This is a genomic window from Streptomyces sp. AgN23 (genome assembly GCF_001598115.1).
In the GTDB taxonomy this organism is placed as follows: Bacteria; Actinomycetota; Actinomycetes; order Streptomycetales; family Streptomycetaceae; genus Streptomyces; species Streptomyces antimycoticus.
The window spans coordinates 4412819-4643504 of the sequence record NZ_CP007153.1; the positions used below are offsets into that span (position 1 = coordinate 4412819).

179 protein-coding genes, 1 tRNA gene, 3 rRNA genes, 1 other RNA gene and 2 pseudogenes (1 of these 186 only partly in view) are annotated in these 230686 nt (G+C 71.1%); 76 read left to right on the forward strand and 110 right to left on the reverse strand.

Annotated elements, in window-relative coordinates; all coding sequences use genetic code 11:
* Positions 1 to 138: 138 nt before the first annotated feature.
* From AS97_RS18970 to AS97_RS18980, 3 genes are read left to right on the forward strand one after another with little or no spacing between them, the layout of a single operon-like run.
* Complete coding sequence (locus tag AS97_RS18970; protein ID WP_210565334.1) at positions 139 to 438, forward strand: hypothetical protein; 300 nt, start codon at positions 139 to 141, stop codon at positions 436 to 438.
* A 7-nt stretch (positions 439 to 445) separates the two neighbouring features.
* Complete coding sequence (tgmB, locus tag AS97_RS18975) at positions 446 to 1411, forward strand: ATP-grasp ribosomal peptide maturase (RefSeq protein WP_210565335.1); 966 nt, start codon at positions 446 to 448, stop codon at positions 1409 to 1411.
* Positions 1408 to 2610, forward strand: a complete 1203-nt coding sequence (locus AS97_RS18980; RefSeq protein WP_210565336.1) for a methyltransferase domain-containing protein — start codon at positions 1408 to 1410, stop codon at positions 2608 to 2610. Before tgmB (AS97_RS18975) ends, AS97_RS18980 begins: the two co-directional genes overlap by 4 nt.
* Positions 2611 to 2776: 166 nt before the next feature.
* Here AS97_RS18980 and AS97_RS18985 read toward each other — a convergent pair whose 3' ends face one another.
* The 3 genes from AS97_RS18985 to hppD all read right to left on the reverse strand — a co-directional run bounded on the left by AS97_RS18985 (position 2777) and on the right by hppD (position 6608).
* Entirely contained in the window at positions 2777 to 4144 is a 1368-nt protein-coding gene (locus tag AS97_RS18985) for an FAD-linked oxidase C-terminal domain-containing protein (protein WP_059144486.1), read from the reverse strand.
* 74 nt (positions 4145 to 4218) lie between these two features.
* Positions 4219 to 5214: a teichoic acid biosynthesis protein C gene (locus tag AS97_RS18990; RefSeq protein ID WP_247204417.1), complete on the reverse strand. Its 996-nt coding sequence runs from the start codon at positions 5212 to 5214 to the stop codon at positions 4219 to 4221.
* Between the two features lie 245 nt (positions 5215 to 5459).
* Positions 5460 to 6608 carry a 4-hydroxyphenylpyruvate dioxygenase gene (hppD, locus tag AS97_RS18995; RefSeq protein WP_059144488.1) on the reverse strand — a complete coding sequence of 383 codons (1149 nt, stop codon included), beginning with the start codon at positions 6606 to 6608 and terminating at the stop codon, positions 5460 to 5462.
* A 159-nt stretch (positions 6609 to 6767) separates the two neighbouring features.
* On the opposite strand from hppD, the gene AS97_RS19000 reads away from it, so the two are divergent.
* The 4 genes from AS97_RS19000 (at position 6768) to AS97_RS19015 (ending at position 9608) form a co-directional block, all read left to right on the forward strand.
* Positions 6768 to 7235, forward strand: coding sequence for an Lrp/AsnC family transcriptional regulator (locus tag AS97_RS19000; protein WP_059144489.1), 468 nt, complete (start codon positions 6768 to 6770; stop codon positions 7233 to 7235).
* Between the two features lie 95 nt (positions 7236 to 7330).
* Entirely contained in the window at positions 7331 to 7927 is a 597-nt protein-coding gene (locus tag AS97_RS19005; protein ID WP_059144490.1) for a helix-turn-helix domain-containing protein, read from the forward strand.
* 21 nt (positions 7928 to 7948) lie between these two features.
* The gene (locus tag AS97_RS19010) at positions 7949 to 8164 is read left to right on the forward strand and encodes a hypothetical protein (RefSeq protein ID WP_086708384.1); all 216 of its coding nucleotides are present in this window, start codon (positions 7949 to 7951) and stop codon (positions 8162 to 8164) included.
* A gap of 61 nt (positions 8165 to 8225) precedes the next feature.
* Positions 8226 to 9608, forward strand: a complete 1383-nt coding sequence (locus tag AS97_RS19015) for an MFS transporter (protein ID WP_247204418.1) — start codon at positions 8226 to 8228, stop codon at positions 9606 to 9608.
* On the opposite strand, the gene AS97_RS19020 is transcribed toward AS97_RS19015, so the two are convergent.
* The 9 genes from AS97_RS19020 to AS97_RS19060 form a co-directional block, all read right to left on the reverse strand.
* The gene (locus AS97_RS19020) at positions 9547 to 10332 is read right to left on the reverse strand and encodes a S16 family serine protease (protein WP_059144493.1); all 786 of its coding nucleotides are present in this window, start codon (positions 10330 to 10332) and stop codon (positions 9547 to 9549) included. The two genes, AS97_RS19015 and AS97_RS19020, sit on opposite strands and share 62 nt — an antisense overlap.
* A gap of 453 nt (positions 10333 to 10785) precedes the next feature.
* Positions 10786 to 11427 carry a helix-turn-helix domain-containing protein gene (locus AS97_RS19025; RefSeq protein WP_059144494.1) on the reverse strand — a complete coding sequence of 214 codons (642 nt, stop codon included), beginning with the start codon at positions 11425 to 11427 and terminating at the stop codon, positions 10786 to 10788.
* A gap of 389 nt (positions 11428 to 11816) precedes the next feature.
* Positions 11817 to 13613, reverse strand: coding sequence for a DEAD/DEAH box helicase (locus AS97_RS19030; RefSeq protein WP_059144495.1), 1797 nt, complete (start codon positions 13611 to 13613; stop codon positions 11817 to 11819).
* 111 nt (positions 13614 to 13724) lie between these two features.
* Positions 13725 to 14108 (reverse strand): type II toxin-antitoxin system death-on-curing family toxin, encoded by a 384-nt coding sequence (locus tag AS97_RS19035; RefSeq protein ID WP_059144496.1) that lies wholly within the window; start codon positions 14106 to 14108, stop codon positions 13725 to 13727.
* Entirely contained in the window at positions 14109 to 14306 is a 198-nt protein-coding gene (locus AS97_RS19040; RefSeq protein WP_059144556.1) for a ribbon-helix-helix protein, CopG family, read from the reverse strand.
* Positions 14307 to 14347: 41 nt separating this feature from the next.
* Positions 14348 to 15862, reverse strand: a complete 1515-nt coding sequence (locus AS97_RS19045) for an MFS transporter (RefSeq protein ID WP_079059402.1) — start codon at positions 15860 to 15862, stop codon at positions 14348 to 14350.
* 121 nt (positions 15863 to 15983) lie between these two features.
* Entirely contained in the window at positions 15984 to 17051 is a 1068-nt protein-coding gene (locus AS97_RS19050; RefSeq protein WP_059144497.1) for a putative sulfate exporter family transporter, read from the reverse strand.
* Positions 17048 to 17644, reverse strand: a complete 597-nt coding sequence (locus tag AS97_RS19055) for a cysteine dioxygenase family protein (protein WP_059144498.1) — start codon at positions 17642 to 17644, stop codon at positions 17048 to 17050. Before AS97_RS19055 ends, AS97_RS19050 begins: the two co-directional genes overlap by 4 nt.
* 113 nt (positions 17645 to 17757) lie before the next feature.
* The gene (locus tag AS97_RS19060) at positions 17758 to 18663 is read right to left on the reverse strand and encodes a LysR family transcriptional regulator (RefSeq protein ID WP_059144499.1); all 906 of its coding nucleotides are present in this window, start codon (positions 18661 to 18663) and stop codon (positions 17758 to 17760) included.
* A gap of 180 nt (positions 18664 to 18843) precedes the next feature.
* Between AS97_RS19060 and AS97_RS19065 the strand changes: the two genes are divergently transcribed.
* From AS97_RS19065 to AS97_RS19075, 3 genes are all read left to right on the forward strand, one after another.
* Positions 18844 to 19719 carry an alpha/beta hydrolase gene (locus tag AS97_RS19065; RefSeq protein ID WP_059144500.1) on the forward strand — a complete coding sequence of 292 codons (876 nt, stop codon included), beginning with the start codon at positions 18844 to 18846 and terminating at the stop codon, positions 19717 to 19719.
* Positions 19720 to 19910: 191 nt separating this feature from the next.
* Positions 19911 to 19985: transfer RNA gene (locus AS97_RS19070), tRNA-Cys, on the forward strand.
* A gap of 319 nt (positions 19986 to 20304) precedes the next feature.
* Entirely contained in the window at positions 20305 to 24378 is a 4074-nt protein-coding gene (locus AS97_RS19075; protein WP_247204419.1) for an amino acid adenylation domain-containing protein, read from the forward strand.
* Between the two features lie 136 nt (positions 24379 to 24514).
* Here the strand turns inward: AS97_RS19075 and AS97_RS19080 are convergent, their stop codons facing one another.
* The 10 genes from AS97_RS19080 to AS97_RS19125 form a co-directional block, all read right to left on the reverse strand.
* Positions 24515 to 26836: a molybdopterin cofactor-binding domain-containing protein gene (locus tag AS97_RS19080; RefSeq protein WP_059144502.1), complete on the reverse strand. Its 2322-nt coding sequence runs from the start codon at positions 26834 to 26836 to the stop codon at positions 24515 to 24517.
* The gene (locus AS97_RS48600; protein ID WP_282615685.1) at positions 26833 to 29007 is read right to left on the reverse strand and encodes a 2Fe-2S iron-sulfur cluster-binding protein; all 2175 of its coding nucleotides are present in this window, start codon (positions 29005 to 29007) and stop codon (positions 26833 to 26835) included. Before AS97_RS48600 ends, AS97_RS19080 begins: the two co-directional genes overlap by 4 nt.
* Positions 29004 to 29903, reverse strand: a complete 900-nt coding sequence (locus tag AS97_RS19090; protein ID WP_210565339.1) for an FAD binding domain-containing protein — start codon at positions 29901 to 29903, stop codon at positions 29004 to 29006. Before AS97_RS19090 ends, AS97_RS48600 begins: the two co-directional genes overlap by 4 nt.
* A 303-nt stretch (positions 29904 to 30206) precedes the next feature.
* Positions 30207 to 31862: a beta-N-acetylhexosaminidase gene (locus tag AS97_RS19095; protein ID WP_210565340.1), complete on the reverse strand. Its 1656-nt coding sequence runs from the start codon at positions 31860 to 31862 to the stop codon at positions 30207 to 30209.
* Positions 31863 to 31957: 95 nt separating this feature from the next.
* On the reverse strand, positions 31958 to 32827 hold the full coding sequence (locus AS97_RS19100) for a carbohydrate ABC transporter permease (RefSeq protein WP_059144506.1): 870 nt from the start codon (positions 32825 to 32827) through the stop codon (positions 31958 to 31960).
* The gene (locus AS97_RS19105) at positions 32824 to 33822 is read right to left on the reverse strand and encodes a sugar ABC transporter permease (protein WP_210565341.1); all 999 of its coding nucleotides are present in this window, start codon (positions 33820 to 33822) and stop codon (positions 32824 to 32826) included. The genes AS97_RS19100 and AS97_RS19105 overlap by 4 nt, the downstream gene beginning before the upstream one ends.
* Positions 33819 to 35156, reverse strand: coding sequence for an extracellular solute-binding protein (locus AS97_RS19110; RefSeq protein ID WP_125760912.1), 1338 nt, complete (start codon positions 35154 to 35156; stop codon positions 33819 to 33821). The genes AS97_RS19105 and AS97_RS19110 overlap by 4 nt, the downstream gene beginning before the upstream one ends.
* Positions 35157 to 35314: 158 nt before the next feature.
* On the reverse strand, positions 35315 to 35725 hold the full coding sequence (locus AS97_RS19115; RefSeq protein WP_059144509.1) for a hypothetical protein: 411 nt from the start codon (positions 35723 to 35725) through the stop codon (positions 35315 to 35317).
* A 145-nt stretch (positions 35726 to 35870) separates the two neighbouring features.
* A complete protein-coding gene (locus AS97_RS19120) occupies positions 35871 to 36161 on the reverse strand; it encodes a DUF3039 domain-containing protein (RefSeq protein ID WP_079059403.1) in 291 nt (96 codons plus the stop codon).
* 21 nt (positions 36162 to 36182) lie between these two features.
* The gene (locus AS97_RS19125; protein WP_059144558.1) at positions 36183 to 36770 is read right to left on the reverse strand and encodes a YqgE/AlgH family protein; all 588 of its coding nucleotides are present in this window, start codon (positions 36768 to 36770) and stop codon (positions 36183 to 36185) included.
* 255 nt (positions 36771 to 37025) lie between these two features.
* On the opposite strand from AS97_RS19125, the gene murA reads away from it, so the two are divergent.
* Positions 37026 to 38369, forward strand: coding sequence for a UDP-N-acetylglucosamine 1-carboxyvinyltransferase (murA, locus tag AS97_RS19130; protein ID WP_059144511.1), 1344 nt, complete (start codon positions 37026 to 37028; stop codon positions 38367 to 38369).
* Positions 38370 to 38674: 305 nt separating this feature from the next.
* Here murA and AS97_RS19135 read toward each other — a convergent pair whose 3' ends face one another.
* A complete protein-coding gene (locus AS97_RS19135; protein ID WP_009717479.1) occupies positions 38675 to 38956 on the reverse strand; it encodes an HU family DNA-binding protein in 282 nt (93 codons plus the stop codon).
* Positions 38957 to 39211: 255 nt separating this feature from the next.
* Complete coding sequence (locus AS97_RS19140; protein ID WP_059144512.1) at positions 39212 to 40633, reverse strand: NAD-dependent malic enzyme; 1422 nt, start codon at positions 40631 to 40633, stop codon at positions 39212 to 39214.
* Positions 40634 to 40902: 269 nt separating this feature from the next.
* Between AS97_RS19140 and AS97_RS19145 the strand changes: the two genes are divergently transcribed.
* Complete coding sequence (locus AS97_RS19145) at positions 40903 to 41112, forward strand: cold-shock protein (protein ID WP_014061093.1); 210 nt, start codon at positions 40903 to 40905, stop codon at positions 41110 to 41112.
* A 294-nt stretch (positions 41113 to 41406) separates the two neighbouring features.
* Here AS97_RS19145 and AS97_RS19150 read toward each other — a convergent pair whose 3' ends face one another.
* The 6 genes from AS97_RS19150 to AS97_RS19175 all read right to left on the reverse strand — a co-directional run bounded on the left by AS97_RS19150 (position 41407) and on the right by AS97_RS19175 (position 49223).
* Positions 41407 to 43836, reverse strand: a complete 2430-nt coding sequence (locus tag AS97_RS19150) for a UvrD-helicase domain-containing protein (RefSeq protein ID WP_059144559.1) — start codon at positions 43834 to 43836, stop codon at positions 41407 to 41409.
* 141 nt (positions 43837 to 43977) lie between these two features.
* On the reverse strand, positions 43978 to 44739 hold the full coding sequence (locus AS97_RS19155; RefSeq protein ID WP_059144513.1) for a zf-HC2 domain-containing protein: 762 nt from the start codon (positions 44737 to 44739) through the stop codon (positions 43978 to 43980).
* On the reverse strand, positions 44736 to 45257 hold the full coding sequence (locus AS97_RS19160) for a sigma-70 family RNA polymerase sigma factor (protein WP_059144514.1): 522 nt from the start codon (positions 45255 to 45257) through the stop codon (positions 44736 to 44738). Before AS97_RS19160 ends, AS97_RS19155 begins: the two co-directional genes overlap by 4 nt.
* A gap of 272 nt (positions 45258 to 45529) precedes the next feature.
* Positions 45530 to 46126, reverse strand: a complete 597-nt coding sequence (locus tag AS97_RS19165; RefSeq protein WP_059144515.1) for an ABATE domain-containing protein — start codon at positions 46124 to 46126, stop codon at positions 45530 to 45532.
* Between the two features lie 362 nt (positions 46127 to 46488).
* Positions 46489 to 47661 carry a uroporphyrinogen-III synthase gene (locus tag AS97_RS19170; RefSeq protein WP_125762030.1) on the reverse strand — a complete coding sequence of 391 codons (1173 nt, stop codon included), beginning with the start codon at positions 47659 to 47661 and terminating at the stop codon, positions 46489 to 46491.
* Positions 47662 to 47825: 164 nt separating this feature from the next.
* Positions 47826 to 49223 carry a nitrate/nitrite transporter gene (locus tag AS97_RS19175; protein WP_059144517.1) on the reverse strand — a complete coding sequence of 466 codons (1398 nt, stop codon included), beginning with the start codon at positions 49221 to 49223 and terminating at the stop codon, positions 47826 to 47828.
* A 314-nt stretch (positions 49224 to 49537) separates the two neighbouring features.
* Here AS97_RS19175 and AS97_RS19180 point away from each other — a divergent pair, with 314 nt between their 5' ends.
* Together AS97_RS19180 and AS97_RS19185 are read left to right on the forward strand one after the other, a co-directional pair.
* Positions 49538 to 49906 carry a DUF6247 family protein gene (locus tag AS97_RS19180; RefSeq protein WP_125762152.1) on the forward strand — a complete coding sequence of 123 codons (369 nt, stop codon included), beginning with the start codon at positions 49538 to 49540 and terminating at the stop codon, positions 49904 to 49906.
* The gene (locus tag AS97_RS19185) at positions 49903 to 50187 is read left to right on the forward strand and encodes a hypothetical protein (protein WP_059144519.1); all 285 of its coding nucleotides are present in this window, start codon (positions 49903 to 49905) and stop codon (positions 50185 to 50187) included. The genes AS97_RS19180 and AS97_RS19185 overlap by 4 nt, the downstream gene beginning before the upstream one ends.
* Here the strand turns inward: AS97_RS19185 and AS97_RS19190 are convergent.
* The gene (locus AS97_RS19190; protein WP_086711022.1) at positions 50162 to 51145 is read right to left on the reverse strand and encodes a LysR family transcriptional regulator; all 984 of its coding nucleotides are present in this window, start codon (positions 51143 to 51145) and stop codon (positions 50162 to 50164) included. The two genes, AS97_RS19185 and AS97_RS19190, sit on opposite strands and share 26 nt — an antisense overlap.
* Positions 51146 to 51268: 123 nt before the next feature.
* Between AS97_RS19190 and AS97_RS19195 the strand changes: the two genes are divergently transcribed.
* Positions 51269 to 52585: an MFS transporter gene (locus AS97_RS19195; protein WP_210565342.1), complete on the forward strand. Its 1317-nt coding sequence runs from the start codon at positions 51269 to 51271 to the stop codon at positions 52583 to 52585.
* Positions 52586 to 52641: 56 nt separating this feature from the next.
* On the opposite strand, the gene AS97_RS19200 is transcribed toward AS97_RS19195, so the two are convergent.
* Positions 52642 to 53544 carry an alpha/beta hydrolase gene (locus AS97_RS19200; protein WP_210565343.1) on the reverse strand — a complete coding sequence of 301 codons (903 nt, stop codon included), beginning with the start codon at positions 53542 to 53544 and terminating at the stop codon, positions 52642 to 52644.
* 93 nt (positions 53545 to 53637) lie between these two features.
* Here AS97_RS19200 and AS97_RS19205 point away from each other — a divergent pair, with 93 nt between their 5' ends.
* The 5 genes from AS97_RS19205 (at position 53638) to yicI (ending at position 60056) form a co-directional block, all read left to right on the forward strand.
* On the forward strand, positions 53638 to 54531 hold the full coding sequence (locus AS97_RS19205; protein ID WP_210565344.1) for a LysR family transcriptional regulator: 894 nt from the start codon (positions 53638 to 53640) through the stop codon (positions 54529 to 54531).
* 147 nt (positions 54532 to 54678) lie between these two features.
* Positions 54679 to 55983, forward strand: coding sequence for an extracellular solute-binding protein (locus AS97_RS19210; protein WP_059144524.1), 1305 nt, complete (start codon positions 54679 to 54681; stop codon positions 55981 to 55983).
* Entirely contained in the window at positions 55980 to 56912 is a 933-nt protein-coding gene (locus AS97_RS19215) for a sugar ABC transporter permease (RefSeq protein WP_059144525.1), read from the forward strand. The genes AS97_RS19210 and AS97_RS19215 overlap by 4 nt, the downstream gene beginning before the upstream one ends.
* Positions 56913 to 56989: 77 nt before the next feature.
* Positions 56990 to 57754, forward strand: a complete 765-nt coding sequence (locus AS97_RS19220) for a carbohydrate ABC transporter permease (protein ID WP_210567238.1) — start codon at positions 56990 to 56992, stop codon at positions 57752 to 57754.
* Positions 57755 to 57767: 13 nt separating this feature from the next.
* Positions 57768 to 60056 (forward strand): alpha-xylosidase, encoded by a 2289-nt coding sequence (gene yicI / locus AS97_RS19225; protein ID WP_210565345.1) that lies wholly within the window; start codon positions 57768 to 57770, stop codon positions 60054 to 60056.
* Between the two features lie 25 nt (positions 60057 to 60081).
* Here yicI and AS97_RS19230 read toward each other — a convergent pair whose 3' ends face one another.
* The 3 genes from AS97_RS19230 to AS97_RS19240 all read right to left on the reverse strand — a co-directional run bounded on the left by AS97_RS19230 (position 60082) and on the right by AS97_RS19240 (position 62554).
* Positions 60082 to 60243 carry a hypothetical protein gene (locus AS97_RS19230; protein WP_247204421.1) on the reverse strand — a complete coding sequence of 54 codons (162 nt, stop codon included), beginning with the start codon at positions 60241 to 60243 and terminating at the stop codon, positions 60082 to 60084.
* Positions 60244 to 60313: 70 nt separating this feature from the next.
* Entirely contained in the window at positions 60314 to 61636 is a 1323-nt protein-coding gene (locus tag AS97_RS19235) for an RNA-guided endonuclease TnpB family protein (protein WP_210565346.1), read from the reverse strand.
* A gap of 243 nt (positions 61637 to 61879) precedes the next feature.
* The gene (locus AS97_RS19240; RefSeq protein WP_247204422.1) at positions 61880 to 62554 is read right to left on the reverse strand and encodes a TetR family transcriptional regulator; all 675 of its coding nucleotides are present in this window, start codon (positions 62552 to 62554) and stop codon (positions 61880 to 61882) included.
* 98 nt (positions 62555 to 62652) lie between these two features.
* Between AS97_RS19240 and AS97_RS19245 the strand changes: the two genes are divergently transcribed.
* Positions 62653 to 63579 (forward strand): zinc-binding dehydrogenase, encoded by a 927-nt coding sequence (locus tag AS97_RS19245; protein ID WP_125758134.1) that lies wholly within the window; start codon positions 62653 to 62655, stop codon positions 63577 to 63579.
* A 17-nt stretch (positions 63580 to 63596) separates the two neighbouring features.
* Here the strand turns inward: AS97_RS19245 and AS97_RS19250 are convergent, their stop codons facing one another.
* The 3 genes and pseudogenes from AS97_RS19250 to AS97_RS47450 all read right to left on the reverse strand — a co-directional run.
* Positions 63597 to 64106: a GNAT family N-acetyltransferase gene (locus tag AS97_RS19250; RefSeq protein ID WP_247204423.1), complete on the reverse strand. Its 510-nt coding sequence runs from the start codon at positions 64104 to 64106 to the stop codon at positions 63597 to 63599.
* 37 nt (positions 64107 to 64143) lie between these two features.
* Positions 64144 to 64860 carry an XRE family transcriptional regulator gene (locus AS97_RS47445; RefSeq protein WP_236669617.1) on the reverse strand — a complete coding sequence of 239 codons (717 nt, stop codon included), beginning with the start codon at positions 64858 to 64860 and terminating at the stop codon, positions 64144 to 64146.
* Positions 64861 to 65292: 432 nt separating this feature from the next.
* Positions 65293 to 65436: pseudogene (locus AS97_RS47450) on the reverse strand (helix-turn-helix transcriptional regulator); the annotation flags it as partial.
* 249 nt (positions 65437 to 65685) lie between these two features.
* Between AS97_RS47450 and tgmA the strand changes: the two are divergent.
* From tgmA to tgmC, 3 genes are read left to right on the forward strand one after another with little or no spacing between them, the layout of a single operon-like run.
* Entirely contained in the window at positions 65686 to 66393 is a 708-nt protein-coding gene (gene tgmA / locus AS97_RS49030) for a putative ATP-grasp-modified RiPP (protein WP_312846968.1), read from the forward strand.
* Between the two features lie 8 nt (positions 66394 to 66401).
* On the forward strand, positions 66402 to 67391 hold the full coding sequence (gene tgmB / locus AS97_RS19265) for an ATP-grasp ribosomal peptide maturase (protein ID WP_059144532.1): 990 nt from the start codon (positions 66402 to 66404) through the stop codon (positions 67389 to 67391).
* Positions 67369 to 68535: an ATP-grasp peptide maturase system methyltransferase gene (gene tgmC, locus AS97_RS19270; RefSeq protein WP_210565349.1), complete on the forward strand. Its 1167-nt coding sequence runs from the start codon at positions 67369 to 67371 to the stop codon at positions 68533 to 68535. Before tgmB (AS97_RS19265) ends, tgmC begins: the two co-directional genes overlap by 23 nt.
* 115 nt (positions 68536 to 68650) lie before the next feature.
* On the opposite strand, the gene AS97_RS19275 is transcribed toward tgmC, so the two are convergent.
* Positions 68651 to 69409, reverse strand: a complete 759-nt coding sequence (locus AS97_RS19275; RefSeq protein WP_059144534.1) for a TetR/AcrR family transcriptional regulator — start codon at positions 69407 to 69409, stop codon at positions 68651 to 68653.
* 89 nt (positions 69410 to 69498) lie between these two features.
* Between AS97_RS19275 and AS97_RS19280 the strand changes: the two genes are divergently transcribed.
* A complete protein-coding gene (locus AS97_RS19280; protein WP_059144535.1) occupies positions 69499 to 70650 on the forward strand; it encodes an NAD(P)/FAD-dependent oxidoreductase in 1152 nt (383 codons plus the stop codon).
* A 57-nt stretch (positions 70651 to 70707) separates the two neighbouring features.
* Here the strand turns inward: AS97_RS19280 and ssrA are convergent.
* The 5 genes from ssrA to ftsE form a co-directional block, all read right to left on the reverse strand.
* Positions 70708 to 71077: a transfer-messenger RNA gene (gene ssrA, locus AS97_RS19285) on the reverse strand.
* 187 nt (positions 71078 to 71264) lie between these two features.
* The gene (gene smpB / locus AS97_RS19290; protein WP_059144536.1) at positions 71265 to 71744 is read right to left on the reverse strand and encodes an SsrA-binding protein SmpB; all 480 of its coding nucleotides are present in this window, start codon (positions 71742 to 71744) and stop codon (positions 71265 to 71267) included.
* Positions 71745 to 71762: 18 nt separating this feature from the next.
* Positions 71763 to 72974, reverse strand: a complete 1212-nt coding sequence (locus AS97_RS19295; RefSeq protein ID WP_059144537.1) for a S41 family peptidase — start codon at positions 72972 to 72974, stop codon at positions 71763 to 71765.
* A gap of 68 nt (positions 72975 to 73042) precedes the next feature.
* Positions 73043 to 73954 carry a permease-like cell division protein FtsX gene (ftsX, locus tag AS97_RS19300; RefSeq protein ID WP_020870885.1) on the reverse strand — a complete coding sequence of 304 codons (912 nt, stop codon included), beginning with the start codon at positions 73952 to 73954 and terminating at the stop codon, positions 73043 to 73045.
* Positions 73955 to 73963: 9 nt separating this feature from the next.
* Positions 73964 to 74653, reverse strand: coding sequence for a cell division ATP-binding protein FtsE (gene ftsE / locus AS97_RS19305; RefSeq protein ID WP_059144538.1), 690 nt, complete (start codon positions 74651 to 74653; stop codon positions 73964 to 73966).
* A 329-nt stretch (positions 74654 to 74982) separates the two neighbouring features.
* On the opposite strand from ftsE, the gene AS97_RS19310 reads away from it, so the two are divergent.
* The gene (locus AS97_RS19310) at positions 74983 to 75177 is read left to right on the forward strand and encodes a hypothetical protein (protein WP_059144539.1); all 195 of its coding nucleotides are present in this window, start codon (positions 74983 to 74985) and stop codon (positions 75175 to 75177) included.
* A 128-nt stretch (positions 75178 to 75305) separates the two neighbouring features.
* Here the strand turns inward: AS97_RS19310 and AS97_RS19315 are convergent, their stop codons facing one another.
* The 4 genes from AS97_RS19315 to AS97_RS19330 form a co-directional block, all read right to left on the reverse strand.
* Positions 75306 to 75995, reverse strand: coding sequence for a PT domain-containing protein (locus AS97_RS19315; protein ID WP_086706662.1), 690 nt, complete (start codon positions 75993 to 75995; stop codon positions 75306 to 75308).
* 291 nt (positions 75996 to 76286) lie between these two features.
* The gene (prfB, locus tag AS97_RS19320; RefSeq protein WP_059144541.1) at positions 76287 to 77399 is read right to left on the reverse strand and encodes a peptide chain release factor 2; all 1113 of its coding nucleotides are present in this window, start codon (positions 77397 to 77399) and stop codon (positions 76287 to 76289) included.
* Between the two features lie 40 nt (positions 77400 to 77439).
* Positions 77440 to 78786 (reverse strand): protein kinase, encoded by a 1347-nt coding sequence (locus AS97_RS19325; RefSeq protein ID WP_125758144.1) that lies wholly within the window; start codon positions 78784 to 78786, stop codon positions 77440 to 77442.
* A 194-nt stretch (positions 78787 to 78980) separates the two neighbouring features.
* The gene (locus AS97_RS19330) at positions 78981 to 80702 is read right to left on the reverse strand and encodes a serine/threonine-protein kinase (RefSeq protein WP_210565350.1); all 1722 of its coding nucleotides are present in this window, start codon (positions 80700 to 80702) and stop codon (positions 78981 to 78983) included.
* A 535-nt stretch (positions 80703 to 81237) separates the two neighbouring features.
* Here AS97_RS19330 and AS97_RS19340 point away from each other — a divergent pair.
* The 9 genes from AS97_RS19340 (at position 81238) to AS97_RS19380 (ending at position 94419) form a co-directional block, all read left to right on the forward strand.
* Complete coding sequence (locus AS97_RS19340; RefSeq protein WP_247204424.1) at positions 81238 to 86112, forward strand: FtsK/SpoIIIE domain-containing protein; 4875 nt, start codon at positions 81238 to 81240, stop codon at positions 86110 to 86112.
* Between the two features lie 288 nt (positions 86113 to 86400).
* Entirely contained in the window at positions 86401 to 87759 is a 1359-nt protein-coding gene (locus AS97_RS19345) for an extracellular solute-binding protein (RefSeq protein WP_059144545.1), read from the forward strand.
* A 24-nt stretch (positions 87760 to 87783) separates the two neighbouring features.
* On the forward strand, positions 87784 to 89157 hold the full coding sequence (locus tag AS97_RS19350) for a sugar ABC transporter permease (protein ID WP_210565351.1): 1374 nt from the start codon (positions 87784 to 87786) through the stop codon (positions 89155 to 89157).
* Entirely contained in the window at positions 89154 to 90035 is an 882-nt protein-coding gene (locus AS97_RS19355) for a carbohydrate ABC transporter permease (RefSeq protein ID WP_059144547.1), read from the forward strand. The genes AS97_RS19350 and AS97_RS19355 overlap by 4 nt, the downstream gene beginning before the upstream one ends.
* A gap of 237 nt (positions 90036 to 90272) precedes the next feature.
* Positions 90273 to 90932: a TetR/AcrR family transcriptional regulator gene (locus AS97_RS19360; RefSeq protein ID WP_210565352.1), complete on the forward strand. Its 660-nt coding sequence runs from the start codon at positions 90273 to 90275 to the stop codon at positions 90930 to 90932.
* A 288-nt stretch (positions 90933 to 91220) separates the two neighbouring features.
* A complete protein-coding gene (locus AS97_RS19365) occupies positions 91221 to 92264 on the forward strand; it encodes a medium chain dehydrogenase/reductase family protein (RefSeq protein ID WP_210565353.1) in 1044 nt (347 codons plus the stop codon).
* Between the two features lie 249 nt (positions 92265 to 92513).
* Entirely contained in the window at positions 92514 to 93125 is a 612-nt protein-coding gene (locus tag AS97_RS19370) for an ABC transporter permease (protein ID WP_107119242.1), read from the forward strand.
* Positions 93126 to 93161: 36 nt separating this feature from the next.
* Positions 93162 to 93575 (forward strand): Dabb family protein, encoded by a 414-nt coding sequence (locus tag AS97_RS19375; protein WP_086709670.1) that lies wholly within the window; start codon positions 93162 to 93164, stop codon positions 93573 to 93575.
* 301 nt (positions 93576 to 93876) lie between these two features.
* A complete protein-coding gene (locus AS97_RS19380) occupies positions 93877 to 94419 on the forward strand; it encodes a DUF4232 domain-containing protein (RefSeq protein ID WP_210565354.1) in 543 nt (180 codons plus the stop codon).
* A gap of 255 nt (positions 94420 to 94674) precedes the next feature.
* Here the strand turns inward: AS97_RS19380 and AS97_RS19385 are convergent, their stop codons facing one another.
* Positions 94675 to 94995, reverse strand: coding sequence for a transcriptional regulator (locus tag AS97_RS19385; protein WP_059144552.1), 321 nt, complete (start codon positions 94993 to 94995; stop codon positions 94675 to 94677).
* Positions 94982 to 95506: a hypothetical protein gene (locus AS97_RS19390; protein ID WP_210565355.1), complete on the reverse strand. Its 525-nt coding sequence runs from the start codon at positions 95504 to 95506 to the stop codon at positions 94982 to 94984. The genes AS97_RS19385 and AS97_RS19390 overlap by 14 nt, the downstream gene beginning before the upstream one ends.
* Before the next feature lie 293 nt (positions 95507 to 95799).
* On the opposite strand from AS97_RS19390, the gene AS97_RS19395 reads away from it, so the two are divergent.
* The 3 genes from AS97_RS19395 to AS97_RS19405 all read left to right on the forward strand — a co-directional run bounded on the left by AS97_RS19395 (position 95800) and on the right by AS97_RS19405 (position 101252).
* Positions 95800 to 98295: a bifunctional glycosyltransferase family 2 protein/CDP-glycerol:glycerophosphate glycerophosphotransferase gene (locus tag AS97_RS19395; protein ID WP_247204425.1), complete on the forward strand. Its 2496-nt coding sequence runs from the start codon at positions 95800 to 95802 to the stop codon at positions 98293 to 98295.
* 87 nt (positions 98296 to 98382) lie between these two features.
* Positions 98383 to 100224, forward strand: a complete 1842-nt coding sequence (locus AS97_RS19400) for a stealth family protein (protein ID WP_210565357.1) — start codon at positions 98383 to 98385, stop codon at positions 100222 to 100224.
* Complete coding sequence (locus AS97_RS19405; protein WP_210565358.1) at positions 100197 to 101252, forward strand: FkbM family methyltransferase; 1056 nt, start codon at positions 100197 to 100199, stop codon at positions 101250 to 101252. Before AS97_RS19400 ends, AS97_RS19405 begins: the two co-directional genes overlap by 28 nt.
* 494 nt (positions 101253 to 101746) lie before the next feature.
* On the opposite strand, the gene AS97_RS47460 is transcribed toward AS97_RS19405, so the two are convergent.
* Positions 101747 to 103780: a glycosyltransferase family 39 protein gene (locus AS97_RS47460; protein ID WP_247204426.1), complete on the reverse strand. Its 2034-nt coding sequence runs from the start codon at positions 103778 to 103780 to the stop codon at positions 101747 to 101749.
* Between the two features lie 179 nt (positions 103781 to 103959).
* Here AS97_RS47460 and AS97_RS19415 point away from each other — a divergent pair, with 179 nt between their 5' ends.
* Positions 103960 to 106005 carry a hypothetical protein gene (locus tag AS97_RS19415; RefSeq protein WP_059142382.1) on the forward strand — a complete coding sequence of 682 codons (2046 nt, stop codon included), beginning with the start codon at positions 103960 to 103962 and terminating at the stop codon, positions 106003 to 106005.
* A gap of 151 nt (positions 106006 to 106156) precedes the next feature.
* Entirely contained in the window at positions 106157 to 108160 is a 2004-nt protein-coding gene (locus AS97_RS19420; RefSeq protein ID WP_210565359.1) for a glycosyltransferase, read from the forward strand.
* Between the two features lie 16 nt (positions 108161 to 108176).
* Here the strand turns inward: AS97_RS19420 and AS97_RS19425 are convergent, their stop codons facing one another.
* From AS97_RS19425 to AS97_RS19435, 3 genes are all read right to left on the reverse strand, one after another.
* Positions 108177 to 110186: a glycosyltransferase family 2 protein gene (locus AS97_RS19425; RefSeq protein ID WP_210565360.1), complete on the reverse strand. Its 2010-nt coding sequence runs from the start codon at positions 110184 to 110186 to the stop codon at positions 108177 to 108179.
* A 70-nt stretch (positions 110187 to 110256) separates the two neighbouring features.
* On the reverse strand, positions 110257 to 112518 hold the full coding sequence (locus AS97_RS19430) for a bifunctional glycosyltransferase/CDP-glycerol:glycerophosphate glycerophosphotransferase (RefSeq protein ID WP_125760359.1): 2262 nt from the start codon (positions 112516 to 112518) through the stop codon (positions 110257 to 110259).
* Between the two features lie 178 nt (positions 112519 to 112696).
* On the reverse strand, positions 112697 to 117658 hold the full coding sequence (locus AS97_RS19435) for an NAD-glutamate dehydrogenase (protein WP_125760360.1): 4962 nt from the start codon (positions 117656 to 117658) through the stop codon (positions 112697 to 112699).
* Between the two features lie 540 nt (positions 117659 to 118198).
* Here AS97_RS19435 and AS97_RS19440 point away from each other — a divergent pair.
* Positions 118199 to 118765: a DJ-1/PfpI family protein gene (locus AS97_RS19440; RefSeq protein ID WP_125760362.1), complete on the forward strand. Its 567-nt coding sequence runs from the start codon at positions 118199 to 118201 to the stop codon at positions 118763 to 118765.
* Between the two features lie 146 nt (positions 118766 to 118911).
* Here AS97_RS19440 and AS97_RS19445 read toward each other — a convergent pair whose 3' ends face one another.
* On the reverse strand, positions 118912 to 119580 hold the full coding sequence (locus AS97_RS19445) for an HAD family hydrolase (protein WP_059149123.1): 669 nt from the start codon (positions 119578 to 119580) through the stop codon (positions 118912 to 118914).
* A gap of 140 nt (positions 119581 to 119720) precedes the next feature.
* The gene (locus AS97_RS19450) at positions 119721 to 120227 is read right to left on the reverse strand and encodes a hypothetical protein (RefSeq protein WP_059149122.1); all 507 of its coding nucleotides are present in this window, start codon (positions 120225 to 120227) and stop codon (positions 119721 to 119723) included.
* Between the two features lie 810 nt (positions 120228 to 121037).
* Here AS97_RS19450 and AS97_RS19455 point away from each other — a divergent pair.
* On the forward strand, positions 121038 to 121382 hold the full coding sequence (locus AS97_RS19455) for an Rv3235 family protein (protein WP_086709942.1): 345 nt from the start codon (positions 121038 to 121040) through the stop codon (positions 121380 to 121382).
* A gap of 647 nt (positions 121383 to 122029) precedes the next feature.
* On the opposite strand, the gene secA is transcribed toward AS97_RS19455, so the two are convergent.
* Entirely contained in the window at positions 122030 to 124879 is a 2850-nt protein-coding gene (secA, locus tag AS97_RS19460) for a preprotein translocase subunit SecA (protein WP_059149120.1), read from the reverse strand.
* Between the two features lie 242 nt (positions 124880 to 125121).
* Between secA and AS97_RS19465 the strand changes: the two genes are divergently transcribed.
* Positions 125122 to 125778: a GNAT family N-acetyltransferase gene (locus AS97_RS19465; RefSeq protein ID WP_107119392.1), complete on the forward strand. Its 657-nt coding sequence runs from the start codon at positions 125122 to 125124 to the stop codon at positions 125776 to 125778.
* Positions 125779 to 125861: 83 nt separating this feature from the next.
* The gene (locus AS97_RS19470) at positions 125862 to 127046 is read left to right on the forward strand and encodes a crosslink repair DNA glycosylase YcaQ family protein (RefSeq protein WP_210565361.1); all 1185 of its coding nucleotides are present in this window, start codon (positions 125862 to 125864) and stop codon (positions 127044 to 127046) included.
* 109 nt (positions 127047 to 127155) lie between these two features.
* On the opposite strand, the gene AS97_RS19475 is transcribed toward AS97_RS19470, so the two are convergent.
* The 7 genes from AS97_RS19475 to mtnA form a co-directional block, all read right to left on the reverse strand.
* Positions 127156 to 127905 carry a response regulator transcription factor gene (locus AS97_RS19475; protein ID WP_059149118.1) on the reverse strand — a complete coding sequence of 250 codons (750 nt, stop codon included), beginning with the start codon at positions 127903 to 127905 and terminating at the stop codon, positions 127156 to 127158.
* Positions 127906 to 128126: 221 nt separating this feature from the next.
* Positions 128127 to 128816: a ribosome-associated translation inhibitor RaiA gene (gene raiA, locus AS97_RS19480; RefSeq protein WP_059149117.1), complete on the reverse strand. Its 690-nt coding sequence runs from the start codon at positions 128814 to 128816 to the stop codon at positions 128127 to 128129.
* A 315-nt stretch (positions 128817 to 129131) separates the two neighbouring features.
* Complete coding sequence (locus tag AS97_RS19485) at positions 129132 to 129977, reverse strand: ComF family protein (protein WP_210567240.1); 846 nt, start codon at positions 129975 to 129977, stop codon at positions 129132 to 129134.
* 120 nt (positions 129978 to 130097) lie between these two features.
* Positions 130098 to 131975 carry an LpqB family beta-propeller domain-containing protein gene (locus AS97_RS19490; RefSeq protein ID WP_210565362.1) on the reverse strand — a complete coding sequence of 626 codons (1878 nt, stop codon included), beginning with the start codon at positions 131973 to 131975 and terminating at the stop codon, positions 130098 to 130100.
* Positions 131965 to 133938, reverse strand: coding sequence for an MtrAB system histidine kinase MtrB (gene mtrB, locus AS97_RS19495; RefSeq protein WP_059149115.1), 1974 nt, complete (start codon positions 133936 to 133938; stop codon positions 131965 to 131967). The genes AS97_RS19490 and mtrB overlap by 11 nt, the downstream gene beginning before the upstream one ends.
* Positions 133939 to 134002: 64 nt before the next feature.
* Positions 134003 to 134680 carry a two-component system response regulator MtrA gene (gene mtrA / locus AS97_RS19500; RefSeq protein ID WP_014061181.1) on the reverse strand — a complete coding sequence of 226 codons (678 nt, stop codon included), beginning with the start codon at positions 134678 to 134680 and terminating at the stop codon, positions 134003 to 134005.
* Entirely contained in the window at positions 134677 to 135834 is a 1158-nt protein-coding gene (gene mtnA / locus AS97_RS19505; RefSeq protein WP_210565363.1) for an S-methyl-5-thioribose-1-phosphate isomerase, read from the reverse strand. Before mtnA ends, mtrA begins: the two co-directional genes overlap by 4 nt.
* Before the next feature lie 149 nt (positions 135835 to 135983).
* Here mtnA and AS97_RS19510 point away from each other — a divergent pair, with 149 nt between their 5' ends.
* Complete coding sequence (locus AS97_RS19510; RefSeq protein WP_210565364.1) at positions 135984 to 137252, forward strand: hypothetical protein; 1269 nt, start codon at positions 135984 to 135986, stop codon at positions 137250 to 137252.
* Between the two features lie 301 nt (positions 137253 to 137553).
* Here AS97_RS19510 and rrf read toward each other — a convergent pair.
* The 5 genes from rrf to ahcY all read right to left on the reverse strand — a co-directional run bounded on the left by rrf (position 137554) and on the right by ahcY (position 145566).
* A 5S ribosomal RNA gene (gene rrf / locus AS97_RS19515) occupies positions 137554 to 137670 on the reverse strand.
* A gap of 96 nt (positions 137671 to 137766) precedes the next feature.
* Positions 137767 to 140887: ribosomal RNA gene (locus AS97_RS19520) — 23S ribosomal RNA — on the reverse strand.
* Between the two features lie 290 nt (positions 140888 to 141177).
* Positions 141178 to 142704, reverse strand: a 16S ribosomal RNA gene (locus tag AS97_RS19525).
* The 16S, 23S and 5S rRNA genes sit together here, the layout of an rRNA operon.
* A gap of 632 nt (positions 142705 to 143336) precedes the next feature.
* Positions 143337 to 143975: a hypothetical protein gene (locus AS97_RS19530; protein WP_210565365.1), complete on the reverse strand. Its 639-nt coding sequence runs from the start codon at positions 143973 to 143975 to the stop codon at positions 143337 to 143339.
* 133 nt (positions 143976 to 144108) lie between these two features.
* Positions 144109 to 145566 (reverse strand): adenosylhomocysteinase, encoded by a 1458-nt coding sequence (gene ahcY / locus AS97_RS19535; protein WP_086710652.1) that lies wholly within the window; start codon positions 145564 to 145566, stop codon positions 144109 to 144111.
* Positions 145567 to 145979: 413 nt separating this feature from the next.
* On the opposite strand from ahcY, the gene AS97_RS19540 reads away from it, so the two are divergent.
* Entirely contained in the window at positions 145980 to 148154 is a 2175-nt protein-coding gene (locus AS97_RS19540) for a fructose-specific PTS transporter subunit EIIC (RefSeq protein WP_210565366.1), read from the forward strand.
* 172 nt (positions 148155 to 148326) lie between these two features.
* Here AS97_RS19540 and AS97_RS19545 read toward each other — a convergent pair whose 3' ends face one another.
* The 7 genes from AS97_RS19545 to AS97_RS19575 form a co-directional block, all read right to left on the reverse strand.
* Positions 148327 to 149250: a cation diffusion facilitator family transporter gene (locus tag AS97_RS19545; protein WP_059149232.1), complete on the reverse strand. Its 924-nt coding sequence runs from the start codon at positions 149248 to 149250 to the stop codon at positions 148327 to 148329.
* 105 nt (positions 149251 to 149355) lie between these two features.
* On the reverse strand, positions 149356 to 150552 hold the full coding sequence (gene manA, locus AS97_RS19550) for a mannose-6-phosphate isomerase, class I (protein WP_059149233.1): 1197 nt from the start codon (positions 150550 to 150552) through the stop codon (positions 149356 to 149358).
* A gap of 181 nt (positions 150553 to 150733) precedes the next feature.
* Complete coding sequence (locus tag AS97_RS19555) at positions 150734 to 152041, reverse strand: SIS domain-containing protein (RefSeq protein ID WP_125761845.1); 1308 nt, start codon at positions 152039 to 152041, stop codon at positions 150734 to 150736.
* A gap of 78 nt (positions 152042 to 152119) precedes the next feature.
* On the reverse strand, positions 152120 to 152302 hold the full coding sequence (locus AS97_RS19560) for a Trm112 family protein (RefSeq protein WP_059149235.1): 183 nt from the start codon (positions 152300 to 152302) through the stop codon (positions 152120 to 152122).
* Between the two features lie 199 nt (positions 152303 to 152501).
* Positions 152502 to 153860, reverse strand: coding sequence for a phosphomannomutase/phosphoglucomutase (locus tag AS97_RS19565; protein ID WP_125761777.1), 1359 nt, complete (start codon positions 153858 to 153860; stop codon positions 152502 to 152504).
* A gap of 185 nt (positions 153861 to 154045) precedes the next feature.
* Positions 154046 to 155662, reverse strand: a complete 1617-nt coding sequence (locus tag AS97_RS19570; RefSeq protein ID WP_059149237.1) for an L-lactate permease — start codon at positions 155660 to 155662, stop codon at positions 154046 to 154048.
* Between the two features lie 239 nt (positions 155663 to 155901).
* Positions 155902 to 156357: a DUF3499 domain-containing protein gene (locus AS97_RS19575; RefSeq protein ID WP_014061193.1), complete on the reverse strand. Its 456-nt coding sequence runs from the start codon at positions 156355 to 156357 to the stop codon at positions 155902 to 155904.
* A 342-nt stretch (positions 156358 to 156699) separates the two neighbouring features.
* Here AS97_RS19575 and AS97_RS19580 point away from each other — a divergent pair, with 342 nt between their 5' ends.
* Positions 156700 to 157119 (forward strand): metallopeptidase family protein, encoded by a 420-nt coding sequence (locus AS97_RS19580; protein ID WP_059149238.1) that lies wholly within the window; start codon positions 156700 to 156702, stop codon positions 157117 to 157119.
* Positions 157120 to 157311: 192 nt separating this feature from the next.
* Here the strand turns inward: AS97_RS19580 and AS97_RS19585 are convergent, their stop codons facing one another.
* The 3 genes from AS97_RS19585 to AS97_RS19595 form a co-directional block, all read right to left on the reverse strand.
* Positions 157312 to 158880, reverse strand: coding sequence for a DUF5719 family protein (locus tag AS97_RS19585; protein WP_210565367.1), 1569 nt, complete (start codon positions 158878 to 158880; stop codon positions 157312 to 157314).
* Positions 158877 to 162911, reverse strand: a complete 4035-nt coding sequence (locus tag AS97_RS19590; protein ID WP_185930217.1) for a glycosyltransferase family 2 protein — start codon at positions 162909 to 162911, stop codon at positions 158877 to 158879. The genes AS97_RS19585 and AS97_RS19590 overlap by 4 nt, the downstream gene beginning before the upstream one ends.
* Positions 162912 to 163303: 392 nt before the next feature.
* On the reverse strand, positions 163304 to 163567 hold the full coding sequence (locus tag AS97_RS19595) for a WhiB family transcriptional regulator (protein ID WP_004952403.1): 264 nt from the start codon (positions 163565 to 163567) through the stop codon (positions 163304 to 163306).
* Positions 163568 to 164284: 717 nt separating this feature from the next.
* Here AS97_RS19595 and AS97_RS19600 point away from each other — a divergent pair.
* From AS97_RS19600 to AS97_RS19610, 3 genes are read left to right on the forward strand one after another with little or no spacing between them, the layout of a single operon-like run.
* Positions 164285 to 164818 carry a cysteine dioxygenase family protein gene (locus tag AS97_RS19600; RefSeq protein WP_059149241.1) on the forward strand — a complete coding sequence of 178 codons (534 nt, stop codon included), beginning with the start codon at positions 164285 to 164287 and terminating at the stop codon, positions 164816 to 164818.
* A gap of 49 nt (positions 164819 to 164867) precedes the next feature.
* A complete protein-coding gene (gene cofD / locus AS97_RS19605) occupies positions 164868 to 165839 on the forward strand; it encodes a 2-phospho-L-lactate transferase (RefSeq protein ID WP_086711577.1) in 972 nt (323 codons plus the stop codon).
* Complete coding sequence (locus AS97_RS19610; protein WP_210565368.1) at positions 165836 to 167302, forward strand: coenzyme F420-0:L-glutamate ligase; 1467 nt, start codon at positions 165836 to 165838, stop codon at positions 167300 to 167302. The genes cofD and AS97_RS19610 overlap by 4 nt, the downstream gene beginning before the upstream one ends.
* Before the next feature lie 1233 nt (positions 167303 to 168535).
* Here the strand turns inward: AS97_RS19610 and AS97_RS19615 are convergent.
* From AS97_RS19615 to AS97_RS19625, 3 genes are all read right to left on the reverse strand, one after another.
* Positions 168536 to 169447 carry a DNA-3-methyladenine glycosylase gene (locus AS97_RS19615; RefSeq protein WP_125761872.1) on the reverse strand — a complete coding sequence of 304 codons (912 nt, stop codon included), beginning with the start codon at positions 169445 to 169447 and terminating at the stop codon, positions 168536 to 168538.
* Positions 169448 to 169534: 87 nt separating this feature from the next.
* Entirely contained in the window at positions 169535 to 170641 is a 1107-nt protein-coding gene (locus AS97_RS19620) for an NDP-sugar synthase (protein ID WP_079059458.1), read from the reverse strand.
* A 72-nt stretch (positions 170642 to 170713) separates the two neighbouring features.
* Complete coding sequence (locus AS97_RS19625) at positions 170714 to 172363, reverse strand: peptidoglycan recognition protein (protein WP_210565369.1); 1650 nt, start codon at positions 172361 to 172363, stop codon at positions 170714 to 170716.
* A gap of 128 nt (positions 172364 to 172491) precedes the next feature.
* Between AS97_RS19625 and AS97_RS19630 the strand changes: the two genes are divergently transcribed.
* From AS97_RS19630 to AS97_RS19645, 4 genes are all read left to right on the forward strand, one after another.
* Positions 172492 to 173244, forward strand: a complete 753-nt coding sequence (locus AS97_RS19630; protein ID WP_059145122.1) for a TIGR03089 family protein — start codon at positions 172492 to 172494, stop codon at positions 173242 to 173244.
* A 309-nt stretch (positions 173245 to 173553) separates the two neighbouring features.
* Positions 173554 to 174672 carry an LCP family protein gene (locus tag AS97_RS19635; RefSeq protein ID WP_210565370.1) on the forward strand — a complete coding sequence of 373 codons (1119 nt, stop codon included), beginning with the start codon at positions 173554 to 173556 and terminating at the stop codon, positions 174670 to 174672.
* 227 nt (positions 174673 to 174899) lie between these two features.
* On the forward strand, positions 174900 to 176582 hold the full coding sequence (locus tag AS97_RS19640; protein WP_210565371.1) for an LCP family protein: 1683 nt from the start codon (positions 174900 to 174902) through the stop codon (positions 176580 to 176582).
* Positions 176583 to 176648: 66 nt separating this feature from the next.
* Positions 176649 to 178331, forward strand: coding sequence for an LCP family protein (locus AS97_RS19645; protein WP_210565372.1), 1683 nt, complete (start codon positions 176649 to 176651; stop codon positions 178329 to 178331).
* Between the two features lie 90 nt (positions 178332 to 178421).
* Here the strand turns inward: AS97_RS19645 and AS97_RS19650 are convergent, their stop codons facing one another.
* Positions 178422 to 179438 (reverse strand): glycosyltransferase family 2 protein, encoded by a 1017-nt coding sequence (locus tag AS97_RS19650; protein WP_059145126.1) that lies wholly within the window; start codon positions 179436 to 179438, stop codon positions 178422 to 178424.
* 217 nt (positions 179439 to 179655) lie between these two features.
* Here AS97_RS19650 and AS97_RS19655 point away from each other — a divergent pair, with 217 nt between their 5' ends.
* The gene (locus AS97_RS19655; RefSeq protein WP_059145127.1) at positions 179656 to 181110 is read left to right on the forward strand and encodes an LCP family protein; all 1455 of its coding nucleotides are present in this window, start codon (positions 179656 to 179658) and stop codon (positions 181108 to 181110) included.
* A gap of 6 nt (positions 181111 to 181116) precedes the next feature.
* Here AS97_RS19655 and AS97_RS19660 read toward each other — a convergent pair whose 3' ends face one another.
* Positions 181117 to 181689, reverse strand: coding sequence for an acyl-CoA thioesterase (locus tag AS97_RS19660; protein WP_059145128.1), 573 nt, complete (start codon positions 181687 to 181689; stop codon positions 181117 to 181119).
* A 107-nt stretch (positions 181690 to 181796) separates the two neighbouring features.
* Here AS97_RS19660 and AS97_RS19665 point away from each other — a divergent pair, with 107 nt between their 5' ends.
* Positions 181797 to 183119: an LCP family protein gene (locus AS97_RS19665; RefSeq protein ID WP_185930286.1), complete on the forward strand. Its 1323-nt coding sequence runs from the start codon at positions 181797 to 181799 to the stop codon at positions 183117 to 183119.
* Between the two features lie 128 nt (positions 183120 to 183247).
* Here AS97_RS19665 and AS97_RS19670 read toward each other — a convergent pair whose 3' ends face one another.
* The 4 genes and pseudogenes from AS97_RS19670 to AS97_RS19685 all read right to left on the reverse strand — a co-directional run bounded on the left by AS97_RS19670 (position 183248) and on the right by AS97_RS19685 (position 185164).
* A complete protein-coding gene (locus AS97_RS19670) occupies positions 183248 to 183877 on the reverse strand; it encodes a protein kinase family protein (protein WP_349017595.1) in 630 nt (209 codons plus the stop codon).
* A 283-nt stretch (positions 183878 to 184160) separates the two neighbouring features.
* Positions 184161 to 184600, reverse strand: a pseudogene (locus AS97_RS19675) (hypothetical protein).
* Positions 184601 to 184760: 160 nt separating this feature from the next.
* Complete coding sequence (locus AS97_RS19680; protein ID WP_247204427.1) at positions 184761 to 185006, reverse strand: hypothetical protein; 246 nt, start codon at positions 185004 to 185006, stop codon at positions 184761 to 184763.
* A complete protein-coding gene (locus tag AS97_RS19685) occupies positions 185003 to 185164 on the reverse strand; it encodes a hypothetical protein (protein WP_210565375.1) in 162 nt (53 codons plus the stop codon). Before AS97_RS19685 ends, AS97_RS19680 begins: the two co-directional genes overlap by 4 nt.
* Positions 185165 to 185751: 587 nt before the next feature.
* Here AS97_RS19685 and AS97_RS19690 point away from each other — a divergent pair.
* Entirely contained in the window at positions 185752 to 187092 is a 1341-nt protein-coding gene (locus AS97_RS19690; protein ID WP_210565376.1) for a tetratricopeptide repeat protein, read from the forward strand.
* Between the two features lie 3 nt (positions 187093 to 187095).
* Positions 187096 to 187284, forward strand: a complete 189-nt coding sequence (locus AS97_RS19695) for a hypothetical protein (protein ID WP_210567462.1) — start codon at positions 187096 to 187098, stop codon at positions 187282 to 187284.
* Between the two features lie 199 nt (positions 187285 to 187483).
* Here the strand turns inward: AS97_RS19695 and AS97_RS19700 are convergent, their stop codons facing one another.
* Positions 187484 to 188659 (reverse strand): acyl-CoA dehydrogenase family protein, encoded by a 1176-nt coding sequence (locus AS97_RS19700; RefSeq protein ID WP_059145130.1) that lies wholly within the window; start codon positions 188657 to 188659, stop codon positions 187484 to 187486.
* A 164-nt stretch (positions 188660 to 188823) separates the two neighbouring features.
* On the opposite strand from AS97_RS19700, the gene AS97_RS19705 reads away from it, so the two are divergent.
* A complete protein-coding gene (locus AS97_RS19705) occupies positions 188824 to 190164 on the forward strand; it encodes a UDP-glucose/GDP-mannose dehydrogenase family protein (RefSeq protein WP_086710710.1) in 1341 nt (446 codons plus the stop codon).
* 64 nt (positions 190165 to 190228) lie between these two features.
* Positions 190229 to 190597, forward strand: coding sequence for a VOC family protein (locus tag AS97_RS19710; protein ID WP_086710711.1), 369 nt, complete (start codon positions 190229 to 190231; stop codon positions 190595 to 190597).
* Positions 190598 to 190694: 97 nt separating this feature from the next.
* On the opposite strand, the gene AS97_RS19715 is transcribed toward AS97_RS19710, so the two are convergent.
* The 3 genes from AS97_RS19715 to AS97_RS19725 form a co-directional block, all read right to left on the reverse strand.
* Complete coding sequence (locus tag AS97_RS19715) at positions 190695 to 191888, reverse strand: dipeptidase (RefSeq protein WP_059145133.1); 1194 nt, start codon at positions 191886 to 191888, stop codon at positions 190695 to 190697.
* Between the two features lie 210 nt (positions 191889 to 192098).
* Positions 192099 to 192638, reverse strand: a complete 540-nt coding sequence (purE, locus tag AS97_RS19720; protein WP_059145134.1) for a 5-(carboxyamino)imidazole ribonucleotide mutase — start codon at positions 192636 to 192638, stop codon at positions 192099 to 192101.
* Positions 192635 to 193783 (reverse strand): 5-(carboxyamino)imidazole ribonucleotide synthase, encoded by a 1149-nt coding sequence (locus AS97_RS19725; protein WP_210565377.1) that lies wholly within the window; start codon positions 193781 to 193783, stop codon positions 192635 to 192637. The genes purE and AS97_RS19725 overlap by 4 nt, the downstream gene beginning before the upstream one ends.
* Positions 193784 to 193946: 163 nt before the next feature.
* Here AS97_RS19725 and AS97_RS19730 point away from each other — a divergent pair, with 163 nt between their 5' ends.
* Positions 193947 to 194474 carry a GtrA family protein gene (locus tag AS97_RS19730; protein WP_059145136.1) on the forward strand — a complete coding sequence of 176 codons (528 nt, stop codon included), beginning with the start codon at positions 193947 to 193949 and terminating at the stop codon, positions 194472 to 194474.
* Positions 194475 to 194513: 39 nt separating this feature from the next.
* Here the strand turns inward: AS97_RS19730 and AS97_RS19735 are convergent, their stop codons facing one another.
* On the reverse strand, positions 194514 to 195764 hold the full coding sequence (locus tag AS97_RS19735; RefSeq protein WP_059145137.1) for an ATP-binding protein: 1251 nt from the start codon (positions 195762 to 195764) through the stop codon (positions 194514 to 194516).
* Positions 195765 to 195795: 31 nt separating this feature from the next.
* Positions 195796 to 196476 carry a response regulator transcription factor gene (locus tag AS97_RS19740; RefSeq protein WP_014061218.1) on the reverse strand — a complete coding sequence of 227 codons (681 nt, stop codon included), beginning with the start codon at positions 196474 to 196476 and terminating at the stop codon, positions 195796 to 195798.
* 325 nt (positions 196477 to 196801) lie between these two features.
* Between AS97_RS19740 and AS97_RS19745 the strand changes: the two genes are divergently transcribed.
* Complete coding sequence (locus AS97_RS19745) at positions 196802 to 198328, forward strand: oligopeptide:H+ symporter (RefSeq protein WP_059145138.1); 1527 nt, start codon at positions 196802 to 196804, stop codon at positions 198326 to 198328.
* Positions 198329 to 198423: 95 nt separating this feature from the next.
* On the opposite strand, the gene AS97_RS19750 is transcribed toward AS97_RS19745, so the two are convergent.
* The 6 genes from AS97_RS19750 to AS97_RS19775 all read right to left on the reverse strand — a co-directional run bounded on the left by AS97_RS19750 (position 198424) and on the right by AS97_RS19775 (position 204028).
* Positions 198424 to 199842 carry a hypothetical protein gene (locus tag AS97_RS19750; protein WP_210565378.1) on the reverse strand — a complete coding sequence of 473 codons (1419 nt, stop codon included), beginning with the start codon at positions 199840 to 199842 and terminating at the stop codon, positions 198424 to 198426.
* A gap of 1 nt (position 199843) precedes the next feature.
* Positions 199844 to 200905, reverse strand: coding sequence for a hypothetical protein (locus tag AS97_RS19755; RefSeq protein ID WP_125759946.1), 1062 nt, complete (start codon positions 200903 to 200905; stop codon positions 199844 to 199846).
* Positions 200902 to 201861, reverse strand: a complete 960-nt coding sequence (locus tag AS97_RS19760; protein WP_125759945.1) for a hypothetical protein — start codon at positions 201859 to 201861, stop codon at positions 200902 to 200904. The genes AS97_RS19755 and AS97_RS19760 overlap by 4 nt, the downstream gene beginning before the upstream one ends.
* Before the next feature lie 26 nt (positions 201862 to 201887).
* A complete protein-coding gene (locus tag AS97_RS19765; RefSeq protein WP_093462358.1) occupies positions 201888 to 202643 on the reverse strand; it encodes an LPXTG cell wall anchor domain-containing protein in 756 nt (251 codons plus the stop codon).
* Between the two features lie 323 nt (positions 202644 to 202966).
* On the reverse strand, positions 202967 to 203476 hold the full coding sequence (locus tag AS97_RS19770; RefSeq protein ID WP_059145142.1) for an ATP-binding protein: 510 nt from the start codon (positions 203474 to 203476) through the stop codon (positions 202967 to 202969).
* 183 nt (positions 203477 to 203659) lie between these two features.
* Positions 203660 to 204028: an STAS domain-containing protein gene (locus AS97_RS19775; RefSeq protein ID WP_059145143.1), complete on the reverse strand. Its 369-nt coding sequence runs from the start codon at positions 204026 to 204028 to the stop codon at positions 203660 to 203662.
* A gap of 252 nt (positions 204029 to 204280) precedes the next feature.
* Between AS97_RS19775 and AS97_RS19780 the strand changes: the two genes are divergently transcribed.
* Positions 204281 to 205225: an RNA polymerase sigma factor SigF gene (locus tag AS97_RS19780; RefSeq protein ID WP_059145144.1), complete on the forward strand. Its 945-nt coding sequence runs from the start codon at positions 204281 to 204283 to the stop codon at positions 205223 to 205225.
* Positions 205226 to 205321: 96 nt separating this feature from the next.
* Here AS97_RS19780 and hutI read toward each other — a convergent pair whose 3' ends face one another.
* The 4 genes from hutI to hutU all read right to left on the reverse strand — a co-directional run bounded on the left by hutI (position 205322) and on the right by hutU (position 210934).
* Complete coding sequence (hutI, locus tag AS97_RS19785) at positions 205322 to 206509, reverse strand: imidazolonepropionase (RefSeq protein ID WP_059145145.1); 1188 nt, start codon at positions 206507 to 206509, stop codon at positions 205322 to 205324.
* Between the two features lie 44 nt (positions 206510 to 206553).
* Positions 206554 to 207936: a formimidoylglutamate deiminase gene (locus tag AS97_RS19790; RefSeq protein ID WP_210565379.1), complete on the reverse strand. Its 1383-nt coding sequence runs from the start codon at positions 207934 to 207936 to the stop codon at positions 206554 to 206556.
* Positions 207927 to 209138 (reverse strand): allantoate amidohydrolase, encoded by a 1212-nt coding sequence (locus tag AS97_RS19795; RefSeq protein ID WP_210567241.1) that lies wholly within the window; start codon positions 209136 to 209138, stop codon positions 207927 to 207929. The genes AS97_RS19790 and AS97_RS19795 overlap by 10 nt, the downstream gene beginning before the upstream one ends.
* A gap of 119 nt (positions 209139 to 209257) precedes the next feature.
* Entirely contained in the window at positions 209258 to 210934 is a 1677-nt protein-coding gene (hutU, locus tag AS97_RS19800) for a urocanate hydratase (RefSeq protein WP_210565380.1), read from the reverse strand.
* 54 nt (positions 210935 to 210988) lie between these two features.
* Here hutU and AS97_RS19805 point away from each other — a divergent pair, with 54 nt between their 5' ends.
* Positions 210989 to 211306: a hypothetical protein gene (locus AS97_RS19805; RefSeq protein WP_247204428.1), complete on the forward strand. Its 318-nt coding sequence runs from the start codon at positions 210989 to 210991 to the stop codon at positions 211304 to 211306.
* Positions 211307 to 211396: 90 nt separating this feature from the next.
* Positions 211397 to 212764 carry a diaminopimelate decarboxylase gene (locus AS97_RS19810; RefSeq protein WP_247204429.1) on the forward strand — a complete coding sequence of 456 codons (1368 nt, stop codon included), beginning with the start codon at positions 211397 to 211399 and terminating at the stop codon, positions 212762 to 212764.
* Between the two features lie 339 nt (positions 212765 to 213103).
* Here the strand turns inward: AS97_RS19810 and AS97_RS19815 are convergent, their stop codons facing one another.
* The gene (locus tag AS97_RS19815; protein WP_210565381.1) at positions 213104 to 213694 is read right to left on the reverse strand and encodes a hypothetical protein; all 591 of its coding nucleotides are present in this window, start codon (positions 213692 to 213694) and stop codon (positions 213104 to 213106) included.
* A gap of 228 nt (positions 213695 to 213922) precedes the next feature.
* On the opposite strand from AS97_RS19815, the gene AS97_RS19820 reads away from it, so the two are divergent.
* Positions 213923 to 214300, forward strand: coding sequence for a helix-turn-helix domain-containing protein (locus tag AS97_RS19820; protein WP_247204430.1), 378 nt, complete (start codon positions 213923 to 213925; stop codon positions 214298 to 214300).
* 14 nt (positions 214301 to 214314) lie between these two features.
* The gene (locus AS97_RS19825) at positions 214315 to 214971 is read left to right on the forward strand and encodes an IS630 family transposase (RefSeq protein WP_247204818.1); all 657 of its coding nucleotides are present in this window, start codon (positions 214315 to 214317) and stop codon (positions 214969 to 214971) included.
* Between the two features lie 83 nt (positions 214972 to 215054).
* Here AS97_RS19825 and AS97_RS19830 read toward each other — a convergent pair whose 3' ends face one another.
* Both AS97_RS19830 and AS97_RS19835 read right to left on the reverse strand, forming a co-directional pair.
* A complete protein-coding gene (locus AS97_RS19830) occupies positions 215055 to 216080 on the reverse strand; it encodes a MurR/RpiR family transcriptional regulator (RefSeq protein WP_197049130.1) in 1026 nt (341 codons plus the stop codon).
* 31 nt (positions 216081 to 216111) lie between these two features.
* Positions 216112 to 217626, reverse strand: a complete 1515-nt coding sequence (locus tag AS97_RS19835; protein ID WP_247204431.1) for an aromatic amino acid ammonia-lyase — start codon at positions 217624 to 217626, stop codon at positions 216112 to 216114.
* 173 nt (positions 217627 to 217799) lie between these two features.
* Between AS97_RS19835 and AS97_RS19840 the strand changes: the two genes are divergently transcribed.
* Genes AS97_RS19840 through AS97_RS19860 form a run of 5 tightly spaced genes read left to right on the forward strand, consistent with a single transcriptional unit; the run spans position 217800 to position 222816 of the window.
* On the forward strand, positions 217800 to 219023 hold the full coding sequence (locus AS97_RS19840) for an ABC transporter ATP-binding protein (protein ID WP_210567244.1): 1224 nt from the start codon (positions 217800 to 217802) through the stop codon (positions 219021 to 219023).
* A complete protein-coding gene (locus AS97_RS19845; RefSeq protein WP_059145154.1) occupies positions 219020 to 219661 on the forward strand; it encodes an ABC transporter permease in 642 nt (213 codons plus the stop codon). The genes AS97_RS19840 and AS97_RS19845 overlap by 4 nt, the downstream gene beginning before the upstream one ends.
* A gap of 1 nt (position 219662) precedes the next feature.
* Positions 219663 to 220340: an ABC transporter permease gene (locus AS97_RS19850; protein WP_059145155.1), complete on the forward strand. Its 678-nt coding sequence runs from the start codon at positions 219663 to 219665 to the stop codon at positions 220338 to 220340.
* A 36-nt stretch (positions 220341 to 220376) separates the two neighbouring features.
* A complete protein-coding gene (locus tag AS97_RS19855; RefSeq protein ID WP_059145156.1) occupies positions 220377 to 221315 on the forward strand; it encodes an ABC transporter substrate-binding protein in 939 nt (312 codons plus the stop codon).
* Positions 221316 to 221331: 16 nt separating this feature from the next.
* On the forward strand, positions 221332 to 222816 hold the full coding sequence (locus tag AS97_RS19860; protein WP_247204432.1) for a cytosine permease: 1485 nt from the start codon (positions 221332 to 221334) through the stop codon (positions 222814 to 222816).
* A gap of 50 nt (positions 222817 to 222866) precedes the next feature.
* On the opposite strand, the gene AS97_RS19865 is transcribed toward AS97_RS19860, so the two are convergent.
* Entirely contained in the window at positions 222867 to 224246 is a 1380-nt protein-coding gene (locus tag AS97_RS19865) for an acyl-CoA synthetase (protein ID WP_059145157.1), read from the reverse strand.
* An 84-nt stretch (positions 224247 to 224330) separates the two neighbouring features.
* On the reverse strand, positions 224331 to 224489 hold the full coding sequence (locus AS97_RS19870; protein ID WP_210565384.1) for an Arc family DNA-binding protein: 159 nt from the start codon (positions 224487 to 224489) through the stop codon (positions 224331 to 224333).
* 29 nt (positions 224490 to 224518) lie between these two features.
* Between AS97_RS19870 and AS97_RS19875 the strand changes: the two genes are divergently transcribed.
* Both AS97_RS19875 and AS97_RS19880 read left to right on the forward strand, forming a co-directional pair.
* The gene (locus tag AS97_RS19875) at positions 224519 to 225745 is read left to right on the forward strand and encodes an RNA-guided endonuclease TnpB family protein (protein ID WP_210565385.1); all 1227 of its coding nucleotides are present in this window, start codon (positions 224519 to 224521) and stop codon (positions 225743 to 225745) included.
* Between the two features lie 192 nt (positions 225746 to 225937).
* Entirely contained in the window at positions 225938 to 226375 is a 438-nt protein-coding gene (locus AS97_RS19880; RefSeq protein WP_125759781.1) for a hypothetical protein, read from the forward strand.
* Between the two features lie 281 nt (positions 226376 to 226656).
* Here AS97_RS19880 and AS97_RS19885 read toward each other — a convergent pair whose 3' ends face one another.
* Positions 226657 to 228042 carry a cystathionine beta-synthase gene (locus AS97_RS19885; RefSeq protein WP_125759780.1) on the reverse strand — a complete coding sequence of 462 codons (1386 nt, stop codon included), beginning with the start codon at positions 228040 to 228042 and terminating at the stop codon, positions 226657 to 226659.
* A gap of 197 nt (positions 228043 to 228239) precedes the next feature.
* Between AS97_RS19885 and AS97_RS19890 the strand changes: the two genes are divergently transcribed.
* The gene (locus tag AS97_RS19890; RefSeq protein ID WP_059145160.1) at positions 228240 to 229256 is read left to right on the forward strand and encodes an SGNH/GDSL hydrolase family protein; all 1017 of its coding nucleotides are present in this window, start codon (positions 228240 to 228242) and stop codon (positions 229254 to 229256) included.
* 945 nt (positions 229257 to 230201) lie between these two features.
* A protein-coding gene (locus AS97_RS19895; RefSeq protein ID WP_210565386.1) for an acetyl-CoA C-acetyltransferase crosses the window boundary here: on the forward strand, positions 230202 to 230686 show its 5' end (the start). 736 nt of this gene lie beyond the right edge of the window; only the first 485 of its 1221 coding nucleotides appear in the window; its start codon is at positions 230202 to 230204; its stop codon lies off the right edge, out of view.

Genomic DNA, 230686 nt, shown 5'->3' on the forward strand with positions numbered 1-230686 from the left:
CTACCCGCCGCAGCGTCGGCGCAGCTCCGCCTCGTGCCTTGCCCGTGCCCGCCTCCGGGAACGGGGCGATTCGCACCGTACGACCACCGAGGCCACGCCGTCGGGGCGCGGCCGACCTGTCACAGGAAGGAACGCGGAATGACCACAGCCACCGCTGATGTGAGGGAAGCCTTCCCGCTCGCGCGCCAGGGTGGGCGCATCCCGTACAGCAGCGCACCGCCGAGCGGACCGGACACGCGCCCATGGATTCTCCGTTTCGCCCGCGTCCCCGACGCCACGCAGGCGACCGTGAAGCCGCCGGCCGTCTACGACAACGAATTACAGATGTCCCGGGGCTTGTACGACGGCCCGCTCCCCTACATGCAAACCCACAACCCCACGGTTCCCGACGGCAATGTGAAGAACCCCCCGCCGCTCGACGAGGGCGCGAAGGACTGATGCCCTCATGTCCACCGTTCTCGTGATCGCAGCGCGCGACGACTGGCCGACCGACCGCGTCGTCAAGGCACTCACGGACGGTGGAGCGGAGGTGTTCCGCATGGACACCGCCGAGTTCCCGCAAGAGGTCACCCTCGCCGGGCGTATCGACGCTCGGCGAGCGTGGTCCGGCGGACTCACCACCGCTCACCGCGCCGTCGACCTCGCCGACGTCTCCGCCGTCTACTACCGCGCCCCGAACCCGTTCAGCCTGCCCGCGAGCATGTCGGAACCCGAGAACCTGTTCGCCGCCGCGCAGGCCCGCGCCGGACTCGGCGGCATCATCACCGCCCTCGACTGCCGATGGGTCTCCCACCCCGCCGCCATGTCCCGCGCCGAGTACAAGCCGCTTCAGCTCGCCACCGCTCGAACCTGCGGCTTGACCGTTCCGCCCACGCTCATCACCAACAGCCCCGATGCCGTCCGCGCGTTCGTCGGCGACGTAACCGGTCCGATCATCTGCAAGCCGGTGGCCACGCCTGTGTTCATCGAAGACGACCAGTTCAAGGCCGTGTACACCCGTCGTGTCACCGAGGACGACCTCGCCGACCTGCGCGGCATCGACACCACCGCGCACCTGTTCCAAGCGTGGGTCGACAAGGCGTACGAGGTGCGGCTCACGGTCGTCGGCGACCGGCTGTTCCCCGCTGAAGTCCACGCGGGCAGCGACGCCGCACATACGGACTGGCGCAGCGATTACCGCTCGCTCACGTACCGGATCGGCACAGCCCCACCCAACGTCGTCGAGGGCGTGCGACGCTACATGGATCGCCTTGACCTCCGGTTCGCCGCCTTCGACTTCGTCGTCAGCCCCGACGGGGTTTGGACTTACCTGGAAGCGAATCCGTGCGGGCAATGGGACTGGATCGAGCACGCAACCGGCCTGCCCATCGCCCAAGCCATCGCCGACGAACTGCAAGGAGTCTCCCGATGAACGCCCCAGCCCTCGACCAGGCCCGCCCCTACATGGCGGCCCTCGCCGACGAACTCACTCAGGCCGGCGCCATCCGCACCCGCCCATGGGCCGAAGCGTTCGCCAATGTCCCCCGCCACGTGTTCGTCCCCCAGTGGTTCGAGCAGGAGACCAGCGACAAAGGCATCACCGTCTGGCGCGAGCACCGCGCCACCACCGCCGAGGACACCCTCGCCGCCGTCTACCGCGACCAGACGCTCGTGACCGCCCTCGACCCGGCCACCGCCGAGCAGGTCGACGAGACGGCATGGACCGGCGTCCCGACCTCGTCCAGCACTCTGCCAAGCCTCATGGCCGGCATGCTCGAAGACCTCAACACCGAAGATGGACACCGGATTCTCGAAATCGGCACCGGCACCGGCTACAACGCCGCCCTATTGTCCGCACGCCTCGGGGAACACCTCGTCCACTCCGTCGACGTCGACCCCGCCCTCGTCGAGGCCGCACAGCGGCGCCTCACCGACGCCGGATGCACCCCCCAAGTCATCCCGGGCGACGGAACGCGGGGCTACCCCACCGGGGACACATTCGACCGGATCATCGCCACCTGTTCCGTGCCCGCCATCCCCCAAGCGTGGATCGACCAGAGCAGGCCCGGAACCATCCTGATCACCGACGTCGCCCTCGGCATCGAGGGCGGCCTCGTCCGCCTCGCCGTCGACGAGCACCAGCGCGCCCTCGGCCACTTCACCACCACCGCCGGCCGCTTCATGGCAACCCGCACCGACGCACGCACCTACGCCCCACCCCCACGACGTGAACGGGCACCGGAAGCAGAAACCCGACCCACGGTGGTCACCGCCGAGCACATCCGCGGTCACTACCCCTTCCGCCTGTTGCTCGCCTTCCACCTGCCCGAGGCGGAATTCGTCTACCACCTCGACGACACCACAGGCACCATGGCCATCCAGATTCAGCAGCCCGACGGGTCTTGGGCCCGCACACCCCTGACCGGCGACAATACCGGCACCGTCAGCTACGGCGGCGACGCCGAACTCTGGCAGCAAGCCGAGTCGGCTTGGCGTTGGTGGAACGACGTCGGCCGCCCGTCGCAGGACCGGTTCGGGTACGCCCGTGAAGCGGACGGAAGCGCTTACGTCTGGCACATCCCCGACGGAACCCGATGGAGCCTCCCCCACTCCACAGCTGGGCATGCATGAAAGACACCGCATGGGGCACCGTCGCCCGACTCGTCGAGCGGCTCGACGCAGCGAGCGCGGCCGCGCCCGAGGCCGCCCGCCTGCTGCGCGTACTCAAGATCAGTGACGAGGCGGGCGAGGTCGCGCAGAGGGCTTGCCCCGAGGTGGGGACCTGCCAGGGCCGCCGTCAAAAGAGCTTGCCGGGGTTGAGCAGGCCCAGCGGATCGAAGACCTGCTTGATCCCTTGCTGCAACTCCACCCCCACCGGGCCCAGTTCCCGCGCCAGCCACTCCCGCTTGAGGACGCCGACGCCGTGCTCACCGGTGATGGTGCCGCCGAGCTCCAGACCCAGCGCCATGATCTCGTCGAACGACTCCCGGGCCCGCCGCGACTCGTCGGGGTCCGCCGGGTCGAAGCACACCGTCGGATGGGTGTTGCCGTCCCCGGCGTGGGCCACGACGCCGATCGTGAGGGCGTGCTTCTCGGCGATGGCGGCCGTGCCGTCGATCATCTCGGCGAGCCGGGAGCGGGGCACACAGACGTCGTCGATCATCGTGACGCCCTTGACCGCCTCCAGCGCCGGAAGCGTCATCCGGCGGGCCTGGAGCAGCATGTCGGACTCGGCGGCGTTCTCGGCCGGGACCACCTCCGTCGCACCGGCCGCCGTGCACAGCTCGGCGACGGCGGCGAGGTCGGGGGCCGGGTCCGGGGTGTCGAACGCCGCCATCAGCAGGGCCTCGGTGGACTCCGGCAAGCCCATGTTCCCCATCGCGTTGACCGCGCGGACGCTCGTCCGGTCCATCAGCTCCAGCAGCGAGGGGGCGTGGCCGCGCTCCATGATCCGGCAGATGGCATCGCAGGCGGACGCGGTGGAGGGGAACTCGGCGGCCAGGACCAGCTGTTCGAGCGGGGCGGGCTTGAGGGCGAGGACCGCGCCGACGACGATGCCGAGGCTGCCCTCGGAGCCGACGAACAGCCGGGTCAGGTCGTAGCCCGCGACGCCCTTGGCGGTGCGGCGGCCGGTTTTCAGCAGCCGCCCGTCGGCGAGGACGACATCGAGCCCGAGGACGTATTCGGCGGTGACGCCGTACTTCACACAGCACAGCCCGCCGGACGCGGTGCCGATGTTGCCGCCGATCGTGCACTGCTCCCAGCTGGAGGGGTCCGGCGGATAGTAGAGGCCCTTCTCCATGACCGCGCGGGACAGGGCCGCGTTGATCACGCCCGGTTCGACGACCGCGATCCGGTCGACCGGGTTGATCTCCAGGATCCGGTCCATCTTGACCAGGGACAGCACGATGCAGCCCTCGGACGCGTTGGCCGCGCCCGACAGGCCGGTGCGCGCGCCCTGGGGCACGACCGGGACGCGCAGCGCGGTGGCGGTGCGGCAGACGTGCTGCACCTGCTCGACCGTGCGCGGGAGGACGACGACGGCGGGCACGCCCGCCTCGCAGAAGCTCGCCATGTCGTGTGCGTATGCCCCGGTCACATCCGGGTCGGTCAGCACGGCCTCCTCCGGGAGGCCCTCCCGCAGCAGTTCGATGAGGTCCGTCATGAGTCCAGCCTCGCACCCGGGAAGCGCGCGGGGAAGATCGTGACAGCGGACGGCTTACCGCGAAAATCGTCGGTCTACTGCGCCTTGTAGTAGACGCTGACCTTACGGTCACCGGCGGCGCCCGAGGCGAAGCCCATGCACAGCCGCCGGGGGCTGGAGAGCTGGACGGCCATGCCCTCGGGCTCGCGGTAGCTCAGCGAGTAGGCGGCCTCGGTGCGGGCGCGCTGGACGAGCTCGCCGGTGCGCAGATCGATGCAGGAGACGTAGGTGTTGCCGTGGCCGGAGGGCGGGTTGGCGCCGTCCTCGCCGGTGTAGGCGGTACCGGTCATCTGGTACGCGTAGTCGCCGAGGACCGTGAAGCCCTGGAAGACCTCGCCGTCCTCGACGCCGGTCTGGGGTATGTCGTCGTATACGGCGGTGTAGTCGCCCGCGCTGACCCCGGAGAGGCTCATCAGCCGGTAGCGGACCTCGCCGTCGAGGCGGTAGCGCAGCAGCAGCCGGCGGTTGAGCATGTCGACGGCGGGCTGGTTGCTGGTGGAGCCCGCCACCGGGCGGTGCTTGACCAGCGAGGACGAACCGGACGACAGCACGGTGCCATCGGCGAACTTGAAGCGGCTGATGGCGCGGCCGTAGCCGGAGTCGGGGTTGGCGTCCGACTCGGTCCACAGATAGGCGGTGGAGCCCACCGGCTCGCAGCCCATCGCGACGCCGTGCCCGAATCCCTTGAGGTACATGGAGCCCAGCTCCGCACCGGCCACGGACAGCTTGGTGACGCACAGATCGCCGTGGGCGGCGCGGTCGGCACCGGAGACGGGGGCCGACTCCCCGCCGAGCTGGATACCGCCCTGCATCAGCTGGACGGTGTAGAGGTGGCCATTCACGTCATCGAACGCGAAGGACTGCAGCACGGTGGCGTTGTGCGGGGTCTTCTCGCGGATCAGCTGGGTGGAGGGCACCGACAGATCGAACCGGCCCCCCGCCACGGTGACGGCCCCCGCGCGGGCGGCGAAGGCACCGAGCGCGCCGGCCGCGGCCACGCCCCCGCCGAGGGTGAACCTACGCCTGGTCAAACGACCCGCAGTGTACTTTTCCGTGTGCATTGATACTCAACAACTCCCATGCGATCACGCCGTGTTGGAGTGAACAGATCGCCGAGAGTGTAGACGCTGGGAAAGCGCTCCCATTCACATGTTCGGGTTTTCTGGCATGAGCGGCGCATGCGCATAACGGAGCAAGGGTGCATGTCCACACGAGTACGGGGGACGGGCGCGGCCGCGTCACGCGGGGCGGGCCCTGGACCCGCCCCGCGTAGCGGTCAGAGGTTGCCGCGCTTCTCCTGCTCGCGCTCGATCGCCTCGAAGAGCGCCTTGAAGTTGCCCTTGCCGAAGCCCATCGAGCCATGCCGCTCGATCAGCTCGAAGAAGACGGTCGGCCGGTCCTGGACCGGCTTGGTGAAGATCTGGAGCAGATAGCCGTCCTCGTCCCGGTCGGCGAGGATCTTCAGCTCGCGGAGGGTCTCCACCGGGACGCGGGTGTCGCCGACCCACTCCCCCAGGGTCTCGTAGTACGAGTCCGGGGTGTCCAGGAACCGCACCCCGGCCGCGCGCATCGCCCGCACCGTGGCGACGATGTCGTTGGTGGCGAGCGCGATGTGCTGGACGCCGGGGCCGCCGTAGAACTCCAGATACTCGTCGATCTGCGACTTCTTCTTGCCGACCGCGGGCTCGTTGAGCGGGAACTTCACCTTGCGGGTGCCGTCCGCCACGACCTTCGACATCAGCGCGGAGTACTCGGTGGCGATGTCGTCGCCCACGAACTCCTTCATGTTGGTGAAGCCCATGACGTCGTTGTAGAAGCCGACCCACTCATCCATCCGGCCGAGCTCCACATTGCCGACGCAGTGGTCGATGGCCTGGAAGTTCCGCCGCGCCGGCGGGTCGACGATCGGCTCGGCCTCCGCATAGCCGGGAAGGTACGGGCCGTCGTAGCCGGTGCGCTCGACGAGGGTGTGGCGGGTGTCGCCGTAGGTGCGGATCGAGGCCACCACCACCGTGCCGTGCTCGTCCTTGAGCTCATGCGGCTCCTCGATCCCGGCGGCGCCGTGCTCGACGGCGTACGCGTACGCGGCGCGCGCGTCCGGCACCTCCACCGCGAGGTCGATCACCCCGTCGCCGTGCTCGGCGACATGCTCGGACAGGAAGCGGCCCCAGGCGCCCACCGGCTTGACGACGGAGGTGAACACGAAGCGGGCGCTGCCCGAGACGAGGACGTAACTGGCCGTCTCCCGGCTGCCGTTCTCCGGACCGGAGTAGGCGACGAGTTTCATCCCGAAGGCGGTGGCGTAGTAGTGCGCGGCCTGCTTCGCGTTGCCGACCGCGAAGACGACCGCGTCCATCCCCTTCACGGGGAACGGGTCGGCGTGCCGTGCGTCCCCCTGCTGCAGCATCTCTGTCGTCTCAGTCATACTTCGCAGCGTCCTCCCAAGGCTCAAGGTGCGCAACACTTCGCGAAAACGCTGGTCAGGATGTATAGCCTGAGCAGGCTTCCATGGAGCATCCTGTACAGGGTGACCACCGTCACAGAGAACGCCACAGAGACCACGGAGACCTCAAGGGGGGACCGCATGGGGATCGACGGGCTCGACGCTCGCCTGATCGAGCTGCTCGCCGAGGAACCGCGGATAGGCGTGCTGGAGGCGTCGCGCCGCCTCGGTGTCGCCCGCGGCACGGCGCAGGCGCGGCTGGACCGGCTGCGGACTCAGGGGGTGATCCGGGGCTTCGGCCCCGATGTGGACCCGGCGGCGCTCGGCTATCCGGTCACCGCGTTCGCCACGCTGGAGATCAAGCAGGGGCAGGGGCAGGACGTACGGGCCCATCTGGCGACCGTTCCCGAGGTGCTGGAGCTGCACACCACCACGGGCCACGGGGACATGCTCTGCCGGTTGGTGGCCCGCTCCAACGCCGACCTTCAGCGGGTGATCGACCTGGTGGTGGGGTTCGAGGGGATCGTCCGGGCCTCGACGGCGATCGTGATGGAGAACGCGGTTCCGCTGCGGATCATCCCGCTGGTGCGGCAGGCGGCGCTGGACTGAGGGCGAGCGCCCGCGGCGGTCCCTGAAGCGGGTCCAAAGACTCCGTTGCAAAGAAAGTGTTGCAAATGAGTCTTTGCATGCTTACGCTGCCGCGCATGGCAGAGAACGAAGAGCCTGCGCCCGACGACGTCCGGGTGCTCGACCCCCGCACGCTGCGCGGGCTCGCGCATCCGCTGCGCATGCGGCTGCTCACCGCGTTGCGCGAGTACGGACCGGCCACCGCGTCCCAACTGGCCGACAGATTGGGGGAGTCGAGCGGTGCCACCAGCTACCATCTGCGACAGCTGGCCACCTATGGCTTCGTCGAGGACGACCCGGAGCGGGGCAAGGGGCGGGAGCGGTGGTGGAAGGCGGCGCACAGAGGTACGCGCTGGAACGCCGACAAGTTCCTGGCCCACCCCGACCCGGCCGTACGGGGGGCGGCGAACACGGTGCTGCACGAGGTGGCCACCCAGCACACGCAGGAGATGTCCACCTTTCTGGGCACCCTGCACGGATGGTCGGGGGAATGGCGGGCGGCCTCGGACCTCAGCGACTTCTACATGCGCCTCACTCCCGAACTCGCCCGCGAAATGCGCGACAAGGTGCACGAACTGATCGAGAGCTACCGCGAGAAGGAGGTGGACCGGGACACCGAGGGCTCCGCCCCGTACCGCGTCCATCTGCACGCCTTCCCGCGCGAAGAGGACTGACCGATCCCTGGGGGGAACGACATGTACGGCGACGACATCCATCTGTGGCTGCACCACATACGCGCCGGGCGTCTGCGGGACGAGGCCCGCGAGGCGTCCCGGCCCCACCGCCGCTCCCGTCCCGCCCGCGCCCGGGTGCTGCGCGCCCGGGTGGGCTGGACGCTGGTGGAGGTCGGGCTGCGGCTGGCCACGCCGCGGCTACCGCAATCCGGTCTGACGGCGCGGTTCGACCACTGATATGGCCGACGACACAGGGGACAGAGAGCGTAGGGGAAACAGCGGTGACCGAAGACCGCTCATGCTCGTCCTCGCCGCCAACACCGTTTCCATAGCGGGCAATTCGCTCACACTGATCGCCGTCCCGTGGTTCGTCCTGGAGACCACGGGGAGCGCGGCCAAGGCCGGGTTAGTTTCCTTCTGCGCGACCCTGCCGGTGGTCGTCTCGGCCGTCATCGGCGGCCCGGTCATCGACCGGGTCGGCCGCAGGCGGGTCTCCATCGCCTCCGACGCGCTGTGCGGGGTGGCCGTCGCCACGATCCCGGTGCTGCACTTCGCCGGGCTGCTGCGGTTCTGGCAGCTCTGCGCGCTGATGGCGTTCTGCGGACTGCTCCACGCACCGGGCGAGACCGCCCGCCAGGTGCTCGTCCCCCCGCTGGCCGAACGGGCGGGCACCACCCTCAGCCGCGCCGCCAGCTTCTACGACGGGGCCTCGCGCGGCGCCAGGATGCTGGGCGCGGCGGTCGGGGGACTGCTGATCGCGCTGCTCGGCCCGCCGTCCGTACTGCTGCTGGACGCGGCCACGTTCGCGGCGTCCGCGGTGCTGATCATGGCGGGGCTGCGCGGGCTGCCCGCCGCCGCGCCGCGCAAGCCCGTCGTGCCGGTGTCCGCCCGCGCCTACCGCGCGGAGCTGGGCGAGGGGTACCGCTTCCTGCTGCACCATCGGCTGCTGCTGGCCATCGTGCTGATGGTCATGGTCACCAACGGCCTGGACCAGGGCCTGTCCTCCGTACTGCTGCCGGTCCACGCCGAGCGGCATCTGGGCGGTTCGGTGCAACTGGGGCTGCTCACCGCGCTGTTCGGCGGCGGCGCGCTGGTGGGGGCGCTGCTGTACGGGGCGGTGGGCGACCGCTTTTCGCGCCGGACCGTCTTCGCGGTGAGCTTCTTGGTGTGCGGGCTGCCGCGCTTCCTGATCGCCGCCTTCGTTCCCGGTGTGTCCCCGCTCGCCGTGACGATGGCGGCCAGTGGGGTCGCGGCCGGGATGCTCAACCCGATCCTGACCACGGTGACCTACGAGGCCGTCCCCGATGAGCTGCGCAGCCGGGTCTCGGGCGCGCTCACCGCGGGGGTGTGGGTGGTGATGCCGCTCGGTGGGCTCGCGGCCGGGTGTCTGGTCGAGGGAGTGGGGCTGACCGCCGCCTTCCTGGTGACGGGCGGGGTCTACTTCCTGGCCACGCTCAGCCCGCTGGTCTTCCCGGCCTGGCGCGGGATGGACGAGGGGACAGCGGCGGACAAGAGAACGGTGGCGGACGAGAGGACGGCGGCGGACAGGGCGGCGGCGGCGGACGAGAGGACGGCGGCGGACAGGGCGACGGCGACGGACGAGAGGACGGCGGCACCGCTCAGCAGTGCGGGACCGCGCCGCCCGACCGCAGCGCCCGCAGAGCCGTCACGGCACCCTTGAGCGTGGTGACGGGGATCAGTCGCAACCCCTTGGGCAGTTCGGCGGTGGCGTCGGCGCATTCGGCCTTCGGCACCAGGAAGACCGTGGCGCCGTCCCGCTTGGCGGCCTGCGTCTTCAGCGGGACCCCGCCCACGGCCCCGACCTTGCCCTTGGCGTCGATGGTGCCGGTGCCCGCGATCGTCCGGCCGCCGGTGAGATCGCCGCCGCGGCCGTCCCCGTCCAGCTTGTCGATCACGCCGAGGGAGAAGAGCAGCCCGGCGCTCGGCCCGCCGACGTCGGCCAGGCGCAGGGTGACCTTGACGTCGCGCGGGGAGCGGTGGAGATAGCCGAGCGCGGCGCTGGTGGCCGAGGACTGGGACTCCCGCATCTCGTCGGCGTTGTGCCGCTCGATCTCCTTGGTGGTGCCGCCGACGTAGACCGAGTCATGCGGCATGACGGCGCGGTCGGTGGCGAACCAGCCGCTGATCACGTCCTTCAGCCGCACGGTGGCGTCCGGTCCGGTGGCCAGGATCGTCGTCATCCGCAGCTGCCCGGTGGTCTTGCGGGTGCCGCTCCCCGAGACGCTGATCACCTGCTTGCCGCGGTCGGCGCCGAGGACGTTCACGGTCGAACCGGGCTGGGCCACGGTGAACGGCAGCGGGGCGAACGCGGCCACCGCGAGCAGGGCGAGCACGGGCGCGGAGCAGAGCGCGAGGATGCGGGCGCGGGGGGAGACGGCAGGCATGGTGCGAATCTAGTTGACCGCCGGGACGGACGGGGCGCCGCCCCGACCCCCGAAGGCTTGGCGGGCGGCGGGCACGGGCCCTGACAGACGGCGGTCACGAGCCCCGGCAAGTGGCGGACGCGGACCCTGACGGGCGGAGGGCCCGAGCCCCGGCAGACGGCGGACACGAGCCCTGACAGACGGAGGACGCAAGCCCTGACGGGCGGAGGGCCTGAGCCCCGGCAGACGGAGGACGCGAGCCCTGACAGACAGCGGGCACGAGCCCCGGCAGACGGCGGGCGCGGATGGTCGGCTCAGCTCGTGATGCCCGGCCGACGCTGGCAGGCGCACGGCGCCCGGCCAAGGGCGCCGGGCTCACGGCTCCCGGCCGCATGGCCGCCCCCCTGGGCCGACCCCGGGGGGCGGGGCGCCCATCGAGGCTGCCACCACGGCGTGCTGTGCCACGCCGGACGCTCAGCTCAGGGCGTCCGAGACCTCTCGGGCCGCGTCGACGACCCGTGGGCCGACCCGGTCCGGTACCGAGTCGCAGAGCATGACGACCCCGACGCTCCCCTCGATCCCCGTCACCCCGATGAGCGGGGCGGCCGCGCCGCTCGCGCCCGCCTCCAGTTCGCCGTGGGTGAGGGCGTACCCGGGGTCGTCGGGGCGGCCGGCGCGGGCGGCGAGGATCGCGCGCCCGGCGGCGCCCCGGTCGAGCGGATGCCGGAATCCGGCCCGGTAGGCCACGTGGTAGTCGGTCCAGGTCGGCTCGACGACCGCGACGGCGAGGGCCTCGGTGCCGTCGACCAGAGTGAGGTGGGCGGTCGCGCCGACGTCCTCGGCGAGGGAGCGCAGCGCGGGCAGCGCCGCTTCCCGTACGAGCGGATGCACCTGGCGGCCGAGCTGCAGCACCCCCAGCCCGACGCGCGCCCGTCCGCCGATGTCCCGGCGGACGAGGGAGTGCTGCTCAAGGGTGGCCAGCAGCCGGTAGACCACGGTGCGATTGACGCCGAGCTTGTTGGACAGCTCGGTCACGGTCAGCCCGTGGTCGGTGTCGGCGAGCAGTTTGAGGACGCGCAGTCCCCGATCGAGCGTCTGAGAGGTCTCCGCGGTCACGACGCCCCCTCCTCGGTGATGAGTGGCGGCTCTTCGCGCGGTGTGTCCGCCGGTCCCGACGACGGCGCGCGAAGAGGCCGCCGGTCGCGGTGGTCACGCACCGGCTGCGCTCCGCGGCGGCGCTGCCACGGGGCGTGTGCGTGCCCGAACGCTAGCGAGCCGGTCCGCTTTGCGGAAGGGTTTGTCCAGAATCCGAGCAGAACTGCCAAAGAGAACGACATGGGAGCATCCCGAATCGCCCCGGTTCATCCGGATTGATAAGGGGGGCGTGCGACCGGTTCATGAAACTTTTCGAAAAGGGGTTGCGCTGAGGCGGACCCGTCCGCCTCAGCGCATACGCCTACACATACGTCTACGGATGCGGATACGGGCACGGACGCGCATCCGCGTCACCGCATCCGCGTCGCCCACTCCTGAACCTTCTTGATCCGCTCGCGGATCTGTCCCGCCGTCGCCTCCGCGCTCGGCGGGCCGCCGCAGACCCGGCGCAGCTCGGTGTGGATCACGCCGTGTGGCTTACCGCTCTGGTGGACATACGCCCCGACCAGCGTGTTGAGCTGCTTGCGCAGCTCCAGCAGCTCCTTGTGGGTGACCACCGGCCGCCGCTCCGCCGGAAGCTCCAGCAGATCCGCCTCCGCGTCCGGCCTCTTGCGGCTGTGTGCGATCTGCTTGGCCTGCCGCTTCTGGAGCAGCATCTGCACCTGGTCGGGTTCGAGAAGCCCGGGGATGCCGAGGTAGTCCTGCTCCTCGTCGCTGCCCGGATGCGCCTGCATGCCGAACTCGGCGCCGTCGTACAGCACCCGGTCGAAGACCGCGTCCGACTCCAGCGCTTCGAAGGGGAGTTGGTCCTGTTCGCCGGTGTCCTCGTCCTGCTGCTTCTCGGCCTCCTCGAGGAGCTTCTCCTCCTCCGCGTACGGGTTCTCCTCCTCGCCGTCCTTCTTCGGCTTGTCCAGGACGTGGTCGCGCTCGACCTCCATCTCGCCCGCGAAGCCGAGCAGCGTGGGGATGGTGGGGAGGAAGACGGACGCGGTCTCGCCGCGCCGCCGCGACCGTACGAAACGGCCGACGGCCTGGGCGAAGAAGAGCGGGGTGGAGATGGTGGTCGCGTAGACCCCGACCGCCAGCCGGGGCACGTCCACCCCCTCCGACACCATGCGGACCGCGACCATCCAGCGGTCGTCGGAGTGGCTGAAGTCCTCGATCCGCTGGGACGCCGCCGCCTCGTCGGAGAGCACGAGCGTCGCCTTGCTGCCGGTGATCTCGCGGATCAGCTTGGCGTACGCACGGGCCGAATCCTGGTCGGCGGCGATGACGAGCGCCCCCGCGTCCGGGATGCCCTTGCGGACCTCGGTGAGCCGCTGGTCGGCGGCGCGCAGCACATTCGGCATCCAGTCGCCGCGCGGATCGAGCGCGGTACGCCACGCCTGGGAGACGGCATCCTTGGTCATCGGCTCACCGAGCCGCGCCTCGAGCTCGTCACCCGCCTTGGTGCGCCAGCGCATGTTGCCGCTGTAGGAGAGGAAGATGACGGGGCGCACCACCCCGTCGGAGAGCGCGTTGCCGTAGCCGTAGGTGTAGTCGGCGGACGAGCGCCGGATGCCGTCGTTGCCCTCTTCGTAGGTGACGAAGGGGATGGGGTTGGTGTCGGACCGGAACGGGGTGCCGGTGAGCGCGAGCCGCCGGGTCGCCGGCTCGAACGCCTCCAGACACGCCTCGCCCCAGGAGCGGGAGTCGCCGGCGTGGTGGATCTCGTCGAGGATGACGAGCGTCTTGCGCTGCTCGATGCGGTTGCGGTGCAGCATGGGCCGGACGCCGACGCCCGCGTAGGTGACGGCGATCCCGTGGTATTCCCGGCCCAGCGGGCCCGCGCTGTACTCCGGGTCCAGCTTGATGCCGACCCGCGCGGCGGCCTCCGCCCACTGCTTCTTCAGATGCTCGGTCGGCGCGACGACCGTCACCTGCTGGACGACGTGGTGGTGCAGCAGCCAGGAGGCGAGGGTCAGCGCGAAGGTGGTCTTACCGGCGCCGGGGGTCGCGACCGCGAGGAAGTCCCGCGGCTGCTCCTGGATGTACTTGTCCAACGCACCCTGCTGCCAGGCGCGCAGCTTGCTCGCGGTACCCCAAGGGGCCCGGCCGGGGAAGGCGGGCGAGAGGTGATGGCTGGTGGAGGCGGCAGTAGTACTCACGGTCTCCGTCGGGCTGGCTCGGCGGGGTCGATCAGGAACCGCGTCAGCCTACCGGTGCCGTCCCCACGCTTCGGAGGTACGCCCTGATCCCACCCGAGGGTGGGATCAGACTCACATTCCCTCGTGCAACCCGCGCAGCCTGGCTGCGATGTCCGCCACGTCGTCGAGCGCGCCCGCGGCCACGCCGACCACCAGCTTGTACGCCTCGTCCTGGTCGACGTCGAGCATCTCGGTGCCGTTGAGGTCGAGAAAGACCACTGTGCACATCCACGCCATCCGTTTGTTGCCGTCCACCAGCGGGTGGTTGACGGCGAGCGACTGGAGCAGCGCGGCAGCCTTCTCGAAGAGCTCGGTGTACGCCTCTATGCCGAACATCTGTGACTGCGGACGATGCACAGCCGAGCTCAGCAACCCCAGATCGCGCACCGCGATCTGCTGCCCCCCGCAGGCGATGTCCGCCAGGTCCAGCACTTCCTGGACCGTCAGGTACTTCACTTACTGCCCCAGCCTCCGCAGAAGGTCCGCGTGGCGTGCCGCGTACTTCGCCCCCAAGCGCTGGACCGACTCCCGGTCCGCTTCCTGTTCCAGATACCGGTCGATCGCCTGAAGCACTATGGCGTGCATGCTGCGGCCCTCCTCCTCAGCCCGCTGCTTGAGCGCCTCTTGCTGGTCGTCGCGCAGTCGGAGATTCATAGCCATACCAAAACGGTACCACTAGTGGGGCCAATGTGGTACTACTCGATGACCGGCCGCAACCGCGTCGTCACCCACGCCCCCGCCAGCGCCACCGCCGTCATCGCCACGTAGACCGCGCCGAAGGCGGCCGGCTGGTGGGCGGCGGTCGAGCCGGTGGCGGCGACATCGCCGCCACCGAAGGTGACGAAGAGGACGCCGCTGAGCCCGACCAGCGTGATGTTGCCGAGCGCGTCGGAGACCTGGAGGGAGGCGGAGTTGCTGCCCGCGTCCTCCGGACGGGAGAGCTTCAGCAGCAGCACGCTCCCGCTGGAGATGGCCAACCCCATCCCATAGCCGCCGATCACCCAGGCCACGGCCACGATCCAGGCCGGGACGGAGTCGATGAGGGCCAGGAGCACCATGGCGATGGACACGGCCATGAGGAGCATGCCGAGGCCCATCAGCCGTTCGCGGTGCGGCTCCAGGCGGGGGCGGCTCTGGGTGTACGAGCCCAGGGCCCAGGTGAGTCCGCCGCCGGTGAGACAGAGCCCGGCGGCGGTCGCGGACAGGCCGCGCTGGGTCACCAGCATCAGCGGGACGAAGCTCTCCGCGCCCAGGAAGGACCCCGCCGCCACCCCGCGCAGCAGGATCACCGACGGCAGCCCGCGGGCGGCGCGGAAGGTGCCCTTGGGCAGCAGCCGCAGTACGCACGGGACGATCAGGGCGAGCCCGGCGGCGGCCGGGACGAGCGAGAGCCAGCTGAGGTCCTGGCCCGCGTACTGCAGCAGCCCGGCGCCGGCCGCGACGGCGAGCGCGAGGAGGATACGGCGGCGGTTCATGCCCGCGGAGCGCTCGCTCGGGGCCAGGGCGCGCAGCGCGGGGAGCATCACCGCGAGCGGCGGCAGCACCAGCACCGGGATGGCCAGGAACACCCAGCGCCAGCCGACCTGTTCGGTGACGGTCCCGGCGGCGAGCGGGCCGACGATCACCGGCAGCACCCAGGCGGCGGAGAAGGATGCCAGCACGGCGGGCTGCAGCCGCTGCGGATAGGCGCGGCCGACCACCACATACAGCGCGACGATCACCAGCCCGCCGCCTATGCCCTGCACCGCGCGCCCGCCCACGAACATCCACATCTGCTGTGCCGAACCGGCCACCAGCAGCCCGGCGGCGAACGCCGCGATCCCGGTGAACAGCGGCGCCAGCGGCCCCTTGCGGTCGCACCACTCCCCCGACAGCGCCATCGCGAACAGGCTCGCGGTGAAATAAGCGGAGAAGGCGTACGCGTAGAGCTCGACCCCGTCCAGCGCGCGGGCCGCGACCGGCATCGCGGTGTTGACCGCGCTCGCCTCGAAGGCGATGAGGGAGACGACGGTGACGATGCCCAGAGTCAGGGCACGGTAGCGCCTCCCCAGTACGGTGTCGCCGGTGTCGCCGCCGCCCTCCAGACCCAGGTCCAGACCCAGGTCCAGGTCTCCGTCGTGCGGCTCGGGTGGGAGGGGGGACGCCTGGGGCGGCAGGGCGGCGCCGTCCGTGACGGCGGCGTCGGCGTCATGGGGGTCGCGAGGGGTCATGGCGTCAGAGTAAGTGGCGTTTCGGGATGTCACACCTGTCGCGGGACGGAGCCGCGCTCGGCCGTTGGCCCTAGGCACCCTGTCCGCGCCGCGGGCCTTCGGTCCTGGCCGTCCCCGGCCCCTACGTGGTGAGCACGACCCCCGCGTACGAGGCCCCCGCGATCACCAGCCACGCACACAGCCCCAGCGCCGCGACCCGGGCGCCGGTGCGGGTGAGTGAGGGGAGGTGGACGGCGCTGCCGAGGCCGAAGAGGGCGGCGGCGAGGAGGAGTTCCTGGGCCGTGGCGGCGGTGTCCAGCGCGGTGGTGGACAGGAGGTCCGTGCTGCGCAGGGCGGTCATCGCGAGGAAGCCGAGGACGAACAGCGGCACCAGCGGCGGCCGCCGCTTCGCCGCCTCGCCCACCGTCCCCTCGCCGGCCGCCGCCTTGGCGCGCCCCCGCGCCCGTACGGACGTCGCGAGCGCGGCGACCAGCGGGGCGAGCATGGCCACCCGCACCAGCTTGACCAGCACCGCGTCGCCCAGCGCGGCCGGCCCGGCGGTCTGCGCGGTGGCCACGACCTGGCCCACGTCGTGCACGCTCGCCCCCACCCACCGGCCGAACGCCACGTCGTCCAGCCCCAAGGGGTGCTGAAGCAGCGGCAGGACGGCGATGGCGAGGGTGCCGCACAGCGTCACCAGCGCCACGGAGGTGGCCACGTCGCGTTCATCGCTCTCCGACACCTCGCTCACCGCGCCGATGGCGGAGGCCCCGCAGATCGAGTAGCCGGTCGCGATCAGCAGCGGCTGATCGCCGCGCAGCCCCATCCGGCGGCCGAGCCACCAGGTGCCGCAGAAGGTGGCCGCGACCACGCCCAGAACCATCGCCACGGTGGCCCAGCCGAGGCCCAGCACATCGCTCAGGCTGAGCTTGAGGCCGAGCAGCACGATGCCGAGCCGCATCAGCCGCTTCCCGGCGAAGGAGAGCCCGGCGCGGCAGACGCCCCGGACGAGTCCGCGCGCCCCCGGCAGATGGGCCGCGACGATGCCCAGCACCACGGAGGCGGTCAGCAGGGGAACGGCGGGGAGCAGCCAGTGGACGCCCCAGGCGGCCGCGACCCCGGCCACGGCGAGTCCGAGCCCGTACGCCGTGGCCGGCGGCCGCCATCCGGCAGCCTGCCGCGCCCGGCCGGGCGCGGCGGTCAGCGTCACTGGCCGTCCGCCGTCGGAAGGCCCTGGACCTCGTCCGCCGTCGGGAGGTCGTAGACCCGCCGGACGCTGCTGCCCAGGCGGGCGATGTCCGCCCCGTAGACATGGATCGAGATCGCCTTCGTCCCGCAGGCGTTCCACACCCTGTGGATATCTCCGGGTGGCGCGAAACCGCACACCGCGCCCCGCGGGTTGACCACGTCCTCGACCGCGATCAGCCGCGAGCCCGGGCCGTCGGGGACGAGGCGGTAGCGCCGCTCGTGCTCCTCGCCCTCGTGGACGCCGGTCACACACCAGGACACATGGTCGTGGATCGCCGTGCGCTGACCGGGCAGCCACACCAGCGCGACGATCGAGAAGCTGCCGTCGGGCTCGGCATGCAGCACATGCTGGCGGTAGCGGTCGGGGTCGCCCGCGCGCTGCTCGGGGGTGAGCAGATCGGGCGCGCCGAGGTGGGGCGCGAGCCGCTCGCCGACCAGATAGGCGGTCACATCGGGCGCCAGCCCCCGGTCGACGGCCTCGCGGACGTCGCCGACGAGCTCGCCGAGGCGTGCCGTGAGAAGACGGGAGGACGGATACGCGGTCGGGGTGCTCATGGTGGCAGCGTCCCGCCGCCCGCTCCATCACGTCCAACGACAGCTTGTTGAGCTGTCCCCAAGCGCTGCTTATGGATGGCGCTCATGGACGAGCGCCCGGCGCACGGCCGCGCTCAGCATCCGACCCGGTTCCCCGCCACCGCCTTCAGTTCCTCCAGCACCCGCGCGGTGGCCGGTATCTCCAGATGTTCGCGCAGTACATACGCCGAGACATGGCGGCGCGAGGCGGGGTCCAGGGCACGCCCGGTGACCTTCTGGTGGCACAGGAACGAGAGCACCAGCCCCGGCATCATCGCCACGCCCAGCCCCGCCGCGACCATGCTCTGCACCACCAGATTGTCGTCGGTGGTGAAGGCGATGTCCGGGGCGAAGCCCTGCTCCGCGCATTCGTGCAGGAAGTTGGCGCGGCACCGCAGACACCCGGCGATCCAGCGCTCCTCGCTCAGTTCCGCCAGCTTGACGGCCCGCCGCCTGGCCAGCGGATGCCCGGTCGGCAGCAGCACCGTCAGCTGGTCCTCCAGCAGCGGGATCTCCACCAGCTCGGCCGGGGTCTCCTCGCGCAGCCCGGGATAGGTGAAGGCGAGCGTGATGTCGCACTCCCCGCGCACCACCCGCCCCAGCGAGTCCGGCGGCTCGCCCTCCAGAAGCTCCACCCGCACCCCCGGATGGGCGGCGGCGAGCCGGGCCATGGCCTCGGGGATGAGGGTGGCGTTGGCGCTGGGGAAGGCGCAGACGCGGACCCGGCCCGAGCGCAGCCGGGTGATGGCGCTCATCTGCTGTTGGGCGGTGGAGATGCTGGTCAGGATGGTGTCGGCGTGACGGGCGAGGGTCTCCCCCGCCTCGGTCAGCCGCATCCCCCGGCCGACCCGGATGAACAGCGGACTGCCGACGGCCCGTTCCAGCGCCTTCATCTGCTGGGTGATGGCCGGCTGGGTGTAGCCGAGCGCGCGGGCGGCCCCGGAGTAGGAGCCGGAGCGCACCACCTCGTGGAACGTCTTCACGTGCCGGGAATCGAACACATTCGCATCATACGGAGAAGCGGCCGGAAACCATAAGCGCAATTTGGGTCCGCACAAGATCACCCCAACCGAAGCTTTTGCGTCACGCGGACCGCCGCCACGGCTCATGCGCCACACCCGGCACATCACACCCCCCGGTCAAGCACGGTCAAGATGACGAAGCTGGGGCAAGCTGACTCCATGCCGCACTACACCTCGTACGACGGAACCGAGCTGGCCTACCGCGTCCTGGAGGCCCGGGACGGCTCAGCGGGGCCGCCGCTGATCTGCCTGGCGGGCGGGCCGGGGCGCAGCGCCGCGTATCTGGGCGACCTCGGCGGACTGAACGCCCATCACACCCTCGTCATCCCCGACAGCCGCGGCACCGGGGACTCCCCACCCGCCGCCGACCCCAGTGGCTACGCCTTCCCGGGGCTCGCCGAGGATCTCGAGGCGCTCCGCCGCCATCTGGACCTCGCCCGCTTCCCGCTGCTCGCCCATGACGCGGCCGCCGCGACGGCCCAGGCGTACGCGGCCGCCCACCCCGAGCGGCTCGCCCGGCTGATCGTGGTCTGCCCGGGCGCGCGGCTGCAGGGCGAACTCCCCGAGGACGCCCGGGAGATCTTCGAGTCCCGCGCCGACGAGCCCTGGTGGCCGGAGGCGTATGCGGCGGTCCAGCTGCTGCCCGACACCACCGACCTCGCCGAGGTGCGCAGGCTGCTGCTGCAGGCCGCCCCCATGGCGTACGGCCGCTGGGAGGAGCCCCAGCGGGCGCACGCCGAGAGCGAGGGCGAGCAGCTCGGGCCCGTGCCCCGGGCCGGTTTCTGGCAGGGCGTCGACGAGGCGGGGCGGCGCGCGGTGCTGACCCGGCTGCGCGAGGTGCCGTGCCCGGTGCTGGCGATCACCGGCGACCGGGACGCGGTGACCGGGACGCGGGCCGGGGAGCTGGTCGCCGAGTCCTTCCCGGACGGGCAGGCGCGGCCCCTGCCCGGGGTGGGCCACTATCCGTGGGTCGACGACCCGGATCTCTTCCGCCAGGTGGTCGAGGACTTCCTGGCGCACCGCCCCACGCCGTGAACCGGGGCCCGGCCGCGCCCCCGGGCCTGCGCAGCCGGGCGGACGCATCCGGGCGGGCACCCCCAGCCGGGCGTATCCGGGCGGGCCCATCCGGCGGCCATGAACGCAGTGTGTCAGTCGTATGGCAGCCCCCGCCTCGGCGTTGTGCCCGCCCCACCCCCGCCCTATCGTCGGGAACAGAGCACGACATCGGCCGTGTGCCCGAGTGGTTGAGGGGCTCGACTGCAAATCGAGTTACGTGGGTTCGATTCCCGCCACGGCCTCCACACACCTTGCGCGGGCGCCCTCAGGGGCGTCCGCGCAATACGTTGCCGCTCGGTGAACTCTCGGACATGCTCTGGACACACGCGCCCGCCTGACGCATGCTCATCCACGCCGTCAGCCATCTCGGCGCCGGGGATACCCCAGGTAAATCCCTAGGACTTCGGCGATTTTCACACTCTCGCCACGGAATGGTCTCCTGACCCCCTCACTGAGTGCAATTGCGTCTCATAGGGTCGGTGTGGTGCCTGCGGCCGCGCGGAAAACGACTCCCGGTCGACAGGCACCTTTTTCGACCGTGGTTCCATCCTCAATGGGGGAAATGTGCAGCCCGCCGCACCGGCCGCCCGTCTGCCGCTCTCGACCGGCCAGAGTGAGATCTGGTTCATTGAGCAGCTGGAGCCGCCGGAGAGCACCACCTTCAGGGTCGGCGAGTACCTGGAGATACAAGGACCGATAGACACCGAGATATTCGAGCGGGCACTGCGCCGGGCCGTGGCGGAGGCCGAGCCCTACAACGTGCGGGTCGGCGAGGACGACGGGGAGCCCTGGCAGATCCTGGACCCGGTGACCGACTGGGAGCTGCCGAAGCTGGACCTCACCGGCGAGGACGACCCCTGGGCCGCGGCCGAGCGGTGGATGAAGAACGACCTGGCCACGGGGGCGCTCAAGCTGGGCGACTACCCGGCGTTCTCGTTCGCCCTGCTGAAGGTGGAGCCCGAGCGCTTCCTCTGGTACCAGGGCACCCACCACATCGTGTCGGACGCCGGATCGGCCGCCCTGCTGGGCCGGCGGACCGCCGAGGTGTACACCGCGCTCGTGGAGGGGACCGACCCGGCCGAGGGGGAAACGGTCTTCGGCTCCCTGCAGGCGATGGTGGACCAGGACGCGGAATACCGGGCCTCGCCGGATTTCGCCAAAGACCGCGCGTACTGGCTGGAACACGTCGGCGATTCCCCGCGGCCCGCTCGGCTTTCCACCCACCCCACCAGGGAACTTTCCACCGTCCTCCGGCAGACCGCCTACCTGACCGAGGAGGAAGCGGTCGAGCTGCGGGCCGCCGCACGTAAATACGCCACCCACTGGTCGGCTATGATCATCGCAGCGACCTCTCTTTATCTGCATCGATTGACCGGTAAATCGGACATCATTCTCACGCTGCCGATCTCGGGCCGTACCGATGCCACCGCCCGCGCCATTCCCGGGATGTTCGCCAATGTGGTGCCGCTGCGTATCCAGGTGCGCGCCGATATGCGAATACGGGAGCTGGTACGGCAGATCTCACGCGAAGTCAGGCAGGCCCTGCGGCATCAGCGTTACCGCCGTATCGACCTGGCCCGGGATCTGCGACTTCCGGACGGCGGAAACGGATTGCTCGGCCCGCACGTCAACATCATGACGTACGACTACGACTTCCACTTCGCCGGTCACCGGGTCAAGGGCCACAACCTCTCCAACGGAACCGTCGAGGACCTCTCGATCATGGGATACGACCGGTCCGACGGGACCGGTATCCGGATCGACCTCAACGCCAATTCCAACCTCTACACCGAGGACGCCCTCATCGCGCACCGGGAGCGCTACCTCGGCCTGCTGCGCTCCCTCGCCGACACCTCGGACCTGCGGCGCACCGTCGGCTCCCTGGAGCTGCTGTCCGCCGAGGAGCGCCGGCGGGTCCTGGACGCGCCGGGCGAGACGGCGCACCCGACCTCCGGCGCCCTCCTCCCGGAGCTGCTGGCGGCCCAGGCCGCCCGGACCCCCGACGCCCAGGCCCTGGTCTGCGACGACACCGTGCTCAGCTACGCGGAGCTGGACCGGGCGGCGAACCGGCTGGCCCGGGTGCTCATCGCGCGCGGCGCCGGGCCCGAGCGCACCGTCGGCGTGGCCCTGCCCCGCTCCGCCGACCTGGTCATCGCGCTGATCGCGGTGCTCAAGACGGGGGCCGCGTATCTGCCCCTGGACCTGGACTACCCGGCCGAGCGGCTGGCGTACATGCTCGACGACGCAAGCCCCGCCCTCGTCGTCACCCGCGCCGACAGCACCGGGGCGCTCCCCGCGCACCACGGTGTGGGACGGCTGCTGCTGGACGTCGTGGACATCACGGGCACCCGGGGCGCGGGAGACGTTTCCGCTCCGGCGGTGGCGATCGACCCCGAGCACCCCGCGTACATCATCTACACCTCGGGCTCCACCGGCCGCCCCAAGGGCGTCCTGGTGCCCCACCGGGCCGTCGCCAACTGCCTGGAGTGGATGCGGGACGCCTACGGCCTCACCTCCGGGGACCGGATGCTGCAGAAGACCCCGGCCGGGTTCGACGCCTCGGTCTGCGAGTTCTTCCTGCCGCTGCTCAGCGGCGCGACCCTGGTGGTCGCCAGGCCCGGCGGCCACAAGGACCCGGCGTATCTGGCGCGCACGGTGCGCGAACAGGGCATCACCGCGCTCCAGTTCGTACCGTCGATGCTCCAGGCGTTCCTCGCCGACCCGGACGCCGCCGACGCGTGCGCGGGCATCCTGCGGCGGGCCTCCAGCGGCGGTGAGGCGCTGCCGCGCGAGACCGCCGAGCGGTTCCACGAGCGGTTCCCCGGCGTGCCGCTGAGCAACCTCTACGGGCCCACCGAGACCACCATCCAGATCGCCCACCACTCCTCCGCGCCCGGCGGTGAGGGCCCGGTGCCGATCGGCCGGCCGGTGTGGAACACCCGGATGTACGTCCTCGACACCGCCCTGAAGCCCTGCCCGGCCGGGGTCACCGGCGAGCTGTACGTGTCCGGGGCGCAGCTGGCCCGCGGCTATCTGGGCCGCCGGGCCCTGACCGCCGAGCGGTTCGTCGCCGACCCCTACGGCCCGCCCGGCACCCGGATGTACCGCACCGGCGATCTGGCCCGCCGGCTGCCGGACGGCGACGTCGAGTACGTGGGCCGCACCGACGGCCAGGTCCAGCTGCGCGGTTTCCGCATCGAGCTGGGCGAGGTCGAGGCGGCGCTGCGGACGCTCCCCCAGGTCGCCGAGGCCGCCGCGGCGATCCGCACCGACCGGCCCGGCGACCAGCGGCTGGTCGCCTATGTGACGGCCGCCGGCGACACCCCGCCGGACGCCGCCACGGCCCGCGAGGCGCTGGGCGAGGTGCTGCCCGAGCACATGGTGCCCAGCGCGGTCGTGGTGCTCGGCACCCTCCCCCTGGACGCCAACGGCAAGCTGGACCGCGCCGCACTGCCCGCGCCCTCCTTCGAGGCCGCCACGGGCGGGCGGGCGCCCCGCACCCCGCGCGAGGAGGCGCTGTGCGCGCTCTTCGGCGAGGTCCTGGGCGTCGACGGCGTCACCATCGACGACGACTTCTTCCTGCTCGGCGGCCATTCGCTGCTCGCCTCCAAGCTGGCCAGCCAGGCCCGCGCCGCGCTGGCCACCGAGCTGTCGATGCGCGACCTCTTCGAGGCGCCGACCGTCGCCCGGCTGGTGGCCCGCCTGGACGCCGCGGGACCGGCCCCGGCGCAGCCGCAGCAGTCGCTGGACATCCTGCTGCCGCTGCGCGGCGAGGGGCAGCGCCCGCCGCTGTTCTGCGTCCACCCCGGCGGGGGCCTGGGCTGGTCGTACACCGGGCTGCTCCGCCATCTCGCCCCGGACCAGCCGGTGTACGCCCTCCAGGCGCGCGGGCTGACCGAACCGGACGTCCTCCCGGCGAGCGTCGAGGAGATGGCCGCCGACTATCTGGGGCAGATCCGGACCGTCCAGCCGACCGGTCCGTACCATCTGCTCGGCTGGTCCTTCGGCGGGCTGATCGCGCACGCCATGGCCACCCGGCTGCAGGAACAGGGCGAGGAGGTCGCCACGCTGGCCGTGGTCGACGCCTACCCCGACAACGCCCAGGCGCTGCCCGAGGCACCGGAGCTCAGCAAGCGTCAGTGGCTGGGGGTGCTGCTCGACGACATCGGGGGTGGCGACATCTTCGCCCCGGGCTGGCTGGAGGCGCACCCCGACGGGGCGGACGGCACCGCCGGCCTGGTGGCGGACCTCTGCCGGGAGACCGGGCTGCCCGCCCGGCTGCTGGAGGGCGAGGCCGGCTTCCCGCTGCTCGACATCCTGCGGAACGACCAGGAGCTGATGCGCAAGTTCGCGCCCGAACGGTTCCAGGGCGACATGCTGATGTTCCGGGCCCTGGAGGAGATCCCGGGCTACCGGCGCGATCCGCTGCATGTGGCGGACGCCTGGCTCCCGTTCGTGGACGGCGCCCTGGTGGTGCACGGCGTCCCCGATCACCACTACCGGATGATGCGGGAGGAGTCCCTGAACCGGATCGGCCCGGTGGTGGCGAAGGCGCTCGAACCCGGCCGCCCCGCGCCCGGCACCGGCCGCCCGGCCGAGCGCGACCGCCCGGTGCTGAGCACGGCCGCCATGCGCTGAGCGGGGAGGCCGGGCCCGGGGGCTGAGTACGAAAGCCACCGGCCACGGAGCACGGGCGCCCCGCGGGCGCGGGGCGCCCATCCGCGTCTTACGGACGCGTCGGCCACGTACGGTCGGCGCCTTACCGACGCGCCGGCTACGTACGGTTGACGACCGCCGCCTGGGGGCGGATCGGGAGGCGGTTGACCGGACGGCCGGTGGCCGCACGGACCGCCGCCGCCACCGCCGCCGGGGAGGTGACCACCGGCACCGCGCTGACCGGCTTGGCGCCGAAGGGGGCCACCACGTCCCGCTCCTCGACCAGCTTGACGATGCGGATGTCGGGGACGTCCAGGGCGGTCGGCAGGGCGTAACCGGTCAGGTCGGGGTGGCGGACCACACCGCGCGAGGTGCGCAGGTTCTCGGTGAGAGCCGCGCCGATGCCCTGGGCGACGCCCGCCTCGATACGGGCCCTGAGCTGACGCGGGTTGAGGATCCGGCCCACGTCCTGGGCCACCGTCATGTCGACGACCCGTACCGCGCCGATCTCGATGTCGACGTCCACCACGGCGCGCACCGCGCAGTAGGCGAGCCCGACGAAGGCGTCACCCTGCCCAGTCTCGTCCAGCGGCTCGGTGGGATGCGGACGGCACTGCGCGGTGGCCCACAGCTCCTTGCCCTCCAGGGCCTCCTCGACGGTGGTGCTGAGCACCCCGTCATACGAGGTGATCTTGCCGTCCGCGATGCTGAGCAGCTCGGTCGACATGCCGAACGTATGCGCGAGCGGCTGCAGGAGCTGGGTGCGGACCATCTTCGCGGCCCGCTCGACCGCACCGCCGGAGACCCAGGTGTGGCGGCCGCGCGAGGCGGGCCCGGCCGGGGGCTGGTCGGTGTCGATGGGCGCGATATGGACCTCCTCGATACCGAGGACGTCCTGGACGATCTGGCGGGCCAGAGTGGCGAAGCCCTGGCCGGTCTCGACGGCCGCGCAGATGACCGTGGCCACCGGGCCGGTGACCTTCACGGTGGCGGTGGAGACCTCGTCGGCCCCCTCGGCGCCGAGCATATGGACCATGCCCAGGGCGTAGCCCACCCCGCGCCGCACGGCGGCCGGGTCGCCCGCGCCCTCCAGGCCACCCGGCAGCAGCCACTCCTCCTCCGGGTCGTCCTTGGGGAGAGCGGGCAGCGGTGCATCCCTTACGGCCTGCAGCAGTTCGGCGACCGGGGCCGGGCAGGTGACGGTCTGTCCGGTGGGCAGCAGATCGCCGGTGGCCATCACATTGCGCATCCGGATCTCGACGGGGTCGATGCCCAGCTTGGCCGCCAGCTTGTCCATCTGGCCCTCGTACGCCGCGCACACCTGCATCGCGCCCTCGCCGCGCACATGGCCGGAGGGCGGGTTGTTGGTGCGTACGGCCCAGCCCTCGATGAAGGCGTGCGGGACGACGTAGGGGCCGCAGGCGAAGGAGACGGCGGCGGCCAGGGTGTCCCCCGAGGAGTCGGCATAGGCACCCGCGTCCAGCAGGATCTGCGCCTCGACCTTGACCAGCTTGCCCTGGGCGTCCGCGTGGTGGCGGTAGCGCAGCAGGGTGGGATGGCGGTGGGCGTGGCCGAGGAAGGACTCCTCACGGGTCGCGGCCAGCTTCACCGGATGTCCGGTGCGCAGCGCCAGCAGCCCGAGCGGCAGCTGCATCCCCGGGTCCTCGCGCTCGCCCATGGCACCGGGGACGCCGGTGACGACGACCTTCACCCGCTCCGGCTCCAGCCCGAAGCAGGCGGCGGCCAGGTCGCGGTCGGCATGCGGATCGGTGGAGGCGGTGTAGATCTCCACCCCGCCGTCGGGGCGCGGCACGGCCAGGCCCGCCTCGGCGCCGATGGGCGCCGGGTCCTGCCGGCCGATGCGGTACAGCCCCTCCGCGATGACCTCGCCGACCACGTCCGGGTCGCCGAAGGACAGCGGGATATGGCGGACCAGATTGCCGTCGGGATGCAGCGGCTCGGCGGAGAACGCCTGCTCGGGGTCGGTGACCGGCTCCAGCACCTCGTACTCGACGGCGATGGCGGCGGCCGCCAGCCGGGCCGTGTCGGGGTGGTCGGCGGCGACCGCGGCGATGGGCTCGCCGTGGTGGCGGACCAGGTCCTTGGCGAAGACCGGACGGTCGGCGACCCGGCGGCCGTGGGAGGCGTCTCCGGGCACGTCGGCGTGGGTCACCACGGCCCGTACGCCGGGCATCTCGACGGCCTGCGTGGTGTCGATGGAGACGATCCGGGCGTGCGGGTGCGGGGAGCGCAGCACCGCGGCCCACAGCAGCCCCTCGGCCCACAGGTCGGCCGCGTACGGGAAGGTGCCCGTGGTCTTGGCCGCCGAGTCGGCGGGCTGCAGGGAGACGCCGAGGCCCATGGTGGACGGGGGCTGGATGGGCGTTCCCGCGGCGGGGGTGGCGGTGACGGCGCCCCCGCCGTCCGCGATTCCGGTCATGCCGATGCCCTTCCGCTACCGCTTCCGTTGACGCCCCCGTTGCCGGTGATGCCGTGCGGTCCCGTCTGGTGCGGGATACGGGCCGGGTCCTGGTGGGCGTCGGGTCCGCCGTCCGGCTCGGCCTGCGCCGCCTCGTCGGCGGCCTCGCGGCCCGCGACGACCTCGCGGACGGCGTCGAGGATCCCGCGGTAGCCGGAGCAGCGGCAGAGGTTGCCGGAGATCGCCTGACGGGTCTCCTGGTCGGTGGGGGCGTGGTTGCCCTCGAGGAGGTCGTGCATGGTCATCGCGAGCCCGGGCACGCAGAAACCGCACTGTACGGCCCCGCATTCGGCGAGCGCCCGCTGGACGTCGGAGGGCTGTCCGCCGGTGGCCAGGCCCTCGACGGTGCGGACCTCGCTGCCCGCGGCGGTGGCGGCGGGCACCAGGCAGGAGGCGACGAGCCGCCCGTCGACCTGCACCGAGCAGGCCCCGCACTCGCCCTGCGAGCAGCCGTCCTTGGCCCCGGCGAGGCCGAGGCGCTCCCGCAGGACGTAGAGCAGCGACTCGCCGATCCAGACGTCGGTGACGGGGCGGTCGGCGCCGTTGACGCGCAGCACGTAGGAGGCGAGCGGATGCTCGCTGTGGCTCGGCTGCTCATCGGCGGCAGGGGCCGCCTCGGCGGAGGCGGGCTCCGCAAGGGGCTCGGCGGGGGCGTCAGCGGCTTCCGGAGCGTCGGTCGGGGTTCCGGCCGGGGCGGGCGCCGCGGCGGCCTCAGCGGCCGCGAACTCGCCCTCGGCCGCGGCCGGTTCGGGCTCCTCGGTCGCGGGCTCGGCGGGCTCCTGCCCGGCGTCGTCCGGCAGCGCTTCGGCGGGGGCCTCGGCGGGGGCTTCGCCGGCGTTCGGCGCGGCGTCGGGGGCGTCGGTGTGGCCCGCGCCGTCCTCGGGGCCCGGGTGCGGGGCGTGCCCATGGGTGTCGTCCGCGAACCGGTCGTCCGCGAACGCGCCGGGCCGACTCGTCTCCTGGGACAGCCCGGGCGCCGGGCTGCCGTGCGGCGGGGTCTCCAGTCCGGCGTGCTGACCGTCGACCGGGAGCGCGCCGGAGTCCCCGGCGACCGGACCGTCGGGCCGCCGCCCGGGGCCGTCGGCGGGCATCCGCTCGCCGGGCGCCGGGCTGTTGTGGGGCGGGGCGCCACGGGGCGCGGTATGCAGCCCCTGGTGCCCCTCGGCCGCGAACTCGCCCGAGTCCCCGGCGGCGGGCCCCGGCCACGCCGGGTCCTGGCGGTCGGGCATGCGCAGCCGGCGGCGGGCGGGCGGCTGCGTGGGGGCGGCCGGCGGGGCGGACGCGGCCGGGCCCGGGTGGCCCTCGACCGCGTACTCCCCGGAGTCCTCCACGCCCTCCTCGGCGGCCGGAACCGACCACTGGCCGGTGTGTCCCTGCTGCTGCCCGGGCTGGGGCTGGTGCGGCTGGTGCGGCTGGTGGGGCTGGTGCGGCTGGTGGGGCTGCTGCCGGGGCGCCGACCCGGCGAAGGGCATCCGCAACTGGGCGGTCGTCTGCGGGTCCTGAGGCCCGTCCGCGTGGCCGCCGTACGGCGGCGCGGCCGGGCCGGGGTGTTCGTCGACCCGGTACTCACCGGTCTCGTCGACCCCGTCGTCGCCCGCGACCGGGATGGTCCACTGGCTGGTCTGCACGGGCCCGCCCGCGCCGTTGTCGGACGAGGCGGGCACCGGCCAGTCGTCCACCGGCCAGTCGTCCACCGGCCAGTCGTCCACCGGCTCCTCGGCCGCCGGAGCCGGCCAGTGGCCGGTGTGCGGCGGGTGGTGGCCCTGCTGGTCCTCGGCGGGCACCGGCCACTGGACGGAGCCGTGCGGATCGTGGTGGCCGCCGTACAGATAGCCGCCGTCGGTCTCCGCGGTGGTCCAGTGCCCGGTCATGCCCTGGTCGTGGGCGGACGGCTGCCACTGGCCGCCATGGGACGGGTCACCGTGCCCCACGTCCATCGGCGGGGGCGCGTAGCCCGTGCCGGGCGCCGCGAGCGGGTCCCAACGGCCGGACGGGTCGGTCGGGTCCGGGTGGGCGTAGTCGGGCGGCAGCTGTACGAACGCCGTCGACTCGGCGTCGTACTCCGGGCCGTGCGGCATCGGCTGCCATCCGCTCCCCGGATCCGGCCGGTGCGGCTGCTGTTCATCACTCACGCGAGTGCCCTCCCCAGAGCTCGGCGGGCCAGGGCCGCCACGGTACGCCTCAGGTGGATCGCGGCAGGTGGCAGGGGGACCGGCTCGCTTCCGTCCTGCGCGGGCAGCGGATCGGGGATGCACGCGGCGGCGACGTATTCACCGAAAGCGGTGGTGACCTGCGGATCGAGATGGCCGCGGTCGCCGTCCCAGTCGATGAGCGAGGCGACCCAGCGCTCGGCGTCCAGGGGGCGCAGCGGCATCGGCGCGACCGCCCCGACCGCGCAGCGCACCCCGCGCCGCGCGGGGTCGAGGACGAGGGCGACCGAGGCGGTGGCCCGGCCGGGCCCGGTGCGCCCGGTGGCCTTGATGAAGGTCTGCGGGGCGTGCAGCAGCGGAACCCGGACGAATCCGACGAGTTCACCGGGGTTCAGCAGATCGACCCCGGCGAGCAGATGGCTGACCGGGATCTCGCGGCGGGACCCCTCGGGCCCGGCGATGATGACCGTGGCCTCCAGCGCGGCGAGCACCGGCAGCGCGTCGCCGGTGGGGGCGGAGGTGACGATGTTGCCGCCGAGGGTGCCGGCGTTGCGGATCTGCGGTGGTCCGGCGGCCCGTGCGGCCGCGGCCAGCGCCGGGATCAGCGCGGCGAAGTCGGGGCGCCCCATCCGGGCGTGGGTGAGTCCGGCGCCGAGGAGGGCGTGCCCGTCCAGATAGCGCCAGCCTCGGATTTCGCTGATCCGGCCGAGGCCGACGAGTGCGGCGGGCCGCAGCAGGCCGGAGTTGACCGCGGCCATCAGATCGGTACCGCCCGCCACGGGCACGGCGGCGGGCATGGCGGCCAGTGCCGCCACGGCCTCGTCGAGCGTGCCCGGCAACGTCACCGTGTGCGCCGCCTGCGGTGCGTGCGTGGTCAACCCAGCTGCCCCTTCCCCGGTGTCCCGGCTGTTGCGCCGTACGGTACGTGCTGACAGCCCGGACGTGGCAACTCTGGCACATCTTGCGAGCCCGCCGTCGCGGGGGTCCGTGATCCGTTGATCCGTCCCTGACCTGGGGGATGGTACGGGTTTGGGGCAAGGTCTCCGCCGGGAGTGGATTGCCACGTTTCAGGGACCCTTGTGCGATTTGGTCTTGCGCCGGAGGGGCTACGCTCCCCGGGGCGGCGGAGCGTCGGCGCGTCCCATTTCAGGGCCCGGCCGACCCGGCCGCGGCGGGGCGGCTCACACGGTCGGGGGCGCTCCCTCACGCGGGCGTCCGAGCAGGCCGGGGCGCCGCTGCCAGGGAAGCGGACCGGCGGGCGGGCGGTAGCTCACGCCGAGCGCCTCCAAACGCGCGTAATGTGCCTCCATGCGCCCCTGGAACGCCCCGAAGTCCCGTTCGGACGACGGCGGCAGCGCCGACCAGACGACCTCGGCGAAGGCGGCGAGCCGGGGGAAGGTCTGGTAGTCCACCCGTCGGCGGTCCTCCATCACCTCGGTCCAGACGTTGGCCTGGGCGCCCAGCACCCGGTCCGCGTCGGCTCCGGTGAGCTCCGGTGGAACCGGTTCGAAGCGATAGACATCCTCCAGGGTGCGGACGTAGCCGATCGGGACCGGCTCGTCCTCGCCCGGAGCCTGCCGGTGGTCGAAGTACACCTGCTGCTCGGGGCACATGACGACGTCGTGGCCGGCCCGCGCGGCGGCGATCCCGCCCGCGTAGCCGCGCCAGGAGGAGACCGCGGCGCCCTCGGGCAGCGGGGCGTCGGCCGCGCCGCCCTCGAGGATCTCGTCCCAGCCGATCAGCCGGCGCCCGCGCGCGGCGAGCCAGTGGCCGAAGTGGCGGATGAACCAGCTCTGCAGCTCGTCCTCGTCGGCAAGGCCCTGCGCGCGGATGCGCTCCTGGGCGGCCGGGGACGCCTTCCACTGGTCCTTGGGGCACTCGTCGCCGCCGATGTGGACGAAGGTGCCGGGGAACAGCTCCAGCACCTCCTCCAGCACGTGCTCGAAGAAACGGAGCGTGTTGTCGGTGGGGGCGAGTACGTTCGGGTTGACGCCCCAGGTGGTCCAGACTCCGAGGGAGGCGGTGTCGATGACATCGGTGTTGCCCAGCTCCGGGTACGCGGCGATGGCGGCCTGCGAATGCCCGGGAATGTCGATCTCCGGCACGACGGTGATATGCCGCTCGGCGGCGTAGGCGACGATCTCGCGGATGTCGTCCTGGGTGTAGTAACCGCCGTGCGGCCGCTCGTCCCACAGTGGGGAGGCCCGGTGGCCGAGCTTGGTGCGATCACGCCAGGCGCCCGTCTCGGTCAGCTTCGGATAGCGGCGGATCTCGACGCGCCAGCCCTGGTCGTCGGTGAGGTGGAAGTGGAAGACATTGAGCTTGTGGGCGGCGAGCAGGTCGAGATAGGCGAGGACGCCGTCCTTGGGCATGAAGTGGCGGGCCACATCCAGCATCAGCCCGCGCCAGGCGAACCGCGGCGCGTCCTCGATCGTCCGCTCCGCCGGCTCCCAGGCGGCCTCCGCGCCCCTGAGGGGGGCGCGGCGGAAGGCGTCGGGGCCCAGCAGCTGACGGAGCGTCTGCGTGCCCCAGTGGACGCCCGCGGCCGTGCCGCCCGCGATCTCCACCCGGCCGTCGGCGACGGTGAGCCGGTAGCCCTCGGGCTCGAGCGCGGCGTCGATCCGCAGCGTGACGGTGTCGGGGCCGCCGGGTTCGCCGTCCGGCAGGGACAGGCCGAGCGCCTGGCCGAGAGTGGTGCGCAGCAGGCGCGCCACGCCCTCGGTGCCGGGGCCGGCGGCCAGGGCGGTGTGCCGCGGGTGGATCCGCGCGCCCGCGCGGCCCGTACGGCTCTGGTCATGGCGGGGCGCGGGGATCAGCCCCGCGGCGTCGTATGTCATCTGCTCCCTCATCGGGCCTTGTCGAGGCTGTCGGGGCTTGTCGGTGCGTTGTCGGCCCTTGCCGGCCCTTGCCGGCCCGTTCGTCGGTCTCTTCGTCAGTCCTTCACGGCGCCGCCGAGACCCGAGACCAGCCGGCGCTGTACGAGGACGAAGAAGATCAGCACGGGGATGGTCATGACCGTGGACGCCGCCATGATGCCTCCCCAGTCGTTCCCCTCGGCCTTGAAGAAGACCAGCAGCGCCATCGGAAGGGTGGAGTTCTCGGTCGCGCTGATGATGAACGACTTGGCGAACAGGAAGTCGTTCCAGGTGGAGATGAAGGAGAAGACGCTCGTCGCGACCAGGCCGGGGAAGACGAGCGGGAAGAGGATCTGCCACAGGAAGCGGGAGCGGCTGGCCCCGTCCAGATAGGCCGCCTCCTCCAGCGCCTCCGGCACCGCCTTGACGAAGCCGCGCAGCATCCAGATGGCGAACGGCAGCGAGAAGGCGATATGCGGCAGGATCAGCGAGCCCAGGGTGTTGAGGCCGATCCCCGGCACCGACTCCCCCAGATCGCGCATCAGGAAGAACAGCGGAATGGTCAGCGCCTCGATCGGCACCATCTGCGCGACCAGGAACATGATCAGCAGCGTGGTGCGGAAGCGGAACCGGAAGCGGGCGACCGCCGTCGCCGCGAGGAAGGCGATCAGCGCCGAGGCGACCACCACCACCACGGCCACGAAGAGGCTGTTGAGGAAGTAGCGGCCGAAGTCCTCCTGCTGGAAGACGCGCCGGAAGGAGTCCAGCGACGGGGCCGTCGTCCACGGCCGGGGCTCGGTGGACTGGATCTCCCCCTCGGGCTTGAAGGCCGAGAGCACCATCCAGTACAGCGGGAAGGCGACCACGGCCGCCACGATCAGGGCGGTGGCCTCGGCGGCGAAGCGCCAGGGGCGGCGGATGCGCAGCGAGACGCGCGAGTGGCTCACAGTTCTTCTCCCTGGCGTCGCAGCAGCCGCAGATAGACCAGCGTCACGACCAGCAGGATCAGCAGCATCACCACGCCGATCGCCGAGCCCAGGCTGTACTGCGAGGACGCGAACGCCTTCTGGTACGCGTACACGTTGAGCACCATGTTCTGGCGCGCGATCCCGCCGCCGTCCGTCATGACGTAGATCTGGGTGAAGACCTTGAAGTCCCAGATGATGGACTGGATGGTCACCACGACGAGGATCGGCCGCAGCATCGGCGCCATGATGGTGCGCCAGATCCGCCAGGTGGAGGCGCCGTCGAGAGCGGCGGCCTCCAGCACCTCGGTGGGGATGGCCTTGATGCCCGCGTAGACGGTGACCATCACGAACGGGAACGAGCACCACACGACCTCGAACAGCACCAGGGCGAAGGCGCTGTAGCGGTCGTAGGTCCAGGAGTAGTTCTCGAACCCGGAGAGCCCGAACCACACCAGGATCTTGTTCACCGGCCCGAAGTCGGCGTCGAAGAGGAAGACCCAGACCGTCGAGCCGGTGACCGCCGGGGTGGCCCAGGCGCCGAGCGCGGCCAGCATCAGCGCCAGCCGCGGAATGGCCCGTACGCGCGTCAGCAGCACCGCGAGCGCGCAGCCGACCGCGAGGGTGGAGATCACGCAGACGGCGGCGAAGAGCAGCGTGGCCACGACCACGTTCCAGAACTCGCTGTCGCCGAACAGCTCGGCGTAGTTGGCGAATCCCTGGAAGGTGGTCGGTTCACCGCCGCTGACCTGCGCCTGGGTGTACTCCAGGAAGGAGATCAGACCGAGCTGGTAGATCGGGTAGACGAGCAGCCCGCCCAGGACGACGAGCGCCGGGGCGAGATAGAGCCAGGGCGTCCAGCCTCCCCGCCGGGAGCCCTTCCTGGCTCGGCCCCCGGCCGGGACGACGGGGCCCGGCCGGGGCCGGCGGCCCTTGGCGGGGGCGCGCCGGGCGTGCTGTGCGGTGCCGGAACTCACTGCTGGAATGCCTCGTCCATCTTCTTCGCGGCGTCCTTGGTGGCGGTCTCCACGTTCTTACGGCCGCTGACGATCTCCTGGAACATGGTGGGCAGGACGAGCTGTGCGTCGATGGCCGCCCAGCCGGGCGAGGCGGGCACGAACTTGGCGCTGTCGTTGAGGGTCTTCACGAAGGGCTTCACGAAGGGGTCCTTCTGCGCCACGTCGCCGCGCACATCGGTGAAGGTCGGCAGGAAGCCCATGGCGTCGTAGAGCTTGCGCTGGGTCTGCTTCCCGGTGAGCCTCTGCAGCAGGTCCACGGCGAGGGTGCGGTGGGTGGTGCTCTTGAGCACTCCGACGTTGTTCCCGCCCGCGAAGGCCGGGGCGATATCGCCCTTCTTCACGCCCGGCAGCGGCACGACCTTGTACTTGCCCTTGACCTTGCCCGCCTCGATGGCCTGGCGGCTGAAGTCGCCGCCGATCGCCATGCCCGCCTTGCCCGAGGCGAACGCCTCGATGGTGTCGTTGCCGCCCCACTGGGCGCACTTGGCGGCCGGGCAGTTGTCGTTGCCGAAGAGCGAGGTGTACGCCTTGACACCCTTCTGGGCGTCGGCGCTGTCGATGGCCGCCTCGTACTCGTTCGAGCCGAACTTGCCCTTCTCCCTGGCGAGATCGCCGCCGTTGGCCCAGATGAAGGGCATCGCGCCGTAGGTGTAGGCGCCGCCGACCGCGAGACCGTACAGATCCGACCGCTCCGAGCGGATCCTCTTCGCGGTCGCAATCAGTTCGTCCTGGGTGGTGGGCGGCTCCAGGCCGAGGTCCTTGAAGACGTCCGTCCGGTAGTACAGCGCCCGGACGCCGACGAAGAGCGGGGCGCCGTAGACCTTGCCGCCGACGGTCAGCGAGTACTTCGCGGTGGGGTCGATGTTCGTCGAGTCGCCCCAGGCGCCGAACTCCTTGCTGATGTCCAGCAGTCCGCCGTCCTTGACGTAGCCGGCGGTGTCGGTGTTGCCGTACTCGATGACGTCGGGAGCGCTCTTGGGGTCGTTGAAGGCCGCCTTGATCTTCTGCGCCCGGGTGTCGATCGGGATGTAGGTCACCTCGACCTCGGTCCCGTCGTGCTCCTTCTCGAAGCCGGCGACCGCGTCGTCGATCACCTTCTTCTTGGGCGCGTTGTTGACCTCCTGGAAGAGCCAGACACGCAACTTGCCGCTCTTCTCATCCTCCTTGGAGCTGTTGTCGGAGGTGGAGGGAGCGCATCCGGTCGCGGCCAGCCCTGCCAGGGTCAGTGCCGCCACGGGCACGGTGACGCGGGTGGAGAGCCGGGAGAACGCGGAGAGATGGGACGACTTCATGAGGACCCTTAAACATTTGGCGTTGCAACATATGCAACGCATGTTTCGCTCAGCACAATATGCGTGAGGCTAGGGAACCTTGAGCGACCCCACAAGAGGTCTGAACCACTCCGTGACCAAATGAGCCCGAACCGCTGTACCGCACAACGAACTTCGCGCTAGCGACGCGGCAACTCCTCGCCCGGATAGGCGGGCTCAACATACGGCACGGCCTCCACCCGCGCACCCGCTTCCTCCAGGCGCGCGATCACCCGGTCCCAGTCGGGCCAGGTCTTCCGGATCCGCTCGAGAACGCGGTCGCTGGCCACCAGCACCACGTCACAACCCGGGTCGGCCGCCCACTCCAGGAGTCTGGGAAGGGTCGGCTGCGCGACCGACATCACACAGCTTCCGGCGGGCCGGTAGCCCCGCTCGTCGGCCAGCCGCCCGCACTGTTCCAGCTGGGCGTCCCAGTCCTTCTCGAACTGGCAGTAGGCGCTGGCGCCTTCCGCATCGGGCTCGTCGACCTCACGCGCCCCGAACACCAGATAGGCGGCCCGCGCCGCCCCGTTCTCCGTACGCCCGCTCATGGGCCGACCCTACTGGGGTCATCCGGCGCACGGCAGGGCGCACAAACACGGCATGCCCGGCCCGCGACCCCCGAATGGGGCCGCGGGCCGGGCGAGCCGTCTGTCGCGCGAGGCTTTCCGTCAGCGCCTGGGGCCGGCGGACCGGCTACTTCTTGCCGTCGCCGCCGTCCTTGCCCTTGTCCCCGCCGGCGCCCATGCCCTCGAAGATCTCCTTGCACATGGGACACACCGGGTACTTCTTCGGGTCACGACCCGGGACCCAGACCTTGCCGCAGAGTGCGACGACGGGAGATCCGGAGAGGGCGCTCTCCATGATCTTGTCTTTCTGTACATAGTGGGCATAGCGCTCGTGGTCGCCGTCACCGTGCGACACCTGAGGTGTCGGCTCAACGAGGGTCCCCGTGCCTGCCCCGCGCTCGGGCTCAAGAGTGCTCATACAGCCCTAGGGTACTCATGCCTAGTTGAGAGAAGGGTCGTCCGGATACGTGGCGACCATGGCCAGCTCGCTGCGCTGGCGGCGCAGCACCGCGCGCCACAGCCGCTCGGGGGCGGGCGAGGACACATCGCCCGGTTCGGACTCCACCACGTACCACGCGCCCTCGGCGAGCTCGTCCTCCAGCTGGCCGGGCCCCCAGCCCGCGTACCCGGCGAAGATGCGCAAGGACCCCACGGCGGCCGCCAGCAGCTCCGGCGGCGCCTCCAGATCGACCAGCCCGATCGCCCCGTGCACTCTGCGCCAGCCGAGTGGCCCGTCCTCGGTGCGCGCCGGGGACCGGCCCGATTCGCCCGGGACGACGGCCACGCCCAGCGCGGAGTCCAGCGAGACCGGACCGCCCTGGAAGACCACCCCCGGCTCCCCGGCCAGCTCGGCCCACGACTCCAGGATGTCGCCCACCCCCACCGGGGTCGGGCGGTTCAGGACCACACCGAGCGAGCCCTCCTCGTCGTGATCGAGGAGGAGCACCACCGCGCGGTCGAAGTTCGGGTCAGCAAGCGCCGGTGTCGCGACAAGCAGCCGTCCTGTGAGCGAGGACACCTCGGTCATGGCCACATGATCCCCCATATCCGGTCCGGAGGGGGAGTGGAAGACGAGTCCCGTATGAGAGCAGGTCGGGGCGCAAGACAGCAGATGCGGCGCACGTGACTGTGGGCTCTTCCAGAGGGACGGAACGTGTTGCCGCCCCCGCAGGAGGACTCAATGCGCGCAAGAGTCTTACGGAGGCGGTCTCCAGGGCCATTACTCTTGCCCTTTGGCCCCTGTGCCTTTTGGCCCCTGCCCGTCTCAGGAACGCGAGACCCGATGACCCGCTCGAACGATGTCCTGCTCGTCCACGGCGGCACCCCGCTCGAAGGCGAGATCCGTGTCCGCGGCGCGAAGAACCTCGTGCCGAAGGCCATGGTGGCCGCCCTCCTCGGCAGTGCGCCCAGCAGGCTGCGCAACGTCCCCGACATCCGCGATGTGCGGGTGGTGCGCGGGCTGCTGCAGCTGCACGGCGTGACGGTGCGCCCCGGTGACGAGTCCGGTGAGCTGGTGCTCGACCCCACACATGTGGAGAGCGCCAATGTCGCCGACATCGACGCGCACGCCGGTTCCTCGCGGATCCCGATCCTCTTCTGCGGCCCGCTGCTGCACCGCCTCGGCCACGCCTTCATCCCGGGACTGGGCGGCTGTGACATCGGCGGCCGGCCGATCGACTTCCACTTCGACGTGCTGCGCCAGTTCGGCGCGACGATCGAGAAGCGGGCGGACGGGCAGTACCTGGAGGCCCCGCACCGGCTGCGCGGCACCAAGATCCGGCTGCCGTACCCCTCGGTGGGCTCCACCGAGCAGGTGCTGCTGACGGCGGTGCTCGCCGAGGGTGTGACGGAACTCTCCAACGCGGCGGTCGAGCCGGAGATCGAGGACCTCATCTGCGTGCTGCAGAAGATGGGCGCCATCATCTCCATGGACACCGACCGCACGATCCGGATCACCGGTGTCGACAAGCTCGACGGCTACAACCACCGCGCCCTCCCGGACCGCCTGGAGGCCGCCTCCTGGGCGAGCGCGGCGCTGGCGACCGAGGGCAGCATCTATGTGCGCGGCGCCCGCCAGCGCGAGATGATGACCTTCCTGAACACCTACCGCAAGGTGGGCGGCGCCTTCGACATCGGCGACGAGGGCATACGGTTCTGGCACCCGGGCGGCAAGCTCAACGCGATCGCCCTGGAGACCGACGTCCACCCCGGCTTCCAGACCGATTGGCAGCAGCCGCTGGTGGTGGCCCTGACCCAGGCGTCGGGCCTGTCCATCGTCCACGAGACGGTCTACGAGTCGCGGCTGGGCTTCACCTCGGCGCTCAACCAGATGGGCGCCCACATCCAGCTCTACCGCGAATGCCTGGGCGGCTCCGCGTGCCGCTTCGGCCAGCGCAACTTCCTGCACTCCGCGGTCGTCTCCGGCCCCACCAAGCTCCAGGGCGCCGACCTGATCATCCCCGACCTCCGCGGCGGCTTCTCCTACCTGATCGCGGCCCTGGCGGCCCAGGGCACCTCGCGGGTCCACGGCATCGACCTGATCAACCGCGGCTACGAGAACTTCATGGAGAAGCTCGTGGAGCTGGGCGCGAAGGTGGAGCTGCCGGGCGGTACCGCCCCCGCATAACCCCCTCCCCGACCCGACGGCCGGGCCCCGACACCACAGCCCGCCCCGGCACCCGGGGCGGGCTGCCCCATCCCACGCCCCAAGCCACGACGACGCCCCCCGGCTGGGGCCCGGGGTTACCCCCCGGGGGGATGCAGCGTGGAAAAGCTCGTAGAGCTGGGCGCCAAGGTGGAGCTGCCGGGCGGCACACAGCCCGCGTAGGGCCTCGCAACGGGTCTCTGGAGCCTCGCAGCGGGCCTCGGGCCCGCAGGAGCGCCAAAAGGGGCGGTCACCCTCGGGTGACCGCCCCTTTCGTTCGCGAGGGCTTACTTGCCCTTGGCGGCTTCCTTGAGCTTGGAGCCCGCGGAGACCTTCACGCTGTAGCCGGCCGGGATCTCGATCGGCTCACCGGTCTGCGGGTTGCGCGCGGTGCGAGCGGCACGGTGGGTGCGCTCGAAGGTCAGGAAGCCGGGGATGGTGACCTTCTCGTCGCCCTTCGCGACGACCTCACCGGTCACCTCGGCGAGGGCGGCCAGCACGGCGTCGGCGTCCTTTCGGGTCACCTCGGCGCGCTCGGACAGAGCGGCCACCAGCTCACTGCGGTTCATGTTGTACTCCCGTGTTCATCTTGCCAATGAGGCGTGAGATCGAAGCCGATGCTGCCAGGGCCCTCGGACAGTCCCCGGACCCGGGTCTGCTGTTCAGACCCTCGCGCCCGGAACGCATCCTGCCCGCACCTGTGGCGGGAAAGCCAATCCGGAGCCCTCGAGAGTCACACGAAAAGCGCCGTGGCGGTCGTTTTCCTGCCCGCCACCCTATGGCTGCTTTCGGGACCCCACAGCGCGCGACGCGCCGTGCCGGGCCTAGACCGCAGTGGTACCGGTCACAGGGCGCGCCGCGTCCCGTACGGCTCCGGCGACCGCCCCCGCGACCTTGTCGTTGAAGACGCTCGGAATGATGTAGTTCGCATTCAGTTCGTCGTCGTGGACGACGTCCGCGAGCGCGCCGGCAGCGGCCAGCATCATCTCGGTGTTCACCGTACGCGACTGCGCGTCCAGCAAACCACGGAAAACGCCCGGGAACACCAGCACGTTGTTGATCTGGTTCGGGAAGTCCGAGCGTCCGGTGGCCACCACCGCGGCGGTCTGGCGGGCGATCGCCGGGTCCACCTCGGGGTCGGGGTTGGCCAGCGCGAAGACGATCGCGCCGTCCGCCATGGCGGCCACGTCGTCGCCGGAGAGCACGTTCGGGGCCGAGACGCCGATGAAGACGTCAGAGCCCCGCACAGCCTCGCGCAGGGTGCCCGTGACGCCCTCCGGGTTGGTGTTGTCGGCGATCCAGCGCAGCGGGGACTCCGGGTCGGCGGAGACCAGGTCCTCGCGCCCGGCGTGCACCACACCGTGGATGTCGGCGACCACCGCGTGGCGCACGCCCGCGGCGATCAGCAGCCGCAGGATCGCGGTGCCGGCGGCGCCCGCGCCGGACATGACGACCCTCACATCCTCGACCTTCTTGTCGACCACCCGCAGGGCGTTGGTGAGGGCGGCCAGCACCACGATCGCGGTGCCGTGCTGGTCGTCGTGGAAGACCGGGATGTCCACGGACTCGCGCAGCCGCGCCTCGATCTCGAAGCAGCGGGGAGCGGAGATGTCCTCCAGGTTGATCCCCGCGAAGCCGGGGGCGATGGCCTTCACGATCGCGACGATCTCGTCGGTGTCCTGGGTGTCCAGGCAGAGCGGCCAGGCGTCGATGCCCGCGAACCGCTTGAAGAGGGCCGCCTTGCCCTCCATGACCGGCAGGGCCGCCTTGGGGCCGATGTTGCCGAGGCCCAGGACCGCGGAGCCGTCGGTGACGACGGCCACACTGTTGCGCTTGATGGTGAGGCGCCGGGCGTCCTCGGGGTTCTCCGCGATGGCCTGGCAGACCCGGGCGACACCAGGGGTGTAGACCATGGACAGGTCGTCACGGTTGCGGATGGGGTGTTTCGACGACATCTCGATCTTGCCGCCGAGGTGCATCAGGAACGTACGGTCGGAGACCTTGCCGAGCGAGACACCCTCGATGCCCCGCAGCTTCTCCACGATTTCCTGGGCGTGCGCGGTCGAGGTGGCGGCGATGGTGACGTCGATACGGAGCTTCTCGTGACCGGAAGCGGTCACATCGAGGCCCGTGACCGAACCGCCGGAGGACTCCACGGCCGTGGTCAGCTGGCTGACCGCGGTACCGCTCGCGGGCACCTCCAGCCGGACCGTCATCGAGTACGAGACGCTGGGCGCCGTTGCCATGGCCTGCTTCCTCTGCTTTCCCTTGTTCATGCCGTCCGGGCCGCGGGAATACCGGGCCACGTCCTCAGATAGTTGCACCTACCTCTCGGTACGGGGTAACCCGGCCCGACTTTCGGACATATTGTTCTGACATAGCAGAGTGGGGTCAGCCGAGTGGAAAGCCCCACTCCTTCGCGGGAACGCCTGGCGAGGCGGGCCGTCCGCCGCATCCACCGTCCTAGGCTCTGGCGCGCTACAGCGTCAGAGGAAGAGACAAGAGGAGCGCGGGCATGGCTCAGGGCACCGTGAAGTGGTTCAACGCCGAGAAGGGCTACGGCTTCATCGCCCAGGAGGACGGCGGACCGGACGTCTTCGTCCACTACAGCTCGATCGACGGCAGCGGCTACCGCAGCCTGGTCGACGAGCAGCGGGTCGAGTTCCAGATCGTGCAGGGCCGCAAGGGCCCGCAAGCCGAAGAGGTCCGCATCCTGGGCGGCTGACACCGCCCGGCGCGGACCCCTTACGGAAAAATGAGGGGTCACAGAAGATGAAGGGTGGCACCGACCCGCCATGCTCGCCTCGCGGCAAGTGGTCGCTCGAAGCGACGAAGGTTGGGCCCGGGGGCTTGGATCGGGCCGGTGCCACATCAAGGCTAACAAACAGGTCCGGGAAGGGATTCCCCTCCCGGGGGTTGATTTCGCCGCCGCCGTTCCGAGCGGACCCGGCCCCCCTTTCGGCCGCCTTCCAGCGGCGGCCGGGGGCCTGTGCGCCCCCGGCCGGGCCCGGCGGGAGGTTCACTCCCGCAGCAGGTCGGGGACGCCGTGGGGGTCCGGCTCGTCGCGTGCCCCCGACACCACCGTCAGCCGCTGGGTCGCGCGGGTGAGCGCCACGTACAGCACCCGTAGCCCCGCGGGCGACTCGTCGGCGATCTCGGCGGGCGAGACCACGACCGTCGCGTCGTACTCCAGCCCCTTCGCCTCCAGGCTGCCCAGCGCCACCACCCGGTGGCCCAGACCGGTCAGCCACTGACGGGCCTGCTCGCGGCGGTTCATCGCGACGACGACGCCGACGGTGCCCTCCACCTCGTCCAGCAGCCGGAGCGCCTCCCGGCGCGCGGCGGCGCCGAGGTCGCCGTCCACGCCCGGTGCGAACCGCGGCTCCACGCCGGTGGAGCGGACCGCCTCGGGCGCGGGGGTGCCGGGCATCGCCAGCGTGAGGACCCTGGTGGCCAGTTCGGCGATCTCGGACGGATTGCGGTAGTTCACGGTGAGGGTGAAGCGGCGGCGCGGGCGGCTGCCGAGCGCCTCGTCCCGGGCCCGTCCCGCCTCGTCCGGGTCGGACCAGGAGCTCTGGGCCGGGTCGCCGACGACCGTCCAGGTGGCGTGGCGGCCACGCCGTCCGACCATCCGCCACTGCATGGGGGTGAGGTCCTGCGCCTCGTCGACGATGACGTGGGCGTAGTCGGTGCGCTCTTGCTCGGCCCGGTCGGCGCGGCTGCGGCGGGGGCCGACGCGGTCGGCGTAGGTGGTCAGCTCCTCCAGACCGGTCAACTGGTCCAGCGGATCCACCTCGCGCGGGGCGGCGGGGCGGGCGGGGAGGCCCAGGAGGGTGTTCAGCTCGTCCAGCAGCGCCACGTCGTGAACCGACAGCGGGCCCTGCCCGTCCGGGCCGAGCCGGGCCAGCGACCGGGCCACCTGGCGGACCTCGCGCGGGTTGAGCACCCTCCGCGACCAGCGCCCCAGCCGCTTCTCGTCGGCCATGGCGGCCAGGACGGAGCGGGGGGTGAGCTCGGGCCACCAGGCGTCCAGGAACTCCTGGAAGACGTCCTCGGAGGAGATGTCCTCGTCGAAGCCCTCGCGCGCCTCGGCGGCCAGCTCGGGGTCGGTATAGCGCCGGGGCGCGCCGGAGCGGGACCACAGCGCGTCCAGGAGCAGCCGGCGGGCGCGGGGGCGCAGCAGGTTGACGGGTGCGGTGCCGCCCAGCACGTTCTGGCGGATGCGGCGCAGCTCATCGGCGTCCAGCTCGATACGGGCGCCGAAGGCGACCACGCGCAGCCGCTCGGGCGGGCCGCCGGGTCTGGTCCCGGAGCCCGCGCCGGGTCTGCCGCCGTCGTTCGACGGGGTCGTGGCGAGGGCGCCGAGCGCCGCGTCGAGGGTCGGCCGGCCGTCGTCCGACGACGAGGGATCTGACGGATGGTCCGATGTCGAGGCCGATCCGGCGGCGGCTCCCCGCGGCATCTCCAGCGCGCCGCGGGCGGCCTTGCGCAGCACCCTCAGCATCCGGGAGGAGCCCTTGACGCGGGCCACGGCCGGGGTGTCGTACGTGGTGGCCTCGGCGCCCTCCACCAGGGAGCCCACCGCGCGGATGGCCACCTGGCCCTCCTCGCCCAGTGAGGGCAGCACGCCCTCGGTGTAGGCGACCAGCAGCGGGGTGGGGCTGACCACGAGGATGCCGCCCGCGTAGCGCCGCCGGTCCTGGTAGAGGAGGTACGCCGCGCGGTGCAGCGCGACCGCCGTCTTCCCGGTGCCGGGACCGCCCTCGACCTCGGTGATGGAGGCGGCGGGAGCGCGGATCACCTGGTCCTGTTCGGCCTGGATGGAGGCGACGATGTCCCGCATGGTGTGGCCGCGGGCCTGGCCGAGCGCGGCCATCAGCGCGCCGTCGCCGACCACCGGCAGCGCACTGCCGTCGAGGGTGGCGCTGAGCTCCGGGCGCAGCAGATCGTCCTCGACGCCGAGCACCCGGCGGCCCTTGCTGCGGATCACCCGGCGGCGGACGACACGGCCGGGGGCCACCGGAGTCGAGCGGTAGAAGGGCGCGGCGGCGGGCGCCCGCCAGTCGATCACCAGCGGGGCGTAGTCGGCGTCGAGCACGCCGATGCGACCGATGTGCAGGGTTTCGGCGATCTCCGCGCGGTCGCCGTCCGGGCCGGTGCGGATGGCGTCGTCGGCGGGCTCGACGGAGGTGTAGGCACCGTCGGGGCCGCGTTCGCCGTCCTTGCCCGGGAGCAAGTCGATGCGGCCGAAGAGGAAGTCCTCGAACTCGCTGTTCAGCCGGTTGAGGTGGACCCCGGCCCGGAAGACCTGGGCGTCCCGTTCGGCGAGCGCCCCGGGCGTACCGACCTGGCCCCGTTTGGCGGCGTCGTCCATGAGGAACTCCGCCTCGTGGATCTTCTCCTCGAGGCGGTGGTACACCCGGTCCAGATGCGTCTGCTCGATCCGGATCTCGCGGTCCCGGACCCCGTCCCCGCCATCCCGCCGCGGTGCCGTCCGGTCGTCATGCGTGGCGTTCTGCGCGGCCACCCAGGCCCCCTTCTGTGTTCTTAAGGGCAGCCGTCAACCGTACACCCCTGGCGAGAGGGATTCTCAGAGCCTGACCTCGGCCAGGCGCTGGCCGTCCAGCGTCCGGACCTCGAAACGCTCGATGTCATCGGTGTTCATGGCGGCGCCGCCCTGGGCGTAGAGCGGCTCCTTGCTCCAGCGCGAGCCGTCCCCGTCCGTGATGCCGTAGCCCGATGTGGGTACGGCCCAGGTGGTGATGGTCTCCTCGTGGCCGTCCTTGCCGATGGCCACCAGGTCGCAGGTGCGCGGCCCCTTGAGGTTGCCCAGCTTGAGGGCGACGGAGGTGCCCCAGCCCTTCTGCTGCAGCGAGACGGACGCGTCCACCTTGGTGACCGGGTCCACCGCGCTGAACTTCTTGCCCTGCTCGTACACCTGCTGGGAGGTGGAGGCGACCGCCCGGGTCGTCCCGTCGTCGTCGGAACTCGCGGTGAGCGCCGCGCCCGCGAGCGGGCCGCCGACGATGAGGACGGCGGCCGCGGCGACCAGGTAGAGCCGCCTTCTGCCGGATGCCTTGCGGCTGACCGTGACGTCGTCCAGGAGCCGGTCGAGCAGTTCGGGCCCGGGGCGGGCGGTGACCACCGACGGGTCCGGGAGCGCGGTGCCGTCGGCGGCGGTGGCGTACTCGGCCAGCAGGGGTGGCAGGCCCATCAGCTCGTCGAGCTCGGCGGCGCACCGCTCGCACCCGATGAGGTGGTCCTCGAAGCGCGCCGCGTCCGCGGGGTCGAGCACTCCGAGCGCATAGGCGCCGACCGCGGTGTGCTGCTGGTCGTCCGCTGCCGGCATCATGCCGTAACCCCCCGTTCCTCGAGCGAGAGCTTCAGGGAGCGCAGCGCGTAGAAGACCCGGGACCGTACCGTCCCGGCGGGAACGCCCAGCACTTCGGCCGCCTCACTCACCGTCCGTCCCTTGAAGTATGTCTCCACGAGGGCCGCTCTATGTGCATCGGTGAGGTCATTCAACGCGTCAGAAATGGTCATCTGGCGCAATGCGCGGTCGATGTCGTCCGCGGCGGGCATCACCTGGAGCGGAGCCGCGTCCACTTCATGGGGACGTGCGCGGCGCTGACGGTGGCCGTCGATGACGATGCGGCGGGCCACGGTCACCAGCCAGGGGCGTACCGGCCCGCCGGAGCGGCGGAGTTGGTCGGCGTTGCGCCAGGCCCGGAGCAAGGTTTCCTGGACCACGTCCTCGGCGCGGTGCCGGTCGCCCGCGACCAGGCGCAGGACGAAGGCGAGAAGCGGGCCCGCGTGCTCCGCGTAGAGCGCGCGCATGAGCGCGTCGTCCGGTGTCGTCCTCTCGGTCACGAGGGCATCTTTGCGTACGCAAGCCGCCGGGTCGAGGGGGGTACGGGCCGGAAACGCTCGGCGTTCACCGGCCACCGTGTGATGTACGTCCCCTTTCCGGGCTGAACATCTCCCCCTGTGCGACGCGTACTTGAGTCCGAGTAGGCCGACGCCGGGCGGGTGGCGGCCATCAGGAAGGGCTCCCTCCCCAAATCCGCCCCACAGGCCCCGGTCCCCCCATCCGGGGCCTGTGTCATGTCCGGAACTGGTTCATGTTTTGCTGATGCTTGGGTTTACGTGGCGTTTGGGGCTACCCGACGCCGGTGACGGGCAACTCGTTCCCGGTTCCCGCAGATTTCGCTGGAGCACCAGCGCCTTCGGCGGCCGCGCGAGGTGTCGAGGTAGAGCAGTGAGCAGGTCTCCCCCTCGCAGCGCCGCAACTGCCCGCGTGCCACCGGGTCGGTGAGCAACTGCACCGCGTCCCGCGCGATCTGGGAGAGCAGCGCACCACAGTCGGGTTTCCCGGCGAGGGCGCGGACCAGCGTGCCGTCGGGGGTCCGTACGGCGCGCAGGGCGGGCGGGGCGGTGGCGGCCAGCGCGTTCATCCGCTCCAGGTCGGCACCGGCGGCGTGGCCCTCGACTTCGGTGTGGACGATGCGGTGCAGCAGATCGCGGGCCGCCCGGAAGCGGACGAGCCAGCGGTGGTCCACGACGTCGAGCGGGGTGCCGCCGGGCACCAGACCGGCGCCGAGCAGCCAGGCTCTGAGGGGCTCCACGCCGCCGAGCCGCTCGACGGGCGCCTCGCTGAGCCGGCCGCCGACGGTGGCCACCAGGTCCAGGCAGATCCGCCCCGAGTCGAACCGCAGGTCGTAGCCCGACGCCGCCGCCATGTTCCTGTCACCCCTTGGGGAAGGCCCGATCCGGTCACCTTTCAGAGTGCCCGGCCCGGCTGTCCCCCGGAACCCCTCCGGGGCGAGGGCGGGCGAACGCCTCGCCAACGCTTCGCGTGGGACTCCGCGTGGTGGCCCTGTGGGGTGCCGCGCACCCGGCCCCGGGGGGCCGAATACCGAGTGCGGGCCGTGGGCGCCTCCGGCGGACAGCCCCCGCCCCGCCCCTTCCCGCAGCATCAATATGCGGCTCCGCCGCGTGGGGAGGCTCCGCCCCCTCACCCCCGCCAGGGCTCCGCCCCCTCACCCCGCTCCTCAAACGCCGGAGGGGCTGAATTCACACCCCACCGCGCCCCGGTGGGCAGCTACGCGTCCGCCGCGTACTTCGTTTCGGCCGAGGGGTCCAGCGCCAGCCTGTACCCGCGTTTGACCACGGTCTGGATGAGCTTGGGGGAGCCGAGGGCCGTACGCAGGCGGGCCATCGCCGTTTCCACGGCGTGTTCGTCGCGGCCCGCGCCCGGCAGGGAGCGCAGCAGTTCCGCGCGGGCCACGACCCAGCCGGGGCGGCGGGCCAGGGCGCGGAGCAGGGCCATCCCCGCGGGTGGCACGGTGCGCAGTTCGCCGTCGACGACCACCGCGTGGCCGCGGATCTCCAGGCGTCGCCCGGCGACCGGCAACGGGCGGACCCGGGCCGGGAGTTCCGCGGTCAGCAGCTGGACGAGGGGGCCGAGGCGGAACCGTTCGGGCTGGGAGGTGGGTATGTCGTGGGCCTCCAGCGGGAGCGCGGTGACGGGGCCGACGCAGGCCGCCAGCACGTCGTGGCGGAGCGCGTCCAGGAGTTCCTCGCGCATCCCGCGCCGTTCGGCCCGGTCCAGCAGGCTCGCTGCCGCGGGGGCGCTGGTGAAGGTGACGGCGTCCAGGGTGCGGGCGACCGTGGCGTCCAGCAGTCGGTCGACGGGCCCGATGTCCTCCGGTGGCATCCAGCGGTAGACCGGCACCCCGACCACCTCCGCTCCCCCGGCGCGCAGCGACTCGATGAAGCCGGGCAGCGGCTCGCCGTGCAGCTGGATGGCGATGCGCTGCCCCTCGACGCCCTCCTCCAGGAGCCGCTCGAGCACCTCGGCCATCGATTCGGAGGGCGGGGACCACTCCTCGGTGAGCCCGGCGGCCCGGATCGCCCCGCGCACCTTGGGCCCGCGGGCCAGCAGCCGCACCTCGCGCAGCCGGCCCAGGAGGGCGTCGCCCAGGCCCCAGCCATCGGCGGCCTCGACCCAGCCGCGGAAGCCGATGGCGGTGGTGGCGATGACGACGTGCGGGGCGTGGTCGATCAACTGCCTGGTGGTGGCCAGGAGTTCGGAGTCGTCGGCCAACGGCACGATCCGCAGCGCCGGCGCGTGCAGCACGGCCGCGCCGCGGCGCCGCAGCAGCGCGCCGAGCTCATCCGCTCGCCGAGCCGCGGTGACGCCTACGGTGAATCCGGCGAGAGGGCCGACGGGCGCCTCGGCGGCGGCAGCGGCTCCGGTCTGTTCTCGGTGCATGGCTCTCGTCCCGATCTCCCGATTCACTCGCGTATGGGCGCCTCCGTTCCGCATCCTGTCGCCGTCCCGTGACGGTGGCGGTTCGCGGAGGTTTCCCACCTGTAACGGAGCGTACGGCCGGGGGCTTCCCCGGCCGACCGTACGCCCCGAGCCGTAACGCCCGCTCAGACGTCCGCGTAGGCGGGTTGCCGCTCCGGCCGCGGATCACGCGTGTCCGGCTCGGCGGCGGGCGGCGCCGAGGCCGGGCGGGCGCCGCGGAGGTATACGGCCCAGGTGACCGCGGAGCACACGGCGTAGAAGGCGAGGAAGGAGACGAAAGCGGGGGTGCCGGAGTGGGCGCTTGCGAACGACTCGCGGAAGACGAGGTTGATCCCGAGCCCGCCGAGCGCGCCGACCGCCCCGATCAGCCCCATCGCCGCGCCCGACAGCCGCCGCCCGTAGGACGCGGCCTCCTCGCCCTTCAGGCCCCGGGCGAGGGCCTTCGCCTGGAAGATGCCGGGGATCATCTTGAAGGTGGCGCCGTTGCCGAGCCCGCTGAGGACGAAGAGGGCGATGAAGCCGACGAGGAAGACGGGCAGCGACTTCTGCGCGGAGGCGTAGACGACCACGAGGGTCGCGGCGGCCATGGCGGCGAAGGTCCACAGGGTGATCTTCGCGCCGCCGTGTGCGTCGGCGAGCCGCCCGCCGACGGGGCGGATGAGCGAGCCGAGCAGCGGGCCGATGAAGGTGAGCGAGGCGGCCTGCAGCGGGGTGCGGTCGAACTGGTTCTGCAGCACCAGGCCGAAGGCGAAGCTGTAGCCGATGAACGAGCCGAAGGTGCCGATGTAGAGCAGGGACATGATCCAGGTGTGGGCGTCCCGCGCCGCCTCCTTGGCCGCTCCGGAGTCGTTGCGCACCGGCGCCAGGTTGTCCATGAACAGCGCCGAGAGCGCCGCCGCGACCACGATCAGCGGGAGGTAGACGGCGAGCACGAGCCGCGGATGGGCCGCCCCGGCGGTGCCGATGACCAGCAGTCCGATCAGCTGGATCACGGGCACGCCGATGTTGCCGCCGCCCGCGTTGAGCCCGAGCGCCCAGCCCTTTTTGCGCAGCGGGTAGAAGGAGTTGATGTTGGTCATGGACGAGGCGAAGTTGCCGCCGCCGACACCGGTGAGCGCCGCGACCACCATGAAGGTGGTGTAGGAGGTCCCGGGCTCCATCACCGCGGCGGCGGTGATCGCGGGCACGAGGAGCGTCGCCGCGCTGATGATCGTCCAGTTGCGCCCGCCGAACCGGGCGACGGCGAAGGTGTACGGGACCCGGAGGATCCCGCCGACCAGCGTGGGCATGGCCACCAGGAAGAACTTCCCGGCCGCGTCGACGCCGTACTCCGGCCCCATGAACAGGACCATCACCGACCACAGGCTCCAGATGGAGAACCCGATGTGCTCGGAGAGGATGGAGAAGACCAGATTCCGGGTGGCGATCCGCTCCCCCTTCTCCCTCCAGAACGTCTCGTCCTCCGGGTCCCACTGCTCGATCCAGCGGCCCCCCTTGCGTGCGGCGGTGGTCGGGGCAGTCATCACGCCTCCACAGTTCTCGGTGTCGCTGCCCGACGTTAGGGACGGCGCATTACCGGGCTGTGGCGGCAGGTGACGCGGACGAAACCTTGCACTCACCTGCGGGGGCGGGGGGCGGTGAGGGGTTCTCCGGGGGCGCGGGGTGCCGGGGCCGGGGCCTCGGGGTCCGGTCCCGGAGTCCCGGGACTCCGGGATCCCGCGCCCCGGGACTCCGGGACTCCCTCATACGGTGGAGTCGTGGCCATCGCATGCGCGACGCGAGGTATCGCCCGGTACCGTACGCGGTGCACCGCCCGCCCGCCCCGCCGGAGGATCGCATGAGCAGCCAGCCGGACCACCCGCACGACCCGCTGGTGCCACAACCCGCCAGCACACCGGAGGCGCTGCGCGCGGCGGTGGCGCAGGTCGCGCCCGGGTCCCTGGCCGCCTTCGACGCCGAGCGCGCGGAGGCGGTGCAGCAGGCCCGCGCCGAGGTGAGCGCGGCCCCACTGCGCCGTTTCACCCGGCAATGGGCCGTCAATGTGGCGATCGCGCGCCACCCGGCGCGCGCTGCCCGTCTCCGCGAGCTGGAAGCGCTGATCGCAGAAACGGACGACCTCGTCCAGGCTCGCGAGGCCGCCACGGAAATCGGCCGGATCCTGGACTCCGCGTTCGCCGAGGCCGGGCTGAAGCGAGGAGATGCGTGAGCGACGCGTGGCGCTGGGAGTACGACCCGGACGAAGCGCACGTCGTCGCCGGGCTGCCCGGCCGCGTGATCAGCGAGGTCGAGCGCCTCGCGCATGAACTGGTCGACCTCGCCGGCCTGGGCGTCGACGTCGCCGATATCGGCAAGGGTCCTCAGCCGGGTGTCCCGGGTGGGCTGCGCCGCCTCGGTATCGGCGGGGATGGCTGGCTGTACTTCCTGGCCATGCCACGCCTGCGGCTCATCGTCATCACGCGCGTCATTCCGCCGTACGAAGATCTCTGACCATCACCCCCGCCTCGGGGCTCGGCAGCCAGGCCCCCGGCGGCCGGTGGAGCCAGCCGGACGTGGTGGCGAGCGCGTGGGCCGCCGCGTGGAGGGCGTCCAGGCCGGGGTGGACCAGGCCCTTGCGCCACACCATGGAGACCGGTGAGAGCGGAACGGGCCCGGTGAGCGGGCGCAGCACCGTGCCGGGGAGGTGGATGAACACCTCGCTGGCCAGCACCGACCAGCGGCGCTTGGTCACCACCCGGATGAACTCCTCGTCCCCCTCGATCTCCGGGAACGGCTCCGCCATCGCGATGCCGCGGCCCGCGAAGAGCTGTGCGGCCAGGTCGGTCCACTCGGTGGTGGTGGGGTTGCCCGCCGCCGCGTAGAGGGTCTCGCCCGCGAGCGCGGACAGCGGGATCTCCTCGAGCCGGGCCGGCGGATGGTCCTCGCGCAGGACCACGGCGATGCGCTCATAGCGGATGAGGCGGTGTTCCAGCCGGGCGAGCACGGCGGGGTCGAGGCCGTGGGCCCGGCCGAAGGAGACGTCGAGGCGGCCGGCGAGGAGCTCGGCTGCGGCCCCGGCCAGTCCGCTGTGGAAGCGGGCGACCAGCTCGGTCTCGGGGCCGAGGCGGTGCCGCGCCTCCGTCAGCACCTGGCTCCCCGTGCTCACCGGGGCGCCCACGTCCACCAGCAGCGGGCGGTGCTCGGCCCCGCTGAAGGCCGCCGCCAGGTCGTCCTGGGCCTGGAGCACCCGCCGGGCGTACGGGAGCAGCCGCTCACCCGCGGCCGTGAGGGCGACCTGGCGGGTGGTGCGGACGAACAGCTCCGCGCCCAACTCCCGCTCCAGGCGGCGGATATCGCGGCTGAGGGCCTGCTGGGCGACGTAGAGGCGGGCGGCGGCGCGGGTGAAGTGCAGTTCGTCGGCGACGGCGGTGAAGGCGCGCAGCAGGCGCGGTTCGATGTCCCGGTTCACACGCACCATGGTGGCCGACGCGACCCTCGATCCTTCACCTGACCGGCATTGACAACGGATATGCGTGAATGGGCCCGGATCAGGTGTTGGACCGGCCCCGGGCGGCCTCGCGACCGTAGTGGGGTGATCCTCTTCCTCGCCTCCCGGCCCGTCGTGCCCCGTCCTTCCCGTTCCGCCTCCCGCCCCGGCGCCGCCCCCGCCCCGCCGCGCCGCCGCCGCTCACCACTCGCCCCGTACCGCCGGCTCTTCGCCGCCCCCGGTGCGCTCGCCTTCACGCTCGCGGCCTTCGTCGGACGGCTACCGGGCTCGATGCTCGGCGTCTCCATGGTGCTGATGATCGCCACGGTGCGGGACTCCTACGCGCTCGCGGGCGCCGTCTCGGCGACCGGAGTCGCGGTGACAGCGGTCGCGGGGCCGCTGCTGGGACGGCTGGTCGACCGGTACGGACAGGCCAGGGTCGCGGTCCCCGCCGTCCTCGTCTTCGTGGCCGGGGCGACCGCCATGGTGCTGTGCGTCCACATCGGCGCCCCGGCCTGGACGCTGTTCTGCTGCGCGGCGGGCTCGTCCGGCGTGCCCAGCCTGGGCGCGATGACCCGCGCCCGCTGGGCCGCGCTGCACCGCGACGACCCGGCCGCCCGGCACACCGCCGCCTCCTTCGAGCAGGTCGTCGACGAAGTCTGCTTCATGGCCGGGCCCGCGCTGGCCATGGTGCTGTGCACGGCGGTCCTCCCCGAGGCGGGGCTGGTCACGGCGGCGGCGCTCCTGCTCATCGGCACCCTGCTGTTCGCCGCCCAGCGCCGCACCGAACCGCCGCCGGAACCGCACGCCGCCCGGGGCCGCGTGCTGCTCACCCCCGCCCTGCGGGTCGTGCTGTTGACCTTCCTCGCGACCGGCGCGGTCTTCGGCTCGATGGAGGTGGCGACGGTCGCCGCCGTCAGCTCCTACGGGGGCTCCACGGCGAGCAGTGCCGTCCTCGCCCTCCAGGCCGCCGGGTCCTGCGCCGCCGGGCTGGTCTTCGGCGCGCTGCCACCACGGGGTACGGCCGGAGGGCGCCTGGTGGCGGGCGTGGCCGCGATGGCCCTGGCCGTCCTCCCCCTCCTGACCGCCCACGACCTCGTCGCCCTCGCCCCGCTGCTCTTCGTGGCGGGCATGGCCACGGCCCCCACGATGATCACCGGGATGACCCTGGTCCACCGCCTGCTCCCCTCGGCCCGCCTCAACGAGGGGATGACCACCGTGTACACCGGTCTGCTCATCGGCATCTCCACGGGCGCCGCGGTGGGCGGCTGGACGGTGGACCACCTGGCCCCCACCTCGGCCTACCTCACCCCGGCGACGGCGGCCGCCCTCGCCTTCGCCATCGCCTGGTCGGGCCGGGGTTGTCTGCGGGCCCCACTACGGTCCGCACCGCAAGCACACGGCTCGGAGGGCCGGCCATGACCGCATCGCCGGAACCCGCGGACGTCCCCGCGCAATGACGGCGACCGAGCCGGGCGTCAGGACCCGTCCGCCTCCGCCAGGAAGGGCGTGAGCAGCGACAGCAAGGGGCCCGGGCGCTCCTCCGGGAGGAAGTGGCCGCTGTCGTCGATCACGGCACCGCGGGTCGCCGGGGCGACTTGGCCGAGGCTGTGGAGAGGGGCCGCGCCTCCGGCCCGGCCGCAGCCGATGGCCAGGGTGGGCATCGGCAGCCGGGTGCGGGCGAGTTCGGTGAGGGCGGCGGTGTCGGCGGGCGCGTCGCGGTAGTACGCGAAGCCGTTGGCCAGCCGACCTGGCTGGGTGTAGCTGCTGAGATAGGTGTCGACATCGGAGGGGCGGATGGCCCCGCTCTCCATGGCGTGCGCGTAGAAGTGCTCCAGCAGGATCCGCTCCCGGCCCGCCGCCAGCTCCTCCGCGAGACCGGGCACCGAGAAGAAGCCGAAGTGCCAGAGCCCGGCGCGGGCGATCAGCTCGCTCAGCCCGAAGCCGTGCAGCGGCACGGCGAGCAGGGTGAAGCTGCGGACGTGGGCGGGGTGGGCGGCGGCCCACGCATAGCCGATGGGGCCGCCCAGATCGTGGCCGACGACATGGACCCGGTCCAGGCCCAGTTCGGCGCGCCAGGCGTCGAGGAGGTCGGCGGCGATCCGGACCCCGTGGCCGCGCGGGGAGGAGCCCGAGTCGCCCAGACCCGGCAGGTCCACCGCGAACACCTCGTGGTGGCGGGCGAGTTCGGGGATCACCTTGCGCCAGGCGTACCAGGTCTGCGGCCAGCCGTGGAGCAGCACGACGGGGGTCCCCGACCCCGCCCGCACCCAGTGCAGCCGTACGCCCTCGATCGTCGTCTCGCGGTGTTCCCGATCTCCTTGGTGTTCCCGGTGTTCCTGGTGTTCCTGGTGCTCTGGGTGTTCTCGCGTCGTGTTCATGCGGGCCAGTCGAGCACCGGCACCCCGGTATTTTCTTCTTTGATATATGAGAGGTGAAGGAATTATTCGCGATCAGATATAGGCTTGGCTCTCATGGAGCTGCGCCACCTGCGCTACGCACTCGTCCTCTCCGAGCACGCCCACTTCGGCCGCGCCGCCGCCGCGCTGGGCATTCGGCAGCCGCCGCTGTCCCAGCAGATCAAGGCGCTGGAGACCGAGTTGGGCGTACGGCTCTTCGACCGCACCGGGCACGGGGTGCGGCCCACCGCCGCGGGCGAGGCGTTCCTGGCCCGGGCCCGGCAGGTGCTGGACCATCTCGACCTCGCCGTACGGGACGCGGCCGACGCCGGCCGGGGCGAGACCGGTTCGCTCGCCATCGGCTTCCTCGGCACCGCGCTGGCCGCCGTACTGCCCGAGGTGCTCACCGCCTTCCGGACCCGCCGCCCGCAGGTCCGGCTGGAGCTGCGCGAACTCCCCAGCGCCCGGCAGATCGAGGCGCTGCTGGACGGCAGCCTGGACGCCGGGGTCATCTGCGGCCCGCCGCCCGCGGCCGCTCGGCGGCGGCTGAGCAGCCTTCCGCTGGGCCGGGAGACGCTGGTGGCGGCGGTGCCGTCCGGCCATCCGCTGACCGGTGCCGCGTCCGTGCCCGTACGGGCGCTGGACGGCGAGCCGCTGATCCTCTCCTCGCGGCAGGCCGAGCCCGCCGCCGCCGATGTGGCGCTCGCCGTATGCCGCGCCGCCGAGGTCGAGCCGAGGATCGCGCATGAGGCGCACAATCTGCACACTCTGCTCGGGCTGGCCGCCTGCGGTCTGGGGATCGGCATCGGACCGGCGGGGATGCGGCGCTTCCGGCATGTGGGAGTGACCCTGCTGCCGCTGGAACCGGCCGCCGCCGGGCTGGAGTTCCACCTCGCGCATCGCTTCGGACCGGTGCCGAGCGCCCTGGGCGCCTTCCTCCGCACGGTGCGCCAGGTCCATCGGGGCTGACACCGGCGCCCGGTTCACGCCCGCTCCCGCCCGTTTTGTCAACGGCATTGACATATCTCTACCACCCCTCGTATACCTCTCCCCATCGAAGCGCTTCGACGAACCTGCACACGCGCCCTTCCTTCCCACCCCTCCCGGAGGCAGCGGATGTTGACGGCACGGAAACGGACGAAACGAACGGTGGCCACCATCGCGGCCGCACTGGCAGCGTCGCTGGTCATCGCGGGTTGCGGGGACGGCGGGGAGGAGGCCGGGGACGGCAAGTCGCTCACGCTGTGGCACTACGAGGCGCCCAACAGCGCCATGGGCATCGCCTGGAAGCAGGCGATCGAGGAGTTCAAGAAGAGCCATCCGGGCGTCTCGGTGAAGGTCGAGGAGAAGGGCTTCGAACAGATCCAGAAGACCGCCTCGATGGTCCTCAACTCCGGTGACGCACCCGACCTGATGGAGTACAACAAGGGCAACGCCACCACCGGGCTGCTCTCCCGACAGGGCCTGCTCACCGACCTCACGCCCCAGGTCGCCAAACGCGGCTGGGACAAGCCGCTCAGCCCCGGGGTGCGCACCACCAGCCGCTACGACGCCCAGGGCGTGATGGGCTCCGGCAACTGGTACGGAATCCCCAACTACGCCGAGTACACGATGGTCTTCTACAACAAGACCCTCTTCCAGAAGCACCACGTCAAGGTCCCCACCACCTTCGCCGAATTCACCGCCGCCCTGCAGGCGTTCCAGGACAAGGGCGTCACCCCGCTCGCCAGCGCGGGCGCCGAATACCCCGCCCACCAGTACGTCTACCAGCTCGCCCTCACCAAGGCCGACCGCTCCTGGGTGGACGCCTACGAGCAGTACAAGGGCAAGCCGGACTTCCACGACGCCGCCTGGACCTATGGCGCCACCACCTTCGCCGACTGGGTCAAGAAGGGCTATATCGCCAAGAGTTCGAGCGGAGCCAAGGCCGAGGACGCGGGCGCGGCCTTCATCGCGGGGAAGTACCCGATGTTCTTCTCCGGCAGCTGGTGGTTCGGCCGCTTCACCTCCGAGATGAAGGACCAGTGGGGCACCTTCCCCTTCCCCGGCTCCAAGCTCACCCTCGGCTCCGGCGGCAATCTGTGGGTCGTCCCCAAGGGCGCCAAGAACAAGGAACTCGCCTACGACTTCATCGACATCACGATGAAGAAGGGCATCCAGAACACCCTCGGCAACCACGGCGGAGTGCCCGTGGCCGCCGATCCGTCGGCGATCACCGACCCCCAGTCCAAGAGCCTGATCCAGGACTTCACCGCCTACGCCGACGGAGACGGCCTGGCCTTCTACCCCGACTGGCCGGTCCCCGGCTTCTACGACACCCTCGTCTCCGAGACCCAGAAGCTGATCACCGGCAGCGCGGATCCCGACGCGTATCTGGACGCGCTGAAGAAGGCGTACGACGCGGGCGCGCCGAAGGGATGAGCACCCACAGCCCCGGCGCCCCACGCCTACAGGGACGCTCACCGCACCGCCGCGAGTATCCGTACGCCCTGTTCCTGCTCCCCGGCGCGCTGGCCTTCCTCGCCGTCATCGTCGTCCCGTTCCTGATGAACACCGGGCTCAGCCTCACCCACTGGCAGGGGGTGGGCAGTCCGAAGTGGGCCGGGCTGGCCAACTACCGCGCCCTGCTGGACGACTCGGCCTTCTGGGAATCCTTCCGGCACAGCCTGGCGATGGTGGTGGCGATGGCCGTCCTCCCCACCGCCCTCGGCCTGGTGCTGGCCGCCGCGCTCTTCGACTACATCGCCAAGCACATCGGCAGCCGCACCGCGAGCGTGCTGCGCGCCTGCTTCTACCTGCCGCAGGTGCTGCCGATCGCGGTGGCCGGGATCGTCTGGAGCTGGATCCTCGCCCCGGAGGGCGGCGCGCTGAACGAGGCGCTGAACGCCGTCGGCCTCGGCTCGCTGCGCCATGACTGGCTGGGCGACCCGGATTTCGCGCTGTACAGCGTGATGGCCGTGATGGTCTGGGTCCAGCTCGGCTTTCCGCTGGTGGTCTTCATGGCGGGGCTGCAGCGCGCCGATCCGTCCTTGCACGAGGCCGCCGAGCTGGACGGGGCCTCGTGGTGGCGGCGGTTCTGGCATGTGACGCTGCCGCAGATCCGTCCGGAGATCTCCGTCGTGCTGCTGTGGTGCACCATCGCGGCGCTCAAGGTCTTCGGCGCGGTGTATGTGCTCACCAAGGGCGGGCCCGGTGGGGCCACCAATGTCCCCTCGTACTTCTCCTTCCAGTCCTTCTTCGAGAAGACGCAGGTCGGCTACGGCTCCGCGGTCTCCACCGCCCTCACCGTGATCATCCTGGCGCTGGCCCTGGTGGCCTTGCGCCTGCAAACCCGGGCGGAGGATCAGTAGCGGTGAACGCCCTCAAGCGACACCAGGCCCCGGCCCGTTTCCCGGTACTGGCCGCGCTGACCGTGGCGGCCGTACTCATGGTGCTGCCGTTTCTCGTGGTGGCCCTCAACGCGGTGAAATCGCCCGCGGAGTACTCCGCGAACGGCCCGCTGAGCCTGCCCGAGGGGATCCATCTGGACGGGCTGCGGGACTTCTGGCAGCGGGTGGACTTCGGCCGGAAGCTGTTCAACTCCGCGCTGATCTCCGGCTCGGTGGCGGTGCTCGCCGCGCTGCTGTCGGTGCTCAACGCGTATGCGATCGGCATCGGGCGGGTCAGGGGCCGTCCCTGGGTGCTGGCCTTCTTCGTACTGGCCAACATGCTGCCGCAGGAAGCCCTGGTCTATCCCGTCTACTACCTGTCCAAGCAGGCCGGCCTGTACGACACCCGGCTGAGCGTGATCATCGTCTTCACCGTGATCCAGTCGGCCTTCGGCACCTATCTGCTCTCCTCCGTGCTCGGCGCCTTCCCCAAGGAGGTCATCGAGGCGGCCCGGATCGACGGCGCCAACAAGTGGCAGGTGCTGTGGCGGGTGGTGGTGCCGGTCAGCCGCCCCACCCTCGGGGTGCTGCTGGTCTTCTTCTTCATCTGGACCTGGAACGAGTTCCTGCTGCCCCTGGTGATGCTGATCTCCAACGACAACCAGACGGTCTCGGTCGCGCTCGGCGTCCTCCAGGGCCAGCGGCTGATGGACGCCACCATGACCAACGCGGCCGCCCTGCTCGGGGTGCTCCCCGCGTTCTGCTTCTTCCTGATCTTCCAGCGGACCCTGACCCGTGGCATCGCCATGGGCGCGGTCAAATGACGAGGAGGCCCGCATGAAGTTCAGCGACGGCTACTGGAGGCTGCGCGAGGGCGTCCGCGCCGCGTACCCCCAGGGAGTGCTCGATGTGGAGACCGGCCCCGGCACCCTCACCGTCCACGCCCCCACCTATCCCGTCCGCCACCGCGGCGATCTGCTCAAGGGCCCCGCCCTCACCCTGACCTGCACCTCCCCCATGCCCGATGTCATCGCCATCCGGATCACCCACTTCGCCGGCGGAGTGGAGCGCGGCCCGTCCTTCGAGATCGCCCGCCAGGAGTGCGCGGCCGAGGTGAGCTGCGACGCCGAGGAGGCCCGGCTCACCTCGGGCGCGCTCTCGGTGCGCTTCGCCCGCACCGGACCCTGGCGGATGGACCTGGAGGCGGCAGGGCGCACGCTCACCAGCAGCGGCGCCAAGGACATGGGCGTCATGGAGACCCCCGACGGCCACCACCACCTGCGCGAACGGCTCGCGCTGCGGGTCGGCACCTCCGTCTACGGCCTCGGCGAGCGCTTCGGCCCGCTGGTGAGGAACGGCCAGGCCACCGACATCTGGAACGCCGACGGCGGCACCGCCACCGAACAGGCGTACAAGAACGTCCCGTTCTTCCTCACCGACGCGGGCTACGGCGTCTTCGTCGACCACCCCGGCCGGGTCTCCTTCGAGGTCGGCTCGGAGGCGGTCTCCCGGATCCAGTTCAGCGCCCGGGACCAGGAGCTCACGTACTACGTCATCCACGGCCCCACCCCCAAGGAGATCCTGCGCCGCTACACCGCGCTCACCGGCCGCCCCGCGCTGCCCCCCGCCTGGTCCTTCGGGCTGTGGCTGTCCACCTCCTTCACCACCTCCTACGACGAGGAGACGGTCACCGGCTTCGTCGACGGCATGGCCGAGCGCGGACTGCCGCTGTCCGTCTTCCACTTCGACTGCTTCTGGATGCGCGAGTACCAGTGGTGCGACTTCACCTGGGATCCGCGGGTCTTCCCCGACCCGGAGGGCATGCTGCGCCGACTGCGTGAGCGGGACCTGCGGATCTGCGTCTGGATCAATCCGTACATCAGCCAGCGCTCCCCGCTCTTCGCCGAAGGCAAGGCGGCCGGCTATCTGCTCAAGCGCCCGGACGGCTCGGTGTGGCAGTGGGACCTGTGGCAGCCGGGCATGGCGCTGGTCGACTTCACCAACCCCGGCGCCCGCGCCTGGTACGCGGCCAAGCTGACCGCGCTGCTGGACATGGGCGTGGACTGCTTCAAGACCGACTTCGGCGAGCGGGTGCCCACCGATGTGGTGTACGCGGACGGCTCCGACCCCGAGCGGATGCACAACTACTACACCCACCTCTACAACCGCACCGTCCACGAGGTGCTGTGCGAGCGGCGCGGTGAGCGCGAGGCGGTGGTCTTCGCGCGCTCGGCCACGGCGGGCGGCCAGCGGTTCCCGGTGCACTGGGGCGGCGACTGCGAGTCCACCTACGAGGCGATGGCCGAATCGCTGCGCGGCGGACTCTCGCTGGGTCTTTCCGGCTTCGGCTTCTGGAGCCACGACATCGGCGGCTTCGAGGGCACCCCGGACCCGGCCCTGTTCAAGCGGTGGATCGCCTTCGGCCTGCTGTCCTCGCACAGCAGACTGCACGGCTCGTCCTCCTACCGGGTGCCGTGGCACTTCGACGAGGAGTCGGTCGAGGTGCTGCGCTTCTTCACCCGGCTGAAGCTGCGGCTGATGCCGTATCTGTACGAGGCGGCGCGGCAGGCGCACACCGAGGGCGTCCCGGTGATGCGCGCCATGGTCCTGGAGTTCCCCGACGACCCGGGATGCTCGGGGTTGGACCGGCAGTACATGCTCGGCGGAGATCTGCTGGTCGCCCCGGTCTTCAACGACGAGGGCGAGGTGAGCTACTACGTGCCCGAGGGCATCTGGACGCATGTGCCGAGCGGGCGGACGGTGCACGGTCCGCGCTGGGTGCGCGAGACCCACGGCTTCCTCAGCGTCCCGCTGCTGGCCCGGCCCGGCGCGGTGATCCCGTTCGGGGCGGCCGACGACCGCCCCGACGCCGACTGGGCGGACGGGATCACGCTGCGGGTGTACGAACCGGCGGCGGGCCGCCCGGTCACGGTGCGAGTGCCGCGCCCGGACGGCTCGACGGCCGCCACCTTCACCGTCGTCCGGGACGGGGCGGAGCTGCGCGCCGAGGCCGCCGGCACCTCGGCGCCCTGGCGGGTGGAGGTGGCCGGCGGCCCGTCGGCCGAGGCGGCGGCGGGGACGGCGGTGCTGACGGTGCGGCTTTCGCCTGACGGCGCCGGGGCTTGACCTCAGCAGCGGTCGGGCTTGGCGCTCAGCAGCGGCGGGGCTTTACCCAGGAGCACTCGCGTCCGGCATCGGCCGAGGCGGTCTTGGCGGCCGAGTGGCCCCGTACGGCACGGGGCCGCACCGCCTCCGCATGGCCCTCGCCGGACTTCGCGAGCGTCACCACGATCGCGCCCTCCAGGCTCTTCACCGACTCCGCGAGGTGTTGTTGAGGACGACGCTTTGAAGTATTCTCCCGGCCGAAGCCGGGAGATTCCCGCCTACCTTGCGGCGGCGGGCTTGACGCCACGAGTGCGCCTGACGACTGCCCTTCCGGCAGCCGGGATGAGCGCGTGACCCATCCGGTACAGGTGCAAGACGTTCCGGGCCGCATTGTGGTCTGCGTTGCAGGACCAGCCGCAGTCCGGGTTCTTGCAAACGAACGTGGCCTGGTCCTCTCGGCTGCCCGGCGTGGTGAAGCCGCACGCGGAGCAGCGCAGGGAGGTACCGGAGGCGGAGACCTTGTGCAGGGTGCCGCCGTGGCGGGCAGCCTTGTACGTCAACATCGTCACGGTGCGGCCCCATGCCTCTTGGCTGATAGAGCGGTTCAGACCGGACTTCTGCGCGACGTTCTTCCCCGGGCGATCGATGGTGCCCCTGGCGGACTGGACCATGTTCGGGATGTCCAGGTTTTCCACCACAATCACGCCGTAGGTGCGGGCGAGTTGCGTGGTGGTCTGGTGCTGCCAGTCAGTGGCGCGGCGCGTGGCTGTTGCGCGGAGCCGCTTGATCTGGTCGTAGGTGTGCTGGAGTCGGCGGGAGGTTTTCTCGCCGCGTTTGCGGAAGCTCTTGCGGTGTGCGGCGCGCCGCTCCAAGCGGAGCAGCTTGGCTTTCTCGTCGGAGTTGAGCCACTTGTCCCGGTCGGCTGTGCCGTCGGGGAGCCGGGGCGGGCAGCCATGGTCGTAGTGGTTGCCGTCGGACAGGGCGAGCGGGACGTTGACTCCGGCGTCGATGCCGACCTCCGGACCGGTGTGCCGCTGCGGTGCGGCCTCGATGGCCTGGACGCGGAAGGCGATGTGCCAGCCGAGGGCATCCTTGACCAGCCGGGCCCCGGTGACCCGGTTGTCGGCGCTCGCGTTCTTGCCCACGGGCAGGTCGCGGGTCCAGCGGAACCGGACCCGGCCGACCTTGGGGATGTTGACCATGCCCCAGTGGCGGTGCACACGCTTAACCTGAAGGTCGCGCCCCTGGGGAATGTCCACCGACATCACCGTGCGCAGGCGCGTCTTGAAGTTCGGCGCATCCGCCCGGCCCTCCCAGCAGTTCTTCCATGCCTGAAGGTAGGTCTTCAGTATCGCCTGGGCGGCCTGGGCGGGAAGGACGGCGAGCCAGTCGATCTCCTTGCGGGCCTGCCGAATCGCCTCGTCCATCGCCTTGAGCAAGCGGCGGCACTTCGGCGTCATCGTCCACAAGTCGTGCAGGAGATTCCACGTCGCCCGCGCGGCGTGGGCCTGGGCATCGATGAGCTGGACCTGCGCAGAGGTCAGCGACAGCCGGGCACGATGCCCAAATCGCCGCTTCTCCCGCACACTCTCCGTACTCACGCGATCACTATATCGTTTGGGCTGCGTCGGCGAGGATAGCGTCAATGACCCCACCGGCTCCGGCGCAGCTGTCCGCACCGGCCGGAAAGCTCTAGTTCAGGGTGGTCAGCAGACCGATGACGAGGAGCCAGGCCCAGATAATGCCACGACGGTTCAGGAGTCTGCTCATGTCACGGGAGGATCCCGCACCCGGGGGCTCGGCGACAGGGCGCCGCCGGGCGGCGGCCGGGCCGAGCGCGGCCGTCAGTGGGGCGTGACCGTCAGGGCGAGGCCGCCGGGGAGGGCGGCGACGGCCTCGCGGAGGCGGTCGACCAGCTCCCCGGCGGTGGGCAGCTCGAAACCGCCCGAGCCATCCTCCGCGTCGGCCTCGTCCGCCCGCGCCACCCAGCTCGCCAGCGCCCCGCGGAACGCGGCGATCAGCATGTCCACGGCCAACCGCGGCCGCAGATCGTCCGGCCCCCCGAGGCCGAACCGGCGGTCCAGGATCGCCAGCGCCTCCTGCGTGGTGGCCTCGCAGAACTGGAGGCCGTGCGCGCCCATCGAGGGCGTCCGCTCGGCCAGCCGCCGGCTGAGCAGCATTCGCCGGGCCCAGCCCTCGTCGTCCATCCGCTCCAGCGCGGCCAGCAGCGCGTCCCGCCCCAGCTCCACCACGGGCAGCGCGCCCCCCGGGTCCGCGGACTCCAGCTCCTCCAGGAAAGCCCGCCACAGGTCCTGGTCGGGGGCCATCGCGACATCTTCCTTGCTGGTGAAGGTGCGGAAGAAGGTGCGCTTGGAGACCTCCACCTCCTCGCACAGCTCATCCAGCGTCACTCCGCCGAAGCCGCGCCGGGTGAACAGCTCCAGCGCGGTGTCTATCAGGGCCTGACGGGTGCGCCGCTTCTTGCGTTCGCGCAGTGAGGAGTTGGGAGCGGCAGTCACGGCGAAAAGTGTAACCGTCAGCGACGATGCCACTTGCGCGCTTTTGCCACTCAGTGGCATAACTGTGATCGTCACCCCTTATCGAAAGGCGAACCGCCATGCGCGCCCTGCTCGTTGATCACTCCGCCCCCTCCGGCCTCCGCCTCGGCGCGGCCGCCGACCCCGAACCCGCCCCGCACCAGGCGCTGGTCCGGGTGACCGCCACCTCCCTCAACTACGGCGAGGTCGCCCACCGGACCGAGGCCACCGAGGGCACCGTGCTGGGCTGGGACGCCGCCGGGGTGGTCGAGCGCGCGGCCGCCGACGGCTCGGGACCGGCCGCCGGCACCCCCGTCGTCACCCTGGGCGCGGACGGCGGCTGGGCGGAGCTGCGCGCGGTGGACACCGCGATGCTCGGCATCCAGCCCACCGGTGCCGACCCCGGCGCGGTCAGCACCATCCCGGTCGCGGGCGCCAGCGCCCTGCGCGCCCTGCGCCGGATCGGCGACACCCTCGGCCGGCGCATCCTGGTCACAGGCGCCACTGGCGGCGTCGGCCGGTACGCAGTCCAGCTCGCCCGGCTCGGCGGCGCCCATGTCATCGCCTCCACCGGCGATCCGGACGCCCACGGCGACGGCCTGCGGACACTGGGCGCCCACCAGGTGGTCAGGGACCCGGCCGAGATCGACGAGCCGGTGCACGGAGTGGTCGACAACGTCGGCGGTCCGCAGCTCGTGGCGGCGTACGACAAGCTCGCCGCGCACGGCACCCTGGTCTCCGTCGGCCATGTCACGGGCCAGCCCGAGACGTTCCCGTTCGGCGCCCTCTACGGCAACGAGGGCCGCCACAACCGCTCCATCGTCACCTTCTACCTGCTGGACCGCCCCGACATCGGCGCGGACCTCGGCTGGCTCGCGGAGCGCGTCGCGACCGGCGACCTGGACCCCCAGATCACGTGGCGCGGCGGCTGGGACCGCGCCGAGGAGGCCGTCACCGCCCTACTGGACCGCCGCCTCCACGGCAAGGCGGTCCTGGACATCGGCTGACCCACTGGCGGCCGACGTCACCGCACCATGACCGTCAGGACCGGCGCCTCCGGCGACGGCTGGGCGGTGCCCACCTTCCTGTAGCCCCATGACGCATAGAGGGCCTGCACCCTCCCGGCCTGGTTCAGGGGGTTGACCATCAACGAGGCTTGCGTCTCGGGCCGCCCGGCCAGCAGGACATCGTGCAGCCCACGGGCGATCCCCCGCCACTGCCCTCGGACCATCATCTCCTTCACCACGACCGTGGAAGCCTCCGCAACGACCGACTCGGGTGCCGGACGCGTCCGGCACCACCAGCGGTCATCCGCCCCGGTGAGCCGGTTGGCGTAGATACAGCCAACGGGCTCACCCGGCCAGTACGCCACCACGGCCTCCCACCCAGGCTCCCCGGCATGCCGCCGCAGCCACTCGCCGAACGCCTCGGGTGCGTAATGCGGCAGCTGCAGCCTGTGCGCCCAGCACTCTCGGGAGATGTCCAGCAGGTCGTCCCACACCGACTCCACGTCACCGATCCGAACGAAGCTCACGCCGCCTTCCACCGCTGCCCCGGCCATGAGGAGTCCGTCAGCTGGGCAGGGCCCCGGTACGGGCCGCGAATTCCCGCACGCCCGGTACGCGGGCGGGCAGGTACAACAGGTCCGCCGTCAGGGCCCGCAGTGCTGGCCGCCTCACTTCCTGCGGCGCCTCCTGCTCCACCTTGCGGAGCGCCGCGAAGGTCTGCGACTGGTCGCCGAGGGCGTGCCACATGCGGGCTGTGTCCGTCCAGGCGCGGGCGCGGCGCTCCGCCGTCGGCATGCGATCGATGTTCAGCCTCGCGGCGACCTTCACACCCTCATCAGGCGTGCCGAGTGCGTTGAGCACGCCGATCCGGTAAACGTCCACCTGCGTCCGGCTGACGTCCACTGTGAAGAGCCCCGGCACCGATCGGCGCCGCTCTGTCTCCTCCTGAGCCTCGTCCAGCAGGCCCAGCGCCGTGGCACGATCCCTGCCGGTGGCCGCTGTGTACGCGGCCGTCAACATCAGCGTCGTACGCACGGCCCCGGTCGGGGACTGGCCGACATCCAAATCAGCCGCCTCCTGAGTGAGCAGCCGCACCGCGGCCGGGCACCGTCCCGACCGCCGCATGGTGATCGCGAGGACCCGGGAAGACTCACCGATCGGAACCGGGTGACCACTGGCCCGGGCAGCGGTCAGCGCACGGTCCGCAGCCACCCAGGCCGCGTCGTTGTGCTGCTTGAGGGCCAACTCGGCGGCGAGCACATATGCCCGTGCGAGCATCATGCTCGCCTGCTCTCGCGCCCGCCCCCTTGAAGCGTCCCGCGTCGCTGAGGCCGCGGCGAGCAGACCCGGGAGCGCGCGGCCGAGAGAGGTGTAGCGAGCGGCACGGAAGTCCAATCGTGCGGCCGCTGTCTGCTGAACAAGGCGGGCCGGCGGAGCCGGGGCAGCGGAGGGGAGCCGGAAGAGAGCATCCTCAAGGCCGGCCGCCGGGTCGAATGGGCCGGACGCGGCATCGACTGGGGTGGCGCTTACAACGGCCGTTGCTCCTGCCGCCAACACACCGGTGAGCAGTTCCCTACGACGCACCGCATCCTCCTCGTCCGATGGACGCTCCACCGTATCGACCGTGGGTGGACCCGGCACAGGAGTCACGGCCAGCCGGTCGAGTGGGACGTTCAAGAACGCTGCGAACTGCGCCAGGGCGTGGTGATCGAGCCGCATGCGGCCGGACTCGATCCGGGAGACTGCCGATGCGGAGTAACCACACGCCTGGCCGACTTGCGCCTGGGTGAGGCGGGCGGCGCAGCGGGCGCCGCGAAGGATCGACCCGATGTCAACTCTCGCTGTACCAACGTCCATAGGTACCTCCTACGGAACAACGGGAGAGACGACCTTAGGGGTACCGCCAGGCGGGTGGGCAGGGCGTATGGAAGCACGCCATGTGCGCATTCGGCACACGGTGTGCGGCCCGTCGCCTCACGCTCCCGCACGAGGCGGCGGGGCGCGATGGTGATGTCACGCCCGGCGACAGGCCGGGCATTCCCCCCGAGCGGCCCCGTTCACCGGGGTCGCCACGCTGCCTGGCCCACTCATCAGAAAGCCGACCAGATGACCACGATGATGATCAGCAAGCCCTCACCACTCACCCTCACCGGAACCGGCCATCCGGCCTACTCCCAGTCGCTCCCCTGCACCGAGGAGTCCGTAGGCATCGCGCGCCTGTCGGTCGCCGCGACCCTGCGGTCCTGGGGGCTGGAGGACCTGGTGGACCTGGTGGAGAACGCCCGCTTGATCGCCTCAGAGCTGGCCACCAACGCGATCCGGCACGCCACCCGCCATATCCCCGACCCCGAGCAGCGCGGCTGCTTCCGCCTCAAGGTCGAACGCCCCAGCGATCACCTCGTGCGCATCACGACGTTCGACCGGTCCCGCGCCGTCCCCCGCGTCGTCCAGGCGGCCGAAACGGCCCAGTCCGGGCGCGGCATGGCCGTAGTGGACGCCGTCTCCTCCCGATGGGGCATCGACCCCAAGCCGTGGGGCAAGGGCGTATGGGCCGAGTGCGCCATCCCGGACCGGCCCGCCCCGGGCCGCCCGTGGGGCCTGCGCCGACTCGGCCCGTACCCCATGACGGCGGAGACGCCGTTCACCACCGTCACCATCGACCCGGACACCCAGACCGGCGTGTTCCGCGACCGTGATGGCTTGGTGGTCGAGATGGGCAGGCACGGCACCAGCTCCGCCACCTCGACATCGACCGTGACAAACCTGGACTCGCGCAACGACGCGGGCTCCGACCAGGACTCCCAGCAGGACTGACAGCCCCGATGGCCGACACGAAACCGGTCCTGGTAGTCACGGAACCGCTCGACATCACCGCCGACATGGTGATCACCCATCTCAACCGGCACGGTGTTCCCGTGGCCCGCTTCAATCCCGCGGATCTCCCGACCGGAGAGCTGACGATCTCGGCGCGGTTCGGTGACCGCCCGGCCTCCACCTCGGTGGCCGGGCAGCTCCGTACCCCGTCAAGGACCGCCGACTTGGAGCATGTACGGGCGGTGTACTGGCGCCGCCCCGTCTGGCCCGCCTTCGAGCACTTGGACGTGGACGACGCGCGCTATGCCGCCGCGCAGGTCCGCCACGGAATCGCGGGCGTCCTCCACGCCCTCGACGGCCCGCTATGGGTCAACCACCCCGTCCGCAACGCGGCGGCCGACCATAAACCCACCCAACTCGCCATAGCCGTGCGCCTCGGCCTCACCGTGCCCGCGACGCTGGTGACCAACGACCCCGACGAGGCACGCGAGTTCATCACCGCGCACGGGCAGGTGATCGTCAAGACGCTGCGATGGACTCCGTATGAGCGAGACGGCGTCGGCCTCACGAGTTGGGCAGAGCCGGTAACCGCCGACGAGGTGGACGGCAGCGTGGCCATGGCTCCGCACCTGTTCCAGGCCCGCGTGGACAAGGTGGCGGACCTGCGGGTGCTGGTCGTCGGCCGGCGGTCGTTCGCCGTCCGCATCGACTCCGGCCTGTTGGACTGGCGCAAGGACTACTCGGCTCTGTCGTACAGCGTGGTAGACCTGCCGGGTCGGCTGGAGATGGCACTGTTCGCCTGCCTCGACCACTTCGGGCTCCTCTCCGGGAGCTTTGATCTCGCCCTCGATCGCGAAGGCGAACCCCACTGGCTCGAGCTGAACCCAAACGGCCAATGGGGGTGGCTTGAGGAGAAGACCGGCCTGCCGATGGCCGCCTCCTTCGCTGACCTACTCGCTCAAGGAGACAATCCGGATGATGCCCGATACCGCGTCTGACCGTCGCGCTCTCGCCGACCGGCTCCAGGAGTCCGGAGTCCTCACCCACCCGGAGTGGCGCGCGGCGGTCGAGGCCGTGCCCCGTGAACTGTTCCTCCAGCCCGGGGTGTTCCTACCCACCGACGTCGGACGCTGGCTGCCCGTGACCGCGTTCGGCACCGGCCCGAAGGAATGGTCCGAGATCGCCTACCGCGACGAGTCCCTGGTGACCCAACTGGACGGCCACCTCACCGCCGACCGGACCGCCGAGCCCGTTCCCGGCGTGCCCACCTCATCGTCCACCACGCCCGTCACCGTCGTCGGCATGGTCGAGGCCCTGGACGTCGAGGACGGTCACACCGCGCTGGAGATCGGCACCGGCACCGGCTACTCCACCGCCCTGATGTGCCACCGGCTCGGAGAAGACAACGTCACCACGATCGAGGTGGACCCGGGCGTGGCTGCCCGTGCGGATGCCGCTCTGGAGGCCGCCGGATACTCCACATGGACCGTGACCGGCGACGGACTCCTCGGCCACCCCCGCCGTGCCCCCTACGACCGCGTCATCGCCACGTGCGCGGTACGCCGCATCCACCACACCTGGGTACGCCAGACCAAGCCGGGCGGCACCATCCTCGCGCCCGGATCATGGGCGTACGGCACCGGCCTCGCCAAGGTCACCGTGAACGAAGACGGCACAGCCGAGGGGCGGATCATCGGGGAGTCGTCGTTCATGCAGGCCCGCTCCCAGGCCGTCGTACCGCTCGCCGGGGACCTGTCGGCGCGCACCGCATACACCGACAGCGAGCGTGCGGCGAAAGTGCCTCCGGCCCTGCTGGAAGAGTGGATGCCCGCCTTCCTCGCCCAGCTCGCCACACCCGGTGCCCAGCTCGTACACGCCACCCGGGGCGATGGCCACCGGCAGCTCTACGTGTTCGATGCCGACCGCGAATCCTTCGCCGCGTTCACCGAGAACGGCTCCGGCTGGACTGTCCGGCAAGGCGGACCGGTGACACTGTGGGACGACATCCAGCGGGCGCTCATCGCCTGGCACGACGCCGGACGCCCCGACGTCAGTGCGATGCGGCTCCGCATCACTCCCCGCTCGCATATGTACTGGATCGACGGCAGCCCCGCGCTGCGCTGGGAACACCGCCTCGCCTGAGCTCGGGCCGACCTGGAGGAGGAACCCCACCTTGGGCGCGGACGGCGGATGAGCGGAGGGCCTGACCAAGATCACCGACTCGGCGTCAACCGCCGCACCGATGCCCTGAGGCTGTTCACGGCCGTGGCGGGACCAGCCCCTGCAGCAGCAGGGTGAGGGTGAAGGTGAACCGGTCGTGTCCGGTGCCTGAGGTGAGCTCCCGGGCATGGGCGACGGTATGGGGGAACAGGTCGGGCGGCAGCATCCGAAGCCGCTCCTCGATCTCGGCGCGGTCGATCACCCGGCCGTCGGCGTCCTCACTCTGCCGCCGGGCCATGGATGCCTCCAGGCAGTAGCCCGTGATGTAGAGGAAGGCCGCGTCGCTGGTCCACGCCGCCTGTCGGGCGGGCGCGCCACTGGCGAGCAGGATCGCGAGCATCCCCTCGCCGACCCGCAGAGTCGCCAGATCGGCGGGCACCACCGTGAGAGCGGCCTGCGCGATACCGGGGTAGCGCAGAAACTGATCGCGGAGCTGTGCGCACACGTCCATGAACTGGTCCCGCCAGCACGCGGGGTCCGGTGCGGGGAGAGCGACCTGGGAGCACAGCCTGCCGATGAGCAGGTCACCGAGGTCCGCCCGGTTGCGCACGTGCGCGTACAACGACGCGGGGCCGGTCCCCAGCCTCGTCGCGACCATGCGCATCGTCAGGTCCTCGAAGCCGCCCGCCTCGACGGCCTGGAGAGCGGCGTCGATGATGCGCTCCACCGTGATGGGGGTCTTCTCCCGGCCGGCCGCCCGGCGCGCTCCGGTTTCCGATGCGGCGTTCTTGGCCGAGATCAGCGCCGCCCACTGATCCCGGGAGATTGCGTCACGCGCTGCCCGTCGTCCTGCCACGACGCCACTCTATCCGTTGACGAACAATGGTCGTCAATAGAACAATGTTCGTCTAGGTTGACGGGCGAGCCAACGCGAAAGGAATCACCATGACGACCTCGGTCTCGATCATCGGCGCCGGGCTCGGCGGACTCACGCTCGCCCGGATCCTGCACCTCCACAACATCCCCGCCACCGTCTACGAGGCGGAGAAGTCCGCAGGCGTCCGCACCCAGGGAGGACAGCTCGACCTCCACGAAGAGGACGGCCAGCTCGCCCTGGAGATGGCCGGGCTCACCGAGGAGTACCGCTCGATCATCCACCGGGGCGGCGGCGCACGACGTGTCGTCGACGAGCAGGGACGCGTGGTCGTCGACCGGCCGGACGACGGCTCCCTGGCGCGGCCGGAAACACTGCGCGGTGACATCCGTCGGATCCTGCTCACATCACTGCCGCCCGGCACGGTGCGATGGGACAAGAAGCTCGTCTCGGCGACCCCCATCGGAGACGGACGACACCAGGTGTCGTTCGTGGATGGCTCGTCGGCCGTGTCCGAGGTCCTCGTGGGCGCCGACGGGGTCTGGTCCAGGGTCCGGGCGCTCCTGTCGGACGCACGGCCGGTGTACTCGGGCATGAGCTACGTCGACACCTCCCTTCACGACGTCGACACGGCCCACCCGCGCGTGGCCGGTCTCGTCGGGACCGGCGCCCTGTACGCCCTCGTCCCGGGCAAAGGATTCCTCGCCCACCGTGAAGCCGGTGACGTCGTCCACACCTACGTCGTGCTGCACCGTCCCGTGGAGTGGTTCGATGCGATCGACTTCACCGACGCCCCGACGGCGAAGGCACGGGTGGCGGCGGAGTTCGACGGCTGGGCACCGGAACTGCTGGCCTTGATCACCGACGGCGAGTCCGCACCCGTCCTGCGCAGCATCTACGAGCTGCCGGACGACCACCGCTGGGACCGGGTCCCCGGCGTCACACTCCTCGGCGACGCGGCACACGCGACCGTCCCCGGAGGAGACGGAGCCAATCTCGCGATGCTCGACGGCGCCGAACTCGGTATGGCGATAGCGACCCACCCCGACGACATCGAGCAGGCCCTCGCCGACTACGAGAGCAGAATGTTCCCCCGGAGCCGGAAGGCGGCTGCCGCCGCCCACCGCACCATCGACTTCATCTTCGGCGCCAACGCCCCCGCCGGGGTCATCAGCCTGTTCTCGGAAGCCGCTCGATCGCCGGCCTCGTCCGAACACCGATGAGCACCGAAACACGACGAGGGCCCCGCCGGATGGCGGGGCCCTCGTCGTACATGGGATGAGTGGAGATGGCGGGAATCGAACCCGCGTCCACCGGTGTGGAATCAGGACTTCTCCGAGCGCAGTCCGCTGTGATTTTCTCGGCCCCGGAGATCACGCGGACAAGTCTCCGACGGGCTCAGTCACTGTTTGATTTCCCACTACGCCCCGTGACCGGGCTTAGTGGTTTAGTTCCCTAGCTGATGCCAGGATCCGGGTCGGGAACAGCCCCGGGCTGACACTTCGCAAGTCGCTACTTAGGCAGCGAGGGCGAAGGAATCGCGCTTGGTGTTGGCGATTATTGGTTGCGACATATGGTTAACGAGATCATTGCCGCTTCCTCGGCTCGCTTCTCCTGCTTCAACAGCCGCTGTCGAAACCGATCATCCCCATGTGGCCACTATTGAATTAGGTACTGCTCGAATGGTGGTGCCGCGCCCTCGGAGGGGCACAACGCCATCATAGGTGAACAACGCGCGACGGGGCCACATCATTCCCGTCGCCCGGGGCGCGTGCCCGGCTGGTCAGGCCCACTGGGCTGCTCAGACCCACTGGGCTGCTCAGACCCGCCCGGCTGCTCAGGCCCGCTGCCGCCGCCGCGCCGCGGACATCGCCCGCTCGGACTCCCGGCGGTCCTGCCGCTCGCGGAGCGTCTGACGCTTGTCGTACTCCTTCTTACCCTTCGCCAGCGCGATCTCGACCTTGGCCCGGCCGTCCTTGAAGTACAGGGCCAGCGGCACCAGGGTGTGCCCGGTCTCCTGCGTCTTGCCGATCAGCTTGTCGATCTCCGCCCGGTGCAGCAGCAGCTTCCGCCGGCGGCGCGCCGAGTGGTTGGTCCACGTCCCCTGGCTGTACTCGGGGATGTGCACGTTGTGCAGCCATGCCTCGCCGCCGTCGAGCTGGGCGAAGCCGTCCACGAGCGAGGCACGCCCCTGGCGCAGCGACTTCACCTCGGTCCCGGTCAGCACCAGACCGCACTCGTACGTATCCATGATGTGATAGTCGTGCCGCGCCTTCTTGTTCTGCGCGATCAGCTTGCGACCCGTCTCTTTAGCCATAGCGAGGCCATTCTCGCACTAGGACCCACCCCCGAGGCCACTCAATACCGTGCGCGCCCGCGCCTCGGCCGACGGGCCGTCGTCGCCCTTGACCCTCAGGTCCGGGTCGATGCCCTCGCCGTCGACGTTACGCCCGGCCGGGGTCCGGTAGTGGCCCACGGTGAGCTCGGCGACCGAGCCGTCGGGCAGTTCGCTCGGCATCTGCACCGAGCCCTTGCCGAAGGTGCGGGAGCCCACGACCACGGCGCGGCCGCGGTCCTGCAGCGCGCCGGTGAGCAGCTCGGCGGCGCTCATGGTGCCGCCGTCGACCAGCACCACCAGCGGGCTGTCGGTGTCGCCGCCCGGCCGCGCGTCGAGAACTCGCTGGTCACCACGGACGTCATAGGTGGCGACCAGGCCGCCGTCGAGCAGCGAGGAGGCGGCGGTGACGGCCTCGGAGACCAGCCCGCCGGAGTTGCCCCGCAGGTCGAGCAGGATGCCGTCGCCCCGGGGGGTGGAGCGCACCGCCCGCCGGATCCGCTCGCCGGTGCCCTTGGTGAACGAGTCGACCTTGATCCGGACGGCGCCGGGTCTATGGGCGTCGTAGCCGCTGAGCCGGTCGACGGTCACCGGGTCGGTGGTCAGCCGGGCCCGGCGGAGCTCTTGCGTCCACTTCTGTCCGCCACGCCGCAGCCCGAGCTCCACCCGGGTGCCCGGGGAGCCGTCGGCCGGGCCGCGCAGCAGGGCCACGACCTCGGTGACGGGCCGCCCGGTCACGTTCTTGCCGTCGACCGTGCGCAGCCGGTCGCCGGCCCGGATCCCGGCCTTCTGGGCGGGGCTGCCGGGCTCGACGCGCTCGACCGCGATCCGCCCCTGGGCGTCCCGGTGGGCGGAGATCCCGACGCCGACGTACGCACCGTCGAGCTTCTGGCGGAAGCCCTCGTACTCACGGGCGCTGTAGACCGCGCCCCACCGGTCTCCGCTGCGGCTGACCACCTCGCGGGCGGCCTTCGAACCGGACTTCCCGTCCTCCTGTGCCGCGGCCGCGGCCGCCTTGACCTGGTCGCTCTCGACCGCGCCGGCATAAGCACGAGCGGGCATCCCGGCGGGCTGGGGGTCCTGGCGCGGTCCGGGCTCGGCGCCCCAGGAACCGACGGCCGCCCCGGTGGCGAGCACGCTCACGAAGACCAATGTCAGCGCGGCCCCGCGGCGAATGCGGCGGGGCTGGACGAACAAACACGGGCCCGACATGCCGGTGAGTGTAGGGCACCAACAGGCGCCGTACCGGGGGTTGTCCGGTACGGCACCCTAGGCGAATGTCACACCTTGAGGTACTTGCGTAGCGCGAAGAACGCCGCGAGCGCGGGCATGAGCAGGCCAATGGCGAGCACCAGCGGCAGCTTGGCGAGCACCGCGTCCCAGCCGATGAAGTTGATCACATCGATCTTGTCCACCAGCCAGTTGTTGACCAGGAAGTACTGTCCGCTCACCAGCAGTACGCAGGCGAAGCCCGCGCCCAGCAGCCCCGCGATGGCGGCCTCCATGATGAACGGCATCTGGATATAGAAGCTGGACGCGCCGACCAGCCGCATGATCCCGGTCTCCCGGCGGCGGCTGAACGCCGACACCCGCACCGTGTTGACGATCAGCATCAGCGCGACGATCAGCATCAGCGTCATCACGCCGAGCGCCGCGAAGTTCATGCCGTTGAGCAGATTGAACAAGTCGTCGACCAGGGCCTTCTGGTCCTGGACCTCCTGCACCCCGGGCCGCGCGGCGAAGGCCGTGGAGATGACGTCATAGCGCTCGGGGTCCTTCAGCTTGATACGGAAGGACTCCTGCATCTGGTCCGGGGTCAGGGAGTCGGCCAGCGGCGAGTCGCCGAACTGCTCCTTGTAGTGCTTGTACGCCTCCTCACTGGTCTCGAAGTGCACCGACTCGACGATGTTCATCTGCTTGAGCTCGGACTCGATCTCCTGCTTCTGCGCCTCGGTGACCGCGCCCTTGGCGCAGTTGGCCGAGGTCTCCTTGTCGTTCTTGTTGCAGAGGAAGATCGAGACGTTGACCTTGTCGTACCAGTAGCCCTTCATCGTGCTCACCTGCTCGCGCATGAGCAGGGACCCGCCGAACAGGGCGAGCGAGAGGGCGACGGAGACGATGACCGCGAAGGTCATCGTGAGATTGCGGCGGAGACCGACGCCGATCTCCGACAGGACGAACTGGGCGCGCATGGCGTCCTTTCAGTGCTGGTAGCCGTAGACGCCGCGGGACTGGTCGCGGACGAGGCGGCCCTTCTCAAGTTCGATCACGCGCTTGCGCATCTGGTCCACGATCTGCTGGTCGTGTGTCGCCATGACGACAGTGGTGCCGGTCCGGTTGATCCGGTCCAGCAGCTTCATGATGCCGACGGACGTCTGCGGGTCCAGGTTTCCCGTCGGCTCGTCGGCGATCAGCAGCATCGGACGGTTGACGAACGCGCGGGCGATGGCCACCCGCTGCTGTTCACCACCGGAGAGCTCGCCGGGCATACGGCCGTCTTTACCGCCCAGTCCCACCAGATCGAGCACCTCGGGGACGGTTTTCCGAATGGCGGTGCGCGGCTTGCCGATCACCTCGAGCGCGAAGGCGACATTCTCCCCCACCGTCTTGTTGGGGAGCAGCCGGAAATCCTGGAAGACGGTCCCCAACTGGCGGCGCATCTGCGGCACCTTCCAGTTGGACAGCCGCGCGAGATCCTTGCCCAGCACATGGACCGCGCCATGGCTGGCGCGCTCCTCACGGAGGAGCAGCCGGAGGAAAGTGGACTTCCCCGACCCCGAGGAGCCCACGAGGAAGACGAACTCGCCCTTCTCGATCTCGAGCGAGACATCCCGGAGTGCGGGACGGTTCTGCTTGGGGTATGTCTTGGATACGTTGTCGAATCGGATCACTGGAGCACCACGGTGACCTGGGTAGCGGTACGGGCTGCAGCCGAAGCGGCTCCCGTCGGTGAGCGTGACCATACGCGAAGCGCGCACGGGCGCGCAGTCCGCCGTCCGGCGTGGGTGGGTTTCTTCACTGCACTATTGGGGTCAAACGGTTGACAAACCGCCTGTCGTGGCGGCTGAAACGGCCACGAAACCGGTACGGATGCGGCACGGAATCGTGCGGGGCGCGCCGAACCGGACGGAAGCTGGCACAGTGGAAGGGGAACAAACCCATTTCGCTGGGCGTTGGTCCCGTGTCTACTGCGGCACCGCCGCGCGGGAGGAGAAAGCGCATGACGTACGACAGGCTCGTCTGCGCCAACTGCGCGAGCCCCGTCAGCGAGGGCCGCTGCCCGGTCTGCCGGGCCAGCAGGGAGCGTCTGCAGCAGGACGGCATCTTCGGTGGGCTGACGCCGGCCGCGCTGATAGCGCTGCTGGTGGCGCTCATCGCGGTGGCCGTGCTCGCACATGAGATGGCGACGGCATAACGGAGCGTTACGCGGTCTGTACCTCGGGTGTGCCCCCCCGGAACGCATAAGTCGCACACCCTCTGAACGCACAAGGGGCCCGGAGCTCTGGAGAGCTCCGGGCCCCTTACCGTGCGTGGAGCGCGCGATCAGGCGACGTTGTTGCGGTTCACCAGACGCGGCACAAAGCGGAAGCCGATACCGCCGGCGATCATCGTGGCGGCGCCGACCAGCAGGAACGTGGTCTCGGAGGAACCGGTCTCGGCCAGCTGCTCCTTGGCCTTGCCCTGCTCCACCGGCTTGGAGCCGACGTTGTCGGTGCCGGTGTTGTCGTCGCAGTTGGTGCTGTCGAGGTCCACCGTGCAGGTGCTCTCGTCGCCACCACCGCTGCCGCCACCCTGGCCGGGCGAGCTCGGCCCGGCGGTGGGCTCGTCGGTCGGCTCGTCAGTGGGCTTACCGGTCGGCGGCTGAGTGGGCTCATCCGTCGGCTCACCGGTCGGCTCGCCCGTGGGCGGCTGAGTCGGCTCACCGGTCGGCTCGCCCGTGGGCGGCTGAGTCGGGTCGTCGGTCGGCGGGTCGGTCGGCTCGTCGGTCGGCTCGCCCGTCGGGATCGAGGTCGGCTCGTCGGTCGGTTCGTCGGTCGGCTTGCCGTGGCCGTTGCCGATGCCGACACCGACGTCCAGGCCCTTCTCGTCCGCGTTGGCGGAAACGTTCACACCACCGATACCGACATCCACACCAACGGCCGATGCGGCGCCGGCGGCGGTGAGCGATGCGCCGGCGGCGATCACCGCACCGGCAGCTATGCGCGCAACGCGCAGCCGCGTCTTCTTCGTCATCTGCCTGCTACCCCCAGTAGCTGTACTCGTCAATGGAGCAGCTATGCACGGGGCAACGGCTCGGGGTGTCGCATTCTCCGCGGTCCCCATCCCTCTGAGGCGGTCCGCCGGCCCCCGTTCACACGCGCCCCAGTCATACGCATGCCGCGCGTCAGCCTTCCCAGTTTTCAGATCATCGTCAAGGCCATTGCATGCGAGATGTCCACTATGGAAGCGGATGTGGCATGCATGGGTACAGGACTGTGACCAAAACCGCGGTGTACGGGGCCGGTTGGGGGCGAAGCGGGAAGGTTACTTCCCCTGCTCCTGCTGCTTGCGCCAGCGGATCCCGGCCTCCAGGAAGCCGTCGAGCTCACCGTCGAGCACCGCCTGCGGATTGCCGACCTCGAACTCGGTGCGCAGGTCCTTGACCATCTGGTACGGGTGCAGGACGTACGAACGCATCTGGTTGCCCCAGGAATTGCCGCCGTCGCCCTTGAGCGCGTCCATCTTGGCCTGCTCCTCCTGGCGGCGCCGCTCGAGCAGCTTGGCCTGGAGGACGTTCATCGCGGTCGCCTTGTTCTGGATCTGCGAGCGCTCGTTCTGACAGGAGACGACGATGCCGGTGGGGATGTGGGTCAACCGCACCGCGGAGTCGGTGGTGTTGACGCCCTGGCCGCCGGGGCCCGAGGAGCGGTAGACATCCACCCGCAGCTCGGACTCGTCGATCTCGATGTGGTCGGTCTGCTCGACGACCGGCAGCACCTCGACGCCCGCGAAGGAGGTCTGGCGGCGGCCCTGGTTGTCGAACGGCGAGATCCGCACCAGGCGGTGGGTGCCCTGCTCGACCGAGAGCGTCCCGTAGGCGTACGGGATCTGCACGGCGAAGGTGGTCGACTTGATGCCGGCCTCCTCCGCGTACGACGTCTCGTAGATCTCGGTCTTGTAGCCGTGGCGCTCGGCCCAGCGCAGATACATCCGCTGGAGCTGCTCGGCGAAGTCGGCGGCGTCCACCCCGCCCGCCTCGGCGCGGATGTTCACGACCGCCTCACGGGAGTCGTACTCGCCGGACAGGAGGGTGCGCACCTCCATCTCGTCGACCGCCTTGCGCACGGCCTCCAGCTCGGCCTCGGCCTCGGCGCGGGCGTCCGCGTCGCCCTCGTCGTCGGCGAGTTCGAACAGCACCTCGAGATCGTCGATCCGGCCGCGCAGCTCCTCGGCCCGGCGCAGGTGCCCCTGGAGATAGGAGAGCTTGCTGGTGACCTTCTGCGCGTTCTCCGGGTCGTCCCACAGGGACGGGGCCGCCGCCTGCTCCTCGAGCACGGCGATGTCGGCCCTCATCTTGTCGAGGTCCAGGACGGCCTCGATCGACCCCATGGTCGAGGAGAGGGACTTCAGCTCTTCGGATACATCGACGACTGCCACGGGACCAGCGTAACCGCTACCGAAGACTGACCGTCCCCGGTCATGGCGTACCGGGGTCCTGGGAGGCGGAGTGCTCGCCGCCCTTGGGCGGATCGCCGCCGTCGTCGCCGCCCGCCACCAGCCAGCCGCCGATCCCCACCGCGACCAGGGCGGCCAGCGTGATCACGGCCACCTTGAGCCGGCGGCGGCGCAGCGCGCCCGCGACCGCGGGGTTACGGGCCGAGCCCGCCCGGCGCTGGCCGTGCACCCGGGGAGCGCGGGCGGTGCCATGGGCGCCGCCCGCGAGCTCGTCCGCGCTGGGCACCCGCATGCTGGTGTGGGTCTCGCGGCTGGAGTCCGGCACCGCGCCGGGGACCAGGGGCACCGCGCCGCGCCGCCGCGAGGTCGTGTGTACGGGGCCGGAGCCGGGCCCGGCGGGCGCGGAGACGCCGCGGTGCGGAGTCTCCGCCTCCGCGCCCTCCCGCTGCTCGCCCTCCTGCTGCTCATCGGGCTCGTCGATGTCCAGCGGCGGATATCCGGCCAGGCTGGGCAGCAGCTCGCGCAGCCGGGTGGCCAGCTCGGAGGCGCGCAGCCGGGAGGCGGGCGCCTTGGCCAGGCACTGGAGGAGGAGCTGCCACAGCTCGTCGGGGATCCCGGGCAGCGGCGCCACGGTCTCGGTCACATGGCGGCGCAGGATCGCGCCCGGATGGCCGCCGCCGAAGGGCGTGAAGCCGGCCAGCATCTCGTAGAGCACCGTCGCGAGGGCGTACACATCCACGCTGGCCCGGGGCGGCAGCCCCTCGACGATCTCGGGAGCCAGATAGTCCGGGGTGCCGATCACGCTGCGCGGGTTCGGCGAGCGGCCCTGGGAGGAGGCCCGGTCGCGGGCCGGCTGGGCGCGGATCGGGGTCGGCTCGTCCACCAGGCGGGCGATGCCGAAGTCGGTGAGCAGGGCGGGGTGCGCACCGCCGGGGCCGAGCGGGCCCCCCATGTCCAGCAGTACGTTCTCCGGCTTGACGTCGCGGTGGACGACCCCGGCGGCGTGCGCGGCGGACAGCGCGTCGGCGACGTCGACCGCGATCGCGACGGCGGCCTCGGGGGCGAGCCGGCGCTCGCGGTCGAGGCGGGTGCGCAGATCCGTACCGCGGATCAGGTCCATGACCAGCGCGAGGTCATTGCCGTCGACCACCAGGTCGCGCACCCCGACCACCCGGGGGTGGTCGAGGCCGAGCAGCACGGTGCGCTCCTGGACGAAGCGCTCCACGAGCTCCTGGTCGGAGGAGAGGTCCTCGCGCAGGAGCTTGATGGCGACGGGGCCCTCGGGTCCCTCGCCCAGCCACACCGTGCCGGCGCTGCCGCGCCCCAGGAGCTGGTGCGCGGTGTACCGACTGCCGATCTTCCGTGACAAGACTGCTCCGAATCCTCCGACAAGGGGGGCACGTTGGCGACAAAGCTACGCGGCTACTGGCGCGTTGGGTGCACCAGACAACGCCAACTGTCACTTCTGCGGCGGAAAACACCCTTCGGATGTCGACAAATCACCGGAGTCGGAGGTGGGGAGGCGAGGATCGGGCCGAGAGTCGGCCCGGGACCGGGGGCGGATCAGCTGCCGGGACCGCCGAGGTCCTCGATCCACTTCTGGACGTCCTGGGCCCAGCCGGTGACCGCGTCCCAGTAGCTCTGCCCCTCGGCGATCCAGTCCTTGAGCGGGGTCAGCTCCCAGATCAGCCAGGAGCCGATGACCAGGACCACGATCACGAACAGACAGCCCTTGAGGCACCCCAGACCCGGGATCTTCATCCGGTTGGGGCTGGAACCGCGCTGCCGGGGCTCCCCGCGCGGCTCCGGCTGCTGCGGCGGCGGGGCGTAGCGCTGCGGCTGGGGCTGCTGGGGGTGGTGCGGCGCCGGGGCGTACTGCTGCGGCTGCTGCTGGGCGTACGGCGGCGGCTGCTGGCGGCCCCGCCGGCGCTGGGGCGGCTGCTGAGGCTGCTGCTGGGGCTGCTGATACTGCTGCGGCTGCTGGTATTGCTGCTGCTGATACGGCTGCTGGGGCGCGGCGCGGTGCGGGCGGCGGCGCAGCGGGTCCTGGCTCGGGTCGAGGTACTGGACCTGGGTCTGCTCATTGCGGTCGCGGGCCGCGCGCAGCTGGTTCTGCCAGGGGTGCGGATCGTCCTGGCCCGGCGGCACGGGCGGCATGGCACGCGTCGGGTCGGCACCTCCGGCCGGTCCGGAGCCGCTCGGCAGCACCTGGGTGGGGTCGGCATTGCCCCCGGCGTTCGCCCCGGTGGTCGGCATCACATTGGTGGCCGCGGCCGGGTCGTACGAGGGGGTGCCCCCCGGTGCGTTCGGGAGCACCTGGGTCGGGTCGGCCGAGTCCGCGGGCGCGGTGTCCGGGACCGGCGCGGGCGCCGGGTCCGGGGCGAGCAGCGCGGCGACACCGAGCGCCGCCTCGGCCTGCGCGGCGGAGGCGTGCACCCCGACACCGGCGGCGACCACGCGCAACGCACGGGCCAGGCTCTCGGCGCTGGGGCGCTCCTCGGGCCGCTTGCGCAGACAGCGCTCTATGACGGTCCACAGCGGCTCGGGCACGGTCGAGGGGCGGCGCGGCTCCTCGCTGAGGTGGCGGTGGAGGACCTCGAGGGCGGTGTTGCCGGCGAACGGCGGACGGCCGGTGACCAGCTCGTAGAGCATGATGCCCGCGCCGTAGATGTCCACCGCGGAGGTCTGCGGACGGCCCTCGGCGGACTCCGGCGCCACATAGGCGGGGGTGCCGACGAACTCCTGGGTGCGGGTGAGGCCGGGCGAGTCGGCCAGGCGCGCGATGCCGAAGTCGGTCAGCATCGGGTGCATCTCCTGGCCCTCACCGGTGCCCGCGAGCAGCACGTTGGCGGGCTTGAGGTCGCGGTGCACGACGCCGTCGGCGTGGCTGGCGGCGAGCGCGTCCGCGATCTGGGCGGTGAGGAGGGATGCGGCGACGGGGGTGAACGGGCCGTTGCTGCGCAGGTATTTGTGCAGATCCGGGCCGTCGATCAGGTCCATGACCAGGGCCAGCAGATCACCCTCGACCACCAGGTCACGGGTGCGGACGATATTGGGGTGGGTGAGCCGCAGCAGCACCGAGCGCTCGCGGAGAAAGCGCATGACGATGTCCGCGTCGTTCGCGAGCTCCTCCTTGAGGACCTTGATCGCGACGGTCTCGCCGGGCTGCCCGGCCACGGCGGCCTCGGCCCCCGCCGCCTCCCGCTGGCTGGCCCGCCACACGGTGCCCGTGGCTCCGCGCCCGAGCGGCTCCTCGAGCAGGTACTTGCTGCCTACCGGCCGCACGTCATGCGCTCCCTGATCGTGGTCTTACATCGGTGGTCTGCGATGGTCTGCTTACTGCTCTGCTGGACTGCTCTACTTGCTGCTCTGCTGGACGGTCTGCTTGACGGTCTGCATGTGGTGCTCGTCCGCACCACTGTAATGGCGACGCACGGTGAGCCCTATCCGATCACCACACGAGGGTCCGGCGCGGGGGAAGACGTGTGATCCGGACAGATGGTTGCCAGTGTTGGTCCAGGCCGCTCGATCGCCGCTCGATCCGGCACCGCCGGGCGTCTCAAGGGCGGCCGTTCCGGTCGCAATCAGCCAGTTTCGGCCGACTAGCCGACCAATCAAGATCATGTGGCGCCGGGCGGCGGGCGAAGTGTCGGTGGCAGGTGCGAGGATGCAGGCAGCACGGAGCGCCGAGCGGTTGGGGGCTCACGCTCCGTGACCCGTACGACCCCGTACGGACCTGTACGTGCCGAAGGGCCTGGGGGCGGTGGTGGGGGTCGGCACCCCTGCCCGGCCCCCCGGACAGAAGGGACCGTTGACGGCGATGCAGATTCGGCTGACCGTCCTCGGGCCGCGCAGCGCCCACCCGGGCCGTTCCGGCCACCATCCTGCGCCCGCGTCCGCGCCGCATGCCCTTATGGGCGCGGTGGACGTGCTGGTCACCGCCCCTGTCGGCACGGCCCTCGCCTCGGTGGCCAGCGGGCTCGCCGACGCGGTCGCCGCGGCCGGGTACGAGGCGGGGGGCGGCGGCAGTGGCGGCGGCGCGGTGGTGCTGTACGCGGGCGGTGAGCGGCTGGACCCGCAGCGCTGCGCGCTGGGCGAGCCGCCGCTGGTGGACGGCGCGGTGCTCTCCCTGCACACCCCGGCCGACCCCGACTCCGGCCACTACCCCGGCTATCCCGGCCTCCCCGAGACCGCCGTGGCCGACGCCACGGTCCATCTGGACGTGGTCGCGGGGCCCGACGCGGGCGGCGTCCATCTGCTCCACGGCGGCCAGGTCCGCATCGGCCGCTCCGCCGACGCGGACGTTCCGCTGGACGACCCCGACGTCTCCCGGCTGCACTGCGCGGTCACGGTCGCCGAGGACGGCCGCGTGACCATCGCCGACCTCGGCTCGACCAACGGCACCGCCGCCGACGGCGTCCCCGTGGGCACCCATCCGGTGCCGCTGGAGCCGGGGGCGCTGCTGCGGATCGGCGAGTCCGCCCTGCGGCTGCGCGTCCCCTCCGCGGATTCCGCGTTCCCGTCGGCCCCCTCGCGCCTTCCGGTCCACGCGGACGGGGAGGGCCACCTCCGCGTCACGCCCGCCGGTGACCACCCCACCCACGCGGAGGGCCCCTGGACCGGCGCCCCCCAGTCCGCCCCCACCCGCTCCGCCGAGGGCACCTGGACGCCCCCGGACCACCGCCCGGGCACCGGCTGGACGCGGGTCACCCGGCCCGGTGACGAGCCTCACGCGGCGTCCGGCGCGCGCGGGGAGGGCGCGGGCACCGGGGCGCGGGACCCCCGCGGGGGCGAGGAGGGCTGGGGCCCGGGCACGGGGACCGCCGGGGGGCGCGACTCGGGAGCCGCCGGAGCCCACGACACAGGCGCCGGGACCCGGGGCGGGGCAGGCGGCCAAGGCCACCGGAACGACGACAGCCGGGGCCCCGGCTCGGGAGCCGCCGGAGCCCACGACACGGGCGCCGGGACCCGGGGCGGGGCAGGCGGCCAAGGCCACCGGAACGACGACAGCCGGGGCCCCGGCTCGGGAGCCGCCGGAGCCCACGACACAGGCGCCGGGACCCAGGGCGGCACGGGCGGCCACGGCCACCGGAACGACGGATGGCACCCCGGCGAGGGGGCCGTCGGCGGAGCCCGAGGCGGGGCAGGCGGTCGCGGGTCCGGCCACGAGGACCAGGACGGGCGGGCTGACCGCCGGCCGGCCGGCGACGGCTCGGTGAACCCGGGCGGCTCTCCTTACGGCGCCGCGGGCGCCGGTCGACGGGGTGAGCGGCCGCGTGGCGAAGGACGCGGCGAAACGGGCGGACGCGGCCGGGGCCCGCAGGGCCCCCCGACCCCCGCCGACCAGCCGTACGACGACCCGTCCACCGCCCCCACCCGACGCGGCGAGCGCGTCCCCCGACCAGGAGCCGCCGGACACGGCCCGGCGGGGCAGCCCGAGCGGCCCGCCCAGGACCGGCCCGGCGCGGGCGGCAGCGGCGGGCAGCCGTACGGTCAAGGGCGCGGCGAAGCCCCCGAGCGTGCGTACCCCGGCGGCCGGCCGGGGCCGCGCGGCGAAGCCCCCGAGCGTGCGTACCCCGGCGGCCGGCCGGTGCCGCGCGGCGGGCACGGCCCGGCCGACCGCCCGGCCGACCGCCCGGCCGACCCTCGCCGCACAGGCCACGGCGCGGCTCCCGGCGACGCGGGTTACGGCGACTCGCCGTACGGCGGTGCGGGCGCGGGCGCGGGCCGCGGTCGGCAGGGCGATGGCGACGCGGGTTACGGCGCCGCCCCGGGCGGCGGGCAGCCGTACGGCCAAGGGCGCGGCGACACGGACGGAGGCGGCCGACGCCCCCAGCGGCCCTGGTCCGTCGGCAACCAGCCCGCCGACGCGAGCCCCGGCGGCTCGCCCTACGGCGGCGCGGACGCAGATCACAGCCGCCACCACGACGGTGACGCCGACTCCGGGCGGCAGCCGGGTCCGGGCACGGGTCACAGCGCCCCCCGGCGCGGCGGGCAGCCGTACGACGAGGGACCCTCCGCCACCGGCGGACAGCCCGCCGACGCGGGCCACCAGGGAGCGCTGCATGACGGCCCATCAGCCGCTTCCGGACAGCGCAGCCCCTACCCCGGCGGCCGGCCGGGCGCCGGGCCGCACGGCGGACGCGACCCGGGCGACCGCTCGGCCGACACCGGGCGGCCGCGGGCCGGGGGCTCCGGGGCCGGCGGCGCCGGGCGGCGGGGGACGGGCGACCGTACGCATGCCGGGGCCTATGCGCTGGACGCGCCGGGGGCGCAGGCGCGGCGGCGCGGGATAGGGGCCTGGGTGCGGCAGTTGGCCGGGGGGAAGGCGGCCGAGCGGGGCGGGGCGCGGGAGGACGGGGGCGGGCGGGGCGCGGCGGAGCGGGCGGCCGCGGAGGCAGAGGTGCTGCAGCGGCGGTGGCCGGATCCGGCCACCGTGTTGATGACGGCGTTGGGGCCCGGCTCCCGGTTGTGGGAGCGCACCCAAGGACATCCGGACGCGCTCACCGTGCGTCTCGGCTCGGCCGACCAGCTGGCGGCCGACGGCGGGCTGCTCGTCGCCGCGCCCGTGACCGTCGATCTGCGGCAGTGCGGCTCGCTGGGGCTGGCGGGGCCACGGGCGCGGGTGGCGGGGCTCGCCCGGTCCGTCGTGGCGCAGTTGGCGGCCCTGCACTCACCGGCCGCGCTGGAGATCGTGCTGATCAGCGGCGAGGAACGACTCGCGGAGTGGTCGTGGCTCGGCTGGCTGCCCCAGCTCCAGCCGATGCGCGGCCAGGACTGCCGCCTGCTGCTCGCGTATGACGGCGAACAGGCCACGGCCCGTACGGACGAGCTGACCCGGCGGCTGGAGGACGGGCCGCTGGGCCCCGGCTGGGCGAGCGCCTCCCCCGCCGCCGCGGCGGCCGCGGCGGCGCGCCACGTCGGGCCGCGCACCGTGGTGGTCGTGGACGGCGCCCCCGGTCCGGCCGCGCTGCACGACACGCTCGCCCGGCTGGCGGTGAGCGGCTCGGCGGCCGGGATCCATCTGCTCTGCCTGACCGAGGCGCCCGCCGCGTCGCCCTTGTCCCCGCTGCCGATGAGCTACGAGGCCGCGTGTGCCGCGTCCGCGGCCTTCGCGGCCTCCGGGGTGGCGGCCGTGCTGAGCGGCGACGTGGCCACGGGGCTGCAGATCGTCCATGCGGACGGGGACGGAGCCACGTCCGGCATCGCCGGGGTCACTGGCGTCTCCGGGATCACCGGCGCCACCGGCGCCACCACGACCGTCACCGTGGACGCCGTGTCGGCGGCGTGGGCCGAGCGGTTCGCGCGGGCGCTCGCGCCCCTGCGCCCGGCCGCCTCCGCGCAGGGCGGCGCGTTCGGCGGCCCCGATGGCCCGCCGGCCGTTCCGCTGCCGGACTCGGCGCGGCTGCTGGACGAGTTGGGCCTGGCGCGGGCCACGCCCGCGTCGCTGCTGGCCCGTTGGGCCGCCGCGGCGGACGAGGTCCCGGCGGGCGGCCGGGCGCTGGCGGTGCTCGGCGCCGGGCCGCGCGGCGCGCTCGCGGTCGATCTGGCCGCCGACGGTCCGCACGCGCTGATCGACGGCACGGCGGGCACCGGTAAGACGGAGCTGCTGCGCTCGTTCGCCGCGTCGCTCGCGGCCGCCGAACGGCCGGACCGCCTAGAGCTCATTCTCATCGACGGAGCCGGCGCCGGGGCCGGAGCGGGCGAGGGGCTGCGGGTGTGCACGGATCTGCCGCATGTCTCGACGCATCTGGCGGCCACCGACCCGGTACGGATGCGGGAGTTCGCGCAGGCACTCAGCTCGGAGCTCAAGCGCCGCGCCGAGTTGCTGGACCGGCTGGACTTCCCCGCCTGGCACGCCCGGCCCCACCACGGCGATGGCGAGGGCGACGGCCGGAGTGACGGCGCCGCCGACCCGGGCGGCACCCCTGGCGCGCCCGGCGCCGGTTCGGCCCGCGTCGTCGCGCCCCGCCCGCCCGGCGATATCGACCCGCCGCCCAGCGACACCCTCCACACGCTCAATCTGCGCACTCGGCGCACCGCGGACGCGGCAGCAAGCCGCTCCCGCCCCTTCCTCCCCCGTCTCGTCGTGCTCGTCGACGACTTCGACGCGCTGGTGGCCCCGGCCCTGGGCAGCCCCGGCCGCCCGGCGGCCGGTTCGGTCGTCCGCGCCCTGGAGGCGATCGCCCGCGACGGCGCCCGCCTCGGGGTGCATCTGGTCGTGGCGTCCGGCCGCCCGGACCGTACGGCGGACACGGTGGTCGTCGAGCGGGCCGGACTCCGGATCGTTCTGGACCCGCGCCCGCTGAACCCCGCACACCCCGCCCGCCACGGGGAGGCCGAACGGCCCGATACAGCCCCCGCCGCATCGCCACGCTCGGTCACACCCACCCCCGCGGCCACGGCCGCGGCCGCCCCGGGCGGCGACCCGGCCCCGGGCCGTGGGCGGCTGTTCCGCCCGGAGGACGCCGGAGGGACCCCGTTTCAGGCGGGCCGGGTGACCGGACGGATACCGCGCACCGCCACGCAGCGGCCCACCGTCGTGCCGCTGGAATGGCGGCGGATGGGCGATCCGCCCGCCCGCCGGCCGCTGCGCGAGCTGGGAAACGGCCCCACCGACCTCGCACTTCTCGCCAGTGCGCTGCAGCGCGCCGCGCAGTCGGCCGACGCGCCCACCGCACCCGCGCTGATCTGACCGCCCCTGATCGCCCGCCGGCCGCCAATGCCCACCGCAGGCCACGCCCTGCCCGTTTCCTGACCGTTCCCGGGCGATCCCGCCGTTCCTGACCGGCTTTCCGAACCGTTCTGCCCAACCTCCCGTCTGACCCACCTGCCCCGTTCTCTGACGATCGTTCATCACGGCCCGGTCACGATCCGTGAGTGAACGCCGGACGCAGTATTGCCACGTTCGGTGACCGGGCGTAGGACTACTCGCACGGGACACGGCCGCACGGGGGCGGTCGGCATCGGAGGGAACACGGGGATGCACGTATCGCTTCCTGCGAAGCGTTCGACACGAGCTGCGGTGGCCCTGCTGGCGGCGGGAGCACTCATGCTCACCGCCGCGGGCTGCGGCGGTGACGACGGAGACACGGTGAGCGGCGGTCCGCCGCCGAACACCGTGAAGCTGCCGAATCTCAAGGGGCAGAAACTCCAGGTCACCGCGGTATGGACGGGCACCGAACAAGAGAACTTCACCAAGGTGCTGAAGGAGTTCGAGAAACGCACCGGCGCCAAGGTCTCCTTCGTGCCCAGCGGTGACGACATGGCGGGCTTCGTCGGCTCGAAGGTCGCGGGTGGCGCCCCGCCGGATGTCGCGATGGTCGGACAGGTCGGCGTGATGCGCGAGTTCGCCCAGAAGGGCTGGGCCAAGCCGCTCGGCGCCGAAGCCAGTGCCGAGCTGGCCAAGAACTACGCCAAGGGCTGGCAGGACCTCGGCTCGTACGAGGGCAAGCCCTACGGGGTGTATTTCAAGACCAGCAACAAGTCCCTGCTCTGGTACAACACCTCCGCGTTCGACTACGCGGGCGCGAAGGTGCCGAAGACCTGGCAGGAATTCCTGGCGCAGGCCCAGTTGATCTCCGACTCCGGCACCGACGCGGTCGCGATCGGCGGCCAGGACGGCTGGACGCTCACCGACTGGTTCGAGAACGTCTATCTCTCCCAGGCGGGCCCGGAGAAGTACGACCAGCTCGCCCAGCACAAGATCAAGTGGACCGATCCGTCGGTGAAGAAGGCGCTCGAGACGCTCGCCGAGCTGTGGGGCACCAAGGGCCTGGTCGCGGGCGGCCGGAGCGGCGCGCTCCAGACCGCGTTCCCGGACTCGGTCACCAAGGCGTTCGGCAACAAGGCGGAGCCGGACGCGGGCATGGTCTTCGAGGCCGACTTCGTCGCCGCCAACGTCGCCGACGCGGGCGCGGAGCTGGACCAGGACGCGAAGGTGTTCCCGTTCCCGGCGGTGGGCGCGGACGCGCCGGTGGTGACCGGTGGCGACGTCGGCGTGGCGCTGAAGAACAGCAAGGCGGCGCAGGCGCTGCTCACCTTCCTCGCCTCTCCGGATGCCGGGACGATCTGGGCCCAGTCCGGCGGATTCATCTCGGCGAACAAAAACGTCAAGTTCAGCGCCTATCCCAATGCCTCGATGCGCAAGATCGCACAAGCGCTGATCGCGGCGGGCAATGACTTCCGGTTCGACATGTCCGACCAGGCTCCCGCCTCCTTCGGTGGCAAGCCGGCCCAGGGCGAATGGAAAGCGCTCCAGGACTTCCTCAAGAACCCGGGGAATGTCGAAGGCATCCAGCGCCAGCTCGAAGCGGATGCCGCCAAGGCGTACAAGAACTGACCACTCGACCGGGAGAACCACATCATGTCGACCGCGACAGCGGACGGCGCGGCCACACCTGGCCGGGCATCGTCCGCCCCACCGGCACAGCGTCCGGGCGCCAAAAAGAAGAAAAGCGTCATGGGCACCCGCCCCTGGCTGGCGGCGGTGTTCCTGCTGCCCGCCCTGGTGCTGCTCGGGGCCCTCGTCGTCTATCCGATCGGCTACTCCGTCTACCGGAGCTTCTTCGACGCCTCGGGCAATGGCTTCGTCGGCCTGGACAACTACCAGGAGATGTTCTCCGACGACGCCACCAAGACGGCGATCAAGAACAACATCATCTGGCTGATCCTGGCCCCCACCGTCTCCACCGCGCTGGGCCTGATCTTCGCCGTGCTCACCGAGCGGGTGCGCTGGGCCACCGCCTTCAAGCTGGTCGTCTTCATGCCGATGGCGATCTCGATGCTGGCGGCGGGCATCATCTTCCGGCTGGTCTATGAGCAGGACCCGGACAAGGGCGTGGCCAACGCCATGTGGGTGAGCGTGCATGACTCCTTCAGCGAGTCTCCGCCGTTCCCCGGCGCCCATCCGCGTCCCACCGCCGGGCTGACCGAGGCGTCGGGCGGCTCGTTCACCACCAAGGACGCCGTCCGCGCCGGCACCCCCACCTCGCTGCCGCTGGTCGCGGCCAAGCGCGGGGACATCAGCGACGCGCAGGACGCCAAGGCCGCCAAGGCCGAGCCGGGGAAGGTGACCGGCACCGTCTGGTTCGACTTCACCCGGGGCGGCGGAGGCGAGCAGGGCACCATCGACAAGGGCGAGAAGGCGATGGCCGACCTCAAGATCGAGGCGGTCAAGGACGGCAAGGTCGTCGCCCGGACGACCTCGGCGGCAGACGGTACGTACACCCTCCCGGCCAAGGCCGAGGGCGCTCAACTGCGGCTGCCCGCCTGGAACTTCGCCCAGCCGTACAACGGCGTGGACTGGCTCGGCCCGTCCATCGTCACCCCGGCCATCATCGGGGCGTACGTCTGGATCTGGGCCGGTTTCGCGATGGTGCTGATCGCGGCAGGGCTCGCGGGGGTGCCGCGTGAGCTGATGGAGGCCGCGCGGATGGACGGCGCCACCGAGTGGCAGGTCTTCCGGCGGATCACGGTGCCGATGCTGGCGCCGGTGCTCTCGGTCGTCGTCGTCACACTGATGATCAACGTGATGAAGATCTTCGACCTGGTGTACATCATCGCGCCGGGCCCCTCGCAAGACGACGCCAATGTGCTGGCGCTCCAGCTCTTCCAGTCGTCCTTCGGCACCGACGTCAACCAGGGCCTCGGCAGCGCCATCGCCGTGCTGCTGCTGTTGCTCGTGCTGCCCATCATGTTCATCAACATCCGCCGGATCCGAAGGGAGAGCCGCCGATGACCAGCGCGGACACGGTCGTACAGGCGAAGCAGTCCCTGGTCGCGCGGATCGCGGCCCGCGCCGGCGGCGGGGTGATGCGGGTCGTCCTCCTCCTGATCGGCCTGCTGTGGCTGATGCCGACCGCCGGACTGCTGCTGTCCTCCCTGCGGGACCCGGCCGAGGTGGACCTCTCGGGCTGGTGGAAGGTCTTCACCGACCCCGGACAGCTCACCTTCAGCGGCTATGACGAGATCCTCGGCAATCAGCAGATCACCGACTCGCTGTGGACCACGCTCGCGATCACTGTCCCGGCGACGCTGCTGGTCGTGGTGATCGGCGCCCTGGCCGGTTACGCCTTCGCCTGGATGGACTTCCCCGGCCGCGACTGGTGGTTCCTCATCGTGGTCGGCCTGCTGGTCGTCCCGGTCCAGGTCGCGCTGATCCCGGTGGCCAAGCTCTTCGGCGAGATCGGCATCTTCCAGACCACCACGGGCGTGGTCCTCTTCCACACCGCCTTCGGTCTCCCCTTCGCGATCTTCCTGCTGCGGAACTTCTTCGCGGAGATCCCCCGCGAACTGCTGGAGGCGGCCCGCCTGGACGGCGCGGGCGAACTGCGCCTGTTCCTGCGCGTCGTGATGCCGCTGGGCGGCCCGGCCATCGCCTCGCTGGGCATCTTCCAGTTCCTGTGGGTCTGGAACGACATGCTGGTCGCCCTGATCTTCGCGGACAGCGGCAACCCGCCGATCACGGTCGCCCTGCAGCAGCAGGTCCGGCAGTTCGGCAACAACATCGACATCCTCGGCCCGGGCGCCTTCGTCTCGATGCTCATCCCGCTGGCGGTCTTCTTCGCCTTCCAGCGGCAGTTCGTGGCGGGAGTGATGGCGGGCGCGGTGAAGTAACGCCCCCGAACGACGGGCGGCCCGGCACCCAGGGGGTGCCGGGCCGCCTGACCTTCATGTTCTGCAGTGACCATTCGAAGGACGAACCCGGCCGCAGCGGCCCCGGCGGCGTCTTCCGCGCCGGGGTGATCTCCGGTCCAGCTCGCCCAGTTGTCGATATCCGTGTGCAGACGCCAGACCGTCGTCAGAGGCGCCTTGATGAGAACGCCAATAAACTTCGGGGTGTAAGGTTACGGAGTGGAGAAGACCAGCGCGGCAGGCCCGGCCGCACCGAAACGGGCACGCGCGCGCAACCGCCGCGGCGAGGGCAGCCGCCTGCGCGAGGACATCATCTCCGCCGCCGCGGCACTGCTCGACGAGACCGGCGACGAACACGCCATCACCTTGCGGTCGGTCGCCCGCAAGGTGGGCATCGCCGCCCCGTCGATCTACCCGCACTTCCCCGACCAGCCGGCCATCATGCTGGCCGTCGTACAGCGGGAATTCGCCGAACTGGAAACCCTCCTGCGCTCCGTCGCGCAGGAGGCCGGTGACGACCCACGAGGCCAGCTATACGCCGTCTGCCGGTCCTACCTCGCCTTCGCGAAGAGCCACCCCGAGCGCTACCGCACGATGTTCGGCGGCCTCTGGATGCCGACCCTGGGCGACAACTCCCTGACCGAGGAAGACCTTGTCAGCCTCGGCTCGACGGCCATACAGGTACTCGTCGACGTACTCACGGACTGCGCCGCCGCGGGCCAGTGCGCCATCAGCGACCCGGGGCTCGACGCGATCACGCTGTGGCTCAGCCTGCACGGCCTCGCGCACCAGCGTGCCGTCATCCGGGCCTTCCCCTGGTCCGAGGAGAGCATCGCCGACTCCATCATCGCCAGGATCACCTGCCTCAAAGACGCCTGATCACCGCCCCGGGCAACACCTGATCGCCACCTCCGGGCACCTCACACACCCCGCACACCCCGCACACCCGCCAGGGACGACGGACGCGCCGTCGGCGACAGCACCCCGCCCCGCACGGCGCCCGGGGTCACACAGGCTTGTCGCCATTCGGGGCCATCGGGCCGCACCGACCCCCTCCACTCCGTAACCTTACAGCGCGAAGTTTATCGTCACAGCCCCTTGTCGCACTCAACTTACATGCGTAGCCTTACGTCCGTAAGCACACAGTCGAAGCCTCAAGGAGCCCCCATGAGCACGCCGGTCGCCATCCGCGCCACCGAGATCGTCCTGCCCGGCGCGGTCGAGCCGAGCGGCCTGGAGGTCCGGACCCGCGACCTTCCCGCTCCCGACAAGGGCCAGGTCCTCCTGCGGATGGACGCGACCGGAGTCAGCTTCGCCGAGCAGCAGATGCGCCGCGGCAAGTACTACGACCAGCCAGCGTTCCCCTTCGTGCCCGGGTACGACGTGGTGGGCACCGTCACCGCGACGGGGCCCGGCGTGGACGCCGAGCTGACCGGACGCCGGTTCGCCGCGGTCACCAAGGTCGGCGCATGGGCCAGTCATCTGCTGATCGACGCCGCGGAACTGACGCCGGTGCCGGACGGCATGGACGCGGCCACCGCGGAGACCGTGGTCGTCAACGGGATCACCGCCTGGCAGATGCTGCACCGGATGGCCAAGGTGCGCGCCGGCGGAACCGTGGTGGTGCTGGGCGCCAACGGCGGTGTCGGCTCCATCCTCGCGCAGTTGGCCCGGCACGCCGGGATCACGGTGATCGGCACCGCCTCGGCGCGGCACCACGCGAGCGTGCGCGAACTGGGCGCGATCCCGGTCGACTACCACGACCCGGACATGTACGACCAGATCCGGGAGATCGCGCCGGACGGCGTCGACGCGGTCTTCGACCACGTCGGCGGCCCCGGACTGGCGCAGTCGTGGCGACTGCTGCGCCGGGGCGGAACCCTGGTCTCGTACGGCACCGCGGCGACGAAGAACGAAGAGGGCAGCTCGCAACTGCCGGTGCTGAAGCTGTTCGCGCAGCTCGTGGCGTGGAACTCGATGCCCAACGGCAGGAGCGCGCACTTCTACAACTTCTGGGCGGGCCGGCGCCGCCGGACGGAGTGGCAGCGCCGACTGACCCAGGACCTCACCGAGGTGCTGCGCCTGGTGGCCAACGGCGTCCTGACGCCGCAGATCGCCGCCCAGATCCCGCTGCGCGACGCCGCATCGGCGCTGGCGCTCGCCGAGTCCCGCACCGTCATCGGCAAGGTCATCCTCGTCCCGGGGGCCTGACCGACGCGTTCTGAGCCCGCACGGCTCCGACCACGGCGGCGGACGCGCTGATGCCGCGCGGCATCTCGCGGCCACCGCAACGCACCACCGACTGCCGCGCGACATCCGGCGGCCCACCGCCACGCACCACCGACTCAGCCCGGTACCCGGGCAGCTTCCCGGACCACGTACGTACCCGTGCCGACTCTCGGCCACCTCTGCCGGTCCGTCCGTCTCGTCAGTTCACCCCACTGCCTCGGAGGTTCCGTCATGCCCCTCACGATCGCCGCCCCCCAGGTCACCGGCCCCAGCACCGCCACTGCGACGCGCTCACCGATCGAGGTCGACAACCGCGCGGCCTACATCGGCTTCGGACTCGCCTACGTATTCGGGCACGGCTCGGCCGCACTCTCCAAGGGCACCAGCCCGCTGCTCGATCTGCCCGCCTGGCTGCCCATGGCGCTCCTCGGCGCCGGACTCGCGGTCGGCACCATCCAAGCCACCCGCGCCGCCCTGCGCGCCCAACGCGGCGCCACGGGGCCGGACCTCGTGTCCGGCAAACTGCTCGGCGCCTCCTGGCTCATCGGCTTCGCCGCCCTGTTCCTCGCCATCACCGGCCTGTCGTCCGCCGTCGATACGCCCGACCTCCAGTCCATGCTCTGGCCCACCGGATCCGGCCTCATTGTCGGCCTGATCTACGTCAGCGAAGGCGCCGCACGCCGCAACGTCCTGCACTACGGTCTCGGCGTCTGGCTCGCGCTGACCTCCACCGCCGCGCTCTTCCTCGGCACCCCCGGCCTCTACTGGGTCCTCGCCATCGCCGGCGGCGGCGCCTACGCCGTCGCCACCGCCCTCGAACGCCGCCGCCTCGGCCTCCGCTGACCACCCGCCTTCACGCACCACCGCAAGGAGAACCCGATGATCTACCACGGCATCCGCATGAAGCTCAGGGAAGGCATCACCTCCCAGCAGATCGACGAGGCGCTGGACTGCCTCAAGGACCAGGGCCGGACCATCCCCGCAGTGAAATCGTTCATCTTCGGCCGCGAATACCACAGCGACTTCGACTGGAGCGCGGTGTTCGCCCTGGAAGATCTGGACGCGTACTGGGAGTACCTCATCCACCCGGTGCACCTGACATCGGAACGGGTCGCCTTCCCTCTGATCGAAAGGTTCGAGAGCTTCGACATCTCCGACACCCCCCACCCAGAACTGGGAGCCAAGATCGCAGAGCTACAGAAGCGGCACTACGAAGCCGACCCCGGGCTCGCCGAGCTGCTCTCCGGCCTCGACTCCCACACCGGCAGCAGCGCTCTCGGGCACAGGGGTTGACCTGCGGCCGAGCCCCCTCCCCCGGCGGCGACGATCGATCGCCATCCGCTATGGCGGCCCTCGATTCGGACCCGGTGACGTACCCCCGTTTTGCCTGGCCGCCGTCGCGGTGTCCGCCCCCACGGCGCCGCGACGGCCCGCACCGGACAAGTCCTCGCAGCACGGACACACTTGGGAGCCTGGTTGTCCGAAATAGGCTCTCCGGTACACGGAACCTCCCCGGGGCACCGCGCATCTTCCGGTGCGCAGGCGCCGACTGACTTCGCGCGCCGATTCGTATCCGAGGGGATCCCCAAACTTCATGAAGAACAAGCTGACCGCCGTGGCCCTTGCGGCCCTCGTCGTCGCGGGCACCGCCGCTACGGCCATCCCGGCCTCGGCCGCCACCGCCAAGGCCGCGCCGACCCGCTGCCACACCGCCGACCTGAAGGCCGGCTTCGCCATGGGGGAGGACGCGAGGCCGGAGATGGACCAGACCGAGAGGCAAACCCAGGCGCACATCTGGTTCAGCAACAAGAGCACGCGCACCTGCACCCTGTCCGGCTTCGCCGGTGTCGACATGATCGGCGCTCAGGGGACTGACGGCACCTGGTCGCTGGCACGCTCCTCCAAGGCGCCCGAAAAGATGGTCCTGGGGCCGGGAGACACGACGGACTTCAGCATCAACCTGCTCCCGGTGGCCGCTTCCACGCCGCAGAAGGAGAAGTTCGTTCCGGCGAAGTTCCTGGTCACCCCGCCGAACGAGACGAAGCACTTCACCCTGAAGTGGCCGTTCGGCGGCCAGATCCTCAAGCAGGACGGCGCCACCCACCCCGGCACCTACCTCAACCCGGTCGGCCTGTAACCAAGCTGGACAGCCCCTCACCGCCGTCCCTGAGTCGGCCAGGGGCCGGTCCGCCTCGTCATTCCGGGCGCGCCGGCCGACGCGGACGTCGGCCGACGTCCGCGTCGGCCGGTGATGGGGCGTGAGGGCCCGTCACGGCCTGTCTCAGGTCTCAGGTGAGCGGCCGGTTGCGCAGGGCGGCATCGGCCATCCCCTGGAGTTCATCGCGGCCGACACCGCGCCGGCCTGACGGGCTCGCCCAGGTGGGCGAGCCCGTCAGGCGTCGGGGCGCTCCGCGGCCGCCCGCTGCGCCTCCTCCACGACGCGGTGCAGCGCCGCCACATGTCTTTCGAGTGCGGCCCGTCCGGTCGGGGTGAGGGCCAGCCAGGTCCGGGGGCGCTTGCCCACGTAGCCCTTCTTCACCTCGACATAGCCCCGGGTCTCGAGCGTGCTGACCTGCTTGGAGAGCGCGGAGGGCGACATTCCCACCGTCTCGCGCACCCATCCGAACTCGGCCCACTCCACACTCACCAGCAGCGACACGATCGACAGCCGCGTCGGGTCGAGCAGGGCGGTGTCGAAGTCAGCGGGATCCATGGGCGACACCGTTCATGCCGTCCTTACCGTCGCCGCGCATCGCCAGGGAGTTCAGCCCCCGCTGCAGACTGCGGCCGAAGATGATGAGGGTGGCGCCGAGCATCGCACCCGCCACCGTCCCCGCGTACGGGAACAGGTGGTCCGGCATGAAGGGTGCGCCGACGAAGCCGATCAGCACGACGGCGACGATCGTGAGTTGGGCCGACCGTGCGAAACGCGGGGAGATCTCACTCCTGCGCACGCGAGTGGGCCGCCCCAGGAGGGCGCCGCCGCGCGGGGTTCGCAGCATCACCGCGTACGCCACGATCAGTGCGGTGACCGCCAGGGAGACCCCGGAGCGCACGTCGTCACCGAAGAAGTCGGGTGCCGCCAGCTCGGCGAAGAGCGCGAGGCCGAACACGACGCCGACCCAGCGGGACTCCTGCTCCGAGGCGCGGCCCTGGGCTCGGAGCCGCTCGATGTCGCGCAGTGCGCGGGCGGCCTCGGTGGGCGGGGTCACACGGTCGGACATGGGGTACCTCCAGGAGCTTGCGCATGCTTCAACCGAACCAGTTTCCTGAATGGAAACTAGTTCCCCTCGGCGGAACAGTCAACCGACGGGACAGTCGTGTCCTGAGGACGGGAGGTGGCGGGAAAGCCGCCTCCCGGAAGGGCGCCGGGGCTGGGCGCGCCCATGGGAGCGGTCGGACGCTGGGCCGAACGGGGGCTTTTGCGGGCGATCCGCCACGTCGCCGCCCCATCTGACAGGCATTCAGATGATGGTGTGAGAAATCATCATTGCCGCGTCGACCGATGGGATGCGCCGTGCCCCGGTTCAGCGTCATCGTGCCCGCATACGAGGTCCAGCCGTATCTGAACGACTGTCTGCGGTCCGTGCTGGAGCAGGACTTCACGGACCTCGAGCTGATCGCGGTCGACGATCACTCCCCGGACGCCTGCGGCGCGATCATCGACGAGGCGGCGGCGTGCGACCCCCGGGTGCGGCCCGTGCACCTGCCGGAGAACGCGGGGCTCGGCCGGGCCCGGAACGCCGGGATCCGCCGGGCCACCGGCGACTATCTGCTCTTCCTCGACGGCGATGACACCCTCGCCCCCGGCTCGCTGCGCGCCATCGCCGACCGGCTGGCGCGGACCGGCGAGCCGCAGGTGCTGGTCTTCGACTACGCGCGCGTGGACTGGACGGGCGAGGCCGTGCGGAACGTCCGGGCCGAGCTGCTCCGGCAGGGGGATCCCGAAAGCGTCCGCCAGGTCTTCCGGCTCGATCAGCGGCCCGAGCTGCTGCGGCTGCTGATGGTCGCCTGGAACAAGGCGTACCGCCGGGACTTCGTCCGTAAGGAGGGCTTCGCCTTTCCGCCCGGCTTCTACGAGGACACCCCCTGGACCTTCCCGGTGCTGCTCGCCGCCGAGTCCATCGCCGTCCTGGACCGGGTGTGCGTCCACTACCGGCAGCGGCGGCGCGGCGGGATCCTGCGCACCACCAGCCGTCGCCACCTCGATGTGTTCGAGCAGTACGACCGGGTGTTCCGGTTTCTCGACGCCCGGCCCGGGCTGGCCCACTGGCGCCCGGCGCTGTTCCAGCGGATGGTCGACCACCTCGGTGTGATCGCCGCCGCGCCGGGACGGCTGCCGGTGCGGGCCCGGGCCGAGTTCTTCCGCCGGGCGGGCGCGCACCACCGCCGCTACCGGCCGCTCGGCGCGGCCACCCCGCCCGGCCGCGCACGGTGGCGGGGTCTGCTGCTGCGGCTGGGCGCCCGCCGGGCGTACGAGCTGCTGCGCGGCGCCGACCGGCTGCGCCGCCGCACCGCCGACCGCGGCCGTACGGCATATGCGGGGGGCCGCCGGGCGGCGCTGTGGCTGCACTACCGGCTGCAGCGGTGCCGGCCCGTCGATCCCGGGCTCGCCGTCTTCGCCGCGTACTGGCACCGGGGCTACGCCTGCCATCCGGCGGCCATCGAGGCGAAGGTGCGTGAACTGGCGCCGGGGGTGCGCACCGCCTGGATCACCACCCCCGAGTACGCGCACACCCTGCCGCCCGGCGTGCTGCGGCTGCATCCCGGCTCGGCCGCGTACTGGACGGCGCTGGCCCGCGCCCGCTTCCTCGTCAACAACGTCAACTTCACCCAGGGGATGCGTAAACGGCCCGGTCAGATCCATCTCCAGACCCATCACGGCACCCCGCTCAAGCACATGGGCCTGGATCTGCGGGACCGCCCGGCCGCCGCCCGCGGCATGGACTTCGGCAAGCTGATGGAGCGGGTGGACCGCTGGGACTACAGCCTCTCCGCCAACCGCCACACCACCCTGGTCTGGGAGCGGGTCTACCCCTCCGGCTACACCACGCTCCCCTACGGCGCCCCGCGCAACGACGTCTTCCAGCGCGCCACCGAGGACGAGGTGGCCCGGCTGCGCGCCCGGCTGGGCATTCCCGCCGGTACCGTCGCCGTGCTGTACGCGCCGACCCACCGCGACTACCAGCGCCGCCATGTGCCACGGCTGGATCTGGAGCGGGTGGCCCGCGCGCTGGGTCCCGGGTTCACCCTGCTGGTCAGGACGCACTACTTCCATGCCCCGGCCACGGGCGCGGCGAGCCCCACCGGGCGGGTGCTCGACGTCTCCGGGCACGGGCAGGTGCTCGACGTCCCGGGACACGGCCAGGTGCTCGACGTCTCCGGGCACGGCCGGGTGGAGGAGCTGTGCCTGGCGGCCGACGCGCTGCTCACCGACTACTCGTCCCTCATGTTCGACTACGCCAATCTCGACCGCCCCATCGTCATCCACGCCGACGACTGGGACGCCTATCGCGCCGCCCGCGGCGCCTACTTCGACATCACCGCCGCCCCGCCCGGCCCGGTCTCCCGCACCGAGGACGAGCTGATCGCCCTCTTCGCCGGAGGCGCCTGGTGCGGTCCGCGCTCGGCCGCGCTGCGCGCCGCGTTCCGGGCCCGCTTCTGTCCGTACGACGACGGGCGGGCGGCCGAACGCGTGGTGCGCCGGGTGTTCCTCGGCGAGCGCCACGCGCTGCTGCCGCCCGTCGTCCCGCTCGCCGAGCGCCGCCCCGCCCCCGCCGCCGTCCGCGCCCTCCCGAACGTTCCCGCCGGTCCCGCCGGTCCTGCCGGTGCTGCCGGTCCTGCCAGTGCTGCCCGTCCCGACCGGCCCGCCGAGCCCCGGACGGCGCGGCGGGCCGGGGTGGTGTGCGCCGCACCGGCCGCCGCACCAGCCGCCCCGCCGACCGCCTCACCGGTCGCCACTCCCGCCACCGCTCCCACCGCCTCACTCCCCCACCGGAGCCGCCCCCACTAGCCCCCGCCAACCCCACCGGCCCCCGCGCCCCCACCCGCCGCGAGGACCCCGCGCCCGCCGTCCCGCCGCCCCGACCCAGGACGCACGATGCCCCTCACCGCACCGCCCGCCGCCCCCCGCCCCTGGCTCGCCGACCCGCCGCCGCTGGTGCGCGGATACCGGCGTACGGTCCCGCTGCCACTGCGCCGCGCGGTCGTCGCCGTGACCGGCCCGGGGCTGCGCCGGGCGGCCATGCGGGGCCTCGGCGGGCTGTCGGCCGCCTCCGGCGTGCTGCGGCTGCGCCGGGCGCGGCGGCGGATGCGCCGGGCCGGGCTGCTGGCGAGGGGCGACCGGATGGTGATCGCGAGCCGGCGGGGTGCCCTGGTGGCGACCCTGGCCCCCTCCCCCACCCCGCTGTTCGCGCGCGGAGAGAATCTGCGACTGGTGTGCGAGGCCCTGGACCGGGCGCGGATCGACCACTTCGTGGTCCGCTGCCACAGCAACGTCGGCTCGGCCGTGGGCGTCCGGTCCGATCAGCGGGCGGAGGTGGTCAAGGCGCTGTCCGCGCTGTGCGCCGAGGAGGCCGGTTATGTCTCCCTGCCCCCGCGGCGGGGCCGGGCGACGGCCCCGCCCCGGCTCGGCGGTACGCGACGGGCCTGGCGGCGACTGGCCGCCGCCCCCGTGATCCGCTTCACCCGCTTCCACACCGGGCCGGGCGGACGGCTGGTCCTCGGCCCGGCCCACGGCTGCGACATCGAGTTCTGGGAGCCCGGCGGGCAGGGTGAGGAACGAGTGCTGATCGCGCCGCGCTTCAACCGCACCACCGCGTCGGTGCCGCTGGTGGGCGAGCCGGTCCGCGCCCCCGACCAACTCTTCACCCGGCTCGCCCCGGCCATCGGCTGGCAGCCGGGGCCGCTGGTGCGCACCCGCCCGGAGTTCCTCACCCGGCTGCCGGACGAGGTCCGCTTCCCCATCGACGTCGTCTACACCTGGGTCGACGGCTCGGATCCGCAGTGGCAGCGGCGGCGGGCGGCCCTCGCGGACGCGGGCTATCACGCCCAGGCCGCCAACGCCGCCCGCTACGCCAACCGCGACGAGCTGCGCTACTCCCTGCGCTCGCTCTACATGTACGCCCCCTGGGTGCGCCACATCTATCTGGTGACCGACCGTCAGGTGCCCGACTGGCTCGCCGTCTCGCACCCGGGGATCACCGTCGTGGACCACCACGACATCTTCGACGACGCCAGTGTGCTGCCCACCTTCAACTCCCACGCGATCGAGACCCGGCTGCACCACATCGACGGGCTCGCCGAGCACTTCCTCTACTTCAACGACGACGTCTTCCTCGGCTCACCGGTCACCCCGCAGGACTTCTTCCTGGCCAACGGCGTCTCCAAGTTCTTCCCGTCCCGCGCACTGATCCCGCTGACCCCGGTGGGCCCCGGCGACGTCCCCGTCTCGGCGGCGGGCAAGAACAACCGGGCGCTGCTGGAAAAACGGTTCGGGCCGGCCGTCACCCAGAAGATGAAGCACACCCCGCACGCCCTGCGCACCAGCGTCCTCACCGAGATCGAGAAGGAGTTCCCCGACGCGGTCCGCGCGACCATGGCCAGCCGGTTGCGGTCGACGTCGGACATCTCCGTACCGTCCTCGCTCCACCACTACTACGCCTTCCTGACCGGACGCGCGGTCCCCGCCCAGCTCCGCTACGACTACTTCGACCTGGCCCAGCCCACCATCCGCGCCCGGCTGGCCAAACTGCTGCTGGCGCGCCACTGCCAGGCGTTCTGTCTCAACGACACGGTCTCCTCCGAGCGCGACCTGGAGGACCAGCTGGCTCTGGTCCGCCCCTTCCTCGACGCCTACTTCCCCCTCCCCAGCCCGCTCGAGCGGGCCGTCACCCGACAGGAGACGCGGCAGCCATGCCCCTCGCCATCACCCTTCCCCTGAACCCGGACGTCCTCGAGGCGGGCCGGCCGTATCCGCGGGCGCTCAATGTGCTCAGCCGCAAACAGACCGCCGTACAGCGGCAGTTGCGGCGTGCCGGGCTCGCGGGCTACGAGCCGACCACCCAGGCCACCTTGCTGGCCCTGGCCCAGCAGGCGCCCGAGGGCAGCGTGGTGTACGACATCGGCGCGCATATCGGGCTGTACTCGGCGCTGATCAGCGCGGTGTACGGGAGCGGCGGGCCGCGGGCCATCGCGTTCGAGCCGACCCCGGAGACGGCCGCGCTGTGCCGCCGGATCCGGGACTGCAACCGCCTCGGTTTCGAGGTGCAGCAGACCGCGCTGGCCGCCGAACCGGGCACCGCCGAGCTGTACTTCTCCCATAAGTCGGAGTCCTCCAACTCGCTCAACCCGGCCCACCGTCGGCACACCGAGTCGGTGACAGTGCCGGTCACGACGGTCGACGCGTTCACCGGGGAGCGCGGCATCACCCCGCATCTGATCAAGATCGACGTGGAGACACTCGAGGCGGCGGTGTTGCGCGGGTCGTACGAGACGATCCGCCGCCACCGGCCCTGGATCGTCTGCGAACTCCTGCCCGGGGCCGACCACAACGCGCTGCGCACCGCGCTCGTGCCACTGACCGCCATGGACTACGGGCTCCACCCGATCACCCCGGAGTCGCCCTGGCACCGCTACGACGAGACGACCTACCGGTCCGCGGTGAGCGGGCAGTGCCGCGACTGGCTGCTGGCCCCGCGGCCGCTGACCCCCGCCTTCCACCGGGCGGTGCGGCGGTGGCTGATCGCGATTCTGGCGTGCGACGAGACGACGAACATCATCAGCACCGACAAGGCGTCGTTCCCTTACGGCTGGAACGCGCCGTACCGCTCGCCGCGGGGTGCGACGCGGGTGCCCCGGACGGGGCTGCTGCGGCTGGCGGGTGCGGCCGCGCTGGCCCGGCGGGCGGTGGTCCCGGCGCGGCGTGCGCCTGGTGTTCAGGCGACGGGCAGCGGGTCGTTGCGGGGGTGAGGGTGGGGAGATGGGGCGGGGGCGCTTGCGGTGGGGCTCGCTGGTCGTGGGCGGGCCGTGGTTTTCCCCACCCCGCCCCTTCCCGAACCAGGGGGCTCCGCCCCCTGCCCCCCCCGCCGGGGCTGCGCCCCGAACCCCGGGGCGACCCGCTGTGCGGGTCATCAGCGGGGCCCTCGGGAACGGTTCACCGGGCGGGCGAGCGGCCGGGGCCTTCGCCTCCGTGGAACGGCTCACGGCGCGGGGGGATCACGGAGGTGACCGGCCGGGGTCTTCGGGGAACGGTTCGCCACGCGGGTCACACCAGCAGCGGGCCCACAACAGCGGCTCGCCGTGCGGGTGACGGCCGTTAGCCCTCGGGACCCCGTCAGCGGTGTGCCCTCGGGGCTTTGCCTCCGGGCAGCGGCGTAACTCCGGAGGCCCTCAGTCAGCGGTGACACCCCGAGGCCCGGGCCTCGGGACCATCTGGGCCCTCGGGACCATCTGGGCCCTCGGTCTCAGCCTGCGGGCCCCGCCCGCACATAGTGCTCCAGCCGGATGCCGGGGAGGCACAGCGAGTACGCCAGTCGGAAGCGCCCGGTCAGCACGGTCGTCTTCGCCCGGCGGGTCTCCGGCTCATCGGCCGCGATCACCCACGCCGACCGCGCCCCGCCGAGCCGCCGCAGCAGCTCGGCGGGGCCGACGTCGACCCCGTAGAGCGTGCCGGAGGCGGGGCCGGGCGTGCCCAGCGCGATGTCGCGCAGCCCGGCGAGGGGGCGCGGATAGGCAATCGCGATCCGCCGTTCCTTGGGCGGGTCGTACAGCACCGGCTCACCCGACCGGGTAAGCCTGCCCACCGCTGCGGCCAGCGCCGCCAGGTCGTCCTGACGGCTCAACGGCTCCCGCTCCCGCTGGTGCAGCGGAAGCTGCCAGACGAAGCCGCAACCGACCGCCAGAACCCCGGCCGCCGCCACCACGGCGCGACGCCCGCCCACCACGGCCCGACGCCGGGCCAACATGGCGCGACGCCCGGCCAACATGGCGCGGCCCCGGTCGGTCACCACCCCGGCGAGCCGGTCCGCCTCCACGGCGGCCCGACACCGCGCCACCACCCGAGCCAACCGACCCGCCACCACCCCAACCAGCCCGTCCGACACCACCCCGGCCCACCGGTCCACGCCCACCCCGGCCCGCCGACCAGCCACCACCCGAGCCGACCGCTCCACCCCCGCCACGCCCCGACACCGCGCCACCACCCGAGCCAACCCATCCATCCCCACCCCCGCCAGCCGGTCCACCCCCGCCGCAGCCAGTAGGGGGATGCCCGCGAGGGCGAAGAGGAGATAGCGCTCGTGGAAGCAGGGGCGGTGGAAGGCGAGGGCGAAGAGGAGGACGGGCGGGACGCAGAAGAGGGGCAAGGCCACCGCGGTCAGCGAACGCCATCGGGGGCGGACCACAGCGACCGCGATCAGCAGGAGGTTGAGGGCCAGGACGAGCGCGCTGGGGCCCGCGAAGTCCTCGACCACCGCCCACAGCCGACCCGGCGTCGGATGGCGGATCCAGGCGATCTGCGCGCTCTGCCGCCGGGCCAGCGCCGCCAGCGGCAGCACCGCGCACACGGCCCCGGCCGACGCGCTCCCCCAGCCCCACCACACGCGGCGCGGGGCGCGCGAGACGAGCAGCGTCAGGGCGTGTGCGGCGAGCATGAGCACCGCGAAGACGTGCAGCAACGCGGTCACGGCCACCACACCCCCGTACGCCGCCCACCGCCACCCCGCTCCCGACGCCGCCCGCTCCGGCCCCGGCGCCGAGGCGGCCCGCGCTACGCGAGGCACGCCGCCGCGGACCAGTACGGCCGAACGGACGCGTGCGTCCGACGCCGCCCTGCCCGCCTCCCCGGCCGCTCGGTCGGGCGCGGCCGAGCGGGCAGGCCCGCCCGCGGCCCCGGCCGCTCCCGCAGGCCCAGCCGCTCGGGATACCGCCCCGGCCCCGGGCGTGGCCGCCTGACCCGGCGCGGACCGGTCCGCCGGAGTGGCCCGCGGGCCCGGCGCGGGCCGGTCCGCCGGAGTGGCCCGCGGGCCCGGCGCGGACCGGTCCGCCGGGACGCCCCCCGCAGCGCCCCCCGTCGCCGCCCCTACGGCAAGCCCCGCCGCGCCCACCAGCAGGTACGTCGCCCACGCCGCGCCCGCCGTGACCAGGGCGTAGGAGCGGCCCTCCTGGGCGTAGTGGGTGACCACAGGAGTGGCCGCGTAGAGCAGGCCGGCCCACAGGCCCACCCGGGGGCGGGCCAGGCGGCAGCCCAGGGCGGCTACCAGCGCGGTGGCGGCCACGGCGGCCAGGACCGAGGGCAGGCGCATGGTCACCTCGGAGGGGTGCAGCGCCAGCAGTGGGTGCATCAGGAGGTAGTAGAGGCCGTGGACGGCGTCCACGGTGCCGAGTGCGTCGCGGATCTGAGGGACGGTCCGCCGTGCCATCTGGTACGTCGCGGACTCATCGCGCCACATCGTGCCACGGTCCAGACCCCACAGCCCCAGCGCGAGCATGACGGCCATCGGGAGCACGATCGCCGTCGGCACGGAGGTCCCAGCACGCTTCCGCTTCCGCACCCTCACCCTCACCCTCGCCCTCATCCACACCTCATCCATCCCACACGACAACAAAAGGCATAAATAAGACTATTCGCCTACAGTGTGCAGTCAGGACGACACATCCGCCGCGAAGGGCACGCGTCATGAACCGCCTCGGTATCGAAAACCCCCGCGGTCTCGTGGCCTTCGCCGCGCTGACCGGGTGTCTGGTGACCCTGGCGGTGGCGGCGCTCACCGGGGCCGGAGGGTTCTTCGCCGGGGCGGGGCTGGTCGGCTGCGGCTGTGAGCTGCTGCTGCACCGCACCGAACCGGGGCTGATGGCCCGTCTGGGGCGGCTGCACATGGGTGCCACGTCCCGCTTCGAGATCCGCTGCGTCCTGCTGCTTCTGCTGCTCGGCCGACTGCATGTCACCGGCCCCATCGGGCTGGCCGCGGCCATGACGCTGGTGCTGTGTCTGCTGGCCGGGCAGGCCCTGCACGCCGCGCTCATCACACTGCTCCGGCGGCGCCGCGCCCTCGCGGTCGCGGCCCGCAACATCGATCTGCGCCGACTGGACATCAGCGACCGGCCGCCCCGCCGACTCACCGAATGGCCCGGTCAGCGGATGCTGGTCTACGAACTGTCGGCGCTGCTCGGGCTGACCGCGTCGCTGATGACCGGCGACGCCCGCTGGGTGGTGGCGGCGCTCACCCTGGCCGCCGGATCCTGCCTGATCACGGTGGTGGCTCTCGTCCCGTACCTCGTCCGGGCCATCCGACGGTTGCCCGGCGCCGCCCAGGTGCTAGCCGAGGTCGACGCCTGGCTGATCCATCGCCGCCCCCGTACGGTGCTGTACTTCTCCGGTCCGCGCGACCGCGCCGACCAGCTCACCCGCTGGCTGGGGCCGGTGGCCGCGCTGCCCACCCCGTCCCTGGTCATCGTGCGCGAACGGGAGCTGCTGGAGGCCCTGGAGCCGACCCCGCTGCCAGTGCTGTGCGTGCCGAGCGCCGCGCATCTCTCGCAGTTGGACCTGGGCGGGGTGCGGGTCGCGCTCTACCCCGCCAACACCGGCCGGAACATCCACCTCCTGCGGATCCCCACCATGCAGCACGTCTTCCTGGCTCCCGGCGGCGACGGCGACGAGGCCGCCGCCGTCGATCCGTACAGCAAGGTCTACGACCAGGTGTGGGTCGCGGGCGAGGCGGGGCGCCGGCGCCATGTCCAGGCCGCGGTCGGCGTCGAGGACGCCGACATCGTGGAGATCGGCCGCCCCCAGCTCGACGGACTGCGCGTCGCCGGGACCGGCCACACCCCCGCGCCCCTGCCCACCGTGCTGTACGCGCCCACCGGGGACGGCGCGGCGGGTGAGCCGATCGTACGAGCGCTGCTGGACAGCGAACGCCCCCTGCGACTGCTCTACCGGCCGCATCCCCCCACCGGCCACCGCACCCCCGAGGCCCGCGCCGTCCACCGCCGTATCGTCGCCCTGATCGACGCCGCGAACGGGCGGCGCACCGCGGACGCCCTCGGCGAGGCGCCCGAGGACGCCGAGGCACAGCGCGCCGAGGCACAGCGCACCGAGGATGCCCGCCGCCGCGCCGAACTGGCCAAGCGCATCGCGGCGCTGGACGCGCGGCTGCGCCGGGCCGACGCCGACGAGGCCATGCTCACGCGGGACCGGGCCGCACCCGATCCGGCCCTGCTCACCGAGGCCGAGGGGCTGCGCCGGCAGTGGCACCAGGCCCACTGGGCGGCCTCACCGCCCTGGCTCCACCAGGTGATCGAGGGGGGCATGCCCACCCTCCACTCCTGCTTCGACCAGGCCGATCTGCTGATCGGCGATCCCTCCGACGTGGTCGGCGACTTCCTCGCCACCCTCAAGCCGTACGCGCTCACCGTTCCGGCGGGGCTCGGCGAGGAGGAATTCCGGCGGCAGAACGTCGTGGCCAGGGCGGCCTATCTGCTCGGCCCCGGGGCATCCGGTATGGAGGACCTCCTGCGCCGGCTCTTCGACCCGTGCCTCGACGAGCTGCGCACCGCCCGCCACGAGGTGAAGGAGTTTCTGCTCGGCCCCACCACCCCACCGTCGATCCAGCGCTTCACCGACGCCGTGGACGCGCTCGCCGAGAAGGGCGAGACGGTCGTCCGGCTGCGTGACCACCACACGGCCCCGACCCCCGGCGCCGGACGCTGGTCCGTCATCCGATAGCAAGACATCCCACAGGTACGTCACCCGGTAGCAGCACATCCCACACCCGGACCTCACCCCAGGCCCTCACCATGAGCTTCCACCCCAGGCCCCGCCCCCAGGAGCCCCCTCCCCCGTCTCCTGAGCCCCCCGCATCCCCTCCGGAGCCAGCATGCCGCGCAATCACCGCCCCGGCCCGCCTCCCCGTGTCAGCGTGATCGTCCCCGCCCGTGACGCCATGCCCGGGATCACCCGGGCCGTCACCTCCGCCATGGAGCAGACCCTCGGGCTCAGCCGACTCGACATCATCGCCGTGGACGACGGATCGGCCGACGGCACCGCGGAGGAGCTGGAACGGCTCGCCGCCGGCTGCCCCTCGCTCCATGTCGTCCGCAACCCCCACCCCTGCCGCGGCGGCGCCGGCGGCCCCCGCAACACCGGACTGGCCCGCGCCCGCGGCGACTTCGTCTTCTTCCTGGACGCCGACGCCCGCCTGGCGCCCGACGCGCTGCGCCGCATGGTCGCGATGGCCGACCAGAACGGCACCGACGTGGTCCTGGGCAAGATGGTCTCGCCGGACGGTCGCGGCGTCCCCAAGGCGGTCTTCCGCCACAACCAGCTGCGCACCGATGCCCACAGCTCCCACGCCTACGCCACCCTGGAGCCCTGCAAGCTCTTCCGCCGCTCCCTGATCGAACGGCTCCGGCTGCGCTTCCCCGCCCACCTCCACCACGGCGAGGGCAAGCCCTTCACCGCGGCCGCCTATCTCAACGCCTCCGGCATCTCCGTCGTGGCCGACTACGACTGCTACCACCTGGGCCCCGGCCGGGGCCGCAACGCCGCCGGTCTCGCCGACCGCGTCGACGCCATGCGGCCGCTGTTCGAGACCGCCGCCCGGCACACCCGGCCCGGCACCCGCCGCGACACGGTCATGCTCCACCACATCCGGCGGGAGCTGTGCCCGGCGCTGCGCGCACTGCCGCGCGAGGACGAGGCCGAGGCCCGCGAGCGGTTCCTGCCCGAGCTGCGCCGATGGGCGCTGGCCCACTGCTCCGACACGCTCTTCCCCATCCTCACCGCCCCCGAGCGGCTGATGGTCCATCTGCTGCGCACCGGCCGATTCGAGGATCTGCTGTCCGTCGTGCGCAGCGCCAAACGGGACGCCCGGTGCGGCCATCTGGTCGAGAAGGGCAGCGTCTACTGGCTTCACCCCTTCTTCCGCGACCCCGACGCCGAGATCCCCGACGCCTGCTTCGACGTCACCGAACGGCTGCCGGTCCGCCACCACCTCGCGGGCGCCGCCTGGCACGGCCGCAGCACCCTGCGGGTGCGCGGCCGGGCGGCCATCGACGGGTTGGAGACCGACCCCGAGGAGGACCGCGCCGAGCTGGTGCTGCGCCGCCGCGAGGCACGGGACGAGGTGCGGATCCCTGCGGTGGCCACGGCGGAGGACGACCCGGCGGAGTTCGCGGCCGATGTGAACATCGCCGCCGCCGACGGCGGCGCACCGCTGCGCCCCGGCGTCTGGGACGTCTTCCTCGACGTCCGCGCCCAGGGCATCAGCCGCACCGTGCGGTTCGGCAACCGCCATGACGACACCCTCGACATCGGCACCGCGCGCCGGGTGGTGGCCGCCGGGCCCGGGCTGCGCGCCCGGGTCACGCCGTACTTCACCAGCCCGTACCGCAATCTCTCCCTCGACATCGGCCCGGCTCCGCGCGGCGCGCCCTGCGAGGTGACCGAGGCCGTATGGCATCCGTCGGACAAGGGCACGCTGATCGTCGCGGGACGGCTGCTGCCGCCCGGTACCCCGGCGCGCGGGCGGCTGCTGCGGCTGCGCGCCGAGCACGCCGACGGACGGGTCTTCGACCATCCGGTGCGGTTCGCCGCGGGGCATCCGGCGGGTGCCTTCACCGCCCGGCTGCCGGTGCGGGACCTGGGCCGCGGCCACTGGACGGTGACGCTGGCCGTCATCGGCCCGGGCGACCAGGCCCCGGGGCACCCGGCGCCCGCCGCGCCCGTACCGCCGCCCGCCCGGCTGCCCGGCGCCCGCTGGGTGCGCCGCGGCCGTCCGTACTACGCCAAGCCGCTGACGGGGCGTGGCGAGCTGACGCTGGAGCTGCGGGTGGCGCCGGTCCGGCTGCTCGCCGCCGTACGCAACCGCCTGCGGTGGTGACGAGCCATCGCCCCGCTCACCCCCGCAACCGCCGCCGCACCCCCGTGGCGACCTTGATCGGAGCCACCTCCAGGCCGAGGGCCCGGGCCGGGCCCAGCGCCACCGGCTTGGCGTAGTACGGACGGCAGCCGAAGCGGAGCCAGCGGGTCGCGGCCAGCCGGTCGAAGTACGGCACGGCCACGGCACGGCGCGGCGCGTCCTCGCCGGGTCCGTCCATGATCAGCATCAGCGTCCAGCGGCCCGTGCCCAGCCTGCCGACCGGCAGCCGGGCGGTGAAGACGGACGAGGAGCCGCCGGGCTCACAGCACACCGGCAGTTCGTGCACCGTGCCCGTCCCGCCCTCGGCGCGCAGCAGCAGCGTCCCGCCGTCCCGTGCGGCCTCCTCGGTCAGCCGTCCGCCGACCAGCAGGGTGCTCCGGGTGCGCCAGAGGGTCCGGAGCACCTGGCAGGGCGGGTCGAGGGGATGGGCGACCTCGCCGACGTCGAGCGAGAGATTGCCGTACGGGGTGTAGTACGGCACCACCACCTCCGCCCCCTGGGACGTGGTGACGCGGCGCCGGGAGGGATGGGTGACCTCGCCGCCCTCGCGGTGGTTGCCGAACCGCACCGTACGGCTGACGCCTTGGGCGCGGACATCGAGGTAGATGTTCCACAGCCCGCGCTCCAGTGGGCCCCCGCCGTCGGCGGTGGCCGGGTCGATCTCGGCGATGAAGCCCGCCATCTCGTACCGCCGTCCCTCCCCCGGCAGCGGGTTGGCGGAGAGGCACGGCGTGGTGGGCAGCCGGACCTCGGGGCGGTCCGCCCGGTACTTGCGCAGCACGATCTCGGTGGCCGGGTCCAGGGCGTCGATGTCCTCGATATAGGCGTGGCCGGCCAGCCGCAGCGACCCTCCGTGCCAGCTCGCCGCCTCCAGGTAGTGCTGGACCGGCAGCCGGTCGGTGACGTCGAAGCAGACGTCGGGAACGGCGGCGGCATGGTCGCGGAAGAACGGATGGAGCCAGTAGACCCGGCCCTTTTCGACGAGATGGCCGCGCCGCCCGTCCCGCCCCGCGTTCCGGGCCACGGTCATCACCTCCTCGAAGCGGTCGGCGCGCAGCAGCTGGATCAGCAGCCGGTCGGGGGCGTCGAGCCGCTGGAAGAGGGCGTCGCTCACCCAGGTCCTCGCCCAGTGCCGGAACTCCGGGAAGAACCGCTCCCGTGCCTCCCGTTCGCTCTCGCGGGGCAGCAGGGCACGCAGCGGACCGCACAGCTCCCACTCCACATGGCGGCGCATGATCTGGTCCCGGCGCGGGCCCGGTTCCAGATAGCGGGCCACGGTCTCGAAGCACAGCCGGGTGCCGTCCATGCGGTGGGCGAGATCGGCGGCGGTGAGGGTGAGGTTGTTGCGGTTCTCGCGGTAACGGACGTAGTAGCAGTCGTAGTCGGCGACCACCGAGATGCCGGAGGCGTTGAGATAGGCGGCCGCGGTGAACGGCTTGTCCTCGCAGTTGCGGTACGGCGGGAAGCGCAGGTGCAGCCGCTCGATGAGGGAGCGCCGGAACAGCTTCCACGGGCCCAGGGTCAGATAGGCGTGGGAGGAGAAGACGTCGGTACGGGGCTGGTTGTGCTGGAAGACCGCCCGGGGCACGGCCCGTCCGCCCACGGACGCGATCTTGCCCAGCACGATGTCGGTGCCGTGGGCGTCGGCCATGGCGACCATACGGCGCAGCGCGTCCGGCCCCAGGTAGTCGTCGGAGTCGAGGAAGAAGACGAAGTCGCCCCGGGCGTGGTCCAGTCCGGTGTTGCGGGGTATGCCCGCGCAGCCGGAGTTCTCCTGGTGGATGACGCGCAGCGCGGAGCAGGTGCGGGCGAGCCGCTCCAGCTCCTCGCCGGTGCCGTCGGTCGAACCGTCGTCCACCGCGATGATCTCGACCCGGTCCGGGCCCAGGGTCTGGTCCATCGCGGAGGTGACGGCGCGGGTCAGCTCCGGCAGGGCGTTGTAGGCGGGGATGATCACACTGACACGAGGTCGGGATGGAGAGGGCATGACGGCCTCCTGACTCCGGGCTCTCGACGGGGCGGGGGTCGGGGTCGGGGGTCGGGGTGGGGGGTCGGGGTCACTCGGCGGTGAGGACACCGCCGCGCGGCCCCGCCGGGGCGCAGTCGCCACCGGCCGGCAGGGGCCGCGTCCGTGGCGCGGGCGCGAGAGGGAGCGCCGTGTCGTCCTGGCCCAGCATCAGGGTCCGTACCACCCGTTCGGCCGCGTGGCCGTCGTCGAACGGGCAGAAGCGGGCCCGGAAGGCGGTGCGCAGCGCGCTCGCGTCCGCGTCGCACCAGCGGCCCTCGCGGAAGACCTCGACCAGCTCCCGCCCGGTGCGGGCGACGGCTCCCGGGGTCTCGCCGGGGGATCCCGAGAGGAGGTCGAAGTAGACCCCGCGGGAGGACCGGTAGATGTCCCAGTCGTCGGCGTAGATGACGATGGGGCGGTCCAGGAGCGCGTAGTCGAACATCATCGACGAGTAGTCGGTGATCAGCGCGTCGGCCGCCAGGCACAGTTGCTCCGCCGACGGGTGGTGCGAGACGTCGATCACCAGCCCGGCCTCCTGGAGCCGGGAGAGATGGTCCTGCGGCCGGTAGGAGTAGTGGGCCCGCACCAGCAGCGTGATCTGCGGACCGAGTTCGCGGCTGAGCCGCTCCAGGTCCAGCCGGGGGGTGAACCCCTTCTGGTAGTCGCGGAGGGTGGGGGCATAGAGGAGGGCGGTGTTCCCGGCCGGGATGCCCAACTCCCCGCGGATCCGCCGGATGTCCTCCTCCGACGCCGTGAAGAAGACGTCGTTGCGCGGATATCCGTATTCCAGCAGCCGGTACGCGGCGGGGTAGACCCGCTCCCAGATCTGGCTGGAGTGCGGATTGGAGGAGAGGGCGACGTCCCAGCGGTCGATGCGCTTGAGCAGATTGCCGAAACTCATGCCGCCCGCGGCGGCCGGATAGTGCTGCTGATCCAGCCCCATGCATTTGAGCGGAGTGCCATGGAAGGTCTGCAGATGCACCGTGCCCGGCCGTTTCACCACCTCATTGGGGAAGTTGACGTTGTTGATGAGGTATTTCGCGCGGGCCACGGTGCGATAGAAGTCACGGGTGCCGGTGACGACATAGTCGACGCCTTCCGGGAGGGACTCGATCTCCGACTTCTTGACCGCCCACACCCCGCGGATCTCCGGTGCCAGCTCCCGCGCCTTGTAATAGATCGCCCCCGGATTGCACAGCACCCCCCGGCCCCAGTACGCGGAGTAGACGGCCAGCTGGGGGTCGACCGGGCGCTGTCGGTGCAGCCGGTACAGACCCCGCTTGGCGCGCGCGGCCAGGGGCGGCCGGACGGTCCGGCGCAGCTTGCGGGCCCCGGCGGCCGCCCGTACGCCCAGTTCCCGCTCCCGGTAGCGGAGGAAGGAGCCGGACGCCAGCGCCTCGAAGCGCCAGCGGCCCTCGACCGGCGGGGTGAACCCGGCGGGCAGACGGCGGCGATACCACGCGGCGGCCCGTCCGAAAAAGCGCGGCCGGTCCGCCGTCGCCACCCGGGACGTCCGGTCCAGGCAGAACAGGAAATGCGAGATGGCCCGTTCGAAGAGCAGCGGGCGCAAAGGGTCCAGACGCGGGTGCTCGTCGAGGAAGTCGAAGAGCCGGGCGTACTGCTGGAAGATGACGAAGTGCTTCTCCCCGGGGCTTGCCGTACTGGCCCCGACCCGCCGCTGCCGGTATTCCAGGCCCACCAGATCGACACACGCTATTCGCCGCGCGGTGAGCATCGTCTTGTACGAGAGCAGGGCGTCCTCGTAGATGCCGTCGCTGAACGCGAAGCCATGGCGGGTGTAGAAATCCCGGTGGTAGACGCGGTTGGACGACATCGCGAACAGCCGCAGGAATTCCGGGCGTTCGACGACGGAGAAGACATCGGTGCCCGCCGAGGCCAGCAGATCCCCGAAGAGGCTGGGGGCCCTCCGCTCCGACCAGTAGGTGCGCACATGGTTGAAGTAGAGGATGTCCGGGTCATGGGTGAGGGCCAGCCGGTCGGCGAGGCCCTGGAGGGTGCCCGGGGCGAGGGTGTCGTCCCCGTCCAGGAAGAGCAGATAGTCCCCGCGGGCCCGCTCGACACCGGCGTTACGGGCCTGGCCCGGCCCGGAGTTGACCCGCTGGTGCACGGGCACGACCCGGCTGTCGCGCGCCGCGTACGCGTCGATGATCGCGCCGCAGTGGTCCGGCGAGCAGTCGTCGACGGCGACCACCTCCACGTCCCGACACGACTGGCTCAGCACGGAATCCAGGCAGGCGCTCAGATAGCCCTGGACGCGATAGGCGGCGATGACGATGGTGAAGCGGGGCATAAGGCTCCTCGGGACGCGACGGCGGTTCGAGGTGCGAAGCACTCACTGACCACCCACGCTAGGTGGGTTCGTCCCGGTATGCCCGTTCGGTCGTTGGACGGGCGCCCAAGCGGGTGACAAACGCCCCCGGCGGACATGAAGTCCGCCGGGGGCGCCAAGAGCCGCCTTCCGCCGAGCGTCAGCTGTGGGTGCGCAGCAGCGTCCGCATCGTCCGCATCGCGACCGACAGATTGGCCAGGTCGAAGGTCTCCGAGGACTGGATCTCATCGAGCGTGGTGCGCGCACGTTGCAGGATCGCGGCGTTCTTCTCCTCCCACGCCTTGAAGCGCTGCTCGGGCGTGGAGCCGCCGTTGCCCACCGACAGCACATCGGAGGTCAGGGCGGCCTGGGCCGCGTACAGGTCCTCGCGGATGGAGACCCGGGCCATGGACTGCCACCGGTCGGCGCGCGGCAGCTCGATGATCCGGTCCATCAGCTGGCTGATCCGCAACCGGTCGGCCAGGTCGTAGTAGACCTCGGCGACCGCCAGCGGCTCCTTGCCGGTGCGGTCCGCGATGGCGACGATGTCCAGCGTCGGGAAGGCCGAGGAGAAGCCCGCCACCCGGGTGGCCAGGTCCTCCGGGACGCCCGCCGCGGTGATCTCGTCGTAGATCCGCTGGTACCACTCGATGTCGGAGCCGCGCAGCAGCTTGGGCATCTGCGCCCGGACCGCGGCGACCCGCTCACCGAAGAAGTCGATGGTCTCGGCGAGCTCCAGCGGCTGCGGCCGGTTGTTGAGCAGCCAGCGGGTGCCGCGCTCGACCAGCCGCCGCGAGTGCAGCCGCATCCTGGTCTGGATGTCGGCGTCGACGACCGTGTCCAGCGCCTCGACCTCGTCCCACACCTGGTTCAGCTCGAAGATCGCGCGGGCCGCGGTCTGGGCGCGCACGACCTCCTCGGTGGAGGCCCCGCTCTCCTCCCGCATCCGGTGCAGGAAGGTCGTCCCGGCGGTGTTGAGCGTGTCGTTGACCAGCACCGTGGTGATGATCTCGCGCCGCAGGGCGTGGCCGTCGATGTACTCGGGGAACCGCTCGCGCAGCGCCTGCGGGAAGTAGGCGTGCAGCAGCCGCTGCAGATACGGATCGTCGGGCAGCCTGGTGGTGATCAGCTCGTCGGCCACCGTGATCTTGACGTAGGCGAGCAGCACGGCCAGCTCGGGCTGGCTCAGACCGCGCCCGGCGGAGAGCCGCTCACGGATCTGGCGGTCGGTGGGCAGGAACTCCAGCGCCCGGTCCAGCCGGCCCTCCCGGCCCAGGCGGCGCATCAGCCGCTGGTGGGCGTGGAGCAGGCTGGGGGCCTGGACGACGGAGTTGGCCAGGGCCACGTTCTGCGCGTAGTTGTTGCGCAGCACCAGCGCACCGACCTCGTCGGTCATCTCGGCGAGCAGCTTGTTGCGCTGCTTGAGGGTGAGGTCGCCCTCGGTGACCAGCGCGTTGAGCAGGATCTTGATGTTCACCTCGTGGTCGGAGGTGTCCACACCGGCGCTGTTGTCGATCGCGTCGGTGTTGATCCGGCCGCCGTTCGCGGCGAACTCGATCCGGCCCAGCTGGGTCAGGCCCAGGTTGCCGCCCTCGCCGACGACCTTGACCCGCAGGTCCTGGCCGTCCACCCGGATCGCGTCATTGGCCTTGTCGCCGACATCGCCGTGGGATTCGGTGGACGCCTTGACGTAGGTGCCGATGCCGCCGTTCCACAGCAGGTCGACCGGGGCCTTGAGGATCGTCTTCATCAGATCGGCCGGGGTCATCTTGGCGACCCGCTTCTCGATGCCGAGCGCGGCCCGCACCTGCGGGGTGATCGGGATGGCCTTGGCGGTACGGGGGTGGATGCCGCCGCCCGCCGACAGCAGCTCGGTGTTGTAGTCCTCCCACGAGGAGCGCGGCAGCTCGAACAGGCGGCGGCGCTCGGCGTAGGAGGTGGCCGCGTCCGGGTTGGGGTCCAGGAAGATGTGCCGGTGGTCGAAGGCGGCGATCAGCCGGATGTTCTCGCTCAGCAGCATGCCGTTGCCGAACACGTCACCGGACATGTCGCCGACGCCCACGACCGTGAAGTCCTCGGTCTGGGTGTCATGGCCCAGCTCGCGGAAGTGGCGCTTGACCGACTCCCAGGCGCCGCGGGCGGTGATGCCCATGCCCTTGTGGTCGTATCCGGCGGAGCCTCCGGAGGCGAAGGCGTCGCCGAGCCAGAAGCCGTACGACTGGGCCACGTCATTGGCGATGTCGGAGAAGGTCGCGGTGCCCTTGTCGGCGGCGACGACGAGATAGGTGTCGTCCCCGTCGTGGCGGACCACGTCCTTGGGCGGCTCGACCTGGCCCGCGACCAGGTTATCGGTGATGTCGAGCAGACCGGAGATGAAGGTCTTGTAGGAGGCGATGCCCTCGGCCATCCAGGCGTCGCGGTCGACGGACGGATCCGGCAGCCGCTTGCCGACGAAGCCACCCTTGGCGCCCACCGGCACGATGACGGTGTTCTTCACCATCTGCGCCTTGACCAGGCCGAGGATCTCGGTACGGAAGTCCTCACGCCGGTCGGACCAGCGCAGACCACCGCGCGCGACCTTGCCGAACCGCAGATGCACACCCTCGACCCGCGGCGAGTACACCCAGATCTCGTATGCCGGGCGGGGCGCGGGCAGATCGGGCACGGCCTGCGGGTCCAGCTTGATCGACAGATACTCGTGGGGCTTGCCGTCCCCGTTGCTCTGGAAGTGGTTCGTCCGCAGGGTGGCCTTGATCAGGGTGAGGAACGAGCGCAGGATGCGGTCCTCGTCCAGCGAGGCCACCTGGTCCAGCGCCGCGTCCAGCTCCTCCAGCAGGGCGTCGGTCAGCTCCACGCCCGCCCGCTGCCGCTCCGGCGACATCCGCGCCTCGAAGAGCGAGACCAGCAGCCGGGTGGTGTGCACATTGTTGCGGAGGGTGTCCTCCATGTACGACTGGCTGAAGGTGGAGCCGGCCTGCCGCAGGTACTTGGCGTAGGCCCGCAGCACCATCGCCTGCCGCCAGTCCAGCCCGGCGCCCAGCACCAGCTGGTTGAAGTTGTCGCTCTCGGCCTGGCCGGTCCACACCGCGGCGAACGCGTTCTGGAACCGCTCACGGGCGTCGTCGGCCAGCGCCTCGCCCTCGCGCAGGGGCAGCCGCAGCCCGAAGTCGTAGACCCAGGCGGTGGTCTTGTCCGAGCAGCGCAGCTCGTACGGGCGCTCGTCGACCACCTCGACGCCGAGGGTGTTGAGCACCGGGAGCACCGCGGACAGCGAGATCTGGGCCCCGGCCCGGTAGATCTTGAAGCGGCGCTCGGCGTGGGCCGCGCCCACCGGCTCGTAGAGGCTGAGCCCGAACTCCTTGCCCTGGTCCTTCAGCCGCTCCAGGTGCTGGAGGTCGGCGACGGCACCGCGCGGAGTGTGATCCGCCTTGTACCCCTCGGGGAAGGCGTGCTGATAGCGGCGCAGCAACTCGGCCGCGCGCTCCTCGCCGGCCTCGGAGACCAGCGCCTCGGAGAAGCCGTCGGCCCAGGAGCGGGCGGCCTCGATCAGCCGGCTCTCGATCCGCTCCACATCGGCGTCGGTCAGATCGGGCAGCTCGGTGCCGGGCTGGAGGCGGACCACGAAGTGCAGCCGCGAGAGCACCGACTCGGTATGCAGGGCGGTGAAGTCGACCGGCGGGCGGCCGTTCAGCTCCTCCAGCAGGATGTCGGTCAACCGCAGCCGCACATCGGTGGTGAAACGATCACGCGGAAGGTAGACCAGCGCGGAGTAGTAGCGCCCGTACTCGTCCTGGCGGAGGAACAGCCGCAGCCGGCGGCGCTCCTGGAGGTAGAGCACGCTGGTGACGATCGAGCGGAGCTGGTCGACCGGGGTCTGGAAGAGCTCATCGCGCGGGTAGGTCTCCAGGATCTGCAGCAGATCCCGGCCGTCGTGGCTGTTGGGCGCGAAGCCGGCGCCCGCGAGCACCTCGACGACCTTGCGGCGGATGACCGGCACCCGGCGCACCGACTCGGTGTACGCGGCGGAGGAGAACAGCCCCAGGAAGCGGCGCTCGCCGATCACATTGCCCTCGGCGTCGAACTTCTTCACGCCGATGTAGTCGAGGTACGAGGGGCGGTGGACGGTGGCGCGGCTGTTCGCCTTGGTGAGCACCAGCAGCTTGCGCTCCCGCGCCTTGGCGCGGGCGTCGGCCGGAAGCCGGTTGAAGGACGGCGACCCCGGGGCCCCGGGGCCGCTCTCGTCGCCGTCCTTGTGCTGCGGATCGGAGCGGAGGATGCCCAGGCCCGTGCCGGGCACGGCGGTCAGCACGTCTTCCTCGCCACCGGCCTCGGTGGGGACCTGCGTCAGCTCGTACTCGCGGGAGCCGATGAAGGTGAAGTGGTCGTCGGCGAGCCAGCGCAGCAGCTCACGGGCCTCCTCGACCTCCTCCTCGCGGACCTCGGCGGCCTTGGGCTCGTCCGGCAGGCCCTCGGCGAGGCGCAGCGCGGACTCGCGCATCTTCTCCCAGTCCTCGACCGCCTCGCGGACATCGGACAGGACGCGCAGGAGATCGGCGGTGATCTGCTTCAGATCGCCGCGGTCGGTCTCGCGGTCGGTCTCGACATGGATCCAGGACTCCACGACCGCGTCATGCGGCAGCTTCTTCTTCCTGGCCGGGCCGTCCGGGGAGACATCGAGCAGCTCGATCAGCTTGCCGGTGATGTCACGGCGCACGATCACCTGCGGGTGGATCACGACATGGATGCCGCGCCCCTGGCGGGTGAGCTCATTGGTGACCGAGTCGACCAGGAACGGCATGTCGTCGGTGACCACCTCGACCACGGAGTGGCTGCAGGTCCAGCCGTGCTCCTCGACGGTCGGGGTGTGCACACGGACGTTCGCCGTGCCCTGCGGACGCACCTCGGCGAGCCGGTAGTGGGAGAGCGCCGCACCGAAGACGTCGACCGGGTCGCGGTCGGCGAGGTCCTCCGCAGGCGTGTGCAGGTAGTAGTGCTGGAGGTATGCGGTCAGGGTCTCCGGTCCTGGGCCCTGAACCGGTTTTCCCCCGGCAGGGCTGTTCTCAGCGACCCGGGCGGCCCGTTCGAGCAACTCGGCCTTGGCTTCGTCCAGCTTGGTCTGCATGTCCTCTGGCTCCTGTCGCGCGCCGTTGCGTGACATCGATGGCGGTGGCATGACGCCGTGACGCGAAAAATCCGGTCGTTGACGACGGTATGCCGGATCGGGGAATGGCCGGGGTGTACTGGGCCGTAAGTGACCAAGAACCCACGCGCCACGGGTCAGCGGCGGCTCGGGCCCGGGGCCGGTGGGGCTCCGGGCGCGGAGCGAGGGCCTCGTTGCCCTCACGGACTATCGCGCTGATCACGCAGTAAGGCTATCGCTCCTCCCCAGGGGGTCGTCATGAGCCGTTCGTGTACAAAACCGAGCGCTGAAGTTTGACGAAATGGACAGCGACCACGGGCGCATGCGGACCGATGATGTGCCGGTCATGCCTTCTGGTCCGTCTGGTGCCGTCTGGTGCCTTCTTGCGCCCCCTTGGCAACGCGCCGGCGCGGATGCACCGTGATCGGGACGGTGGTAAGCGTGGACGTGAAGGTGGAGGTGGGCGGTATGAGCGGCACCGGCGGCACGGATGGCATGGGCGGCACGGGCGGCACGGGCGGCATGACTGCGAAGATCCTTCTGGTGACCGGCGACGCGGCCGAATCGCTGGAAGTGCTCTACCCCTACCAGCGGCTGCTCGAGGAGGGGTACGAGGTCCATATCGCGGCCCCGACCCGCAAGACGCTGCGCCTCGTGGTCCATGACTTCGAGGAGGGCTTCGACACCTACACCGAGAAGCCGGGCTACACACTCCCCGCCGACCTCGCCTTCTCCGAGGTCGACCCGGGTCAGTACGGAGCCCTCGTGATCCCGGGCGGCCGGGCCCCGGAGTATCTGCGCAACGACCCCGAGCTGCGCAAGATCTGCAAGGCGTTCTTCGACGCGGACAAGCCTGTCGCGCAGATCTGCCACGGCCCGCTGCTGACGGCGGCCGTGGGCGGCCTGAGCGGGCGGCGGGTCACCGCGTATCCGGCGCTGGAGCCGGACATGCAGGCGGCGGGCGCGGAGTACCAGGACGCGGAGGTCGTGGTCGACGGCTCGCTGGTCTCCTCACGGGCCTGGCCGGACCATCCGGCGTGGATGCGGGAGTTCCTGGCGGTGCTGCGGACGAAGGCGCCGGTGGTGTGAGGGGTGGTGGGGGGGGCCGCGGCGACGCGGGGGGCGCATGGAGGCAAGAGGGAGCGCCCGAGGCGGTGAAGAGCCCTGGACGGACGCCGAGGAAGCCCAGGACGGGCCCCGAGGAGCCCAGGACGAGCCTCCGGCTGGCCTCCGACCTACTCGTCGGCCATGCGCTCAGCCTCCCGGACGGCCTCCTCGAGCGTGTCCACGACCGGCACCCCGGCCGCCGCCAGACTGGCCCGGCTGTGCGAACCGCCCGTGTAGAGCACGGCTCGTGCCCCCACATGGCGTGCCGCCAGCGCGTCGTCCACGGCGTCCCCGATCACCACCATCCGCTGCGGGGGCACCCCTTCGAGCTCGGCGATATGGCGCATCATCTGCTCGGCCTTGCCGGTGTTGCTCTGGCCGACGCGGCCGTCCACCCGGATGAAATGGCGCTCGATGCCATGCGTCCGCACCAGCGGGACCAGATGCTCATGCGGGGCCAGTGAACACAGCGACTGGGTGAGACCCGCCTCCTGCCACTCGACGAGCAGCTGCCGGGCGCCGATCGCCAGCCCGGCGCTCTCGGCCAGCGTCCAATAGTGCCGGTGGAACGCCTCGTCCATGACCGCCCACTCCTCGTCGGTGGGCAGCCGTCCCATCAGCCGCTCATAGAAGCGCGGGACCGGGACGCAGTACAGGTCCCGATAGCGCTCGAGGGTGATCGGCGGCAGGCCGACCTCTCCGAACGACGCGTTCGTCGCCGAGATCACGGCGTCGATGTCGTGGAACAGCGTGCCGTTCCAGTCCCACACGAGGTGCGTCACGTGGTTCTTCCCCATCCCACGACCGTACCTGCCGGGTCCGACAGCGGTTCGCCTCCGGGGCGCAAAAGCCTCCCCCGGCTACCGCTGGGAGGTGCCCCCCTGCCGACGGTCGACCGTGCCCGGCCCTCGTTCCTCAGGGCCTGCGCGCTCTCCCCTCACTCGATGAGATTGGGGATCTCCTGGGTGGCGTACCAGAGCAGCTCATGGTCCTCGGCGCCGTCCACGGTGAACTGCGCGTCGTCGTCACCGAGGTCCGCCGCGCCCAGCGCGTCGGCGGCCGCGGCGATGTCGCGCTCGGCGTCATCGGCGTCCAGGTGCACGGCGGCGGCCTTCGCCAGCGGTACGGCGGCCTCGATCCGCACCTCGCCCAGCGCGGACTGATCCAGCCCCCGGTCCGGATCGGCGACCGCCTGCCCGTCGGGCACGTCCACGGCCACCACGACCCGACGGCGCGGCGCTTGCGGGTCGACGGCGAGCAGCCGCAGCGAGGCCTGCGCGGCCCGGCTCAGCGCCGCGTACTCCAGTTCCTCGATGTCGTCGGAGACGTACCACTCGCGGAGCGCGGGGGTGACCGCGTAGGCCGTCAACGGCGTCGGCCCCAGTTGGCCCTCCTTGTGCGCCTCGGCGAGAGCGGAGAGGGTCAGGGGGACGTAGACGCGCATGTCTGCCGCTTTCATCAGAGACCAATAGGCCCCCAGCATACGATCGCCCGTCCTGCGGCCCGAGCCTTCTGCGAAGGCCCGGTGGTCCCCTTTCGGGCGACGGGCTGCGACGGCGCCGCACAGAGCCCGGAACAAACCCGGCCCGCCCCCGCGACCAGGGGCGATGAGCGCCCGTATGCCCCAAATAGGTGAACCGCGGCATCGACCGAGACCAGAGGCCGCCTTCATTGCGGAGGCCGAAACCCCCTCGGTAGAAGACTCTCCGACGAAAGCTACCGCCCGGTATTCGACCGGGCCGGAGAGAACGGGGCGAGAAGCATGCGCGAGGGCGTCCGGGCGACGGATCGGACCACGACGACCGGGGAGAGCGTACGACGGCGCGCCGGCAGCGGACCAGGCCGAAGCGGCCCCCCACCCCGCAAAGACCCCCGCCGCCCCCGCACCACCCCAACAACGGCATCACCACCCACCACGACGTCGGCACCACCCACCCCAACCGCACCATGCGGCGCACCCACCACCAACCACGCCCCCACCCCACACGACGCAGCCACACCACCCACCCACACCACCCCACACAACACACCCACCACCAACCACACCCCCACCCCACACGACGCAGCCGCCCCGCGCACCACCACGCCACCCACAACGCCCACGCCCCTCACCGTCACCCGCGCCGCGGCGGTATCGCGCACTGCGGCCGTATCGCCCACCACCACAGCCGCACCCCACACCCCCACCGCATCCCGCGCCGCCGCCGTATCGCGCACTGCGGCCGCCGCCGCGGCGTGTCGGCAGCGGGACCGGTTGCCGCGCTACTGGTTCGCCAACCGGCTGGTGCTCACCCTCAGCGGTCAGCGCCCCGTGCACACCCTCCTCGGGCACGCCCTCCCGGCAGCCTACGACCGGCTGATCGAGCTCGCCCCACAAGCCCCGCTGCGCCCCGCCGGGGGGCGCGCCACAGCGCCCGTCGTGCGGCGCTGTGGCGAGTACCAGCCTCGGCACGGGGTTATCGAGGCGTTCGCCCGGATCGCCTCCGGAGACCGGCTCAGCGCGCTCGCGTTCCGGCTGGAGCTCGGCGCCGACGCCCGCTGGCGCTGCGCCGCCATCGACCTCGGCCCACTCGCCCAGGCGGTGTCCGACGGATCGTGACACCTGCGGCGGACTGCTCCTCTTCCCGCGGCATCGATGCGGCTCCGCCGCGCGGCAGGGCTCCGCCCCAGCCCCCGGCGCCCAGGGCGCGTTCGTTCCCGAAACCGGGGCTTCGCCCCAAGCTCCGGGGTCCAGGGGCGAGCCCCTGGTAACGGGAAGGGCCGGGGAGCCAGCCCAGCCCCTCCGGCGTTTGAGGAGCGCGATCGAGGGGCGGAGCCCCGGGGGCCGGGCCCCCGGTTGCGGGAAGGGGCGGGGAGCCAGCCCAGCCCCTCCAGCGTCTGAGGAACGGGGCCCAAGCCCCAGCGGGAGCCGGGGGCCGGAACCCGGTTTCCCAGCCCCTCCGGCGTCTGAGGAACGCGGTCCAAGGGCGAAGCCCCGGCGGAGGCCGCGGGGGCCGGGCCCCGGTTTCCCAGCCCCTCCAGCGTCTGAGGAACGGGGCCCAGGGGCGAAGCCCCGGCGGGAGCCGGGGGCCGGACCCCGGTTGCGGGAAGGGGCGGGTAGGGGAAAGACCCGCCGGACACGCCATAGACCCACAGCCACAACCACGCCCACGCCCACGCCCACGCCCACAACGCAACGCAACGGGCCGCGGCGCCGCACTCCCGCGCGGCACCCCGGCCCGTCAGTCAAACCAAAGCCCCGCCGGACTACTTCTTGCGGCGCCGCCCCTTCTGCGCCTTACGCCGCTCCGCCCGCGTCAACCCGTCGGACTCCGACCGAGGCGCCGGCGTCTCACCGTTGGGGAAGTCGCCCTCGACGACACCGCCCTCACCGTCCACCGTCGGGGCGGAGAAGTGCAGCCGGTCCGGCCGCTGCGGGGCCTCCAGGCCCTTGGCGCGGATCTCGGGGCGGCCCGAGGAGCCCGCGGCCGGCCCGGCGGGCGCGCCCGCCGGCACCGCGTCCTCCACATCCTTCGCGAGGGCGACCTTCTCGTCCGCCGCCTCGACCGGGACCTCCTCGACCTGCTGCTCGACCTGGACCTCCAGGTTGAACAGATAGCCGACGGACTCCTCCTTGATGCCCTCCATCATGGCCTGGAACATGTCGAAGCCCTCGCGCTGGTACTCGACCAGCGGGTCCTTCTGGGCCATCGCGCGCAGCCCGATGCCCTCCTGGAGGTAGTCCATCTCGTAGAGGTGCTCGCGCCACTTGCGGTCCAGGACGGAGAGCACGACCCGCCGCTCCAGCTCACGCATGATCTCGGAGCCGAGCTGCTCCTCGCGCGATTCGTACTGCTGGTGGATGTCGTCCCTGATGGACTCTTCGATGAACTCGGCGGTGATCCCGGCGCGGTCGCCGGCCGCGTCCTCCAGCTCCTCGACCGTCACGCTGACCGGGTAGAGCTGCTTGAAGGCGCTCCACAGCCGGTCCAGGTCCCACTCCTCGGCGAAGCCCTCGACCGTCTCCGCCCGCACATAGGCCTCGATGGTGTCGTCCATGAAGTGGCCGATCTGGTCCTGCAGGTCCTCGCCCTCCAGGACGCGGCGGCGCTCGCCGTAGATGACCTCACGCTGCCGGTTCAGGACCTCGTCGTACTTCAGGACGTTCTTACGGGTCTCGAAGTTCTGCTGCTCGACCTGCGACTGGGCGGAGGCGATGGCCCGCGTGACCATCTTGTTCTCGATCGGGACATCGTCCGGGACGTTCGCCATCGCCATGACGCGCTCGACCATCTGCGCCTTGAACAGCCGCATCAGGTCGTCGCCGAGCGAGAGGTAGAAGCGGGACTCGCCGGGGTCGCCCTGACGGCCGGAGCGGCCGCGGAGCTGGTTGTCGATCCGGCGCGACTCATGGCGCTCGGTGCCCAGCACATACAGCCCGCCGAGCTCCTTGACCTCTTCGAACTCGGCCTTGACCGCGGCCTCGGCCTTCTCCAGGGCGGCGGGCAGTGCGGCGGCCCACTCCTCGGAGTGCTCCACCGGGTCCAGGCCGCGCTGGCGCAGCTCGGCCTCGGCGAGGTCGTCCGGGTTGCCACCGAGCTTGATGTCGGTACCGCGGCCCGCCATGTTGGTCGCGACCGTCACGGCGCCCTTACGGCCGGCCTGGGCGACGATCGTCGCCTCCCGGTCGTGCTGCTTGGCGTTGAGCACCTCATGCGGCACCCCGCGCTTGGCGAGCTGCTGGGAGAGGTACTCGGACTTCTCCACGGACGTGGTGCCGACCAGGACCGGCTGGCCCTTCGTGTGCTTCTCGGCGATGTCGTCGACCACCGCGTCGAACTTGGCGACCTCGGTGCGGTAGATCAGGTCGGACTGGTCGATCCGGGCCAGGGGGCGGTGGGTCGGGATCGGGACCACGCCGAGCTTGTAGATCTGGTGGAACTCGGCGGCCTCGGTCATCGCCGTACCGGTCATGCCGGAGAGCTTGTCGTAGAGGCGGAAGAAGTTCTGCAGGGTGATCGTGGCGAGCGTCTGGTTCTCGTCCTTGATCTCCACCGCTTCCTTCGCCTCGATGGCCTGGTGCATGCCCTCGTTGTAGCGGCGGCCCGCGAGGATACGGCCGGTGTGCTCGTCGACGATCATGACTTCGCCGTCCATGACGACGTAGTCCTTGTCCTTCTTGAAGAGCTCCTTGGCCTTGATCGCGTTGTTGAGGTAGCCCACCAGCGGGGTGTTGACCGACTCGTAGAGGTTGTCGATCCCCAGCCAGTCCTCGACCTTGGTGACACCGGACTCATGGATGCCGACGGTGCGCTTCTTCTCGTCGACCTCGTAGTCCCCGGTCTCCTCCACGCCCTTCTGCGGCTCGGCGGCCTGGCCCCTGCTGAGCCGGGTGACCAGCTTGGCGAAGTCGCCGTACCACTTGGTGGCCTGGTCGGCCGGGCCGGAGATGATCAGCGGCGTACGGGCCTCGTCCACCAGGATCGAGTCGACCTCGTCGACGATCGCGAAGTTGTGGCCGCGCTGCACCAGCTCGTCCTGCGACCACGCCATGTTGTCGCGCAGATAGTCGAACCCGAACTCGTTGTTGGTGCCGTAGGTGATGTCGCACGCGTACTGCTCGCGGCGCTGCGCCGGGGTCATGTTGGCGAGGATGCAGCCGACCTCCAGGCCGAGGAACCGGTGCACCCGGCCCATCCACTCGGAGTCGCGCTCGGCCAGGTAGTCGTTGACCGTGATGAGGTGGACGCCCTTGTCCGACAGCGCGTTCAGATACGCCGGGAGGGTGCCGACCAGGGTCTTTCCCTCACCGGTCTTCATCTCGGCGACATACCCGAGGTGCAGCGCCGCGCCGCCCATCAGCTGGACGTCGTAGTGACGCTGGCCGAGCACCCGCTTGGCCGCCTCGCGCACCGTGGCGAACGCTTCGGGCATGAGGTCGTCGAGGCTCTCACCGTCGGCGTACCGCTGCTTGTACTCGTCGGTGAGGGCGCGCAGCTCGGCGTCGGAGAGGGACAGGAAGTCCTCTTCGATGGAATTGACCTGGTCCGCGATGCGGTGCAGCTTGCGCAGGATCTTTCCTTCGCCTGCACGCATGAGCTTGTTGAGGACGGACACGTAGGCTGGCTCCTTGCCGGTCGGGCCTGGCACGGTCGGGGTGCGCTGGCGCGGCATTGTCAAGGGGCGCAGGCCCCGCCGCAACGGCCATCGTAAGACAGACCCCGGCACGCCGGGAGGTCCGTCACCACGAGGACCGGATGTCACCTCACCGTGTCAACGCCCGAGAGCTCCCCCAGGTGCCCTCGAATTCACGGAAACCGCTCGCGGTGCGTGACGACGGCGGCGCAGACTCGGGACGCATGGAGCCTGTCACCCTCACCACCGAGCGCCTGATCCTGCGCCCCTTCCGGCCCATCGACACGGACGCGGTCTTCGCAGCCTGTCAGGACCCGGACATCCAGCGATGGACCGCTGTGCCCTCCCCGTACGAACGCGCGCACGCGGAGGACTTCACCAGCCGGCTCTGCCCGGAGAACTGGCGCGACGACGTGACCTACGACTTCGCGGTGGTCACCAAGAGTGACGGCACCCTCGTCGGCGCCATGGGCCTGGTGCGGCTGGCCCATCTGCGCACCCTCAAGCACCAGGCCGAGCTGGGCTACTGGACGGTCCGGGAGCACCGGCGGCGCGGCTATACGGACGAGGCGGCGCGGGCCGTGATCGAGTGGGCGTTCACCCGGCTCGGGGTGGAGCGCCTGGAGTGGAGCTGCGAGGCGGGGAACGAGGGCTCGCGGGCGGTCGCCCTCGGCGTGGGCTTCCGGATGGAGGGGACGGACCGCGCCCGGATCGTCCACCAGGGGACGCGGCGGGACGCCTGGCGGGGCGCACTGCTGCCCTCCGACTGGGGGCTGCCGTCGACGACGCCGTATCTGCCCTCCAAGGCGTCGGAGACGTCCAACGCACCTCAGGCTTCCGAGGCACCCGGCCGGGCGTCCACAGCGCCGTCAGCGGTCTGAGAGAGGCCGTAGGCCCCGGGGGCGTCGGGCGGGCGCGGGCGGGATCGGCGGCGTTGTCAGTGGGTGCTACTACGGTGGCGCGCATGACGAACGCCGCCACCGGGTCCGCCGTGGACCGCACCCCCGAGGCCACGCTCTCCGCCGACGAGGCGCGCCGGATCGCGCTGCGCGCCCAGGGGCTGCTGGGCGCGCCCGACCGGCGTGGCGGGGTGCGGGGCGTACTGCGCCATCTGGGTGCGGTGCAGCTCGACACGATCTCGGTGCTGGCCCGCTCGCATGAGCTGATTCCGTACGCACGGCTGGGCGCGGTCGGCCGTAAGACGGTCGAGTCGGCCTATTGGAGCGACACCCACGCCTTCGAGTACTGGTCGCATGCCGCCTGTGTGCTGCCGATCGAGGAGTGGCCGCACTTCGCCTTCCGGCGCCGCGCCTACCGCCTCCGTCCGCACTGGCACCACGAGCTGCCGGACGGGGTGTACGAGACGGTGGTGAAGCAGTTGCGCGCCGAGGGCCCGCTGACCGCGACGGAGCTGGGCGGGGCCAAGAACGGCGGACCGTGGTGGGACTGGTCGGCGGCGAAGATCGCGGTCGAGCGGGCGTTGATGTTCGGCGAGGTGGTGTGCGTCGAGCGGCGCGGCTGGAAGCGGGTGTACGACCTGGCGGAGCGGGCCGTGCCGGACGCGCTGCTCCATGACGACCTGGACGACCGGGAATGTCTGCGCAGGCTGGTCCGGCTGGCCGGGCAGTCCCTGGGCGTGGGCACGCGGGCGGATATCGCCGACTACCACCGGCTCAAGGGCGAGCAGGTGGACGCGGTGATCGCGGACTCCGGGCTGGTGCCGGTGGCGGTCGAGGGCTGGGACAAGCGGGCCTGGGCGGACCCCGAGGCGCTGGCCGCCCCGCCGCGCGGCCGGCACCGCACCACGCTGCTGTCGCCCTTCGACTCGCTGATATGGGACCGGGCGCGCACCGAGCGGATCTTCGGCTTCACCCATCGGCTGGAGGCGTATGTGCCCAGGCCCAAGCGGATCTACGGCTACTTCGCCATGCCGCTGCTGTCGGGCGGGCGGCTGCTGGGCCGGGTCGATCCGGCCCGCGAGGGGACGACCCTGGTCGCCCGGCAGGTGTCCCTGGAGTCGCCGAAGGCCGTGGCCTCCATGGCGCAGGCGCTGCGGGAGGCGGCCGAATGGGTGGGCTGTGACTCCGTACGGGTCGAGCGTGTCGACCGCCCGGAGCTCACCGCGGCACTCGCGGCGGCCGTCGCCTGAACCGCCCGGGCGGGCGCCCGGCCGGGGCTCCGGCTCATCCAGGGCTCCGGCTCATCCGGGGCTCCGGCTCATCCGGGGCTCCGGCTCATCCGGGGCTCCGGCTCGCCCTTCACCTGATCTCGAGGATCTTCTCCCGCATCGCATAGACCACGGCCTCCATCCTGGAGTGCAGCTGCAATTTCTCCAGAATGTTGCGCACGTGGTTCTTCACGGTGTTCTCGCTGATGAACAGCTCCTTGGCGATATCCCGGTTGTTCATTCCGGTCGCCACCAGCTTGAGCACCTCCAGCTCCCGGTCGGTGAGCCGGGGCGCGGGCACCAGCCGCCGCTCATCGGTGCGCTGGATCATCGACTTGAACTCGGTCAGCAGCTTGGCCGCCATCGACGGGCTGATCTGCGACTGACCGTCCGCCACCGCCCGGATGGCGGTCGAGACCTCGTCGGTCGAGATCTCCTTCAGCAGATAGCCCGTGGCCCCCGCCTTGATCGCGTCGTAGAGATCGGCTTCCTCATCGCTGATCGTCAGCATGATGATCTTGGCGCTGGGTGCCACCTCCTTGATGGCGGTGCAGGCCTCGATCCCCCCGCGCTTGGGCATCCGCACATCCATCAGGACGATGTCCGGCAGCAGATCCGCCGCCTTGTCCACGGCCTCGGCCCCGTCCCCCGCCTCGCCGATGACCTGGATGTCCTCCTCCTGGGCGAGGACGATCTCCAACCCACGCCGGAAGAGCGCGTGGTCGTCCACGACGAGGACCCGAATCGGCTCCTTGCGCGGTTCGCCGCGCGGCTCGCCCCCGTCCGGACCGACGCCATGGTGTTCCCCGGCGTCGGACACGGGCCCGAAGCTGTCCGCCATCGTTCCTCCCCCTGAAGGCCATGGCCCTTGCGGTCCGCACCCTGGATGCACTCGGTCTGGCGTCAACCGGTGCATTCGCTACACCGGTTGGCCGCCCGGCCATGATTTCATGCCCGGACGGCGGAATGTTCCTACCTTGGTCGCACGGCGGTGCCCCGGGGGCGCGCAGGCGCTCCGGGGCACCACTTACGTGTCAGGCCGGATTCGGCTGAATTTCTCGGTCAGCCGCCGAGTGCGCCACCGGCGCCGCCGGGTGCCTCTCCGACGAACGCTTCCGGCTGAAGATGAATCACCCCGTAGTCATAACCATGCCGCCGGTAGACGACGCTGGGCTGGTTGGTGTCGGAGTCGACGAACAAATAGAAGTCGTGCCCGACCAGCTCCATCTCGTAGAGAGCCTGGTCGAGGGTCATCGGAGCCGCGGCGTGGGTCTTCTCCCGGACCACCAGGGGGCCCTCGCCCTGGACTTCCAGGGGGCCCATCCGCGTGGTGGGGACGGTCTCCGTCGTGCGCTGGGGGGCGATATCGCCATGCCCGTTGATACGGGCCGCGTTGGGCACGGTGACAGCCACGTCGCTGGCCGGAATGCGACCGTTTCCACGGCGCGTATGGCGCTTGTCGTGCTGCTTGCGCATCCGTGCTTCCAGCTTGCTGGCCGCCAGGTCCAGCGCTGCGTACGGATCGGCCGCGGCGGCCTCCGCCCTGATCACCGGGCCGCGCGAGCGGAGCGTGATCTCCACTCGGTCGGCGCGGTCGGACTGCCGCGGGTTGTGCTCCTTGGACACCTCGACGTCGAGGCTGATCACCTTGCCGTCGAGCTTCTGGATCTTATCCAGCTTCAGCTTCTCGGCCACGTGCTTCCGGAACCGCTCGGGCACCTCAGTTTTACGGCCCTTGACGACGATGTCCACGCAGAACTCCGTTCCCGGGTAGCTCCAGTCAGTATCGGAGCGTCATCCCTTGTGCACTTGGCTCCGGCGTCCTCCGGAGCCATCGGCTTGGCGCTTTCAGCTCCTCCTTCCCACGGAGAGGATCTCAACCCCGTTTGTTCCAAGCCTCACCAGAATGCAGGCAAAACACGCCAAGCGGATGAGCGGGTCATAGCACCCGCCTTTCCTCACAACCGAACATAGCTCGACCGGCCGGAAGTCGGCACCCCCTACCGGCACGTACCTCCGATCAGGCGCTATGCCGCGGTTACCACCTGCAACGGTGCGGCTTCGTATTCAGTTCCGGTTGATGCGCATCAGGGGCGCGGCCACCACGGCCGCGCCGACGACCAGCCCGCCGGCCGCCGTCACCGCCCGCGCCGCCTCCGCGAGCGAGGCCCCCGTCGTCATCAGGTCGTCCACCAGTACGACCGGGCCTGCCGCCAGCAGCCGACCGCCGCCGGGGACCGTCCCCAGCGCCCCCGTCACATTCGCCCGCCGCTGCCGTGCGTCCAGCTCCGACTGGTCGCTCACCCGGCGCCGCTGGCGCAGCACCGCCGGGACCCTCGCCGGGCGCCCGCCACCGCGCAGCACGCCCGCCGCGGCGAGCGCGATCCGCCGGGCCGGGTCATGCCCTCGGGCGCCCACGGCACGCCGGGCCGACGGCACCGGCACCAGCAGCAGCGGACCCCCGCGGGGTCTCGCCCCGGATCCGTACCCGGGTCTCGCCCCGGCACACGCTCCCGATCCAGTACCCGCTCTCACCCCGGGTACCCGGTCCGATCCCGCGCCCGCCCGCCTTCGGGACCCCGCGCCGGGCTCTGAGCCGGGCTCTGGACCAGGCCCCGGCCCGGGACAGGCCGCCCGCACCGCCCCCGCCAGCGCCTCGCCCAGCGGCCGCGCCAGCCGGAGCGCTCCGCGCTCCTTGTGCGCGAGCAGCACGGCCCGCGCCTCGTCCACGTAATCCACCGCCGCATGGACCACCGGCAGCCCCGGCGGCACCGGGCTCGGCTCCACCCGGCGCGCCCCGGACCCGCACAGCGCCCCACGACAACGCTCACACAACACGCCGCCCGGCCGACCGCATCCGGCACAGTCGGCCGGCAGCACCAGATCGGCGATCTCCTGCCACCAGCCCCGCATGAACACCACTGTCCCGGCGGCCAAGCCCGCGCGCCACCCCTTGTGGACAACCGCGCACATGTGGACAACCAGCCACCCCCGACCGGTGTCCTGGCCCAGAAGCTGCCGCTGCGGCCCCGCCTAGCCGGGGTAGACCGGAGCCGAACCGTCCTGGTCCACGGTCTTCCAGTCGGTGTTCGGCAGCAGTCGCACGATGCCGTTCTCCCTGGTCTCGGCGATCAGCGGCCGGGTCTGGTCCTCCGAGGCGCCGATCGACTGCACACCGTTCGGCCCCGGCACCTCCGGGATGTTCGCCGGGGAGCCGTCCGTCTCCACGTACTGCAGCTGCTGCACCCCGTCCGACTCCCGGCCCGCGACCACCAACCGGCTGTCGCCCGCCCAAGAGAAGGTGTCCACGTCCTCCAGCTTCGGCGCGACCGCCCGCAGCGCCCCCACCGACAGCTTCGGGGCCGCCTCGGTGCCCCGCCGCTCGATCCGGCCGAGCCGCAGCGTGGTGTGGCCGGATCGCTTGACCAGCATCGCGATCCTGGATCCGTCCGCGGAGACCCGCAGCGCCGTGATCCGGCCGCCGTCCAGCTGCGGCAGCTCCACCTCGTCCGCCGGTCCGGTGCCGCCCCGCAGCCGCAGCAGCCTCGGCCGCTGCGGATTGCGGTCGGCCACCCACAGACCGCCCAGCCCGTCCCAGCTCGGCGCCGTCAGACCGTGCTCCACGCTGCCGCCCTGGCTGCGCAGCCGCACCTTGCCGCGCTCGGCGCCTGGGGCCATCTGGGTGACATACAGCGCCTGGCCGTCGGGGGTGACTCCCGCCGCGTCCCGCTCGTCGCGCGAGACCGCCACCGTGCCCAGACCCGCGTCATCGGAGCCGAACGGCCCCGCAACCGGCTGTGGCTGGTCCTCGTCGTCGGACAGCCGGACCATCCGATGATCGGAGTCCACGAAGTACTGGTGGCGCGGATGGCCCTCGACCCCGTCCGGGGCGTAGGCACGCGCCCCGTCACTGGAGAGGGCACACAGCTCCGAACCGTTCTGCCGCTCCAGCCGCACCCCGCTGACCTCGGACGATCCCTCGCCCAGATCCTGGACGGTGAACAGCGTCTGCGCCGCCATCCGGGCACACCGCGCCGCGCTGACCCGCACCGCCCGGTCACTCAGCCGGACCTTCAGCGTGTTCGAGTCGTCCAGTGACAGCCGCTCGTCCCGGCGGCCCAGCGCCGAACCGCGCGGGAAGGAACTGCTGACCACCGGCTCCAGCCACTCCGTGGGACCGCCCAGCAGCGCCTTGACGGTCGCGGTCACCGGATCGATACGGCGCCGCACATAGACCGGATCGGCCACCAGGACGTTGTCCCCGGCCGTCGACTCCTCGGCGTCCGGACCCAGATCGGCGAAGTAGTACTTGTTGACCGAGCGGTAGATGCGCTGGAAGTCCGACTCGCCGAGGATCAGCCCCCGCGGCGGCCCGTCGATCCGCCACTCCGAACCGCTCAGCGTGAGATGGATGCGCTCCTCGTACGGCTGCTCATCGGGCTTGTAGGCGTGCGTCTCGTCCACGACGGCGATCCGCTTGCCCGACAGCACGACCGTCTTACCGCTGCCGTCCCGGTCGCCCGGGTCCGTCTCCACCCGCACATCCGGAGCCTGCTCCAGCACGGTGGTGGCCGCGAACGGCTGCCACCGCTTGACCGCGCTCTTGGTCAGGTACTCCTTCGCGGTGCCGAAGTTCTCCTCGTCGCTCGTCGTGGCCTCCAGGAAGCCGGAGACCAGCTCCGCGGGCTGCTCGCCCTTGCCGGGGCTCACCCCGTACACCCGGACCTGCGAATCGACGTCGGAGCGCGGTGAGGAGTCCACCCGCCGCACATCGCCGCTGTCGGGCATCGAGGCACAGCCGGACAGCAGCAGGGCACCACAGGCCAGCAGCGCGGGCGTGCTCAGGGCCCGGCCGTCCGGGCGGCGCCCACGGCGGCGGAAGCGGCGACGGTCGGCACGGTCAGCGCCCACGAGGGCGGCCCTCCCCTTCGTTCGATGTCGTCGGCCGGGCGGCCGGCGCCCTGCCGCCCCGCGACCCGTCGGACGGCGTCTCCGGGGCGCCGCGCACCACCCGCGACCCATTGCCCGGCAGAGCCGTGGGGTCGGCCGACGGCGCCGCGGCTTCGGCGGGCAGCGCGGACCGCGGCTGCGCGGGCACCGCCGCCAGCCGCTCCGCCGCGGGCTGCGGGGCCCCGGCGTCATCCGTACGGCGGTTGCGCCGGGAGTCCTCGGGCTCCAGCGGGATCGGCGAGCCGCGCAGCACATCGCCCGCGGTGCGCGGCACCGTCAGCCGGAACTGCGAACCGCCGCCGGGCTCACCCCACGCCTGCAGCCAGCCGCCGTGCAGCCGCGCGTCCTCCACCGCGATCGACAGGCCGAGACCGGTGCCGCCGGTGGTGCGCGCACGGGCCGGATCGGCCCGCCAGAAGCGGTTGAACACCCGCGTCGCCTCGCCGGGCTTGAGCCCGACGCCGTAGTCCCGCACCGCGACGGCCACCGCACCGCCCGCCGTCGCCAGCCGCACGACCACGTCGCGGCCCTCACCGTGCTCCACGGCGTTGACCACCAGATTGCGCAGCACCCGCTCGACGCGGCGGGTGTCCGCCTCCGCGATCACCGGCGCCTCGGCGCCCCGGACCAGGATCCGGGTGCCCTTGGCCTCGGCGAGCGGCTCGGCCCCGTCCACCACCCGGTGGACCACATCGCGCAGATCGATCGGCTCGGCCTCCAGCGCCGCCGCGCCCGCGTCGAACCGGCTGATCTCCAGCAGATCGCTGAGCAGCGACTCGAAGCGGTCGACCTGGCCCCACAGCAGCTCGGCGGAGCGCGCGGTGATCGGGTCGAAGTCCTCACGCGCCTCGTAAATGACGTCCGCCGCCATCCTTACGGTCGTCAGCGGGGTGCGCAGCTCATGGGAGACATCGGAAACGAAGCGGCGCTGCATCCGGGAGAGCTCCTCCAACTGCTGAATCTTGAGCTGGAGGTTCTGCGCCATCTTATTGAACGACTCCCCGAGGCGGGCGATGTCGTCCTCCCCGGTGACCTTCATCCGCTCCTGGAGCAGACCGGCCGCCAGCCGCTCGGAGATCCCCGCCGCCATCCTTACGGGCGTCACGACCTGCCGGACCACCACCCAGGCGATGGCCCCCAGCAGCACCACCACGAACACCCCGGCCGTGGCCAGGGTGCCCTTGACCAGGCTCAGCGACTTCTCCTCCTGGCTGAACGGGAAGAGGTAGTAGAGCTGGTAGGCGTCGCCGTTGTTGTCGTCCAGACGCTTGCCGATGATCAGCGCGGGCTCGGAGTCGCCGGAGCCCGCGTGCACGATCTTTCCGTAGCGCTCGTACGGCGCCGTCCGGCCCTCGTCCACCCGACGGCGCAGATCGGCGGGCACGCTGTCCGGCTGGACATCGCCGGAGGCCCGCGGCCCCCGGCTGGCCACATAGGGCGTCTCACCGGAGTCGGAGCTGAGCGCCACCACCGAATACGCGCCCTTGCCGCCACTGGAGAGCTGCTCCACCAGCGCGTTCAGCCAGGCGCCGGAGTCTTCGGGACCGGCCCCCGGCCCGTCCTGGCCATGGGAATCGCTCTTGCGGTCGGCCATCTGCTCGGCCACCTCGAACCCGCCGACGGCCTGCCCCTGCGCCGCATGGCGCTTGGCGTCCAGCAGACCGTTGCGCACCTGCCCGATGACCACCAGGCCCAGCAGCAGCACCACACCGAGCGACATCAGCAGCGTGGTGGCGACCACCCGCAGCTGGATGTTCCGCCGCCACAGCCGGGCAGCGGGCAGCAGCGGACGGCGCACCCACCGTCCGAACAGCCGGATCACCGGATGGGCCGGCCCTCCGGAGGCCCCGTCGGGCAGCAGATGTCCACCGCTCCACAACCTCCGCAGCAGCGGTATCTCGCCCGCCGGATCGGGCCGCCCCATCCGGGCACCCTCCGGAGCCCCGCCTCCCGGTCCTCCGGGCTGCGGCGCCGTACCACCCGTCATCTCAGCTTGGCCCGGCCTTGTAGCCGACACCGCGCACGGTCACCACGATCTCCGGCCGCTCCGGGTCCTTCTCGACCTTGGACCGCAGCCGCTGCACATGCACATTCACCAGCCGGGTGTCGGCGGCATGCCGATAGCCCCAGACCTGCTCCAGCAGCACCTCACGGGTGAACACCTGCCACGGCTTACGGGCCAGCGCCACCAGAAGATCGAACTCCAGCGGAGTCAGCGCTATCGACTGGCCGTCCCGCTTCACCGAATGCCCGGCCACATCGATCACCAGATCGCCTATGGCCAACTGCTCCGGCGCCGGCTCCTCGGAGCGCCGCAGCCGCGCCCGGATCCGGGCCACCAGTTCCTTCGGCTTGAACGGCTTGACGATGTAGTCATCCGCCCCGGACTCGAGCCCGACCACCACATCGACCGTGTCGCTCTTGGCCGTGAGCATCACGATCGGCACCCCTGATTCGGCCCGGATCAGCCGGCAGACCTCGATGCCGTCCCGGCCGGGCAGCATCAGATCGAGCAGCACCAGATCGGGCTTGGTCTCGCGGAAGGCGGCAAGAGCCTTGTCGCCGTCCGACACGAACGACGGTTCAAAGCCTTCGCCGCGCAGCACGATGCCAAGCATCTCTGCCAGTGCGGTGTCGTCGTCGACGACAAGGACGCGTCCCTTCATATCGACATCATCCCATTACCCGATCGTGACCTGGACCACAGCTCGGCGATACCGTCCGCTGTGACCGGAGAGATCACACCGTCCTCGGTGACAATCGCCGTCACCAACTCCGGTGGTGTGACGTCGAAAGCCGGATTGTGGGCCTGTGTCCCCAGCGGAGCGACCGGCACCCCGGTGCCCGCCTCGTGCCCGGCGATGGGGGCGTAAGGAATTGTGATGTCCGTCACCTCATGTCCAGGGCGCTGCTCGACCTCGATCGAGGCTCCGTCGGGAGTGGCCGGGTCCACCGTGGTGGTCGGGGCGACCACCACAAACGGCACATGGTGGTAGCGGGCCAGCACCGCGAGCGGATAGCTGCCCACCTTGTTGGCCACCGAGCCGTCCGCGGCGATCCGGTCCGCCCCGATCAGCACCGCGTCCACCTCACCGGCCGCGAACAGCGAACCCGCCGCGTTGTCGGCGAGCAGTGTGTACGCCATACCGGCCCGCGCCGCCTCGTACGCGGTCAACCGCGCCCCCTGGAGCAGGGGTCGGGTCTCGTCCACCCAGAGCCGCCGCAGCTGCCCCGCCCGGTGCACCGCCTTGACCACGGCGAGGGCGGTCCCCTCGCCTCCGGAGACCAGTGCGCCGGTGTTGCAGTGCGTGAGGATCCGGTGACCACCGGCAGGCAACAGCTCATCGAGGAGCGCTTGACCATGGGCCGCCATGCGGTCGCTGGCCTCGGCATCCTCCCGGTGCAGGGCCCGGGCCTCGGCGAGGGCGGCCGCGGCGGCCTGAGCATCGTCCGCGTCGTCCCGGATCGCCGCGTGATACGCGGCGACGGCCCGGCGCACGCCGTAGCCGAGGTTGACGGCCGTGGGACGGGCATGGGCGAGCGATTCGGCGGCCTCGTCCACATCGAAACCCCGGGCCGCGGCGAGCGCGATCCCGTATGCCCCGGCGAGGCCGAGCAGCGGGGCGCCGCGCACGGCGAGGGAGCGGATCGCCTCCACCAGCGCCGGCACATCGGTGCACACCAGATCGACCTCTTCGGCGGGCAGCCGGGTCTGGTCGAGAAGTACCAGTACGGGCCCCTCCGGGGGCTCCTCCCAGCGCAGCGCCAAGGCGGTGGGAGGTATGGGGGCTTCCGGGGACACCGGACGCTGATCAGCCATCCGCCCAGTCTGCCCTGTGCGCCACCGACTATTGAAGTGCCGGACCGCCCCCAGTGACCGGTACGAGGCGCAATACGCCGTGGCACGATGGCTGGCATACGGCCGCCGCGGACGCCGCGGCCGGTCAACGAACGACCTACGGAGCGACGATGAATGACACTCCGGGCTGGGCCCCGCCCGGATCGTCCCCTTCCGACGAACCGGACCACGGCGCTCAGCAGCAGGACGAGCCCGCCGACCAGCCCGCCCCGGAGCAGCCCACCTGGGGCGGCCAGTGGGCCCGGCGCCAGCCGCCGCCCGGCCGCTGGACCGCATCGGGAAGAGGCTCCACGCCACCGCCGGTGCCGCCCGCTCCCACGCCGGGCGGCGGATGGGGCACCGGTCGGCGTCAGCCGCCTGCTCCCCGCCCCGGTGTCATTCCGCTGCGACCGCTGGCGGTCAGCGAGATCCTGGACGGCGCGGTGGCCATCATGCGCGCCCACTGGCGCACGGTCCTCGGCATCTCGCTGATCGTCTCGATCGTCACCCAAGGTCTGATCACGGCCGCCACTGGGCTCTGGTTCAACGACGCCCGCGGCAACGAGAGCAATGTCCTCGACGATCCGGATGCCACCGTCAGCCAGGCGATGCGCTCCGTCGGCGCCGCGCTCGGGGACAGCGGAGTCACCCTGCTGCTCGGCGTCCTCGGAACGATCGTCACCACCGCCCTGCTGACCGTGGTCACCGCCCGGGCGGTGCTGGGCCGGTCCGCATCCACCAAGGAGGCATGGAGCGGTGCCCGCCCGCACCTCCTTCAGCTGTGCGGGCTGCTCCTTCTGATCCCCATCATCGCCGTGGGCGTCATCGCCGCCGGTATGACGCCGGGTCTGCTGCTGGCCTTCGCGGGCGTGCACAGCGAGGGCGCGGCACTCGCCTCTCTCGGCGGGTTCGCCGCGGCCGGCGTCGCCGCCTGGCTCTGGGTCCGCTTCAGCCTCGCCCCTCCCGCGCTGATGCTGGAGAAGCAGGGCATCATCAAGGCCCTGCGACGCTCCTTCAAGCTGGTGCGCGGCGCGTGGGGGCGCGTCTTCGGCATCCAACTGCTGGCCGTCGTCATGGTCTTCATCGTCGGCGCCATCGTCGAGATTCCCACCAGCCTGATCGCCATGGTCATCGGCGGGGACAACGCCATGGACTGGCTCTCCGGTGAATCCGTCTCCGTCAGCTGGACCTTCCTGGTCGTGGTCGGCGTCGGCGGGGTGCTCAGCTCGACCATCACCTTCCCGATCAGCGCGGGTGTGACGGCCCTTCTCTACATGGACCAGCGCATCCGGCGCGAGGCGCTCGACCTCGAGCTCGCCCGCGCCGCGGGGATGCCGGGCGGCCCCACAGAAGGCCATGGCAAGGACCAGCCGACCGTCGCCTCGACGTCCGGGAACTGACGGCCTCACAGGCGGGCACGAACGGGGCGTCACTCGACGCCCCTTCACCGCACAGGTCGTCACTCTCACAAGCCCTCACCTCCCCCCGGTCCGCCCACTCGGCGTCGCGCCTGCGGCCTGCTGGCCGGGTCGTCAACGGACTCGTCGGACCCCGGCCTCACAGACAACTCTGCGTGCCATCAACCGCGCCACGCCAGGGCACTGAGGGCTTTTCACTCGATCCGGTGGAACATCCGATCGAATGGGAACGCAAAAAAGCCTCGGTCCCGAGTACATGTACTCGGGACCGAGGCTGAAGATTGTTCGGCGGTGTCCTACTCTCCCACAGGGTCCCCCCTGCAGTACCATCGGCGCTGAAAGGCTTAGCTTCCGGGTTCGAAATGTAACCGGGCGTTTCCCTAACGCTATGACCACCGAAACACTATGAAACAGACACCGGAACCACACCCCAAACAACAAGGGGGGTTCAATACGGTTCATTGCTTCAGAACCAACACAGTGGACGCGAGCACCTGAGGACAAGCCCTCGGCCTATTAGTACCAGTCAACTCCACCAGTTACCCGGCTTCCATATCTGGCCTATCAACCCAGTCGTCTACTGGGAGCCTTAACCCATCAAGTGGGTGGGAGTCCTCATCTCGAAGCAGGCTTCCCGCTTAGATGCTTTCAGCGGTTATCCCTCCCGAACGTAGCCAACCAGCCATGCCCTTGGCAGAACAACTGGCACACCAGAGGTTCGTCCGTCCCGGTCCTCTCGTACTAGGGACAGCCCTTCTCAAGACTCCTACGCGCACAGCGGATAGGGACCGAACTGTCTCACGACGTTCTAAACCCAGCTCGCGTACCGCTTTAATGGGCGAACAGCCCAACCCTTGGGACCGACTCCAGCCCCAGGATGCGACGAGCCGACATCGAGGTGCCAAACCATCCCGTCGATATGGACTCTTGGGGAAGATCAGCCTGTTATCCCCGGGGTACCTTTTATCCGTTGAGCGACGGCGCTTCCACAAGCCACCGCCGGATCACTAGTCCCGACTTTCGTCCCTGCTCGACCCGTCGGTCTCACAGTCAAGCTCCCTTGTGCACTTACACTCAACACCTGATTGCCAACCAGGCTGAGGGAACCTTTGGGCGCCTCCGTTACCCTTTAGGAGGCAACCGCCCCAGTTAAACTACCCACCAGACACTGTCCCTGATCCGGATCACGGACCCAGGTTAGACATCCAGCACGACCAGAGTGGTATTTCAACAATGACTCCACACTAACTGGCGTTAGCGCTTCACAGTCTCCCACCTATCCTACACAAGCCGAACCGAACACCAATATCAAGCTATAGTAAAGGTCCCGGGGTCTTTCCGTCCTGCTGCGCGAAACGAGCATCTTTACTCGTAGTGCAATTTCACCGGGCCTATGGTTGAGACAGTCGAGAAGTCGTTACGCCATTCGTGCAGGTCGGAACTTACCCGACAAGGAATTTCGCTACCTTAGGATGGTTATAGTTACCACCGCCGTTTACTGGCGCTTAAGTTCTCAGCTTCGCCACACCGAAATGTGACTAACCGGTCCCCTTAACGTTCCAGCACCGGGCAGGCGTCAGTCCGTATACATCGCCTTACGGCTTCGCACGGACCTGTGTTTTTAGTAAACAGTCGCTTCTCGCTGGTCTCTGCGGCCACCACCAGCTCACCGAGTAAATCGGATCACCAACAATGACCCCCCTTCTCCCGAAGTTACGGGGGCATTTTGCCGAGTTCCTTAACCATAGTTCACCCGAACGCCTCGGTATTCTCTACCTGACCACCTGAGTCGGTTTAGGGTACGGGCCGCCATGAAACTCGCTAGAGGCTTTTCTCGACAGCATAGGATCATCCACTTCACCACAATCGGCTCGGCATCAGGTCTCACCCACAACAAGGAACGGATTTACCTACTCCTCGGGCTACACCCTTACCCCGGGACAACCACCGCCCGGGCTGGACTACCTTCCTGCGTCACCCCATCACTCACCTACTACAGGTCTGGACCGTCGGCTCCACCACTCCCCTCAACTCCGAAGAGATCAGGGCGGCTTCACGGACTTAGCATCGCCTGGTTCGACGTTGGCGCTTCAAAGCGGGTACCGGAATATCAACCGGTTGTCCATCGACTACGCCTGTCGGCCTCGCCTTAGGTCCCGACTTACCCTGGGCAGATCAGCTTGACCCAGGAACCCTTAGTCAATCGGCGCACACGTTTCCCACGTGTGTATCGCTACTCATGCCTGCATTCTCACTCGTGAACCATCCACAACTCGCTTACACGGCTGCTTCACCCGGCACACGACGCTCCCCTACCCATCACAGCGATCGTTGGACCACATGCTGCAATGACACGACTTCGGCGGTACGCTTGAGCCCCGCTACATTGTCGGCGCGGAATCACTTGACCAGTGAGCTATTACGCACTCTTTCAAGGATGGCTGCTTCTAAGCCAACCTCCTGGTTGTCTCTGCGACTCCACATCCTTTCCCACTTAGCGTACGCTTAGGGGCCTTAGTCGATGCTCTGGGCTGTTTCCCTCTCGACCATGGAGCTTATCCCCCACAGTCTCACTGCCGCGCTCTCACTTACCGGCATTCGGAGTTTGGCTAAGGTCAGTAACCCGGTAGGGCCCATCGCCTATCCAGTGCTCTACCTCCGGCAAGAAACACACGACGCTGCACCTAAATGCATTTCGGGGAGAACCAGCTATCACGGAGTTTGATTGGCCTTTCACCCCTAACCACAGGTCATCCCCCAGGTTTTCAACCCTGGTGGGTTCGGTCCTCCACGAAGTCTTACCTCCGCTTCAACCTGCCCATGGCTAGATCACTCCGCTTCGGGTCTTGAGCGCGCTACTAAACCGCCCTATTCGGACTCGCTTTCGCTACGGCTTCCCCACACGGGTTAACCTCGCAACACACCGCAAACTCGCAGGCTCATTCTTCAAAAGGCACGCAGTCACGAGACACCAGCAAGCTGATGTCCGACGCTCCCACGGCTTGTAGGCACACGGTTTCAGGTACTATTTCACTCCGCTCCCGCGGTACTTTTCACCATTCCCTCACGGTACTATCCGCTATCGGTCACCAGGGAATATTTAGGCTTAGCGGGTGGTCCCGCCAGATTCACACGGGATTTCTCGGGCCCCGTGCTACTTGGGAAATACTCAAGCAAGTTGCTGACATTTCAGCTACGGGGGTCTTACCCTCTACGCCGGGCCTTTCGCATGCCCTTCGCCTACATCAACAATTTCTGACTCACCGACCGGCCGGCAGACCGATCAAGAGCACTCCCACAACCCCGTACGCGCAACCCCTGCCGGGTATCACACACATACGGTTTAGCCTCATCCAGTTTCGCTCGCCACTACTCCCGGAATCACGGTTGTTTTCTCTTCCTGCGGGTACTGAGATGTTTCACTTCCCCGCGTTCCCTCCACATACCCTATGTGTTCAGGTATGGGTGACAGCCCATGACGACTGCCGGGTTTCCCCATTCGGACACCCCCGGATCAAAGCTCGGTTGACAGCTCCCCGGGGCCTATCGCGGCCTCCCACGTCCTTCATCGGTTCCTGGTGCCAAGGCATCCACCGTGCGCCCTTAAAAACTTGGCCACAGATGCTCGCGTCCACTGTGCAGTTCTCAAACAACGACCCGTACCCCGTCACCCACACTTCCGCATGGTTCACCGGGACCGGCCGAAGGAACAGGCAACTTTCCAGCCCGTACCCTCAGACACCCAACAGCGTGCCCGGCCCGACCCTCGAATCCAACAGTCCCGTTCCACGCCCCGAAGAGGCAGTACTAGAGACAGCGGACCAGATGGCCGTGCCGAATAGTCAACGTTCCACCCATGAGCAAACCGTGCGAGACATGCGCTCGCAGTCGGCTATGCGCTCCTTAGAAAGGAGGTGATCCAGCCGCACCTTCCGGTACGGCTACCTTGTTACGACTTCGTCCCAATCGCCAGTCCCACCTTCGACGGCTCCCCCCACAAGGGTTGGGCCACCGGCTTCGGGTGTTACCGACTTTCGTGACGTGACGGGCGGTGTGTACAAGGCCCGGGAACGTATTCACCGCAGCAATGCTGATCTGCGATTACTAGCGACTCCGACTTCATGGGGTCGAGTTGCAGACCCCAATCCGAACTGAGACCGGCTTTTTGAGATTCGCTCCACCTCACGGCTTCGCAGCTCATTGTACCGGCCATTGTAGCACGTGTGCAGCCCAAGACATAAGGGGCATGATGACTTGACGTCGTCCCCACCTTCCTCCGAGTTGACCCCGGCAGTCTCCTGTGAGTCCCCATCACCCCGAAAGGCATGCTGGCAACACAGAACAAGGGTTGCGCTCGTTGCGGGACTTAACCCAACATCTCACGACACGAGCTGACGACAGCCATGCACCACCTGTACACCGACCACAAGGGGGCCCCTGTCTCCAGAGGTTTCCGGTGTATGTCAAGCCTTGGTAAGGTTCTTCGCGTTGCGTCGAATTAAGCCACATGCTCCGCCGCTTGTGCGGGCCCCCGTCAATTCCTTTGAGTTTTAGCCTTGCGGCCGTACTCCCCAGGCGGGGAACTTAATGCGTTAGCTGCGGCACGGACGACGTGGAATGTCGCCCACACCTAGTTCCCAACGTTTACGGCGTGGACTACCAGGGTATCTAATCCTGTTCGCTCCCCACGCTTTCGCTCCTCAGCGTCAGTATCGGCCCAGAGATCCGCCTTCGCCACCGGTGTTCCTCCTGATATCTGCGCATTTCACCGCTACACCAGGAATTCCGATCTCCCCTACCGAACTCTAGCCTGCCCGTATCGAATGCAGACCCGGGGTTAAGCCCCGGGCTTTCACATCCGACGCGACAAGCCGCCTACGAGCTCTTTACGCCCAATAATTCCGGACAACGCTTGCGCCCTACGTATTACCGCGGCTGCTGGCACGTAGTTAGCCGGCGCTTCTTCTGCAGGTACCGTCACTCTCGCTTCTTCCCTGCTGAAAGAGGTTTACAACCCGAAGGCCGTCATCCCTCACGCGGCGTCGCTGCATCAGGCTTTCGCCCATTGTGCAATATTCCCCACTGCTGCCTCCCGTAGGAGTCTGGGCCGTGTCTCAGTCCCAGTGTGGCCGGTCGCCCTCTCAGGCCGGCTACCCGTCGTCGCCTTGGTAGGCCATCACCCCACCAACAAGCTGATAGGCCGCGGGCTCATCCTGCACCGCCGGAGCTTTCCACACGCATCCCATGCGGGAGCGTGTCATATCCGGTATTAGACCCCGTTTCCAGGGCTTGTCCCAGAGTGCAGGGCAGATTGCCCACGTGTTACTCACCCGTTCGCCACTAATCCCCAGCCGAAACCGGTTCATCGTTCGACTTGCATGTGTTAAGCACGCCGCCAGCGTTCGTCCTGAGCCAGGATCAAACTCTCCGTGAATGCTTCCGGGATATCCCGGCAACACATCACGAGAGCGGAGCAGACCGGAGGAATAATCCAGTCCGCTCACAGCGTCCTCGCTGTGTATTTTTCCAAAGGAACCTCGTCCGAGATGGACGGGGTATCAACATATCTGGCGTTGACTTTTGGCACGCTGTTGAGTTCTCAAGGAACGGACGCTTCCTTCGTAACCGTTTCACCGGTTTCTCCGGGCGCTTCCCTTCGGTGTTTCCAACCTTACCAGATTCTTTTTCGGTCCGTTTCCGGTCCGAATTCTGATTCCGGTGGCCATTGGGGGGGCCTTTGCCTTTCGGCGTGTTCTCGACTTTAGCAGACACGCATCCGCCGAACCTAATCGGCTTCGGATGATGTCCGCGGGTGTCAAAGGTGCTCCGTTGGATTTCCATCCGCCTGCGGAGCGAGTTCAGATTAAACGTCTGTGAGTGAGCAGACACTGCTCACCACAACCGTTTAAACCTACCTCCCCGGGCGGACCTTGTCAAGGACCCCAGGGAACTTTCGTTGTGTGGCGTCACCGGAGGGCCTGGGCTCTCCGTCCGCCGCGACATTCCAACCTACGCAGCCGTGCTCCCCGCGTCAAGGGAATCCCAGAAACTTCTGAACGTCGCAGGTCAGAGGGGGTGCTGCAGCGGTCGGGCCGCGAAGGACGACGGCGGGCTCTCCAGATCCTCCAGCTCGATGCCGGGGGCGGCGAGCACCACGTCGCCGGCGATATGGACCGTCCGGACCTCTCCGGTGTCCAGCTCGCTGACCTCGTATTCATCCACCACGAGTGGGCCCGTGTCCGTGGTGTGTCCGGCTCGGCCGCGGAGTGCCCAGGACTGGTCCAGGGTCAGGGGCGCGAGGACCGGATCGGTGAAGGCCACGAGGCGGACGCGGACGGCCCCGGCGCCCGGCTCCAGCCGCAGCAGGCGGGAGATGGCGACCAGGAAGGCGGGGGAAGCACCGGTGAAGGCGTGGGCGCCGACATTGCCCTCGGTCGCGTGCTCCCCGGTGGGATCCGTGCGGACCCAGGTGACGCCGTCCAGTGCGGCGCCCTTGACCTGCCAGCTCGCCGCGTGCAGCTCGACCCTGAGCGGCCGGCCCAGTTCGTCGAGGGTGAGGTCCACGGACCCGGCGTGATCGCCGGAAGGTGAGGTCCGCTGTGCGACATAGCGCCATCCGCTGGGGCCGGGCGCGCACTGGAAGTGCTCCTCACCCAGCGGGGTGTGGTCATGCGGGTCGTGGAGCGAGTAGCGGCCGTGGGGCATGTGAGGTCCTTGACGAGCGTCGGGCCCGCCCGGCCGGACGGCGCGGACGGGCCCTGGGGCCCCGCCGGGGCGGGGCCGGGTCAGCGGCCGCCGACCGTGCGGTCGGCGGCGCCGGTGCGATCAGCGGGTGCGATCAGTAACGGTAGTGCTCGGGCTTGTACGGGCCCTCGACCGGGACGCCGATGTAGGCGGCCTGATCGGGCCGGAGCGTGGTCAGCTTCGCCCCGAGCGCGTCCAGGTGGAGGCGGGCGACCTTCTCGTCCAGGTGCTTGGGGAGCACATAGACGTCGGTCGGGTACGACTCCGGCTTGGTGAAGAGCTCGATCTGGGCGATGGTCTGGTTCGCGAACGAGTTGGACATCACGAACGAGGGGTGACCGGTCGCGTTGCCGAGGTTCAGCAGACGGCCCTCGGAGAGCACGATGAGCGTCTTGCCGTCGGGGAAGGTCCAGGTGTGGACCTGCGGCTTGACCTCGTCCTTCACGATGCCCGGGAGGGCGGCGAGGCCGGCCATGTCGATCTCGTTGTCGAAGTGGCCGATGTTCCCGACGATCGCCTGGTGCTTCATCTTGGCCATGTCCGCGGCCATGATGATGTCCTTGTTGCCGGTCGTGGTGATGAAGATGTCGGCGGTCTCCACCACGTCGTCCAGGGTGGCGACCTGGTAGCCGTCCATCGCGGCCTGCAGCGCGCAGATCGGGTCGATCTCGGTGATGATCACCCGGGCGCCCTGGCCGCGCAGCGACTCGGCGCAGCCCTTGCCCACATCGCCGTAGCCGCAGATGACCGCGACCTTGCCGCCGATCAGCACGTCGGTCGCACGGTTGATGCCGTCGACCAGAGAGTGGCGGCAGCCGTACTTGTTGTCGAACTTGGACTTGGTCACCGCGTCGTTGACGTTGATCGCCGGGAAGAGCAGCAAACCGTCCCGCTGCATCTCGTAGAGGCGGTGGACGCCGGTGGTGGTCTCCTCGGTGACCCCGCGGATCTCGGAGGCCAGCTGCGTCCACTTCTGCGGGTTCTCGGCGATGGTGCGGTTCAGCAGCTCGAGGATGACGCGGTGCTCGTCGTTCTCGGCGGTGGCGACGTCAGGGGCGGCGCCGGCCTTCTCGTACTCGACGCCCTTGTGGACGAGGAGGGTGGCGTCGCCACCGTCGTCCAGGATCATGTTGGGTCCGCCGGTGGGGGTGCCGGGCCAGGTCAGGGCCTGCTCCGTGCACCACCAGTACTCCTCCAGGGTCTCGCCCTTCCAGGCGAAGACCGGGATGCCCTGCGGGTTCTCCACAGTGCCGTTCGGACCGACGGCGATCGCGGCCGCGGCGTGGTCCTGGGTGGAGAAGATGTTGCAGGAGGCCCACCGGACCTCGGCGCCGAGGGCGACCAGGGTCTCGATCAGCACGGCGGTCTGCACGGTCATGTGCAGGGAGCCGGTGACACGGGCGCCGGCCAGGGGCTGCTGCTCGGCGTACTCCTTACGGATCGCCATCAGGCCGGGCATCTCATGCTCGGCGAGGGTGATCTCCTTACGGCCGAAGGCAGCCAAGGAGAGGTCTGCGACCTTGAAGTCCTGACCGGAGACGGCTGTCGTCATGAGTGCTGCTCCTCCTCGATCGTGTGCGAGCGAGAGTGGTTTCGGCTGGGCATGTGAGGCGCTGGGCAGGGCCCCGCACAGCGGGCACACCTGTCCCCTTCTACCTCACAGTGCGCAGTCCGTCGGAGGCCCTCTCTCCCTCGGCCGACCCGGTGCAACGGGCCGCCCGACCGCCATCAGCAGCGACGTCTGGCTCGGTCACGAATCTACACCGATCGGCGCAGCGAACCCCAGCCCCCATGGGCCATCTTCGGCCGTAAGGCCATGACCTGCGCCGACGGCCACGCCGCTCGGGGAGCCCCGGTGGCTCACCCCGTCGCTTTGATCCTGGCCATATGTATTGCACGATGCCGCGAGCGCGGGGACGCTGGCAGCCTTCCGCGCCCGCTCAATGCGTTGTTAAGGAGAACCACGTGACCAGTCCAGCCGATCCCCCCAACGGTGCGGGGGCCAGCGGACCGGGGCTCAAGCTGCTCGCGGTGACCGCCTGTCCCACGGGTATCGCCCACACCTATATGGCCGCTGAGAAGCTGGCTCAGGCGGCGGAGTCACTCGGCCACAGCATGAAAGTGGAGACCCAGGGCTCGATCGGGGCCGAGAACGTGCTGTCTGACAACGATGTCAGCCAGGCCGACGGCGTCATCATCGCCGCCGACAAGGACGTCGACCGCAGCCGTTTCATCGGCAAGAGAGTGCTCGTCGTCGCGGTCGCCGACGGCATCCACCGCCCGGAGCGGCTGATCGAGCAGGTGCGCAACGCGCCGGTGTACCAGGGCGACGGCCATGAGGCCGAGCGCGGCGCCGCCCCGGCGGCTTCCGGCGGCGGTAAGGGGCGCAGCGTCACCTATAAGGCGCTCATGAACGGCGTCTCGTACATGATCCCATTCGTCGTGGTCGGCGGTCTGCTGATCGCGGTCTCGCTCGCCCTGGGCGGTGATACGACGTCCAAGGGCATCGTCATCCCCGACGACTCCTTCTGGAAGACGGTCAACGACATCGGGAGCATCGGCTTCGAGCTGATGATCCCGGCCCTGTCCGGCTATATCGCCTACGCCATCGCGGACCGGCCAGCGCTGGTGCCGGGCATGGTGGGCGGCTGGATCGCGGCCCACGGCGAGCTGTACGACAGCGAGGCGGGCGCCGGCTTCATCGGGGCGATCGTCACCGGCTTCCTGGCCGGTTATCTGGTGCTGTGGATCAAGCGGGTCAAGGTTCCGAAGTTCGTCCAGCCGATCATGCCGATCATCGTGATCCCGATCGTGGCGACCTCGGCGCTCGGCCTCTTCTTCATCTATGTCCTCGGCGAACCGATCTCCTGGGTCTTCGAGCGCCTCACCGACTGGCTCGGCGGACTGACCGGCACCAGCGCGGCGCTGCTCGGCATCATCCTCGGGCTGATGATCGCGTTCGACATGGGCGGTCCGGTCAACAAGACCGCGTTCCTCTTCGGCGCGGGGCTGGTGTCCAAGAACCCCGAGGTCATGGGGGCGTGTGCGGCGGCCATTCCGGTTCCGCCGCTGGGCCAGGGGCTGGCCACGCTGCTGCGCCGCCGGATGTTCGACGACCAGGAGCGGGAGACCGGGCTCGCGGCGCTCTTCATGGGCTTCTTCGGCATTACCGAGGGCGCGATTCCGTTCGCCGCGGCGCGTCCGGCGCGGGTCATCCCGGCGAACATGCTGGGCGGCGCGGTCGCCGGGGCGATAGCCGGGGTGGCGTCGGTCGAGGACAACGTGCCGCACGGCGGGCCGATCGTCGCGGTGCTCGGCGCGGTCGGCGGGGTGCCGATGTTCTTCGTCGCGGTTGTCGTCGGTACGGCGGTTACGGCGCTGGTCACGATTGCGCTGATGTCTGTGGGTGGCGTCGGGCGGGGTGCCGATGCGGATGCGGGTGCCGGGGGTGTGGCGGAGGCCGCGGTGGCTGGGGAAGCCGCTTCCTCGGCTCCGTCGCCGGCGGGTGCGCCGGTGCTGGCCGGGGTGGGCAGCGGGGGCGGTACGGGGGCGGCGAGCGCTGCCGTGGCCGCCCCTGACGCGACTGCGCCTAAGGCCGCGTCCGTCTCGGCCGCGGAGCCGCGGGACGGCGGTAAGGCCGAGGCGGCTCCCGAGGCAGCCGAGGCCGCTCCCGAGGCCGGGGGCCAGGTGCTGTCCGGCTATCTCACCGAGCAGACCGTGAGGGAGCGGCTGGCAGCGGACGGTAAGGACGCCGCGATCCGCGAGATGGCCGAACTGCTGGCCGCGACCGGCAAGGTGGCGGATACGGCGGAGCTGGTCCGGGCCGCGTTCGCCCGGGAGGACCAGGGCACCACCGGCCTTGGCGAGGAGATCGCGATTCCGCATGCCAAGACGGACGCGGTGACGGCTCCGGTCGTTGGCTTCGCGCGCTCCCCCGAGGGCATCGAGTGGGGCGCGCCGGACGGCACGAAGGCCCGGCTGGTGTTCATGATCGCGGTGCCGGAGGCGGCCGCGGGCGATGAGCATCTGCGGATTCTGGCGCTGCTGTCGCGCAAGTTGATGGGCGCCGAGTTCCGGGAGCGGTTGCTGGGGGCGGCGGATGTGGGGGCGATTCTGCGGGTGCTCGGGGAGATCGAGTAGGTCCCCTCATGGGCAGGTGCGCCCCGGTCGCGTGTGCGGTGTATGCCGTCGGCGGCCGGGGCGCGCTTCCGGGTGCGGGCCGGTGGCCGGTTTGTGCCCACCCGTTCCGCCAGGGGGCACCGCCCAGCGGTAGCTGGGGGAGGAACGAATGCCCACAAACCGGCTGTGCCGGTCAGGTGGTCGGGGATGTCCGGAAGATGTCCGGTTCCAGGTAGATCACGCGGGCGATGGGGACTGCCTCGCGGATGCGTGCCTCCGCGGCGTCGATCGCGCGGGCGACCTCCGCCGCCGTGTCGTCGTGCTGCACCGCGATCTTGGCGGCCACCAGCAGCTCCTCGGGGCCGAGGTGGAGCGTGCGCATGTGGATCACCCTGGTGACGGTCTCGCCGTCCACGACCGCTTCGCGGATCTTGGCGACCTCGTTGACGTCGGCCGCCTCACCCAGCAGCAGCGACTTGGTCTCGGCCGCGAGCACCAGGGCGATCAGCACCAGCAGGACGCCGATGCAGAGGGTGCCGATGCCATCCCAGACGCCGTCGCCGGTCAGCAGCGCGATCCCGACGCCGCCGAGCGCGAGGACCAGGCCGATGAGGGCGCCGAAGTCCTCCAGGAGGACGACGGGCAGCTCGGGGGCCTTGGCCCGGCGCACGAACTGCGACCAGCTCAGCTCGCCGCGGATCTCGTTGGACTCGTTGATGGCCGTACGGAAGGAGAAGCCCTCGGCGATGATCGCGAAGACGAGCACTCCCACCGGCCAGTACCAGTGCTCCACCTCATGGGGATGCTTGATCTTCTCGTAGCCCTCGTACAGCGCGAAGACACCGCCGATGGTGAACAGCACGATGGAGACGAGGAAGCCGTAGATATAGCGCTCGCGGCCGTAGCCGAAGGGGTGCTCCGGGGTGGCCTCGCGCTTGGCCTTCTTCCCGCCGAGGAGCAGCAGTCCCTGGTTGCCCGAGTCGGCGAGCGAGTGCACGCCTTCGGCGAGCATCGACGACGAGCCGCTGAAGGCGAACGCCACGAACTTGGCTGCGGCGATAGCCAGGTTCGCGCCCAGCGCGGCAACAATCGCCTTGGTTCCGCCTGATGCACTCATATGTGCCGAATGTCCCTTCCGCTTCGTTACAGCTCATGGCGGCTTTGCCAGCGCTTTACCGCCTCACGGCGGGCCATTGTTCCAGTCCCTCGAACGGGCCGTACGTCAGGCGGTCACTGTGGCCCTGAACACAGTGCCATCGCCGCCCAGTACGACCTCCTCGCCGGCCGGTACGAAGGCCGACTCCCCGCGCTTCAGCGGGAGTTCGCCCTCCGCGCCGCGCAGCGAGACCTCACCCGAGGCGCACAGCAGGATCTGGGGGCCGGTCGCCGGCAGCGGGCGCGCAGCGGCGCCGTCGGCCAGGACGTGGCGGGAGAGCCGGAACTCGCCGATCGGGGTGGTGTAGAGCTCCTCACCGGAGAGGTCCGCCTCGGGCCGGAGCACGGCGGGGGCGGCGCTTTCGAAGCGGACGATGCGCAGCAGCTCGGGGACGTCCACATGCTTGGGCGTCAGCCCGCAGCGCAGCACATTGTCGGAGTTGGCCATGATCTCGACGCCCAGGCCGTCGAGATAGGCGTGCGGTACGCCGGCGCCGAGGTAGAGCGCCTCGCCGGGCTGGAGGGTCACGAAGTTGAGCAGCATCGCGGCAATCACCCCGGGGTCGCCCGGGTAGTGCTGCGCGATGGACGCGTACGCCGCGTACGCCGGGGCGTGCGGCCCGTCCAGCGCGCCGAGCCGCTCGGCGGCGGCCGCGGCCTGCCTTACGGTCTCCGTCATCGCCTCCCGGTCGGCCGTCAGTACGGCGGTCAGCACCTCGCGCAGGGCGTGCGACTCCGGGTGGGCGTGGAGGATGTCGACGTACGGCTTGAGCGAGTCGACCTCCAGGGCGGCCAGCAGTTCGGCCGCCTCGTTCGGGTCGCGGAAGCCGCACAGCCCGTTGAACGGCGTGAGCGCGCATATCAACTCGGGCTTGTGGTTGGCGTCCTTGTAGTTGCGATGCGGGGCGTCGGCCGGAACGCCGCGCTCCTCCTCGTCCGCGTAGCCCTCCTTGGCCTGCTCGAGGTCGGGGTGGACCTGGAGCGACAGCGGCGAGGCGGCGGCCAGCACCTTCAGCAGGAACGGCAGCTGCGGCCCGAAGAGGCTTACGGCGTCGGCGCCGAGCTCGCCCTCGGGATCCGCGGCGATCACCTCGGAGAGCGCGACGGGGCCCGTGCCCCGATCGACCCGGGACGGCGCCCCGGGGTGTGCTCCCATCCACATCTCGGCCTGCGGCTCCCCGGTCGGCCGGACGCCCAGCAGCTCGGGGATGGCGGTGGTGGAGCCCCAGGCGTAGGGGCGCACGGTGTTGACGAGGCGGTCCATGCGGTGCGGTTCCTGACTGTGCAGTGAGGGACGTGGGGCGGGTGGTGCGTGGTCTTACGACGTTGCGTGGTCTTACGGGCGTCACGTTCTGGAAGTCTGATCCAGAGGTCTACGGCGTCACGTTGTCGAGGTCTACGGCGTGCACGTTGTCGTGGTCCACGACGTCAGCGCTCCGACGGCGTCAAGTCCTATCGGCCGAAGCGAGCGCGAGGTAAACGGCGGCGAAATCCGTGATGGCGAGAAGTTCCGCGGCACGCTCCAGTGGGGTGCCCTCGGCCGGCTCCAGCTCGCTGAACGCGGTGTCATGCGCCAGTGCGAACTCCCGGGCGGTCGGCACCGCCGAGACCGGGCCCACCGGCTCCTCGTGGAGCAGCACGATCCGGGCGCGGAGCGCCTCGGCCTCCTCCACCCGGTCGCGGAAGAAGTCGTCCGGGTCGGCCCCGCCCGCGAACGCCCCGGTCAGCATCGCGCCATGCGCGGCGAGCGCCCCCGGGAGCTCGGCGACGAGCGCGGGCCGCCCGGCGAGCGACGCCAGCAGCCGCGCGAAGCGCCGTCCGGTCGCGGCGGCGACCGGGCCTTCGGTCCACAGCAGCGGAAGCGCCCCGGCGAGCTCGGCCGCGAGCGTCTTGGCGGGGTTGGTGTAGGTGGCGATGGCCGGGCCGCAACGCTCGGCGACCTGGTCGAGCCGGTCGGCGACCTGCAGCAGCGCGGCGGGCGACGCGGACACCAGGCCGATCCGGTCGACCAGCAGGAGCAGCGGGGTGAGCAGGGCCCACAGCGTGCCGGGCAGCGCGGGGCCGGCCATCTCGTCGGGGGCGGTGCCGGGCGGCTCCACGGGGTGCGGGACGGAAGGCGTCCCGTACGAGCCGGGGGCATCCCCCAGGGCGCCCTCGGCGCGGGCGGTGTCGTCGTCCTCGGCCGCGCCGGGCGCGTGCGGGTCCCTGCGGTACGGATCGGTGCTGTACCCGCCCGTGGCGTACGGGGCCGAGGCGTACGGCGCCGTGGCCAGCGGCACCATCAGGCCGCGCGCCTGCGCGACCGCGTCGGCCAGCGGGGACTGTGCCGGGGCGACCGCGACGATCGCGCAGCCGCGGCGGTACGCCTGCTCGACCAGGCGCGGAAGGCCCGGTTCCGTTCCGTCCGGCGTCGCGACGACCAGCAGGTCGAGCGGGCCTGCCCAGCCGGGCAGCGTCCAGCGCAGGGCGCCCGGTGCGGGGGCCACGCCGGTGGGCCCGATCAGGCTGACCGGGCAGTTGCCCCCGCTGAGCGCCCCGAGGAGGTCGGCGGTGCAGGTTCCGGCCGCCCCCGGGCCCGCGACCATGACGGCGCGCGGCCGCCCGTCCGGCTTGAGGTCGCCGATCCCCGCCTCGGTGGCGTGCCGGGCGGCGGTGCGGATGCGGGCGCCGGATTCGGCGGCTCCGCGCAGCAGCTCGCGGCTATCGGCGCGGGCTAGGGCCTCTGGGGCGTCGAGGAGGGATTCGTCGAGCATCGTGCTTCGGCCTCCGATCGCCGTGGCGGGCGGTACGCGCGGGACCGCGCGGGGCTGGGGCTCCGGCGGGCCGCCGGGTCAGGCCGGGCGGCGGGCCTCGTCGACGAGCAGCACGGGGATGCCGTCCCGGACGGGGTACGCGAGACCGCACCCCTCGCCCGTGCACACCAGCTCGGGGGTCTCCGGCGACTGCTCCTCGCGCAGCGGGGCGTGGCACGCCGGGCAGGCGAGGATCTCCAGAAGACCGGCTTCGAGCGGCATGGGGCGTCCCTTCGGGTATGGGTCCAGCCGGACATCGGCCCGGCGTGGTCAGCGTACCGCCGGGCGGGGGCGGGGCGCGGCCGGTGGGCGGCGGAGCCCGGGGGCTCGCCCCGGGCTCCGGCAACGCCGTGCGCCCCGCGTGCGGACCGCCGTAAGGACGCGAACGTCCGCGGGGTCCGCGCGGGGGGCGCCGTAAGGCTTACGCGCGGACGATGGAGAGGACCTCGTCGCGGACCGCGGCCACCCGCTCCGCGTCCCGCGCCTCCACGTTCAGCCGCAGCAGCGGCTCGGTGTTGGAGGGGCGGAGGTTGAACCACCAGTCGGCGGCGGTGACCGTAAGGCCGTCGAGTTCATCGAGCTCGACGCCTTCGCGGCCCTCGTACGCCGCCTTGACCGCCTCCATGCGCCCGGTCTGGTCGTCGACGGTGCTGTTGATCTCCCCGGAGGCCGCGTACCGGTCGTACTGCGCCACCAACTCCGACAGCGGGCCCTTCTGGCCGCCGAGCGCGGCCAGAACGTGCAGGGCGGCCAGCATGCCGGTGTCGGCGTTCCAGAAGTCGCGGAAGTAGTAGTGCGCGGAGTGCTCACCGCCGAAGATCGCGCCGGTGCGGGCCATCTCGGCCTTGATGAAGGAGTGCCCCACGCGGGTGCGGACGGGGGCGCCGCCGTTCTCCTTGACGACCTCCGGGACCGACCACGAGGTGATGCAGTTGTGGATGACCGTCCCGCCCGGGTGCTTGCCCAGCTCGCGGGCGGCGACCAGGGCGGTGATGGCGGAGGGCGACACCGGCTCGCCGCTCCCGTCCACGACGAAGCAGCGGTCGGCGTCGCCGTCGAAGGCGAGCCCGAGGTCCGCGCCGGTCTCCAGGACCCGGGCCCGCAGATCGACGATGTTCTTGGGGTCGAGCGGGTTGGCCTCGTGGTTGGGGAAGGTGCCGTCCAGCTCGAAGTAGAGGGCGTCGAGCTCGAGCGGGAGCCCCTCGAAGACGGTCGGGACGGTGTGGCCTCCCATGCCGTTGCCCGCGTCCACGACGACCTTCAGCGGCCGGATGGCGGTCAGGTCCACCAGCGAGCGCAGATGGGCGGCGTAGTCGGCGAGGACGTCCCGCTGGGTGATGGTGCCGGCCTCGGCGGCGGGCTCGGGCGCGCCGCTGTCGGCCCATTCCTCGGCCAGGGCGCGGATGTCGGCGAGCCCGGTGTCCTGGCCGATGGGGGCGGCGCCCGCGCGGCACATCTTGATGCCGTTGTACTGCGCGGGGTTGTGGCTGGCGGTGAACATCGCGCCGGGCAGGTCGAGATGTCCGCTCGCGAAGTAGAGCTGATCGGTCGAGCACAGCCCGATCTCGGTCACATCCACCCCGAGCGAGGCGGCACCGCGCGCGAAGGCCCGCGCCAGACCGGGCGAGGAGGGGCGCATGTCATGGCCGACGACGATCGCGTCCGCGCCGGTCACCCGGGCGAAGGCGGCGCCGAAGAGTTCCGAGAGCGACTCGTCCCACTGGTCCGGGACCACACCGCGCACGTCGTACGCCTTCACGATCTGCGACAAGTCGGGCACAGCCAACCCCTTCTGGAGGTCCTGGTGAAGATGTCTCTGCGGACGCCTCTGGGGACGTCCCTGCGGACCTCAAAACCTACCCGCAGGACCTGGGCCGGAACTGTGAGCCCCGTCGCGCGGCGTGCTGCCGGGGTCCCGCGCCGGGTCGCGGCAGCATGGCGGGCTGCCGGGCGTCCCCGGCCGGGTCACGGCAGCATCCAGCTCAGCAGGAACGACGACTGCGCGACGACGATGAGGCACATCACCAGCAGCAGGGCGAGGCTCCACGGCAGCACCTTACGGAGCAGATCCCCCTCGCGCCCCTTCAGCCCGACCGCCGCACAGGCGATGGTGAGGTTCTGCGGGGAGATCATCTTGCCGAGCACCCCGCCCGAGCTGTTGGCGGCGGCGAGCAGATCCGGGGAGAGCCCGGACTCATGGGCGGCGGTCACCTGGAGGGCACCGAAGAGGGCGTTCGCGGAGGTGTCCGAGCCGGAGACGGCGACGCCGAACCAGCCGAGCACCGGGGAGAGGAAGGCCAACCCGGCCCCGGCGGCCGCGACGAAGTGCCCGATGCTGGCGGCCTGCCCGGAGAGATTCATGACATAGGCGAGCGCGAGCACCGAGGTGACCGTAAGGATCGCATGACGCAGCTCGTGCACCGTGGCCGTCCACTCCCGCACGGCGTCGCGGGCGGTCACCCCCAGCACGGCGACGGTGGCCACCCCGGCCACCAGCACCAGGGTGCCGCCGGTGGCGATCAGGGGCAGCGAGAAGACGTTGGCGCCGACCGGCTTTCCGTCGGGCGCCGCGACGTCCAGGAAGGGCCAGTCGAAGGTACGGGTGGCCTTGGCCAGGAGATCCTTGACCGGGCCGATCTGGGCGATGGAGAAGATCGCCACGATGAGCGCGTACGGGGCGTAGGCGCGCAGCACCTCGGGGCGCGCGTCCTCGCGGTCCAGGTCGTCGCTGCGTACGCCGGTGAGCACGGCGGCGCGCACCGGCTCCTCGGCGGGGCGCCGGGCGGCGGGCACGGCCACCAGCACGGCCGCGCCGACCAGCGCCGCCGCGATGTCGGCGAGCTGGACGGAGAGGTAGTTGGAGACGGTGAACTGGGCGACGGCGAAGGCCACCCCGCAGGCCAGCGCGGGCGCCCAGGTCTCGCGCAGCCCGCGTCGGCCGTCCACGAGCGCGACCAGCAGCAGCGGGACCACGAGGGCGAGCAGCGGGGTCTGCCGGCCCACGACGGAGGCCACGGAGTCCAGCGGCAGTCCCGTGACCTGAGCCAGCGTCACCACGGGAGTGGCCATGGCGCCGAAGGCGACCGGCGCGGTGTTGGCGACGAGCGCGACGACGGCGGCGCGCACCGGGTCGAAGCCGAGCGCCACGAGCATGACCGAGCAGATCGCCACGGGTGCGCCGAACCCGGCGAGCGCCTCCAGGAGCGCACCGAAGCAGAAGGCGATGACGAGGGCCTGGACGCGGGGGTCGTCCGAGAGCCGGCCGAAGGAGCGGCGCAGCACGTCGAAGTGGTCGGTGCGGACGGTCATCCGGTACACCCACAGGGCGTTGACGACGATCCACATGATGGGGAAGAGACCGAAGAGCGCCCCCTGGAGGGCGCTGGACAGAGCCTGGCCGACGGGCATCCCGTACGGGAGGCAGGCGACGAGCGCGGCGACGACGAGCCCGATGGGGCCCGCGTAGTGGGCACGCATCCGCACCCCGCCGAGCAGGACGAGGACGGTGACGAGGGGAAGGGCGGCGACGAGAGCGGACAGGGAGAGTGAATCGGCGACGGGGTCCAACTGCTGCACGAACACACGGGCCTCCCGGCATGGGCCATCCCTGGAAGGTCACATCCGTAATGCGGAAACGGAGGACCTTGGGGTGCACGCATGGTCATGTCCGCGCCAAGTCACAGTCAATGCTCCGTCAGCAAGTGATCCGAACAAGGGGTCGGAGAGGACCGCGAGACGCTCACGAGAAGGTCGCGGGAGAAGTGCGGGGAGATCGCGGGGAGGTGCGGGAAGATCGCGGGAGAAGTGCGGGGAGGAGCCGATCAGGACTCGGGCGACCGCAGGACCCGCAGATGGCCGCGGCGCGCGACCTCGCGCGGGTCGCCCTCCCGGCCGCCGTGTCCGCTCCCGGCTCCGGAGCCTCCCGAACCGGACGCCGCCCCCGCAGCGCGCTCATGCGGGCGTGCGGCCTCACGGACCGCGTTGGCCAGCGCCTCCAGATCGTCACCGCTGGGCCGCGTCGGACCGGTGTCGATGGCGAGCCGGACGACCTCCCAGCCACGCGGGGCGGTCAGCCGCTCCGAGTGCTCCGAGCACAGGTCGTAGCAGTGGGGCTCGGCGTAGGTGGCGAGCGGCCCGAGAACGGCGGTCGAGTCCGCATAGACGTACGTCAGCGTCGCGACGGCGGGGCGGCCGCAGGCGGTGCGCGAACAGCGACGTACAGGGCTCACGACGTTGGACGGTACCGCACTCTTGAGCGGGCCGCGACGACTCTCCACCAGCTCACTCCGCCGTGTCGTCCTGGTTCGCCCCGTGCACCCGAAACGTGAACTTACCGGTTGACCAGCACGGACTTCCGGCACGGCAAAAACCGCCGGCAACGAATCCGGTCAGCACTCGAACCGAGACGGATCATCCTGGGCCAGAGAAGCGACGCAAGAGACGTCCGTTTTTGGACCCAAGCATGGCTGGAATGCTCATTCGGCGACATCCGGCACGGCTGTCCGCTAAGCGCACGGGGAGCGGGCGGGCGACGGCTACCCTCGTGAGTGATGACCAGGCCCGTACATCCCCATCAGTCCGAGCCGCGCCCTCGCCGTCGCGACCGCCACGGACGAGGTATGCGCGGCCCTATCGCGCCGCCCCAGGTGCCGCTCTCGGTCAGCCGCGCGGAGTCCTTCGTCGATCTGGTGCAGGACTCGGCCGAGCGGCTGGAGAGACGCTGGCCACAGCTCTCCGGAGTGGACTTCACGGTGCTGGAGGTGCCCACGTCGGGGCTGGGCGGCCCGGGGTCGGGCGGGGGCCCGGACGGGCACGGCGGACCGGACGGCTGGGACGGCGAGTCCGTGCCGCTCGGGCGCTTCATCGCGGCCCGCGGGGACACGCCGGACCGGATCGTGATCTACCGCCGCCCGGTCGAGATCCGGGCGAAGAACCGGGACGAGCGGGCGCTGCTGGTGCACGAGGTCGTGGTCGAGCAGGTGGCGGAGCTGTTGGGGCTGGCCCCGGAGTCCGTGGACCCGCGGTACGGACAGGAGTAGCGGGCAGCGGCCCCTCTCGAGACGCGACGTGCCCCGAGGCGCGGGCTGCCCCGGGCGGGCCGCGAACCCCCGTGCCAGGCCCCGGCGCGGGCCGCAGGACCCCAAGCCCCAGGGCCCAAGCCCCAAGCCCCAGGCCCCAGGAGCGGCCCTAGCCGCCCCCGGGTGCGGCCCTAGTCGTCCCCAGGTGCGGCCCTAGTCGTCGTTGAGCAGGGACAGGTCCTGGCCCGCCTCGGGCACCGCGACCACGCCCCGGTCGTCCGGCAGCGACTGGATCGTGAACATCGGCACCCCGCCCTGCGGCAGCGCCAGCATCCGCGAGGCGTGCACGGGGCCGCCGGAGAGCCGCTCGACCGTCACCGCGTACGGGCCCCTGCCCGAGGCCGGGCGCGGCGGCTCCAGAGCCTGGGTGGTGCCGCCCTTGACCTCGTAGGTCTTGCTGACCGGGCTGCCGCCGCCGGCGCCCGCGGAGGCGGTGATCCGCACCTTGGCGGTCGCTCCCGGCGCCACCAGGGAGAGCGTCGAGCCCTTGGCGCGGTTGTCGGCCGCGGTGGCGCTGCGCTCGATCGCGCCGGTCGCGGGGATGAACGCCGTCTCCTGGTCGCTCCCCTTGCCCCGGGTCACCTGGAGTCCGGCCACCACCGGCGTGGCCGGACCGTCGCCGCCCTCGGGGGTGAGCAGCAGCGAGCCGGGCTCGCCCTTGGTCACGTCGCCGAGGTCGATCGCGGTCGTCATCCCGCTCTTGACGTGCAGTGACTCATGGCCGGCGGGGGTGATCGAGTTGTTCGGCCCGGCCAGCCGCACCTTGAGGTCCGCGTCGTCGGCCCCGGGCGCGAAGACGACCAGGCGCGCCGAGGTGGTGTCCTTGGGGATGCCGGGGATCGCCACGCGCGTCGAGGGCACCGCGGAGGCCGGAAGCCAGTCGCTACCGGCCTTCTGGTCCACGGCCTGTACGGCGGCGCCGAGCCGGCCGGTGCGGGCCGTCACGCGGAGGGAGGCACTGGCCGCCCGCTGGTCGGTGAGGGTCGAGAGCAGGACCGGCACGGTGGAGCGCGGCGGGACCGTGATCGACTCGTCGGTCGAGGGCTTCAGCCGGCCGCTCGGTCCGTAGAGCTTCAGGTCCACCTCGGCGGCGGCGTCGTCCGGGTTCGTCAGGTGGACGAAGTCCTGGCGGTTCCGGTCGGTGCTGACGCCGGGGAACCAGAAGTCCGTGTCGGGCGCCGTGCACGCGGTGCCCAGGATGCCGCGTCCGCTGCCGGCGTCGATCGTGGTGGTCTGCTGGACGGTCCAGCCGGGCGCGAAGCGGCCGTCGGCGGTGCCGATGAGCGCGGGGGCGCCCTCGCTGTCCACGTCGGTGGTGACGGGCTTACCGGGCTCCTTCAGCGGCAGTACGGGCTTGTCGCCGCCCGGGGACGCCTGGCTGCCCTTCTTGTCGTCCTTACCGTTCTTGTCGTCCTTACCGCCGTCATCGCCGCCGGGATCCGCCACGTCATCGGCGGGGTTCTGTGCAGGCAGCAGTTCGGCGGTGCCGTCCTTGGCGTCCACGCCGTCCCGCTTGGGCGTGTAGGCGGTGTAGGTGGTGCTGCTCACCTCCGAGGAGGAGGGCGTCGGGCACAGCAGCGTCGAACGCTGCACGGGCAGCCGGGTGGCGGCCTTCGCGGCGGAGTCCGTGTCATCGGAGGAGCCCCCGGTGAGGGCCGCGACGCCGGTGACGGCGGCCAAGGCCGTGGCGGCGCCGATCAGGGACAGGGTGGTGCGGTTCATCGCTGCTGCTCGCTCCCGTCGCGGCGGTCCTCGGGGTCGGCGCCGCCGTACGTCGTATCGCCCTGCGGGGGGTGGCCGCCGTCGGGGTAGGGCTGCTGCTGGTCGTAGCCGTAAGGGTCGGTGTACTGGCCGCCCGCGTACGGGTCCGCCGGGTACTGGCCCTCCTGGTACTGGCCCTCCTGATAGCCCGCCGGATAGCCGGTGTCCTGATAGCCGCCCTGGTAGTCACCGGCCGGGTACTGGCCGCCGGGGTACTGACCCGGGTAGCCCTCGCCCTGGTACTGCTCGCCTTGGTACTGCTCCTCCTGGTACTGACCGGCCGGGTACTGGCCGTATCCGGCGTCGGCGTACGTCTGGGCGTCCCACTGCTGCCCGTACTGCTGCTGGTGCGGTACGGCCTGCTGCTGATGCGGTACGGCCGCGTACGGGTCACCGGTGGCCGTCTGGTCGCCGTACGGATCGTTCGCCACCGCTTGGTCGCCGTAAGGATCGTTCGCCGCTGCCTGGTCGCCGTAAGGATCGCCCATGGCGGCCGGCTCGGCGGGCGGCTGCAGCGGTGGCTCGCCCGGCTGCGGGGGAATCTCGTCCGGCCGCGGGGGCATCGCGTCCGCGGCGGCCGGATCCGCGTCCGGCCGCCCCTGGGTGGCCTCGGCCTGTACGGCCTGCGCCTCCGCGGCGGCCCGCAGCCGCCGCGCCCGGCGTCCGTCGCCCGCCAGGTCCTCGGCGGTGATGACGGAGGCCGCGGCCTCCGCGTCCGGCAGGTCGTCGTCGACGTTCCGGCGGCGGCCCGGCAGCGCGAGCACCAGCAGCACGACCGCGAGCAGCCCCTGCGCCCACACCCACGCGGTGTGCGTGATGGGGGTGTCGTAGGTGAGGTCCAACCGGCCGCCGGTCGCCGGGAGTTCGAAGCCCTGCGCCCAGCCGTCGACCGTCGTCGCCTTCAGCGGCTTGCCGTCGAGCGTGGCCTGCCAGTCGGATGCGGACCGGTCGGCGATCCGCAGCACCCGCCCGGCCGTGCCGTCCGGCACCGTGGTGTGCGCTTCGACCGGGCCGGACGCCACATGCACCGGCTTGGCCGCCGCCCCGCCCGCCGGGCGGCCCGAGGACTCGGCCGGGACGATGGAGACCCGCGAGACCCGCTGGTCGACCCGCCACAGCACCCCGCCGTGCTCCCGGCTGAGCTGGGTGAGGCCCGGGGTCGCGTTCAGCACCCGCTCCATCTCGGACGGCGCGCCCTTCTGGACGTACACATAGCGCACCGCGTAGCCGCCGAGCTGACGGGTCTGGTCGGCGCCGGAGCCCGCGATCAGATTGGCCACGACACCGTCGAGCCGGGTATCGGCGCCGCCCGCCGCCGCGAGTTCGCCCTCGCCCAGCCGGGCGCCGGAGCCGCGCACCAGGGCGTAGTCGGCGTGGGCGGCGCTGCTGCCGCCGCCGAGCACCAGGGTGCGGGCCTGGTCCTCGGTGGCGCTCTCGGCCGCCACGAACGCCGGAACCTGCGAGGGGTCGCGCCGCTCCACCGGGCCGTCCGCGCCGCTCACCATCCAGCTGACGGCGGCGTACAGCGGCGCGGCGACCGTGGCGACCGCGATCAGCAACGCCACCGGCTGGCGCCAGCCGAAGTTCTGCGCCGCGACCCGCTCGCGTGCGTTCTCCGCGCCCACCACACCGGCGGTCAGCAGCGCCAGGCCGTAGACGAGGGTCGCGGGCCCGGCCCAGCCGGAGCCGCCCGTGAACGCCGCGAAGAGGAAGCCGGTGAGCGCCACGACCCACGCGGTGCGCACCACCGTCTGCCGCTCCCCGCGCATCAGGGCGGCGAGGGCGGCGAGGACGAACCCGAGCAGCAGCAGCGTGCCGCCGCCCTTGGGGCCGCCAGGGCTGAGCGCGAGCAGGTCCAGGGCGGACGCCGAGCCGGCGCCGCGGTCCAGCCCGGCCTCCTCGAGGAAGCGGGCGGGGTCGGTAAGGAGATCCAGCGACCAGGGGGCGAGCACGACGAGCGGGGTGACGACCACGGTCAGGAACCGCAGCCCGTATCCCATGAGCTGCTCGGTGCCGCTCTGCCGGTGGCGCAGGACGAGCACGCCCGCGCCCAGGAGGAGCGCCATCGGCCAGACGACCGGGGTGAAGGCCATGGTGAACGTCAGCAGCAGCGCGTACGCCCACGCCGCCCGCCAGCTCGGCAGCCGCGTCCCATTGCTGGTGAACCCGCTCGCGGCGGCCGCGGCCCGGGCCATCAGCGGCAGCAGTACGGCGAGTACGGCGGTGCCGAGCCGCCCGCCCGCGAGCGCCCCGGTCGCGGCCGGGAGGAAGGCGTACGCGACGCTTCCCCAGGCGCGCAGCAGCCGGGACTCGACCAGCGGCCGCGAGGCGAAGTACGCGATGAACCCGGCCAGCGGCACCGAACAGACCAGCAGCAGGGTCAGTGTGAAGCCCGTGGAGCCCAGGAAGACCGTGCTCAGCGCGGCGAGGGCGGCCAGATACGGCGGCGCGGACTGCGTTCCGCCGGTGCCGACCGGATGCCAGCCGTCCACATAGCTCGACCAGAGCTCGGAGACATGCGCGGGCGCGGGCAGCAGGGCGCCGCCCGCGAGCGCGCCCGCACCGAGCAGATCCCGGCAGGCGACCAGCGAGACCACCAGCAGGACGAGGAAGAGCATCGGCCCGGGCTTGCGCGCGATCCGCTTGAGCCGGGCGAACTGCTCGATCTCCAGGAAGTCGGCGTCATCGCCGCCAGGCCCGGACTCGACCGCGCCGTGCCGCCCGCCGGAGGACAGTTCGGGCTCGGAACGGCCGCCTATATTGCTGGCGACCTGCTCGACCGTCGCCCTTACGGTCGCGCCGGGCGGCGGGAACAGCGGCCGCAGCTCGCTCGGCTCCGTCGCGGGGCGGCCTCTGCGCTTGCGCGCGGCGAGGATCCGCCCCGGCCGCAGCAGGATGCCGAAGAGACCGGCGACTTCGTCCAGGGCCTGCCCCGGCACCTTGCCCACGAGATAGGCCAGGGTGCGCAGCAGCGTGCCGAACAGAAGCCGCAGCATCACATAGGGCAGCAGCGCGCCACGGGTGTTGACCAGCAGGGTGTAGACGGCGCCGGCCTTGTCCACGCGATGGGGGTTCGCCACGGAGCGCCCCACGCAGTCGATGGGCCGCCGCTCGCGCGCCGACGCCTCCGCGTGCCGCAGTACGGCGTCCGGAGCGATCAGCACCTGGTGGCCGGCCGCCTGGGCGCGCCAGCACAGATCGACGTCGTCCCGCATCAGGGGCAGCCGGGCGTCGAAACCGCCCAGCTCCTCCCACACATCGCGGCGCACCAGCATGCCCGCGCTGGACACCGACAGCACGGGGCGCACCTGGTCGTGCTGGCCCTGGTCCTGCTCGCGCCGCTCCAGACCGGTCCAGCGGCGGCCGCTGCGGGCGATACTGACGCCGACTTCGAGCAGCTGCCGGCGGTCGTACCAGCCGCGCAGCTTGGGGCCGACGATCGCGGGCTCGCGGTTGGCGGTGAGCTCGGCGTCGACGACCCGCAGCAGCTCGGCCAGCGCGTCGGGCTCGGGCGCGCAGTCGTCGTGCAGCAGCCACAGCCACTGGACGGGCTCGCCGTGCGGCAGCTCCGGCAGGTCGTACGCGTCATCGCGCCAGGTCCGGTTGACGGGGTCCCAGCCGCTGGGGCGCTTGAGGTAGGTGAGCTCCTCGGGGCCGAGTACCGGCGCCGCACGGACCGCCTCGGCGACGGCCGTGCCGAAGCCGCTGCGGCGCGCCATATGCAGCACCCGCTCGTCGCCGAGGGCCGCGGTGAGCAGCCGGGCGGAGTCGTCGGCGCTGCCGGTGTCGGCCGCGATGACGCTCTGGACGGGGCGCTCCTGGCCGAGCAGACCGGACAGCGCGTCGGGCAGCCAGCGGGCGCCGTCGTGGGCGACCAGGACGGCGGTGACGACATGACGCGGATAGGCCGGTGTCTGCACCGGTTCTTGAGCGGGCGCAAACGCGGCGTTGGCGGCCGGATATTGGGCCGCCTGGTGGCTGTGCACGGACATCGAGGTACGGGCCCCGGTTCGCTGGACTGCGGTGGACGCGCGCGCCCCCTGGGGGCGTTGGAGCGTCTCGGACGGGGCCCCACACTAACGGCTGTGTATGCGACCGGTCCGCCTCCCGTCACCATGCGGGCGGGGGGCGGACCGGTCGGGGTGGCTCACTCCGCCGTGAACTGTGCGGATATGTCAGCGCGGGCCATACGGTTGCGGCAGGGCTGAGGGGGCCGACGGGGCCCTCGAGCCGGGCGGGGCCGACGGGCGCCACGAGTCGGCGCGGCCGACGGGCCCCACAAGCCGACGGGGCCGACGGGGCCCACAAGCCGACGGGGCCGACCGCACGGACAGGTCCGACGGGTCGACGGGTCCGGCGAGTCGGACGGGTCCCGCGGCGGGTGTCAGACGGCGGCCTTCTTCAGTCGGCGGCGCTCGCGCTCGGACAGACCACCCCAGATGCCGAACCGCTCATCGTTGGCGAGGGCGTACTCGAGGCACTCGGAACGGACCTCACAGGCGAGGCAGACTTTCTTCGCCTCACGGGTGGATCCGCCCTTTTCCGGGAAGAACGATTCCGGATCGGTCTGGGCGCACAGCGCGCGCTCCTGCCAACCGAGCTCCTCGTCCGCCTCTTCGACCAGCAGTTGCTGGAACAACTCGGTCATGTGCGCCCCTCGTCTGTCTTTGCGTCCCCGTGCCTGATGCCGTCGATGAAGCGGCAGAACGACACGAGTGAAATTACAAGTGTGCCGATCCGGGCCAGTCAAGCCGAGATCTGCTATTGGGCCTCTTATTCACTCTGCGGAACCAAGGCTGCGCGGAAAGTGTTCAAATCGGCCTAAACGCGACACCCTCCCCATCCGACGCCCGAGTCCCTCCTCTCACGCCCACTGAGGAGGACGCCGCCGACGCCGGTCCCGTTGCATCGCACGGGAGATGGGGCGGGGTGGCGCAGGGGTCGTGCGGGGATCGTGCAGGGGTCGTGCGGGGGTGGTGCGCGTCGATGCGCGTTGATGCGCCGTCTCACCGGTACAACGCGCGCACAAACCTTTCTGCCTCCATAGCGACCGGATGAGGTGAACCTTGAGCTGAAACGTGAGATCAAGTTGACAGCGGCGCGGCGATCCGGGTCTCCTTGGTCGCATGTCAGTGACCCACGCGCCCCTGCCGACCCGTGACCACGGGTTCCGCTGCGCTGTGCAGGCTCGCTGTCGCTGTTCGAGCTGTTGATGCCCTCCGAGCTCCAGCTTTCTCCGCGTTTCCCTCGCTTCGCCTACGGCGTCTCGTCCTGAGACCACGTTCGCACCGCACTTCGCGCCCCTACCGCTACCGCGTCCCTACGGCGCACCTCTCCGCGCCCTTCCCGCCGAGGAACCCCCGCCATGAACAGCGACGTCCAGATCGCCGGTGACCCGCTCGCCATCCCGCATCTGCTGCCGCCCGTACCCGCGCACCCCTCCACCGTCTCCGCCTTCGCCGGCCTGGCCCGCACCATCGCGGCCGACCGCGACGGCTGGGCGTCCCTTGTCCAGTACGACGCCACCAGCCGCTGGTACCACCGGCTGCGCACCGGCCCCGGCTATGAGGTGTGGCTGCTCAGCTGGGTGCCCGGACAGGGCAGCGGAGCCCATGACCACGGCCGCTCCTCCGGAGTGCTGACCATGCTCCAGGGCCAGCTCACCGAACGGGTGGGAACGCGCGGCGTCCGGCATGCGCTGCGCGCCGGCGCACAGCGCGTCTTCGCGCCCGGTTATGTGCACGACGTCGTCAACGACGCCCTCGAACCGGCCGTCAGCCTGCACATCTACTTCCCCGGGCTGACCGAGATGCCGCCGCACCCCACCCAGAGTGCCGAGTCGTCCGCCCCCACCGCCCCTGTCGCGGCCCCCGGCGCGCTGGACGTCCCGGGTCGCTGAGCCGCCCCGAACGCCCGCGATGTCCGGGGCTGCTGCCAGACTGTCTCCCATGCGCATTGTGGTTCTGGCAGGCGGTATCGGCGGCGCCCGTTTCCTTCGCGGTCTGATGTCGGCGGCTCCGGACGCCGACATCACCGTCATCGGGAACACCGGCGACGACATCCACCTCTTCGGTCTCAAGGTCTGTCCCGACCTCGACACCGTGATGTACACCCTCGGCGGTGGCATCCACGAGGAGCAGGGGTGGGGCCGGGCCGACGAGACCTTCGCCGTCAAGGAGGAGTTGGCGGCGTACGGGGTGGGGCCCGAGTGGTTCGGCCTCGGCGACCGCGACTTCGCCACGCACATAGTCCGTACGCAGATGATCGGCGCGGGCTATCCGCTGAGCGCCGTCACCGAGGCGCTGTGCGCCCGGTGGCAGCCGGGGGTGCGGCTGCTGCCCATGACGGACGACCGCGTCGAGACCCACGTCCTGATCGACGACCCGGACGCCCCGGACGGCGAGAGCCGTAAGGCCGTCCACTTCCAGGAGTACTGGGTGCGGCTGCGCGCCTCCGTGCCCGCCCACGCCGTCGTTCCCGTCGGCGCCGACCAGGCCAAGCCGGCGCCCGGCGTCCTGGAGGCCATCGCCGACGCCGACGTCGTCCTCTTCCCGCCGTCCAATCCGGTCGTCAGCGTCGGCACGATCCTCGCCGTGCCCGGCGTGCGCGAGGCCATCGCCGATGCCGGGATCCCGGTCGTGGGCCTGTCCCCCATCGTGGGCGACGCGCCGGTGCGCGGCATGGCCGACAAGGTGCTCGCCGCCGTCGGCGTCGAGTCCACCGCCGCCGCCGTCGCCAAGCACTACGGCTCCGGGCTGCTGGACGGCTGGCTCGTGGACACCGTGGACGCGGGCGCGGTCGATGAGGTCGAGGCCGCCGGGATCCGCTGCCGGGCGATCCCACTGATGATGACGGACCTCAAGGCCACGGCGGCGATGGCGGCCGAGGCGCTGGTGCTGGCGGAAGAGGTGCGGGGATGAGCGCGTTGCGGGACGGGGCGGGTGGCGTGTCGGGTGACGCGGCGCAGGAGCTGCCGTCGTATCAGGTGTGGGCGCTGCCCGGTATGCCCGAGGTGCGGCCCGGTGACGACCTCGCCAAGCTCATCGCCGACGCCGCGACCTCCGGCGGTCTGCCGGGGCTCGCGCACGGCGATGTGCTGTTGGTCACCTCCAAGATCGTCAGTAAGGCGGAGGGGCGCGTCGTCGAGGCGACCGACCGTGAGGCGGCCATAGACGCCGAGACGGTGCGGGTCGTGGCGCGACGCGGCCGCACCCGGATCGTCGAGACCCGCCACGGCCTGGTCATGGCCGCCGCCGGGGTCGATGCCTCCAACACCCCGTCCGGGACCGTCCTGTTGCTCCCTGAAGACCCCGACGCCTCGGCGCGGGCGATCCGGGCCGGGCTGCGGGAAGTGCTCGGCGTGGAGGTCGGCGTCATCGTCACCGACACCTTTGGTCGACCGTGGCGGACTGGGGTCACCGACGTCGCCATCGGGGCGGCGGGGGTGCGGGTCCTGGACGATCTGCGCGGCGGCGTCGACGCGTACGGAAACGCGCTGAGCGCGACTATCGTCGCCACCGCCGATGAGCTGGCCGCGGCGGGTGACCTGGTCAAGGGCAAGGCCGGGGGGTTGCCGGTGGCGGTGCTGCGGGGGCTTCCGCAGGTGGTGGCGTTCGAGGGGCTGGGCGACGGGTCTGAGGGGCTCGGTGGACCGGATGGGCTTGGCGGACCGGATGGGCTTGGCGGGTCTGATGGGCTTGGCGGGTCTGACGGGCAAGGGGTCGATGAAGGTGCGCGGGCGTTGGTGCGCGGTGCCGCGGACGACATGTTCCGGCTGGGCACCTCCGAGGCCGTACGGGAGGCCGTGACGCTGCGCCGTACGGTCCGGGAGTTCACCGACGAACCGGTGGACGGCGCGGCGGTGCGGCGCGCGGTCGCCGCCGCCGTCACCGCGCCGGCGCCGCACCATACGACGCCGTGGCGCTTCGTTCTGCTGGAGTCGGAGGAGTCGCGGACGCGGTTGCTGGACGCGATGCGGGATGCCTGGGTCGCCGACCTGCGGGGGGACGGCTTCTCGGAGGAGAGCATCGCCAAGCGGGTGCGGCGCGGCGATGTGCTGCGCAAGGCGCCGTACCTGGTGGTCCCGTGCCTGGTCGCGGACGGCGCCCACACCTACCCCGACCCGCGTCGGAACACGGCGGAGCGCGAGATGTTCGTGGTCGCGGCGGGTGCCGGGGTGCAGAACCTGCTGGTCGCGCTGGCGGGTGAGGGGCTGGGGTCGGCGTGGGTGTCATCCACGATGTTCTGCCGCCCGGTGGTGCGTGAGGTACTGGGTCTGCCGGACGACTGGGACCCGATGGGCACGGTCGCGGTGGGCCAGGCGGCAGTTCGGCCGACGGCGCGGCCGGAGCGGGGGGTCGAGGGGTTCGTGGTGGTGCGGTAGGGCGGCGGGTCCGGGTCCGGGGGCGGATCCGGGGGGCGGGTCCGGAGTTGCCGATGCCGCGGGTGAGCTGAGTGGAGCGGTTGTGCGGGCTGGTTGTACGTGGCGGTTGTGCGTGCCGGTTGTGCGGTGGGGTCGTGTGCGCGGGGGCAGGGGGGCGCGCGTTGTGCGGGGTGGGGGCACGGGTGCGGGAGCGTTTACTGGGGTGCGCCGCGGGGTTGCCCCGGGGCGGGGGCGCCCTTGAAGGCGTGGTGGGGTGTGTGGTGGGTGTGGGTTCCGCTGTGTGCGGGTGCGTAGTGGTTGCTGGGGTGCGCCTGCTGTTCGTGACGGGTGGCGGGTGACGGGTGGCGGGTGCGGGGTCTCCGGGGCGGCGCCCCGGACCGTATCTTTACGGCGCCGTTGGCCGGGGGCGTTGAGTTGGTCGGGGATGGGCGCCACACATACACGTAAGCGTCCAGGACACCACCCCTGCGACCCCGCCCCTCCCGCCGTCTCGTCGGCGGCTCCCCACCGGTGGGCGCGGGGCGCCTGCCCGTCCCACGTCCAGCCCGGAGGCCGGGTGCTGGGCGGGAGTGGGAACGGCCCCCACCCCCCTGCCGTCATCTCGCGGCCATCCGCCGGGGGCACCGGGCGCCTGCCCGTCCCACATTCGGCCCGGGGACCGGCCGGGCGGAGGGAGCGACCCCGCCCCCTCCCGCCGTCTCGTCGGCGGCTCCCCACCGGTGGGCGGCGGGGCGCCTGCCCGTCCCACGTCCAGCCCGGAGGCCGGGTGCTGGGCGGGAGTGGGAACGGCCCCCACCCCCCTGCCGTCATCTCGCGGCCATCCGCCGGGGGCACCGGGCGCCTGCCCGTCCCACATTCGGCCCGGGGGCCGGCGGGCGGGGGAAGCGGCCCCGCCCCTCCCGTCTCGTCGGCCGCTCCCCCACCGGTGGCACCGGGCGCCTGCCCGTCCCACGTCCAGCCCGGAGGCCGGGTGCTGGGCGGGAGTGGGAACGGCCCCCACCCCCTACCGTCTCGTCGGCGTCCGCGCCCTGGTGGCACAGGCCGCTTGTCCGTTGTGCGTTCAGCCCGGGGGCCGGCGGTTGGGTGGGGGGTGGGAGCGACCTCCCTTCCGTCGTCCCGTGGCTACCCACCGGTGGCACAGGACATCTGCCTGTCCCGGGTTCAGCCCGGGGTTGCTGGATGGACGAGGGGAGTGCCCCTTCGGTGCATGGCAGACGGATCGATGCCCGGGGGCTACATCGTCCGGAAGTCTCGGACCGCGAAGCGGGGGGCGCGGCGGGGTGGGGTGCGGCCGGACAGGAGGATCAGCCGGGTCGCGCGGTAGCGCTGGCCCGCGTAGGGGGCCAGGAGTTCGAGCATCGCCTCGTCGTCCGCACCCCGCTCTCCAGTGAGCGCGTAGCCGACGATCTGCGGCAGATGCAGATCCCCGACCGTGATCGCGTCCGGGGTGCCATTGCTGCGCTGCAGGGTTTCCGCCGCCGTCCAGGGCCCGATGCCCGGGATCAGTTGCAGCCGGGCGGAGGCGGTGGCGAGGTCCATGGACGTCGCCTCCTCGAGCCGTCGGGCGACCCGGACGGCCCGCAGGATCGTCGAGGAGCGCTTGGTGTCCACGCCCGCGCGGTGCCACTCCCACGACGGGATCAGCGCCCAGGTACGCGGATCGGGCATGACCCGCATCCGCATCCCCTCGGCCGGACCGGGCGCGGGCTCGCCATGGCGCTGGAGCAGTAGCCGCCAGGCGCGGTACGCCTCGACGCCGGTGACCTTCTGCTCCAGGATCGAGGGAATCAGGGATTCCAGGACCAGCCCGGTGCGGATGAGCCGGAGACCGGGGTGGCGGCGGTGCGCCTCGTGGACGAGCCTATGGCGGGGCACGAACGCGGACGGGTCGTCGTCCGCTCCGAGGAGGGCGGGCAGGCCGTCCAGCAGCCACTCCGCACCCGGCCCCCAGGCCCGGCCCTCGACCTGCGCACCCTTGCGCGCGATCCGTATGGTCCCGGGCCCGACCGGTGTCCGGCTCGCCCGCCAGAAGGCGCCGTCCGCGCCGACCTGAAACGCGGGATCCCCTGGGCCTCGCTGCAGCACGCCGAGGTTACGCGCGAGGTCGCAGGGCCCTGAAGGGCTCCAGGTACGTCTCACACACACCCCGCCACCCTACGACCCACCGCGCGTGCGAGGGGCGACCCGCCCCGGGGCTGCCAGGCAGGTGGCCTGTGCCACCGGGCGCCCCCGTCACTGGTCGGACGAGAAGCGGACCGCCCCCGCCGGGATGTCCGCGCCGCACCACACCCGTACGCCGTCCCGCAGCTCGTTGTCCGGGCCCACCAGCGCGCCGTCGCCGACCACCGCGCCCTGCAGCACCGTACGGGCGCCGATGCGTGCCCCCGCGCCGACCAGCGAGTCGCGCACCTGGGCGCCCTCCTCCACGACGGCCCCCTCCAGCACCGTGCTGCCGTCGATGCGCGCGCCCGCGCCCACCCGGGCCTGTGGGCCGATGACGGTGCCGCCGGTCAGCTTGGCGTCGCCCGCGACCGAGGCGCTGTCCAGGACGAGGCGGTCGCCGCAGCGCCCGGGGACGGCCGGGGAGGGGGCCCGGCCGAGCACCAGGTCCGCGGACCCGCGGACGAAGGCCTGGGGGGTGCCGAGGTCGAGCCAGTAGGTGGAGTCGACCATGCCCTGCAGATGCGCGCCCGCGGCCAGCAGACCGGGGAAGGTCTCGCGTTCGACGGAGACGGGGCGGTCGGCGGGGATGGTGTCGATGACCGAGCGGTTGAAGACGTACGCGCCCGCGTTGATCTGGTCGGTGACGATCTCCTCGGGGGTCTGCGGCTTCTCCAGGAAGGCGGTGACCCTGCCCTGTTCGTCGGTGGGCACCAGCCCGTACGCGCGGGGGTCGGGGACCCGGGTGAGGTGCAGGGAGACATCGGCACCGGTCGTGCGGTGGTTGTCGACGAGGGCGCGGATGTCGAGGCCGGTGAGGATGTCGCCGTTGAAGATCAGTACCGGGTCGTCGGGGCCCGAGCGCAGCCGGGAGGCGACGTTGCGGATGGCGCCGCCGGTGCCGAGGGGTTCCTCCTCCGTGACGTACTCCAGGTGCAGACCGAGCGCGGAGCCGTCACCGAAGTACGGCTCGAAGACCTGCGCCAGATAGGAGGTGGCGAGCACGATGTGCTCGACCCCGGCGGCGCGGGCGCGGGCGAGTTGGTGGGTCAGAAACGGAACGCCGGCCGCCGGGACCATCGGCTTGGGAGTGTGCACCGTCATCGGGCGCAACCGGGTTCCCTTGCCGCCGACCAGGAGGATCGCCTCTGGCGATGGCGTTGCTGGCGCAATGGTCACGTAACGTCTCTGCTTCCTGCTGGGGCTCGCCGGTCGGCGGCCAGTGTATGCAGATCCCCGGACCGCGCCTGATCAGCGCCCCTGGAGGCGGGCGGCTGTCTTCCGTACCGAACCGAGCTTCTTGTAGAGGTCCTTGCCGGGGCACTCGGTGGCGAAGCCGTCGCGGTGACCTGCGATCACATGGAGCTTCACGTTGGCGCCCTTTTTGTACTTGTTGCCGCCGCCGGACACCAGATGCGTGGTGCCACGCGGATTTCGCTTGAAGAGACCCAGTTTCCACGCGGTGAGCTTGGCGATGGCCTTCACGGCCTTGGCGGAGGGCTTCTTGGCGGAGAAAGTACCGAGGACAGCGACGCCCATGCTGTTGGTGTTGAAGCCCAGCGTGTGCGCTCCGCGTACGGCTTTGGTCACACCGCCGGAGCGGCCTTCGTAGATTTTTCCGCACTTGTCGATGGTGAAGTTGTAGCCGTAATCGCGCCATCCCAGGCTCTTCACGTGGTAGCGGTAGATGCTGCGCAGAACGGAGGGCGCCTGGGAGCAGCTGTACTTATTGCCCGTCACGGTGTGGTGGATGAAGGCGACCTTCACGGTCTTGCTGTAGACGTGCCCCGTTTCACGGATCTTCTCGTCGGCGCCCCAGCCCGCGCGGGTGACGATGCTGGGCCTCGGCGCGCTGTAGCGGGCGGCGTTCGCCTTGGTCGCCTCCTCGGCGAGTACGCCGACCGGCGGCGTGGAGGGGGTGGCGGGCGTGGCGTGGGTGGAGGGGTACGGCAGTGGCTTGGCGGATGACCTGGAGGGTCTGGGGGACGACGGCTTCGCGGACCACCTGGAGGGCCAGGACGGCCTGACGGATGGCCAGGGCGGCTTGACGGGTGGCTTGGAGGGCCTGATGGATGGCCTCGACGGCCTGGGGGACGGCCTCGCGGACCGCCTCGGCACCCCGGAGGGCCCCCGGGACGGCTTCCCGGGCGCCTCCGCCGACGGCCTCGCGCCCGGCGCGGCACCCCCCGCCGTCGGCGCCGGATGCGCCGGATGCGCCGGAAGAGCGCGCAGTACGGCCCGGTCCGGGGGCGGCGCCGGGGTCTCGCCGGGGTCGATCAGCTCCAGCCGCAGCCCGGACGGCAGAGCCGCCGCCCGGGCACCCGCGCCAGCGTCCGCGACGGCGCCCCCGTCCGCAGCCGCACCCGCGCCCGCATCCGCACCCCCGCCCGCGCCCCCATCCCCAGCCACCACCCCTTCCGGCCGCACCCGCGCCTGGACGCCGTCCGATGCGCCGACCCACAGCGGCGCGGTGCCGCCGTGGGCCCGTACGCCACGGAGTTCGGGCGAGTCGGGGTCGGGGGCCTCGTCCCCGTACGGCAGCAGCTCACGCCATGGCGACCACGCGCCGCCGACCGCACGGGTGCGGACCTGTACCCGGCCGCGGAGGTCGGCGGAGGGCTGGTCCCAGACGACGCCGACGAGCGAGAACGGCCGTACGCGCGGCGCGGCGATGCCCCGGTCGGCCGGGGCCGGTGCCGGGGCCGGGGCGTCGCCGCCGGGTGCGGTCACGCTCCGGTCGAGCCCGTCCGCCGCGAGGGGAAGGAGCGGCAGCGACTGCGTGGAGCCGGGGGCGGCGATCGGCGCGGCCCGGGCGTGGGCGGGGCCGGGGTAGACGGCGAGAGGCAGGGCGAGGGCGGCGGTGCACGCGACGCCGATCGAGGATGCCAGGTATGCACGCATGATTGAAATCGTCTACATAAGGGGACAAACCTGTCCATTCGGAAGAGCGGCCACGTCGCGGACCGTTCGCTGAGCCGAGCCCCGCCGACCCCGTCCGCGGCGCATCTTCGGCGCGTAGTCTTGCGCGCGTGAACGCCACCGATCGCACCCCCGCCGACCTGCTGGGATCCGCGCTCGCCGCGGACCCGCCCCGCCCGCTCGTGACCTTCTACGACGATGCCACGGGCGAACGTGTCGAACTCTCCGTGGCCACCTTCGCCAATTGGGTGGCGAAGACCGCCAATCTGCTCCAGGACGATCTGGCCGCCGCGCCGGGCGACCGATGCGCACTGCTGCTGCCCGCCCACTGGCAGACCGCCGTGTGGCTGGTGGCCTGTTCCTCGGTCGGGGTCCTCGTCGACATCGGGGGCGACCCGGCCTCCGCCGATCTCGTCGTCAGCGGCCCGGACACCCTCAAGGAGGCACGAGAGTGCTCCGGTGAGCGGGTGGCGCTGTCGCTGCAGCCGCTGGGCGGCCGGTTCCGCCAGCTGCCGGAGGGGTTCGCGGACTACGCCGTGGAGGTGCCCAGCCAGGGCGACCGCTTCGCCCCGTACTCCCCGGTGGACCCGGAGGCGCCCGCGCTGACCGTCGGCGGCGTGGAGCTGACGAGTGCGGAGGTGGTGGAGCGGGCGCACGCCGACGCCGCCGCGCAGGGGCTCGGGCCCGGTTCGCGGATCCTCTCGGGGCTTCCGTACGACAGCTGGGAGGGACTGTCGTACGGGCTGTACGCACCGCTGGCCACCGGCGGTTCGGTGGTGCTCTGCCGCCATCTGGACCGGCTGGACGAGAAGGAGCTGGCAGGGCGCAAGGAGAGCGAGCGCGTCACCGCGACCACGCTCTGAGGCCACAGCCACGGCGCCCTCCACCTGAGACCGATCGCCCCACCCCAAGACTGCCCAGAGACTGCCCAGAGATCACCCCGAGCCCCCCGTAACCGCCCCACCCCCAGACCTCAGACCCCACCCCTTCCCCGCCCCTGACCCGTCCGGCGGACCGCGGGCCAAGTCCACGGGCCGTGCCGCCCACCCCGCGCGATGATCTACGAATACGTACAACCATGTACGGGCTTCGCATGTCTGTTCCGTTAATCGGTATCCCGGCATGCGATGCCGCTCCGCCCCCGGGCGGAAGACGGGTGGGAGGACGCGGACGTGACGACCGACAGCTCTGAGCCTGCGCCGAGACGCAGGCGCCGCTGGCCGCGTGTTCTCGCGCTGGGCGTGGCCATGCTGGTGCTGTCGGTCGCCGGGGCGGGGTGGTGGTTCTACGAGCGCCTCGACGGCAATATCCGCACCGATACCCGGACCGCGGACGAGCTGAGGAAGTACGAGGCCGAGCGGCCGGTGTCGGTGGTGCGGGACGCGCAGAACATCCTGCTGATCGGCTCCGACAACCGGGGTGGCAAGGGCAACGGCAAGTACGGCAAGGACACCGGCACCCAGCGTTCGGACACCACGATCCTGCTGCACCTGCAGGCCGGCGGAAAGAGCGCCACCGCCGTCTCCGTCCCCCGCGACCTGATGGTGGACATCCCGGCCTGTGACCAGCCGGACGGGAAGCGGACCCACGCCCGGTTCGCCCAGTTCAACTCGGCGTTCGAGGCCGGTGGCGCGGCCTGTTCGATCCGCACCGTCGAGAAGCTGACCGGGATCCGCGTCGACCACCATCTGATCGTGGATTTCAGCGGCTTCAAGCGGCTGGTGAACGCGGTCGGCGGGGTGGAGATGTGCCTGAAGGAGCCCGTGGACGACGATGACGCGCATCTGAAGCTGCCCGCGGGCCGTCAGGTCCTCCACGGGGAGCAGGCGCTGGGCTATGTGCGCGCCCGGTACAGCATCGGCGACGGCAGCGACACGGAGCGTATCGGCAGACAGCAGGAGTTCATGGGCTCGCTTGTGAAGAAAATGCAGAGCAATGGTGTGCTGCTCAATCCGGCGAAGCTGTACCCGGTGCTCAACGCGGCGACGTCCTCGCTGACCACGGATCCGGGGCTGGATTCGCTCAAGGATCTGTACGCGCTGATGCGCGGGGTGCGGGACATCCCGCGGGAGAAGATCCGGTTCCTCACGATTCCGCGGCAGCCCTACACGTACGACAAGAACCGGGATGAGCTCGTCCAGCCCGACGCCGACCGCTTGTTCCGGCAGTTGCGGCTCGATCGTCCGGTGCCGGTGGCCCACGCCGTCACCGCCTCGACGGACGGCGACCAGAAGGCCGGCCACCTCAGCCCGTACCGAGGGACGACGGCCGCGCGAGGCATCTGCGAGTAAAGGCACGTTAAGGGCGGGCCATGAATCGTGAAGGATGAGATAAGGATTGGGCAGATTGCCCAGTTGTAGGGAAGTGGAATTTGTCACCGGCGTCGCTTGACGCTGATCCGGACGGATAGTGTGAGCGATCCGGTGCGCTCTACGAGGTGGCCGCGCACTGCACGAAGACAGATGGAGCGCCTTGAGGGGGAGGCGCCGCGTGGCACCGACGGAGGACACAGACGACCGTGGACGCGCAAGGCCCTGGCGGGGCGGGTGACTTCGACCCAGCCGATCAGTGGGTGTTCGACCCGAATACGGGCAATTACGAGCTGCGGCTGAACCCCGCCGAGACATCGGAGGACACCACCGAGCTGCGACGGGTCGCCGGCTCGTCGAGCGGTGACGGCGCCACCGACTCCGAGCCGAGGGGGCGCCGCCGCGCGGCCAAACGGGAGTCGGAGAAGGAGACCGGCCCGGTCAGCCGTCGCAAGCCGAAGCCGAAGAAGTCGAAGACGAAGAAGGCGCTGTACTGGGGCAGTGGCACCCTGGCCTTCCTGCTGGTGGGCGGTTCGGCCGCGGCGTACTTCGTCTATCAGCACCTCAACAACAACATCAGCAAGATCGACGTCGGCGAGAACAACGCCGCGGTCTCCGACGGCCCGATGAACATCCTGCTGATCGGCACCGACCGGCGCGACGGCAAGGGCAACGAGGGGTACGGCGACGCGGGGAGCGTCGGTCACGCCGACACCACGCTGCTCTTCCATGTCTCCGAGGACCGGTCGAACGCGACGGTGCTGAGCTTCCCGCGCGACATGATCACCGACGTCCCGGACTGCACCGTGAAGGAAGACGGCCAGGAGAAGACCATCCCGGGCGAGGCGGAGGTGCGGTTCAACACCAGCCTGGGCCAGGAGGGCCGCAACCCCTACTGCACCTGGCAGACGGTGGAGAAGATCACCGGCCTGAACATCAGCCACTTCATGATGGCCGACTTCAACGCGGTCAAGGAGATGTCCACGGCGGTCGGCGGGGTGGACATCTGCCTCGGCAAGGACATCAACGACCCCAAGTCGCACCTGAACCTGAAGAAGGGGCGGCACACGGTCAAGGGCGAGCAGGCCCTGGCGTTCGTCCGGACCCGGCACGCCGTCGGCTTCGGCGGCGACCTGGACCGCATCAAGCTCCAGCAGCAGTTCCTGAGCTCGCTGATGCGCAAGATGAAGGACAGCGGGACGCTCACCAGCCCGGGCAAGATGTGGGACCTGGCCCAGACCGCCACCAAGGCGCTCACCGTGGACACCGGGATCGGCACCGTCTCCAAGCTGGCCTCACTGGGGAAGAACCTGAGCAAGGTCGACCTCAAGAACGTCACCTTCGCGACCATCCCGGTCGTCGACAACACCGACGGTGCGACCGTGCTGCTCGACAAGACCAAGGCCGAGCCGCTGTTCTCCATGGTCCGCCAGGACGTCTCCCTGACCGAGGTCAAGAAGAAGGAGAAGGCGGCCAAGGACGAGCAGGCGGCGCGGCTGAAGGGGCCCAAGGCCGATCCCGCCGATGTCCGGGTCAACGTGCTCAACGGCAGCGGGCAGTTCGGCGCCGCCCAGGAGACCGTCGACTGGATGCAGAACACCGAGGGGATGCTCCGCACCAGCAACGGCGGAAACGCTCCGTCAGAGCTGAAGAAGACGACGCTGGAGTACGCTCCCAACCAGGCCGACCAGGCACGTCGGCTGGCCGACAGCATGGGGCTGCCCGCCTCCGCCATGAAGGAAGGCACGAAGGACGCCGAGCCGAAGGCGGAGATGAGCCTGACGCTGGGCGCGGACTTCAAGGGCGCCGGCACACCGATCTCCGCTCCGGCGAAGGCGCCGAAGGACATTCAACGGGTCGAGGCCGACGACAAGAACGTCTGCGCCAAGTGACCTCATCGGCCAATCCACCCTCTTCCATTGGGCCGGACGACAGACAGACAGACAGCAGGAGGCCCGATGCGGCAGAGCAGTGTGCGGGGGAGAAGAGGGCGGCGGGCCACCGTTCCCGAACCCCGTGAGCACGGTGAGGACGGCAGCCCGTCGGAAGGGGAGCGCCCCGCGTCACCGGACGCGGGGCGCCGCTCGAGCGGTGGAGGGCTGAGCGGTGGAGGGCCGGGCGGTGGAGGATCGGGCGCCAACCGGCGGCGCGGCAAGGAGCCGCCGAAGCGGAGTCGCGGGGTGCGGATCCTGCGCTGGACCGCCCTGACGCTGGCCGTGCTGGTACTCGGCGGGGCCGGCGCCGGATACTTCTACTACGAACACCTGAACGGCAATCTGAAGAAGGAGGATCTGGACCTCGGCGACAGCAAGCTCGGCAGACCCGAGCCCAACGCCGCCGGACAGACCCCCCTCAACATCCTGCTCATCGGCTCCGACGGCCGGAACACCGCGGAGAACGTCAAGCTCGGCGGCGCCAAGCGGGACGCGGACCGCAAACCGCTGGCCGATGTGCAGATGCTGGTGCATGTCTCGGCCGACCGCAGCAATATGTCGGTGGTCAGCATTCCGCGCGACACCCGGGTGACCATCCCCCGGTGCACCGATCCGGACGACGGGACGGTCTACCCGAAGACCGTGGGGCCCATCAACGAGTCGCTCCAGTACGGCGGTCCGGGCTGCACGGTCGCCACCTGGAAGGAACTCACCGGCGTCTACATCGATCACTTCATGATGATCGACTTCTCCGGGGTGGTCTCCATTGCGGACGCCATCGGCGGCGTACCGGTGTGCGTGAACAACAACGTCTACTCCCATGACAGCGAGGGCCACGGCTCCGGTCTGAAGCTGACCAAGGGCACCCACAACGTCAAGGGCGTCCAGGCGCTCCAGTGGCTGCGCACCCGCTACGGCTTCGAGGACAACACCGACATAGGCCGGGCCAAGGCCCAGCACATGTACATGACCTCGATGATCCGCCAGCTCAAGTCGGGGACCAAGCTCAGCGACCCGGGCAAGTTGATGGACCTCACGGAGGCCGCCACCAAGGCGCTGACTGTCGACCACGGCCTCGGCTCCCCCAAGAAGCTGTACGACCTGGGCAATGACCTCAAGCGGGTGCCGACCAAGCGCACCACCATGATCACCATGCCCTGGGTGTACGGCGCCGGCGAGAAGTACGTGCTGCCCAAGCCGGGCGACGCCGAGCAGACCTTCTCGCTGCTGCGCAACGACATAAGCCTGGACGGCAAGGACAAGAAGAAGCCCGACGCGACCCCGAAGCCCACCGCGCCCAAGGACCAGCTCCCGGTGGTGGTGCAGAACGGCACCGCCAGCACCGTCCTGGGGCCGGCCTCCGGCCGGGCCTCGGAGATCACCTCCGAGCTGGTGCGGCTGGGCTACGCCAAGGCCACCGCGAACTCGGTGCTGATCTCGCAGGCCGACACCACCGTCCTCTACCCGGGCGAGGACCGGCAGGGCGACGGCCTGGCCGTGGCCAAGGCGCTGAAGCTGCCGAAGTCCGCGGCGAAGTCGTCGACGTCGATCCAGGAGATCACCGTGGTGGTCGGCAACGACTGGCGCGAGGGCACCGCCTATCCGAAGGCGACGACGGACGACGACGGCAAGACGCCCGAGAGCGCGGACGCGCTCAACGGCGAGGAGAAGGGCTGTATGAAGGTCAACCAGGGCTACAGCTTCTGACGCCCCCGTGACGCCACCGCGAAGACGCCCCCGGTGACGGCACGGCGAAGGGGCCGGACCCACCAGCGGGTCCGGCCCCTTCGCGTAGGGCTACGGGGCCATGACCGCCGGGCGGCGGCTGGCGATGACCCGCTTGGCGAGCGCCCGCGGGCTGGTCAGAAAGCCCCAGCCCCAGGACATGTGCATGGTCGCGAGCGCCACCGGGACCCGCAGCCGGGCGGCCACCGGAAGCCCCTTGCCCGCCGGGATCGAGCCCGCGACGATCGCGGCCAGATAGCCGCCGGGGATCACGAAGGCCCACGGGGTGACGGCCGCGCCCACCACGATGCCCGCCGCGATGGCGACGACGGCGGTCGGCGGGGCGAGATAGCGCAGATTGATCGAGCCCTGGTGGAAGCGGGCGACGACATGGCGCCAGCGCCCGTAGTCCTTGTACTGCTTGGCCAGGGCCCGCACGCTCGGCCGCGGCCGGTAGGAGACCTTCAGCTCGGGCGAGAACCAGATGAGCCCGCCGGCCTCGCGGATCCGGAAGTTCAGCTCCCAGTCCTGGGCGCGGATGAACTCCTCGTTGTAGCCGCCCTGCTGTTCCAGCGCCTCGCGCCGGAAGACGCCCAGATAGACGGTCTCGGCGGGGGCCGCGTCGCCGCCGGTGTGGAAGGCCGCGTTGCCCACGCCGATCTTGGAGGTCATGGCGGCGGCGACGGCCTTCTCCCAGTCGTTCTCGCCCTCGGCGTGCATGATCCCGCCGACGTTCTGCGCGCCGGTCTCCTCCAGGAGCCGGACGGCGGTCGCGATGTAGTTCGGCGAGAGCATGCCATGGCCGTCGACCCGCACCACCACCGGATGGCGGGATGCCTTGATCGCCGCGTTCAGGGCGGCGGGGGTGCGGCCCGTGGGGTTGGGGACCGTATGCACCCGGGAGTCCTCCGCCACCAGTTCGGCGGCGATCTCGTCGGTACGGTCCGCGGACGGGCCGAGCGCGATCACCACCTCCATCTCGCCGTCGTACTCCTGCTCCAGGATGTGCCGCACGGCATTGCGCAGATGGCGTTCCTCATTGAGCACCGGCATGATCACGGAGACGGCCGGGAGCTGATGCGGGGGCATGACACCTCGGGGTTCGGGGGCCGGGCCCAGGTGACTGGGGGTGGGGCCCCAAAAGACTGCGATATCGCGCCCACGTTACCGCGAATGGGCGACACCGGAACGCGCCGCCCGGGTGGCAGTGCGCCACACGGGCGGCGTGGGGCCGTCAAAGCGATCGTCGTATGGGCCTACGGTGAGGCGGTTCCGCCCAGCCCACCCGTTCACGGAGGTCCCCGGAGTGAGTGCACCGGCCCGATCGCCGCGCCCGCCGCGCCCCCGCTCCCGCCGCCCCCGCTGGGGGCTGCGGCTCGCCACCGGCGGCGCCGCTCTGGTGCTGGCGGTCAGCGGCATCGGGCATCTGCTGGTCAGTGAGCTCGAATCCGGGATCCACCGGGTGGATGCCTTCGGCGGCCTGGACAACCGGCCGAAGAACACCGGCGGGGGCGTCAACTTCCTCGTGGTCGGCACGGACGGACGGGAGAAGATCACGCCTCGGGAGAAGGCGCTGTACCGGCTGGGCGGAGCCCCCTGCCGCTGCACCGACACGATCATGTTGATGCATCTGTCCGCCGACCACCGCCGGGTCAGCGCGGTGAGCCTGCCCCGCGACTCGTACGCCCAGATCCCCGCGTACACCGACGCCACCGGCAAGCGCCATCCGCACCATCCGCGGAAGCTCAACGCCGCGTACGCCGAGGGCGGGCCGAGCCTGACCGTGCGCACCGTGGAGCATCTGACCGGCATCCACATCGACCACTACCTCGAGGTGGACTTCACCAGCTTCATGAAGACGGTCGATGTGCTCGGCGGGGTCAAGATCTGCACCGCGCGGCCGCTCAAGGACGACCACACCGGGCTTGATCTGGCGGCGGGCACCCATGTCCTGAACGGCGGCCAGGCGCTGCAGTACGTCCGCTCCCGGCATGTCGACGGCACCTCCGACCTGGGCCGGATCCAGCGCCAGCAGCGCTTCCTGGCCGCCGTGGTCCACCAGACCACGGCCGGAGGCATCCTGCTCAACCCGGTGCGGTTCAACCGGGTGGCCGGGGCCCTGCTGGGCTCGGTCCGCGCCGACCACGGCTTCGGGGCGGCGGACATGGTCGCCCTGGGGCGGGCGATGAGCGGCGTCACCCCCGCGTCCTCGGAGTTCGCCTCGGTCCCGGTGATCCTGCCCGGCGTCCCGGTGAAGGGGTCCGGCTCCACGCTCCGCTGGGACCAGCCCAAGGCCGAACGGCTCTTCGCCACCCTCCGCGAGGACCGGCCGCTGGTCGCCCACCGCCCGAAGCGTCCCGGCGCCACCCCGGTCGACGTGGACCCGGGCCAGATCCGGGTCCACGTGCTCAACGGCACCGATACGGCGGGGCTCGCCCGCCGCGCGGACCGCGCGCTGCACGCCACCGGCTTCGCCACCACCGGCTCCCCCGCCGACGCCGCGACCCCCGACGTCCGGCGCACGGTGATCGCGTACGACCCGGTCTGGGACCGCTCGGTGCGCTCGCTGGCGGCCGCGCTGCCCGGAGCCCGGCTGAAGCCGGTGGTCGGGCAGGGCGCGGTGATGCAGATCACCATCGGCGCGGACTACGCGGGTGTGCGGCGGGTCCGGGTCGAGAAGCCGCGGACCGACACTGCCGGGTTCGGGGCCATCACCGGCGACGAGGTCGTCTGCCCCGAGGGCGGCACTCGCTCCCTCTGACCGGGGTCACCGCCGGCCGGCGTCCTCGGCGTCGTCGTCGGCGCGCGGGGCGACGCGCCGGGCACGGAGTTCCTTGATCGCGCGGCGGCGGGCCAGCCGGTGGGTCCGGCGGATCTCGGCCTCCTGGTAGCGCCGCTTGTCCCGCTCGGTCTCCGGGATGACCGCGGGCACCGGCCGGGGCTTGCCGTCGGCGTCGACGGCGGCGAAGACCAGATAGGCGCTGCCGACCTGGGTGGCGGGCGTGGACTCGTTCCACCGCTCGGCCAGCACCCGCACCCCGATCTCCATGGAGGACCGGCCGGTCCAGTTGACCTGGGCCTTCACATGAACGAGGTCGCCGACTCTGACCGGTTCGAGGAAGACCATCTCGTCCATCGACGCGGTGACCGCGGGCCCCTCGGAGTGGCGTCCGGCGACCGCTCCGGCCGCGTCGTCCACCAGTTTCATGATCACGCCGCCGTGGACGGTCCCGAGCAGATTGGTGTCACTGCCCGTCATGATGTGTGACAGCGTGGTACGGGAGGCGGAGGTGGGCTTTCCCGGAAGCTCCGGTTCCGGACCGTGGGCCTGATGGGTCATGCCGTCCACCTTATGCGGACCAGATTCTTATCAGGTCTGCAACAGCCGTGCCCCGATCCGGCACCCGCCCTGTAAGGCGACCCACCCGACCAGGCACACTGCCTTGCATGAGCGAATGGCCCCAGGGATCGACCGGCGACCGCAGCGGCCGGTACGGACGTGGTAGCGGCAGCCCCGACCCGGAAGGGGCGCGCGCCATGCCACAGGTGAGACGCGCGGCACCCGGTGCGGGCGGTCAGCCGCCCTACAACGAGCCGCCACTGCCGCCCGACCTCTCGCCGCACGGCACCATTCCGCGGCAGCAGGCGTCCCAGGGCTATGACGACTACGACGACGGTTACAACACCGGGCAGGTCTACGGCCACGGCAACGGCGGGCCCGGCGGCGGCGACCCCTACGGCCCCGGCGGTCCTGGCGGCCCCGGCCCGCGTCCGGTGAGGCCGAAGAACTGGAAGCGCCGGATAACCATCGGCCTGGTCACCCTGGTCGTCCTGCTGCTCGCCGTCGGCATCGGCACCTACATCTGGGCCGACTCCAAGCTCCGCAACGAGGTCGACCTGAGCAAGGTCGAGGACCGGCCGGGCGGCGGCAAGGGCACCAACTACCTGATCGTGGGTTCGGACAGCCGCGAGGGCATGTCCGACGAGGACAAGAAGAAGCTGCACACCGGCTCGGCCGACGGCCGCCGCACCGACTCCATGATCCTTCTCCACGTCGGTGAGAACGGCAACACCATGGTCAGCCTCCCGCGTGACTCCTGGGTCACCATCCCGGCCTTCACCGGCTCGGAGAGCGGCCGGCGGATCCCGCAGAGCCAGAACAAGCTGAACGCGTCGTACTCCTCCGAGGGCCCCGGGCTGCTCGTCCGCACGATCGAGTACAACACCGGCCTGAAGATCGACCACTACGCGGAGATCGGCTTCGACGGCTTCGCCAATCTCGTGGACGGGGTCGGCGGCGTCGACATCGACATCCCGCAGGACATGAAGGACAAGAAGTCCGGCAATGACCTGAAGAAGGGCAAGCAGACGCTGAACGGCCAGCAGGCGCTCGCCTTCGTCCGGCAGCGCTACGGCCTCGCGGGCGGCGACCTGGACCGCACCAAGAACCAGCAGAAGTTCCTCTCCGCACTGGCCAACAAGGCGGCCTCGCCGAGCACGATCATGAACCCGTTCAAGCTCTACCCGACGATGGGCGCCGGCCTGGACAACCTGGTCGTCGACAAGGACATGAGCCTGTGGGACGTGAAGGACATGTTCTTCGCGATGAAGAGCGTCTCCGGCGGTGACGGCAAGCAGATGAACATGCCGATCTCCAACCCCGGCCTGGCCACTTCCAAGGGCAGCGCGGTGCAGTGGGATATGGCCAAGGTCAAGCAGCTGATGGGCGAGCTGAAGAACGACGAGACGGTCACGGTCTCCAGCAACTGATCCGGACCAGCGAAGACCGCTGCCGGGCCCGTCGGGCCCGGCAGCGGTCTTTTGTGCGTCGAGGACTACGGAAGGTTGCGCGCCATCACGATGCGCTGAACCTGGTGGGCGGCGCGGATCAAGGGGCCTCAGTGCCCGCTGCTCAGTTCCTTACAGATTTCGGCACTCCTGGGCCGGTCGGCCGGCTCGGGGCTGAGCATGGCTTCGATGAGCTTGCCGAGCACTCCGGGCACGTTCACCGGGCGGTGCGGTCCCTTCACGATGGCTTGCCGCTGATCCTTGCGGCTGGCGTCGTCGGGGTACGCCACGTGGCGCAATCCGGTCGCGCTGATGAAGAGAGAGGCACCAAGGGCGTAGACGTCCGCCGCCATGGTCGGAGTGGCCGTACCGGTCTCCAGCACGCTCCGGGAAATCTCTGGGCTCTCGTAGTGGACGAGACAGCCTCGATAGCTGAAGTCGTACGCGGTGGGGATGTCTCCGCCGTAGGCCAGGGCGAGATCAATGAGCGCTGTTCTCTCATCGCTGATGATCAGATGCGCGGGTTGAATGTCCCCGTGCGCCCACCCCGTGGCGTGCAATGCGGCTACGGCTTCCGCGCACGACAGTGCTTCACCTGGGTCGGGTTCCGATGACGCCCCTTCGGCGCGGTGTGGCTGCCACAGGTCAAACAGACTCTCGCCCTGGTGCCAGGGCTGGATGTTCCAGGTGCCGTGTTCCCAGTCGCCGTAACTCACCCCTCCGGGGCTGAGCTGCTGCAAGATGGTGCCCTCACGGGCAGGAGCCAAGGCCGTCCATGCATGCGTCGCGCTTGGATACCCGACCTTTGCGGCATGCCTGCCTCCGTCTGTGGTGATCTCCCAAACGGTTGATCCACGACGGTTCAGTACCTGTCGCTTCGACACGGGCGTAAGCGTGTCGAGCACGCTACCCGGTAGTTCGTATGGCCCCGAATGGGTCACAGCGCAACTCCTCCCAGAGGCGGGACCGGCCCTCTGTGAGAGCCGGTCCCGCTTCACGTCATCGGCCGGACATTACAGGCGGTCAGTTGGCCCTGTAGTCCCGTCCGCAGTCCGAGTCACACTGCGCGGCGCTCTCACCGTTCACGGTCCACAGGTCATCGAAGACCATGAAGCCCGCCGCTTTCATGGCATGCGCCGTGGTGGTGACGGCTTCGAGGGTGCGACCGCCGCCGGGGGCGGGGTTGTGGTGCAGGAAGCGCCCGGCGTGCTGGTCGCAGACTCCCCGTACGCCTTGGTGTGCAGGATGAAGGCGTGCAGTCCCATGTCCACGTCGTCCGACGGGACCATGGGCACGGTGGCGGTGGCCACGGTGCCGAGGAACGCAACCGCCTGGTCGGCGATGCGCTCGGCCCGCTCCGGGGTCTGCGCGTTGTGGATGGCCACGAAGTGAGCGAGGCTGCCGAATAACTCTTCGCTGACCAGTGAGCGGCCGGTCCGCTGGTCGTTCGCTACTGCTGTCATTGCTGTGTTCTCTCCCTGGTTGGAGTGGTGCACGGCACTTGCTGACCCGCCCCGACCGCTAGCCCTTCCTGTTGCGAACGATCGGGGCGGGGGCTCACCCACCCACCAGGCGGGGATCAACACCGTCCGGCGGGTGGAGTCATGGGATGCGTCAAGGCGACTACTTGTCGCCGGGGTTGGGGTGCGGTCGTGCTGCCTCGGGGAACTGGAGGTTCCTGGAGTCGGTCATCCACTCCTGTCCGCCCCTCTGGGGGCGGAGGAACGCGACGAGTGGGCCCGGCATGCGGTGGTCGAAGGCGAGTTCATCGGCGTCACAGATGGCTTGGAGGATGCCCGTGCGCTCTGCGGCAGCGTCGTAAGCCTCCTCGCCCGGTTGCGGGCCGTTGTACGGCGTCGGCTCGTTCACCCGATCCACCCCCATCGAGGGCCGAACGGAGGCATCGTGTGACCGTCCGGATGGTGCCGGATCTTCAGTTCAAGATCGGCGGCCAGCCGATAGTCACCGGCTTCCATGGCCTTGGCCTTCTCCTGCTTCAGCCGGGTGCATGTGGCACATGAGGTCATCGGGTCCGCCCTCCGCGCCCAAGATGCTTGTCGATCTTCTTCTTCAGGGTCTCCGCACGCTGGTCCAACTCCTTCTGAGTCGAGGGCTTGGGCGCGTTTTGCTGTGCCTCCTGCGGTTGGGCTGGAGGCTCGATCGCGCTCACCGCGAGACCGCCAGTGCTCGCTGCCGCTCGTGCCGGAGGACGTACAACGGCACGGGGTCGGTATCCCAAGCGATTGGGAAACGGTCTTCAGCCGGGATACGCGGGAGCTGAAGCGTGGGCGAGTCCGCGATACGGACAGGCGCACAGGTCGAGGCGGGTACGGGCACGGCGACGCGTGCCGGTGTGGGCTTTGAGGCATCGGTCGTCCGATGGCGCCCAGGGACGGGGAATAACCTTCGTCCCCACCGTTCCATGGATCGGGCGATACGCTTTCTCACGTTGACGCTCCTCTTCAGCGTTGACCACGCCCCCGGACCGGTCGCACGGTCGCGGGGGTCCTTCTCGCTCTAGGCAACCGCTCCGCTACGCATCGCGGTACCGTGGCGAGAACGGCGGTTTTTAAGAGCTTTAAGCGCCTGCTTTAGCTGAGGAGTTGAGCGCCGAGTGAGTGAGCGGGAGCCGAACAAGGGCCTGGACCGGCTGTTCCGAGAGACCGGGTGGACGCTGCGGCAGCTCGCACAGGAGGTCAACCGCATCGGCACGGAACGCGGAACGCCGCAGAAGTACCGAGAGCCGTCCGCCCATCAGTGGCTTCGGGGGCACATGCCGAAAGAGGCTGCCCGACCACTGATCCTGGAGGCGTTCGCCCGCAAGCTGGGCCGCCCGATCACGCACGCTGAGGCAGGGTTCCCCCTGCCTGCCGATGAGTCGAACGCACGCCCGGGTACCGTTGAGGCGTTGATCGACTTGGGGAGGCAGGACATGGACCCCTCGCGCCGCAGTGTCCTTGGCGTGAGCCTCTTCTCTGTCGCGCTGACGGTACCCAACTGGCCGGACGTTGTGGGCCGCATGGAAGCCATTCAGACAGGGCGAGTGCAGCGCATAGGGATGCCTGATGTCCATACGGTCGTGGCCATGACCGAACGGATCTCAGAGCTTGATGATCAGTTCGGCGGCCGCCATGCGCGACCCATGGCCGCAGCTTTCCTTGTCAATACGGTGGCTCCGTACCTCCGGGCCAACGCTTCGGAGGCGGTCCGTAAAGCGATGATGTCCGCAGCGTCGGACCTCTGCTACCTCACGGGGTACATGGCTGTTGACGAAGGTATTCACGGTTTAGCGCAGCAGTATTACCTGAAAGCTTTGGAATTGGCTGGAGCCTCAGAGGATCACCTGACTTACTGCACCACGCTGCGAGGGATGAGCGTTCAGGCAGTTGACCTGGGGCATGGCAGGGCCGCGACGAGGCTTGCCGATGCCGCTGCTGCCGCATCCCCCAAGGCCGGTCCCAGGATGCGAGCATTTCTTGCTGGCCAACAGGCACACGCTTCGGCGCAGATTGGCGAAAAAGCCAAGGCGCTCATGTACCTTCGGGAAGCTGAAATCGCTATGGATAAGGCCGAGTCTCAGCAGAAAGCATTTGGATCGTATGATCCAGCGGCCTTGAACTATCACACCAGTCAGGTTCGTTACGAGCTTGGTGATGTAACTGGTGCAGTTGAAGCAATGAAGCAGTCAGACCGGTTGAGGTATGACGTTTATCGGCGCACTCGCGTCAAGGAGCGGGCCATTCTGGCCGAACGGCAAATCGCTATTGGGCATATGGAGGCAGCATGCGCCACTTGGCACAGCGCACTTGACGATTACCTGCTAGTCCAATCAGGGAGGGCTGATCAGCGAATGCAAAGCATGCTAAAACTGATCAAACCGCACCTACAGAATCACGCTGCTCGGGATCTGAATGACCGCGCGCGAATGGTCATGCCTGCCTCGCTGCTGGTCTGAGAAATGCGCGCGCTGTACGCCGGAGTCCCCGAGAACGATGTGGCCGACTGGATGGGCCACAGCGGTACGGACGTGCTGAGGGAGCACTACCACTACATCTTCGAAGGGGCCGAGCAGCGCGGCCGGGCCGCCATCGCAACGATGCTGATGCCCGGCGCTGACGATCCCACGGAGGCATCAGAGGTCGCCTGATCCGCGTACGACAACAGCCCCCGGCTTTGCGCCGGGGGCTGCGCTGTTTACACAGGTCAGAGGCCGTTTCCAGCTCGGCATCTGCCCAGGATTTCCCCAGCATGACGCCCAGGGACGGGCCTGATCGGGCCGCAATGGACAGGAAGCCGTGACCGACTCGCCGGGCCGTCGAAACAGTGCCTGACCTGCGAAAACCCCGCTAGGGGAGGTTCCTGGCCATCACGATCCGCTGGACTTGGTTCGTGCCTTCATAAATTTGCGTGATCTTGGCATCGCGCATCATCCGCTCGAGCGGGTAGTCACGGGTGTAGCCGTAGCCGCCGAGGAGCTGGACGGCGTCCGTGGTGATCTCCATCGCGGCATCCGAGGCGTAGCACTTGGCCGCGGCGCCGAAGAACGTCAGGTCCTCCTTGCCGCCTCCGGCGGAGACCCGCTCGGACTTGGCCGCCGCCGCGTAGGTGAGCTGCCGGGCGGCCTCCAGCTTCATGGCCATGTCGGCGAGCATGAACTGGACGCCCTGGAAGTCGCCGATCGGCTTGCCGAACTGCTTGCGCTCCTGGACATACCCCTTGGCGTAGTCCAGGGCGCCCTGGGCTATGCCGAGGGCCTGCGCGGCGATGGTGATCCGGGTGTGGTCCAGGGTCTTCATGGCGGTGGCGAAGCCGGTGCCCTCTTCGCCGATCATCCGGTCCGCGGGGATGCGGACGTTGTCGAGATAGACCTCCCGGGTCGGGGAGCCCTTGATGCCGAGCTTCTTCTCCGGGGCGCCGAAGGAGACGCCCGGGTCGGACTTCTCGACGACGAAGGCGGAGATGCCCTTGGAGCGCTTCTCGGGGTCGGTGACGGCCATCACCGTGTAGTACTCGGAGACCCCGGCGTTAGTGATCCAGCGCTTGACGCCGTTGAGGACGTAGAAGTCGCCGTCGCGCACCGCCTTGGTCTTCATCCCCGCCGCGTCCGAGCCCGCGTCCGGCTCGGAGAGGCAGTACGAGAACATCGCGTCGCCCTTGGCGAGCGGGGCCAGGTACCTCGTCTTCAGCTCCTCGGAGGCGGAGAGGATGACCGGCAGCGAGCCCAGCTTGTTGACCGCGGGGATCAGGGACGAGGAGGCGCAGACCCGGGCGACCTCCTCGATGACGATCACGGTGGCCAGCGCGTCCGCGCCGGAGCCGCCGTAGGACTCGGGGACGTGCACCGCGTGCAGATCGTTCGCGACCAGGGCGTCGAGCGCCTCCTGGGGGAACCGGGCCCCCTCGTCGACCTCTGCGGCGAAGGGGGCTATCTTCGCCTCGGCGAGAGATCGGACGGCGTCCCGGAGCATGTCATGCTCCTCGGACGGCCGGTACAGGTCGAAGTCGTTCACCGAGGACGCCAAGCCTCTCACTCCCCAAGAGTGCTAACTACCGTTAAGTAACTGAATTCTAGGGGCGACGCCCCGGTAGGTATACGTGACCTACCTGACAGAGTCGGCTGAGCCCGTCCCCCGGTCCCGACTATGCTCAGGCACCGCATCTGCGATCGACCGTTCTGGAGCACTGCATGGCCCTCAAGATCACTGTGATCGGCACCGGCTACCTCGGCGCCACCCACGCAGCGGCCATGGCGGAACTGGGCTTCGAGGTGCTCGGCCTCGACATCGTGCCCGAGAAGATCGCGATGCTCACCGAGGGCCGGGTGCCCATGTACGAGCCCGGCCTCGAGGACCTGCTGCGGCGCCACGTCGCGGGGTTCGAGGGCGCCACCGGGCGGCTGCGCTTCACCACCTCCTACGAGGAGGCCGGGGAGTTCGGCGACATCCACTTCATCTGTGTGAACACCCCGCAGAAGCACGGCGAGTACGCCTGTGACATGAGTTATGTGAACGCCGCGGTGGACTCGCTCGCCCCGCATCTGCGCCGCCCCGCGCTGGTCGTGGGCAAGTCCACGGTGCCGGTCGGCAGCGCCGACCTGCTCGCGGCCCGGCTGGCCGAGCTGGCCCCGGTGGGGGCGGACGCGGAGCTCGCCTGGAACCCCGAGTTCCTGCGCGAGGGGTTCGCCGTCCAGGACACCCTGCACCCGGACCGGATCGTGGTCGGCGTCGCCGGCGACCGGGCCGAGAAGCTGCTCCGCGAGGTGTACGAGACGCCCACCGCCGAGGGCTCGCCCTTCGTGGTGACCGACTTCCCCACCGCCGAGCTGGTGAAGGTCGCCGCCAACTCCTTCCTGGCGACCAAGATCTCCTTCATCAACGCCATGGCCGAGGTCTGCGAGGCGGCGGGCGGCGATGTGGTCAAGCTGGCCGAGGCCATCGGCTACGACGAGCGCATCGGAAGTAAGTTCCTGCGGGCCGGGATCGGCTTCGGCGGCGGTTGTCTGCCCAAGGACATCCGGGCCTTCATGGCGCGCGCCGGTGAACTCGGCGCCGACCAGGCGCTGACCTTCCTCCGCGAGGTCGACTCGATCAATATGCGGCGCCGCGGCCATATGGTCGAGCTGGCCCGCGAGGCCGTCGGTGGCAGCTTCCTGGGCAAGCGGGTCGCCGTGCTGGGCGCGACCTTCAAGCCGGACTCCGACGACGTCCGGGACTCCCCCGCACTCAACGTGGCCGGTCAGATACAGCTCCAGGGCGCCCAGGTCACCGTCTTCGACCCCAAGGGCATGGAGAACGCCCGGGCCCTCTTCCCGACCCTCGCCTACGCGGCGACGGCGGCCGAGGCGGCGCAGGGCGCCCATGCGGTGCTGCATCTCACCGAGTGGCGCGAGTTCCGCGAGCTGGACCCGGCGGCCCTCGGCGGCGTCGTCGCCGAGCGCCGGATCCTGGATGGGCGCAACGCCCTGGACCCCGACCACTGGCGCGAGGCCGGCTGGACCTACCGGGCGCTCGGGCGCCCGCTGGCGTAGGACCGAGGCTTCCCGTTTGACGGAGCCCGTTCGGTCAACCCGGGACGGGATCCAAGGAGGAGCCATGGCCATCGCCAAACTGGAACTTGTCGCGATCGATTGCCCCGACGCCACCGCGCTCGCCCACTTCTACCAGGAGGTGCTGGGCGGTGAGATCAAAAACGAGGGGAAGCCCTGGGTCGATCTCCACCTGCCCGACGGGACGCGGCTGGCCTTTCAGGAGGCACCCGGCTTCGTGGCGCCGAGCTGGCCGTCGGCGAAGGAGTCGCAGCAGCTGCACCTCGATCTGCGGGTGCCCGATATGGCGGCGGCGCAGGAGCGGGTGCTGGCGCTGGGGGCCCGTGCGCTGGACCTCGACGACGAGGGCGGGAAGCGGGACTTCCGCGTCTTCGCCGACCCGGCGGGGCACCCCTTCTGCCTGATCCATCCCTGACTCGTCCCGCAGAACCTTCCGCTCCCACCGGAGGGCGTCCGGTGGGAGCGGATCGGGTGCTCAGCGGCGGGGGCGGGTGGTTCGGCGCCGTTCCCCGTTACTCGGCGGCGTCCAGGTGGTCGATGGTCGCGAGGGACGGGCCGCGGTTGCTCTGCGCGGCGCGTGCCGCGTCCTCGGCGCCGCGCAGCGTACGGACCGCGTTCTGCCAGGTCAGCTTGGCGAGGTCGGCCGGTGACCAGCGGCGGTCGAGAAGCTCGGCGATCAGGTTCGGATAGCCCGCGACATCGGTGAGGCCCTCGGGAGTGAAGGCGGTGCCGTCGAAGTCGCCGCCGATGCCGATGTGGTCGATGCCCGCCACCTCGCGCATATGGTCGAGATGGTCGGCGACGGTCGACACGGTCGCCAGGGGACGCGGGTTGGCCTCCTCGAAGGCGCGCTGGACCTCCATCCCGGCGGGCGTCATCTCCAGCGGATGCATTCCGTGGGCGCGCATGTTCTCGTCCGCTGCCTTGGTCCAGGCGACCGCCTCGGGGAGAACGAACTTGGGGACGAAGGTGACCATCGCCACGCCCCCGTTGGCGGGCAGCAGCGCCAGCACATCGTCGGGGATGTTGCGCGGATGGTCGCAGACGGCGCGCGCGGAGGAGTGCGAGAAGACCACGGGCGCCTCGGTCACCCGGAGCGCGTCCCGCATGGTGTCGGCCGAGACATGGGAGAGGTCGACGAGCATGCCCAGGCGGTTCATCTCGCGCACCACCTCCTCGCCGAAGCGGGTGAGGCCGTGCGCCTTCGGCTCGTCGGTCGCCGAGTCGGCCCAGGGGACGTTGTCGTTGTGGGTCAGCGTCATGTACCGCACGCCCAGGTCGTACAGGGTGCGGAGGGTGGCCAGGGAGCAGTTGATGCTGTGGCCGCCCTCGGCGCCCATGAGGGAGGCGATCCGGCCCTCGGCCCGCGCCGCCTCCATGTCGTCGGCGGTGAACGCCGGGCGCAGGTCGGTGGCGTAGCGCTCGGTGAAACGGCGGACGACATCGATCTGTTCGAGGGTGGCGCTGACCGCGGTGTCACCGCTGAAGTCCGAGCGCACGTACACCGACCAGAATTGGGCGCCCACGCCGCCCGCGCGGAGTCGGGGGATGTCGGTGTGGGTGTGCGGGGTGAGGTCGGCGGCCATGTCGCGCTGGTCGAGGTCGTAGCGGACCTGCTCGCGCAGGGCCCAGGGGAAGTCGTTGTGGCCGTCTACGACGGGGTGGGCGGCCAGCAGGTCGTGGGCTTGCGCGAGGTGATCGGTCATTTCCGTAGTTTCGTATGGGGTGGCGTCGAAGTCACGTGTTGGGGGGCAGGGCGGGGCGGGGTGGGCGCCTGCGGCGGGCTTGCCCCCACCCCGCCCCTTCCCGAAACCCGGGGCTCCGCGCCCAGGCCCCCGCTCCTCAAACGCCGGAGGGGCTGGAATTGCTCCTCACGCCGGAGGGGCAGGGGTTCCCGGAGGGGCTGGGGGTGCTCCTCAAACGCCGGAGGGGCTGGAGTTGAAGCCGAACGATCCCGCCCCGTCCACCTTCGCCCGCAGGCGCTTGCCCTTTTCCGTGGCCTGGGCGTTGAGTTCGTCCTGGAACTCGCACATCCGCGCCTGGAGTCCGGGGTCGTGTGCGGCCAGGATCCGGGCGGCGAGCAGGCCCGCGTTGCGGGCGCCGCCGATGGAGACGGTGGCCACCGGGACGCCCGCGGGCATCTGGACGATCGACAGCAGGGAGTCCATGCCGTCGAGGTACTTCAGCGGTACGGGCACCCCGATCACCGGCAGCGGGGTGACGGACGCGAGCATGCCCGGGAGGTGGGCGGCGCCGCCCGCGCCCGCGATGATGGCCTTGAGGCCGCGGGACGCCGCGTTCTCCCCGTAGGCGACCATCTCGCGCGGCATGCGGTGGGCCGAGACGACATCCACCTCGTACGGGACCTCGAACTCGTCGAGGGCCTTGGCCGCTTCTTCCATGACGGGCCAGTCGGAGTCGGAGCCCATGACGATGCCGATCACAGGAGCGCTCATTCGGTGATGGTCCCTCGGAGGTAGTCGGCGGCGTGCCGGCCGCGCTCGCGCACATCGGCCAGGTCGTCGCCATAGGTGTTGACGTGGCCGACCTTGCGCCCGGGCTTCACGTCCTTGCCATACATATGGATCTTGAGCGCCGGGTCGCGCGCCATGCAGTGCAGATACGCCCCGTACATATCGGGGTAGTCGCCGCCGAGCACATTGGTCATCACGGTCCACGGCGCGCGCGGCCGCGGATCGCCGAGCGGGAGGTCCAGCACGGCCCGCACATGGTTGGCGAACTGGGAGGTGACGGCGCCGTCCTGGGTCCAGTGACCGGAGTTGTGGGGGCGCATCGCCAGCTCGTTGACCAGCAGTCGGCCGTCGCGGGTCTCGAACAGCTCGACCGCGAGATGGCCGACCACCCCGAGCTCCGCCGCGATCTTCAGCGCCATCTCCTGCGCCGTGGCGGACAGCCCCTCGGAGAGACCGGGGGCCGGGGCGATCACCGTGTCGCAGACCCCGTCCACCTGGATCGACTCCACGACGGGGTAGGCCACGGCCTGGCCGTGCGGGGACCGTACGACGTTGGCGGCGAGCTCACGGGCGAAGTCGACCATCTCCTCGGCGAGGACGGGCACCTCCGCGCGGAACGGCTCGGCCGCCTCCTCCACACCGCGGACAACCCACACGCCCTTGCCGTCGTAACCGCCGCGCACCGTCTTGAGGACGACCGGAAATCCGTCGCCCTCCCCCGCTTCCGCCGCGAACCGCGCGACGTCCTCGGGGTCGGCCACGATGCGGTGGCGCGGGCACGACACACCGGCCTCGCTCAGCCGCTTGCGCATCACCCCCTTGTCCTGGGCGTGCAGCAGCGCCTCGACTCCGGGGCGGATGACCACGCCATCCGCTTCCAGGGCGCGCAGATGCTCCGTCGGGACATGCTCGTGGTCGAAGGTGACCACATCACAGCCTTGTGCGAAAGCACGAAGAACGTCCAGGTCGCGGTAGTCGCCGATGACGACATCGCTGACCACCTGGGCCGCCGAGTCCTGAGGGGTGTCACTGAGCAGCTTGAACCTGATGCCGAGGGGGATGCCCGCCTCGTGGGTCATACGGGCGAGCTGGCCGCCGCCGACCATGCCGACTACCGGGAATGTCACCCTCCCAGGGTAACTTCCCCCTCCGACCGGCCCTGACCTGCGTCAGAGGAACCTCCGGAGATACCCACCGGACACCTGGCCGCGGTCTGAAGGGCGCGGGGCACGGCCGCTGGTTAGCATGGGGGGATGGACGACACCGACGGGACGGGGCTGAACGATCACCATGAGTGAACGGAGCACACTCGGCGGGCTGCGCGCCCAGATGGGGCAACTGGCTCGCGAGATCGCGAAGTTCGGGGTGGTCGGCGGCGCCGGCGTCTTCGTCAATCTCGCGGTGTTCAACCTGGTCCGCAGCGTCACCGAACTGCCGGTGGTGCGGGCCAGCATCGTGGCCACGGTGGTCGCCACCGGCTTCAACTACGTGGGATACCGCTACTTCACCTACCGGGACCGCGACAAGCAGGGCCGCACCAAGGAGCTCAGCCTCTTTCTGCTGTTCAGCGCCATCGGCCTGATCATCGAGAACGGTGTGCTGTACGCCGCCACCTATGGCTTCGGGTGGGACAGCTCACTGCAGAGCAATGTGTTCAAGTTCCTCGGGATCGGCCTGGGCACCCTCTTCCGCTTCTGGTCCTACCGGACCTGGGTGTTCCGGACACTGCCCGCACGGGACGCCGTCGTGCGCGCGGAAGCCTTCCTGTCCGACGCGCCGCCCGCCCAGGCCACCCGTAAGCAGCCGGTCCGCAAGTAGGTCCGCAAGGAGCGCGCCCGAGGGGCCCCTCGGGCGCGCTCAGGAGCCCGAGGCGTCCTCGGCCTCCCGGCTGAGGAAGAGCGCGAACACCGGCGGATGCTGCTGCAGCAACTCCAGCCGGCCGCCGTCCGCCTCCGCCAGATCCCGTGCGACGGCGAGCCCCAGGCCGGTGGAGTTCCGTCCGCTGACCGTCCGCTCGAAGACCCGCGCCCCCAGGTCCGGCGAGACCCCCGGACCCTCGTCGGAGACCTCCACCACGGCCTGGTTGCCGGTGACCCGGGTACGCAGCGCGACCGTACCGTCACCGTGCATCAGCGAGTTCTCGATCAGCGTCGCCAGCACCTGGGCGACCGCGCCCGGGGTGCCCACCGCGCGCAGCCCCTTCTTGCCCGAGCGCACGATGGCGCGGCCCTCGCTGCGCGAGGCCGGGCGCCACTCCTCGATCTGCTGCTTGACGACCTCGTCCAGGTCGAAGGCGACCGCGGAGCCGCTGCGCGGATCGCGCGAATTGGTCAGCAGCCGCTGGACGACGTCGGTGAGCCGCTCCACCTGGCCCAGCGCGATCGTCGCCTCCTCCTTGACCGTCTCCGGATCGTCGGTGAGCGTGATCTCCTCCAGCCGCATCGACAGCGCGGTCAGCGGCGTACGGAGCTGATGCGAGGCGTCGGCGGCCAGGCGCCGCTCGGCGGTGAGCATCCGGGCGATCCGCTCGGCGCTCCCGTCCAGCACATCGGCGACCCGGTCCAGCTCCGGCACCCCGTAGCGCCGGTGGCGCGGCCGGGGGTCCCCGGAGCCCAGCCGCTCGGCGGTCTCCGCGAGATCGGTGAGCGGGGCGGAGAGCCGGTGCGCCTGGCGTACGGCGAGGGCGACGGCGGCGAGCACGGCGAGCAGCGCGACGGCGAGGATGATCAGCATGGTGCGGCCGACCTCGCGGCTCACCGTGGTCCGGGACGCCTCGACCCGTACGACCTCGCCCTGCTCACCCGGCTCCTCGGCGGAGATGACACTGCCCTCGGGGCGCTTGCCGATCTCCACAATGCGGTGGTCCGGCATCCTGATCACGGCGTAGCGGCCGGGCTCGATCTGCTCGCGCAGCACTCTGGGGGTGACCCCCTCGCCCCCCAGCAGCCTGCTGTCGACGATGCTCACCAGACGCACCGCATCGGAGCTCACGCTCTCCTGGGCGCTGTTCTCGATGGTCCGCGTCTCGACGATGACCAGCGACAGGCCGAAGACCGCGATGACGACGAGCACCACGGCCAGCGTGGAGTTGATCAAGCGACGGCGCATTGCCCTACCGTGTCAGTACTGGTCGGCTTCTTCAGCTTTTCTCGAATCGGAAGCCGACACCACGAACGGTGGCGATATAGCGGGGATTGGCCGCATCGTCACCGAGCTTCTTGCGCAGCCAGGAGATGTGCATGTCGAGGGTCTTGGTGGAGGACCACCAGGTGGTGTCCCACACCTCGCGCATCAGCTGATCGCGGGTGACGACCCGCCCGGCGTCCCGCACCAGGACGCGCAGCAGGTCGAACTCCTTGGCGGTCAGCTGCAGCTCCTCGTCGCCCATCCAGGCGCGGTGCGACTCGACGTCGATCCGCACCCCGTGGGTGGCCGGCTGCTGTTGCTGTGTCTCGACGGCACCGCGCCGCAGCAGCGCCCGGACCCGGGCGAGCAGTTCGGCGAGCCGGAACGGCTTGGTGACGTAGTCGTCGGCGCCGGCGTCCAGGCCGACCACCGTGTCCACCTCGTCCGCGCGGGCCGTGAGCACCAGCACCGGAAAGCCGTGGCCCTCCGTGCGGAGCCGACGGCAGACCTCGAGCCCGTCCATCCCGGGCAGGCCGAGGTCGAGGACGAGCAGGTCGACGCCTCCTTGCAGACCGGCGTCGAGCGCGGTGGGTCCGTCCTCGCGCACCTCGACCTCGTACCCCTCGCGGCGCAGGGCACGGGCGAGCGGCTCCGAGATGGATGCGTCATCCTCGGCGAGCAGTACTCGGGTCATGGGGGTGATGGTAGTCCGCTGAGGTCGGGGCACGGGGCGCGTACGGCGCGACGGACGGTGCACGGAAGGTTGCACGCCTCCGCCGTGAGCTATCTCTCACCGCCTCCAAGAGTGTCAAGTACGTGTCGTATGGTGAAACAACGTCTGTAGCACTCCTCCGGGGCCTTTGGTGACGACGACGCACCCAAAGGTCTCTGTCATGTCCGGAGCGGGGAAGGGGCCGGCACAACCGGCCCGGACCACGTCCGGCGCTCAGTCGCTCAGCCATCCCCCCACGGGCGCTGGCCCTGTCGGCAGCGCTCTCTGAGCACGCAAGGAAACCACCATGGCGTCCAGCCTGACGAAGGGCGCCACCGCGCAGGGGACCCCTGCCGGCGGCAAAACCTTCTTCGGCCACCCTCGCGGCCTGGCCACTCTCTTCATGATCGAGATGTGGGAGCGGTTCAGCTTCTACGGCATGCGGGCCCTCCTCGTGGTCTATCTGATCTCCGGCGGCCCCGACGCCAAGGCCGGCGGGCAGGGCGGTGGGCTCGGGCTGACCGAGGGCAACGCGGTGGCCATCTACTCGGTCTACCTGGCCATGGTCTATCTGCTGGCCATGCCGGGCGGCTGGTTCGGCGACCGGGTGTGGGGTCCGCGCAAGACGGTGGTCATCGCGTCCGGGATCGTCATGGCCGGACATCTGGCGCTCTCCGTCCCCGGCCAGGCGACCTTCTTCGTCGGCCTCGCCCTGGTGGCGCTCGGCTCCGGTCTGATCAAGGCCAACATCTCGACGATGGTGGGCCAGCTCTACGACGGTCCGCAGGACCCGCGCCGGGACGGCGGCTTCACCCTCTTCTACATCGGCATCAACCTCGGTGCGTTCGCCGCTCCGTTGGTGATCGGCACCGTCGGCCAGTCGTACAACTGGCACCTGGGCTTCGCGCTCGCCGCGCTGGGCATGGCCCTGGGCCTGGTCCAGTTCCTGATCGGCACCCGCCATCTGAGCCCGGAGAGCAACGTCGTCCCCACCCCGCTGGCGACCGAGGAGCGCCGCTCCTGGCTGCGCAAGGCGATGATCTGGCTGATCGTCGCCGCGGTCTTCTACACCGGCGTGGTGCTCAGCGGGAGCTGGACCCTCAACTGGGTGCTGATTCCGATCACCATCCTGGGCCTGATCATCCCGACCGGTGTGCTCATCCGGATCAAGCGCGACCGGGAGCTCTCGGCGGTCGAGCAGACCAAGGTGAGCGGCTACATCTGGTTCTTCGTGGCCGCCGCGGTGTTCTGGATGATCTACGACCAGGGCGGTTCGACGCTGTCCGCCTTCGCCGAGGCCAAGACCGCGGACACGATCTTCGGGCTGCACTTCCCGTCCTCGTGGTTCCAGTCGGTCAACCCGCTGATGATCATGGCGCTGGCCCCGGTCTTCGCCTGGCTGTGGCTGTGGCTGGCGCGGCGTGACCGGGAGCCGAACACCACGCTGAAGTTCGCGATGGCCCTGGTCCTGATCGGCGCCTCGTTCTTCGTCTTCGTCGTGCCGATGGGGATGGCCCAGGACGGGACCAAGGTCAGCCCGCTGTGGCTGGTGTCGATCTACATGGTCCAGACGATGGGCGAGCTGTGCCTGTCGCCGGTCGGCCTGTCGGTGACCACCAAGATGGCGCCGGCGAAGTACGCCAGCCAGATGATGGGCGTGTGGTTCCTGGCCGTGACCGCGGGCGACTGCATCACGGGGCTGCTGTCCATCGCCGGGGTCGACCTGAGCGGGGTCGGGGTGATCACGCTGGAGGCGGCCATGGCGGCGCTCGCGGGCTTCGCGGTCTTCATGTACCGGAAGAAGGTCGTGGCCCTGATGGCCGACGTCCACTGACGTCCATAGCGGTACGCGGTACTGCGCAGCGATACGAGGGGCCCGGCGCGGGAAGACCGCGCCGGGCCCTTCGCCGTTCGGTGTGGCTACGCGGTTCAGCGGGTGGTGCCGCGCAGTTTGCGCCACGGTGTGAGGGTGAAGATGGCGCCGCCGAGCAGAACGGTGGTACCGGCGATCAGGGCGAGCGCCTTCAGCCCGCCATGGTCGTTCGCACCGGTGTCGGCGAGCCCGCCGCTGGTGGCCGAACCGCCGCTGCCCGAGGTGCCGCTGCCGCCCGAGGTGCCGCCTCCGGAGCCACTGCCCCCGCTCGTGCCACCGCCCGTCGTGTCACCGCCGGTGGTGCCGCCGGGCTGGCCGGTGGTGTCCAGTTCGAGCGAGACGCCAGGGTCCTTGGACGGGGTGCAGGTGGTGGTCGTACCGAGGGCCTTGACCGTCAGCACCCCGGGGGTGAGCGTCGACTTGCCGCTCGCGCCCGGCTTGTAGGTGCCGGTGAGGTCGGGGATCTCGATCGGATCACCGGACTTGATGGGCTCCTTGTTGGTCGGCCCCGCCACGGCGACGGTGCCCTTGTCGGCACCGCCGACCTTGACGGCCATCGACGGTTTGACCGAATCGGCGGGGATGTCGGCCGGACTGTCCATCACGGACTTGCCGAACTTCACGGTCAGCGCGAAACTCCCGCCGCTCTTGGCGGCGTTGATCTGGACCGGGGAGGTCGCGTTCTTGTCGCCGATGGGGGTCTTGCAGGCGTAGGCGACCTCAACCTCCTTACCGGTGTACGCATCGTCTCCGCCGCCCCCGCCACCGGTGGTGCCGCTGGTCGTCCCGCTCGTCGTACCACTGGTGGTGCCGCTGGTGGTGCCACTCGTCGTGCCGCTGGTGGTGCCACTCGTGGTACCGCTGGTCGTGCCGCTCGTCGTGCCGCTCGTCGTACCACTGGTGGTACCGCTGGTCGTGCCGCCCGGACCGCTGCCGCCGTCCGTCACCTTGATGGTCGCGGCGGCCTTGACGGCCTCCTTCGCCGAGCACTTGGTGTCCGTGGGCAGCGGCTTGCTGACGTTGATGTTGTAGCCGCCGGGCGTCAGCGTCACCTCGCCCGCCTTCGTGAGCTTCAGCTTCCCCTTCATGTCGGAGAGCTTCATCTCACCGCCCTTGGGGATCGCCGGGTTCTCCCGCGGCCCCTCCAGGGACAGGTCACCGGTCTGCGCGCCGCCCACCGTGATGGTGCCGGTCGGCAGGATGGTGTTGGCCTCCAGGTCGAGGATCGGCGGGTTCTTGGACGCGGCCTGCACCGTCTTCCACACCACCTCGACCTCCTCCCCGACCTTGGCCGTCGCCGGTGCCGTGACGGCCACGGTCGTGGTGCCCTCCACCGGCGGCATACCGGAGATCGGAGGCGGTAGACACTCGGTCTTGTACGAGACCTCGGCGCCCGCCGCGCTGCCCGCGCCGAGCAGCACGCCCGCACCGCCGAGCAGCAGCGCGACGGCGGCCGCACTCACTCTTCGTCGCATCTCAGGTGGTTCCTTTCGGAGTCGATCGGATCTCCTCGGACGGTGCGGAAATCTGGTGGTGCGGCGGTGCCTCCGGCGCCGTGTCGGGGGTGAACCAGGGCAGCGCCGGACGCGCGCCGTTCGCCCCGGCCGGTCCGGTGGACGGGGGCGGGGATGCGGGCGGCGGTGGCGCGGCCCGGGCCGTACGGGGCCGTACCTTGTCCACGACGGCCATGCCGATCCGGAAGACCGTCGCCGCGGCCACGACGCACAGCAGGACCCAGAAGAGCGTGACGCCCCAGGGCCGTCCCACCGCCCACGGCTGTTCGACGAGCAGCTTGGATCCGTAGCGCAGCGAGACCAGATAGTCGCCATGGGCCCCGGCCGACAGTTCGACGTCCAGCTTGACCTGCGCCTTCTTCCCCGGCTGGATCGTCCCCCGCCATCGCTGCTCCTCCCAGGAGGGGGCGAAGACGCCGTGCGAGGTGCCCACTTCGAAGACCGGATCGCGGGCCGGGGTCGAGCCGAGATTGCCGACGGTGACGACGAGCCGTCGGCTCGGCGGCGCGCCGAACCAGGTCAGCAGCCCGCTGGAGCCGTCGAGCCGGGCCGAGAGCACGCTCAGCCGCTCGCCTCCGCTCCGCTCCTTCGGCAGCGGCGCGACCGGATGCCCGGCGACCTTGAACGCCACGTCCGCGGCGGCGGCCTCACCGGTGGCGGTCGCAATATGGATGACACAGGGACAGGGCTTGGGCGGCTCGGCGACCGGCAGCTTCTTGCTGAAGGTGCCGTCCGCGCCGACGGTGACCGCCCTGCCGTCGCCGTTGGCGCAGGAGTTGGTGCCGCCGATCATGTTCTGTCCGCAGATGAGCAGGGTAAGCAGGGCACGCGGCCGCCATCGGGCGCCGGTCACGGTGACCGTGCCGCCCGTGCCCGCCTCGGCCTGGGAGACCTTCGCGGTCGGGCCCTCGGCCGCCTTGGCGCCGCCCGTCAGGGGCACGCCGAGGGTGAGGAGGACCAGGACGAGCACGGTGACCACGGCGGAGGGCCGGGCCGGGGTGCCTGCGCATCGGCATGGGTTCACGTGGTCGCTCCTGCCCCTGTGCTCTGCGGTTGCGGCTGCGGTCCCGGGGTGTGGCGTCGGCGCCGTCGTCTTCGCCGCAGCCAGACGCCTCCGCCGACGCCCGCGCCCACCAGGGCCGCCGCCGCGGGGGCGAGCAGCCACCAGGGGACGGCCGTGTATCCGGCGGTCGCCGTGGCGTGCGCGCCCCCGCCCGCGGTGACCGTGAGCCGCACGTCCACCGAGTCGAGGACGGGCGGGTGCGGCCAGCTCTCGGTGAGCCGCACCCGCTTGCCCGGCGGCAGCTCGACCGGCAGGGTGCGCGGGTCCCGGCGCAGCACCTGGCCGAAGAGCCCGTCGGCGCGTACGGCCAGCCGTGGGGTGAGCACGGTGTTGCCGCGGTTGACGAGGGCGTAGCGGATGGCCGCCCGGTCGCCGCGGCCCTGGATCGTCACGTCCTCCACGGCGAGGGCGGACAGCGTCGCACCACTGATCCGCAGCCGCAGCCGGACCGCGATCTCGCGACCGCCGGAGGAGACCATGACCGCGCCGGGGCGTTCGCCGGGCACCGCGTCGGAGGGGACGGTGAGGGTGAAGGGGATGTCGGCACGGGTGCGGGGCGGCACCGTCACCCGCTGTTCGGCGAGCGCGATACGGGCGCCGTCGGCGCCGCGCAGCCGGACGGTGCGGGGGCGCTCGCCCTTGTTGATGACCGACAGCCTGTCCTCCAGGACGGCGCCGGGCCCGCCTTCGAGGTAGATGTACGGCCGGTCGCCCGCGCCCGGTGCGCTGCCGCCGCCGGCGGCGGGAGCCGCCGACCAGTCGGGTCCGGCGGCGGCAGCCGGGGAGGCCCAGGGCCCCGGGGGCACCAGGAACGCGGCCAACAGGGCCGGGGCACAAAGGCGGGCGGCTGGCCGCATGACGGCATGCCCGGCCGCGCGGCGGACCGCTCGGCTCACTGCACGGATACGCGACGGCATCGGCGGCTCCTCGGATGCCGCGAGCGTCAGGGCGTCCGCTGACGGCGGGTCAGCCAGAGCGCCCCGGCCACTCCGGCGAGCAGCACCGTCCCGCCGAGGGTGCCGAGCGCGACGGCGGAGTCCGCCGGTCCGGTCTGTGGCAGCTGGTCGTTGCCGGAGCCGCCCTGCGCACCGCCGGATCCGCCCGTGCCGCCCGTACTCGTACCGCCCGTGCTGCCCGTACCGCCGGTGGAGCCGGAGTCCCCGCCGCCGCCCGCGCCCTTGACGTCCAGCGTCAGGGAGGGCTTGGGGTTGTTGCCGGGGGTGCAGGTGGTGGTCGTTCCCAGCGCCTTGATGGTGAGGGTCGAGGCGGTGAAGGTGACCTTTCCGCTCTTCTTGGGCGTGTAGGTGCCCGACAGGTCACTGATCTTGATTGGGGTGTTGGCCGGGATGGCCTTGTCGTTGGCGGGCCCCGACACCGAGACCGTGCCGCTTTCCGCTCCGCCCAGTTTGATGAGCGCGCTGGGGTGCATGGCGCCCTTGCCGAGTTCGACGGGGCTGGAGGAGACGCCCTTCTCGAAGGACATCGTGAGCTTGTAGGAACCGCCGCTCGCGACGCTCTTGATGTCGATGGGCGATACGGCGCTCTTGTCGCCGATCGGCGTCTTGCACTGGTAGTCGACGTCCACGGTGTCGGCGTGCGCGGCCGGGGCGGTGAGGAGCACCACGGAGCCGGCCAGGGCCGCCGCGAGCGTCAGGGCGCCGCCACGGCCGGCCGGGCGCCGTTGGTTGTGGGACACCACGAGATCCCCTCTCGTCAAGCGCCGCAGCCGAATGTAACTGACGGCACATCAGATTGGGCGCTGACGGTACGCCGGGGACCTTGCCAAGGGAAGACAAAAAGCACGCCGGATCGGCGCGAAGCGGAGAAGAGGGGGTGAAGTGGCCGCCGCGGCGACGGGATCGGGCGGGCCCGGGGCCGGACATACGACGGGGATCAGGCGGGCCCGGGGCCGGACATGCCGGAGGAGGCCCCGGCCGTGGTGGGGACGGCCGGATCGGCGCGGCGGATCAGCCGGGCCTGCGGGTGGACGGTGGCATCGTGGTGGGGCCGGAGCCGCGCTCTTCAGCCCGGCGCGGCGAGCTCGGCCCAGACCGTCTTGCCGGATCCCTCCACGTTCCGCACGACCCCCCAGTCGAGGCACAGCCGCTGGACGATGAACATGCCGTGGCCGCCGGGCCGGCCGGCGCGGTGCGGGGTGCGCGGCGCGGGCGTACCGGTACCGAGGTCCACGACCTCGAGCCGGAGCACTTTGGCGTTACAGCTGACGCGCAGCTCCTCGGGACCCTCGGCATGCAGACAGGCGTTGGTGACCAGTTCGGAGACGACGAGCAGGACGTCCTCGGCGGCGGCCCGGTGGTCGGCGGTCGCGGCCGGAAGCCACCCCCAGTCGCGCAGCGCCTCGCGCGTGAAGTCGCGGGCGCGCGGAACGGCCCCGCTGGCCCCGATCAGAGCGAGCCTGCGGGTCTGGCGGATGGAACCGGCGGTCGGGGGGGCCGGTGGGGAGGCCGAAGCCGCGGGGCCGTCCGGGTCCGGGCCGCGGTCGCCCGGCGGGTACGGCCGGGTGGTGCTCATCAGCGCTTCACCTCACCGATTCACCGATTCAGGGTCCAGGGATACCTGATCTCTTCAACAGTTTCAGCCTGTCTCCTGCCCGGCCAAAGCGTGAGAACACCCACTACTTCCGCCCCACTGATGTGACGCGGGCAACGCATCGGTGACCCACCGATGACACGCCGGGAACAAGAGTGATCTACGTCACTCGACAAGCGCTGCGTCGAGCGACTCATGCACCGTAAAGACGGCATCCGCGCCCGTGATCTCGAACACTCGGGCAACGATCGGCAGCATCCCGGCCAGATGGACGCCACCGCCTTCGGCCTCGGCCTTGAGTCGTGCACCGAGAAGGACATTGAGCCCGGTGGAGTCACAGAACTCCAGCTTTGAGCAGTCCACCACCAGCCGGACACGTCCCCCCTCTACGCACTTCTCGAGCGGCTCGCGCAGCACTTCGGCGGTGTGGTGATCCAACTCACCCGCCGGCGTCACGACCGCGCTCGTCCCGTGGTGCCGAACCTCGACCTGGAGCCGGCCTTTGCTGGCGCTGCCGACCATCCCGCGGTCCATCTGCGCACCTCTTCTGGCGTCTCGTTGCTTTCGATTGCGCGCATCGAACCCTACGCCTTCTACCCGGTCCTCTGGTAGCCGAACATTTCGCATAGTTCGGCAAATATGGACAACGTGGACTTGCCACTTGGTGGCTGATGCAGGTAGGCGTAGAGGGTCACATCCGCTTACGGCCCGGCTTTGGAGGCGCCGCTCACCGGAGCAGCACGTCATGGCACCGGCAGCCATATGCCGAGAACGATGGAGGAGACTATGTCACCCCGCCTCGACGACACGCGTACCGAACCCTCGGGGAGTACCCGGACCACCGTTTCGTCGGCCCCCCTGCCCGAGCAGTTCACCCCCGACGCGGACGCCCAGGCGACCGTTGGCTTCTTCGATGAACTGCCGGAATTGTCCGATCTACCGGAAATACCCCCTTATGACACGGTAGCACCGGTAGACGCGAGAGCTCTGTCGAAGACTCTTTTCGAACGTCTCGAGGTGCTGGAGGAAGGCACCCACGAATACGCCTATGTGCGTAACACCCTGGTCGAGCTCAACTTGGCGCTGGTCAAGTTCGCCGCCTCCCGGTTCCGCTCCCGCAGCGAGCCGATGGAGGACATCGTCCAGGTCGGCACCATCGGCCTGATCAAGGCCATCGACCGCTTCGAGACCGGCCGGGGCGTCGAGTTCCCGACCTTCGCGATGCCGACGATCGTCGGTGAGATCAAGCGCTTCTTCCGCGACACCAGCTGGTCGGTGCGCGTACCGCGGCGGCTGCAGGAGCTCCGTCTCGACCTGGCCAAGGCCGGCGACGAACTCGCCCAGCGGCTGGACCGCGCCCCCACCGTCAGCGAACTGGCCGAGCGGCTGGACATCAGCCAGGCCGAGGTCGTCGAGGGCATGGCCGCGAGCAACGCGTACACCGCGAGCTCGCTGGACGCCCAGCCGGAGGAGGACGACTCCGAGGGAGCGCTGGCGGACCGGATCGGCTACGAGGACCACGGACTCGAAGGCATCGAGTACGTCGAGTCCCTGAAGCCCCTGATCGCCGATCTGTCCGCGCGCGACCGGAAGATCCTCTCCCTGCGCTTCGTGGCCAATATGACGCAGTCGGAGATCGGTGAGGAGCTGGGCATCTCCCAGATGCATGTCTCGCGGCTGCTGTCGCGCACCCTCCGTCGGCTCCGTAAGGGTCTGATGATCGAGGAGTGACGCCTCCGCAGACGGATAAGGGCCCGCCCCCGGCCGACCGGGACGGGCCCTTATCCGTGCGCGCTGCCGTTCCGTCAGGTCACATCACGTCACATGTCAGATCAGGGTGCCGTTGTGCCACACCGCCGAGACCAGCGGGACACCGGGGCGGTAGGCGAGGTGCACATGGGACGGGGCGTCCAGCAGCGCCAGATCGGCCCGGGCGCCCGGGCTCACCCGGCCCACGTCGGTACGGCGCAGGGCCCGCGCCCCACCGGCCGTGGCGGCCCACACCGCCTCATCGGGGGTCATCCCCATCTCCCGTACGGCCAGGGCCACACAGAACGGCATGGAGCTGGTGAAGGACGAGCCCGGGTTGCAGTCCGGGGACAGCGCGACCGTGGCGCCCGCGTCGAGCAGCCGGCGCGCGTCCGGATACGTCGAGCGGGTGGAGAACTCCGCCCCGGGGAGCAGAGTGGCGACCGTCTCCCCCTGGGCCAGCGCGTCGACGTCCGCATCGGTCAGATGCGTGCAGTGGTCGGCTGAGGCGGCGCCCAGCTCCACCGCGAGCTGCACCCCGGGGCCGTAGGAGAGCTGGTTGGCGTGGACCCGCGGGATCAGCCCGCGCTCCTTGCCCGCGGTCAGGATGGTGCGGGCCTGGTCGCCGTCGAAGGCGCCCTGCTCGCAGAAGACGTCGATCCAGCGGGCGTACGGGGCGCAGGCGTCCAGCATCGGGCCGGTGACCAGATCCACGTACCCGGCCGGGTCGTCGGCGAACTCGGGGGCGACGATATGCGCTCCGAGGAAGGTCACCTCGTCGGTGTGGGCACTGGCGATGGTCAGCGCGCGGGCCTCGTCCTGGGAGGTCAGCCCGTAGCCGGACTTGATCTCGACGGTCGTGGTGCCCTGCCGGCGCGCCTCGGCCACATAGCGGCCGACGTTGGCGTGCAGCACGTTGTTCGACGCGGCGCGGGTGGCGGCGACGGTCGTGCGGATCCCGCCCGCGCTGTACGGGCGGCCGGACATCCGGGCGTTGAACTCCTCGGTCCGGTCGCCCGCGAAGACCAGATGGGAGTGGGAGTCCACAAAGCCCGGAATGGCCGCCCGGCCACCGGCGTCGACCCGGTTGTCGGTGGCGGGTGCTTTGCTGGACTCACCGACCCAGGCGATGCGGTCGCCGTCGATGACGACGGCCGCGTCCCGGATCAGGCCGAGGGGGCCTTCACCGAGGGAGGGGTCATTGGTGACCAGACCGGCGATGTCGGTGATGGCGGTCGTGGTCGGCGCAGTCGTCGCGGTGGTCATCGTGGGGGTGTTCTCCTTCGTCGGCCGTTGCGGTGGCGGCCGGGTCACCGTCCGTGCAGGGCTTCGATGGACTCGGCCAGCGCTTGCGGGACGCGCGGGACGAGCTGATGGGTGCCGTCCCGTACGACATGGCGGCCGCCGACCACGGTGTGCCGGACGTCCGCGTTGGTCGCCGCGAATACGGCGGTCTCGGCACCCAGCCGGGGCGGCGGCCCCGCCGTGCGCACCGAGTCCAGCGCGACCGTGGTGAGGTCGGCGAGCGCGCCCACCTCGATCCGGCCGGCCTCCGCGCCCCAGCCGAGCGCCGCGTGGCCGTCCACGGTGGCGGCCCGCAGCAGCTGGGCCGCGGTCCAGTGGCCCCGGGCGCGGGTGCGCAGCCGCTCGTCCAGCTCCATGGCGCGGGCCTCCTCCAGGATGTCGATCACGGCATGGCTGTCGCTGCCCAGCGAGAGCGGTGAGCCCGCGCTCCGCAGCTCGGCGGCCGGGCCGATCCCGTCGGCGAGGTCACGCTCGGTGGTCGGGCACATACAGACACCCGTGGCGGAGTGGCCCAGCAGCCGGATGTCGCCGGGGGTGAGATGGGTGGCGTGCACGGCGGTCGTCTCCGGGCCCAGCACGCCGTGGTCGGCGAGCAGCCGGGTGGGGGTGAAGCCGTGCGCCTCCACACAGGCGTCGTTCTCGGCGGTCTGCTCGGAGAGGTGGACATGCAGGGGCGCCGTGCGCTCCTGGGCCCACCCGGCCACGGCCGCGAGCTGATCGGCGGGGACGGCCCGCACCGAGTGGATCGCCGCGCCGATGCGGGTGTTGCCGTCGCTCTTCAGCCCGGAGACCCGCTCGGCCCAGGCTTCCGCCGTGCCGTCGGAGAAGCGCAGCTGGTGCTCGCCCGGCTCGGCCCCGAAACCGGAGGAGAGATAGCAGGTGTCGAGCAGGGTGATCCGGATACCGGCCTCGGCCGCGGCCGCGATCAGGGCCTCCCCCATCGCGTTGGGGTTGCCGTAGCGGGCGCCGCCGGGCGCGTGGTGGAGGTAGTGGAACTCCCCCACGCAGGTGATCCCGGCCATCGCCATCTCGGCGTAGACGGCGCGGGCCAGCTCGAAGTAGCTGTCCGGGGTCAGCCGGTCGGCGACCCCGTACATCACCTCGCGCCAGGTCCAGAAGGAGTCCGGCGCGCCCGCCGTCTCGGTCCCCGCCTCGCTCTCCGCCTGTACGACACCGCGCAGGGCCCGGTGGAAGGCGTGGCTGTGGGCGTTGGCCAGACCGGGGATGGTCAGACCACGGAGCGTGACGGATCCGGCGGGCGGTCGTGGGCTGTCGGGCACCACCGCCGCGATCCGTCCGTTGGCCGCGGCCACGATCACCACGTCCGACCGCACGCTTCCGTTCACCCAGGCGTGCTCCGCCCAGTACGTCTGCGCCGTCAGTGACACGCCAGACCCTCCAGTACCTCCGCGAGTGCGGCCACACCGGCGAGGCAATCGTCCTCGCCCGCCGTCTCCGCGGGTGAATGCGAGACGCCGGTGGGGTTCCTTACAAACAGCATGGCCGTAGGAACGGACGCGGACAAAATGCCGGCGTCGTGTCCGGCCCCGGTCGGCAGCACCGGAACGCCGCCCAGCAGCCCGGACAGCCGGTCCCGAAGGTCGTGGGCGAACTCGACGACCGGGGTGAACGACTCCCGGGTGACTCGCACGTCCACCCCGTCGCGCTCCCCGCGCTCGAGCGCGGCGCGCTCGATCTCGCCGACCACGGCGGCCAGGGTCTCCTCGTCGGCGGCGCGTGAGTCCAGCCAGCCGCGGACCAGGCTCGCGATCGCGTTGACCCCGTTCGGCTCGACGCTGACCTTGCCGAACGTCGCCAGCGCCCCGGCGATCCTGGCCTTCTTACGGGCCGCGAGGACGGTGTTGGCGTAGGTGAGCATCGGATCGCGGCGGTCCTCGATCCGGGTCGTCCCGGCGTGGTTGGCCTCGCCGTGGAAGTCGAACCGCCAGCGGCCGTGCGGCCAGATCGCGGACGCGACACCCACGGGGGCGTTCCCCGCGGCGGAGCCGCTGTCGGACCGCGCCGCCAGGGCACGCCCCTGCTCGATGTGCAGCTCGACAAACGCGCCGATGCGGGCCAGCCGCTCCGGGTCGGGCCCGATGGCGTCCGGATCGTATCCGGCGCGCTCCATCGCCTGGGGGAGGCTCAGCCCGTCCGCGTCGCGCAGCTGGTGCGCCTGGTCCGTGGTGAGCTGCCCGGCGGTCAGCCGGGAGCCCACGCAGGCCAGACCGAAGCGGGCGCCCTCCTCATCGCCGAAGTTGACGATGGCGAGCGGTTTGGTGGGGTGCGCACCCCGTGCTCGCAGCTCGTCGAGGGCGGCGAAGGAGGAGACGACGCCCAGCGGGCCGTCGAAGGCGCCGCCGTCGGGGACGGAGTCGAGGTGGGAGCCGGTGACCACGGCGTTTCCGGCGGTGGGGTCACCGAGCCAGGCCCATTGGTTGCCGTTGCGGTCCACCTCGTAGGTGAGACCGCGGGTTTCCGTCTGTGCCTTGAACCAGGCTCGGCAGTCCGCGTCGGCTTCCGTCCAGGCGTAGCGGCGGTAGCCGCCCGTCGTCTTCTCGCGGCCTACGGGCGCCAGGTCGCGCCACATCTCGTGGAACGACGGGGTTTCGTGGGCGGGTGCGGCCGAGTCGGTGGGCTGTGCCCACCCGTCCCTCCCCCAGCTACCGCTGGGAGGTGCCCCCTCCGCGGGACGATTGCCCACAGCAGTCACTCCGTCTCCCTCATCGGGATCCTCACGTTCCGCTCCTCCGCCACCTCGTCCGCGCGGTCGTAGCCCGCGTCCACGTGGCGGATCACACCCATGCCGGGGTCGTTCGTCAGCACCCGGCGGATCTTCTCGCCCGCCAGCGCCGTGCCGTCGGCGACCGTGACCTGGCCCGCGTGGATCGAGCGGCCCATGCCGACGCCGCCGCCGTGGTGGATGGAGACCCAGGACGCGCCCGAGGCCACGTTGACCATGGCGTTGAGCAGCGGCCAGTCGGCGATCGCGTCCGAGCCGTCCAGCATGGCCTCGGTCTCGCGGTACGGGGAGGCCACCGAGCCGCAGTCGAGGTGGTCGCGGCCGATCGCCAGCGGTGCGGCGAGCGTGCCGTCGGCGACCATCTCGTTGAAGCGCTCGCCCGCCTTGTCGCGCTCGCCGTAGCCGAGCCAGCAGATACGGGCGGGCAGCCCCTGGAAGTGGACCCGCTCCCCCGCCATCTTGATCCAGCGGGCCAGCGACTCGTTCTCCGGGAAGAGTTCCAGCATCGCCTTGTCCGTGGCCGCGATGTCCCTCGCGTCGCCGGACAGGGCGGCCCAGCGGAAGGGGCCCTTGCCCTCGCAGAAGAGCGGCCGGATGTAGGCGGGCACGAAGCCGGGGAAGGCGAAGGCGCGGTCGTAGCCCGCGAGCTGGGCCTCGCCGCGGATCGAGTTGCCGTAGTCGAAGACCTCGGCGCCCGCGTCCATGAAGCCGACCATGGCCTCCACGTGGCGGGCCATCGCCTCGCGCGCCCGCTGGGTGAAGTCGGCGGGCTTCTCGGCGGCGTACGACGCCATCTCGTCGAAGTCCACGCCGATCGGCAGATACGCCAGCGGGTCATGGGCGCTGGTCTGGTCGGTGACGATGTCGATCGGGGCGTTCATCGCGAGGAGCTGCGGGACCAGCTCGGCCGCGTTGCCCAGCACGCCGATCGACAGGGGGCGCCGGGCGTCGCGCGCCTCGGTGGCCAGTTGCAGGGCGTGGTCCAGGCTGTCGGCGCGGACGTCCAGGTAGCGGTGCTCGATACGGCGCTCGATGGCGCGCGGGTCGCAGTCGACGCAGATCGCGACGCCGTCGTTCATGGTGACCGCCAGCGGCTGGGCGCCGCCCATGCCGCCGAGGCCCGCGGTGAGGGTGATCGTTCCCGCCAGGGTGCCGTTGACCCCTTTACCCATTGAATGCAGCTTCGCCGCCACGGCGGCGAAGGTCTCGTAGGTGCCCTGGAGGATGCCCTGGGTGCCGATGTAGATCCAGGACCCGGCGGTCATCTGGCCGTACATGGTCAGGCCCAGCGCCTCCAGGCGGCGGAACTCCTCCCAGTTGGCCCAGTCGCCGACCAGGTTGGAATTGGCGATCAGCACCCGCGGCGCCCATTCGTGCGTCTGCATGACGCCCACCGGGCGGCCCGACTGGACCAGCATCGTCTCGTCCTGCTTGAGCGTGCGCAGGGTGCGGACCATGGCGTCGAACGAACGCCAGTCGCGGGCCGCCTTACCGGTGCCGCCGTAGACGACGAGCTTGTCGGGGTGCTCGGCGACCTCCGGATCGAGGTTGTTCTGCAGCATCCGCAGGGCGGCTTCCTGCTGCCACCCCCGAGCGCTGAGCTCTGCACCACGCGGCGCCCGTACGGGTCGCGGTCCTGTCATGGGGCCAAGCCTCCCTGCCATCGATTGGATCGAGTTATTCACATCTTGATGCCGATGAATATGACTAGTCAATACCGCGGGGCCGCGCCTACACCCGGGTGGTTCAGCGGCGCGGGCTCGCGGGGGACGCGACCGGCCCCGACCGGGATCAGCACCCCGGCCCTCATCGCCCGGGGCGTCACGCTGCGCGGCATCAGCGCGATGGACCACCGGGACGCGATGCCCGCGTACCTGCGCGAGTTCGGCCGGGCGCCGCGCGAGGGCGCCCTCGTCTATCCGTACACCCGGCTGACGGGGATCGGCCAAGCGCCGCGCGCGCTGTGCGAGTTGGTGGCGGGCCGTCACCTCGGGGCGGTGCTGGTGGAGCTGTAGGGCCAGGTCAGCCCACGATCACACGGGCCCGCCCCCGGAGCACTCCCGGGGGAACTGGTCCGCGGCCGTCCTCAGTGGTTGGCTGAAAGCATGACGTCGAAAACCGTTGCGATGGCCGCCCGGCGCGAACGGGCCGTTCGGGCCGCCGTGGAACAGGGGTTGCTGGGCCCGGATCGGCCCGTCGTCGGGCTGCTGGACGTGGCCGGGATCCGCGCCGCCGCCGCCGAACTGCGCGCGGCCTTCGAGGACGTCGTCACGCCCGGCACCCCCGTGCTGCACGCCTTCGCGGTCAAGGCCGCCGCGCTCGTCCCGGTCCTGCGGCTGCTGGCCGACGAGGGCCTGGGCTGCGAGGTCGCCAGTCCCGGCGAGCTGGCGCTGGCCCGCGCGGCGGGGGTGACGCCCGACCGGATCGTCCTGGACTCCCCCGCCAAGACCCCCGCGGAGCTGTGCGAGGCCCTCGACCTGGGCATCGCCGTCAACGCCGACAACCCACAGGAGCTGGACCGGCTCGGCGCGCTGGTGGGGGACAGCGCGGACCCGCCCGCGCCCCTGGGCCTGCGGATCAACCCGCAGGTGGGCGGCGGCAGCATCGACGCGATGAGCACGGCCACCGCGACCTCCAAGTTCGGCGTCGCCCTCCAGGACCCGGGGGCGCGCGAGTGGGTCGTCCGCGCCTTCGCCGAGCGCCCCTGGCTGACCCGGCTGCACGCCCACGTCGGCTCCCAGGGCTGTCCGCTGGAGCTGATGGCGGCGGGCATACGGGTGGCCTACGAACTGGCCGAAGAGATCAACGGGGCGGTCGGCCGCCGGCAGATCGACGCCCTCGACATCGGCGGCGGCCTCCCGGTGAACTTCGCCTCCGACGAGATCACCCCCAGCTACCGGGAGTACGCACAGCTGCTGCGGACCACCGTGCCGGGGCTCTTCGACGGGCGCTACCAGCTGGTCACCGAGTTCGGACGGTCTCTCCTGGCCAAGTCCGGCCTGGTGCTGGCGCGGGTCGAGTACGCGAAGTCCGCGGGCGGCCGCCCGATCGCCGTCACCCACGCGGGCGCCCAGCTCGCCACCCGTACGGTCTTCGCCCCCGAAGCCTGGCCCCTGCGCGTCACGGCCTACGACCCGGAGGGCCGCCCCAAGGCCGGCGGCTCCTCCGACGGCCAGGTGCCCCAGGACATCGCCGGTCCCTGCTGTTTCGCGGGCGACCTGGTCGCCCGCGACCGGCCCCTGCCGGAGCTGGCGGTGGGCGACCTGGTCGGCCTGCTGGACACGGGCGCGTACTACTTCTCCAACCACTTCGCGTACAACAGCCTGCCCCGCCCCGGGATCTACGGCTTCGACGCCACCGGCTCCACCGGCGACGAGGTGCGCTTCGCGACGGTGCGGAAGCCGCAGACGCTGGACGAGATCGTGGCCGAGAGCGGCGCGGCACATGCACTGGGGCTCAGCCGCCTGCGGTAGCGCTCCGCGCCCGGGCGCGCCGCACATCGAGAAGCACCCGGCCGGTGGAAGCGAAGCCCGGCGGCGGCCCTGTGATCCGGAGCCGAGGCCGCTGCCGGACCGCGGGTCCCTGCGGCCCGGCGACACACCCCCGGCCCGGGCGCCCGGGCCCGCTCGGGCGTCGTGGACCGCCGCAGCGCGGGAACGAGGTCAAGGGTGTAGCGGTTGTCGGCCGCGCCCGCGAGGGCCGTCCAGGAGCGGCGCACGCGCTCATCGGCGCCGCCGCTTCCGGACGCAGCAGGCACCACGCCCGGCGCCCACCGACGCACCTTCAGTCAAACCTGACGACGGAGCTGGATCTCAGCGCGTGGCCGCCGCCACGGTCCGCGCGGAGCGCCGCGCGCCGCCCGGTCCCGCGTCCCCGGCCACGATGCCCGTCGTCTGGTAGGCGTCCACCGCCTTGCCCGCGGGCCGCCCGCCGGAGACCCGCTCCGTGCGGACCCACAGCAGCACCTCGTTCGCGCGCTCCCAGCGGCCCAGCCACAGCGCCTTGGCCCACAGCCCGGCGCCGAGCCCCGCCATCAGCATCCCGCCCGCCGCCGGAACGGCGAAGGACGAGCCCATCGCGGCGAGGAAGGCCAGCAGCAGCCACCACCGCAGGGCGCGTCGGCGCGTCCTTACGGTCACCGCACGGTCCTGGAGGAAGACCGACTTGCTCGCGCGCGAGGCACCGCGCGCCAACTCCAGATACCGCTTCCTGCGCACCGTGAACACCACGACCGCCGCGATCAGGAAGAGCGCCGCCCCGGCGAGCACTCCGATCCGGCGCCCGGTCAGCCCCGGCACCAGCGCTCCGATCCCCGCGGCCAGCACACCGGGCCACCACAGCCACCCCGCAGGGGCCCGCACGATCACCGCCACCCGTGCCAGCGCATACGCCCCGCGCCCCACGACCGACCTCCTCACCCTGACGAATCCCTGATGAAATCCCTGTCGAACCGAGGAATCTAGTAGATTGTCGCTGCTTAGTTGTGGGGAGGTTGGTGTCTGGCAGATTCTTTTCCTTTGCCAGATAGGACGGTTGTCGTGGGTTCGCGGAACAAGTGGCCGGTCAGGTTGACTGTGCAGGATCGCGAGGAGTTGCTCCGGGTGACCACGACAGGTGTTCACCCAGCCTCGATGATCATGCGTGCGCGGGTGCTGCTCGCACTGGACACCTCGGTGGGTGAGGTGGATTCCAAGGCGGTGATCGCGGACCGGCTCGGCGTCTCTGGTGAGACGTTGCGGCTGGTCGCCAAGCGTTTCGCCGAGACCGGTGGTGATGTCCACGCAACGATCGCGCGGAAGAAGCGCGACCTGCCGCCGGTGCCCTCGCCGGTGACCGGTGAGGTCGAAGCCCGGCTGATCGCGATGGCGTGCTCCCAGCCACCCCAGGGCCATGCACGGTGGTCGCTGCGGCTGCTGGAGAAGCACATCGCACTGGTCGAGGACATCCCTGACCTGGACCACTCCACCATCGGGCGGATCTTAAAAAAACGGAACTGCGCCCTCACCTGAAGAAGTACTGGACCATCCCACCACGAGCGAACGCGCAGTTCGCCGCCCGGATGGAGGACGTGCTGGCCGTCTACGCCCGGCCCTATGACCCGGCACGTCCGGTGGTGTGCATGGACGAGAAGCCCTACCAGCTCCTCGACCATGTCCGCGGCCCGCTCCCCGCCCGGCCCGGTCACGACGCCCGCCAGGACAGCGAGTACATCCGCTGCGGCACGTGCTCCATCTTCGTGTGGGTCGAACCCTTACGGGGATGGCGCCGGGTTCAGGCACTGTCCCAGCGGACCCGGACCGACTTCGCCGGCCAGGTCAAGCACCTGCTGAGCGTGGACTACCCCGACGCCGAGACCGTGGTGCTGGTGATGGACAACCTCAACACCCACGACATCGCCTCGCTGTACGAAGCGTTCGCACCGGAAGAGGCCTTCGCCCTGGCCCAGCGCCTCGAGATCCACCACACGCCCAAGCACGGGTCATGGCTCAACATCGCCGAGATCGAACTCTCCGCGCTGACCCGGCAATGCCTCGACCGCCGGATCGGCGACCTCGCCATCCTCAACACCGAACTCTCAGCCTGGCAGAACGCCACCAACACCGACCAACGTCAGGTGGACTGGCAGTTCACCACCCACGACGCACGCATCAAACTGCGCCACCTCTACCCCAAACATTAGCCGCGACAATCTACTAGCCAGGATGCCTGAGAATTGGGTGAGAGGGACGGAGGTTGTCACACAGAGCGGCCCTGAAGCCCGGCTCACTCCACGAACAGTGCCCGCTCCGCCGCCTTCGCGTCGAACTCCTCCAGCCGCGCCTGCGCCTCCGGCAGCGCGTCGCACATCGCCTCCAGCAGCACCCGCCCCAGCAGCATCGGCGCACACGCGGTGTCGAAGGCCAGGCCCGTGCCGACCGCCGCGGGCAGCAGCAGATCGGTGTGGCGGGCGATCGGGGCGAAGGCGCTGTCGGCGACGGCGACCACGGTCAGGCCCGCCTCCTGGGCGTACTCCAGGCCCTCCACGACCTCCCGCGGATGCCGCGGCAGCGCGAAGCACAGCAGCGCCGTCGCACCCGCGCGCCTCGCCGCGTCGACGCGGTCGGCGAGCATCGTTCCGCCCTCGTCGAGCAGGCGCACGTCCGGATGGACCTTGCGCGCGAAGTAGGTGAAGCCGCGCGCCTGCGCGGAGGCGGCGCGCAGCCCGAGGACCAGCAGCGGGCGGGAGTCGGCGAGCAGCCGGCCGGCCCGGACGACGGGGGCGGGGTCGGCCAGCAGCGCGGCGAGATGGCGCAGATTGTCGATCTCGGACTGCACGGCCTGCTGGTACTCGTTGTACGACCCCTCGTCCGCCTCCGGCTCGGCGGGGGCGACATCGCGCAGATGCTTGCGCAGTGCCGGATAGCCGTCGAAACCGAGGGCGACCGCGAAGCGGGTCACGGACGGCTGGCTGACGCCCGCGAGTTCGGCCAGCTCGACGCTGGAGAGGAACGGCGCGTCCGCGGCCCGCCGCACCATGCAGTGGGCGATCCGCCGCTGGGTCGGGGTCAGCCGGTGGCCCTCGAAGAGCGCCTGCAGCCGAGCGGCGGTCGAGGCACCGGAAGCGGCCGAGGCGACCGAACCAGGGGGAGCGCCCGAACCCGTCGTAGCGATCGAGCCGCCCGCGCCACCCGCACCGGCCGAGCCACCCGCGCCCACCGACACCTCCGGCGGCGCCACCGCGACATCCTCGGCCGCCGGCGCCGTCCGAGCACCGCTCACCCCGTCGCTCACCCCGTTATCCGTACTCATCGCGTCCTCCTGACCCTCGTACCCTCGTCCCTCATACCCCCGCCAGCCGGTCGAGCAGGCGCGCGGCCACCGCCACATCCTCCGTCAACGGCCGGTCCTCCATCCGGGGATCGAGCACTTCCGACGCCATGGCGAAGGCGACACCGGCCGGGAGCTCCGGGTCCGGTTCCAGACCGCGCTGGCGCAACGCCCGTACGGCCGCGACGAGTTCACAGCCCAGCACCAGCCGGTAGTGGTCGGCGACGCGGAGCGTCTGGCGGGCGCCGAGCGAGGCGAAGCTGGCCTGTTCCTCGACACCGCGGGAGAGCACGGCATGCCCCAGCGAGGCGGGGTGGGAGACCGCGCGCATCTCGCCGAGGGCCGCCCCCGCCGCGTATTCGAGGATCATCACGCCCGAACTCGCGGGCGCGGCGTCGCCGAGGAAGGGGCGCAGCCGGGTGAAGTCGGGTTCGCTGAGCGCGGCGAGCCGGGCCGTGGAGAGCCGGGCGGTCTGCAGCGCGGCGAGCCGGAAGGCGTCCAGGGCGAGGGCGGCGTGCGCGGCGTAGAAGTTGCCGTGGTGGTAGGCGGCCTCGTCGGCGGAGCTGATCAGCGGGTTCTCGGTGGCCGCGTTGAAGTCGACGGTCAGCACCCGCTCCAGCGCCTCCGCCGCGTCCAGCGCCGGTCCGTGGATCTGCGGCAGACAGCGGAAGCCGTACGGGTCCTGTATGCGCCCGAGCGGCGGGGTGGGCCGGGCCGGGGCGCCGAGCAGGGCGCGCATCCGGGCGGCGGCCTCGACGGAGCCGGGGTGCGGCCGGGCGGCGTGCACGGGTTCGGCGTACGCCTCGTACGACCCGCCGACCGCGATCAGCGAGAGCGCGGCCACCGAGAGCGAGGCGGACAGCAGCCGCCGCAGCTCGGCGAGGGCGAGCGCGGACTGGCCGAGGGTGAGGGCGTTGCTGCTGATGAGCGCGAGGGCGTCGTTGCTGTCGAGCACGATCGGGTCGGGGGCGCGACGGCCCGGGGCGGCCTCGGTGAGGTCCCAGGGGTGCTCGCCGACGAGCGCGAGACCGGTCTGGGCGAGCGCGGCGAGGTCCCCGGTGCCGACCGCGCCGTATTCGTTGATCACCGGGTGGGCGCCGCTGTCGAGCCCCTCGACGAGCGCCGTGACGATGGCGGGGCGCAGCCCGGCGCCGCCCGCCAGCAGCTGATTGGCGCGGACGGTCATCATGGCGCGCACCTCGCGCGCGGGCAGCGGTGCGCCGATCGCGCCGGCGTGGCTGCGCAGCAGCCGCAGCCCGTGGTCGGAGTCGGCCGGGCCGACGTCCTCGGTACGGTTGGCGCCCACGCCGGTGCTCCGGCCGTAGACGCGGCCGGTGGCGGCCAGCCGATCCGCGGTCTCCCAGGCGCGCTCGGCCAGGGCGAGCGCGGTCGGGTCGGGCGCCGCGGGCCGGCTGACGCGGTCGGCCAAGCGGGCGATATCGACGACGCGCAGGCTCCGGCCGTCCAGTGTGATCCGCTGAGCTGTGCCGCCTGTGCCCTCGGCCGCCGCGGCATCAGCATCCAGCATGTGAGACAACATCCAGGGCAACCTCTCTCGAAACGCCCATTCCGGGCCAGCCGCCAGAGCACTTCGTCCACATCGCGAGCAGAAGTAACCGGTGATTAACGCAAACCTCTTGACTTCTATTCACTCGACTATGACTGTGCATGACTATATGCAGACAGGGCAAGGGGAAGCGGATGATCAGCTTCAAGGACGTCAGTAAGCACTACCCGAACGGCACCACAGCCGTGGACCGGCTCAGCCTCGAACTCCCGGAAGGGGGCATCACGGTTCTTGTCGGCTCGTCGGGCTGCGGCAAGACCACCACCCTCCGCATGGTCAACCGCATGGTCGAGCCGAGCAGCGGCACGGTGAGCGTGGCCGGGCGCGATGTCCTCGCGGCGGACGCCGCCGAACTGCGGCGCGGGATCGGCTATGTGATCCAGCAGGCCGGGCTCTTCCCGCACCGTACGATCCTCGACAACATCGCCACCGTCCCGCTGCTGCTGGGCTGGGGCCGCCGCAAGGCGCGGGCCCGCGCGGCCGAGCTGCTGGAGCTGGTCGGGCTGCCCGGCGACTCCGGCAAGCGCTATCCGCACCAGCTCTCGGGCGGTCAGCAGCAGCGCGTCGGGGTCGCCCGCGCGCTGGCCGCCGATCCGCCGGTGCTGCTGATGGACGAGCCGTTCGGCGCGGTCGACCCGGTCGTACGGACCCAGCTCCAGAACGAGCTGCTGCGGCTGCAGAGCGAGCTGCGCAAAACGGTCGTCTTCGTCACCCATGACATCGACGAGGCGGTACGGCTCGGCGACCGCATCGCGATCTTCCGCACCGGCGGCCATCTCGTCCAGTGCGCACCCCCCGCCGAGCTGCTGGCGAGCCCCGCCGACGACTTCGTGGCGGGCTTCCTGGGCGCCGAGCGCGGGCTGAAGCTGCTCTCCCTGTCCACCCTCGGGGACCTGCCGCAGGAGCCCGTCCCGGCCGATGGGGACCGCTGGCGGCTGGTCACCTCCGAGCGCGGTGAGCCGCTGGGCTGGCGCGACACCGAGGGGCCGGAGGGCGACCGGGCGCCGCTGCTGCCGGTGCGGTCGCTGCGGGACGGCGATTCGCTGCTCACCGCCCTGGACGAGTCGCTGGCCTCCCCCGCCGGCCTGGTGGCCCGGGTGGACGCCGACGGCGTCCTGACCGGGGTCACCGGGCGCGAGCGGATACACGAGTTCGCGGGGCGCCGCCACGCGGAGGCGGGCCGCGCGGCGGCCCTCAAGAACGCCACGGAAGCCGCCGAGGCTGATGGCGAGGAACGCGCCACGTCCGACGAAGCCTCCCAGGCCGCCGAGACGCGTGGCGAAGCCGACGACGAGGGCACCCAGGGCTCCGCGGGCTCCGACGACACCCCGGTCTCCGACCCGAGCGTGACCGCATGACCGTCGACTGGGGCTGGTTCCCCGATCACCAAAGCGACCTGGTCACGCTCACCCTCGACCACCTCTCCACCGCCGTCCCCGCCGTCCTCTTCGGCCTGCTGATCGCGCTGCCGCTGGCCGTCATCGCCCACCGGGTGCGGGCCCTGCGCGGACTCCTCCTCGGGCTCTCGAACATCCTGTTCACGATCCCGTCCATCGCGATCTTCGTCCTGCTGCTGCCGATCACCGGCCTCACCCGCACCACCGCCATCACCGGCCTGACCATCTACACGCTGGTCGTGCTGCTCCGGAACACCGTCGAGGGGCTCGACAGCGTTCCCACCAAGGTCCGCGAGGCGTCCACCGCGATGGGCGCCCGTCCGCTGCGCACCCTGCTCACCGTCGAGCTGCCGCTCGCCTTCCCGGTGATCATGGCGGGCGTACGGGTCGCCACGGTGATGGCGATATCCCTGGTCAGCGTGGCCAGCTACATCGGGTACGGCGGTCTCGGCCAGCTGTTCACCGACGGCTTCCAGCGCAACTACCCCACCCCCGTCGTGGCCGGGGTCCTCCTGTCCCTGCTGCTCGCGCTGGTCGCGGACGCCGTGCTGGTCACCATCCAGTGGCTGTGCACCCCGTGGCTGAGGAGGCGTGCCTGACATGATCGAACTGCTCAAGGACCTCCTCCGCTGGCTGACCAGCGGCTCCCAGTGGTCCGGGACCGACGGCATCGCGACCCGCCTCCTGGAACACCTCCAGTACTCCCTGCTGGCCACCCTGGTCGCCGCCGCCATCGCCCTCCCGGTCGGGCTGCTCATCGGCCACACCGGACGTGGCGCGTTCCTCGCCATCAACCTCTCCGGCTTCGGGCGGGCGCTGCCCACCGTCGGCCTGGTCACCCTGGTCTTCCTGGCCAGCGGGCTGAGCATGTGGCCGGTGTACATCTCGCTGGTCGCCCTCGCGGTCCCGGTGATCGTCACCAATACGTACGCGGGCATGGCCGCCGTCGACCCCGAGGTCCGGGACGCGGCGCGGGGCCAGGGCATGCGCTGGTACCAGGTGCTGTTCCAGGTCGAACTGCCCCTCGCGCTCCCGCTGATCATGACCGGGCTGCGGCTGGCCTGCGTCCAGGTCGTCGCCACCGCCACCATCGCCGCGTACGTCAGCTTCGGCGGGCTCGGCCGCTACGTCTTCGACGGGCTCGCCCAGCGCGATCTGGTGCAGGTGCTGGGTGGGGCGGTGCTGGTCGCCGTGCTGGCCATCGCCCTGGACCTGGCGCTGGCCGGAGTGCAGCGCCTGCTGTTCCGCAACCGCCCCCCGCGCGCCCACGCGCACTGACGTCACCGACTCACTCCGGATCCGAGGAGAGCACCCATGAACCGCAGGAAACTGCTCGGCGGCCTGCTCGCCGGCGCCTCCATGCCCGCGCTGGCCGCCTGTAGCGGCGGCGTCACCTCGCTCAAGGGCGACGGCGGAAGCGGTGGCTCGGGCGGCGGCAGCAGCCTGGGCGGCCTGGTCATCGGCACCGCCAACTTCACCGAGAACCAGCTGCTGGGCTATCTCTACGCCGAGGCGCTGAAGGGCGCGGGCATCAAGACGAGCGTGCGGCCCAACCTCGGCTCCCGCGAGATCGTCATCCCCGCCCTCCAGCAGGGCGATATCGATCTGCTCCCCGAGTACCAGGGCAATCTGCTGCTCCACTTCGACGACAAGGCCCCCCAGACCGAGGCCGGCGACCTCCAGAACGCCCTCACCGTCGCCCTCCCCAGCGGCCTGGAGGCCCTGTCGTACGCGGCCGCCGAGGACAAGGACGTCTTCTGCGTCACCCATGAGACCGCGCAGAAGCACGGTCTGCGCAGCTTCGCCGACCTCGCCGGACAGAACGGCGAACTGGTCTTCGGCGGCCCGGCCGAGGACAAGAAGCGGGTGGTCGGCCTGGTGGGCCTCAAGGACCGCTACGGCGTGACCTTCAAGGAGTTCAAGGCCCTCGACGCCTCCGGCCCCCTGGTCAAGGGCGCGTTGAAGAAGGGCGATGTCGACGTCGCCAACCTCTTCTCCACCGACCCCGACATCGAGGCCAACGGCTGGGTGATCCTCGCCGACCCCAAGGCCCTCATCCCCGCCCAGCACATCGTGCCCGTCGTCCGCTCCGCCAAGGCCGACACCAAGGTCCGCAAGGCCCTGGCCCGCCTGGGCGGCGCCCTCACCACCCAGGAACTGGCCCGGCTCAACAAGCTGGTGAGCAACGACAAGAAGGACCCGGACCGGGTCGCCGCCGACTGGGCCGCCAAGAACGGCCTCACCAAGAAATAGCGGCAGGAGCACTCTTATGTCCGAATCCCCCGCCTCCCGCGCATCCCACGACGCCCTCGACTCCCGCGACTCCCGCGACTCGCTCGTCGAGAAACGCTCGATCGACGTCGTCCCCGACGCGGAGCGCCATGGCACCGCCTTCAGCCAGTTCACCCTGTGGCTCGGCGCGAACCTCCAGATCACCGCCGTCGTCACCGGCGCGCTGGCCGTCGTCTTCGGCGCGGGCGCCTTCTGGTCGATCATCGCCCTGCTGCTCGGCAACCTGCTCGGCGGAGCCGTCATGGCGCTCCACTCGGCGCAGGGCCCCCGGCTCGGCCTCCCCCAGATGATCTCCTCCCGGGCCCAGTTCGGGGTCCGGGGCGCGATCGTCCCGCTGCTGCTGGTCATCGTCATGTACGTGGGATTCTTCGCCAGCGGCAGCGTGCTGGCGGGCCAGGCGGTCGGCGAACTCACCCATCTCGGCGACACCACCGGGATCATCCTCTTCGCCCTCGTCACCGGCGTGGCGGCCGCCGTGGGCTACCGCCTGATCCACACCCTGGGCCGGATCGCCGGCGTGGTCTGCGCCCTGGCCTTCGTCTACCTGGGCATCCGGCTGCTGGACCGCACCGACCTGGCCACCCTGCTCCACGACCGGACCTTCGACTTCCCGCTCTTCCTCCTCGCGGTATCGCTGTCCGCCTCCTGGCAGCTCGCCTTCGGCCCGTACGTCGCCGACTACTCCCGCTACCTGCCGCGCACCACCTCTCCCAAGGCCACCTTCTCCTGGACCCTGGCCGGCACCGTCCTCGGCTCGCAGTGGTCCATGACCTTCGGCGCCCTCGCGGCCGCCGCGGCCGGCCACGCCTTCGTCGGCAACGAGGTCTCCTACATCGTCGGCCTCGGCGGCGGCGCGGCCGTGATCACCTCACTGCTCTACTTCGTCATCGCCCTCGGCAAGCTGACGATCAACGTCCTGAACACCTACGGCGGCTTCATGTCGATGGTGACCAGCATCAGCGGCTTCCGCGGCAACGCCACCCTCTCCCCGCGCGGCCGGGCCGCCTACATCGCCGGGATCATGGTCGCGGGCACGGCGGTCGCGCTGCTCGGCAAGGACAGCTTCCTGTCCTCCTTCAAGGACTTCCTGCTGTTCCTGCTGACCTTCTTCACCCCGTGGAGCGCGATCAACCTCGTCGACTACTACGCCATCGCCAAGGAGCGCTACGACATCCCCGCCCTCAGCGACCCGGGCGGCCGCTACGGCGCCTGGCGCTGGAAGGCCCTGTCCACCTACGCCGTAGGCGTCCTGGCCCAACTCCCCTTCCTGTCAACGCACTTCTACACCGGCCCCCTCGTCGCCCCGCTAGGCGGCGCGGACATCTCCTGGCTCGTCGGCCTCGCCATCCCCGCCGCCCTCTACTGGCTCCTGGCCCACCGCGACACCGCCCACGTCCCCGACCACATGGTCCTCGCCCCGGAGCCGTCCCCCGACCGGCCGTACGCCACCGAGCCCGGGTGACGGCAGAGCCACCCGGGTGACAGCAAGGCCCCCGGGAGCCTGGGGCCGGATCAGGCCGGGGGCAGGAGTTTCTTCTGGGGCTTGCCCATGGCGTTGCGGGGCAGGGCGTCCAGGAAGCGGACCTTGCGGGGGCGCTTGTGGACGGAGAGCTGGGTGGCGACGAAGTCGATCAGCTCCCGTTCGCCGATGCCATCGGCGACGACGTAGGCGACGATCTCCTGGCCCAGATCCTCGTGCGGGGCGCCGACGACGGCGGCCTCGCGGACGGCGGGGTGGTCCAGGAGGGCGTTCTCGACCTCGCCCGCGCCGATGCGGTAGCCGCCGGACTTGATCATGTCGGTGGAGGCGCGGCCCACGATGCGGTGGAAGCCGTCCGGGTCGACGGCGGCGATGTCGCCCGTGCGGAACCAGCCGTCCTCGGTGTACGAACCGGCCGTGGCCTCGGGCCGGTTCAGATAGCCGTCGAAGAGGGTGGGGCCGGTGAGCTGGAGTTCACCGATCTCGGCGCCCTCCTCGGCGGCGATCCGGGTGCGGATGCCCGCCAGCGGGGTGCCAACATAGCCGGGGCGGCGCTCGCCGTCGGCCCGGGTGCTGATCGTGATGAGGCTCTCGGTCATGCCGTAGCGCTCGATGGGGCGCTGGCCGGTGAGCCGCTCGAGGTCGCGGAAGACCGGGGCGGGCAGCGGGGCGCTGCCGGAGACCAGCAGCCGGGCGGAGGCCAGGGCGCGGGCGGAGTCCGGGTCCTGGACGATCCGGTTCCAGACCGTGGGCACCCCGAAGTAGAGGCTGCCGCCCGCGGCCGCGTACGCCGCCGGGGTCGGCTTGCCGGTGTGGACGAGGCGGCTGCCCGTCCGCAGCGCGCCCAGGACGCCCAGCACCAGGCCGTGCACATGGAACAGCGGCAGCCCGTGGACCAAGGTGTCCTCCGCCGTCCAGGCCCAGGCCGCGGCGAGTCCGTCCAAGTCGGCGGCCACCGCCCGCCGGGAGATCAGCGCGCCCTTGGGCGCCCCCGTGGTGCCCGAGGTGTAGAGGATGAACGCCGTGGACTCGGCGTCCGGCTCCGGCTTCGTCCACGCGGCCCGCTCGGCCGGGTCCACCGGGACGGTCTCGATCGGGGCCTCCATGGCCTCCCCGGTGAGCAGCAGGGTGGCGCCGGAGTCCCGGAGTATGTGGTCGCGCTCGGCCGGGCCGGAGTCCGGCGGTACGGGCACCACCGGCACTCCGGCCAGCAGCGCGCCGACCACCGCGACCACCGTCTCCGGGGTCGCGGTCGCCCGGACCGCGACGACCGGCGCACCGGCGATACGGGCCGCCACCGCGCCCGCGGCACCGAGCAGTTCCTCGCGCGAGAGGGAGCGGCCGCCGACGCTCAGCGCGTCGGGGCGGTCGCCGCCGGGCGCGGCGAGGGACGTGAGGAGAGGTGCGGTCACCGGATACCTCCGAGGATGCCCCGGCCTTCAGGCCGGGGAGGAATCGAACCCCTGCGGAACAGGGTAAGGAAAGGCGAATCGCTGTCAGGGCGATTCCTTGTCTGCCGAGATGTCGCCGCGCCCGGCCTCGAGCCGGTGCAGGATCTCGGAGTTGAGGGACCTGTGGGCGCGCTTGGCCTCGGCGACCAACCACGCGTGAAGGTCGGCGGGTAGGCGGAGCGTGATGCGTACTTCATGGTCCACAAACCCGAGCGTAGTGGCAGAATGGTGTCATGGCGACACTGCGGAGGAGTTTGGGGGATGCCGGGCACGCCCGGTACACTTACCGGCTTCGAGTGTCGTCGACCGCCCGCACGGCGCTGCGGGCCGAGTGGGACCGGTGTCGGTGGGTGTGGAACGAGTGCGTGGCCAAGTCCCGCCAGGTACACGTACACAACCGGCAGCACCCCGAGAACAAGCAGACCTGCGGTCCGGCGCAACTGGACAAGATGCTGACCGAGGCCCGCACCAAGACGCCGTGGCTTCGCGAGGGCGCCTCGGTGCCGCAGCAGCAGACCATCCGGGACTTCGCCAAGGCCCGCTCCAAGGCGCTCAAGGACATCGAGAAGCGACTGCCGGTCTGGCAGCGTGCAGGCATGCCCCGGCCGAAGAAGAAGCGGGAGGCGTTGCCGACCCTGAACTACACCACCCGGGGCTGCCGGCTGAAGGACGGCCGTCTGCACTTGGCGGGCGGCATCGTTGTGACGGTGGTGTGGTCGCGGGATTTGCCGTCTGCACCGTCCTCGGTACGGGTGTACCGGGACAGCCTCGGGCACTGGTACGCCTCGTTCGTCGTTGCCGCCGAGACGCGGCCGCTCCCGGTCACCGGTCGAGTGATCGGCGTGGACTGGGGCGTCAAGGAGACCGCCACTACCACGTCTGACGACCACGACCTTCCGCACGTCCAGCACGGGAAGATCGCGGCACAGCGCCTCGCCCGCTATCAGCGGATGATGGGCCGCCGGAAGCCCGCTCGTGGGCAGGCCGCGTCCAGGGGCTACCGCGAGGCGCAGCGGCAGGCCGCGAAAATGCACAAGAAGGTCGCCCGCCAGCGGCAGGACACCGCGCGCAAGTGGGCGAAGAAGGTTGTCCGCGACCACGACACCATCGCCGTGGAGGACTTCCGTCCGAAGTTCCTCGCCAAAACCACCATGGCCCGCAAAGCGACCGACGCGGCGATCAGCGCCACCAAGACGACCCTGATCGAGATAGGCCGCAAGCACGGGCGCGATATCCGCCTCGTGCACCCCGCGCACACCACCATGGACTGCGCATCGTGCGGAGCGAGAACCAAGCACGCACTTCCTCTTTCGGAACGTACCTACACCTGCACCGCGTGCGGAGCCATCTCCCCCAGGGACAAGAACTCCGCACATGTGATGCTGGTCCGGGCTGGTCTCATCCCGGCTGGTGTTGAGGGCGTAAGACCTCCTGGAGCGCTGCTCCAGGAGGCAGCCTGAGCCAGGAATCCCCCACACCTTCAGGAGGGGGAGGACGTCAAGGAACTGACTCCTTCCACGCGAGCAACCACCAGCACAGCCACAGCGGGCCGGGGCACCAGGGGTGCCTTTGGGCCGCGCGTCTTCTGGGGAGCTGGTTTCGGGGGCTAGCCCTACCGACAAAGCGTCCCCGCGACAGTACCGTTCCTCAGCATGGACGCCCGTGACCCGGATCTGAAAAAGGAACTCGACGCGGCTCTGCAGACCCGTAAGGAGCTGGGTGCGGAGTACGAGTCGGAGCTGGTCGACTCCTTCATGGAGAAGGTCGAGCAGCGCTTCAACGATACGGCGGACCGCCATGTCCGCCGTCAGCTCGCCGAACAGCAGATGGCGACGGCCCGCGGCAGCCGCCCGTACGCCACCGGCGCGCCCGCGGACCAGGCCCACGGCCTGGGCGTCGGCGAGCGCTTCGCCTTCGTCGGGGTCTCCCTGGTGCTGGCCATCCCGCTGTCGGCCATCGGCGTCGTGAACGAGGGCCTGCCCGGTCTGCTGATCACCTGGGCCGGAATCTTCGGCGTCAACGCCGTTCATGCCTTGGGGGCCTTCTCCTGGCTTCGCCGAGGTCATAAGCCCGAACAGAGCAGGGACTAGAGAAGTCTGCGCGGGGACCGCCGCACCCCGGTGCTGGGCACCGAGGGCGGGACGACGGCGGTCCCCGCGGGGGACGCGGGCCGGGTCAGGGCCGGACTTCCGCGTCCAGGCGACCATGGAGGTCCGGGAGCCGCTCCGGAGGTCCTGTCGCCTCATCCTGGGTGTCGGTGTCGTCCTTCCGACACCCACTAATCTGCCGGAGCTGTGTTAACCCTGTGCTGCGGGCGCGTGACACGTTCGTACCACTTGCCCGAAGGGGGAGTCGGGACCCTTACGGGCCCTCACTTCGGCCCGTTGGCCAGGTACGCCAGCAGGTCCTGCCGGCTCACCACGCCCTTCGGCTTCCCCTCCACCAGCACGATCGCCGCGTCCGCCGTGCCCAGCACCGCCATCAGGTCCTCGACCGGCTCGCCGGAGCCGACGTGCGGCAGCGGCGGGCTCATGTGCTTCTCCAGCGGGTCGGTCAGCTCCGCGCGGCGGGCGAACAGGGCGTCCAGCAGTTCGCGTTCCACCACCGAACCGATGACCTCGGCGGCCATCACATCCGGGTGCCCGGCGCCCGGCTTCACGATCGGCATCTGCGAGACGCCGTACTCCCGCAGGACGTCGATGGCCTCGCCCACCGTCTCGTCCGGGTGCATATGGACCAGCGAGGGCAGTCCGCCCTGCTTGCCCTGAAGGACGTCGCCGACGCGCACCGAGGGGCCGTCCTCCTCCAGGAAGCCGTAGTCGGCCATCCACTCATCGTTGAAGATCTTGGACAGATAGCCACGGCCGCTGTCGGGCAGCAGCACGACCACCACATCGTCCGGGCCGAGCCGCTCGGCGACCCTCAGCGCGCCCACGACCGCCATTCCGCAGGAGCCGCCGACCAGCAGCCCCTCCTCCTTGGCCAGCCGCCGCGTCATCTGGAAGGCGTCCTTGTCGGAGACCGCGACGATCTCGTCCGCGACGGTCTGGTCGTAGGCGGTCGGCCAGAAGTCCTCACCGACGCCCTCGATCAGATACGGGCGGCCGGAGCCGCCGGAGTAGACCGAGCCCTCGGGGTCGGCGCCGATCACCTGGACCCGCCCCTCGCTGGCCTCCTTCAGGTAGCGGCCGGTGCCCGAGATCGTGCCGCCGGTGCCGACGCCCGCGACGAAGTGGGTGATCTTCCCCTCCGTCTGTTCCCACAGCTCGGGGCCGGTGGACTCGTAGTGGGAGAGCGGGTTGTTCGGGTTGCTGTACTGGTCGGGCTTCCAGGCCCCCGGCGTCTCGCGGACCAGCCGGTCGGAGACGTTGTAGTACGAGTCGGGGTGCTCGGGGTCCACGGCGGTGGGGCAGACCACCACCTCGGCGCCGTAGGCCCGCAGCACGTTGATCTTGTCCGTGGACACCTTGTCCGGGCAGACGAAGATGCACTTGTAGCCCTTGCGCTGGGCGACCATCGCGAGGCCCACGCCCGTGTTGCCGGACGTCGGCTCGACGATGGTGCCGCCCGGCTTGAGCTCACCGGAGCGCTCGGCTGCCTCGATCATCCGGACGGCGATCCGGTCCTTCACCGAGCCGCCGGGATTGAAGTATTCGACCTTGGCCAGGACGGTTGCCCGGATGCCCTCGGTCACCGTGTTGAGCTTCACCAGCGGGGTGTTGCCGACCAGCTCAATCATCGATTCGTAGTACTGCACACCTGCTCCTGGTCCGGTTCCGCGGGATCTCCGCGTCGGGGCGGCCGCCATCGCGGCGCCGTGCTGTCAGCTTATTGCGCGCCCCCGCCCTGCGACCCGTGCGTTGGGAGGAAGGCTGTGCGGGGCAACAAGTTGTTAGCGAGGCGTACAAAGGAGAAGGAAGCGCGTACGCGTGCGGACGGAGGTGGGCTGGACCCATGTCGATGTCGAGGGCGAGGGTGGCGCGGCGGATCGCGGCCGCGGCGGCGTACGGGGGCGGCGGGATCGGGCTGCTGGGTGGGGTGACCGCCGTGTTGTTGCTCACTGAGGTGTCCCATGCGAAGCGGGTCGTGGGCGGGTCGGACGATGCTCCGCCGCGCGCGGACGGCCGATATGGCTTCGCCTTCGCCCGCAGGACCGGCCAGCCCCCACTGCGGCTGGCCTTTCTCGGCGACTCCACGGCCGCCGGACAGGGCGTCCACCGCCCTAGTCAGACACCGGGCGCGCTGCTCGCCTCGGGGCTCGCGGCGGTCGCCGAGCGCCCGGTGGACCTGCGGAACGTAGCACTGCCGGGGGCGCAGTCCAGCGATCTGGAGCGCCAGGTCACGCTGGTGCTGGAGGATGCGGAGCTGCTTCCCGATGTGTGCGTGATCATGATCGGCGCCAATGACGTGACCCGCCGGATGCCGCCCGCCAAGTCGGTGCGGCTGCTGTCCGACGCGGTGCGCAGGCTGCGCGAGAGCGGCTGCGAGGTGGTGGTGGGCACCTGTCCCGACCTCGGCACGATCGAGCCTGTCTATCAGCCGCTGCGCTGGGTCGCGCGGCGGCTGAGCCGACAGCTGGCCGCCGCGCAGACGATCGGGGTGGTGGAGCAGGGCGGGCGTACGGTCTCGCTGGGCGATCTGCTGGGACCCGAGTTCGCGGCCAATCCGCGCGAGCTGTTCGGCCCGGACAACTTCCACCCCTCGGCGGAGGGGTACGCGACGGCCTCGATGGCCGTTCTGCCGACCCTGTGCGACTCGCTGGGCCTGTGGCCCGAGGAGGCGCCGGAGACGCTCGACGAGGGCATCCTGCCGGTCGCCACGGCGGCGGCCGAGGCGGCCGCGGAGGGTGGCACCGAGGTCACGGCGGCTCGGGGGCCCTGGGCTCGGCTGTCGCGGCGTCATCGGCCCGCGACGAAGGAACCGGCGGCCGTGTCCGGCTCCACCGACACCTCGTCCCCATCGGGCTGCTGACCCCGGCCGGGGCCGTGTGCCGTGGCCCCGGGCCGTGGCCCCCGCTCCAGTCGGGCCTGCGGGCCCAGCCCACCGGGCCTGCGGGCCGGGGGCCCGGGGCCCGGAAGCCCGGAGGCCCGTGGGCCCGGAGGCCCGTGGGCCCGGAGGCCCGTGGGCCCGGAGGCCCGTGGGCCCGGAGGCCCGTGGCCCGAGGCCCGGGGGCCGTGGCCCGAGGCCCGAGGCCCGAGGCCCGGAGCCCGAGGCCCGGAGGCCCGGAGGCCCGGAGCCCGAAGGCCCGGAGGCCCGGAGGCCCGGAGCCCGAAGGCCCGGAGCCCGAAGGCCCGGAGGCCCGCCGGGCCGGTAGCAGCCCCTGCGGCCGCGCCCGGCCGCCATAACCCTCCAGGACGGGCCGATCTGCCCGGCCGGGCCCGGGTCTCGTCTCGCGCCTTCGGCGCAATTGAGCAGCGGCGCCGCAAGTGCCCAGCCGAGCCCTCACCGCCGACCGCCGGGTCGGAAGGGGCGAGGGCCCATGGCGGCTCCCGCTACCGGAGCCCGAGGCCGACGCCGGACAGCGGGCCGTGGCGGGCCGGACCTGCCGCCGGGGCGGTGGCGGCTTCCGTGGCCCGGGGGGTACCCCTCTGGAAAGCGCTTGATGGATTAGTTGCATCGGATCAAGTACTAGTCGGGAGGGGCGGGACGCCGGGACCGTCCGGTCATCCGGTCGCCCGGGGAGCGGGCGCCCGGCCCGCGTTCGGGGCCCGGGGGCCTGGCGCGGCGCCCAGGGGGCTGTCGGGGGCCCGTAGAGCGCGGGGGAAGGGCGCCGTAAGCGGGGCGAACCCGGGGTCACTGAGCGTACGCTTGGAAAAAAGAGTTCCGCGTCACAGCCCGCACCCCGTGACCCCGCCGATACGTGCAGGTAACTTCCCTCAGAGCCCCAACCCTCACCCCCGCCCCCATGGAGCCGTGATGCCCGAAGCAGTGATCGTCTCTGCAGCCCGTTCTCCCATCGGCCGCGCCTTCAAGGGATCGCTCAAAGATCTGCGCCCGGACGACCTCACCGCCGAGATCATCCAGGCCGCGCTCGCCAAGGTCCCCGAGCTCGATCCGCGCGAGATCGACGACCTGATGCTCGGCTGCGGACTCCCGGGCGGTGAGCAGGGGCACAACCTGGGGCGGATCGTGGCCGTGCAGATGGGGATGGACCACCTCCCCGGCTGTACGATCACCCGCTACTGCTCCTCCTCCCTCCAGACCTCGCGCATGGCCCTGCACGCCATCAAGGCGGGCGAGGGCGACGTCTTCATCTCGGCGGGCGTCGAGATGGTCTCGCGGTCGAAGAAGGGCACCTCGGACGGGCTGCCGGACACCCACAACCCGCTGTTCGAGGAGGCCGAGGCCCGTACGGCCACGCGCGCCGAGCAGGGGGGCTCCGACTGGCACGACCCTCGCGA

Excerpts from the sequence above, each read along its gene's own strand:
- AS97_RS19005 (WP_059144490.1), top strand. The coding sequence starts at position 7,331 with ATGGCAGAGAACGAAGAGCCTGCGCCCGACGACGTCCGGGTGCTCGAC.
- AS97_RS19390 (WP_210565355.1), bottom strand. The coding sequence starts at position 95,506 with ATGTCCGACCGTGTGACCCCGCCCACCGAGGCCGCCCGCGCACTGCGC.
- AS97_RS19245 (WP_125758134.1), top strand. The coding sequence starts at position 62,653 with ATGCGCGCCCTGCTCGTTGATCACTCCGCCCCCTCCGGCCTCCGCCTC.
- AS97_RS19560 (WP_059149235.1), bottom strand. The coding sequence starts at position 152,302 with ATGCCGCTCGAAGCCGGTCTTCTGGAGATCCTCGCCTGCCCGGCGTGC.
- AS97_RS19010 (WP_086708384.1), top strand. The coding sequence starts at position 7,949 with ATGTACGGCGACGACATCCATCTGTGGCTGCACCACATACGCGCCGGG.
- AS97_RS19840 (WP_210567244.1), top strand. The coding sequence starts at position 217,800 with ATGATCAGCTTCAAGGACGTCAGTAAGCACTACCCGAACGGCACCACA.
- AS97_RS19080 (WP_059144502.1), bottom strand. The coding sequence starts at position 26,836 with ATGACCGGAATCGCGGACGGCGGGGGCGCCGTCACCGCCACCCCCGCC.
- tgmB (WP_210565335.1), top strand. The coding sequence starts at position 446 with ATGTCCACCGTTCTCGTGATCGCAGCGCGCGACGACTGGCCGACCGAC.
- AS97_RS19220 (WP_210567238.1), top strand. The coding sequence starts at position 56,990 with ATGGTGCTGCCGTTTCTCGTGGTGGCCCTCAACGCGGTGAAATCGCCC.
- AS97_RS19135 (WP_009717479.1), bottom strand. The coding sequence starts at position 38,956 with ATGAACCGCAGTGAGCTGGTGGCCGCTCTGTCCGAGCGCGCCGAGGTG.
- tgmB (WP_059144532.1), top strand. The coding sequence starts at position 66,402 with ATGGCCGACACGAAACCGGTCCTGGTAGTCACGGAACCGCTCGACATC.
- AS97_RS19830 (WP_197049130.1), bottom strand. The coding sequence starts at position 216,080 with ATGAGTACGGATAACGGGGTGAGCGACGGGGTGAGCGGTGCTCGGACG.
- manA (WP_059149233.1), bottom strand. The coding sequence starts at position 150,552 with ATGGACCGCCTCGTCAACACCGTGCGCCCCTACGCCTGGGGCTCCACC.
- AS97_RS19545 (WP_059149232.1), bottom strand. The coding sequence starts at position 149,250 with ATGAGTGCATCAGGCGGAACCAAGGCGATTGTTGCCGCGCTGGGCGCG.
- AS97_RS19440 (WP_125760362.1), top strand. The coding sequence starts at position 118,199 with ATGACTGCGAAGATCCTTCTGGTGACCGGCGACGCGGCCGAATCGCTG.
- AS97_RS19445 (WP_059149123.1), bottom strand. The coding sequence starts at position 119,580 with ATGGGGAAGAACCACGTGACGCACCTCGTGTGGGACTGGAACGGCACG.
- hppD (WP_059144488.1), bottom strand. The coding sequence starts at position 6,608 with ATGACTGAGACGACAGAGATGCTGCAGCAGGGGGACGCACGGCACGCC.
- AS97_RS19795 (WP_210567241.1), bottom strand. The coding sequence starts at position 209,138 with ATGTGGCGCGACCTGGCGCCCGTAGGCCGCGAGAAGACGACGGGCGGC.
- ahcY (WP_086710652.1), bottom strand. The coding sequence starts at position 145,566 with ATGACGACAGCCGTCTCCGGTCAGGACTTCAAGGTCGCAGACCTCTCC.
- AS97_RS18970 (WP_210565334.1), top strand. The coding sequence starts at position 139 with ATGACCACAGCCACCGCTGATGTGAGGGAAGCCTTCCCGCTCGCGCGC.
- AS97_RS19065 (WP_059144500.1), top strand. The coding sequence starts at position 18,844 with ATGCCGCACTACACCTCGTACGACGGAACCGAGCTGGCCTACCGCGTC.
- AS97_RS19405 (WP_210565358.1), top strand. The coding sequence starts at position 100,197 with ATGCCCCTCGCCATCACCCTTCCCCTGAACCCGGACGTCCTCGAGGCG.
- AS97_RS19145 (WP_014061093.1), top strand. The coding sequence starts at position 40,903 with ATGGCTCAGGGCACCGTGAAGTGGTTCAACGCCGAGAAGGGCTACGGC.
- smpB (WP_059144536.1), bottom strand. The coding sequence starts at position 71,744 with ATGGCTAAAGAGACGGGTCGCAAGCTGATCGCGCAGAACAAGAAGGCG.
- AS97_RS19750 (WP_210565378.1), bottom strand. The coding sequence starts at position 199,842 with ATGCGACGAAGAGTGAGTGCGGCCGCCGTCGCGCTGCTGCTCGGCGGT.
- AS97_RS19000 (WP_059144489.1), top strand. The coding sequence starts at position 6,768 with ATGGGGATCGACGGGCTCGACGCTCGCCTGATCGAGCTGCTCGCCGAG.
- AS97_RS19310 (WP_059144539.1), top strand. The coding sequence starts at position 74,983 with ATGACGTACGACAGGCTCGTCTGCGCCAACTGCGCGAGCCCCGTCAGC.
- AS97_RS19665 (WP_185930286.1), top strand. The coding sequence starts at position 181,797 with ATGAGCGAATGGCCCCAGGGATCGACCGGCGACCGCAGCGGCCGGTAC.
- AS97_RS19735 (WP_059145137.1), bottom strand. The coding sequence starts at position 195,764 with ATGCGCCGTCGCTTGATCAACTCCACGCTGGCCGTGGTGCTCGTCGTC.
- AS97_RS19435 (WP_125760360.1), bottom strand. The coding sequence starts at position 117,658 with ATGCAGACCAAGCTGGACGAAGCCAAGGCCGAGTTGCTCGAACGGGCC.
- AS97_RS19110 (WP_125760912.1), bottom strand. The coding sequence starts at position 35,156 with ATGAAGTCGTCCCATCTCTCCGCGTTCTCCCGGCTCTCCACCCGCGTC.
- hutU (WP_210565380.1), bottom strand. The coding sequence starts at position 210,934 with ATGACAGGACCGCGACCCGTACGGGCGCCGCGTGGTGCAGAGCTCAGC.
- AS97_RS19760 (WP_125759945.1), bottom strand. The coding sequence starts at position 201,861 with ATGCCGTCGCGTATCCGTGCAGTGAGCCGAGCGGTCCGCCGCGCGGCC.
- AS97_RS19845 (WP_059145154.1), top strand. The coding sequence starts at position 219,020 with ATGACCGTCGACTGGGGCTGGTTCCCCGATCACCAAAGCGACCTGGTC.
- mtrA (WP_014061181.1), bottom strand. The coding sequence starts at position 134,680 with ATGAAGGGACGCGTCCTTGTCGTCGACGACGACACCGCACTGGCAGAG.
- murA (WP_059144511.1), top strand. The coding sequence starts at position 37,026 with ATGACCCGCTCGAACGATGTCCTGCTCGTCCACGGCGGCACCCCGCTC.
- AS97_RS19685 (WP_210565375.1), bottom strand. The coding sequence starts at position 185,164 with ATGACCTCATGTGCCACATGCACCCGGCTGAAGCAGGAGAAGGCCAAG.
- cofD (WP_086711577.1), top strand. The coding sequence starts at position 164,868 with ATGCGCATTGTGGTTCTGGCAGGCGGTATCGGCGGCGCCCGTTTCCTT.
- AS97_RS19170 (WP_125762030.1), bottom strand. The coding sequence starts at position 47,661 with ATGCACCGAGAACAGACCGGAGCCGCTGCCGCCGCCGAGGCGCCCGTC.
- AS97_RS19715 (WP_059145133.1), bottom strand. The coding sequence starts at position 191,888 with ATGACCGATCACCTCGCGCAAGCCCACGACCTGCTGGCCGCCCACCCC.
- purE (WP_059145134.1), bottom strand. The coding sequence starts at position 192,638 with ATGAGCGCTCCTGTGATCGGCATCGTCATGGGCTCCGACTCCGACTGG.
- AS97_RS19415 (WP_059142382.1), top strand. The coding sequence starts at position 103,960 with ATGAACCGCCTCGGTATCGAAAACCCCCGCGGTCTCGTGGCCTTCGCC.
- AS97_RS19180 (WP_125762152.1), top strand. The coding sequence starts at position 49,538 with ATGAGCAGCCAGCCGGACCACCCGCACGACCCGCTGGTGCCACAACCC.
- AS97_RS19740 (WP_014061218.1), bottom strand. The coding sequence starts at position 196,476 with ATGACCCGAGTACTGCTCGCCGAGGATGACGCATCCATCTCGGAGCCG.
- AS97_RS19595 (WP_004952403.1), bottom strand. The coding sequence starts at position 163,567 with ATGACCGAGTTGTTCCAGCAACTGCTGGTCGAAGAGGCGGACGAGGAG.
- AS97_RS19350 (WP_210565351.1), top strand. The coding sequence starts at position 87,784 with ATGTCGACCGCGACAGCGGACGGCGCGGCCACACCTGGCCGGGCATCG.
- mtnA (WP_210565363.1), bottom strand. The coding sequence starts at position 135,834 with ATGGCTGATCAGCGTCCGGTGTCCCCGGAAGCCCCCATACCTCCCACC.
- AS97_RS19215 (WP_059144525.1), top strand. The coding sequence starts at position 55,980 with ATGAGCACCCACAGCCCCGGCGCCCCACGCCTACAGGGACGCTCACCG.
- AS97_RS19280 (WP_059144535.1), top strand. The coding sequence starts at position 69,499 with ATGACGACCTCGGTCTCGATCATCGGCGCCGGGCTCGGCGGACTCACG.
- AS97_RS19485 (WP_210567240.1), bottom strand. The coding sequence starts at position 129,977 with ATGCGGGGCTGGTGGCAGGAGATCGCCGATCTGGTGCTGCCGGCCGAC.
- AS97_RS19820 (WP_247204430.1), top strand. The coding sequence starts at position 213,923 with ATGATCATGCGTGCGCGGGTGCTGCTCGCACTGGACACCTCGGTGGGT.
- AS97_RS19040 (WP_059144556.1), bottom strand. The coding sequence starts at position 14,306 with ATGAATCTCCGACTGCGCGACGACCAGCAAGAGGCGCTCAAGCAGCGG.
- AS97_RS19055 (WP_059144498.1), bottom strand. The coding sequence starts at position 17,644 with ATGAGCACCCCGACCGCGTATCCGTCCTCCCGTCTTCTCACGGCACGC.
- AS97_RS19710 (WP_086710711.1), top strand. The coding sequence starts at position 190,229 with ATGGCCATCGCCAAACTGGAACTTGTCGCGATCGATTGCCCCGACGCC.
- AS97_RS19315 (WP_086706662.1), bottom strand. The coding sequence starts at position 75,995 with ATGACGAAGAAGACGCGGCTGCGCGTTGCGCGCATAGCTGCCGGTGCG.
- AS97_RS19450 (WP_059149122.1), bottom strand. The coding sequence starts at position 120,227 with ATGCGCGTCTACGTCCCCCTGACCCTCTCCGCTCTCGCCGAGGCGCAC.
- AS97_RS19015 (WP_247204418.1), top strand. The coding sequence starts at position 8,226 with ATGCTCGTCCTCGCCGCCAACACCGTTTCCATAGCGGGCAATTCGCTC.
- AS97_RS19200 (WP_210565343.1), bottom strand. The coding sequence starts at position 53,544 with ATGAACACGACGCGAGAACACCCAGAGCACCAGGAACACCAGGAACAC.
- AS97_RS19465 (WP_107119392.1), top strand. The coding sequence starts at position 125,122 with ATGGAGCCTGTCACCCTCACCACCGAGCGCCTGATCCTGCGCCCCTTC.
- AS97_RS18980 (WP_210565336.1), top strand. The coding sequence starts at position 1,408 with ATGAACGCCCCAGCCCTCGACCAGGCCCGCCCCTACATGGCGGCCCTC.
- AS97_RS19590 (WP_185930217.1), bottom strand. The coding sequence starts at position 162,911 with ATGTCCGTGCACAGCCACCAGGCGGCCCAATATCCGGCCGCCAACGCC.
- AS97_RS19780 (WP_059145144.1), top strand. The coding sequence starts at position 204,281 with ATGTCACCCCGCCTCGACGACACGCGTACCGAACCCTCGGGGAGTACC.
- AS97_RS19425 (WP_210565360.1), bottom strand. The coding sequence starts at position 110,186 with ATGCCCTCTCCATCCCGACCTCGTGTCAGTGTGATCATCCCCGCCTAC.
- AS97_RS19175 (WP_059144517.1), bottom strand. The coding sequence starts at position 49,223 with ATGACTGCCCCGACCACCGCCGCACGCAAGGGGGGCCGCTGGATCGAG.
- AS97_RS19835 (WP_247204431.1), bottom strand. The coding sequence starts at position 217,626 with ATGCTGGATGCTGATGCCGCGGCGGCCGAGGGCACAGGCGGCACAGCT.
- AS97_RS19210 (WP_059144524.1), top strand. The coding sequence starts at position 54,679 with ATGTTGACGGCACGGAAACGGACGAAACGAACGGTGGCCACCATCGCG.
- AS97_RS19850 (WP_059145155.1), top strand. The coding sequence starts at position 219,663 with ATGATCGAACTGCTCAAGGACCTCCTCCGCTGGCTGACCAGCGGCTCC.
- tgmC (WP_210565349.1), top strand. The coding sequence starts at position 67,369 with ATGATGCCCGATACCGCGTCTGACCGTCGCGCTCTCGCCGACCGGCTC.
- hutI (WP_059145145.1), bottom strand. The coding sequence starts at position 206,509 with ATGACCACCGCGACGACTGCGCCGACCACGACCGCCATCACCGACATC.
- yicI (WP_210565345.1), top strand. The coding sequence starts at position 57,768 with ATGAAGTTCAGCGACGGCTACTGGAGGCTGCGCGAGGGCGTCCGCGCC.
- AS97_RS19745 (WP_059145138.1), top strand. The coding sequence starts at position 196,802 with ATGGCGTCCAGCCTGACGAAGGGCGCCACCGCGCAGGGGACCCCTGCC.
- AS97_RS19345 (WP_059144545.1), top strand. The coding sequence starts at position 86,401 with ATGCACGTATCGCTTCCTGCGAAGCGTTCGACACGAGCTGCGGTGGCC.
- AS97_RS19610 (WP_210565368.1), top strand. The coding sequence starts at position 165,836 with ATGAGCGCGTTGCGGGACGGGGCGGGTGGCGTGTCGGGTGACGCGGCG.
- mtrB (WP_059149115.1), bottom strand. The coding sequence starts at position 133,938 with ATGGGGCGGCCCGATCCGGCGGGCGAGATACCGCTGCTGCGGAGGTTG.
- AS97_RS19420 (WP_210565359.1), top strand. The coding sequence starts at position 106,157 with ATGCCGCGCAATCACCGCCCCGGCCCGCCTCCCCGTGTCAGCGTGATC.
- AS97_RS19580 (WP_059149238.1), top strand. The coding sequence starts at position 156,700 with ATGCGCGGCCCTATCGCGCCGCCCCAGGTGCCGCTCTCGGTCAGCCGC.
- AS97_RS19340 (WP_247204424.1), top strand. The coding sequence starts at position 81,238 with ATGCAGATTCGGCTGACCGTCCTCGGGCCGCGCAGCGCCCACCCGGGC.
- AS97_RS19770 (WP_059145142.1), bottom strand. The coding sequence starts at position 203,476 with ATGAGCACCACCCGGCCGTACCCGCCGGGCGACCGCGGCCCGGACCCG.
- AS97_RS19625 (WP_210565369.1), bottom strand. The coding sequence starts at position 172,363 with ATGCGTGCATACCTGGCATCCTCGATCGGCGTCGCGTGCACCGCCGCC.
- AS97_RS19650 (WP_059145126.1), bottom strand. The coding sequence starts at position 179,438 with ATGCCCCCGCATCAGCTCCCGGCCGTCTCCGTGATCATGCCGGTGCTC.
- AS97_RS19205 (WP_210565344.1), top strand. The coding sequence starts at position 53,638 with ATGGAGCTGCGCCACCTGCGCTACGCACTCGTCCTCTCCGAGCACGCC.
- AS97_RS19470 (WP_210565361.1), top strand. The coding sequence starts at position 125,862 with ATGACGAACGCCGCCACCGGGTCCGCCGTGGACCGCACCCCCGAGGCC.
- AS97_RS19430 (WP_125760359.1), bottom strand. The coding sequence starts at position 112,518 with ATGCCCCGCTTCACCATCGTCATCGCCGCCTATCGCGTCCAGGGCTAT.
- tgmA (WP_312846968.1), top strand. The coding sequence starts at position 65,686 with ATGACCACGATGATGATCAGCAAGCCCTCACCACTCACCCTCACCGGA.
- AS97_RS19475 (WP_059149118.1), bottom strand. The coding sequence starts at position 127,905 with ATGGCGGACAGCTTCGGGCCCGTGTCCGACGCCGGGGAACACCATGGC.
- AS97_RS19370 (WP_107119242.1), top strand. The coding sequence starts at position 92,514 with ATGCCCCTCACGATCGCCGCCCCCCAGGTCACCGGCCCCAGCACCGCC.
- AS97_RS19165 (WP_059144515.1), bottom strand. The coding sequence starts at position 46,126 with ATGGCGGCGGCGTCGGGCTACGACCTGCGGTTCGACTCGGGGCGGATC.
- AS97_RS19530 (WP_210565365.1), bottom strand. The coding sequence starts at position 143,975 with ATGCCCCACGGCCGCTACTCGCTCCACGACCCGCATGACCACACCCCG.
- AS97_RS19775 (WP_059145143.1), bottom strand. The coding sequence starts at position 204,028 with ATGGACCGCGGGATGGTCGGCAGCGCCAGCAAAGGCCGGCTCCAGGTC.
- AS97_RS19155 (WP_059144513.1), bottom strand. The coding sequence starts at position 44,739 with ATGATGCCGGCAGCGGACGACCAGCAGCACACCGCGGTCGGCGCCTAT.
- AS97_RS19375 (WP_086709670.1), top strand. The coding sequence starts at position 93,162 with ATGATCTACCACGGCATCCGCATGAAGCTCAGGGAAGGCATCACCTCC.
- AS97_RS19120 (WP_079059403.1), bottom strand. The coding sequence starts at position 36,161 with ATGAGCACTCTTGAGCCCGAGCGCGGGGCAGGCACGGGGACCCTCGTT.
- AS97_RS19860 (WP_247204432.1), top strand. The coding sequence starts at position 221,332 with ATGTCCGAATCCCCCGCCTCCCGCGCATCCCACGACGCCCTCGACTCC.
- AS97_RS19730 (WP_059145136.1), top strand. The coding sequence starts at position 193,947 with ATGAGTGAACGGAGCACACTCGGCGGGCTGCGCGCCCAGATGGGGCAA.
- AS97_RS19705 (WP_086710710.1), top strand. The coding sequence starts at position 188,824 with ATGGCCCTCAAGATCACTGTGATCGGCACCGGCTACCTCGGCGCCACC.
- AS97_RS19045 (WP_079059402.1), bottom strand. The coding sequence starts at position 15,862 with ATGACCCCTCGCGACCCCCATGACGCCGACGCCGCCGTCACGGACGGC.
- AS97_RS19660 (WP_059145128.1), bottom strand. The coding sequence starts at position 181,689 with ATGACCCATCAGGCCCACGGTCCGGAACCGGAGCTTCCGGGAAAGCCC.
- AS97_RS19355 (WP_059144547.1), top strand. The coding sequence starts at position 89,154 with ATGACCAGCGCGGACACGGTCGTACAGGCGAAGCAGTCCCTGGTCGCG.
- AS97_RS19385 (WP_059144552.1), bottom strand. The coding sequence starts at position 94,995 with ATGGATCCCGCTGACTTCGACACCGCCCTGCTCGACCCGACGCGGCTG.
- AS97_RS47460 (WP_247204426.1), bottom strand. The coding sequence starts at position 103,780 with ATGGCCGTCATGCTCGCGCTGGGGCTGTGGGGTCTGGACCGTGGCACG.
- AS97_RS19585 (WP_210565367.1), bottom strand. The coding sequence starts at position 158,880 with ATGAACCGCACCACCCTGTCCCTGATCGGCGCCGCCACGGCCTTGGCC.
- AS97_RS19295 (WP_059144537.1), bottom strand. The coding sequence starts at position 72,974 with ATGTCGGGCCCGTGTTTGTTCGTCCAGCCCCGCCGCATTCGCCGCGGG.
- AS97_RS19400 (WP_210565357.1), top strand. The coding sequence starts at position 98,383 with ATGCCCCTCACCGCACCGCCCGCCGCCCCCCGCCCCTGGCTCGCCGAC.
- AS97_RS19380 (WP_210565354.1), top strand. The coding sequence starts at position 93,877 with ATGAAGAACAAGCTGACCGCCGTGGCCCTTGCGGCCCTCGTCGTCGCG.
- AS97_RS47445 (WP_236669617.1), bottom strand. The coding sequence starts at position 64,860 with ATGATGCTCGCACGGGCATATGTGCTCGCCGCCGAGTTGGCCCTCAAG.
- AS97_RS19600 (WP_059149241.1), top strand. The coding sequence starts at position 164,285 with ATGAACAGCGACGTCCAGATCGCCGGTGACCCGCTCGCCATCCCGCAT.
- AS97_RS19695 (WP_210567462.1), top strand. The coding sequence starts at position 187,096 with ATGCGCGCGCTGTACGCCGGAGTCCCCGAGAACGATGTGGCCGACTGG.
- AS97_RS19140 (WP_059144512.1), bottom strand. The coding sequence starts at position 40,633 with ATGGCAACGGCGCCCAGCGTCTCGTACTCGATGACGGTCCGGCTGGAG.
- AS97_RS19645 (WP_210565372.1), top strand. The coding sequence starts at position 176,649 with ATGCGGCAGAGCAGTGTGCGGGGGAGAAGAGGGCGGCGGGCCACCGTT.
- AS97_RS19890 (WP_059145160.1), top strand. The coding sequence starts at position 228,240 with ATGTCGATGTCGAGGGCGAGGGTGGCGCGGCGGATCGCGGCCGCGGCG.
- AS97_RS19020 (WP_059144493.1), bottom strand. The coding sequence starts at position 10,332 with ATGCCTGCCGTCTCCCCCCGCGCCCGCATCCTCGCGCTCTGCTCCGCG.
- AS97_RS19555 (WP_125761845.1), bottom strand. The coding sequence starts at position 152,041 with ATGCTCGACGAATCCCTCCTCGACGCCCCAGAGGCCCTAGCCCGCGCC.
- AS97_RS19810 (WP_247204429.1), top strand. The coding sequence starts at position 211,397 with ATGACGTCGAAAACCGTTGCGATGGCCGCCCGGCGCGAACGGGCCGTT.
- AS97_RS19510 (WP_210565364.1), top strand. The coding sequence starts at position 135,984 with ATGAATGACACTCCGGGCTGGGCCCCGCCCGGATCGTCCCCTTCCGAC.
- AS97_RS19125 (WP_059144558.1), bottom strand. The coding sequence starts at position 36,770 with ATGACCGAGGTGTCCTCGCTCACAGGACGGCTGCTTGTCGCGACACCG.
- AS97_RS19805 (WP_247204428.1), top strand. The coding sequence starts at position 210,989 with ATGAATATGACTAGTCAATACCGCGGGGCCGCGCCTACACCCGGGTGG.
- AS97_RS19875 (WP_210565385.1), top strand. The coding sequence starts at position 224,519 with ATGGCGACACTGCGGAGGAGTTTGGGGGATGCCGGGCACGCCCGGTAC.
- AS97_RS18985 (WP_059144486.1), bottom strand. The coding sequence starts at position 4,144 with ATGACGGACCTCATCGAACTGCTGCGGGAGGGCCTCCCGGAGGAGGCC.
- ftsX (WP_020870885.1), bottom strand. The coding sequence starts at position 73,954 with ATGCGCGCCCAGTTCGTCCTGTCGGAGATCGGCGTCGGTCTCCGCCGC.
- AS97_RS19115 (WP_059144509.1), bottom strand. The coding sequence starts at position 35,725 with ATGAGCGGGCGTACGGAGAACGGGGCGGCGCGGGCCGCCTATCTGGTG.
- AS97_RS19365 (WP_210565353.1), top strand. The coding sequence starts at position 91,221 with ATGAGCACGCCGGTCGCCATCCGCGCCACCGAGATCGTCCTGCCCGGC.
- AS97_RS19880 (WP_125759781.1), top strand. The coding sequence starts at position 225,938 with ATGGACGCCCGTGACCCGGATCTGAAAAAGGAACTCGACGCGGCTCTG.
- AS97_RS19095 (WP_210565340.1), bottom strand. The coding sequence starts at position 31,862 with ATGACATACGACGCCGCGGGGCTGATCCCCGCGCCCCGCCATGACCAG.
- AS97_RS19855 (WP_059145156.1), top strand. The coding sequence starts at position 220,377 with ATGAACCGCAGGAAACTGCTCGGCGGCCTGCTCGCCGGCGCCTCCATG.